Origin of the sequence: Citrobacter sp. wls710, assembly GCF_005281115.1 — a bacterium.
GTDB classification, from domain to species: Bacteria; Pseudomonadota; Gammaproteobacteria; order Enterobacterales; family Enterobacteriaceae; genus Citrobacter; species Citrobacter werkmanii.
In genome coordinates this window covers 115,344-346,029 of record NZ_SZXD01000007.1, presented here as the reverse complement: position 1 = coordinate 346,029, position 230,686 = coordinate 115,344, and the positions used below count along the sequence as shown (strand labels likewise).

Genomic DNA, 230,686 nt, shown 5'->3' with positions numbered 1-230,686 from the left:
TGCGTTTGCCGAGCAGCACGCCAGCGGCTATCCATGGAAAATGGCAGGGACGGTCCGTCAGGAAGTGTTCAGCCGACGCGGCGGACTGTGGTTTGGCACTTATCATCTGCTCAATTATCCGGCGAATTACAGTGCGCCAATTTTCCGCTTTGCAGATTTTAATGCCGGCTGGTACGCCAGCCGCAATGCGGCTTTTCAGAATGCAGTCAGTAAAGCCAGCGGAGTGAAGCTGGCGCTGGACGGGGATTTGATTCTCTACGGCAGCAGCGAGCCGGGCAAAACGGAGCTGGCGGTACGCAAGCTGGCCGGGAAGCTGGGGATGAGCGAGAGTGAGATCCACCGGCAACTGCAAAAGGGCGATAGCCTGGCCTTTGAAGAGACTGCGCTGTACGAGAAGGTCTATAAGCTGGCGGAAGCGAAGAGCGGTAAATCACTACCGCGTGAAATGCTGCCTGGTATTCAGCTGGAAAGCCCGAAGATTACGCGTAATCTGACGACCGCGTGGTTCGCTAAACGCGTGGATGATCGTCGGGCGAAGTGTATGGCTCAGTCATCGTTATGATGACGGCTGCGCCAGCGGATAATTATCGCGACGGCGCCAAGAATCAGGCTCCCGACCAGGAAGGGGATCAGCCCAAACAGGGTACCGACGCCTAAACCAATTTCAACCCGTGGGCGCCCTGTCTCTTGCATTTGCAACTGCATCAACTGCTCATAGATGCCGGGTGCGTGGGCCAGCAGATTTAAAATCTGCGCGCCTGCCCAAAAGCAAAACAGCACAAATACGGCATACGCAATGTTGCCGGGCAGGGAGGAGGTATCCCGATGCTTGCCCTTAAACAGGGATTTTGAGAGCGTAAAATCAGCCATAAAGACCTCCGGAAATAACCTGCTTTTTGGCGTAATGCCTGTAACTGACTGTGAGTCTGACAGGTGATTAGGATTGTCAATATCAGAATGTTGGTAATTTCAGGTGGAGATTATTCCTGGATTTCGGTTATTTGTGGTGTGTCACAATTATTTAACCTTAAGTGAAATTAAGTTACATTTCAGAAATTCCGCATATGCCACAGACGACCACGGGGAAATGTGCGAGGATGCTTTTTCATGTTGTATATCCACCGGAGCCGTTATGAACCTGCCTGTAAAAATCCGCCGAGACTGGCACTACTATGCCTTCGCTATTGGGCTTATCTTTATTCTGAATGGCGTGGTGGGGTTATTAGGTTTTGAAGCGCAGGGATGGCAAACCTATGCGGTGGGGCTGGTTACCTGGATAATTAGCTTTTGGCTGGCCGGATTAATTATCCGTCGCCGCGTGGAAAATGAAGATGATGAAGCGAAGGATGCCCAATAGTTATCAGGCATCCTTGCGGGTTTACATACTGGTTTTCAGCGCGCTATCCGCAGCGTGGCGTTCCAACGCCAGTTCGATCAGGCGAGTGATCAAATCGGTGTAGCCTAAGCCGCTCGCCTGCCACAGTTTTGGATACATACTGATGTTAGTGAAGCCCGGCAGCGTGTTGATCTCATTGATCACAACGTTGTTTTCTGCGGTTAGGAATACATCTACGCGCGCCATGCCAGCACATCCTAACGTCTGGTACGCTTGAGTGGCGATCTCGCGGATCTTGTCGTTAATTTCTGGTGCGATCGCTGCCGGAACAACTACTTTGGCGCCGTTATCGTCAATGTATTTGGTGTCATAAGCGTAAAAATCACTGTTCAACACGATCTCACCACAAGTACTGGCCTGCGGATGATCGTTGCCCAGTACTGCACATTCGATCTCGCGACCTTTGATCCCTTGCTCCACCACGACTTTATGATCGAATTCAAATGCCAGCGCGACGGCCTGGTTGTATTGCGCTTCACTGGTCACTTTGCTAACGCCAACGGACGACCCCTGGTTGGCGGGTTTTACAAACAGCGGCAGGCCCAGGCGGGATTCCACCTCAGCAAAGCTAATGTTGTTACGATTGGCGCGAGTAAGTGTAATAAATGGCGCGATATTTAATCCGGCATCGCGCAACAGACGTTTGGTCACGTCTTTATCCATACAGGCCGCAGATCCCAGGACATCAGAACCGACGAATGGCAGATTCGCCACGCGCAGCATACCCTGCAAAGAGCCATCTTCACCCAGCGTACCGTGTACGATCGGAAAAATAACATCGACCGTTGGCAGCGGCTGACCGTTTTGCGCATCGATCAACTGATGCTCTTGTTTACCCGGAACCTGAGCCAGGCTGGTCGTGGAAGGACGCAGCGCAATGTGCGCCGGATCGTCTGAATTGAGCAGATAGTTACTGGCATCGCTAACGTGCCATTGCCCTTGTTTATCAATACCTAACAGCACAACGTCAAAGCGAGTCTTGTCGATGGCATCGACAATATTTTTTGCCGATTGCAATGACACTTCATGTTCCGCTGATTTACCACCAAATACGATTCCTACCCGCAACTTTGCCATCTTAAAAACCCATTCCTTGAATGCAAAGCACATACATTACCACGACAAAACGCAGGTTTCCTCGGCTTCTGGCAGATTGTTTCGCTGGGCAACAGGGGAAGAGATAAGCGCAAACGCGCAGATCTTGCATCAAGCATAATTCCCTGCGTGTATTGTGGGTTTGGTGTGAGGCGTATCACAAATATGATGAGCGGGAAGATAAAATTCTAAACTGTGATACATCGCACCTGTTGACCCTTATTTGGCTAAGTAATTTGTTAAGCTGCTCGCAGTTTTCAGCTACTTATCGTTATGAGTCCCTATGGAATCCTGGAGAGTAAACCTTATTTCCGTCTGGTTCGGATGCTTTTTTACCGGGCTGGCGATTAGCCAAATCCTGCCTTTTTTACCGCTCTACATCTCCCAATTGGGCGTCACCTCGCATGAAGCTCTCTCAATGTGGTCCGGATTAACGTTCAGCGTCACCTTCCTTATTTCAGCCATTGTTTCTCCTATGTGGGGCAGTTTAGCCGATCGTAAAGGGCGCAAGCTGATGCTGTTACGAGCCTCGCTGGGGATGGCGATTGCGATTTTACTACAGGCATTTGCCACTAACGTCTGGCAGCTTTTTCTGCTGCGCGGGGTGATGGGGTTAACCTCAGGCTATATTCCGAACGCAATGGCGCTGGTAGCGTCACAGGTTCCGCGTGAACGCAGCGGATGGGCATTGAGCACGCTTTCTACGGCGCAAATTAGTGGCGTTATTGGCGGACCGTTAATGGGAGGCTTTATTGCCGACCATATTGGGTTACGGGCGGTATTCTGTATTACCGCGGCTTTGTTGGTGGTTAGTTTCCTTGTCACGCTGTTTTTGATCAAAGAGGGCGTGCGCCCGACGACCAAAAAAAGCGAACGACTGAGCGGGAAGGCCGTCTTTGCCTCCTTGCCTTATCCGGCGCTGGTGATCAGCCTGTTTTTTACGACGATGGTAATTCAACTGTGTAACGGCTCTATCGGTCCTATTCTGGCGTTATTTATCAAATCAATGGTGCCAGACAGCAGCAATATTGCCTTTCTCAGCGGGTTGATTGCCTCAGTACCTGGCATCTCGGCCCTGATTTCCGCGCCGCGGCTTGGCAAATTAGGTGACCGTATTGGTACTGAGCGGATTTTAATGGCGACGTTAATCTTTGCCGTCGTGCTGTTTTTCGCTATGTCGTGGGTCACCACGCCATTGCAGTTGGGGATATTACGTTTCCTGCTCGGCTTTGCCGACGGCGCGATGTTGCCGGCGGTACAGACGCTGCTGGTGAAATACTCCAGCGATCAGATAACCGGGCGTATCTTTGGTTATAACCAATCATTTATGTACCTTGGCAACGTCGCCGGGCCATTAATGGGGGCAACGGTATCAGCCATGGCGGGGTTCCGCTGGGTCTTCATCGCTACGGCGAGTATTGTACTGATTAACATCTGGCAGTTGGCCATCGCATTGCGACGTCGGCGTCACGCGCGCTGACTTCCTGATAAACAACGCTGCCCGTCGGCGTTGTTTATCTATAATTTTGCATTATATCTCTATGTGATTATTCATCATTTTACCTTTTTATATTGAAGGATTTTATTTTAAGGCTCATCTCTCCCTTATTTTGTGATGTGATTGTTTTCGCAAATAGTTTAATTTCTTCTAAAAATAAAACTTTTATCACCTAGGCAGTAGTGAGCCTTAATGTTAACGTGGCTTATATTTTGTTAAGGGAATACGCAAATGAAAAATCTCGTCACTGAGTTGTTGATTAAGCTCGCCCAAAAAGAAGAAGAGTCACAAAACCTGGCGGCGCAGGTCGAAACGTTAGAGCAGGTAATCACCGAAATGCTGCGCAATATGGCGTGGAGCGATCGGCAAATAGTGCTGCGTCAAATTGAAGGTGCTCTGGCAGGCGTAAACCGTGTGCCAACGTTTATGACGACCCTCCATAACGCTGGCGAGAGCGTGCCAAAAGCGTTTTGAGTAATCCGAGGGTGCGCCCACAAATTATCATAAAAGTGTCACATCAAATACTTATAGTCGCTTTGTTTTAATTTTACCGTATTTATACATGGAGAAAATAAAGTGAAACAAAGCGCACTCGTGATTGCCCTGTTACCTTTGCTGTTTACCCCGATTATTAATGCAGAAACATCTACCGTAGCGGTTATGGATAATCGTGCCGCTCAGGGTGATATCACCACGCCAGGCGGTGCCCGCCGATTGTCAACCGATCAAACGGCAGCGCTGCGTGAATCTCTGAACGATAAGCCTGCTAAAAATATAATTTTATTGATTGGCGATGGCATGGGTGATTCAGAAATAACGGCCGCACGAAATTATGCCGAAGGCGCGGGCGGTTTTTTTAAAGGTATTGATGCTTTACCGTTGACCGGGCAATACACGCACTATGCGTTAGATAAGAAAACGGGCAAGCCGGATTATGTGACGGACTCTGCGGCCTCAGCGACGGCATGGACCACCGGGGTTAAAACTTATAATGGTGCCCTGGGCGTTGATATCCATGAAAAAGATCATGCAACAATTTTGGAAATGGCAAAAGCGGCAGGTCTGGCGACGGGCAACGTTTCTACCGCTGAATTGCAGGATGCTACCCCAGCAGCGCTGGTTGCTCATGTCACTTCGCGTAAGTGCTATGGTCCAGGCGTGACCCGTGAAAAATGCCCAACCAATGCGCTGGAAAAAGGTGGCAAGGGGTCAATTACAGAACAGTTGCTGAATGCCCGGCCTGACGTCACGTTGGGCGGTGGGGCAAAAACGTTTGCTGAAACCGCTGCGGCAGGGGAGTGGCAGGGTAAAACGTTGCGGGAACAAGCCCAGGCGCGCGGTTATCAGATAGTAAGTGATGCCGAGACGCTGGCAGCGATTACCGAAGCTAACCAGGATAAGCCGTTGCTGGGCCTGTTCTCCGAAGGCAATATGCCGGTGCACTGGGAAGGTCCGAAAGCGTCCTATCATGGCAATCTGGATAAACCGGTGGTGACCTGTACGCCAAATCCAAAGCGTGATGACACTGTGCCGACGCTGGCGCAGATGACGGATAAAGCGATTGAGCTATTAAGCAAAAATGAGAAAGGTTTCTTCCTGCAAGTGGAAGGAGCATCCATCGATAAACAGGACCACGCCGCCAACCCGTGTGGACAGATTGGCGAAACGGTTGATCTGGACGAAGCGGTGCAGCGTGCGCTTGCCTTTGCGAAGCAAGATGGCAACACCCTGGTGGTGGTAACCGCTGACCACGCGCATGCCAGCCAGATTGTCGCACCTGATACCAAAGCACCTGGTCTGACTCAGGCGTTGAACACCAAAGATGGCGCGGTGATGGTCATCAGCTACGGCAATTCTGAAGAGGAATCTCAGGAGCACACCGGTAGCCAGTTGCGCATCGCCGCTTATGGCCCGCATGCGGCGAATGTAGTTGGCCTGACCGATCAAACTGACCTGTTTTACACTATGAAAGCGGCGTTAGGTCTGAAGTAACCCTGCCCCCCGGTGACAATAGTTTTGCCGCCGGGTGGTATTTTTATTGTTAGCAGCCAAACTTACCTGTGTGTCGTCGTTCAGAAAAGGATGGTGCTATGAAAATTACATTATTAATGACGCTGCTCTTTGGACTGGTTTTTTTAACTACCGTCGGTGCTGCCGAGAAGACGTTAACCCCGCAACAACAGCGTATGACCACCTGCAATCAACAGGCAACGGCGCAGGCTTTAAAAGGGGATGCGCGAAAGACGTATATGAGTGATTGCCTGAAAAACAGCAAATCTGCGCCTGAGGAAAAGAGTTTAACCCCACAGCAGCAGAAGATGCGTGAATGCAACGTCAAGGCGACGGAGCAGTCACTGAAAGGCGATGATCGTAACAAGTTTATGAGCGCTTGCCTGAAAAAAGCTGCGTAGCACTTACGGGTGAGCAGGTAAAAACGCTCACCCGAAATTTCATACTCCCGCCAGCAGACCCCTACCTATAATTTGGGAAATTTGTTTCAGAATGTTCCCAAATACGATGAATGATGAAAACTTTTTCCAAAAGAAGGTCGTCGCGGATGAAGCGTTTATATCACTTCATCAAAACGACCACCAACGTTCCGGTCTGCGATTTGCCCGACGGATCAGGCTGCCGCGAGCGGTGGGATTGGGGGGAATGTTTTTCCCTATCGCGTCGGTATTAGTTTCCCAGCCCATTACCGGAGGCTGGTGGCTGTTGCTGGTGGGATGGGCATTCGTCTGGCCACATCTGGCCTGGCAGTTGGCAAGTAAAGCAGACGATCCTCTGCATAGTGAATTTACCAATTTAAAAGCCGATGCCATCCTCGCCGGGATGTGGCTGGGAATTATGGGGGCAAACCTGTTGCCGTCGACGGCGCTGCTCATGATTACTTGCATCAACCTGATGGGCGCTGGGGGAATGCGAGTATTCCTCGCGGGCGTCGTGTTGATGGCGGTGTCATGTCTGGTGACGTTACAGTTAACCGATATTCCCGTCGCTGTTAGCAGCGGTCAACTGAGCGTGGTGTTATCACTGCCGGTACTGGTGATGTATCCGCTGCTGTTTGCCTGGGTCAGCTATCAGACGGTCATCAAGCTGGCGGAACATAAACGCCGCTTACAGGTGATGAGTACGCGAGATGGGATGACCGGCGTTTATAACCGACGTCACTGGGAGCTGTTGCTACGTAATGAATTTGATAATTGCCGCCGCTACCAGCGTGACGCCACGTTGCTTATTATTGATATCGACCATTTTAAGAGCATCAATGATACCTGGGGTCATGACGTCGGGGATCAGGCCATTGTCGCGCTGACCCGTCAGCTGCAGATGACTTTACGCGGCAGCGATGTGATCGGGCGCTTTGGTGGTGATGAGTTTGCGGTGATTATGTGCGGCACGCCGGCAACCAGCGCAATTGCGGCCATGTCGCGAGTGCATGAACGACTTAGTCAGTTGCGTTTATCCTGCGCTCCGCAGGTTGCCTTGCGTATTAGCGTTGGCGTAGCGCCGCTGACTTCTGAAACTGAGCATTATCGGGAATGGTTAAAATCAGCAGATATGGCGCTTTACAAAGCAAAGAATTCCGGACGTAACCGCACTGAAGCGGCGGCCTGACGTCCGGTGATATTAACTCAGGATCGGCTGAGTTTTTCTGACTGTTCCATGCACTTAACCATCGCTTCAATCACTGATGAACGGAAACCACGTTCTTCCAGGACACGCACCGCTTCGATAGTGGTTCCGCCTGGCGAGCACACCATATCCTTCAGTTCCCCTGGATGTTTACCCGTTTCCAGCACCATTTTTGCCGAGCCCATTACCGCTTGCGCTGCGAATTTATAAGCCTGCGCACGGGGCATTCCCCCCTGAACGGCAGCATCCGCCATCGCTTCGATAAACATAAAGACATAGGCCGGTGCAGAACCGCTGACGCCGACCACCGGGTGAATCATTGATTCTGCAATCACTTCGGCTTCGCCAAAGCAGCGGAAGATATTCAGTACGTCGGCCGTATCTTCCGGCGTTACTAAGGCGTTCGGCGTGACGGAGGTCATTCCGGCATTAACCAGTGACGGGGTATTTGGCATTGCGCGAATGATTTTGCGGTCATGACCCAGTGCGCGGGCGAGCTGATCGAGGGTAACGCCAGCGGCAATCGAGACAACCAGAGAGTCTTTGTTCAGGCTGGAGGTGATTTCACTCAGCACCTTAATCATGATGCCTGGTTTTACGGCACCAAAAACAATGTCGGCGATTTGGGCAACTTCTTGCGCAGACTGCGCTGCATTAATACCATACTGGTCGTGCAACGCAGCGACCTTATCAGGGGAAGGGGTATAGACCCAGATTTGTCCCGGGAGAACCTGGCCGCTGGCGATCATGCCGCCAAGAATTGCTTTGCCCATATTACCGCAGCCGATAAAACCAATTTTTTTGTCCATCTTGTCACTCCCTATGGATGATATTCATTGTTTTATACCCGTCATACTTCAAGTTGCATGTGCGTTGGCTGCGTTCGCTCACCCGAATCACTTACCAGAGTAAGCTCATCGGGAGTCACTCTCTTGCCGCCTGCCTGCAACCCGAATTATTTAGGGTAAATCTGGGAAAGCTAAGCTTAGCGCGGAATGAATATGTGCAGAAGGAGAAACAGCACTTTGCCTGCAAGTAAAAGCACGAGACAATGCGCGATTACACACGAGTGGGGAGAGATTATGACAATATGGGTGGATGCCGACGCGTGTCCGAACGTGATTAAAGAAATTTTATACCGCGCCTCTGAGCGCATGCAGATGCCGCTTATTCTGGTGGCGAACCAGAGTTTGCGCGTCCCGTCTTCGCGTTTTATCCGTACATTACGCGTTCCCGCCGGGTTTGACGTCGCTGATAACGAGATTGTGCGACAATGTAGCGCCGGTGATTTAGTGATAACGGCGGATATTCCACTGGCTGCTGAAGCCATTGGAAAAGGGGCAGCAGCGCTTAATCCACGCGGCGAACGTTATACCGAAGCGACGATCCGCGAACGTCTGATGATGCGTGATTTTATGGATACGCTACGTGCCAGCGGCATCCAGACCGGGGGACCAGATAGCCTTTCTCCCCGCGACCGGCAGCATTTTGCGGCTGAGCTGGATAAGTGGTGGCTGGAAGTTCAGCGCAGAAAATAACACCTGTAATTTATTTCTTACACTTTCATCCCTGTGAATTCTTGTTATAGTAGGGTTTAATTGACGACATCACTCTTTCTGTAATTTTTTCTTTACGTTTTGGTGGTGTACTAGTTTGATGATATGATTATATCTTTAATAGCATCAGATCCCGCTTGTCGGCGGCTCTCTGGGGAAATTCTGTGATGACGCAACCTCTTTTTCTTGTTGGCCCCCGGGGGTGTGGTAAAACGACAACCGGTATGGCGCTGGCGAAGGCTATCGATTACCAGTTTGTTGATACCGATCGCTGGTTGCAATCGCACGTGCAGATGACCGTGGCGGAAATTGTCGAAAGAGAAGGATGGGAAGGGTTTCGTGCCCAGGAAACAGCCGCTCTGCAGGCCGTCACGGCTCCGACAACGGTTGTCGCGACCGGTGGCGGTATCATTCTCACCGAATTTAATCGTCACTACATGCGTAGCCACGGTGTGGTTATCTATTTAAGCGCGCCGGTATCGGTACTGGTTGATCGTCTGGAGGCGACGCCTGAAGAGGGTTTGCGCCCAACCTTAACCGGCAAGCCGCTGACTGAGGAAGTAGAGGAAGTGCTTGCCCAGCGCGATGTTCTGTACCGTGAGGCCGCGCATTATATTATTGATGCGACCAATCCGCCTTCGCAGGTAGTGGACGACATTCTTGGGATACTGTCGCAGGCAGCGCCACGGTTACAGGGTGGTGTCTATACTTAAAGCTCATTCAGACAAAAGGAAGAGCTATGCCGACAAAACCACCTTATCCGCGTCAGGCGACCATTGTAACGGTTGAAAAGGGGACGCCAGGCCAGACGGTAACCTGGTATCAACTTCGTGCCGATCACCCAGAACCGAATTCGTTGATCAGTGAGCATCCTTCCGCTCAGGAAGCCATGGATGCTAAAAAGCGCTATGAGGATCCCGACAAAACCTGATGTCGGACACCGCCCGGGCAGGTGTCTGAAAAGGCCCAGTACGGGCGTACATCACATTTTTTTAAATATCGCCATATACAGTAAAAATCGAAAATTAAACAATAACAATACAGTACTGGAATGATTTGGAATCTTTACAAAATAGACCGCCGATCTGCTGCTACGCTTTTGAGCGTTTGTAGCACAGGTCAGCGCCCGGCAATGATTCGGGAATTCACAGCAAAGTAAGAAGACGGTGGAGCAAAAAATGGGTACGTCGTTGGCTATCCTCACGATTGGCGTGGTGCCGATGAGTGAGGTGTTACCGCTCCTGACGGAATATATTGATGAGCAGCACATTACTCACCACAGTCTGCTGGGACAGATGCGGCGAGAGGATGTGATGGCCGAGTACGGGGTCTCTCCCGGTGACGAGCCGCTCTTAACGCTGCTCTGCGACCATCAACTTGCCCATGTTTCGCGCCAGAAAGTGGAACGCTCACTGCAGGGTATTGTTGAAGTGCTCGACAATCAGGGCTTTGACGTGATCCTGCTGATGAGTACGGCCTCAATTGCCCGCCTGACCGCCCGCAAGAGTATGCTACTGGAACCTTTACGTATCATTCCTCCGCTGGTCGCCTCGATTGTGGAAGGGCATCAGGTTGGGGTTATTGTCCCCGTCACGGAATTGCTCAAAGCCCAGACGCAAAAATGGCAGGTGTTACAAACGCCGCCAGTGTATGCCGTGGCGAATCCGATTCACGGTTCCGAACAACAACTGATTGATGCCGGTAAAGAATTGCTTGAGCAAGGTGCAGATGTGATCATGCTGGATTGTCTGGGCTTTAATCAACGTCATCGCGATTTACTGCAAAAATCGCTGGATGTCCCGGTTCTGCTGTCCAATGTGCTGATCGCCCGACTGGCTTCGGAATTGCTCGCGTAATTTTGCGTGACAGGTGGAACGCCTGCCCCCTATATTGGTTGTTAACTTAATCACAAGATAGGGCCAGTTGTATGCTTCAAAGTAATGAATACTTTTCCGGCAAAGTAAAATCCATCGGTTTTACCAGCAGCAGTACTGGCCGTGCCAGTGTTGGCGTGATGGCCGAAGGTGAATACACCTTTGGTACTGCGGCGCCTGAAGAGATGACGGTCGTCAGCGGCGCACTTAACGTGCTGTTGCCGGGGGAAACTGAGTGGAAAGTCTATGCCACAGGGGACGTGTTTAACGTACCAGGCAGTAGCGAGTTTCATCTGCAGGTGGCAGAGCCAACATCCTATCTTTGCCGCTACCTGTAAGCGTAAAAATGACGAATGGCGACATTGAGCCGCCATTCGGTAAACACGGTTTAACGTTGTGCTTCGCCGCCTAATCCTTCCACCAGACTTTTAATCAGCGCCGCCAGTTCCCCCGTCATCAGGATGAAATCGGCATCAAAACGCTGAGCGTAGTCCTCGCGGTCGATATCTTCGTTTTGATCGCGCAACTCGTCGCTAAACTTCAGACGCTTAATCGAGCCGTCGTCACACATCACGAACTGAATGCGCTGCTGCCAGTCGAGCGCCAGCTTGGTGACCAGTTTGCCCGCTTCGATATGTACGGCGATTTCGTCGCAGACCAGATCCTGTTTTTTCGCGCGGATCACGCCGCCGTCTTCAAGGATCGCTTTCAGTTCGGCTTCATCCAGCAACTGGAAGCCCTGTGCCGTTGTACCGGAGCGAACCCATTCGGTCAGCGTCAGCTCAATCGGGTTTTCCATCGTCAGCGGAACGACTGGCAGCGAGCCGAGGCTCTTACGCAGCAGCGCCAGCGTATCTTCCGCTTTCTTCGCGCTTGCGCAATCAACCATGATCAGATCGTTGACGGTGTCGATCCACATCATCGTTTGGCTGAAGCGGCTAAAAGCGCGCGGCAGCAATGAGTGCAGAACTTCATCTTTCAGCGAGTCTTTTTCGGTCTTCTTAAGCTTGCGACCTTGCTCAGCTTCCAGTTTGAATATTTTGGCTTCCAGCGCCTGTTTGATAACCGGCGACGGCAGAATTTTTTCTTCTTTGCGGGCGCAGATAATAATTTGGCCATTGGCGGTATGCGTTAATGCATCGCTGTGCGATCCCATCGGCGGAACCCAGCCCATTTTTGCCATATCCTGGCTACCGCAGGGAGTGAACGTCATTGATGCCAGCTGTTTTTCCATCTCTTCGGCACGCAAAGAAACATCGCGGCTAAGACGGTAAACCATTAAATTTTTGAACCACAGCATGATAATTTCCACGGCCTTGTCGTTAAATCCAGCGGGCATGATAGCGAATTGTCGCTATGCTTGCATTGTTAATCGGGAAGAGGAGCAAACAGTGCGTATAGGTATCGATTTGGGCGGTACAAAAACGGAAGTTATTGCGCTTCGCGATGCAGGCGAGCAGCTTTTTCGCCATCGCCTGCCCACACCGCGTGAGGATTATCGGCAAACGATAGAAACCATCGCCACGCTGGTGGAGATGGCGGAAAACGCCACCGGGCAGACGGGAACCGTGGGAATGGGCATTCCAGGTTCAATCTCGCCTTACACTGGGGTAGTCAAGAATGCCAACTCGACCTGGCTTAACGGACAACCTTTTGACAAAGACCTGAGTTCGCGTCTGAATCGTGAAGTGCGCCTGGCGAATGATGCCAATTGTCTGGCGGTTTCAGAAGCGGTGGATGGCGCAGCGGCAGGGGCGCAAACCGTGTTTGCGGTAATTATTGGCACCGGATGCGGCGCGGGTGTAGCGCTGAATGGTCGGGCGCACACGGGTGGCAACGGTACCGCGGGCGAGTGGGGGCATAATCCGCTGCCGTGGATGGACGAAGATGAGCTGCGGTATCGCCAGGAAGTACCCTGCTATTGCGGCAAGCAAGGCTGCATTGAAACCTTTATTTCCGGGACCGGTTTTGCCACCGACTACCAGCGTCTGAGCGGTAAGCCGCTCAAGGGCAGCGATATTATCGACCTGGTTAACGTGCGCGATGCTGTGGCGGAGCAGGCTTTGAGCCGCTATGAGCTGCGTCTGGCGAAATCGCTGGCGCATGTGGTAAATATTCTCGATCCGGACGTCATTGTACTGGGTGGGGGAATGAGTAATGTCGACAGGCTATATCAAAACGTTCCAACGTTGATGAAGCAATTTGTCTTTGGCGGCGAATGCGAAACGCCTCTACGCAAGGCGCTACACGGGGATTCCAGCGGTGTACGCGGTGCGGCCTGGCTGTGGCCGCAGGAGTAATCTGTTTTACGTCGCGGGTGCAACTTGTTGCACGCCGCGCTTCAGGTAACCGTAAATCAGCAGCGATGACATGGCGGAGAAAGACAGCAGCGCAGCCGGCAGCGTCACATAGTTGTAGGCAAAGCCCAGCGTCAGCATCATACCGCCGCACCAGGCGCCAATTGCGCTACCGAGGTTAAAGGCAATTTGCCCGCCTGCCGCGCCCAGTAGCTCACCTCCTTTAGCATTTTGCAGCAGCAAAATTTGCAGCGGTGCCGACAGAGCAAACAGGCCCGCGCAGCAAATAAAGGCGAAGGTCAGCGATGCGGCTTTGATACCGCCAAAGACAAAAAGCAGCAGCAGAACCAGCACAATGATGAAGTCGGTTATTACCGCAATGCGCAGCGGCGTATAGCGGCCAGATAGCCGACCGCTCAACAGATTCCCTAATACCATCCCCAATCCCACCAGCATCATGATGAAGGTCATCAGCGTTTCGGAAAAACCGGAGATGTACATCATGTACGGCTTAACGTAGCTGAACCAGGCGAAAACCCCGGCGTTGCCAAACATGGTGGCGGAAAAGATCAGCCACGGGGCGGGGCTTTTCAAAAAGTGAAATTGTTCGCGCAGATTCCCTTTCGCTTCATCGCTGATGTTGGGCACCCAAAAAGCTATCGAGACAATAACGGCGATATTAAAGACGGCTATCAACAGGAACGTATAGCGCCAGCTAAATTCCTGGCTCAGCCAGGTACCGACGGGAATGCCAATCAGATTGGCAACGGTCATCCCTGAAACCATGCCCGCGACGGCGGCGGTGACTTTTCCTGGGCGTGCCAGTTTCGACAGAATAATTGCCCCAACGCCAAAAAATGCGCCGTGCGGGAAGCCGGAAACCAGCCTGCCCACCGCCAGCATAAAATACGAGGAGGAGAGGGTGAAGATGGCGTTGCCAATCACGCATAGCGTGACCAAAAACAGCAGAATATGTTTTAGCGAAAAGCGGCTGGAAAAGAGCGCAATAATCGGCGCGCCCAGCACCACGCCAAAGGCGTAAAACGAAATCATATGACCCGCGGCCGGGATGGAAATGCCCACGTCCCGCGCCAGCTCGGTGAGTACTCCCATGATGCCGAACTCTGCCATGCCCAGCCCAAATGTCCCCAGCGCTAAAGAGAAAACGACTTTTTTCATACCACCTGCCAACAAGAAAGACGCCGGATGTGCGTCATAGCGGCGAACGTTCGCCGCCAACAGAGATAGCTTGCGGATAAGCGAAGTGGAATGCCATTTCATATCCGTCTTTGAGTATGCAATATTGTGCTACATATTCGTGCCGAATGGCGCCGATCCGGCCTGTGAAGCTATCAGGCATCAACTGCAAATATTTTGTCGAGTTTGCTGTACCCCAGACCGTTGATTTTTTTAACCTTGATCTGCACCGGAATGCGTTCTTTCATCGCTTCAACGTGGCTGATCACTCCAATGGTTTTGCCGGTGGCGTTCAGCGCATCGAGCGCGTCCAGCGCGGTATCGAGCGTTTCGCTGTCCAGCGTGCCGAAACCTTCATCGAGGAACAGAGAGTCAATTCGCGTTTTGTGGCTGACCAGATCGGATAACGCCAGCGCCAGCGCCAGACTCACGAGGAAACTCTCGCCGCCGGAAAGCGTACGGGTGTCGCGCACGGCATCGGCCTGCCAGGTATCAACCACTTCCAGCTCCAGCGCTTCGCTGGCCTTACGCTGTAACAGATAGCGACCATGCAGACGAGTGAGTTGGTTGTTGGCAAGCCACACCAGGTTATCCAGCGTCAGCCCCTGGGCAAACTTGCGGAATTTATCTCCCTCTTTCGAGCCGATCAACGCGTTCAGATAGCCCCAGTCATCAACCTGCTGCGTGACCTTTTCAATCTCCTGCATCAGCGCCTGTTGCTGCTGACGATGTTCAGCATCCTGTTTGAGCTGCTGACGAATTTCACCCTGGCGAGTGGTATTTTCCCGTAGCTGCTGGGTGAGCTGCGCTAGCGCGTCGCGAAGATGTTGGGCTGTGAGCGTGAGATCCGCCCCGGTTGGCAACTGCTGGTGATGGCTCGCCAGCGCTTGCTGAGCCTGATTAAGCAGCGTTTGTGCCTGCTGCTGCTGCTTTTCCAGCGATTGCTTTAACTGCTCCAGACGGCTAAAGGTTTCTTCATCCAGCAGGGCGGTAACAAAGGCGTCACGATCGGCAAAGATGCTGGCCTGCAGTGCGGCATCAAACTGTGCCTGAATTTCTGCGGCGCGCTGTATGTCCTGCGCCTCCTGCTGTTGCAAGGTTTGCCACTGGCCTTGTAAAGACAGGCAATCGTCATGCACCTGTCGCCAGTTTTCCAGCGACAGATTCTCAGTACCTGCAGAAAGTGTATCGCTCTCAGGCAGCGTTTCCAGTAACGGCGTGAGCTGAGCTATCTGCGCCTGTAACTCGGTGAGTTCGTTCTGGCGCTGCTGCCACATTTGCGCTTCTCTCGCCCGCTCGCTCAGCCACGAAGCGACTTCATCCTCTGCCGGAAGGGATAGTCCATGGCGGGCTAGCTCGGCGGTTAACGTCGCCTGGCGCTGGTCAATTTGCTGCTGGAGCTGGGTAATCTGCTCGGTATGCGCCGTGATTTGCGCCTGCAGGGTATGACGCAGGCTCAACTGGTGAAGTTGTTGTTCGTGTTCTTCCTGGGCGGCCAGCCACGGGGCGATATCATCCTGCGGTTGCAGCGTCACGTTAAGGTTGGTGGTGACTGTCTGCCACTCTTGAGTAAGCGCTTGCTCCTCTTGAGAAAGCGTCTGTGCTTCGCGTTCATCCCGTTGAAGTTGCTGGGTTATTGCCTCAAGCTGACCGCGTAACGTTGAACCCTCATCAGCCAGGGTTTTAACCTCTTTTTCCAGCGCTTCACGTCGTGCCTGATTTACGCTCAGTTCGAGCGTTTGATAGCGCTCAATCGCCGGATGCGTGGTGGAGCCGCACAGCGGGCATGGCATGCCGGATTGCAATAATGCCCGCTGGCTTTCCAGATCTTTGATGCGGGCTTCCTGCTCGCAAATGATCCTCACATCGGTAAGTTGCTGATTTTTATCTTTATAGCGCTGACGTTTTTCGGCAAGCACTGCGTTGCGCTGAGTCAGCTCTTGTTGACGCTGCACAAGCGTGGCGCGTAACTGCGCCAGCTGCTTTTGCTTCGGGGCGATTTGCCCATGCAGATTGCTCAGACGCTGGCGTAACGGACGGAGCTGCGCATGTTGCGCCAGCGCTTCTGTCACTTCCTGCGGCGAAAGAGTCAGCGTGGGAAGCGCCAGCGCATCCAGTTTACGCGTGTCGTTTTCCCGTAATTGCTGCCACTGGCGTAGTTGGGCGCTGGCGTCGGACTGTTGCGCCAGCAGGGCCTTCCAGCCAGCCAGTTCGCTGCCCCACAATCGGAAGCGATCGTGTTCGTTCAGCCAGTCGGTTAACGTCTGCTGTCCAGCGAGCAAGGAGGTCGACTGCGTGTGCGCCTGCTGACGGATGCGCCCGCGCAGCGCTAAGCTGCTTTGTAAGCGAGCATTCACTTCCTGAATCTTCTGCCGCGTACGCGCTATCGTAGCCGTTTGTTCCTGGATTCGCTCCCAGTGTGGGCGTAACGCTCTGGCCGGTTGCGCCAGACTCAGCGCCGCCAGCTGTGGCTGTGCGTCTTCCTGCGCTTGTTTAGCGGCCTGTAACGTCTGTTGGTGACGGTTGATTTCTGCCTGTAGCTCATTTTGCCGAATGAGCCAGTTGAGATGCTGTTGCTGAGTCTGCTGGCTGGCAAGGTATTGTTTTTCCTCGTCAGTAAGTACCTGCAAACGCTCTGTCAGGGACTGCACCTGCTCCGCAGCGAGCAGAGCCACGCCGCTGGCCTGCGCTTGCAGTTTTTCCAGCTCCGTACGCGCTGCTTTATGTTTTTCAAACACCATGGCGGAAATTTGGCCGTAGATCTCAGTCCCCGTCAGCTCTTCCAGCAGTTCGGCACGCTCTTTCGGTTTGGCATTGAGAAATGCGGCAAATTGCCCCTGAGACAGCAGCATCGAACGGGTGAAACGACCGTAATCCAGTCCGGTAAGTTCGGCGGTCATTTCCAGCTTGTCTTTGACTTTATCGGCAAGAATTTTACCGTCGGCGCAGCGGGCAAGTTCTACGCGCGGCGCCTGTAGATTGCCTTCAGGCTGATTGCGCGCGCGGTTCTGGCTCCAGAATGCGCGATAGGCTTCGCCCCGGACCTCGAACTCGACCTCGGCCAGACACTCGGCGGTGTCGCGGGTCATCAGATCGTTTTGCGACTGCGACACGGTATTGAGCCGCGGCGTTTCGTGATACAGCGCGAGACAAATGGCGTCCAGCAGGGTGGTTTTTCCCGCGCCCGTTGGACCAGTGATGGCGAACAGCCCATTGCTGGCAAAGGGCTCAGCCGTGAAATCGATTTTCCATTCTCCTTTCAGAGAATTGAGGTTTTTCAAACGCAGGCTGAGAATTTTCATGCTTCGGTCTCCCCGGCAAGCGTGTGTAAGGTGGTGCCAAACAGTTGATTCAGGCGCTCGCGTTGCGGTTCTTCGAGTTCTTCCAGCGCCAGGCGGCGGTCAAAAACGTCCGTCACGCTCAGCTCGCTTAGCGTTTCACGTCGTTCATTCGCCATAATACGTTCGCGCTGTTCCCGGCTACGGCGCACCAATAACACCTCTACCGGTAAATCTTCGGTTAATGTCTGAATCTTACGCTGCATGTCGTGCAGATAGTCATCGGTGGTGATTTCGATATCTAACCAGACTGGCGGTTCCTGCTGCACACCGCGCCACTGCTCTAGTTGGGCGGTAATCGCGGCTAAATCACCTTTCAGCACTGCCAACGGCTGGGTGACCGGTACGGTGAGGTGTTCAACAGCGCTCAGCTTGCCGTTTTCGAAGCTCACCAGATGGACGCATTTGCTTTTGCCGCACTCGTCAAAACTGAGCGCAATTGGCGAACCGCAGTAGCGAATATGCTCGGTCCCGCCGATAACCTGCGCCCGGTGAATATGTCCCAGCGCGATGTAATCGGCTGGTGGAAAGTTTTGCGCCGGAAAGGCGTCCAGCGTACCAATATAAATGTCACGTACAGCGTCACTTTTACTGGCGCCAACGGTGGTCAGATGCCCGGTCGCAATGATGGGTAGATTTTGGTTGCCACGCAGCGTACAGGCGTCCTGATATTGCTGCTGATAATAGTCGGTAATAGCTGATAGCAAATGCTGCTGTTTCTCTTGTCCGGTCAGCCCTGCCTGGCTGGTAATGATGTCGCGCGGGCGTAAAAAAGGAACCGGGCACAGGATCGCACCCGGCGTGCCGTCGCGTTGCGACAGCACCTGCGGCGCATGGCCTGCGCTGGCGATCACTGTGGTGTTGAGAAACGCCAGAATATCGCGGGATTCGTTGAGCGTGGCGACGGAGTCGTGGTTACCGGCCAGTACCACCAGATGACAGCCGGTTTGCTGCAGATTAACGACAAAACGGTTATACAGCTCACGGGCATAGCTTGGCGGTGAGCCGGTATCGAAAATATCGCCCGCCACAATAATGGCATCCACCTGCTGGGATTGTGCGGTTTCCAGCAGCCAGTCGAGAAAGGCCTGGTGTTCAGCGGCACGGCTCTTGCTGTAGAAATTTTGGCCCAGATGCCAGTCAGACGTGTGAAGGATGCGCATAAGAGTTCCATGACGATAAAACAGTGGCGGGGATTATAACCCTGCAAGGACGGTAATATCTTGTTTTAGGGCTGTCATAATTCGCGGGGCTGCGTTAAACCTGGACTATCTTTTCATAAATCTGTCATAAAACTGACGCATAATGGCACCGTATTGATGGCAAACGATTTAATTATAAACAGGGCAAATCATGGCGAGACGTATTCTGGTCGTAGAAGATGAAGCTCCAATTCGTGAAATGGTCTGCTTCGTGCTCGAGCAAAACGGTTTTCAACCCGTAGAAGCCGAAGACTATGACAGTGCTGTGAACCAACTCAATGAACCCTGGCCGGATCTCGTCCTGCTTGACTGGATGCTACCCGGCGGCTCGGGCCTACAGTTTATTAAACATCTCAAGCGCGAAGCGATGACGCGGGATATTCCCGTCATGATGCTGACGGCAAGGGGAGAAGAGGAAGATCGCGTCCGGGGTCTGGAAACGGGTGCGGATGATTATATTACTAAGCCGTTTTCTCCCAAGGAGCTGGTGGCGCGTATTAAAGCGGTTCTGCGTCGTATTTCCCCCATGGCGGTGGAAGAAGTTATTGAGATGCAGGGGCTGAGCCTTGACCCAACCTCGCATCGCGTGATGACCGGCGAGGATCCGTTGGATATGGGGCCGACAGAATTCAAACTGTTGCACTTCTTTATGACCCACCCTGAACGCGTCTATAGTCGTGAGCAATTACTCAATCATGTCTGGGGTACCAATGTGTACGTGGAAGACCGGACAGTGGATGTGCATATCCGCCGCTTGCGTAAAGCGCTGGAGCACAGTGGACACGATCGTATGGTGCAGACGGTTCGTGGGACGGGATATCGTTTTTCGACCCGCTTCTGACTGACATGAATATAGGCCTGATGGATTAGGCTGTTAATGGAGTAAGACGTTTGCTAGAACGATTGTCATGGAAAAGGCTGGTACTGGAGCTGATCCTCTGCTGCATTCCGGCGTTTATCCTTAGCGCTTTTTTTGGTTACCTGCCCTGGTTTTTGCTGGCGTCGGTAACCGGCCTGCTTGTCTGGCATTTCTGGAATTTATTACGCTTGTCCTGGTGGTTATGGGTCGACAGAAGCATGACCCCGCCGCCGGGGCGCGGAAGTTGGGAGCCGTTGCTGTACGGGCTGCACCAAATGCAGCTGCGCAACAAAAAGCGCCGCCGGGAACTGGGTAATCTGATTAAACGTTTTCGCAGTGGGGCGGAATCGCTACCCGATGCGGTGGTGTTGACGACTGAAGAGGGCGGCATTTTCTGGTGTAACGGCCTGGCCCAGCAGGTTCTGGGACTGCGCTGGCCGGACGATAGCGGGCAAAATATTCTTAACCTGCTGCGCTACCCGGAATTCACGCAATATCTGAAAACGCGTGATTTTAGTCGGCCAATCAATCTGGTGCTCAATACCGGGCGGCATCTGGAAATTCGCGTGATGCCCTATACCGATAAGCAATTGCTGATGGTCGCGCGCGATGTTACCCAGATGCACCAACTGGAAGGTTCGCGGCGTAACTTTTTTGCCAACGCCAGCCATGAGTTGCGTACGCCGCTGACGGTGCTACAAGGTTACCTGGAAATGATGCAGGAGCATCCACTGGAAGGAACGACGCGCGAAAAAGCGCTGCATACCATGCGTGAGCAAACGTACCGCATGGAAGGGCTGGTCAAGCAGTTGCTGACGCTGTCGAAAATAGAGGCCGCGCCAGTGCTGCTGCTCAATGAGAAGGTGGACGTGCCGATGATGCTGCGCGTGGTTGAACACGAGGCGCAAACGCTGAGTCAGAATAATCATACGTTTACTTTTGATATTGATAGCCGCCTGAGCGTGCGTGGAAATGAGGATCAACTGCGTAGCGCTATTTCGAATCTTGTGTATAACGCGGTGAATCATACCCCCGCGGGTACGCACATCACCGTGCGCTGGCAGCATATTGCCTCCGGGGCGGAATTTAGCGTCGAGGACAATGGGCCAGGTATTGCTGCGGAGCATATTCCTCGTTTGACCGAACGCTTCTATCGTGTGGACAAAGCGCGATCCCGACAAACGGGCGGGAGTGGACTGGGTCTGGCTATCGTGAAACATGCTCTGCAACATCACGATAGCCGCCTGAATATCGAAAGTATGCCGGGCAAAGGGACGCGATTTAGTTTCGTCATCCCGGAACGTTTAATGACCAAAAGTAACGATTAACCCGTATTCGTAAGATAATCTTTCCAAAAGCCAGCGCGAGTTAAATTCCGTTCCGTTAAGCATGTATGGAGAATGTTTTGCCCTGAATAAGTTTCCGTTCACCTTATGTGCATTGCTTCTCTGATATCGCTATACCCGTGAACGTGCAAGGGAGGCTCACCGCCGCCTCCCTTGCATCCCTGGCTCCCGGCGGGAAAATCGTCGCTGCGCGATTATTCGCCCCATCCCTGGGGCTCACCCCTTCGGGGCCATCGCAAGCGCTGTTCAAAATTGCTCCCGGCAATTTTGTCATTCGTCTTATGTCGTCTGCCTGTCGGGTCGGGGCTGAGCCTGCGTCCCTGCAGGCCATCCCCTCTGCCCGCATCCCTGCGGGCAGACCCGGTCAGCCGTCAACGCCTCATGCAAGGGAGGCTCCCCGCCGCCTCCCTTGCATCCCAGGCTCGCGGCGGGAAAATCGTCGCTGCGCGAGTTATTCGTCTTATGCCGTCTGCCTGTCGGGTCGGGGCCGAGCCTGCGTCCATGCAGGCCGTCCCCTCTGCCCGCATCCCTGCGGGCAGACCCGGTCAGCCGTCAACGCCTCATCGATTTTCAGCCGGACCGGGTCATCGCTTCAACGCTCTGACTTCCAGCAAAATCTTTTTGCTGTTCAAATATATTCAAATAAAAGTGCAGGAGGTCAGGTGTAGGCAGGTCCGGCTGAAAATTGCCGACGTGTTTCCGTAAGGCCGGGAGAGCCAGCATGGATGCTGGCTCAGGGCGCGCTTTGCAGGGACGCTACCTCGCGCCCGGCCCGATAGCCTGAAGGAATAAGCGGAGGGTATTGCACAGCAACAATTTTCCCGCCGGGAGCCGGGATTGTAAAGGGCGTGGCGGAGAACGCCCTTTACACGTTCACAGGAACCGGTGTTTCAGAGAAAAGATGAACATAAGGTGAACGGAACCCTTGCTCTGAGAGTGCACAAGTTGATGCTTTCTGAAACTGAGGCGTTCACGGAGCAGCACTATGCGCGAGCTGGTTTTTTTATGTGGTCAATAGTTACATCCTGAATTTTGCGACGTTTGATTGTTTTTTGTTCGAACTATTACCCATACCTTTTTCCATGAAATGGTGTTTTGTGCTGACTCGAATTTTCATATCGCTATATTGTTCTGGTTTTTGGATCCCACCTTGCTTTAAAACGTTATAAGCGTTTAAATTGCGCTCCAGATGCTGTCATACCGACTGCATTTACGCGGTAAATCGAAAAACTATTCTTCGCCGCGCCAGGTCGGGAGTGTTTCCCGCTGGAATTGAGCAAAAATGCCGCTGTATTGTCCCCCAGGGAAAGGCAAAAATTTATTGTTTTCAACACCACATCCACAGGCAGTAAGACTTTATGACCCATCAGTTAAAATCGCGCGATATTATCGCTTTGGGATTTATGACATTTGCACTGTTCGTTGGTGCAGGTAACATCATCTTCCCTCCAATGGTTGGTTTGCAGGCAGGCGAACACGTCTGGACTGCGGCTTTTGGCTTTTTGATTACCGCCGTTGGTTTGCCGGTACTTACCGTTGTCGCGCTGGCGAAAGTCGGTGGCGGTGTGGACAGCCTGAGTACGCCTATCGGTAAGGTTGCTGGGTTGCTGCTGGCTACCGTTTGCTATCTGGCGGTTGGTCCATTGTTTGCGACGCCGCGTACCGCAACGGTCTCTTTCGAAGTCGGGATTGCGCCGCTGACCGGTGATTCCGCGCTGCCGCTGTTCATCTACAGCGTGGTCTATTTTGCGATTGTTATTCTGGTGTCGCTGTATCCGGGCAAACTGCTGGATACCGTCGGCAACTTCCTTGCTCCGCTGAAAATTCTCGCGCTGGTAGTACTGTCTGTCGCCGCGATTGTCTGGCCGGCAGGCCCGATCAGCAATGCGATGGAAGCCTATCAAACCGCAGCATTTTCGAATGGTTTCGTAAATGGCTATCTGACCATGGATACGCTGGGCGCAATGGTGTTTGGTATTGTTATCGTTAACGCCGCCCGCTCGCGTGGCGTTACCGAGTCGCGTCTGCTGACCCGTTACACCGTTTGGGCAGGTTTGATGGCGGGTGTGGGCTTAACGCTGCTGTACCTTGCGTTGTTCCGTCTGGGTTCCGATAGTGCGATTCTGGTCGATCAGTCAGCTAACGGCGCGGCGATTCTGCATGCGTATGTTCAGCACACCTTTGGCGGCGCAGGAAGCTTCCTGCTGGCGGCGCTGATTTTCATCGCCTGTCTGGTGACTGCGGTTGGCCTGACCTGTGCGTGCGCAGAGTTCTTTGCCCAGTACGTTCCTCTGTCTTATCGTACGCTGGTATTTATCCTCGGCGGCTTCTCGATGGTGGTCTCTAATCTGGGCCTGAGCCATCTGATTCAGATCTCTATTCCGGTGCTGACGGCTATCTATCCGCCATGTATCGCACTGGTTGTATTAAGTTTTACCCGCTCATGGTGGCATAATTCTTCCCGCGTCATTGCACCTGCGATGTTTATCAGCCTGATTTTTGGTATCCTTGATGGCATTAAAGCTTCTGCAATTGGCGACGTGTTACCGGCCTGGACCCAGCGTTTACCGCTGGCGGAACAAGGGCTGGCGTGGTTGATGCCAACAGTCGTGATGGTGATCCTGGCAATTATCTGGGATCGCGCCGCGGGTCGACAAGTGACCTCCAGCGCGCACTAATCACTGACAATAAGTTTTAACCACGGGGCTATTAATATGGCCCCGTGGTTTTTTTATTGTGTTAACAGGTTAGGAATCGATGGAAAGTAATAACAAGCTAAAGCGTGGGCTGAGCACCCGGCACATTCGCTTTATGGCATTAGGCTCGGCAATTGGCACCGGGCTGTTTTACGGCTCGGCCGACGCGATCAAAATGGCGGGGCCGAGCGTGTTGCTGGCCTATATTATCGGCGGCGCTGCTGCATATATCATCATGCGCGCGCTGGGCGAAATGTCTGTGCATAATCCTGCAGCCAGCTCTTTCTCGCGCTACGCGCAGGAAAACCTCGGGCCGTTGGCGGGTTACATTACCGGCTGGACCTACTGTTTTGAAATCCTGATTGTCGCCATTGCCGACGTTACTGCCTTCGGCATTTACATGGGGGTCTGGTTCCCTGCCGTTCCGCACTGGATTTGGGTCCTCAGCGTGGTGCTGATTATTTGCGCCATCAACCTGATGAGCGTGAAGGTGTTTGGCGAGCTGGAGTTCTGGTTCTCGTTCTTTAAAGTCGCCACCATCATCATCATGATTGTCGCCGGTTTCGGCATCATCATTTGGGGCATTGGCAACGGCGGGCAACCTACCGGTATCCATAACCTGTGGAGCAACGGCGGTTTCTTCAGCAACGGCTGGCTCGGCATGGTGATGTCGCTACAAATGGTGATGTTCGCCTACGGTGGTATTGAGATTATCGGGATTACCGCAGGTGAAGCGAAAGACCCGGAAAAATCTATTCCGCGCGCTATCAATTCCGTACCGATGCGTATCCTCGTGTTTTACGTGGGGACGCTGTTTGTCATTATGTCTATCTACCCGTGGAACCAGGTTGGCACCGACGGGAGTCCGTTCGTCCTGACGTTCCAGCATATGGGCATTACCTTTGCCGCCGGGATTCTCAACTTTGTCGTATTGACCGCATCGCTGTCGGCTATCAACTCTGACGTCTTCGGCGTGGGGCGTATGCTGCACGGTATGGCAGAGCAGGGGAGCGCACCGAAAATGTTCGCTAAGACCTCGCGCCGTGGCGTGCCGTGGGTCACGGTGATGGTGATGACTATCGCGCTGCTGTTTGCGGTTTATCTTAACTACATTATGCCGGAAAACGTCTTCCTGGTGATCGCCTCACTGGCGACCTTCGCCACGGTATGGGTGTGGATTATGATCCTGCTGTCGCAGATTGCCTTCCGCCGTCGTCTGCCGCCGGAAGAGGTCAAGGCGCTGAAATTTAAAGTACCTGGTGGGGTGACAACGACCGTTGTTGGCCTGATTTTCCTCGTCTTTATCATCGCGCTTATCGGCTACCATCCGGATACCCGCATTTCACTGTACGTTGGTTTCGCGTGGATTGCCCTGCTGCTGGTGGGCTGGGTATTTAAACGCCGCCGCGAGCGTCAACTGGCTGAAGTACAGTAATTTTTTGCCGGGTAACGCATCGCGTCGCCCGGCAATTTTCTCCTCCCCCGAACTCCTCCCCCAATAAACGTTAAGATGATGAGTGATCCTGCTCTTTGCTATGGCAAGGTGGCTTCATTTTCATCAAAGGGGATACGTGATGTTGAACGCCTGGCACCTTCCGGTTGCCCCATTTGTTAAGCAAAACAAAGATCAACTGTCGATTACATTATGGCTGGCGGGGGAAAATCCACCTCAGCGGGTGACGCTACGTGCAGAAAACGATAACGAAGAAATTTCGCTGGGTATGCACAAGCTGCGCAGCCAGCCGCAGCCGGGCGTAACCGCGTGGCGGGCGGCGATCGATCTTGCCAGCGGCCAACCTCGTCGGCGCTATAGTTTTAAATTATTGTGGCCCGATCGTCAGCTGTGGTTTACCCCGCAGGGATTCAGTCGTTTTCCACCTGCGCGTCTGGAGCAGTTTGCTGTTGATGTGCCGGATAACGGTCCGCAGTGGGTAGCTGACCAGATTTTCTATCAGATTTTCCCGGACCGCTTTGCCCGCAGCCAGTCGAGTGAGTCGGCTCAAAACGTCTATTATCACCACGCAGCCGGGCATGACATCGTGCGTCGCGAGTGGGATGAACCACTGACCGCTCAGGCCGGAGGATCGACATTTTATGGCGGCGATTTGGACGGCATCAGCGAAAAGCTGCCGTATCTGAAAACGTTAGGGGTTACGGCGCTGTATCTGAACCCGGTGTTTACCGCGCCGAGCGTGCATAAATACGATACCGAAGATTACCGTCATGTTGATCCACAGTTTGGCGGCGACAACGCGCTTCTGCGCTTGCGCCACAACACGCAACAGCAGGGCATGCGTCTGATTCTGGACGGTGTCTTTAACCATAGCGGCGATTCACACCCCTGGTTTGATCGGCATAACCGTGGGACGGATGGAGCGTGTTACAACCCGCACTCCCCCTGGCGTGACTGGTATCATTTCTCTGCCGACGGTGTGGCGCTGGACTGGCTGGGCTATGCCAGCCTACCCAAGCTGGATTTTTGTTCGCAAAGCCTGATCAATGAAATTTATCGCGGGGAAGACAGTATCGTTCGTCACTGGCTGAAAGCGCCGTGGAGTATGGACGGCTGGCGTCTTGATGTCGTGCATATGCTGGGAGAGGGCGGCGGGGCGCGCAACAACCTGCACCATGTGGCGGGGATTACGCAGGCGGCAAAAGAAACCCAGCCTGAAGCGTATGTGGTGGGTGAACATTTTGGTGATGCGCGTCAGTGGTTGCAGGCGGATGCGGAAGATGCCGCCATGAACTATCGCGGTTTTACTTTCCCCATCTGGGGATTTCTGGCCAATACTGATATCTCGTACGACCCGCAATCTATTGATGCCCAAACCTGTATGGCGTGGATGGATAACTACCGCGCGGGTCTGTCGCATCAGCAGCAACTGCGGATGTTCAATCAACTCGACAGCCACGATACCGCCCGTTTTAAATCGTTGCTTGGCAAAGACGTGGCGCGTTTACCGCTGGCGGTGGTGTGGCTGTTTACCTGGCCAGGCGTGCCGTGTATTTATTACGGTGATGAGGTGGGGCTGGACGGCAATAACGATCCGTTCTGTCGTAAGCCGTTCCCGTGGCAAGCTGAAAAACAGGACACTACCTTGCTGGCGCTGTATCAGCGGCTGGCTAAATTACGCCATCAAAGCCAGGCGTTACGCCATGGCGGTTGTCAGGTGATTTACGCCGAGGATAACGTGGTGGTGTTTGTGCGGGTACTCAACCGCCAGCGCGTGCTGGTGGCGATTAACCGTGGCCACGCCTGCGAAGTGGTCCTGCCAGTCTCGCCACTACTGCGTGTCGCTCAATGGCAGCACCAGGAGGGTAACGGCCTGCTCGCTGACGATATCCTGACGCTGCCGGCTATCTCCGCCTCGGTGTGGATGGGTCATTGATACAAGCGTGCAATCTCCGGGCTTGCCAGCAGCGTTTCTCGCCACCAGCGCTGCGCCAGCCCGTCGCGGCTGTTGCGCCATGCCATATAGGCCACATCTTTTTGGCGAAATGAGATGACCCTTTTTTCCACAAGTTCGCCTGTGGCAAGCCACGGGCTGGCAATGTGGCGGGGGAGAAACCCGCAGCCCATGCCAGCTCGCAATAACATCACTTTACTGTGGAAGTCATCCACACGAATCTGCGCCTGCTCCTCCATCAGGTTGGTTTGTAGCGGATGGCAAAAGCGGGCGCTGTCGCTGATAACAATGGCCCGATGCAGGCACAGCTGTTCGTTTGTCAGGCCGTCCGGCGCGGCGGCCAGCGGATGTTCGGGTGCCACGACAAATACATTATCCAGCGTGCCGAGCATTTTGTAGGACCAGGCGGCTGACGTTGGCGGTTCATTAATCGCCCCCAGAATGATGTCTGCGCCATTATGGGTCAGCTCCTCCCAGGAGCCCGCCAGCGTATGGTGGGTAAAACTCAGACGGGTTTGCTTATTCAGCGCGTGAAATTCATCAATAATGGGCAGCAGCGCGGCGAAAGGAAAAGAGTCGTCCAGCGCAATCGCCAGCTCTTTTTCCCAGCCTGAACTCAGCTGTACCGCCTGCTTTTCGAGATCTTTGGCCGCACTCAGCAGCAAACGTCCCTTTTCCAGCATCATCAGCCCGGTGTCGGTAAATTTCGCCCGGTGCCCGGAGCGGTCAAGCAGCTCGATATTCAAATCGCTTTCCAGCTTTTGAATCATATAGCTGAGTGCCGCAGGGGTTTTAAACAGCGATTCGGCTGCTGCGGCAAATGAACCCTGTTTGTCGAGTGCGTCGAGGATGAGCAAAACATCCAGATTGATGCGCATAAGCAGAAAATATCCTGAAAAATAAACTACTCTGTTGTACCTAATGAAGAAAAACAATGCCAGTGAATAAATTAGATGAGTCATGCGCATTTTTTTGATGTTGTTTAGGATATATCGCAACACAGAATTAATAGTTTCACAGGATGGTTAGTTTTCTTTAATAACTCGTTAGAAATTTCCCGCTATACTCAACAAGCTTTCTGATTCAGGATCCTGCTGCTGACGGCAGATACAGACCGTTGCCTTTTAACTCATTGATTAAGAAGGTGTATTATGTCTATTCGGGAACTGATTGATCCTCAAAACTCTACGCTGATTTTTATTGATCATCAGCCGCAAATGTCATTTGGTGTGGCAAATATTGATCGCCAGACTTTGAAAAATAATACCGTGGCATTAGCGAAAGCCGGCAAGATATTTAATGTTCCGGTGATATATACCTCTGTGGAAACAAAAAGTTTTAGCGGCTATATCTGGCCGGAATTGTTAGCGGTTCACCCTGATGTGAAACCTATTGAACGCACTTCTATGAACTCCTGGGAAGATGCGGCGTTTGTGAAAGCCGTGGAAGCGGCCGGACGCAAGAAATTGATTATCTCCGCGCTGTGGACCGAAGTCTGCCTGACTTTCCCGGCGTTGATGGCACTGGAAGCGGGTTATGAAGTGTATGTGGTGACCGATACTTCCGGCGGCACGTCTGTGGATGCCCACGAGCGTTCCATCGACCGGATGGTGCAGGCGGGCGCAGTCCCCGTAACCTGGCAACAGGTTCTTCTTGAGTACCAGCGCGACTGGTCCCGCAAAGAAACCTACGACGCCGTAATGGATTTGGTACGCGAGCATAGCGGCGCCTACGGTATGGGCGTGGATTACGCCTATACCATGGTGCACGGCGCGCCGGAACGTAAAGCCTGAATACACGGCATCCTTCATGCTGCCTGAATGCATCGTTATAGATCTCGTGTATTGATATTGATGGCGGGCTATCCCGCCATTCTCCTTCAACAAGGAATCCTTCATGGCGCAGAACAAACATGTGACGTTGGTGATTACCCATACCCTGCAGCCTGAGCAGGCGCAGCGGTATGAGCAATGGCTGGGGAAAATCATGCCGGTGGCGGCCGAGTTTCCCGGTCATCTCGGAGCGAATGTGATTCGTCCTACGGATGGCGAGAATCTGTGGAACATTATTATCCGCTTCGACACGCTGGAGCATCTGTACAACTGGACCCAGTCCGATACGCGCCGTGTGCTGGTGGAAGAGATAGCTCCGCTGCTGGCGGAAGGTGATAAAACCGAAATTCGTACCGAAGCGGCGTTTTGGTTTACGCCGCCCGCGCCCCATGTACGGCAACCCAGACGCTGGAAACAGTTCCTGATCACTCTGCTGGTGATTTTTCCCAGCACTAACCTGGTGCCGTGGTTGACCGGCATTGTGCTGCCTGCAATGAAGGGCTCGTTACTCCTGCATCTTATCAATGATGCGTGTGTGGTTGCGCTGGTGGTCTGGTTCTGGATGCCCATCGTAACCCGTCTGTTTGCCGGATGGCTGAAAAAAGCCTGACCGGTTTTTCAGGAGATTGTTATGTCGCAAACTGCCACACTGATTCTCACTCACGGAAAAATTCATACTCTCGACAAACAAAGCCCACAGGTCGAGGCGGTAGCGATCGCCAACGGGAAGATCCTGGCGACCGGTAACCACGATCGGATCATGAGCCTGGCCGCCGAAGGGACGCAGATTGTCGATCTGCAAGGACATACGGTGATCCCGGGTCTGAACGATTCGCACCTGCACCTGATTCGCGGTGGTCTGAATTACAACCTGGAACTGCGTTGGGAAGGTGTACCGTCGCTGGCGGACGCGCTACGCATGCTCAAAGAGCAGGCTGACAGAACACCGTCGCCGCAATGGGTGCGCGTGGTGGGGGGCTGGAGCGAATTCCAGTTTGCCGAACGGCGCATGCCAACTCTGGAAGAACTGAATGAAGCCGCGCCAGATACGCCGGTATTTGTTCTGCATCTGTACGACAGAGCGTTGCTGAATCGCGCCGCATTGAAAGCCGTCGGCTACACCAAAGCGACGCCGGATCCGGCAGGTGGTGAGATTGTGCGTGATAGCAACGGCAACCCGACTGGAATGCTGATCGCCAAACCCAACGCTATGATCCTTTATTCGACGCTGGCGAAAGGGCCAAAGCTGCCGCTGGAAATGCAGGTCAATTCGACCCGCCAGTTTATGCGCGAGCTGAACCGCCTGGGACTGACCAGCGCCATCGATGCGGGTGGCGGCTTCCAGAACTACCCGGAAGATTATGAGATCATTGAGCAGTTGCACGCCAACAAGCAGATGACGGTGCGCATAGCCTACAACCTGTTTACCCAGCGTCCGAAGCAGGAGCTGGAGGACTTTGAACGCTGGACCGATATGCTCAAGCCTGGACAGGGCACCGACTTCTACCGTGCTAATGGGGCTGGGGAAATGCTGGTCTTCTCGGCCGCTGATTTTGAAGACTTCCTGCAACCACGCCCGGATCTGCCGGAAGGTATGGAAGATGAGCTGGAGCGCGTGGTTCGCCACCTGGTGGAGCACCGCTGGCCGTTCCGTCTGCATGCCACCTATGATGAATCCATTAGCCGCATGCTGGATGTGTTCGAGAAGGTGAATCGCGATATCCCGTTCAATGGTCTGCACTGGTTCTTCGATCACGCCGAAACGATTACCGAACGCAATATCGAGCGCGTAAAAGCGCTGGGCGGCGGGATAGCGGTTCAGCACCGTATGGCGTTCCAGGGCGAATATTTTGTCGATCGCTATGGCAAAGACGCGGTCAAACATACGCCGCCGGTGGCGAAAATGCTGGCGGCTGATGTTCCGGTAGGGCTGGGGACTGACGCCACCCGCGTAGCCAGTTATAACCCGTGGACCGCACTCTACTGGCTGGTTTCGGGCCGCACCGTTGGCGGAATGGCGATGTACGATGATAACAATCGTCTGCCGCGCGACGTGGCGCTGGAACTGTGGACGGCCGGTAGCGCCTGGTTCTCCAGCGAACAGGGTAAGAAAGGGCGCATCGAGAAAGATCAACTGGCCGACCTGGTGGTGCTGTCTAAAGACTATTTCAGTGTGCCGGAAGAAGAGATCAAAGGCATCGAGTCGGTGATGACTATTGTCGATGGTAAAGTCGTGTACGCAGCCGGTCATTTCACTCCGCTGGCACCGCCAGCCATTCCGATTGTGCCGGACTGGTCGCCGGTGGTTAAGGTGCCGGGGCACTATCGCTCAGCGCCGCCTGCTGCGGCGAAAATTGGCGCAATGGTACAGATGCACCAGTGCTGTGGTAGCTGCGGCGTACACGGTCATCAGCATGACATCGCGCGTAAGTCGGGGATTCCGGTGTCAGATGACAGGGCTTTCTGGGGCGCGCTGGGTTGTTCCTGCTTCGCGTTTTAATCTCTCATCACAGCCCCTGGCCAAACGCAGGGGCTGATTGGATTTTCTGAAAAGCGGGTCATAGTGTTAACAGATATGGCACAACTGCAACAATTTGTGTCATTCTGGTCTGTCTTTACACAGTGAAGGTGGAAACATGGATGAGCTGCTAACCCTTGGCTGCATTGTTTTATTCTTCGCGTTGGTCGTGGTTCCTGGTCTCGCGATCGTGGCATACAAACGCAGTGCGGCGGTACGTTCTGAGCTGGCGGCCTTGCGCCGTCGGGTAGAGGAACTTGAGCTGCGCGGTGTAGCGTCAGAGTCTGTGGCACAGGCTGCCGCCGATGCGCCAACGCCTGCGATGAGCAGCGTGGCGCCGGAACCTGACGCTGAGCCGACGCCTGAACCCGTTAACCCGTGGTCTTCACAGCAAAAACCGGATAAAGCGGCGGTCTCCACGCCCAACGCCCAGCGGCCTTCTGCTTTTGGCGGGGTGATATCATCGCTGGTGCGCTGGTTTATGCAGGGCAACCCGTTGGCAAAGCTCGGTATATTGCTCTTGTTCCTGGGACTTTCTTTCCTGCTGCGTTACACCGTCGAACATTCTCTGTTTCCGCTTGAGCTGCGCCTGGTGGCGGCCGCGCTGTTTGCTATTGTCCTGTTGGCGCTGGGCTGGCGGTTGCGGCATAAGCAACAGGTCTATGCGCTGATCTTACAGGGCGGGGCGACGGGAGCACTCTATCTCACCGTCTTTGGCGCGTTCCGGCTGTGGCAAATGCTGCCAATGACGCTGGCATTTGCGCTGCTGGTGGCGATTTGCGCGGCGAGCGTGGGTCTGGCTATTTTGCAAAAGGCACTCAGCCTGGCGATGCTGGCCAGCCTTGGCGGCTATCTCGCGCCGCTGCTGCTTTCCTCCGGCGGCGGCAGTCATGTCGCGCTCTTCTCTTTCTATCTTCTGCTCTCGGTCGGTATTCTCGCTATCAGCATCTGGCAGCACTGGCGGGAGCTGAATCTGCTCGGCCTGTTGTTTACCTTTGGCGTTGGCGGTTTGTGGGGGCTGGAGGACTATCGACCTGAGTATTACCTGAGCTGCCAACTGTTCCTGATCGCCAACACCATTATTTTTGGCGTGCTGAGCGTGGCGCTGTCCCTTCGGGCGCAGGAAAAAGGCAAACAGATTATTGATGGCGTGCTGCTGTTTGCCCCTCCGCTGGTAGGTTTTGGCATGCAGTATGCCATTACCCGGCATATGGCATATGGTCCGGCGCTCAGCGCGCTGGGCTACGGTGGTTTCTATCTGGTGTTGGCGACGCTGGCATTGCGGCGTTCATCTTCTCTGGGAAGACCGCTGGTATTGTCCGCCCTGGCGCTTGGCGGCGCATTTACCACCCTGGCTATCCCGTTGGCGCTTTCAGCCCGTTGGACGGCGATGGCCTGGTCGCTGGAGGGACTTGGGATCCTCTGGCTGGGTATCCAACAGCAGCAGCGACGTATGAGTTATAGCGGTACGGCGCTGCTCGTGCTGGCCGTGGGTAGCGCACTATGGGCGCTGGCGAACGGCATAAATGCGCTCTCAGTGATGCTGATATTTGCCGTGCTTAGCCTCAGTTGGCTGGCTGCCGCATGGCTATGGCGCAACATTCGGATACAGGGTAGTTGGGGGCTACTCGCTGGCGGTTTGCTTTTCTGGATTATTGCACTCGTTGCAGTTTCGCAGCTCATCCTGAAGCAGGAGCGGTGGGTGCTTTCTGGCGTGTTGGCATTAATGGCGGTATCGGTCTGGGGCTGGCGAACGATTGCTGGTCGCCTGGCATGGTGGGAGCTGGATGCCAGTAAATGGCTGTTGTGGCCGACGATGCTGGTGATGCTGATGTATCAGATCTCTTTGCAGCAGATTTTTGCCGCGGGCTGGCCGAATCTTGCCTGGTGTGCGGCGCTATTTGTTGCAGTGGCGCTGCTCTGGCGTGACGCACAGATATTACCGCCAACGCTTTCCCGGCTGGCGCATTTGTCATTCTTCTGGATGATTGTACTGGCGCTGGCGGTTGAGCTGTTCTGGTTCGCCCAGGCGCTACCGTGGGGGCGAGACGCGTGGGGAAGCGGCCTGATGATGGCGGCTGGCGGATTGCTGATTTTCCTGGTTTATCAAGCTGTTCAGCGCAGGCTCTGGCCATTTCGTATCTGGCCGGCCTTATATTCTGTTCAGGCGATGGTTCCTGTTGCGTTGGTACTGGTCGGTCTGCTCGTGCTGACGAATTTACAGGATGGCGTGGTTTATCGTCAGACATATCTGCCGTTGCTCAACCCGCTGGAAGAGGGCGCAGCTTTTGCCCTGCTAGGGTTGGTTGTGTTTTATCGCGTGTCTGAACGCTATTTCCCGGTGCAGCTTTCGGTGTGCCGCCCATGGCCGGTTGTGGCGCTGATGGCGCTCGGTTTTTGGTGGCTTAATGGCCTGCTACTGCGCGCATTGTCCTGGTATGGCGAAGTTGCGTGGAATGTACACGCCCTGTGGGATTCGCGGCTGATTCAAACCTGTTTTGCTCTGTTCTGGATGCTGGCGGCATTGGTGGTGATGCTGCAGGCAACCCGGCGTCGCTCGCGGCAGGAATGGTTGTGTGGAGCCGTTTTGCTGGGGATAGTCATAATTAAACTGATGCTGGTGGACAGCGCGGGAGGCGGCGGCCTGGCGCGCGCGGTCGCGTTTATCGGCGTCGCCATTCTGGTGCTGATTATCGGGTATTTTTCACCTTTACCGCCCAAAGCTGGAGAAGAAAAATGAAATGGATTAAAGCGGTTCTCTGGAGTGCTCTGTTAGGAGCAACCAGCGCGGCGTGGGGCAGTAATACGGCTACGGATGCGCCAGCAGACTACGCGAAGGGCGTGAAGCTCTTAACGCCGGGTTCAGAGCAATGGTATAGCCTCCCTCTGCCATTAGAAGTATACCACGAGGCGGTCTGGCCGGACTTACGTGATATCAGAGTGTTCAACCGCCAGGGCGATGTGGTGCCTTTCACGCTACTGGCAGAAAAAGCGCAGGCAACGTCCCCCAGAACGATTCCTCTGCGCCTTTTTCCGTTTGATTCTACGGCACAACCGGTGACGCCAAAGCACGATGATGAAAGACCTGCGGTCCTGCTTCGTGCTAAAAATGGCATTGAAATTCGCTTCGAAAGTGAAAACCTGCAATCCATCGGGCAGAGTTATTTAATTGCCTTGCCAGACGATGTCAAAGAGACGCCATTGCTGTCCCAGTTGCGTTTGAACTGGGATGCGCCTGCGAAAAACTGGCAGGGAACGGCATCGCTCTATTACAGCCGTGATTTGCGTGACTGGAGGTTGATGACAGGAAATGCGCCGCTGATGGATCTGACGCATAGCGACGACCGGTTGAAAATGGACACCTTAGGCGTCGATGATTTGCGCATGTCTGCTGATGGTATCCCCTGGCTGTTGCTGATTCTTGATTCGCAAAGTCCTGCGTTAAATCTGACCGGAGTGAGTGCGATAACCCGTGAGGAGCCTCCGCTTACCCGGCCTGTTTCGATGGATGCTGAAGCGGAGAAAATTGCCGAAAACCAGGCGATTTGGCGCTGGTCCAGGCCGCAACCGTTGACCTCATTAAAGATTTCACTGGATAACGAAGGCGTATTGCCGGTTGAACTTGAATGGCGCAAAGCAGAAAAAGACGCCTGGCAGCCTTTAACCCGAACGGTTCTCTACAATCTGGAAAATCAGTATTCGGATAATATTCCGCTCTCCGGTGAGTTAGTTGAGGCGGTCCGGATGACGACGCTTCAGGCGCGTTTGCCTGACACTTTACCCGTACTGAGAGGGGAGCGCGACAGCTATAAAGTGATTTTTAACGCACAAGGCCAAAGCCCGTTTATCCTGGCATGGGGGAACAAAGCGGCGGAACCCGCGAGCGTCAGTCTGGCGATGCTGATCCCGGAGGCGTTACGTAAGCACAACGATCCTGACAAAATGCCGCAGGCTTTGGAGGATGAACCAGTTACTCTGGGCGGTGAGGGGCGGCTGACGGCAACCTCAGTAGCTGAGCAACAAAGCCAGTGGAAAACGCTGTTGGTGTGGGGGGCGTTAATTCTTGGTGTCGCCGTCCTGGCGCTGATGGCGTGGCGAATCTGGCGTGAAGTGAAAAAGGGTAATCCGACATAAACCAATAAAAAAGGCCCGCGTTGCGGGCCTCTTACGATTCATGCCAATTACAGGCTGGAAACGTTCTCGGTCAGGTATTTTGCCACGCCGTCTGGAGACGCGTTCATACCTTCTTTTCCTTTTTCCCACTGTGCCGGGCAAACGTCGCCGTGCTCTTCGTGGAACTGCAGCGCGTCAACCATGCGCAGCATTTCGTCGATGTTACGACCCAGCGGCAGATCGTTAACCACCTGGTGACGAACAACGCCGTTAGCGTCGATCAGGAAAGAACCACGCAGAGCAACGCCTGCTTCCGGGTGCTCAATGCCGTAGGCTTTCTGGATTTCGCGTTTGATGTCAGCAACCATTGCGTATTTCACCGCACCGATGCCGCCTTTGTCGACAGGGGTGTTACGCCATGCGTTGTGGACAAATTCTGAGTCGAAAGAAACGCCAACAACTTCAACGCCGCGCTTCTGGAATTCTTCGTAACGTTTGTCGAATGCGATCAGTTCAGACGGGCAAACGAAGGTGAAGTCCATCGGCCAGAAGAACAGAACGGTGGTTTTACCGTTGGTATGCTGTTTGAAGTTGAAGTTTTCAACGATCTCACCGCTACCCAGTACCGCAGCTGCTGTGAAATCCGGAGCCTGACGAGTTACCAGTACCATATAATTCTCCTGCAATGTTAAGGGTTTTTTGGAACGCAACGCGGGCCAGTATAGAGAGTGTTTGAGAATAAGACAAAGAGGCGCTGGCAATCAATGAGACAGGTTTTGTCTATCAATCTGTTGCTGGATGACCGCTACTGCTTATCCGGCGCGTTATGCGGGTTACCATCAAAGGGTTTTATGTCGCGCCTGTTCCATCATTTGCGGATAAAACTGCCAGAAACGCTCTTCTAAGGCATCATAATGCGTATCCAGGTCATACCATGAGTCGCGCAGGGCATCGAGACGCGGACGGCGGCTGGCCATGCCGTTCAGGACGTTCTGGATAAAATCCATGTCACGATAGCGCTCAAGCCATTTTTCTGACCACATATAGTTGTTTAAGTTAATAAAGCGCGGCGGCGATTCTGGCAAAATCGTGGTCACCTGGGTGCGGGCATAGCGCACAAATTCCGCTAATGGGAAGTCTGGGGAGATTTCCGACCAGTTGCGCGACAGAAAGTGATCCCACATCACGTCCAGCGTAATTGGCGCGACGCGGCGCGTTTCGCTACGAAACCACTCTTTGGCTTCACGCACCTGCGGCAGGTTATCGGTCATCACGTCGATACGACGGTGCATGAAGATGCCTTCCACCACGTCAGGGGGAAAACTGGCTGCCGGGTTACCGCGAACAAAATCGGCCAGCAGATTGCCGGAAAGTGAGCTATCCGCTAAATGTGCTAAGTGCAGGTGCGCAAGAAAATTCATAGTTAAACGTTTATCCAGAGGGGTAAAGGTTGCAGGGAGAACGCCCCGGCACTAGACTACCCGCCTCTTATTTTAGTCTGAGTCAGTGTCATGCGCGTTACCGATTTCACCTTTGAACTACCCGAATCCCTGATTGCCCACTATCCGCAAGCTGAGCGCAGTAGCTGCCGCTTGCTGTCTTTGGACGGGCCGACGGGCGCGCTGACGCACGGTACTTTCACCGATTTGTTCGATAAGCTCAACCCTGGCGATTTGCTGGTCTTTAACAATACCCGCGTTATTCCTGCGCGTCTGTTTGGCCGTAAAGCCAGTGGCGGCAAGATTGAAGTGCTGGTCGAACGCATGCTGGATGATAAACGTATTCTGGCGCATATTCGCGCCTCGAAAGCGCCGAAGCCGGGTGCCGAGCTGCTATTGGGCGACGATGAAAGTATCAAAGCGACGATGGTCGCCCGTCACGACGCGCTGTTTGAAGTGGCGTTTGACGACGAACGCAGCGTGCTTGATATCCTCAACGCCATCGGCCATATGCCGTTGCCGCCGTATATTGACCGCCCGGACGAAGACGCCGACCGCGAGCTGTACCAGACCGTGTATAGTGAAAAACCGGGTGCCGTCGCTGCGCCGACCGCGGGGCTGCACTTTGACGAGCCGCTGCTGGCGAAACTGCGCGATAAAGGCATTGAAATGGCGTTCGTTACGTTGCACGTCGGCGCGGGTACCTTCCAGCCGGTGCGCGTAGACACCATCGAAGACCACATTATGCACTCTGAATATGCGGAAGTGCCGCAGGATGTGGTTGACGCGGTGCTGGCGGCGAAAGCGCGTGGCAACCGCGTGATAGCCGTGGGCACAACGTCCGTTCGCTCACTGGAAAGCGCGGCGCAGGCTGCCAAAAACGATCTCATTGCGCCGTTCTTCGGCGATACGCAGATATTTATTTATCCAGGCTATAAATACCAGGTGATTGATGCCCTGGTCACCAACTTCCACCTGCCGGAATCGACGCTGATCATGCTGGTTTCTGCGTTTGCTGGTTATAAAAACACCATGCACGCCTATCATGAAGCGGTAAAAGCGGAATATCGCTTTTTTAGTTACGGAGATGCGATGTTTATCACGTACAATCCGCAGGCTATTTCTGAGCGTGTCGGGGAATAAATTTCCGGCATGAGTATTTAACGTCGGACTGTTTTTCTGACGCAGGAGTTAAGATGAAATTTGAACTGGACACCACAGACGGTCGCGCGCGTCGCGGCCGCCTGGTTTTTGATCGTGGCGTAGTGGAAACGCCTGCATTTATGCCGGTCGGTACTTACGGCACCGTAAAAGGCATGACGCCGGAAGAAGTTGAAGCCACCGGCGCGCAGATAATCCTCGGCAACACTTTCCACCTGTGGCTACGCCCGGGTCAGGAAATCATGAAGCTGCACGGCGATCTGCACGATTTCATGCAGTGGAAAGGGCCAATCCTTACCGATTCCGGCGGCTTCCAGGTTTTCAGTCTGGGCGATATCCGCAAGATCACCGAGCAGGGCGTGCATTTCCGCAACCCGATCAACGGCGATCCGATTTTCCTCGATCCTGAGAAGTCAATGGAGATTCAATACGATCTCGGTTCCGATATCGTGATGATCTTCGACGAATGTACACCGTACCCGGCCGACTGGGACTATGCTAAACGCTCAATGGAGATGTCTCTGCGTTGGGCGAAGCGCAGTCGCGACCGTTTTGACAGTCTCGGCAACAAAAATGCGCTTTTTGGCATCATTCAGGGCAGCGTTTACGAAGATTTACGTGATATCTCCGTCAAAGGTCTGGTAGATATCGGCTTTGATGGCTACGCTGTCGGCGGTTTGGCTGTCGGTGAGCCGAAGGAAGATATGCACCGCATTCTGGAGCATGTTTGCCCACAGATTCCGGCAGATAAACCGCGTTACCTGATGGGCGTCGGCAAACCAGAAGATCTGGTTGAAGGTGTGCGTCGTGGTATCGATATGTTTGACTGCGTGATGCCAACGCGAAATGCCCGTAATGGTCATTTGTTTGTGACTGACGGCGTGGTAAAAATTCGTAACGCGAAACATAAAAGCGACACCAGTCCGCTCGATGCTGAGTGTGATTGCTACACCTGTCGCAATTATTCGCGCGCTTACTTGCATCATCTCGACCGTTGCAACGAAATATTGGGCGCGCGTCTCAACACGATTCATAACCTTCGCTACTACCAGCGTTTGATGGCGGGTTTACGCAAGGCTATTGAAGAGGGTAAATTAGAGAGCTTCGTGACCGATTTTTACCAACGTCAGGGTCGACCAGTTCCACCTGTGAACGTTGATTAATTTTAATAATGAGGGAATTTGAATGAGCTTTTTTATTTCTGATGCGGTAGCGGCAACAGGTGCTCCGGCGCAGGGCAGCCCGATGTCTCTGATTCTGATGCTGGTGGTGTTTGGTCTGATTTTCTACTTCATGATCCTGCGCCCACAGCAAAAGCGTACCAAAGAACACAAGAACCTGATGAACTCCATTGCGAAAGGCGATGAAGTCCTGACCAACGGTGGTCTGGTGGGTCGCGTGACCAAAGTAGCAGAATCTGGCTACATCGCTATCGCGCTGAACGACACCACTGAAGTGGTTATTAAACGTGATTTCGTAGCTGCCGTTCTGCCGAAAGGCACCATGAAGGCGCTGTAATTTATTGTTTTCCCAAAGGGAACTGCCGTGTTAAACCGTTATCCTTTGTGGAAGTACATTATGCTGGTCGTCGTGATTGTCGTCGGCCTGCTTTACGCACTTCCCAACCTGTATGGTGAGGATCCGGCTGTTCAAATCACTGGCGTGCGCGGTGCCGCCGCCAGTGAGCAAACGCTGATCCAGGTCCAGAAAACGTTACAAGAAGATAAAATCACACCTAAGTCTGTGGCTCTGGAAGAGGGTGCTATTCTTGCGCGCTTCGACTCCACTGATACCCAACTGCGCGCACGTGAAGTGCTGATGGGCGTGCTGGGCGATCAATACGTCGTGGCGCTTAACCTTGCTCCGGCAACCCCGCGCTGGCTGGCTGCCATTCACGCAGAACCGATGAAACTCGGTCTTGACCTGCGTGGCGGCGTTCACTTCCTGATGGAAGTGGATATGGACACCGCGCTGAGTAAATTGCAGGAACAAAATATCGATAGCCTGCGCAGCGATCTGCGTGAAAAAGGCATTCCTTATACTACCGTTCGTAAAGAAGATAACTACGGCCTGAGCATCACCTTTCGTGACAGCAGCGCCCGTGATGAAGCTATCTCTTATCTGAGCAAGCGTCACCAGGATCTGGTTATTTCCAGCCAGGGCAGCAATGCTCTGCGTGCGGTGATGACCGATGCGCGCCTGAGTGAAGCCCGTGAATACGCGGTACAGCAGAACATCAATATTCTGCGTAATCGTGTGAACCAGTTGGGTGTTGCTGAGCCGGTGGTACAACGTCAGGGTGCTGACCGTATTGTCGTCGAACTGCCGGGTATTCAGGATACCGCGCGCGCGAAAGAAATTCTGGGCGCAACCGCGACGCTGGAATTCCGCCTGGTAAACACCAACGTTGACCAGTCTGCTGCGGCATCCGGGCGCGTGCCGGGTGATTCGGAAGTGAAACAGTCTCGTGAAGGTCAGCCGGTTGTGCTGTACAAACGCGTGATCCTGACCGGTGACCATATCACCGATTCCACTTCCAGCCAGGACGAATACAATCAGCCGCAGGTTAACATCTCGCTGGATAGCGCGGGTGGTAACATCATGTCCAACTTCACCAAGGACAACATCGGTAAGCCGATGGCGACCCTGTTTGTGGAGTACAAAGACAGCGGTAAGAAAGATGCCAACGGTCGCGCCGTGCTGGTGAAACAGGAAGAGGTGATTAACATCGCCAACATCCAGTCTCGCCTGGGTAACAGCTTCCGTATCACCGGTATCAACAACCCGAACGAAGCGCGTCAGCTTTCTCTGCTGTTACGTGCCGGTGCGTTGATCGCGCCGATTCAGATTGTTGAAGAACGTACCATCGGCCCAACCCTGGGTATGCAGAACATCAAACAGGGTCTGGAAGCCTGTCTGGCCGGTCTGGTGGTGTCTATCCTGTTCATGATCTTCTTCTATAAGAAGTTCGGCCTGATTGCGACCAGCGCGCTGATCGCTAACCTGGTGCTGATTGTCGGCATTATGTCGCTGTTGCCGGGAGCTACGCTGAGTATGCCGGGGATTGCGGGGATCGTCTTAACCCTTGCCGTCGCGGTCGATGCTAACGTACTGATCAACGAACGTATCAAAGAAGAGTTGAGTAACGGTCGTTCGGTGCAGCAGGCCATCAATGAAGGTTATGCCGGCGCATTTAGCTCCATCTTCGATGCGAACATTACGACGCTGATTAAGGTCATTATCCTGTACGCAGTCGGCACTGGGGCAATTAAAGGGTTCGCGATTACTACCGGTATTGGGGTAGCGACGTCGATGTTTACCGCAATTGTCGGTACACGTGCCATCGTAAACCTGTTGTATGGCGGCAAGCGCGTCAAAAAGCTGTCAATCTGAGGAGTGCGAAGTGGCACAGGAATATACTGTTGAACAATTGAACCACGGCCGTAAAGTCTGGGACTTTATGCGCTGGGACTACTGGGCTTTCGGCATTTCAGGTTTTCTGCTGATCGCGGCCATTGTGATTATGGGCGTGCGCGGCTTTAACTGGGGTCTCGATTTCACTGGTGGTACGGTCATTGAAATCACGCTGGAAAAACCAGCGGAAATGGACGTGATGCGCGATGCGCTGGAGAAGGCGGGCTTTGTTGACCCGCTGCTGCAGAACTTCGGCAGCAGCCACGACATTATGGTGCGTATGCCGCCAACTGAAGGCGCTGACGGCGGTCAGGTGCTGGGTAGCAAAGTGTTGAGTGTGATTAACGAATCCACCAACCAAAACGCTGCGGTGAAGCGAATTGAATTCGTGGGGCCGAGTGTAGGCGCAGACCTGGCGCAAACCGGTGCGATGGCGCTGATGGCGGCGCTGATCTCCATCCTGGTGTATGTCGGTTTCCGCTTTGAGTGGAGACTGGCGGCAGGGGTAGTTATCGCGCTGGCGCACGACGTAATCATCACACTTGGGATCCTGTCGTTGTTCCATATCGAGATTGACCTGACTATCGTTGCATCGCTGATGTCGGTAATCGGTTACTCGCTGAACGATAGTATCGTCGTCTCTGACCGTATTCGTGAAAACTTCCGCAAAATTCGTCGCGGTACGCCTTACGAAATCTTTAACGTGTCATTGACTCAGACGCTGCACCGTACGTTGATTACCTCCGGTACGACGTTGATGGTTATTCTGATGCTGTTCCTGTTCGGTGGTCCGGTACTGGAAGGCTTCTCGCTGACCATGCTTATCGGTGTTTCCATCGGTACTGCGTCTTCTATCTACGTAGCATCGGCGCTGGCGCTGAAGCTGGGTATGAAGCGTGAGCACATGCTGCAGCAGAAGGTCGAGAAAGAAGGGGCGGATCAGCCGTCAATTCTGCCTTAACCCATTAAGAGTGAAGATAGTGGAATCCCGATCGCAAGGTCGGGATTTTTTTTTGCCTGTGATTTAACGGTAGGCCATTATCTTTTTCTGTCGTCACACTACTGACAGTATGCTGTCAGTAGCCCTGTCTTATAGTCCTTCTGAGATTACCCACACAGGCAGGAGGAAGTATGAACAACGTAATTAACTGGTTTGAAATCCCCGTGGTACAAATGGATCGCGCCATCGCTTTTTATGAGCCAGTGATGCAGGTTTCGTTGCGTCGGGAGAATATGGACTGCGCTGAGTTGGCCGTATTCCCGCATCAGGATCCTGCTCCCGGCGGGGCGCTGGCTAAATTTGACGGTATTTCGCCTTCAGCGCAGGGCGCTATTATTTATCTGCATACGGACAATTTGGCTGCCACGCTTGAACGTGTTGCCACAGCTGGTGGTCAATGCGTGTTTGGCCCGCTCGAACTGGGGCAGGACATTGGTACGATTGCGCTATTTACTGACAGTGAAGGCAATCGTGTTGGTTTACATCAACCCGCGTAATATTTTCAGGACTGAGGATTAAAATGACCCGACGCGCCGACCGCTTGTTTCAGATCGTACAAATCCTGCGGGGCAGACGAGTGACAACGGCGGCGCTGCTGGCAGAACGTCTTGAAGTTTCTGAACGGACGATTTATCGCGATATCCGCGATCTCTCTTTATCCGGCGTGCCCATTGAAGGCGAAGTGGGCAGCGGATACCGCTTAATGGCCGGGTTTGATCTGCCACCGTTGATGTTAACGCATCACGAATCAGAAGCATTGATGGTCGCGATTCGGTTGCTGAAAACATGGGGCGGGGATTCACTTTCACAGGCACTGGAGTCGGCGCAGGAAAAAGTGCTGGCGATATTGCCGCCAGAGAGTCGCCGCAGGGCCGAGCAAACGCGGATTTTTGCGCCAGATTTTGGTAATCAGCCGCATTCACGTAGTGCCTTCGATCTCATACATCGCGCGGTTTCGGCGCAACAGGTACTGGCGCTGCATTATCGCGACGAGTCCGGGAATCTCTCCTGGCGTGACGTTCAACCACTGGGATTATTTTTCTGGGGCGAGCACTGGTTACTGGTTGCCTGGTGCGAGAAGCGTGACGATTATCGCTGCTTTCGCGTTGATCGCTGTCTGAATATCACACCGCTCGACAGGCATTTTCGTGAATCGGCAGATCGCTCGCTAAGTGACTTTTTACGTAAAGTACGCTGTGAAGACCAGCCGTAAAAAAGCCAGCGGTTAAGCTGGCTTGTCTGCGATAAATGTCGGGATTAGAAGTTGTAACCTACGACCAGGTAACCACCCCAACCGGTTGATTTCGCGCTGAAGTCGCCTTCGCCCCAGTTCAGGGTATCCCCACCTTTCCACTGGCCGCCGTTATGGAAATAACGCGCGACTACGGAGTAGTGCCAGTGATCGTAGTTCAGTGCCAGCACGTGGCTGGAAGCGATAGAGTTGCTGGTGCGGTTCGGATCATCACCCAAATCTGAGCCCCAGTCGAAGTTGGTGAAGCCGATGTAGGTCAACTGACCGCCCCAAACCTGGGTGATCGGCACAAAGTATTTCACTTTGAAACGGTAACCATCCCACTCGTTTTCGTTGGATGCGCCATAGTTCTGCCACTGGTATTTAGCATACACGTTCAGGGACAGACCCATCGGCAGACCGGTGTCGATATCGGTACCCAGACCCATATACCAGGTGCTCTGGCGGCTGGCTTTGTTGTCACCCATATCGTAGATGTAGTTGTTGGCGAAGTACCATTCTTTGAACGGTCCAAAGCTCAGGTCAGCACCGGTCAGCTTGTCGATGGAGAAACGTGGTTCGATTTCCATAAACAGCGGGGAACCGTCAGACCAGATACCTTTATCGTTGCCGTTACCCCAGTCAAAGGTTTTCGGAATATCGATGTAGCCATAGAAGTCGAACCAGTCTTTTTTGGCAAACGCTTCGTATTCCAGATACACGTCGTTGTTCAGTTTCGGGGAGAAACGGGTGTGGTAGCTGCCCACCACGTTGACGCTTTGGTGCCACCAGTCGGACAGATATTGCGGTTTGTCATTTTCTGCTGCGTTGGCAGTAAAAGACGAGGAGAGCGCCAGCACCGCACCGGCTGCAAGTAATGTTTTTTTCATATGTATGCCACTGTTTGAAATCCCTTTCGGGAGTGAAAAATGCGCAAATTGCGTTTCTAAATATTTCGTAATTCTTCGGAGCCTATTATAAAAATCATTGTTCACAAAAATATGTCTTGTTTCACAGTTCTATCATTTACGTAATCGATTGCGTTCACGTTTGCGTACTTTAGGCGGCGAATTGTACTGGCTCCCATGAATGTTGCCAAGTTTTAACAGAAATATTGGTTATGTCAGGGGAGTAACAAAATGGAGCGGAGTGATGTTGCGGAACGCACAAAACGTTCCGCAAAAAAGTTTATTGGCTAACAGGCTGGACGTCGTGGATGCGAACAAATCCCAACTGGTCGGGGGAGAGACCAGTTATCTGCAACGGAATGTCTACGTCGCTAGGGGCAAGAATACTTGCCGGGGCGTTGACCAGTTGGTTTTGAACGTTCACTTCCTGATAATTCTCCGTGGTGCCCTGAATTTGCCCGTACTCTACGGTGGCGCTAAAGGCGGGCAAGGGCGTATTGGACTCGCCCTGAATACGTAGCGTTAACCTTGTGCCATCGGCGTTCGGCGCAATATTCACCAAAGACATACGTAACGTGCCGATCTGGCTCTCCAGCCGGGCAGGGGTTTTGGAGCCCGGCAACAGATAGGCGCCACTGGTCGACTTGGCATTCAACATATTTTGTTGCGTAATTTTTACCGTTTCCTGATTAAGCTGCGTCATCTCTTTATTTAGCGTGCTTACGCTTTGATGCATCTGGCGTACTTCGCTTTGCTGCGCGCAGGCGCTAAGACTAAAGAGGCTTCCCACCAGGAGAATTCTTAGGTAACGTCTTGTCATTGTGATTACTTCCTTCATTGTCGCGATAGCATAATGGTAGTGTGCACAGAGCACGAAGGCATCGATCCTTTGTCTCAAAAGCGCTGCGCCTTTGTTGTCACGTCAGTTCAGGGTAAAATAGATTGCTGTTAACCACTGAGGTACAGGACGCCGTATGCATTGCCCATTCTGTTTCGCCGTAGACACTAAGGTAATTGACTCTCGTCTTGTAGGCGAGGGCTCCTCAGTACGCCGCCGTCGGCAGTGTCTGGTCTGTAACGAACGTTTCACCACTTTTGAAGTGGCTGAACTTGTCATGCCGCGCGTTGTGAAGAGCAACGATGTGCGTGAACCCTTTAATGAAGATAAGCTGCGCAGCGGCATGCTCAGAGCGCTGGAGAAACGTCCGGTCAGCTCAGATGACGTCGAAATGGCGTTAAACCATATCAAATCACAACTGCGAGCGACTGGCGAGCGTGAGGTGCCGAGTAAGATGATCGGCAACCTGGTAATGGAGCAGCTGAAAAAGCTCGATAAAGTCGCTTACATCCGCTTTGCGTCGGTTTACCGCAGTTTTGAAGATATCAAAGAATTTGGCGAAGAGATTGCTCGCCTACAGGACTAAGCCATGCAGGATGAATTGTACATGGCGCGCGCGCTGAAGCTTGCTGCGCGCGGACGTTTCACTACTCACCCAAATCCCAACGTCGGATGCGTGATTGTTAAGGATGGGGAGATCGTCGGTGAAGGATATCATCACCGCGCGGGCGAGCCGCATGCCGAAGTCCATGCCCTGCGCATGGCCGGAGAAAAAGCGCAAGGGGCAACCGCCTACGTGACGCTTGAGCCCTGCAGTCATCATGGGCGTACGCCGCCGTGCTGCGATGCGTTGATTGCGGCGGGCGTAGCACGCGTTGTTGCCGCGATGCAGGATCCCAATCCGCAGGTAGCAGGTCGTGGCCTCTATCGCTTGCAGCAGGCGGGCATTGACGTCAGCCACGGGTTGATGATGAGCGAGGTTGAGCAGCTTAATAAAGGCTTTCTCAAGCGCATGCGTACAGGTTTCCCATATCTGCAGCTTAAGCTTGGCGCATCGCTCGATGGTCGTACGGCGATGGCCAGCGGGGAAAGCCAGTGGATCACCTCGCCGCAGGCGCGCCGCGATGTGCAACGGCTGCGCGCGCAAAGCCATGCCATTTTAACCAGCAGCGCGACGGTACTGGCCGACGATCCTCAGCTTACCGTGCGCTGGTCGGAGCTTGGGGAGTCAACTCAGGCGAGTTACCCGCAGGAAAATCTGCGCCAGCCGATCCGCATTGTCCTTGATAGCCAGAATCAGGTCACGCCGGAGCACCGTATTGTGCAACAGCCGGGAGAAACCTGGATTATCCGAACGAAAGACGATACCCGCAGTTGGCCGGAGTCAGTTCGCAGTATTAAGGTACCGGAACATAACGGGCATCTGGATTTGGTCGTGTTGATGATGCAACTGGGCAAACAGCAAATTAACAGTATTTGGGTGGAAGCTGGCCCAACGCTTGCGGGCGCGTTATTACAGGCCGGTTTGGTGGATGAGCTAATCGTGTATGTTGCGCCTAAACTGTTAGGCAGTGATGCGCGAGGATTATGTGTGCTGCCAGGGCTTGAGAAACTGGCCGACGCCCCCCATTTCAAATTCAACGAGATACGCCAGGTGGGCCCGGACGTTTGCCTGCATTTAACCACTGCGTGAGGCTTTCTGAATTAGAGGAAGCAGCGCCCAGAATATTATGATAAAATCCGCCCCCCTTACGGGGCCATAAATCGAACCCGAAGGAAGAATATGAACATTATTGAAGCTAACGTTGCTACTCCGGACGCTCGCGTCGCCATCACCATTGCGCGTTTCAACAACTTTATCAATGATAGCCTGCTGGAAGGTGCGATCGACGCCCTGAAACGTATTGGCCAGGTTAAAGATGAAAACATTACCGTCGTTTGGGTTCCAGGCGCATATGAGCTGCCGCTGGCGGCTGACGCACTGGCGAAAACCGGTAAATACGATGCTGTGATTGCGCTCGGTACAGTGATCCGTGGTGGTACCGCGCACTTCGAATATGTGGCTGGCGGTGCAAGCAATGGCCTGGCGCATGTCGCTCAGGACAGTGGCATTCCGGTAGCCTTCGGTGTTCTGACCACCGAAAGTATTGAACAAGCCATCGAACGTGCTGGCACGAAAGCCGGCAACAAAGGCGCAGAAGCTGCACTGACTGCGCTTGAAATGATTAATGTATTGAAAGCCATTAAGGCCTGATTTTTGTAAGGGGAAATCCGTGAAACCTGCTGCTCGTCGCCGCGCCCGTGAGTGTGCCGTCCAGGCGCTCTACTCCTGGCAGTTGTCCCAGAACGACATCGCTGATGTTGAATACCAGTTCCTGGCGGAACAGGACGTTAAAGATGTCGACGTTCTGTATTTCCGTGAACTGCTGTCCGGGGTGGCGACTAACAGCGCGTACCTGGATGGATTAATGAAGCCTTACCTGTCTCGTCTGCTGGAAGAGCTGGGTCAGGTTGAAAAAGCCGTACTGCGTATTGCGCTGTTTGAACTGTCTAAGCGTAGCGATGTGCCGTACAAAGTGGCCATCAACGAAGCGATTGAACTGGCGAAAACCTTCGGTGCCGAAGACAGCCATAAATTCGTTAACGGCGTACTGGATAAAGCAGCACCTGTGATTCGCCCCAACAAAAAGTAATCCCGAGGCCGGCGGAGAGTGGAACGTGTTTCCGCTGTCCCCGGCTTTTTCTTTTTTTCTGCTGAGGCATAACGTATGGCATGCGGCGAATTTTCCCTGATTGCCCGTTATTTTGATCGCGTAAGAACGTCTCGTCTTGATGTCGAAACCGGTATTGGCGACGATTGCGCACTCCTGAACATCCCTGAAAAACAGACATTGGCGATCAGTACCGATACGCTGGTGGCAGGCAATCACTTCCTCCCCGACATTGATCCTACCGATCTGGCCTGGAAAGCCCTGGCGGTGAATTTGAGCGATCTGGCGGCGATGGGTGCCGATCCTGCGTGGTTGACGCTGGCACTGACGTTACCTGACGTTGATGAAGCCTGGCTTGAAGCTTTCAGCGATGGCCTGTTTGAACTCCTTAATTACTACGATATGCAGCTGATTGGCGGTGATACCACGCGTGGACCGCTGTCGATGACGTTGGGTATTCATGGCTACGTTCCCGTTGGGCGTGCTTTAAAACGTTCCGGGGCAAAACCGGGAGACTGGATTTATGTGACCGGCACGCCGGGCGATAGTGCGGCGGGGCTGGCGATTTTGCAGGACCGCTTGCAGGTGACTGATCCAAAAGACGCGGAGTATCTACTGCAACGCCATCTGCGCCCAACCCCGCGTATTTTACAGGGACAAGCTCTGCGCGATCTGGCCAGTGCGGCTATCGATCTTTCCGACGGCCTGATTTCCGATCTGGGGCATATCGTCAATGCCAGCGGCTGCGGCGCACGGGTTAACGTCGACGCGCTGCCTTATTCCACGGCATTCGCCCAACACGTTGAGCCGGAACAGGCGCTGCGCTGGGCGCTCTCGGGTGGTGAAGATTATGAGTTATGCTTTACCGTACCGGAAATCAACCGTGGCGCGCTGGACGTCGCGCTGGCACACCTCGGGACCTCGTTTACCTGCATCGGTCAGATGAGTGCGGATGTAGAAGGCGTTCACTTTACGCGCGATGGAAAACCCGTCACGTTCGACTGGAAAGGATATGACCATTTTGCCGCGCCTTAAAAAAGATGTCGCCAAAAGCCGCCTGAGTATGCGTAATCCGTGGCACCTGTTGGCCACCGGTTTTGGTAGCGGGCTGAGTCCAATTATTCCTGGCACCATGGGATCGCTGGCGGCGATCCCTTTTTGGTATTTAATGACATTTCTGCCATGGCAGCTGTATTCGCTGGTGGTCATGCTATCTATCTGTATCGGCGTTTATCTGTGTCATCAAACGGCGAAAGACATGGGCGTGCACGATCACGGCAGCATTGTCTGGGACGAATTTGTCGGCATGTGGATAACTCTGATGGCGCTACCGACCCTCGACTGGCAATGGGTTGCCGCCGGATTTGTGATTTTCCGTATTCTGGATATGTGGAAACCGTGGCCAATTCGTTGGTTCGATCGCAATGTGCATGGCGGGACGGGGATCATGATCGACGATATTGTCGCCGGGATACTCTCTGCCGGAATTTTGTATTTTATCGGCCATCACTGGCCGATAGGTATCATTTAACGGGTTTGCCGGATGGCGGCGTAAACGCCTTATCCGGCTTACAATCTACAATCGCGCTTATTTAAATCCCACCACCGGATGCTGTTTGTACGGTGTTTCCAGCTCGGCAATTTGCTCCGGCTTCAGCGTTAAATCCACCGCATTGAGCAATTCATCCAATTGCTCCTCGCGCGATGTGCCAATAATGGGCGCAGCCACACCTGGTTTGCTCAGCAGCCATGCCAGCGCGACCTGCGCCCGCGTAACGCCCAGTTCCTCACTGATGCCAGCCAGCCGCGCGGCAATTTGCGCGTCGTTTTCATCGCTCTCGTTATATAAATTTTTACCGACTTCATCGGAAACCAGACGTGCGGTCGTTTCTCCCCACGGGCGGGTCAGGCGACCACGCGCCAGCGGACTCCACGGGATCACCGCGACACCTTCCTGATAGCAGAGCGGCAGCATTTCGCGTTCTTCTTCGCGGTAGATCAGGTTGTAGTGATCCTGCATGCTGACGAACTGCGCCCAGCCGTGTTGCTTCTGTAAGGCCAGCGCCTGAGCAAACTGCGAAGCGTGCATCGACGAGGCACCGATATAGCGAGCTTTACCGGCTTTTACTACGTCGTTGAGGGCTTCCAGCGTTTCCTCGATTGGCGTGTTGTAATCCCAGCGGTGAATTTGCAGGATATCTACATAGTCCATGCCCAGGCGTCTGAGGCTGTCGTCGATTGAGCGCAGGATTTGTGCACGGGATAAGCCTTCCGGCAGATCGTCAACCTGATGGAACACTTTTGTCGCCACCACCACCTCATCACGACGGGCGAAATCACGCAGCGCGCGGCCGACAATCTCTTCGCTGCTGCCAGCGGAGTAGCTGTTGGCGGTATCGAAAAAGTTAATGCCGCCTTCAAGGGCGTGTTTGATTATCGGGCGGCTGCTCTCTTCAGGCAGTGTCCAGGCGTGATTACCGCGATTGGGTTCGCCAAACGTCATGCAGCCCAGGCAAAGGCGGGAGACCCGGAGGTCGGTTTTTCCTAAAGTGTTGTATTGCATTCATTCGCTCCTGCTTAGCGTGTTATTCATTAAGCATAGCAGGAGCGGGGAGGGGATTATGCCAGCCAGGCCTTGATTTTGGCCTCAATGCCAGCGGCATCAAGACCCAGATCGGCGCGAGCCTCATCCTGAGTGCCTTGCGGGATGAAGAAGTCAGGCAGGCCAATGTTCAGCACCGGAACGGGCTTGCGATGGGCCATCAGCACTTCGTTTACGCCACTGCCTGCGCCGCCCATAATGGCGTTTTCTTCAATGGTAACCAGCACGTCGTGTTGGGCTGCCATTTCGAGGATCAACGTCTCATCCAGCGGTTTCACAAAGCGCATGTCGACCAGCGTGGCGTTCAACGACTCTGCGACCTGAGCGGCTTCCGGCATCAGGGTACCAAAGTTAAGAATTGCCACTTTTTCCCCGTGACGCTTCACGATGCCTTTACCGATTGGCAGCTGTTCCAGCGGCGTCAGCTCGACGCCCACCGCATTACCGCGTGGATAGCGCACGACCGATGGCCCGTTGTTGTAGTGATAGCCGGTAAACAACATCTGGCGGCATTCGTTCTCATCGCTCGGGGTCATGATGACCATTTCCGGGATGCAGCGCAGGAAGGAGAGATCGAACGCCCCCTGGTGGGTTTGCCCATCAGCGCCAACAATACCAGCCCGGTCAACGGCGAACAGGACCGGCAGTTTCTGGATGGCCACATCATGCAGCACCTGATCGTAGGCGCGTTGCAGGAAGGTAGAGTAAATAGCCACGACCGGCTTGTAGCCGCCAATCGCCAGACCTGCTGCAAAGGTCACTGCGTGCTGCTCGGCAATCGCCACATCGAAGTAGCGGTCCGGGAACTTACGTGAGAATTCCACCATACCGGAGCCTTCGCGCATCGCCGGGGTGATCGCCATCAGCTTATTGTCTTTCGCTGCGGTCTCACACAACCAGTCCCCGAAGATTTTTGAATAGCTTGGCAGGCCGCCGCTGCTTTTCGGCAGACAGCCGCTGGATGGATCGAATTTGGGTACAGCATGGAATGTGATCGGGTCTTTTTCCGCTGGCTCATAGCCACGACCTTTTTTGGTCATGATGTGCAGGAACTGTGGACCTTTAAGATCGCGCATGTTCTTCAGCGTGGTGATAAGTCCCAGCACGTCGTGCCCATCCACCGGGCCGATATAGTTAAAGCCCAGCTCTTCAAACAGCGTGCCCGGCACGACCATGCCTTTAATGTGTTCTTCGGTACGTTTGAGCAGTTCTTTAATCGGTGGTACGCCGGAGAAGACTTTCTTCCCGCCTTCGCGCAGCGAGGAGTAAAGTTTGCCAGAGAGCAGTTGCGCCAGGTGATTATTCAGCGCACCGACGTTCTCTGAAATCGACATTTCGTTGTCGTTGAGGATAACCAGCATATCGGGCTTAATATCACCCGCATGGTTCATCGCTTCAAACGCCATCCCGGCGGTGATAGCGCCGTCGCCAATCACACAAACGGTACGACGATCTTTGCCTTCTTTCTCGGCGGCAACCGCAATACCAATGCCAGCGCTAATAGACGTTGAAGAGTGCCCAACGCTCAGTACGTCATACTCGCTCTCACCGCGCCACGGGAACGGATGTAAACCGCCTTTCTGACGAATGGTGCCGATTTTATCGCGGCGTCCGGTCAGAATTTTGTGCGGATAAGCCTGATGTCCCACATCCCAGATTAACTGGTCAAACGGGGTGTTATAGACGTAATGCAGCGCGACGGTAAGTTCCACCGTGCCCAGACCAGAGGCGAAGTGCCCGCTGGAACGGCTCACGCTGTCGAGCAAATAGCGGCGCAGTTCGTCGCAAAGCTTTGGCAGGCTCTCTTTTGGCAGTAGGCGTAACTCCTGGGTGGAGTCGACCAGCGCCAGGGTCGGGTATTTGGCTATATCAAAACTCATCGCAAGCTCATGGGATATGTTGGTTTATTTATCACGCTGGATTATGTAGTCCGCTAGCGCTTCCAGTGCCGAGGTATCGAGTGACTGCGCAGCCAGCAAATTTAGCGACTGGCGGGCATCCTCGATTAAATCCCGGGCTTTATTCCGGGCTTGCTCAAGACCCAGAAGTGCAGGATAGGTACTTTTGCCAAGCTGCTGGTCAGCACCCTGACGTTTACCCAATGTTGCAGTATCGCCTACCACATCCAGTATGTCATCCTGAACCTGGAAGGCCAGACCGATGCTTTCTGCGTATTTGTCGAGAATTGGCAGGCATTCTCGCCCTTTATCGCCTGCGCTTAATGCCCCCAGACGCACGGCGGCGCGAATCAACGCCCCGGTTTTATGGCGGTGAATACGCTCCAGCGCATCCAGCGCAACCTGCTGACCTTCCGCTTCCAGATCCAGCGCCTGGCCACCGCACATACCAGCGATACCGCTGGCCTGGGCCAGTTCAGAGATCATCGCGATGCGGTCCCGGTCGGTGACTTCTGGCATGGGCGCGTCGCTGATAATGGAAAACGCCAGCGTTTGCAGCGCATCTCCGGCCAGGATCGCGTTTGCCTCGCCAAATTTTACGTGGCAGGTTGGCAGACCGCGGCGCAGGTCATCGTCGTCCATCGCGGGTAAATCATCATGCATCAGCGAATAGGCATGGATGCACTCGACGGCGGCAGCGGGAGCATCAAGCGTACTCAGGCTGACGCCAAACATCTGACCGGTCGCATACACCAGGAATGGGCGCAGACGTTTACCGCCTAATAATGCGCCATATTGCATGGTTTCGACCACGGGAGTGTTCTGAAAGGGCAGTGGCGCGATAAAACGGCTCAGTGCCTGGTTGGCCTGCTCAACGCAAGCCTGTAGCTGCTGCGTAAAATCCATTTACTCATTATCCGGTGTAAAAGGCGTAAGGGCGGCGTCTTCGGTATCTGACAGCAGGATTTGTACGCGCTGTTCAGCCTGTTGCAATTTGACTTGTCCCTGACGCGCCAGCTGTACGCCACGTTCGAATTCGTTCAGCGCTTCTTCCAGCGGCAGGTCGCCGCTTTCCAGGCGGGTAACAATCTGTTCCAGCTCGCTCAGCGCTGTTTCAAAACTGGCTGGCGCTTCATTTTTCTTCGGCATAATGAATGTCTGACTCTCTGTATTGGCAGCACAAGACTATGGTAACGGACTCGCACTGATAAGCAAATAACGCGCAATGGTAAGGCGATGTGCACAGGATGACCATGATAGTGGTATACTTGCGCGCCTGGATGCAGCCGCAGGGTATGGGCTGCTGTATTTTTTTCCATTACAAGTCATTCAGACTTGCCAAAGAACCATTGCCGCCATGAAGTTTATCATTAAATTGTTCCCAGAAATCACCATCAAAAGCCAATCTGTGCGTTTGCGCTTTATAAAAATTCTGACAGGGAACATTCGTAACGTTTTAAAGCACTACGATGAAGATCTTGCCGTTGTCCGTCACTGGGATCACGTTGAGGTTCGCGCTAAAGATGAAAGCCAGCGCCTGGATATTCGCGACGCGCTGACCCGTATTCCGGGTATTCACCATATTCTCGAAGTAGAAGACGTGCCGTTTACCGACATGCACGATATTTTCGAGAAAGCGCTGGTGCAGTATCGCGATCAACTGGAAGGAAAAACCTTCTGTGTACGTGTTAAGCGTCGCGGTAAGCATGAGTTTAGCTCCATTGAGGTGGAACGTTATGTTGGCGGCGGGTTGAACCAGCATATTGAATCCGCGCGCGTGAAGCTGACGAAACCGGATGTTACGGTAAATCTTGAAATCGAAAATGATCGTCTGCTGCTGGTTAAAGGCCGCTATGAAGGTATTGGCGGTTTCCCGATTGGTACGCAGGAAGACGTCCTGTCGCTGATCTCCGGTGGTTTCGACTCCGGGGTGTCCAGCTACATGCTGATGCGTCGCGGCTGCCGCGTACACTATTGCTTCTTTAACCTCGGCGGCGCCGCTCATGAAATCGGCGTTCGTCAGGTGGCGCATTATCTGTGGAACCGCTACGGTAGCTCGCATCGCGTGCGTTTTGTCGCGATCAACTTTGAGCCGGTGGTGGGTGAGATCCTGGAGAAAGTCGACGACGGCCAGATGGGCGTGGTCCTCAAACGTATGATGGTACGCGCGGCGTCGAAAGTCGCTGAGCGCTACGGCGTACAGGCACTGGTAACCGGTGAAGCGTTGGGCCAGGTATCCAGCCAGACGCTGACCAACCTGCGCCTGATTGATAACGTTTCGGATACCCTGATCCTGCGCCCGCTTATCTCTCATGATAAAGAGCACATCATCAACCTGGCGCGTGAAATCGGTACCGAGGACTTTGCGCGTACCATGCCGGAATACTGCGGCGTAATTTCAAAAAGCCCAACGGTGAAGGCGATTAAAGCGAAGATTGAGGCCGAAGAAGAAAACTTCGATTTCTCTATCCTCGATAAAGTGGTCGAAGAAGCGAACAATATTGATATTCGCGATATCGCCCAGCAGACTCAGCAGACCGTGGTGGAAGTGGAAACCGTGAGTGGTTTCGGCTCAAACGACGTGATTCTGGATATCCGTTCTGTGGATGAACAGGATGACAAACCGCTGAAGGTGGAAGGTGTGGACGTGGTTTCACTGCCGTTCTACAAGCTGAGCACCAAATTCGGCGATTTAGACCAGAGTAAAACCTGGCTGCTGTGGTGTGAACGCGGGGTGATGAGCCGCCTGCAGGCGCTGTATCTACGCGAGCAGGGCTTTGAAAACGTGAAGGTGTATCGCCCGTAGTTCCTTTGCCGGATGGCGCTGCCGCTTATCCGGCCTACAGACTGTACCATTTTGTAGGCCGGATAAGATGTTTTCGCCGCCATCCGGCAATCATTCTTACTCGTAGTAGTTATAAATTCCCGCCGCAATTACCAGCTGTGACGCCACTTCATGAGCCTTTTCGCGGCTTACCAGTAGATCAATGATTTTTAGACCGAAATCGATGGACGTTCCCGGTCCCTGGCTGGTCAGCAGGTTGACGCGCGGATCCCACACGACACGCTTGTCTTGCCATTGTTCTGCGGGGATTTTGTCTTTCAACGCCGGGAAACCCGTCATATTTCCGATGGGGAAGATATCGTGTGGGACAAGTACGGTGGCAGCAGCGGCGCAAATGGCTGCGACAATACGTCCGGAACGATGAAACTGCTTCACGGTTTCGATAAGCAGAGGGCTGTCGCGAAAACACTCCGCGCCTTTAATTCCGCCGGGCAATACGATGATGTCGAAATCGCCGTCAGCAACTTCAACCAACGGTGCGTCAGCCAGCAGTTTCACTCCGCGTGAGCACACAATCGTCAGGCCGCCATCGCTGGCGACGCTTGCAGTAGTGACCTTAATTCCGCCGCGAACCAGCAGATCGATAGTGGTGACTGCTTCGGTCTCTTCACTACCAGGGGCGAGACAAACCAGTGCTTGAGCGCTCATACTCACTTTCCTTTCTCTTTACCATTTCAAACAGGTGGGCATTTTCCGGGACGGCGATGCCGTGCGCGCGGGCGCGTTTTAACAGGTAACCGGTAATATAGTCGATCTCTGTATGACGCATGGCACGAATATCCTGCAGCATTGATGAGATATTTTCTGCCGTACTGTCAATGACTTGCTCGACATAATAGCGTAAATCATCCGCTGATGTGTGGTGGCCTTCGCGTTCAATAACCGCTGCTACTTCTTCACAGATTAGCGCTATTTTTTCCGGATGCTGACGCAGTTCGCCGTTTGGGCAGTCCCATAATGCGGTCAGCGGATTAATAACGCAGTTTACGGCCAGTTTGCGCCACAGTTCGGCGCGAATATTATTATGCCAGGCGACATCCGGTAGTACTTCTTGCAGTGTTTCAGCCAGATAGCTGAAATCACCGTCCTGCTCACGCGCCGGACCGATGCGCGTTGTGCCCTGAGCGACATGAATGATGACATTTCCGTCGCGACGTGCCGCGTGGGTGGTGGTGCCCATCAGCAGAGGCTGTTTAATGTTTTGCAGCTCTTCTATCGTCCCCATACCGTTGTGAATCAGCAAAATGGGGGTAGTTTCAGGCAGAATTGCGGCCAGACCTTTTACCGCATCAGAAACCTGCCAGGCTTTAAGTGTAACCAGTAACAGGTCGCTTTTTGCCAAAAAGTCGGGGTCGTTTGCCGTCAGGGATTCATTAAAAACTGATCCATCCGTGTCGATCAGGTTCACGCTGCAGTAGGGCTGTGGCACGCGTAGCCACCCTTGCACCTCATGTCCATGTTTGCACAGCGTGGTAAGCCACAGCTGTCCTAACGCTCCGCATCCCAGTACGGTAATTTTCATTCTTCCTCCTCACCTGCAACAGCACCAGGTGTTAATCCATATCGGCCGTACCCCTTTATTGTTCGCAGGTATCAGTTCCGCGTACAATTAAAGGATACAGCCTAGTATAGCGCTGTCTGTTGAGTAACTTTGCAGGTATTATGCTTTGCATCAAAAATGAAGGGAGAGGAAAAGATGCCATCTTTCGATATTGTCTCTGAAGTTGATCTTCAGGAAGCCCGTAACGCGGTAGAAAACGCTAGCCGCGAAGTAGAGTCACGCTTTGATTTTCGTGGCGTTGAAGCGACTTTTGAGCTGAATGAGTCAAATAAGACGATTAAGGTGCTGAGCGAGTCTGATTTCCAGGTCAATCAACTGCTGGATATTTTGCGTGCCAAGCTACTGAAACGCGGTATTGAAGGCACGTCGCTGGACGTACCGGAAACCTTCGTGCACAGCGGTAAAACCTGGTTTGTGGAAGCGAAGCTGAAGCAGGGCATCGAAAGCGCGGTGCAAAAGAAAATCGTTAAGCTGATTAAAGACAGCAAACTGAAGGTGCAGGCGCAGATTCAGGGTGAAGAAATCCGTGTAACCGGTAAAGCACGTGACGATCTGCAATCCGTCATGGCGTTGGTTCGTGGGGGCGACCTCGGCCAGCCGTTCCAGTTTAAGAACTTCCGCGATTAAGTCGTAATGCCCGCTTATCCGGCCTACAGGTAGCACACGCTATTTGTAGGCCGGATAAGACGTCGCCTCCTGCAATCTTCACGCCTGACTTATCGCCTGCTCAACTTCGAATCGATTGGTCACTTTGCTGTCGATTTTTACGTAAGCCGAATGCTCTTGCGCCACAATTAATACTTCGCTTATCCCTTCTTTAGCCAGAAGACGCTGCTTCAGGGTGTCATCCGCGGCAATCTCCGGTGGGATTTCCACGCGCAGGCTGCTAACGTACGGCGGTTCTTTCATTGTGCTGGCCACCAACAACCACACTGCCGCCAGAAGTGCGCCGGCCAGGAATACCGTCTGACCATCAAACATGTCGACTACCCAACCGCCCAGCGAGCCGCCAATTGCCACGCCAAGAAACTGGCTGGTGGAGTAAACGCCCATCGCCGTACCTTTATAGCCCGCCGGAGATTCTTTACTGATAAGCGAGGGGAGTAGGGCTTCCATCAGGTTGAAGGCGAGGAAGAATATCTGTACGCCCGCAATCAGCCCCCAAAAACGAATGTTTGCGCTCCACAATACAATTTCGGCGACAAGAATCAGTAACACGCAGGCGAGGAACACGCGTTTCATCCGGCGTTTCACTTCGGCGTAAATGATGAACGGCACCACGGAAACAAAGGACAGCAGCATCGTCACCAGATAAATTTTCCAGTGTTCGGCGGCGGGGAAGCCCGCTTTCGCCAACTGACCTGGCAAGGCGACGAAAGTGGACATCAGTAAAATGTGCAGACACATGATGCCGAAGTTGAGCTTCAGCAGTTTTGGTTCCGCCAGCACTTTGCTGAAGCTGCCTTTTACCATGCCTGATTCGCGGTTCAGTACGTGGGTCGTGCTATTGGGAACGACCCAAATAGTCAGCACGATACCTGTGGTCGCAAGGCCCGCGATCATCCAGAACAGCGCGTGTAGCCCCAGCGCGTGGGTAACGATCGGCCCCAGTACCATCGCAATGGCGAAGGTGATACCAAAGCTGACGCCAATAAACGCCATTGCTTTGGTTCGGTTTTGCTCGCGGGTTAAGTCGGACAACAGCGCCATGACGGCGGCGGCAATCGCACCAGAACCCTGGAGGGCCCGACCGAGAATAATTCCCCAGATTGAATCTGAGAGGGCGGCAATCACGCTACCGACAACAAATACCGCCAGTCCGCCGATAATTAGCGGCTTACGGCCGATGCGGTCTGAAAGCAGACCAAAGGGGATCTGGAAGATGGCTTGCGCCAGGCCATAAATACCGATAGCAAGTCCGATCAATGCTTCGCTGGCACCCTGTAGTGCCATACCATACGTGGTCAGAACCGGCAGGACCATAAACATGCCAAGCATGCGCAACGAAAATACGGTCCCTAAACCCCAGGTGGCGCGCAACTCACCGGGCGTCATTTTGTAATCGTTCATTCCCACCTCTGTATTAATTTCGCGCCTAGTGTAAAGCGGGAAGAGGGCCGGGTAAATATGCGCTTCATTAACAAATGTTGTGAGTGTGAGGAGAGGGGGGAAGCAAAACAACAAATAAAAAAGGGTGCCAGAGCACCCTTTTCATATAAGCAGATTCTTACCAGACGTAAGTCAGCAGGTTCTGCGAGTTTGGCACCATAAAGTCGACGGACATCATCACGGAAAGTGCGGTAATGGCGATGATGGAGAAGCCGAACAGCTTGCGCGCCCAGACTCTGTCATCTTCCACTTTATAACCGCGCAGCGCCATGCCCAACCACCAGACGCTCACCGCCGCAGCAACAATCAGGTATTTATAACCTGCATAGCCGCCCAGGGTTAGCATCAGCGTGGCGATAGCAAACGCCACGATATACAGCGTGATATGGTTCTTCGCGACCGAAATGCCTTTTACCACCGGCAGTACCGGGATATTGGCAGCCTGATAATCCTTAAAGCGGAAAATCGCAATCGCGTAAGAGTGCGGCATTTGCCACAGGCTGAAAATAGCCAGCAGAATCAGCGCACCGCTATCGAACTCACCAGTTACGGCGCAGTAGCCAATCACCGGCGGCGCAGCGCCGGAGAGTGAGCCAATCAGCGTCCCGTAAACGGAATGGCGCTTCATATACAGGCTATAGACGCCCACATATACCACGAAGCCCATCACCCCCAGCCAGCAGGCCAGAGGGTTGGCGCCAAACCACAGCAGCATAAAGCCAGCAATACCCAGCAAGGTGGCGTATACCAGCGAGACGGCAGGAGAAATCAGACCTTTAACCAGCACGCGGTTTTTGGTCCTCTCCATCTTCCTGTCGATATCCCTGTCGATATAGTTGTTAAATACACAACCCGACGCCACAACCAGTGACACCCCAACCAGCGTGTAGATAAACAGGGGATAGTCGATGCTGCCTTTCGAGGCCAGCAGGAACCCCCCAATCACCGAGATCAGGTTGCCAAAGATGATGCCTGGTTTCGTAACTTGCAGGTATTGCTTAAACATCATAATCGCCGCTCTTAGTGCATCATCATGTTGTAGTTAAGGTTCCACATAATCCAGATGGAGCCCACAACCAGAATGGCGATGATTAGCACAGTAAAGACAAAGGCCGTCATGTTCCAACCTTCATCAGATTTGCTATTCATGTGCAGGAAGCACACCAGGTGCACCAGAATCTGTACCACTGCCATTGCCAGAATAGTTCCCAGAATGACGGCCGGAGAGGCAGAACCTGTCATTACCATCCAGAACGGAATGACCGTCAGGATGATCGACAGGATAAAACCTGTCATGTAGGTTTTTACGCTGCCATGGGATGCGCCGCCGCTCTCGTTAGAATGACTCATTACATCGCCCCCATCAGATAAACAACAGTGAACACACAGATCCACACCACATCCAGGAAGTGCCAGAACAGGCTCAGGCACATGATGCGGGTACGGTTAGTACTGGTCAGGCCGCGACGGGCAACTTGCACCATCAGCACCGCCATCCAGATAAGACCGGAGGTGACGTGCAGACCGTGCGTGCCGACCAGCGCGAAGAACGCAGACAGGAAGCCGCTGCGATCCGGGCCCATACCGTTAACAATCAGGTGATGGAATTCATAGAGTTCCATCCCGATGAATCCGGCACCGAACAAGAAAGTCAACGCCAGCCAGGAGATGACCTGGCTCTTGTTGTTCTTATACATGGCGATCGCCGCCATGCCATAGGTAATGGAGCTAAATAACAGCAGGAATGTTTCAACCAGAACGAACGGCAGTTCAAAAATGTCCTTACCTGTCGGGCCACCTGCGGTGCCGTTCACCAGAACGGCATAGGTTGCAAACAGAATTGAGAACAGAATGCAGTCGCTCATCAGGTAGACCCAGAATCCGAAGATCTTGGTCTGGCCTGCATCGTGGTGCCCGTGTTCGTGCGCGTGGGCAGTCGCGTGCGTTAAAGTATCAGTTGCCATTTTTCAGCCCTGCCTTAGTAATCTCATCGAAATGCTGGTTTTCCAGTTTTTCGACTTCCGGGACCGGCACATAGTAATCCACGTCTTCATCAAAGCTTTTCACAATCCAGCTGATGATCATGCCTGCGAAGCTTGCAATCGCCAGCCACCAGATATGCCAGATCATGGCGAAACCAAACAGTGTTGCGAAGGCGGTAATGACGATACCGGCACCGCTGTTCTTCGGCATATGAATCTCTTCATAGTGCGCAGGCTGCTTGTACGCTTCACCTTTTTCTTTCATTTCCCAGAAGGCATCACGCTCGTGAACGTGCGGCACAACGGCAAAGTTATAGAACGGAGGCGGGGAAGAGGTTGCCCACTCCAGCGTACGACCACCCCATGGGTCACCGGTCAGGTCACGGTTCTGCTCGCGGTCGCGAATAGACACGTACATCTGAATGAACTGGCACAGGATACCCAGTGCAATCAGCGCGGCGCCACAGGCGGCAACAACCAGCATCGGATGGAACTGCGGGTCAATCTGCTGGCTGAGGCGACGGGTCATACCCATAAAGCCCAGCACGTACAGCGGCATAAATGCCACGAAGAAGCCGATGATCCAGAACCAGAAGGCGCGTTTACCCCAGGTCTCGTTCAGCGTGAAGCCAAACGCTTTTGGCCACCAGTAGGTCATACCCGCGAAGCAACCAAATACCACGCCGCCGATGATAACGTTATGGAAGTGCGCAATCAGGAACAGACTGTTGTGCAGTACGAAGTCGGCACCCGGAACCGCCAGCAGTACGCCGGTCATGCCGCCGACTGAGAAGGTGACGATAAAGCCAATCGTCCACAGCATTGCTGAGTGGAATACGATACGGCCCTGATACATGGTGAACAGCCAGTTGAAGATCTTCACCCCGGTCGGGATGGCGATAATCATGGTGGTAATACCGAAGAAGGCGTTTACGTTTGCGCCTGCACCCATGGTGAAGAAGTGGTGCAGCCAAACAATGAACGACAGAACGGTGATACACACGGTTGCCCACACCAGCGAGGTGTAACCAAACAGACGCTTACGCGAGAAGGTTGCTGCGACTTCGGAGAATACCCCGAATACTGGCAGGATCAGAATGTACACTTCCGGATGGCCCCATGCCCAAATCAGGTTGATGTACATCATCATGTTGCCGCCCATATCGTTGGTAAAGAAATGGGTGCCCAGATAGCGATCCAGGGTCAGCAACGCGACGGTAACCGTCAGAATTGGGAACGAAGCGATAATCAGGATGTTCGCGCACAGAGATGCCCAGCTAAATACCGGCATCTTGAACATGGTCATTCCTGGCGCACGCATCTTAATGATGGTCACAAAGAAGTTGATACCGGTCAGGGTTGTACCAATACCGGACAACTGGACGGCCCATATCCAATAATCGACCCCGACGCTTGGACTGTACTCTATCCCCGAAAGAGGCGGATACGCCAGCCAACCGGTCTGCGCGAATTCACCGACGCCCAGAGACAGGTTAACCAGGATTACGCCAACAACGGTGAACCAGAAGCTCAGGTTGTTCAGGAACGGGAATGCAACGTCACGCGCGCCAATCTGCAGTGGAACCACGAGGTTCATCAGACCGATAACAAATGGCATTGCCACGAAGAAGATCATAATCACGCCGTGAGCCGTGAAGATCTGGTCGTAGTGGTGAGGTGGCAGGAAACCCGCTTCACCTGCAGAAGCCAGCGCTTGCTGACTACGCATCATTACGGCATCGGCAAAGCCACGAATCAACATCACGATTGCGACGATGACATACATGATGCCAAGGCGTTTGTGGTCAACCGAAGTCAGCCACTCTTTCCACAGGTAGGTCCACTTACCGAAGTAAGTGATAAGGCCGAGTAAGGCCGCACCACCGATGATAATGGCAGCGATCGTAACCATGACGATTGGTTCATGGAACGGAACTGCATCAAGTGTCAATTTTCCGAACATCGTATTCTTCTCAACCCCTTGAGTTGGCGGATTCCGCGTGGCTCATGTCCATGCCTTCCATACCTTCGTGTGCGCTGTGCTCACCTTCTGGTTGGGTCATGTCCATGCTCTTACCGTGAGCCATAAATTTGTTAATAACATCTTTAAACAAATCAGGTTTCACGTTGGAGAAGTATTCCACCTGGTTGTATTCGCTTGGCACAGCCACTTTTTCGAACGCTGCCATGTCGTTCATGGTGTTCGGAGACTGTTTAGCTTTAGCAACCCATTGGTCGAATTCGGCGCGGTCCTTTGTTGCAATAGCCTTGAATTTCATACCGGAGAAGCCTGGTCCGCTATAGCTTGCGGAGATACCATCATAAGTACCGACTTCGTTGGCGATCAGATGCAGTCGAGTCTGCATACCGGCCATGGCATAAATCTGGCTACCCAGACGTGGGATAAAGAAGGAGTTCATCACGGAGTTGGACGTCACTTTGAATTCGACCGGAGTATTCGCCGGGAAGGCGATTTCATTCACGGTAGCGATACCCTGTTCCGGATAGATGAAGAACCATTTCCAGTCCATGGAAACCACTTCGATGGTAATGGGCTTCTCGTCATGCGCCAGCGGTTTGCTTGGCTCAAGAGCGTGAGTGGTTTTCCAGGTCAGCACAGCAAGGAAAATGATGATTAAGATCGGCACCGTCCAGACCACAGCTTCCACTTTATTGGAGTGTGACCAGTTCGGGCTGTACTTCGCATCTTTATTGCTTGCACGATACTTCCAGGCAAAACCAACAGCCATCAAGATGGCAGGAATAACGACGATCAACATCAGGCCAAATGCCGTCAGTATCAATGAACGTTGTTCCAGTCCAATCTGTCCTTTAGGGTCAAGCAGCGCAGAATTACAGCCACTGAGTAACGCAGTGCCTGCAATTAATGACAACCATCCCAAACTTTTATTGTATTTCCTGAGTCTCATTTAACGACCTCAATTCCACGGGACCGGGTGGCGTTTAAAGTGTGAGGTCATTTTACGGGAAGGTTACATTACTGTAAACATCATTGGGTCTGTGTTACTGGGTTCTGCCGAGCGTGTCACATATGTTGCAATATATGTCGGGTTGGCTTTAAGAACCTGTTGCAACATCACGTTATAACGAAAGCAGGCGGGCGAGGGACATGCAGAGGGCAATTGGTATAACCAATACGAAAATAAAACAATTAATTAACAATTGATTATCAATAAAAAGACAATTTAAGAACAAATAATAAATTTCTCATGGCTGAATCGAGTAAGGAAAATAGCATGTATAAAAAGCGTCAATAATTTCCAAATTCTATGGCGCACAAAATAACAAATAATATTTTTATCAGTTGTTGTTTATTTAGCCGTTATAATTACGCAGGGTGATTACAACGGCAAAATATGCTCGTCATACTTCAAGCTACGGGTGTGTTGGCTTTCCTCGCTCACCCCAGTTACTTACTTATGTAAGCTCCTGGGGATTTGCTGCGTCGCCGCCTTCCCGTAACTCGAATTATTTAGAGCATAAATATGCAACATCACGCCAGACGGGTTTTTCGCAATGCCAGATAATCCAGCAATCCGCCGAATACCACTCCGCAGACCGCGACTACCACCGAGACTTCAAGCAGTTCCGGCAGGAAGGAGAAATTGGTGTAGTCCAGTGCATTCAGGGTCAGCAACAATAGCCAAACTGCCAGCAAACAGCAGCCCACGACCAGCGTCATTAATGCCAGACCGTACGCACCACGAAATTCCGTGCGCGGAATAAAGCTTTCATTTTGCCAGCTATGTTCCAGCGTCTGACGGCAAACCAGCAGCAGCAGGAGTCCGGGCAGTGCGGCAAACACGGAGAACAGATAAAACGTTGGCCACCCGTGCGCTTCGACAAACCAACCCGCTACCGGACCTACGTACACGCGGCCAACCGCTGAAAGCGCGGAGAGCAGGGCGAACTGAGTCGCTGAGAAGGACTTATTGCATAGCGTCATTAATAAGGCGACAAACGCCGCGGTGCCCATCCCGCCACACAGGTTTTCAAAGAAAACGGCGGCGGCCATACTGAACATGTGTTTGTCAGTGACGGACAGCAGCCAGTAACCTGCGTTTGATGCCCCTTGCAGAATACCGAAAATCAACAATGCGCGGAACAGCGAGAGACGCTGCATCAGGATCCCGCCGTACAGCGCGCCAACTATGGTTGCCAGCAGCCCCAGCGTTTTATTCACCACGCCGACTTCACCCGCATCAAATCCAACACCGCGGATTAAAAAAGTGGTGGTCAGACTCATCGCGAAGGCATCACCGAGTTTATACAGCACGATCAGGAGCAGAATCAGCCAGGCATTGTTCCGGCCAAAAAAGTCTCGCAGCGGAGCCGCAACTGCCTGTTCCAGCGATTTAGGCACCGGAATAGCATCTGTCGGTTCTGGCGCTAATAGGGTCGCGATGATGCAAGGGATCAGCAGCGCCGCCATCAGCCAATACATTCCCTGCCAGCCGAGCCAGCGGTCGGCCATCCACAGGGCCAGCCCACCGGAAACCAGCATCCCTAAACGGTAACCAAGCACGCTGATTGCTGCACCTGCACCACGCTCTTCGGTGGGCAATACGTCGGTTTTCCAGGCGTCAAAGACGATATCCTGCGATGCCGAACAAAACGCGATCACCACCGCCAGCGCGGCCATCCAGCGTAGCTGCGTACCCGGCTCCAGAAAGCCCATCGCGGCGATAGAAATCAATAGCAGTACCTGGGTCGCCAGTAGCCAACCGCGACGTCGGCCCAAAAACGGCGGCGTATAGCGGTCCATCAATGGAGACCAGAGGAACTTAAATACGTAGGCCTGGCCGACCAGAGAAAAGAAACCGATGGTTTTAAGATCGATATTCTCGACCGTCATCCACGCCTGGAGCGTGCCGGATGTCAGTGCGAGCGGTAATCCGGAGGCGAACCCCAAAATGAGCAGGATAGCTGAACGTGGTTGCTGAAAAATACGTAAGTAATGACTGGACATGGGCTTCTATAGGCCCGACGAACGCCGGGCCATAAGGGCAGAAATTAACGAGCGTTCTGCTTGATGAAATCGTGAACGCTGGTGTCCTGAGACATATCAGCGATGGTGTCGGTCAGGACGCTGTTAACGGCATCAGCAATATTTTTGTTGGAGGCCTGCAGCGCGCCTTCAACAGAGTAGCTTGCGCGGTAGTTTTTGGTCATCTTATTACCGTTAGCGGCGGTCGCGATAATGGCGATGTCTGCTTTGGTGGCGATGTTGTAACGCACGCTACCCTGAGACACGTCCGCATACAGCTGGCTAACGATGATTTGCAGGTTTACTGCACCGTTCGGACCAATCATATAACCACGCGCGGTCATCTGTTTTTCCAGCACTTCTTGCAGTAGGAAACGCAGATCGCGAGAAGCGGTCAGGGTAACCAGTTGGTTGTCGCGGGTGACTTTTGCCAGCGCCTGATCCTGACGCTGGTCGGCGCCGTTGATACTCACGGTCACGCCCATCAGGCTCGGATCCTGCTGCGGCAGGGTGATTTTGGGGGAGACTTCAATGGTGGTTGGCGGCGTTGCGCATCCTGCCAACATAAACATTGCAACTAACGGGAAGAGGATTTTTTTAAACATGCCAGGGCTCTCAGCGAATCTAAATTGTGTGGTTAGAGAAAATTCCCGCCATCATAACATCGCCAACGATGAGGGGAAGTGGGTAACGCATGTAAATTCATTGTGTTGTCCGTTTTATGACTTTATGAAGACCATAAACGGACTTTTTGCCATAAATCGAAGTGAGGATTTAGTGAACTTCATCCATTTGGCTGAGAAAATCAGATAAGCGCTAATTTTTTGTTGCTAAGGTGTAATGAAAACGGTAAAAGCGGCTAGTATTTAAAGGGATGGGTGACATCTCAGCGTTGTCGGAGGAAAAATTTCATGATGATTCGTGAGCAAATAGAAGAAAAATTAAGGGCAGCGTTCGAACCCGTATTCCTCGAAGTTGTGGATGAAAGCTATCGTCACAATGTCCCGGCTGGTTCTGAAAGCCACTTTAAGGTTGTGCTGGTTAGCGATCGCTTTACAGGTGAACGTTTTCTTAATCGTCATCGGATGATTTACGGCACGTTAACGGCGGAACTCTCCACTACCGTACATGCGTTAGCCCTGCATACCTATACCATTAAGGAGTGGGAAGCGTTGCAGGACACGATCTTTGCGTCGCCTCCTTGTCGTGGAGCCGGGAGCATCGCGTAGAAAAACGGATTTGCAACAACCGACGCTTTTCCAGTATGTTGCTACAGAATATGTGAAAACGGCCTGCGGGCCGTTTTGTTTTGTCTGAATTCTGGGGCTGTCGTACAGTATTCAGACAAAAATTAGCCGGGAATTGTGAAAAAAGCCGCAGCAACGCGCGATAACCGTTCTCGACTCATAAAAGTGATGCCGCTATAATGCGCGTCTTATTTTTCGGAATGTCTTCGGGATGATTCTGACGACAGGGAATGTGATTGCTTATGAGAACATCCCAGTTCCGCGAAGCCAACAACCTGTGCTTGCGGAGAAGAGTTGACCGAGCACTGTGATTTTTTGAGGTAACAAGATGCAAGTTTCAGTTGAAACCACTCAAGGCCTTGGCCGCCGTGTAACGATTACTATCGCTGCTGACAGCATCGAGACCGCTGTGAAAAGCGAGCTGGTCAACGTAGCGAAGAAAGTGCGTATTGACGGTTTCCGCAAAGGAAAAGTACCGATGAATGTTGTTGCTCAGCGTTATGGCGCTTCCGTGCGTCAGGACGTGCTGGGCGACCTGATGAGCCGCAACTTCGTTGACGCGATCATCAAAGAAAAAATCAATCCGGCTGGCGCACCGAACTACGTTCCGGGTGAATACAAGCTGGGTGAAGATTTTACTTACGCGGTAGAGTTCGAAGTTTACCCGGAAGTTGAGCTGACTGGCCTGGAAGCAATCGAAGTTGAAAAACCGGTTGTTGAAGTCACCGACGCTGACGTTGATGTAATGCTGGACACCCTGCGTAAGCAGCAGGCTACCTGGAAAGACAAAGACGGCGCTGCTGATGCAGAAGATCGTGTAACCATCGACTTCACCGGTTCTGTAGACGGCGAAGAGTTCGAAGGCGGCAAAGCGTCTGACTTCGTACTGGCGATGGGCCAGGGTCGTATGATCCCGGGCTTTGAAGAAGGCGTTAAAGGCCACAAAGCTGGCGAAGAGTTCACTATCGACGTGACCTTCCCGGAAGAGTACCACGCTGAAAACCTGAAGGGTAAAGCAGCTAAGTTCGTTATCAACCTGAAGAAAGTTGAAGAACGCGAACTGCCGGAACTGACTGAAGAATTCATCAAGCGTTTCGGCGTTGAAGATGGTTCCGTAGCTGGTCTGCGCGCTGAAGTACGTAAAAACATGGAACGCGAGCTGAAAGGCGCAGTGCGTAACCGCGTTAAGTCTCAGGCGATCGAAGGTCTGGTAAAAGCTAACGACATCGACGTACCGGCTGCTCTGATCGACAGCGAAATCGACGTTCTGCGTCGTCAGGCTGCTCAGCGTTTTGGCGGTAACGAAAAACAAGCTCTGGAACTGCCGCGTGAACTGTTCGAAGAACAGGCTAAGCGTCGCGTAGTTGTGGGCCTGCTGCTGGGCGAAGTCATTCGTACCAACGAGCTGAAAGCTGACGAAGATCGCGTTAAAGGCCTGATCGAAGAGATGGCTTCTGCTTACGAAGATCCGAAAGAAGTTGTTGAGTTCTACAGCAAAAACAAAGAGCTGATGGACAACATGCGTAACGTCGCTCTGGAAGAACAAGCTGTTGAAGCCGTTCTGGCGAAAGCGAAAGTGACTGAAAAAGCCACTTCCTTCAACGAGCTGATGAACCAGCAGGCGTAATTCGTCGCTTTTTAGCGCGAATTTCGTACGCAAGCCCGTCACCTTTTGGTGGCGGGTTTTTTTTTGTCACGCATTTTGCATGGGAAGAGTGCGAAAACAGCGTTTCAGTGTTAGCGTTACAACAAAAGATTGTTATGCTTGAATTATGGCGATGTCGTACCCATTACTGAGGGACTAGCTGATAATCCGTCCATAAGGTTACAATCAGCACAGCAGGTTTTTTCAAATTTTATCCAGGAGACGGAAATGTCATACAGCGGCGAACGAGATAACTTTGCACCCCATATGGCGCTGGTGCCGATGGTCATTGAACAGACCTCACGTGGTGAGCGCTCTTTTGATATCTATTCTCGTCTACTTAAGGAACGCGTCATTTTTATGACTGGCCAGGTCGAAGACCATATGGCTAACCTGATTGTGGCGCAGATGCTGTTCCTGGAAGCAGAAAACCCGGAAAAAGATATCTACCTGTACATCAACTCCCCTGGTGGGGTGATCACTGCCGGGATGTCTATCTATGACACCATGCAGTTTATTAAGCCGGACGTTAGCACCATTTGTATGGGCCAGGCGGCCTCAATGGGCGCGTTCCTGCTGACTGCCGGGGCGAAAGGCAAACGTTTTTGCCTGCCTAACTCTCGCGTCATGATCCATCAGCCTCTGGGCGGTTACCAGGGCCAGGCAACGGATATTGAAATTCATGCCCGCGAAATCCTGAAGGTAAAAGGGCGCATGAACGAACTTATGGCGCATCATACGGGTCAATCTCTTGAGCAGATTGAACGTGATACCGAGCGCGATCGCTTCCTCTCCGCTTCTGAAGCGGTAGAGTACGGTCTGGTCGACTCGATTTTGACCCATCGTAATTAATGCCCAGTGCGCAGGTGTGCCGCTATAATTACCTGGAGCGGCACAACGCTGACTAGCGTCTTGCGCCTGAGAATGGCATTTGCGTCGTCGTGTGCGGCACAAAGAACAAAGAAGAGGTTTTGACCCATGACAGATAAACGCAAAGATGGCTCGGGCAAATTGTTGTACTGCTCTTTTTGCGGCAAAAGCCAGCATGAAGTGCGGAAGCTGATTGCCGGTCCATCCGTGTATATCTGCGACGAATGTGTCGATTTGTGTAACGACATCATTCGCGAAGAGATTAAGGAAGTAGCACCGCACCGTGAACGCAGTGCGCTGCCGACGCCACATGAAATTCGCAATCACCTGGACGATTACGTTATCGGTCAGGAACAGGCGAAGAAAGTGTTGGCGGTCGCGGTATACAACCATTACAAACGTCTGCGCAACGGCGACACCAGCAATGGCGTCGAGTTGGGCAAAAGTAACATCCTGCTGATTGGCCCGACGGGTTCCGGTAAAACGCTGCTGGCTGAAACGCTGGCGCGCCTGCTGGACGTTCCGTTCACCATGGCCGATGCTACCACGCTGACCGAAGCCGGTTATGTGGGTGAAGATGTTGAAAATATTATTCAGAAGCTGCTGCAGAAGTGCGACTACGACGTGCAGAAAGCGCAGCGCGGGATCGTCTATATCGATGAAATCGACAAGATTTCTCGTAAGTCTGACAACCCGTCCATTACCCGCGACGTTTCCGGCGAAGGCGTACAGCAGGCCCTGCTGAAGCTGATTGAAGGCACCGTGGCGGCCGTTCCGCCACAGGGCGGGCGTAAACATCCGCAGCAGGAGTTCTTGCAGGTTGATACCTCTAAGATCCTGTTTATCTGCGGCGGCGCGTTCGCTGGTCTGGACAAAGTGATTGCTAACCGTGTTGAAACCGGCTCAGGCATTGGTTTTGGCGCGACGGTAAAAGCGCAGTCTGATAAAGCCAGCGAAGGTGAGCTGCTGTCGCAGGTGGAGCCGGAAGATCTGATCAAATTTGGTCTGATCCCTGAGTTCATCGGTCGTCTGCCGGTGGTGGCAACGCTGAGCGAACTGAGTGAAGAAGCGCTGATCCAGATCCTGAAAGAGCCGAAAAACGCCCTGACCAAGCAGTACCAGGCGCTGTTCAACCTTGAAGGTGTCGATCTGGAGTTCCGTGAGGAAGCGCTGGATGCTATCGCCAAGAAAGCGATGGCGCGTAAAACCGGTGCCCGTGGTCTGCGTTCTATCGTTGAAGCCGCGCTGCTCGACACCATGTACGATCTGCCTTCTATGGAAGATGTCGAAAAAGTGGTGATCGATGAGTCGGTGATTGGCGGTCAGAGCAAGCCATTGCTGATTTACGGTAAGCCGGAAGCACAGCAGGCATCTGGCGAATAATTCATCAATTCATACAGACATTTAATTAAAAAGGGGGGATTTTATCTCCCCTTTTATTTTTCCGTAAACATGGCGTTGAATGTGTGGGAAACATCCCCATATACTGACATACATGTTAAAGGTGGTGTGAAGCACAGTCGTACCACCTGATTACCTGGCGGACACTAAACTAAGAGAGAGCTCTATGAATCCTGAGCGTTCTGAACGCATTGAAATCCCCGTATTGCCGTTGCGCGATGTGGTGGTTTATCCGCACATGGTCATACCCTTATTTGTAGGGCGGGAAAAATCTATCCGTTGTCTGGAAGCGGCTATGGACCATGATAAAAAAATCATGCTGGTCGCACAGAAAGAAGCGTCAACGGATGAGCCGGGTGTAAACGATCTTTTCACCGTCGGGACCGTGGCCTCTATTTTGCAGATGCTGAAACTGCCTGACGGCACCGTAAAAGTGCTGGTCGAGGGGTTACAGCGCGCGCGTATTTCTGCGCTGTCTGACAACGGCGAGCATTTCTCTGCGAAAGCGGAGTACCTTGACTCGCCAGCCATTGATGAGCGCGAACAGGAAGTGCTGGTGCGTACCGCTATCAGCCAGTTCGAAGGCTATATCAAGCTGAACAAGAAAATCCCACCAGAAGTGCTGACGTCGCTGAACAGCATTGACGATCCTGCGCGTCTGGCGGACACCATCGCTGCACACATGCCGCTGAAGCTTGCTGACAAGCAGTCCGTGCTGGAGATGTCCGACGTTAACGAACGTCTGGAATATCTGATGGCGATGATGGAATCCGAAATCGATCTGCTGCAGGTTGAGAAACGCATTCGCAACCGCGTGAAGAAGCAGATGGAAAAATCCCAGCGCGAGTACTATCTGAACGAGCAGATGAAAGCCATTCAGAAAGAACTCGGCGAGATGGACGACGCGCCGGACGAAAACGAAGCGCTGAAACGTAAAATCGACGCGGCGAAAATGCCGAAAGAGGCAAAAGAGAAAGCGGAAGCAGAACTGCAGAAGCTGAAAATGATGTCTCCGATGTCGGCGGAAGCGACCGTAGTGCGTGGCTACATCGACTGGATGGTACAGGTACCGTGGAATGCGCGTAGCAAGGTCAAAAAAGACCTGCGTCAGGCGCAGGAAATCCTCGATACTGACCATTACGGTCTGGAACGCGTCAAAGACCGTATCCTTGAGTATCTCGCGGTTCAAAGCCGTGTGAACAAAATCAAGGGGCCAATCCTGTGTCTGGTTGGGCCGCCGGGGGTAGGTAAAACTTCTCTGGGGCAGTCCATCGCCAAAGCGACCGGACGTAAATACATCCGTATGGCGCTGGGCGGCGTGCGTGATGAGGCTGAAATTCGCGGTCACCGCCGGACCTATATTGGTTCAATGCCGGGTAAACTGATCCAGAAAATGGCCAAAGTGGGCGTGAAAAACCCGCTGTTCCTGCTCGATGAGATCGACAAAATGTCTTCCGACATGCGAGGCGATCCGGCTTCCGCACTGCTTGAGGTGCTGGATCCAGAGCAGAACGTGGCGTTCAGCGATCACTACCTGGAAGTGGATTACGATCTCAGCGACGTAATGTTTGTTGCGACCTCGAACTCCATGAATATTCCGGCGCCGTTGCTGGATCGTATGGAAGTGATCCGACTGTCCGGTTACACCGAAGACGAGAAGCTGAACATTGCTAAACGTCACCTGTTGCCGAAACAGATTGAGCGTAACGCGCTGAAAAAAGGCGAGTTGAAGGTCGACGATAGCGCCATTGTGGGCATTATTCGTTACTACACCCGTGAAGCTGGCGTGCGTAGCCTGGAGCGCGAAATCTCCAAGCTGTGCCGTAAAGCGGTAAAGCAGCTGCTGCTCGACAAGTCACTGAAACATATTGTGATCAATGGCGACAACCTGCACGACTACCTGGGCGTACAGCGCTTTGACTATGGCCGCGCGGACAACGAAAACCGCGTTGGTCAGGTGACCGGTCTGGCGTGGACGGAAGTGGGCGGCGATTTGCTGACCATCGAAACCGCCTGCGTACCGGGTAAAGGCAAGCTGACCTACACCGGTTCTTTGGGTGAGGTAATGCAGGAGTCTATTCAGGCTGCACTGACCGTGGTGCGCGCGCGAGCGGAAAAACTGGGTATTAATCCAGACTTTTACGAAAAACGCGACATCCACGTTCACGTACCTGAAGGGGCGACGCCGAAAGATGGTCCAAGTGCCGGTATTGCCATGTGTACCGCGCTGGTTTCTTGTCTGACCGGTAACCCGGTACGCGCCGATGTGGCGATGACCGGCGAGATCACCCTGCGTGGTCAGGTTCTGCCAATCGGTGGTTTGAAAGAAAAACTGCTGGCGGCGCACCGTGGCGGCATTAAGACGGTCTTAATTCCAGATGAAAACAAACGTGACCTGGAAGAGATTCCGGACAACGTGATTGCCGATCTGGACATCCATCCGGTGAAACGCATCGAGGAGGTTTTGACTCTTGCGTTGCAAAATGAACCGTCTGGAATGCAGGTTGTGACCGCAAAATAGTGACCTCGCGCAAAGAGCACTAATAAAAACAGGGCTGGCAGACCATTTCGGACTTGCCAGCCTTTTTTTGTATAGCTAATTTAGATGACGGATTAGGCTTGCCATCATTAACGGGTGTTGTAAGGGCATGGCAGGCCTGATATAACTGCTGCGCGGTCGTACTTTGAAGGATTCAGGTGCGATATAAATTATAAAAGAGGAAGAGAAGAGTGAATAAATCTCAACTGATCGACAAAATTGCTGCAGGGGCTGATATCTCTAAAGCTGCGGCTGGACGTGCGTTAGATGCAATTATTGCTTCTGTTACCGAATCCCTGAAGGAAGGTGATGACGTAGCGCTGGTAGGTTTTGGTACTTTTGCCGTTAAAGAGCGTGCTGCCCGTACTGGTCGCAACCCGCAAACAGGTAAAGAGATCACCATTGCCGCGGCTAAAGTACCGGGCTTCCGTGCAGGTAAAGCACTGAAAGACGCGGTAAACTAAGTGATTTCCCCTTTGGGGATGTGACGAAGTACAAGGGCGCATCAACTGATGTGCCTTTTTTATTTGTGATTCCGGTACTTTCTACGCGTTGTGGGCTGACAATTGCCCCATTTTCTTGTCACAATAGACCTTTGTGCGCAGCGTTCAGGAAACGCTATGCTGCGTGAAGCATATATACTCAACATCCTTGCCGCCGTGGTTGTAACAACGCGCAGGCGGCTTGAAGGATAACGCGTATAGTCATCTACAGCGGAGTGTGGTTACACCATGATGGACAGCTTACGCACGGCTGCTAACAGTCTCGTGCTCAAGATTATTTTCGGTATCATTATCGTGTCGTTCATTTTGACCGGCGTGAGTGGTTACCTGATTGGCGGGGGCAACAATTACGCCGCCAAAGTGAATGGCCAGGAGATCAGCCGCGGGCAATTCGAGAATGCGTTCAATAGCGAACGTAACCGCATGCAGCAGCAGTTGGGCGATCAATACTCTGAGCTGGCGGCGAATGAAGGCTATATGAAAACGCTGCGTCAGCAGGTGCTGAATCGTCTTGTAGACGAAGCGCTGCTGGATCAGTACTCCCGCGAGCTGAAGCTCAATATCAGCGACGATCAGATTAAACAGGCTATTTTCGCCACGCCTGCTTTCCAGGTGGACGGCAAATTTGATAACAACCGCTACAACGCGATTGTGAATCAAATGGGAATGACCGCCGACCAGTACGCCCAGGCATTACGTAATCAGCTCACTACTCAGCAGTTGATCAACGGCGTTGCCGGTACGGACTTCATGCTGAAAGGCGAAACCGACGAGCTGGCGGCGTTGGTCGCACAGCAGCGTATCGTTCGCGAGGCGACGATTGACGTTAACGCGCTTGCCGCGAAGCAATCCGTTACCGAGCAGGAAGTTGCCAGCTACTACGAGCAGAATAAAAACAACTTTATGACGCCGGAACAGTTCCGCGTGAGCTACATCAAGCTGGACGCTGCTGCACTGCAGGAGACGGCCAGCGATGCTGATATTCAGTCTTACTATGACCAGCATCAGGACCAGTTCACTCAGCCGCAGCGTAACCGCTACAGCATCATTCAGACTAAAACGGAAGATGAAGCCAAAGCGGTACTGGATGAGCTGAGCAAAGGCGCTGATTTCGCTGCGCTGGCGAAAGAAAAATCAGCCGACATCATCTCTGCCCGTAAAGGTGGCGATATGGGCTGGCTGGAAGATTCCACCACTCCGGATGAGCTGAAAAATGCCGGCCTGAAAGACAAAGGCCAGCTGTCCGGTGTGATTAAATCTTCCGTTGGTTTCCTCGTTGCGCGTCTTGACGACGTACAGCCTGCGCAGGTTAAACCGCTGAGCGAAGCCCGTGACGACATTGCAGCGAAAGTGAAGCAGGAAAAAGCGCTGGATGCGTACTATGCGCTGCAGCAGAAAGTGAGCGATGCAGCCAGCAACGATAACGAATCTCTGGCGGGTGCGGAGCAAGCTGCTGGTATGAAAGCGGTTGAAACGGGCTGGTTTAGCCGTGACAGCCTGCCGGAAGAGCTGAACTTCAAACCGGTCGCTGACATCATTTTCAATGGTGGGCTGGTTGGCGAGAACGGTACGCCTGGCAGTAACTCGGACATCATTACCGTGGATGGCGATCGCGCATTTGTGCTGCGTATTGCAGAGCACAAAGCCGAAGCCGTTAAGCCACTGGCTGAAGTGAAAGAGCAGGTTACTGCGCTTGTTAAGCACAATAAAGCAGAGCAACAGGCGAAGCTGGATGCCGATAAACTGCTGGCAGACCTGAAAGCCGGTAAAGGCGATGAAGCGATGAAAGCAGCAGGTCTGAGCTTTGGTGAGGCGAAAACACTGAGCCGCACGGGTCAGGATCCTCTGAGCCAGGCAGCTTTTGGTCTGAGCCTGCCAGCAAAAGACAAACCGAGTTACGGCGTGGCGAACGATATGCAGGGCAACGTTGTTCTGCTTGCGCTGGACGAAGTGAAAGCGGGTTCTATGCCTGAAGCGCAGAAGAAAGCGATGGTTCAGGGGATTACTCAGAACAACGCGCAAATTACCTTTGAAGCGCTGATGAGCAATCTGCGTAAAGCCGCAAAAATTAAAATCGGTGACGCGCTGGAACAGCAGCAATAACCGAGGCAGCTCGCAAAAAATTGCAAAAAGTTGTATTAACCAAAGGCCGCTTTCGCGGCCTTTTCCATTTCTGATATTTGCCGTTTGTCTGCTGTTCTGCACCTCGCTATCGTGATTCCACTGTTAACAAACACGGAGAAAACAGTATGAAACATGGAATCAAAGCCCTGCTTATCACCCTTTCATTGACCTGCGCCGGTATGGCCCAAAGCGCATTGGCTGCAGAGCCTGTTGCCAAAAGCCACGCGACTCAAACCAAAGCGGATGCCTCAGGGGCGGCGCAAAGCAAGGCTACGCAACCCGCTAAAGCAAGCGATGATGAAGGCACCAGGGTAAGCATCAATAGCGCTTCTGCGGAAGATTTAGCGCGAGTGATGAATGGGGTCGGACTGAAAAAAGCCCAGGCGATTGTCAGCTATCGTGAGGAGTATGGGCCATTTAAAACGGTCGATGATTTAAAGCAGGTGCCGGGGATGGGCAGTTCTTTGGTAGAGCGTAATTTGGCAGTTTTAACACTTTAATAACTTGCGCAGTGGCCAATATTTGCCACACTAGAGAGGTCATACCAGTTATGGCCTCACTACCCTGAATATATTCCTATAAAAACGTAAGGTTCCTGCGCTATGCAAACACAAATCAAAGTTCGTGGTTTTCATCTTGATGTCTATCAGCACGTCAACAATGCTCGTTATCTTGAGTTTCTGGAAGAAGCACGCTGGGATGGACTGGAAAACAGCGACAGTTTTCAGTGGATGACCGCTCACAACATCGCTTTTGTGGTTGTGAATATTAATATCAACTATCGTCGCCCGGCGGTGCTGAGCGACCTGCTGACTATTACCAGTCAGGTGCAGCAATTAAATGGCAAAAGCGGCGTGTTGAACCAGACTATCACCCTGGAGCCGGAAGGACAGGTGGTGGCAGATGCGTTGATAACCTTCGTCTGTATTGATTTGAAAACGCAAAAAGCACTACCGCTGGAAGGGGAGTTGCGCGAAAAACTGGAGCTGATGGTGAAGTAGCGGAAAATGCCCGGTGGTACTTGCGCTTACCGGGCCTACAATGGTGGTCAGTCCCGTAGGCCGGATAAGCCCCCCGCGTCGCCATCCGGCAAAACCTAACGTATTACTTAAGACCGGTTTTTTGCTTCATCGCCGCCATTACCGCCGGTTTATCCGCCAGATAATGGTTCAGACCGTTGGCGCGCAGATTACAGGCCGCGCAGTGACCACAACCGTCACCTTTGATGCCGTTATAGCAGGTCAGCGTTTCTTCGCGTACCAGGTCCAGCTTGCCCCAGTAATCGGCCAGCGCCCAGGTTTCGGCTTTATCGATCCACATCAACGGAGTTTCAAAGCGGATATCTTTTGCCATCCCCAGGCTCACGGCATGGTTCAGGGCCTTGACGAATTCATCGCGACAGTCCGGATATCCAGAGAAGTCGGTTTCGCAAACGCCGGTAATGACCGCCTCCGCTTGCACCTGATACGCGTAAATCGCCGCCAGCGTTAAAAACAGAATATTGCGCCCGGGCACAAAGGTATTGGGAATGCCGTTCGCATCCGGTTCGTAATCCGGCACTGGAATGTTATCGCGGGTCAGGCTGCTGACGGCCAGTTCGCTAAGTAGCGTGACATCAAGCACTTTGTGCGCACGCGCGCCGAGTTTTAAGGCCAGATCACGTGCGACATCAATCTCAGCGCGATGACGCTGACCATAATCAAAGGTCACGCAGTGCACTTCATCATACTGATGTAGCGCTTGCGCCAGACAGGTCGTGGAGTCCTGACCTCCACTGAATACAACAACGGCACGTTTCATGGCTTTTCCTGACAGAGAACGAAACCCATATGGTAGCGCCTGGACGTTGTGTCGACCAGCTTCTTCATGCTGAAGGGGGCGGTAACCAGGCTTCGGTGAACTCAAACCAGCCGCGAGGATTCAGACGTACGCCGTTCACGCCCGGTGGCGCGCTAATACGATAGTGATAATTGAACAGCGGAGTCAGCGTGGCATCATGCATCAGCGTGGCGAATACTTGCTGTAACGCTGCGTGACGATCTTCTTCATTGGCCTGGACTTGCAGGGCATCCAGAGTGGTCTGCAAATGTGTGTATTCAGGGGCATTCAAGACATGTGACCAGAGCTGATCGCAGCGTAACCACTGTTCGAGGGTATATTCAGGCGCTTCGCCAATCAGCCTGTCACCCATCATCAGGTCGGCCTGCGCTAAAGGATGATTACCGTCCCAGTTTTTTGCATTATGAAATATAAGCGTTAATTCACAGCCGAGTAGCGCCAGCGCCTGGCGAAGCTGTTCAGCCATGGCATGTAGTTCAACCGGCAGGTGATATGCCAGCGTCAGTTTTTCCGGTAGCGCTACCTCGTCCAGTTCATCCCATTGTGGGATAGTCCATCCTGGCAGCAGCGCATTGCTCGGGGTTATCAGGTTTTCATCTACCTCCAGCGTTTGGAGCAGGGAAGAACGGTGGATAATATTGACCAGTCGGCGGGCCTGCAGGGTATTCAGACGTGCGCTTTTTCTGAGCGTGAGGTAGCAAAAACCGAGGCTTATGCCGCTACTCACCGGGCTTAACATGGGCAGCTCTTCGGGTTTACCAATTGCAATTTGCACCGGGTGGCGACAGCTGGTGCCCAAATCCTGGGAGAAAAGCTGCGGGGTTATCCAGTATTCAATGGCTTTCAGGAGTGGATGACTCAGGTGGTAGTGATCGTGACTCTCGATACGCACCAGCTCAGGGGTAAACAGCGTCAACCGGAACGGGCCGGTACCCACAAACGGGTGCTCAGGATGCGCCAGGTGACTGCTGTAGCTTGCCAGGCGGTGCGCCAGCCAGAAGTCGGGACGATGCAGAATAAAGGTCAGACACTGGGGATGCGTCACCTCAATGCGCTTTACGCTGATAAACAGCTTATTCAGCGCGGGTAGTTCTAACAGCTTCAGCAACTGCTGATGTAGCTGTGTGCTGCTGACCGCATCGCCGTTATGCCAGGACAGGGTGGAGCGAATATAGAAATCCCAACGCAGGCCGTCGGCGGAGATATTCCAGTGGTGAGCTAAATCACCGCAGGGGCGTTGCGTCTTACTGTCAAACCGGGTCAGGCCAGAAAATACCTGTCCGGCGAGATGTTGCTCTGCGCGGCCAGGGAGAAATCCGGGGTGCAAAGGGTCAAGTTGACGGTAATAGGGGATACGCAGGGTTGGCGCGTCGTTTTGCCACTGACCGCCCATAAATGGCTGTAGCAGGGCTCTTAATTCACCCGGCGCCAGTTGGGCCAGCTCCAGCACGTTAAGCTGTTCCCCCTTTTGCAGCGCCTGCTCCATCATGGTATTACGTAGCGATTCTGGCGTAACCAAAAAACATAGCTGCCCGCGTTTACCCCGCCCTGACTGGGCGTGCCACTCCAGCCAGCCTGCATCCTGCGCTTGTTTTAACAGGGTTCGCACGTGGCGCTCGCTGCAAAAACAGCGTTCAGCCAGTTCGCCCACGGTCACAGACTGTGGTTCGCCGTTCGACGGTTGCCACAGGCGTTGGTATTGATTTAGTCGGTTCAATAGTCGCATATAAACCCGGAACAATTCATTTTATCTATTCACTATTACTTCCGTATATCTCAGGTGATACTGAATCACAAGTTAACCGCCTCACAGTGTGGAGAAAGAGATGGCTCGTCTGGCTGCATTTGATATGGATGGCACCCTTTTGATGCCGAATCACCATTTAGGTGATGAAACGCTTTCAACGCTGGCGCGCCTGCGTGAACGTGATATCACTCTGACATTTGCCACCGGTCGTCATGTGCTGGAGATGCGCCATATTCTGGGTTCCATTTCGCTGGACGCCTTTTTGATCACCGGTAACGGTACGCGTATTCACACGATCGAGGGCGATGTGTTGCACCGCCAGGATCTGGATCCGAATGTTGCAGATACTGTGTTGCACCAGAAGTGGGACACCACGGCCAGCATGCATGTCTTTAATGACAACGGTTGGTTCACCGGACAAGAAATTCCAGCGCTGCTTCAGGCACATGTGTATAGCGGATTTCGTTATCAGATCGTGGATGTGAAACGTATTCCTGCCCACCAGGTCACGAAGATCTGTTTCTGCGGCGATCATGACTCGCTGATCCGTCTGCGTATTCAACTCAATGAGGCGCTGGGTGAGCAGGCGAATCTCTGTTTCTCCGCAGTTGATTGCCTCGAGGTACTGCCGCTGGGTTGTAATAAAGGTTCTGCGCTGGCGGTATTAAGCAACCACTTAGGTTATTCAATGGCTGAGTGTATGGCGTTTGGCGATGCCATGAACGATCGCGAAATGTTAAGCAGCGTAGGGCGCGGCCTGATTATGGGTAACGCGATGCCGCAACTGATTGCTGAACTGCCTCATCTATCGGTGATTGGGCATTGCCGCAATCAGGCAGTATCACACTTTTTGACGCATTGGCTGGACAATCCGCATCTACCTTATTCCCCCGAATGAGAGATCCCTTCCAGCAAGCCAGACTTCGCGTCTGGCTTTTTTTTGTCTGATTAGTGGGTATTCAGGAGTTGAGCCAGCTCCGCTTTCCACGGCGTTAAATCACCGATGTGCGTGACGACCCACTGCGGGTTGTAATAGGTTTCCAGATAACGTTCGCCGCTGTCGCACAGCAGCGTCACCAGCGATCCCGTTTCTCCTGCGTCGCGCATACGGGCGGCAAGTTGTAATGCTCCCCACATGTTGGTACCGGTTGAGGCACCAACTTTACGGCCCAGCTGTGTTTCCAGCCAGTGCGCGGTAGCCACGCTTGCGGCATCCGGCACGCGCAGCATTTCATCGACCACATCAGGAATAAAAGACGGTTCTACGCGTGGGCGACCGATACCTTCGATTTTGCTACCTACCGGGCTGCGTAATGTTGCATCGCGATTTTGCCAGAAGGGCAGAAAGACCGAGTTTTCCGGATCCACCACCATCAAACGAGTATCGTAGCCCTGACAACGAATATAGCGGCCAATGGTTGCCGAGGTGCCGCCGGTTCCGGCGCTCATTACGATATGCCGGGGAACAGGATTGGGCTCGCATTGCATCTGACGAAAGATACTGTCGGCAATATTGTTGTTACCACGCCAGTCGGTGGCACGCTCTGCGTAAGTGAACTGATCCATGTAATGGCCGTTCAGCTCACGAGCCAATTGTTCAGAAGCCGCATAAATTTCGCAGGCGCTTTCCACAAAATGACAACGCCCACCGTAAAACTCAATCTGTTCAATTTTACGTTTCGCAGTACACGAAGGCATAACGGCGATAAACGGTAAGCCTAACAGACGGGCGAAATAAGCTTCGGAGACCGCCGTTGAGCCGGATGATGACTCGATGATTGTGGTGCCTTCTTTGATCCAGCCATTGCACAGTCCATACAGAAACAGTGAGCGCGCCAGACGATGTTTCAGGCTCCCGGTCGGATGTGTGCTCTCATCTTTTAAATAGAGCTGAATGCCCGGAAACGCCGGGAGCGACAGACGAATGAGATGCGTATCCGCAGAACGCTGATAATCCGCGTTGATTTCATTGATGGCGTTTTTAACCCAGGAGCTATTCATCATTAAAAGATATCCATTTGTCATTTTGTGCCCAGAATAGCGAAAAGCACGGAAAAAATTGTTGCCATTTAGCCTTTAAAATAGAATGTAAGGAGAAAATTCTTCTCTGTGGAGTGGATATGTTAGACAAAATTGACCGTAAGCTGCTCGGCTTACTGCAACAGGACTGCACCCTTTCTTTGCAGGCGTTAGCAGATGCCGTTAATCTGACGACCACCCCTTGCTGGAAACGCCTCAAACGGCTTGAAGATGATGGTATCCTGCTGGGGCGAGTCGCCCTGCTGGATCCCGAAAAACTGGGGTTGGGCTTAACCGCGTTTGTGTTGATCAAAACTCAGCACCACAGCAGCGAATGGTATTGCCGCTTTGTCACCGAAGTCACCGGAATGCCGGAAGTTCTGGGATTCTGGCGTATGGCAGGGGAGTATGACTACCTGATGCGGGTCCAGGTCGCCGATATGAAAAGCTACGATGAATTTTATAAGCGCCTGGTGAACAGCGTGCCGGGCCTGTCTGATGTTACCTCCAGCTTTGCGATGGAACAGATTAAATACACAACTGCTCTACCGATTGAATAATTCTTCCGGCGCTCATTGCCGGAAATCTTGTCAGGACATAACGCGTGCGATTATTTGCTCAATTAAGCTGGTACTTCCGCCGGGAGTGGCGTCGCTACCTCGGGGCAGTGGCCTTGCTTATCATCATCGCTATCCTTCAGCTTATTCCGCCGAAAGTGGTCGGGATCATTGTGGATGGCGTGACGACTCAACGCTTCACCACCGAGCGGCTGCTGATGTGGGTGGGGACAATTGCCCTGATTGCCGTGGTGGTTTATTTGCTGCGCTATGTCTGGCGCGTGCTGCTGTTTGGCGCATCTTACCAACTGGCGGTTGAGTTGCGGGAAGATTATTACCGTCAGTTGAGTCGCCAGCATCCTGAATTTTATCTGCGTCACCGTACGGGCGATCTTATGGCGCGTGCCACCAACGATGTCGATCGGGTGGTGTTTGCCGCTGGCGAAGGCGTGCTGACGCTGGTGGATTCGCTGGTGATGGGATGTGCGGTGCTGATCGTGATGTCTACGCAGATAAGCTGGCAACTGACGCTTATTGCGCTACTGCCGATGCCGGTGATGGCGTTAATGATCAAACGTTACGGTGATCGACTCCATCACCGTTTTAAGCTGGCGCAGGCGGCGTTCTCCAGCCTCAACGATCGTACTCAGGAAAGTCTGACCAGTATTCGTATGATCAAGGCTTTTGGCCTGGAGGATCGGCAGTCAGCGTTATTTGCCGCAGATGCTGAAGACACCGGTAAGAAAAACCTGCGCGTGGCGCGCATTGACGCCCGCTTTGATCCCACGATTTATATCGCCATTGGGATGGCTAACTTGCTGGCGATTGCCGGGGGAAGCTGGATGGTGGTGCACGGTTCGCTGACGCTCGGCCAACTGACCAGCTTTATGATGTATCTCGGACTAATGATTTGGCCGATGCTGGCGCTGGCCTGGATGTTTAACATCGTCGAACGTGGCAGCGCCGCGTATAGCCGAATTCGCGCCATGCTGGCTGAAGCGCCGGTGGTGGATGACGGTACTGAACCGGTGCCGGAAGGACGCGGCGAGCTGGCGGTGGCGATTCGCGAGTTTTGCTACCCACAAACCACCCACCCGGCGCTGGAAAATGTGAATTTCCAGCTTAAACCTGGACAGATGCTGGGCATCTGTGGTCCGACTGGCGCGGGAAAAAGTACGGTGCTGTCGCTGATCCAGCGTCATTTTGATATCACCCAGGGCGATGTGCGCTTTCATGATATCCCGTTAACGCGCTTACAGCTGGATAGCTGGCGCAGCCGACTGGCGGTGGTTAGCCAGACGCCATTCCTGTTTTCAGATACCGTCGCCAATAACATCGCCTTAGGACGCCCGCAGGCCACGCAGGAAGAGATCGAACATGTGGCGCGCCTTGCCAGCGTTCATGAGGATATTTTACGTCTTCCTCAGGGCTATGACACCGAGGTGGGTGAACGCGGGGTGATGCTGTCCGGTGGGCAAAAACAGCGAATCTCTATTGCCCGTGCGCTGCTGTTGAACGCTGAAATTCTGATTCTGGATGATGCGCTGTCGGCAGTAGATGGTCGTACCGAGCATCAGATCCTGCATAACCTGCGCCAGTGGGGCGAAGGCAGAACCGTGATTATCAGCGCTCACCGTTTATCGGCTTTGACGGAAGCCAGCGAGATTATCGTGATGCAGCATGGGCATATTGCTCAGCGCGGTGAACATGAATCGTTAGTGCAGCAGCCTGGCTGGTATCGCGATATGTACCGTTATCAGCAGCTGGAAGCGGCGCTGTCCGATGCGCCAGAGATAAACGGGGAGGCGGCTAATGCGTAGTTTTGGGCAACTATGGCCGACCCTGAAAAGGCTGCTGAAGTACGGTTCGCCATGGCGAAAACCGCTGGCGATTGCGGTAGTCATGCTGTGGGTGGCGGCTGCGGCGGAAGTCAGCGGCCCGCTGCTGATTAGCTATTTTATCGATAACATGGTGGCGAAAAACAACCTGCCGCTGGCGATGGTCGCCGGGCTGGTTGCGGCGTATGTGGGATTGCAACTGCTGGCGGCGGGTCTGCATTATGCGCAGTCACTGTTATTTAATCAGGCGGCGGTTGGCGTGGTGCAACAGTTGCGCACTGATGTCATGGACGCTGCGCTGCGCCAGCCGCTCAGCGCCTTTGATACTCAGCCCGTCGGGCAGCTTATCTCACGTGTGACCAATGACACGGAAGTGATTCGTGACCTGTATGTGACGGTTGTGGCAACGGTTCTGCGCAGTGCGGCCTTGATCGGCGCGATGCTGGTGGCGATGTTCAGCCTGGAGTGGCGCATGGCGCTGGTCGCGATGATCATTTTCCCGGCGGTGCTGGTGGTGATGGTGATTTATCAACGTTACAGCACCCCGATTGTGCGCCGGGTGCGCGCTTATCTGGCGGATATTAACGATGGGTTTAACGAAGTCATCAACGGCATGAGTGTTATCCAGCAGTTCCGCCAGCAGGCGCGATTTGGCGAAAGAATGGGCGAGGCCAGCCGTTCGCACTATATGGCGCGGATGCAGACCCTGCGCCTGGATGGCTTTTTGCTGCGTCCGCTGCTTAGCCTTTTCTCGGCGCTGATCCTCTGCGGTTTATTGATGCTGTTCAGCTTTACCTCTGGCAGCTCCATCGAGGTTGGTGTGCTGTATGCGTTTATTAGCTATCTCGGGCGGTTGAACGAGCCGCTTATCGAGCTGACAACCCAGCAGTCAATGCTGCAGCAGGCGGTTGTCGCCGGTGAACGTGTGTTCGAATTGATGGATGGGCCACGTCAACGCTATGGTGAAGACGATCGCCCGCTCAAAAGCGGAGACATTGAGGTGGATAACGTTTCATTTGCCTATCGTGACGATAATCTGGTGCTGCAAAACATCAGTCTGTCCGTGCCTTCGCGTAGCTTTGTGGCCCTGGTCGGGCACACCGGCAGCGGCAAAAGTACGCTGGCCAGCCTGCTGATGGGATACTACCCGCTGACGCAGGGGGAAATCCGCCTTGATGGGAGACCGCTGTCTTCGCTGAGCCATGGTGTATTACGCCAGGGCATCGCGATGGTGCAGCAGGATCCGGTGGTGATGGCGGATACCTTCCTGGCAAACGTCACGCTGGGCCGCGATATCTCAGAAGCGCGGGTATGGCAGGCGCTGGAGACCGTGCAACTGGCGGAGCTGGCGCGCGGCCTGAGCGAGGGGATTCATACCCGGCTGGGCGAGCAGGGCAATAATCTCTCCGTTGGGCAAAAACAGCTGCTGGCGCTGGCGCGGGTGTTGGTTGAAACGCCGCAGGTACTGATCCTCGACGAAGCCACGGCCAGTATTGACTCCGGCACGGAACAGGCGATTCAGCAAGCGCTGGCGGCGGTGCGTGAACACACCACGCTGGTGGTGATTGCGCATCGCTTATCGACGATTGTCGATGCGGACACCATTCTGGTGCTGCACCGTGGACAGGCGGTTGAGCGAGGTACGCACCAGCAATTACTGGCGGCACAAGGCCGTTACTGGCAGATGTATCAACTGCAGCTGGCGGGCGAGGAGCTGGCAGCCAGTACGCAAGAGGATTCCATTATTGCCTGATAGCTGAGACCAACCCGGTATCGTAGGCCGGACGGCAATCAACAATCTGGTGCAAAAATGTAACGCACTATGCACCGTTATAGTGCGTTTTTTCTTTTTCTTCCCCAACGCCCCTCGGTTAGCCCGAACCATCCTGCCATTTTCATTCCTGGCACACCCCTTGCAGTATTCATCTGGTGTATCTGCAGCCACTACTGAATTCTGACTGGAGGGGATCTATGAAGCTGGTTACCGTGGTAATCAAACCGTTCAAACTGGAAGACGTCCGCGAAGCCTTGTCGTCTATTGGTATTCAGGGGCTGACCGTCACCGAAGTGAAGGGGTTTGGCCGACAGAAAGGTCATGCCGAGCTGTACCGTGGGGCTGAATATAGCGTCAATTTTTTGCCCAAGGTGAAGATTGATGTGGCGATTGCCGATGACCAACTGGATGAAGTGATCGATGTCATCAGCAAGGCGGCCTACACCGGAAAAATTGGCGACGGCAAAATCTTTGTCGCCGAGCTGCAACGCGTGATTCGTATTCGTACCGGCGAAACTGACGAAGCCGCACTGTAACGTCTGGCACACAGTGATAGGAAACCAAAAAATGAAGATAGCAACGATGAAAACAGGTATTGCTTCACTGGCGCTGTTGCCGGGACTGGCGATGGCGGCACCGGCGGTCGCGGACAAAGCGGATAACGCTTTTATGATGATCTGTACCGCGCTGGTGCTGTTTATGACCATTCCTGGCATTGCGCTGTTTTACGGCGGTTTGATTCGCGGTAAGAACGTGTTGTCGATGCTGACTCAGGTGACGGTGACATTTGCCCTGGTCTGTATTTTATGGGTGGTTTATGGCTACTCACTGGCCTTTGGCGAAGGGAATAATTTCTTCGGCAACTTCAACTGGGTATTGCTGAAGAACATCGCGTTGACGGCGGTCACGGGGAGCTTCTACCAGTACATTCACGTTGCTTTTCAGGGCTCTTTCGCCTGTATCACCGTTGGGCTTATCGTTGGGGCGCTGGCTGAGCGTATTCGCTTCTCGGCGGTACTGATTTTTGTGGTGGTGTGGTTAACGCTGTCTTACATCCCAATAGCCCATATGGTCTGGGGCGGCGGTTTGCTGGCTTCTCACGGCGCACTGGATTTTGCCGGCGGGACGGTTGTACATATCAACGCAGCGATTGCCGGTCTGGTGGGTGCTTATCTGATTGGTAAACGCGTCGGTTTTGGTAAAGAAGCCTTTAAACCGCATAACCTGCCGATGGTCTTCACCGGCACCGCCATTCTCTACATTGGCTGGTTTGGCTTTAACGCCGGTTCTGCGGGCATGGCGAATGAAATCGCTGCGCTGGCTTTCGTCAATACCGTGGTCGCCACCGCTGCCGCCATCCTCGGGTGGATCTTCGGGGAATGGGCGCTGCGCGGGAAGCCGTCTTTGCTGGGGGCCTGTTCTGGGGCCGTTGCGGGTCTGGTTGGCGTCACGCCTGCCTGTGGCTATATCGGTGTCGGCGGGGCGTTGATTATTGGCGTGGTAGCCGGTCTGGCGGGCCTGTGGGGAGTGACGATGTTGAAGCGTTTTCTGCGCGTGGACGATCCGTGTGACGTGTTTGGTGTTCATGGCGTATGCGGCATTGTCGGCTGTATCCTGACCGGGGTTTTTGCCGCCAGCTCGCTGGGGGGCGTGGGGTTTGCTGAGGGAGTGACCATGGGGCATCAGCTGCTGGTGCAACTGGAAAGCGTGGCGATTACCATCGTCTGGTCCGGCGTGGTGGCCTTCATCGGTTATAAACTGGCAGATATGACGGTGGGTCTGCGCGTACCAGAAGAGCAGGAACGCGAAGGTCTGGATGTGAACAGTCACGGCGAGAACGCTTACAACGCCTGATTTCTCAATATGCCGGATGGCGCTAACGTTTATCCGGCCTACAACGATGTAGTCTGTAGGCCGGATAAGGCATCAATTGCGATTACGCATTACCCCTTCCTGTACGGTAGAAGCGACCAGCACGCCATCCTGGGTATAAAATTCCCCGCGCACAAAGCCCCGGGCACCGGAGGCGGAAGTACTTTCGACGTTATACAGCAGCCATTCATTGATATTGAACGGACGATGGAACCACATTGAGTGGTCAATGGTGGCGATCTGAATCCCTTTTTCCAGGAAACCAATCCCGTACGGTTGCAGCGCGACGGGCAGGAAGTTCAGGTCAGAGGCATAACCCAGCAGATACTGATGGACGCGCAGATCGTCTTGCAGCTGACCGTTGGCGCGGATCCATACCTGACGGGTCGGAGGTGCGACATGACCTTTTAAGGGGTTATGAAACTCCACCGGGCGCACTTCCAACGGACGATCGTTGATGAACTTTTCTTTCAATAACGGTGGCAGAAGATGCGCCACTGAGCGGGCAATTTCTGTTTCTGATTTCAGCTCATCGGGACCCGGCGCATCTGGCATCGTTTTCTGATGTTCAAACCCGTCTTCCGGTGCCTGAAAGGAGGCGGTCATGTAAAAAATGGGTTTGCCATTCTGGATTGCGGCAACGCGGCGCGCGCTGAAGCTGTTACCATCACGCAGGACTTCTACATCATAAATGATGGGTTTTTGGCTATCGCCGGGGCGTAAAAAGTAGCTGTGAAAGGAGTGCACCAGACGTTCTTCCGGAACGGTTTCTTTCGCGGCATACAGCGCCTGACCGACAACCTGTCCGCCAAAAACCTGACGTAATCCTAAGTCTTCACTTTGGCCGCGAAAGAGCCCTTCTTCAATTTTTTCCAGATTTAACAATGTCAGCAAATTTTTGAGTGCCAGACTCATAGGAGCTCTCCAGGTGATATCGATGTCGCGCGAGTTAGGCAGAGTATAACGCAATTTTAAAAGTGGTCCGATGGGTGCAATTGTCTGAATTACGGGCCTATTACAGGCAAAAACAGCTGTCTTGTGCCACACTTAATCACGTTATGTTTTTGTTAACCACTCTTCTGGCGAGGAAAGTTCTCGCTGGTGCATAGATGATAAGGAGAATTTAATGAAACTCGTGCACATGGTAAGTGGTTTAGCGGTTGCAGTCTCTCTGGCAGCCTGCGCCGATAAAAGTGCAGATATTCAGACACCTGCGCCAAGCCCTAATACGTCAATTTCTGACACACAGTCTAAAATTCAGCAGCCCAATGTCTCTGGTACGGTATGGATCCGCCAGAAAGTGGCCCTGCCACCGGATGCGGTGCTGACCGTCACGCTGTCGGATGCGTCGCTGGCCGATGCGCCGTCAAAAGTGCTATCGCAAAAAGCGGTGCGTACTGAAGGTAAGCAAGCGCCATTCAGCTTCGTATTACCGTTTAACCCGGCAGATATTCAGCCCAACGCGCGTATTCTGCTGAGTGCGGCAATTACGGTGAATGGCAAACTGGTCTTTATTACCGATACCGTTCAGACGGTTATCAATCAGGGTGGGACGAAAGCCGACCTGACTTTGGTTCCCGTGCAGCAGACCGCAGTCCCGCTTAATGCTGGCGGCGGCGCAACCACCACGGTGCCTTCGACCTCACCAACCCAGGTGACCCCGTCTTCTGCCGTTCCTGCACCCACGCAGTATTAAGGCAGTCGTAACCCTCTCCATGAGGAGAGGGTTAGTACACCCAGCGATAGCGCTGTAAATCGATTTGCCCACTGCCGGAAACGACAATGCCTTCTGCCAGCAACGCCTGACGTTGTCGTTGCAGATCGGGGCCCGTCAGTGAAATAGCACCGTGGCGATTGACGACCCGATGCCAGGGCAGGGAACTACCTTCGGGGAGACGCTTAAGCACGCCGCCCACCTGGCGCGCAGCGCGCGGCGATCCGGCAAGTCTGGCGACATCGCCATAGGTAGTGACGAATCCTTCGGGGATTGACGCGACAATTTGCCAGACGCGTTGGGGGAAAGTGTCTTGTATATCCATCATTTATTCCTGCGCTAATCCTTCAGCATAATCCTGAATGGCGAGTGAGTGAAGTCGCATTGCGCAAGAAAACAGCATCCGATGCTGGATGGGTTGCATTTACAGGGTGCAGCAGTGATAATGCGCCTGCGCGTTGGTTAACAACGCTCTCAATGGGGGCTCTGTTGGTTCTCCCGCAACACTACTCTGTTTACCAGGTCAGGTCCGGAAGGAAGCAGCCAAGGCAGATGACGTGTGTGCCGGGATGTAGCTGGCAGGGCCCCCACCCAATTCTGCCGTCCGGCAATTTCCTTTCTGTTTATCTTCTTTTCTTTGTCACCGTATCGTCATTTTATTGTCATCAAATGCTGTCAATGTGTTTCGGGGATGTTGTTTGACGCTTTTACCGTCGCCGATCACAAGGATTTTTTACAATGTCGACTGCTGTACTGAATGTCAAAATTGATGAAGCGCTGAAAGAAAAACTTCGTCATTACGCCGAAGTGCATAATGAAAATTTAAGTGTCGCGACGGAAAAGCTGCTGCTGATAGCATTTTCTGCCGTTGAAGAGGCGGGAGTCTCCGCTGAGGATATCGACAGCCAGCATACGGAAGAATCCGTCGTTGACGCACTGACTCCTAAAGAAATCAAAGCATTGCGCAGATTACTGAAGAAGAAAAAATGAAACAACAATCGCTCTCAACCGCCTGTAATTACGGCGAAGCCTGTGAATTGCTGCGTTCCGGCTATGTGAAACATGTTCGCCTGAGCTGGAATGTCGGCAGCGATGAGTTCTTCCGTATTGCTTCCGACTGGTGTGATGCCGGGGCAAAAATTAAGAAGGACGGTGAGAATTTTGTGATTTCCCTGAAAGGTTTTCCGGTTCCTCCGCAGCTGTAATATTGCCCGGACTTCCTTGTCCGTTACGGCATACAAGGGCGAGTCCTTTGGCTCGTCGCTTAAATTATTTTGCGCATTTTCCCGCTGCTGGCTTGCAAACGCAGGTTATCCCAAATGGGTTGCAACACCCTGAAGGCGGCGCGTGCTGTATCATCCGGCAATGTGAAGGGCATGCGCAAAAAACGATCGAATGCGCCATCGAGGCCGAAGCGCGTACCGGTTCCTAACTGAATCCCCGCGCTTTCGGCGCGCGTGGCAAAGAGCGTCGCCAGCGTATCGGGCAGTTCGACCCAGAAAGAGAGTCCTCCTTGTGGTTGGGTAAACTGCCATTCCGGGAAATGTGTATGCATCAGACTGGAACACAGGTCGCGCTGCGATGTCAGCAACCGTCTTCTGTCAGGCAGAAAGCGCTCAGCGTTATCCAACAACCAACGGGTGGCGAGTTGTTCAAGTACCGGAGAGCCCAAATCGAAGGTGTCGCGGGTTTGTACCAGGGCGGCAATTGTTCGTGACGAAGCCCGAATCCAACCCAAACGTAATCCTCCCCAAAAGCTTTTCCCTGCCGAACCCAGTAAAATGATTGGGGCATCGCGATTGAACGCGGCAAGCGGCGGTGGTGGCGGGGCGTCGTACCACAGGTTCACCATCGTCTCATCGACTACCAACGTGGTACGCGTTCTTTCGGCAATATCTGCGACAACCTGGCGGGTTGCGGCGTCCATGCAGCGCCCGGTCGGGTTATGAAAGTCTGGCATCAGGTAGGCCATTCTGGGCGCCGTTTGCGCGATGGTGGCGACCAGACCGGCCGTATCCCAACCCTGCTCGGGTAGCGACACGCCAACAGGCCGACAGGACGCGCCCTGAATAGCGGCAATCGCCAGCGGATACGTGGGGTGATCAACGACGACGCGATCGCCAGGACCTGTCAGCAAACGCAGGAGCAGCGCCAGACCGCTGACCGCGCCATTCACCACCATTATTTCATCGGGCTGCGTGGGGAGTCCGCGCTCGCAATAATGCCGGGCGATGGATTCACGTAAAGCTGCCAGCCCCTGCGGCAGATACCCGGAACTCAGCAGATGTTGCGGCATCGCGAACAACGCTTGCTGATAAGCCTGATGAATTTCGGGACCGGCACTGAGCGCTGCCGTGGACAAATCAAGCGCAGTGCCAGCGCTGGTTCGCGTTGGCACATGGCGAATGTGTTCCGGCAGAATAACCCGTGAACCGCTCCCATGACGGCTCTCCAGATAGCCTTCCTCACGCAGTTGTGCCATAGCACTGGCAACGGTGGTTCGGCTCACTTCCAGAACGGCAGCGAGTTCACGCTCGCCGGGCAAGCGGCTATCCAGCGCCAGACGACCATCGAGAATCAATAGACGTAGCGCTTCTGCCAGCTGTCGCCAGAGGGGCGTTCGCGAAGGGCTTTCCTGCCAGTGGCCGAGCAGGCGCTGCAAAGACTGACTTCCATAACGGCGAGATGACATAGCAGTCCACTTTTTGAAAACTGGACATTAATCATAGTGCCAATTACGGGGAAGATGAAAGCTATCTGAGAGTGAGAGGGAAAAAGCATGCTGCGTCGTTTACTTCAGCTGTATATCGGTCTGGCGCTGTACGGTGTGTCGACGGCCATGTTTGTTCGTGCCGATTTAGGGGCCGATCCGTGGAACGTATTTCACCTGGGCGTGGCCAATTTACTGTCGATGAATATCGGCGTGGTGATTATTGTCGTAGGCGTGTTGGTGCTGCTGGCGTGGATACCGCTACGCCAGCGTCCCGGATTTGGCACCCTGAGCAATGTCATTATGATTGGGCTGGCTGCAGATGCCGCGCTGGTAGTGATCCCGGGATTTGAATCCCTGCTGGCGCGCAGCGGCCTGCTGGTGATGGCGGTGATACTGAATGCATTAGCCACCAGTTTATACATTGGCGCTGGTTTTGGCGCGGGCCCACGGGACGGTCTGATGACCGGTATTCACGCACGTACCGGATGGCCGGTACGACGCATTCGCACCACCATTGAAGTGTCAGTGTTGCTTATCGGTTGGTTGTTGGGGGGGACCGTGGGGGTGGGCACGGTATTGTATGCGCTGGCTATTGGGCCGTTAATTCAGATTTGCCTGCCGTGGTTTCGCCATCAGCCACAGTCGCGCATTCGTGTCAGGAGTGAGTCTGGGGCACGATCGTCCGCTGGCGACTAAACTTAACCTCGACTGACGCGGCCAGAATCGGCTTGCCGCGCAGTAAACTTCGGAGGTTTTTCTCATGAAGTATGTTGATGGTTTTGTGGTTGCCGTACCCGCTGAAAATAAGGAGGCGTACATTGCGATGGCGGCAAAAGCAGCTCCGCTTTTCAAGGAGTTCGGCGCATTACGCGTGGTGGAGTGCTGGGCTGATGATGTCCCCGACGGCAAATTGACCGATTTTCGCATGGCAGTGAAAGCGCAGGATCATGAAGAGGTGGTATTCAGCTGGATTGAATACCCATCCAAAGAGGTCCGCGATGCGGCGAATCAGAAGATGATGTCCGATCCCCGTATGAAGGAATTCGGTGAATCTATGCCATTTGATGGCAAGCGAATGATCTACGGTGGATTTGCGCCCATTATGGACGAGTGATGTGACTGGCTGTGCGGCGTGCCGCCAGCCATCTCAACATCAACAGCCCTGTTAAAGCCGTTTTTCAGCCCACAGAATAAATTCCGCTTTTGGCAGTGCCTTACTGTAAAGCCAGCCCTGACCATACTGCACGCCATGTTGTCGTAGCCAGGCTTCCTGATTTTCAGTTTCGATACCTTCTGCCACCATTTCCAGCTTCAGCGTTTTGGCAATCTCAATGATATGCGGCGTCACGTTGTTGTACTCCAGGGCATCAACAAAGGATTTATCTATCTTCAGGATGTCCACATCCAGATCCTGTAAATAGCTCAGGCTGGAATAGCCGGTACCAAAGTCATCGATGTATATTGAGTGTCCCGCCTGACGATATTTAGCAATAAACGGCGCGCTGTTTTTCGGATCGGCAAACTCGCGTTCGGTCAGTTCCAGCGCGATTTGCGCTGGCTTAAGCTGCCAGTGTTTTACCTTCTGGCCTAACAGAGCGGGAAGCGTTTCAGAAGCCAGATCGGCTGACTCAAGGTTAATGGAGATATGCTGATCCGGATGTTGACGCAGCCATTTTCCTAAATCGTCAAATACGCTTTCAATTATCAAACGCGTGAGGGGTTTTGTCAGTCCGGTCTCCTGCGCCATCGCGACAAAAATTTCGGGCGACAAATAGCTCCCATCGGCCTGCTGCCAACGGGCCAGCGCTTCTGCCCCGACCACTTTTCCCGTTGTGAGTGAGATAATCGGCTGGTAATGGACCTTGATATCCCGATTCTGGATGGCATCCTGCAACTGGTGATGGGGGGACTGTAAGCGGCGCAAAATGCGCAGAATAAAGGCGGCGGTAAGCAGGCCGATGATAATCCCTGCCGGGACCCAGATCAGGGCCTGTCGGTGCCAGGTTTTTTGTAAGGGTAGGGTAGATGCCCAGGTGACGATCGTGATGCCCAGTTCGGGGAAGGGGCGAGCATTAAAAATACTGCTACCTTTCTGAAAATGAGTGATCGAATGTTCTTGTTTCACGTGTTGCAAAACGTCTGATGGCAGCGCGGCGCTACTGGCAACCACCACGTTGCGTGCGGTGCCAATGATTGTGACTTCTATCGGCCATGAGCCAAACGGGATGACGTCAATAAAGGAGCCCGGATCGACCATCACAACATAATGCTCGCTACCTAAAGCTGCCATAAAACGCTTGATGCCCAAATCATTTTGCGTAGTAAGCCATGCGCGATATCCATCCGGCGTGACTTTCATTGCTGGTGGAAATGCGGCAGCCTGGCTGTTTTTTTCCAGAGATGAACATTGCGGAACATTGTCTTTGAGATACAGCACTTCCTGAATATAGCGATAGCTATATGACAAGCGACGCATTTCCAGCAGATGCTCGTCACTACAAGGCACCCCCTGAAAGGATTCTATGTGGCGTAATGCTTTCCTGGCCTGCTCGCCGACGCGTTCCGTGCGCAATGCGACTCGTGTTGAGAACATATCGAGTTCATCGATAAATTTTGTTTCGACCTGACGATGTGCCAGCCACAAGCTTAAACCTACGGGCGCGAGAATAGAAAGAAACAGCACCCCGGTTACCAGGCTTATCAGATGTCGTGTTGTCACAATGATATCCTTATTAACACAGCGTAAGGAAAGTATATCTGAAAGCCGAAAAAGCTATTCGATTGGCATCATATATTTAGGGCCACTTATCATCCCGTTTGTTTGTCCGTAGCGTAAATCAGGTTGTGATTTAAACAAGAGTGGTGTATTTTTATGGTTATGTTATAACGTAACAATTAAGGTTGCCATGAAACCGGATATCCATCCTTTTTATCGTACCGTGGTGTTTCACGATACCAGTGCCAATGAATATTTTAAGGTCGGTTCGACCATCAAAACCGAACGTGAGATTGAGTTCGAGGGGAAAACGTACCCGTATGTGACTCTCGATATCTCATCTAAGTCACATCCGTACTACACCGGAAAACAAAAGACCTTTGATAACGAAGGTAGCGCAGCGCGCTTCCAGAAACGTTTTGGTCATTTTATTGGCGCTAAGCGAGGTTAAAATGCAGGTACTCAATTCGCTTCGCAGCGCAAAACAGCGGCACCCTGACTGCCAGATAGTGAAACGCAAAGGGCGCTTGTATGTTATCTGTAAAACGAATCCGCGATTTAAAGCGGTACAGGGCCGTAAAAAAAGACGTTAGTTTCATTGCCAGCATTCAGGGATTAAAGTGCGTTTCCTTCACAGGGACGCACTTTTTTATGGTAACGGCGAAATTACTGGCTGGCCTGCGGGCGGGTGAGCGTAAACACATCGTAGAACGAGAGTTCGCCTTTACGTGAAATCATCTTTTGCAGCTGTGCTTTATGTTCGCTATCAACTGAAGGGGAGTGCAAAATAGAGTCGATGAGTGAGGAGGGAACAAAACGCGTGTTGTACCATTCACCGTTATAGCAAACTCTGAAATCGAGGACGTCGATGTCTTCATAGCGATAGCGCGGCGCCACGTCGAAAAAGAAAAAGCCGTTAAGTATGACAAACAGTACTACCAGCAGCCATACCGAATCGACCAGTGTTTCTGACTGTAGCATTACCGCCAGCGTAGCAAACCACGCCACATACATACCGATAAACAGCCCCGGATGTTTGCGAATAAAGCTGATGCTAAAGCGCGGTTTGTTGTCGCGCTTCTCGCGAATATTTAAGTCGTCGATTGTTTCGGTAAGCAGGCGCTGTATTTCTGTCATCTCTTGCCTTCGTGATATCTGCAAAATTCAGGAGGGATCGCCCTATTTTAAAAGGGGACACCTTCTGAAGAAAGTAACAGATTAACCACAATTTAGCATAACAGTTACATTTAAGATCACAGTGTTTTGATGATCCTCGCGGGATTACCGCCGACTACGCTGTTTGCCGGAACACTTTTCGTCACCACCGCGCCAGATGCTACAACGACATTATCTCCGAGCGTTACGCCTGGATTTATTACTGCACGTCCGCCTATCCAGACGTTGTTGCCAATAGTGACGGGTTTTCCCAGCTCCAGCCCGCTGTTGCGTTCGGTCGCATCCAGCGGATGCGTGGCTGTGTAGATATGGACGCCGGGTGCCAGCATGCAGTTATCGCCAATATGGATTGGACAGACATCAAGCATGACGCAGTCGAAGTTGGCGTAAAATTCTTTACCGAGGTAGATGTTATAACCGTAATCACAGCGGAAAGAGGGTTCAATATACGCGGCCTCGCTTTGGCCCAACAGATCATGCAGGATGGCCTGACGCTCACTTTTTGCGTCTGGCGCAGTAAGATTATAGCGATGGGTCAACTGACGAGCGCGTAGTCGGTCGTCGCGCAACGTTTCATCCGCCGGGCGATAGAGTTCACCGGCGATCATTTTCTGCTTTTCTTTACTCATTACGAATTCCCTGTGTACTGATGAACATTTCAGCACAGTAAAACGCAATGCAAATAAGGGGAACGTTCCCGTTGCTTCACTGTGATCGTAGTCACGTGATTTGAATTAAATAACCATTGTAAATGCGAAAATGGTCAGTCAGACAAATGTACCGCTATACCTGACTTAACCTTGAGAACAATTAGCGAATGAATTTCCAAACGGAAGTTGGAATCTTGTCGTAGAGCTTATTCATGGTCAATTCAGCAAGGCGGTGATCCGCTGCTGAGTAAAATACAGCCAGTTCGTTGTCGGACAATTCATATTTATTTTTTTCAATAACGCGCTCAAGCGTGTCAATTGTCTGGCAGCGTCGCAGGCGCATCAAATAATCTGTTTTAGTTAATGGTTTATCAGACATAACTCTTACCTATGATTGTAATAATTTTTAACAAGACAAACTAACAGGATTAGCCCTGGTGGCATTGACAAAACAGCGAAACAGTCGATTACCTGATTTCCGCCATTTCTGCAGATCCTGCGTATTAATACCATAACTGCTGAACAACATAAAAGTGTCATCCAGGTATTCATCTATCTGCGCAATCAGCTTATTGTCCTCATTGTACTTAATTTTATAATTAAGTGCGAAGGTTGCAATATGCTCTATCAGTTCATTGAGCTGTAAGCTGGTTGCAGAGGTAGGGTCGTTAACCCAGCCATGGTTACTTTGTTCAAGGTTTGCAAGACAGTCATGATACAGAGTTTCGCAGAGAAATTTAAGCTGCGCGATATCATGTCTTTTGGGTGAGTATTCATCCATAACGCATCCCCTTCTTCGTGGCTTAAACTAACCGAACACCTTCGGGATGGATACAACAAACTACCTGGAACTTGCCCGCGACTCCTGATGATTTAACTATAATCTACTCTAAAAAAGATTTCATCGCCATATCACGAAAAATTACAATTATGCAAAATTATGATGTAGCGTCATTTTTACATTTTAACAGATAAATGCAGTTATTCGAAATCGGACAAATTCTTTATTCTTCGGGCAATCATCAGGTTATCTTGATTAGCTATAGCAACAACAGGCAACAACCGACAAGATCGACCGATAGCCAGGAATAATCTTAATATTTATTAACGTAAATAAGAACTCTCAACACTTTTTAAGAATAGCCTTTAAGGCTACAGGGATTATATCGCTTATTTAAGCTGGAGCAAATAAACAGAATCGCAATAAGTGGATTTTATGATTTTTCCAGAAAAAAGGCCGCTTGCGCGGCCTTATCTTTAGAGAGGTATCAATGATGATCGACTGAGTGGCTATGCTCAATATCTTCATTTTTGCGGCTAAAGCGGCGGCGTACCACCACAAAGAACACCGGAACAAAGAAGATAGCCAACACGGTTGCCGTCACCATCCCGCCCATTACGCCAGTACCAACGGCGTTCTGCGCGCCGGAACCTGCGCCGGAGCTGATTACCAGCGGCATTACGCCCAGAATAAATGCCAGTGACGTCATCAGGATCGGACGTAAACGCATGCGGACCGCGTCCAGCGTTGCCTCAATCAGTCCTTTGCCCTCTTTATCCATCAAGTCCTTGGCGAATTCGACGATAAGTATCGCGTTCTTCGCCGACAACCCAATGGTTGTGAGCAGGCCTACCTGGAAGTAAACGTCGTTAGTCAGGCCACGGAACGTTGCCGCCAGCAATGCGCCGATAACCCCCAACGGTACCACTAGCATTACTGAGAACGGAATAGACCAGCTCTCGTACAATGCCGCCAGGCACAGGAAGACGACGATCAGTGAAATGGCATACAGCGCAGGGGCCTGGTTGCCGGACAGTCGTTCCTGATAGGACATACCTGTCCAGTCATAACCGATACCGGATGGCAGTTTGCTGGCCAGTTGCTCCATCATTGCCATCGCTTCACCGGTACTTTTACCCGGTGCGGCCTGGCCTAAGATCTCCATGGAAGGCAGACCGTTATAGCGTTCCAGACGCGGTGAACCATATTCCCAACGTGAGGTAGAGAAGGCGGAGAATGGGACCATCTGTCCATCGCTGCCGCGGACGTACCAGTTGCCAATATCTTCCGGCAACATACGGTATTTCGCTTCAGACATGACGTAAACTTTCTTCACACGACCACGGTCGATGAAGTCATTCACGTAGCTTCCGCCCCATGCTGCACCCAGCGTTGTATTAATATCACTAATGGAAACACCCAGAGCCTGCGCTTTTTCCTGATCGATATCGATCTTGAACTGCGGCGTATCTTCCAGACCGTTAGGACGTACGCCGACTAACAGATCAGGATGTTTCGCAACTTCACCAAACAGCTGGTTACGTGCCTGGGTCAGTTTTTCATGGCCCAAACCTGCCTGGTCAATCAACTGGAAGTCAAAACCGGTGGCAGTACCTAACTCCACAATGGCTGGCAGGTTAAAGGCAAAGACCATTGCATCTTTAATCTGCGAGAATGCGCCCATCGCACGCTCGGTAATCGCCTCAACTTTATTCTCTTTACCTGGGCGTTCGCTCCAGTCTTTCAGCGAGACGAACGCGATACCGGTGTTCTGACCACGACCCGCAAAACCGAAGCCGTTAACGGCGAATACCGATTCAACGTTCGCTTTTTCTTTCGTCAGATAGTAATCCGTCATTTCGTCCAGCACCTTCTGGGTACGCTCTTGCGTTGCACCCGCTGGCAGCTGAGCCATGGACAGGAATACCCCCTGGTCTTCATCTGGCAGGAACGAACTTGGCAGACGAACGAACAGATAGGCCATGCCCACGACGATGATCAGATACAGCGCCAGATAACGACCGGTGCTGCGCAGAATACCGCCCACGCTGTCGGTGTAATGGTGCGTGCTCTTATCGAACATGCGGTTAAACCAGCCGAAGAAGCCTTTTTTACCTTCTCCGTGATCGCCTTTAGCAATCGGTTTGAGCATGGTCGCACACAGAGCAGGGGTCAGAATCAATGCCACCAGTACTGACAACGCCATCGCGGAAACAATGGTGATGGAGAACTGACGGTAAATTGCACCGGTAGACCCCCCGAAGAATGCCATCGGGATAAATACCGCTGACAGCACCATCGCGATACCCACCAGCGCGCCCTGAATCTGGCCCATTGATTTACGTGTCGCTTCCTTCGGCGGTAGTCCTTCTTCCGCCATAACACGCTCAACGTTCTCGACCACCACGATGGCGTCATCCACCAACAGGCCGATGGCGAGCACCATCCCGAACATCGTCAGGGTGTTTATCGAGAAGCCGAAAATCGCAAGGACGGCAAACGTACCCAACAGCACTACCGGTACGGCGATAGTCGGAATCAACGTCGCGCGGAAGTTCTGCAGGAACAGATACATGACCAGGAACACGAGGATGATCGCTTCCGCCAGCGTTTTCACCACTTCGTGAATAGAGATTTTCACGAACGGTGTGGTGTCATATGGGTAAACGATCTTCAGACCTGACGGGAAGAACGGTTCCATCTTCTTCAGTTCGTCGCGGATAGCATTTGCCGTGTCCAGGGCGTTAGCGCCTGTCGCCAGCTTGATACCCAGACCGGATGCTGGTTTACCGTTGAACTTCGCAATGATGTCGTAGTTCTCGCCGCCCAGCTCTACTTTCGCCACGTCACGCAAACGAACCTGGGAACCATCCTGATTTACTTTCAGCAGAATTTTGCTGAACTCATCGGCGGAGGTCAGACGGGTCTGCGCGATGATCGACGCGTTAAGCTGCTGGCCTTTCACCGGCGGCGTACCACCTAACTGACCGGCTGCAACCTGGGCGTTTTGCGCTTTGATTGCGTTGATGACATCAACCGGTGTCAGCTGGAAATTGTTCAGTTTGTTTGGATCCATCCAGATACGCATTGCGTACTGCGAACCGAACAGCTGAACGTCGCCCACGCCTGATGTACGGCTAATGGCATCCTTCATGTTGGCGCCAACGTAGTCGGAAATATCCTCCTGCGTCATGGTGCCATTGGTGTTGATAACACCGACGACCATCAGGAAGCTGCTGGATGATTTCTCAACGCTAACCCCTTGCTGCTGTACTTCCTGCGGCAGTAACGGCATAGCCAGCTGCAGTTTGTTCTGCACCTGTACCTGCGCAATGTCCGCATCAGTACCAGACTGGAAGGTTAGGGTGATCTGCACGGTACCCGTGGAGTCACTGTTTGAGGACATGTACATCAGGTTATCGATACCGTTCATATTCTGTTCGATAACCTGCGTAACAGTATCCTGTACTGTTTTGGCATCAGCGCCAGGGTAGGTCGCGGAGATCGTCACTGCTGGCGGTGCAATAGTCGGATATTGCGCTACCGGCAATTTGAGGATCGCGAGCCCCCCTGCCAACATGATGATAATGGCGATCACCCACGCAAATATTGGGCGATCGATAAAGAAATTAGGCATGTCTTAACGGCTCCTGTTTAAGTTAAGACTTGGACTGTTCAGGTTGGCTACCGCTTGCGGCTTGCTGGTTATTATCCGCGGTAATCTCCTGGGCTTTTACCTGCGCGCCAGGACGTACTTTTTGCAACCCAGTGACAATCACGCGGTCGCCCGGCTTAAGTCCATCAGTGACTAACCATTTATCGCCAATCGCTTGTGCGGCGACAATTTGACGCATTTCAACTTTGTTATCTGCACCGATAACCAAGGCACTGGCATCACCACGCGGTGTGCGGGTAACGCCTTGCTGCGGAACCAGTAATGCAGTTGGGTTAGTCCCTTCTTCCAGACGAGCACGGACGAACATTCCCGGCAGTAAGGTGTGATCCGGGTTAGGGAAGATTGCGCGTAACGTAATCGAACCGGTGGTTTGATCTACCGTAACATCGGAAAATTCCAGCGTACCGGCCTGCGGGAACTTAATGCCGTCATTGGTCACCAGCTCGACTTTCGCTTTACCGTTCTCTTGCTTCAGCGTGCCGTTGGCCAACTCTTGTTTCAGGCGCAGGAAGTCGTTACTTGACTGCGTCACGTCCACATAGATAGGGTCCAACTGCTGAACGGTAGCCAGTGCGGTCGCCTGACCGTTTTGCACCAGAGCACCTTCCGTAACGGATGACTTACCAATGCGGCCGCTGATCGGCGACGTCACTTTGGTATAGGCCAGATTGATGCGTGCAGTTTCTACTGCGGCTTTCGCGGCGACGACGGCGGCGTTCGCCTGCTGTGCGTCTGCCAGCGCGCTATCGTAATCCTGTTGACTGATGTACTTAGTACCCAACAGTTTCTGATAACGTTTAACCGTCAGTTGAGCGATATTTGCTGCGGCTTGTGCTTTGGCCAGATCGCCTTTTGCGCTCTCATAAGCGGCCTGATAAGTCGCAGGATCAATCTGATAGAGAGATACACCCGCTTCGATGTCACCACCTTCCGTGAAATTACGTTTCAGGATGATGCCGCTAACCTGAGGACGAACTTCAGCAATGCGATACGCACTGGTGCGACCCGGGAGTTCGGTTGTTATCTGTAGAGGTTCAGTTTTGAGCGTAACAACTCCAACCTCTGGCATCTGCTGGCCCCCTTGTTGGGCCTGTTTGTCGTCACATCCTGTTAGCGCTAAGCTGCCTGAGAGCATCAGAACGACTGCCAGAGGCGTTAACCCTCTGTTTTTGTTCATATGTAAACCTCGAGTGTCCGATTTCAAATTGATCAATGGCTTAAAGCCCATAAACCCATTGCTGCGTTTATATTATCGTCGTGCTATGGTACATACATTCACAAATGTATGTAAATCTAACACCTGTAAATTCACTGACCTATGGCACGAAAAACCAAACAACAAGCACAGGAAACACGACAGCACATTCTCGATGTTGCTCTGCGTTTGTTTTCGCAACAAGGGGTATCATCCACCTCGCTTGCGGAGATCGCAAAAGCCGCTGGTGTCACGCGCGGCGCAATCTATTGGCATTTCAAAAACAAATCGGATTTATTCAGTGAAATTTGGGAGCTAGCAAAACCTAACATTGATGAGTTAGAGACTGAGTATCAAGCAAAATTCCCCGACGATCCACTATCAGTATTAAGAGAAATTTTAATTTACGTTCTTGAAGCTACCGTGACAGAAGAACGCAGACGTTTGTTGTTGGAAATTATATTCCACAAATGCGAATTTGTCGGGGAAATGGCCACTGTTCAGCTAGCTCAACGCAGTCTGTGTATTGAGAATTACGACCGTATCGAACAAACATTGCGGCACTGCATGAATGCCAACATGCTGCCGGAAAATCTGAACACGCGGCGCGTGGCGGTGCTGCTGCGTAGCTATGTTACCGGAATTATAGAGAACTGGTTATTTGCCCCTGAATCTTTTGATCTGAAAAAAGAAGCGCGTGAATACGTCGCAGTGCTGTTGGAGATGTGTCTTCTCTGCCCAAGCCTGCGGGTTAATGTGGCGAAATCCTACTAACTTTTGAGGTCTGAACCAGGAATTATCCTGGTCGTTTTGCCTGCTGCTATTCTGCCGCTCACAGCCGTGATATTCTTGCCGCTTGACTATTTCCGGTCACTTTTCCGGTTCAGAAACGTTCATTCTCATGACTATGTTGCAGCTCTATAAACGTTCACAGCATCTTATTGCTATTACCTTTCTTTTCTTCATTCTATTGCTTTCTTGCCAGTCGTCAGCATTTGCACGGGCGCAACAGAGTGGAGATCTGCCGACGAAAGCGGATATTCAGAGCCAACTGGACGCGCTGAATAAACAAAAAGATCTCTCCGCGCAGGATAAGCTGGTTCAGCAGGATCTGACCGATACCATCGCCACGCTGGATAAAATCGATCGCGTGAAAGATGAGACCGTACAGCTTCGGCAGAAAGTTGCCGAGGCGCCGGAAAAAATGCGTCAGGCAATGGATGCGTTAAATTCGCTCAGCGATGTTGATAATGACGATGAAACGCGAAAAACGCTGAGTACGCTCTCCTTACGCCAGCTGGAGTCGCGCGTGGCGCAGGTATTGGATGACCTGCAAAGCGCGCAAAACGATTTGGCCGCTTATAACAGCCAACTGGTATCACTGCAGACTCAGCCAGAGCGCGTGCAAAATGCGATGTACACCGCGTCGCAGCAAATGCAGCAAATCCGCAATCGGCTTGATGGTAATAACGTGGGTGAGGCGGCGTTGCGCCCCAGCCAGCAGGTCCTGCTGCAGGCACAGCAGGCGCTCCTGAACGCGCAGATCGACCAACAACGTAAAAGCCTTGAAGGTAATACGATTTTGCAGGACACCTTGCAAAAACAACGCGATTACGTGACGGCAAACAGCAATCGTCTTGAACACCAGCTCCAGCTCCTGCAAGAAGCGGTAAACAGCAAACGACTGACGTTAACCGAAAAGACGGCGCAGGAAGCGGTATCGCCTGACGAAGCTGAGCGTATTCAGTCTAATCCGTTAGTGAAGCAGGAACTGGACGTCAACCATCAGCTTAGCCAGCGTCTGATCGCCGCGACCGAAAACGGCAATAACCTGATGCAGCAAAACATTAAGGTCAAAAACTGGCTCGATCGCGCGCTGCAATCCGAACGCAATATTAAAGAGCAGATCGCTGTCCTGAAAGGCAGTCTGCTGCTGTCACGTATTCTGTACCAGCAGCAACAAACGCTGCCGTCGGCAGATGAGCTTGCCGATATGACCAACCGGATCGCCGATTTGCGTCTGGAGCAGTTCGAGGTCAATCAGCAACGTGACGCCCTGTTCCAGAATGATGCGTTTGTCGCCAAACTGGAAGAAGGGCACAGCAGCGAAGTCAACGGTGAAGTTCATGATGCCCTGCTGCAGGTCGTGGATATGCGCCGGGAGCTATTGGATCAACTGAATAAGCAACTGGGTAACCAGTTGATGATGGCGATTAACCTGCAAATCAACCAGCAGCAGTTGATGAGCGTGTCAAAAAACCTGAAAGGGATCCTCACCCAGCAAATTTTTTGGGTTAACAGTAACCGCCCAATGGACTGGGACTGGATCAAAGCCTTCCCGCAAACGCTGAAAGACCAGTTTAAATCGATGAAAATCACCGTGAACTGGGAAAAAGCCTGGCCAGCGGTATTTATTGCCTTCCTCGCAGGGTTGCCGCTGCTGCTCATTGCCGGATTAATCCGCTGGCGTTTGAAATGGCTGAAAGAATATCAGGCGAAATTAGCCGCTGCGGTAGGCAACCTGCGTAATGACAGTCAGCTCAATACGCCAAAAGCGATACTGATCGATCTCATCAGAGCGCTGCCGGCCTGTCTGATTATCCTCGCCGTGGGTCTGATTCTGCTTACCATGCAGCTGAATATCAGCGACCTGCTGTGGGCGTTCAGTAAGAAGATGACCGTCTTCTGGCTGGTGTTTGGTCTGTGCTGGAAGGTGCTGGAAAAAGATGGCGTGGCGATACGCCATTTTGGCATGCCTGCAAAGCAAACCAGCCACTGGCGTCGCCAGATTGTGCGTATTAGCCTGGCGTTGTTACCGCTTAACTTCTGGTCGGTTGTTGCTGAACTGTCACCGCTCAATTTGATGGATGATGTGCTTGGTCAGTCCGTCATTTTCCTCAATCTGTTGCTGATCGCCTTCCTGGTATGGCCAATGTGCCGTGAAAGTTGGCGTGACAAAGAGTCGCATGGTCTGCGTCTGGTCACCATTACCGTGCTGTCTATTATCCCTATCGCATTGATGGTGCTGACGGCGACAGGGTATTTCTATACCACGCTGCGCTTGTCGGGGCGCTGGATTGAAACGGTTTATCTGGTTATTGTCTGGAACTTGTTGTATCAGACGGTACTTCGCGGGTTGAGCGTAGCGGCGCGGCGCATCGCCTGGCGTCGTGCGTTAGCGCGTCGTCAGAACCTGGTGAAAGAAGGGGCTGAAGGCGCAGAACCGCAAGAAGAGCCGACCATTGCGCTGGAGCAGGTTAACCAGCAAACCTTGCGTATCACCATGCTGGTGATGGTTGCCTTGTTTGGTGTTCTGTTCTGGGCAATTTGGTCCGATTTGATCACCGTGTTCAGTTACCTCGACAGCATTACGCTCTGGCATTATAACGCTACAGAAGCGGGGGCCGCAGTGGTGAAAAGCGTCACCATGGGCAGCCTGTTGTTTGCGATTATTGCGTCAATGGTCGCATGGGCGCTGATCCGCAACTTACCCGGCCTGTTGGAAGTGCTGGTACTCTCGCGACTGAAAATGCGCCAGGGGGCGTCGTATGCGATTACCACTATTCTTAACTATGCGATCATCGCTATCGGTGCGATGACGGTCTTCGGTTCGCTCGGCGTCTCGTGGGATAAACTACAGTGGCTGGCCGCAGCTTTGTCGGTTGGTCTTGGTTTTGGTTTGCAGGAGATTTTCGGTAACTTTGTTTCCGGTCTGATTATTCTGTTTGAGCGCCCGGTACGTATCGGCGATACCGTGACCATCGGAACATTCTCGGGAACGGTCAGCAAGATCCGTATCCGTGCCACCACCATTACCGACTTTGATCGCAAAGAGGTGATCATCCCGAACAAAGCCTTTGTGACGGAGCGTTTGATCAACTGGTCGCTTTCCGATACCACTACGCGTCTGGTGATCCGCATTGGTGTGGCCTACGGTTCGGATCTGGAGAAAGTGAAGAAAGTGCTGCTGCAGGCGGCGATGGAACATCCGAAAGTGATGCACGATCCGGAGCCAGCGGTGTTCTTTACCGCCTTTGGTGCCAGCACGTTGGATCATGAGCTGCGTTTATACGTGCGTGAACTGCGCGATCGTAGCCATACGGTTGACGAACTTAACCGTGCGGTCGATCGTTTGTGCCGTGAAAATGACATTGATATCGCCTTTAACCAGCTCGAAGTGCACCTGCATAATGTGAAAGGGGACACTGTGACCGAGGTTAAGCGTGACATCATCAAGGGTGATGATCCGACGCCTTCGGTAGGTTAATAGAAAAAATCATCAGGCCTGCGAGCTTTGATTCATTCGTAGGCCTGATAAGTGCAACGCCATCAGGCATTTCAGCTATAGCGCTTTTTTAGAAGAAGAGAGCTGCTTCCTTTCGTAATCCCGTTTAATAATCTCTAGCGCCTTCAGCACGGTCTCAGGCGCAACCTGATTTTCCTCAAGTAAAACAATCAAATCGACGGCCAGTTTGACCTCGTCCGGGGCGTTCTCTAATGACATAAATTCTCCGGGTATTAACGGGTTAAACGCGCCAGCACATTTTCTATTCTTGCCAGTGCATGACGACAGCGCGCGAGTCGCGCTTCGAATGCTTCTACTTCACGATGCAGTTTTTGCTGTTCTTCAAAGCCAGTAGCCTGAGCCAGGCGCTCTTTGCGTTCACGCGTCATTTCAACCAGCCGGCGTTCAAACTCCTGGTGTTGAACCCGCTTGCGCTGCCAACGCGCCAGACCGGGAGAGGCGCAGTCCCACTCTCTGAGCGACCAGCTGGTGGTTTCGCGTGAAATCGCCTCTAACTGTGAGGCAAGATGTTCCGCAAGCCAGCTAATTTGTGGTAGTTGTTGCTGATCAACCGCGCGGCGTAGGGCCTTAAGATTTTCTTCTGCTTCATCCAGACAAGCCTGCAGTAACGTACTGCGAGTGTGAAACAGATGCCTGTCAAAGCGGGCGCTAAGCGTTGTATGATGCGCCAACGGGGCACAACGCTGTCGCAGGCGGTTAAGCTGGTTTTCGAGCGTCTGTAGCAGCATGACGGTTTTCACGACAACACTCCGATGAAAATGAGAACTGTTATGCTAAAGTAGCGATTCTCTGTGTTAAGTACTCATATTATGCAACGCATTATTCTAATCATCATTGGCTGGCTAGCGGTAGTATTAGGAACGTTGGGCGTTGTATTGCCGCTATTGCCCACGACGCCGTTTATCCTGCTGGCTGCCTGGTGTTTTGCCCGCTCATCGCCGCGTTTTCACGACTGGCTGCTGTATCGTTCGTGGTTCGGCGGGTATCTGCGCCATTGGCAAAAACACCGCGCGATGCCGCCGGGAGCAAAGCCGCGCGCTATTTTGTTGATCCTGGTGACGTTTGGTATTTCACTGTGGCTGGTCAATATGATGTGGGTACGCGGCCTGCTGCTGGTTATTCTCGCCTGTTTACTGATTTTTATGTGGCGGATCCCGGTGATTGATGAAAAACAACAAAAGCAGTAAAGCGCAATAATCGCTGTTGCAATTGTCTCTCACAGCCAGTAAATTCGACCGTTTTCGAGCACAGGCGCAGGTGGTCAAAGGTTAAGCAAATGTAACCCTGGCCCTTAATATAGACACAAAATCATTCAAGACACGTCGAGGATGAAGTGTATAGTGCGCCGTGAAGTAATACCGAATTAATCAGGCACAAACTTATGACCGCGACTGCACAGCAGCTTGAGTTTCTCAAAAATAGCATCAAAAGCATCCACGACTACCCGAAACCGGGCATTCTTTTTCGCGATGTCACCAGCTTACTGGAAGACCCGAAAGCCTACGCCCTCAGCATTAAATTGCTGGTTGAACGCTACAAAAATGCGGGTATCACTAAAGTGGTTGGCACCGAAGCGCGTGGCTTCCTGTTTGGCGCGCCGGTAGCATTGGGTCTGGGCGTCGGCTTTGTTCCGGTACGTAAACCCCGCAAGCTTCCGCGTGAAGTGATCGCCGAGAGCTATGAGCTGGAATACGGCACCGATCAGCTGGAAATCCACGTTGATGCCATCAAACCGGGCGATAAGGTACTGGTTGTGGACGACCTGCTGGCAACCGGCGGCACGATTGAAGCCACCGTGAAACTGATCCGCCGTCTGGGTGGCGAAGTGACCGATGCTGCTTTTATCATTAACCTGTTTGACCTGGGCGGCGAACAGCGCCTGGAAAAACAGGGGCTGACCTGTTATAGCCTGGTTCCGTTCCCGGGCCACTAAGTCGGCTATCTCATCTCGGCTGAAGTAATACCGAGACACACAACCTCGCTGTCGCTGCGAGGTTGTGTTAGCATTATCCTCCTGTGAATCCACCCTCCAGCCTTTCAGAGCCTGCCAATGAGTTATCAGGTCTTAGCCCGAAAATGGCGCCCCCAAACCTTTGCTGACGTCGTCGGCCAGGAACATGTGCTGACGGCACTGGCGAACGGCTTGTCGTTAGGGCGTATTCATCATGCTTATCTGTTTTCCGGCACCCGTGGCGTCGGGAAAACCTCTATCGCCCGTTTGCTGGCGAAGGGATTAAACTGTGAAACCGGCATCACCGCGACGCCGTGCGGCGTGTGCGATAACTGCCGTGAAATCGAGCAGGGGCGTTTTGTCGATCTGATTGAAATCGACGCCGCCTCACGCACCAAAGTCGAAGACACCCGTGACCTGCTGGATAACGTCCAGTATGCGCCTGCGCGCGGTCGCTTTAAGGTCTACTTGATCGACGAAGTGCACATGCTGTCGCGCCACAGCTTTAACGCCTTACTGAAAACGCTCGAAGAGCCGCCCGCGCATGTTAAGTTCCTGCTGGCGACTACCGATCCGCAGAAGCTGCCGGTGACTATCCTGTCGCGCTGTCTGCAATTCCATCTTAAAGCGTTGGATGTTGAACAAATTCGCCACCAGCTTGAGCATATCCTCAAAGAAGAGCATATCGCCCATGAGCCACGCGCGTTGCAACTGCTGGCCCGCGCCGCGGACGGCAGCCTGCGCGATGCGCTGAGTCTGACCGATCAGGCGATTGCCAGCGGCGATGGTCAGGTGTCGACCGACGCAGTGAGCACCATGCTCGGCACATTGGACGATGACCAGGCACTCTCGCTTGTTGAAGCGGTTGTCGCGGCTGACGGCGAACGCGTTATGACGTTGGTGAACGATGCCGCCGCACGGGGTATTGAATGGGAAGCGCTGCTGGTTGAGATGTCGGCTTTGCTGCATCGCATTGCTATGGTACAACTTTCGCCCGCTGCGCTCGGCAGCGATATGGCCGCCATTGAACAGCGTATGCGCGAACTGGCGCGAATCGTGCCGCCAACCGATATACAGCTTTACTATCAAACCCTGTTAATTGGGCGCAAAGAACTGCCGTATGCGCCGGACAGACGTATGGGTGTCGAAATGACGCTACTGCGTGCGCTGGCTTTTCATCCGCGCATGCCGCTGCCGGAGCCTGAAGTCCCACGCCAGTCGTTTGCCCCCGTCGCGCCCACTGCGGTGATGACCCCGACGCAGATATCACAGCAGCCTGCGCCAGCGCAGCAGCAACAGAATGTGCCGCTCTCTGATTCCACCAGCCAGGTGCTGGCGGCGCGCAGCCAGCTGCAACGCGCTCAGGGAGCAACCAAACCAAAAAAGAGTGAACCGGCAGCCGCTTCCCGCGCGCGGCCGGTGAATAATGCTGCGCTGGAAAGACTGGCTTCGGTGTCAGAACGTGTTCAGGCGCGCCCTGCAGTTTCTGCGCTGGAAAAAGCGCCAGCGAAGAAGGAAGCGTATCGCTGGAAAACGACCAATCCCGTAGCCGAAGTCAAAGAAGTCGTTGCCACGCCGAAAGCGCTGAAAAAAGCGCTTGAGCATGAAAAAACGCCGGAACTGGCGGCAAAACTGGCGGCAGAAGCCATTGAGCGCGATCCCTGGGCTGCTCAGGTGAGCCAGCTTTCGCTGCCTAAACTGGTGGAGCAGGTGGCGCTTAATGCCTGGAAAGAAGAGAATGGCAACGTGGTTTGCCTGCACCTGCGTTCCACACAACGGCACCTTAATTCCAGCGGCGCGCAGCAAAAACTGGCCGAAGCATTGAGTACCTTAACGGGGTCAACGGTTGAATTGACCATCGTTGAAGATGATAATCCAGCGGTGCGCACGCCGCTGGAGTGGCGTCAGGCCATTTATGAAGAGAAACTCGCGCAGGCGCGTGAGTCGATTATTGCGGATAATAACATTCAGACGTTGCGTCGTTTTTTCGATGCAGACCTGGACGAAGAGAGTATTCGCCCCATTTGATCGTCAGCCTGATGGTTGGACGGTCGTCATCCCTTAACGTGATTGAGAGAGAAGCCTATGTTTGGTAAAGGCGGTCTGGGTAACCTGATGAAACAGGCCCAGCAGATGCAGGAAAAAATGCAGCAGATGCAGGAAGAAGTCGCCAAGCTGGAAGTGACCGGCGAATCTGGCGCGGGTCTGGTAAAAGTGACTATCAACGGCGCGCACAACTGCCGTCGCGTGGAGATCGATCCAAGCCTGCTGGAAGACGACAAAGAGATGCTGGAAGACCTGGTTGCTGCGGCATTCAACGACGCGGCGCGTCGCATTGAAGAGACGCAGAAAGAGAAGATGGCTTCTGTTTCTTCCGGAATGCAGCTGCCGCCTGGCTTTAAGATGCCGTTCTGATGCAAACCAGCCCGCTGTTAACTCAGCTTATGGAAGCACTGCGCTGTCTGCCGGGCGTTGGCCCGAAGTCTGCGCAGCGCATGGCGTTCACGCTACTTCAGCGCGATCGCAGCGGCGGGATGCGTCTGGCGCAGGCGTTAACGAAGGCGATGTCGGAAATCGGCCACTGTGCCGATTGCCGCACCTTCACAGAGCAGGACGTCTGTAACATCTGTTCGAACCCGCGTCGTCAGGAAAATGGTCAGATTTGCGTGGTGGAGAGTCCGGCGGACATCTATGCCATTGAGCAAACCGGCCAATTTTCTGGACGTTACTTCGTGCTGATGGGGCACCTGTCACCGCTGGACGGTATTGGCCCTGATGATATCGGGCTGGATCGTCTCGAACAGCGACTGGCGTCTGAGCAGATCAACGAACTGATCCTCGCGACCAATCCCACGGTCGAAGGAGAGGCGACCGCCAACTATATTGCTGAGCTTTGCATGCAGTATGGCGTTGAAGCCAGCCGTATCGCCCATGGCGTACCGGTCGGCGGCGAGCTGGAAATGGTCGACGGCACCACGCTGTCGCACTCTCTGGCCGGGCGTCACAAGATTAAATTCTGAACAAACGGAGGCCGCGACGGCGGCTTCCGCTTGAAATCTTTCCCGCTTGTCCCCATTTCACCCTCAACGTGTTTTTACCATTGAAAATGGCATTGTTGAGGTAGATCTACATGAAAGGACAAGAAACTCGTGGTTTTCAGTCAGAAGTAAAACAGCTTCTGCACCTGATGATCCATTCTCTGTATTCCAATAAAGAAATCTTCCTGCGTGAGCTTATCTCTAACGCCTCAGATGCAGCAGACAAGCTGCGTTTCCGTGCACTGTCTAACCCGGATCTGTACGAGGGTGACGGTGAACTGCGCGTGCGTGTTTCCTTCGATAAAGATAAGCGTACGTTGACCATTGCTGATAACGGCGTGGGGATGAACCGTGATGACGTCATCGATCATCTGGGGACCATTGCGAAATCCGGTACCAAATCTTTCCTCGAATCCATGGGTTCCGATCAGGCGAAAGACAGCCAGTTGATCGGTCAGTTCGGGGTTGGCTTCTACTCGGCGTTTATCGTGGCTGATAAAGTGACCGTACGTACCCGCGCGGCGGGCGACAAGCCTGAGAACGGCGTGTTCTGGGAATCTGCGGGTGAAGGCGAGTACACCGTTGCTGATATCACCAAAGACGATCGCGGCACCGAAATCACTTTGCATCTGCGCGAAGGTGAAGACGAGTTCCTGGATGACTGGCGCGTACGTTCCATCATCAGCAAATATTCCGACCATATCGCGCTGCCGGTAGAGATCGAAAAATCCGAAGAGAAAGACGGCGAGACCGTGGTTTCCTGGGAAAAGATCAACAAGGCGCAGGCGCTGTGGACGCGTAACAAGTCGGAAATCAAAGACGACGAGTACAACGAATTCTACAAGCATATCGCCCACGACTTTACTGACCCGCTGACCTGGAGCCACAACCGTGTGGAAGGTAAGCAGGAGTACACCAGCCTGCTGTACATCCCGTCGCAGGCGCCGTGGGATATGTGGAACCGCGATCACAAGCATGGTCTGAAACTGTACGTTCAGCGTGTGTTCATCATGGACGACGCCGAGCAGTTTATGCCGAACTATCTGCGCTTTGTGCGCGGTCTGATAGATTCCAACGATCTGCCGCTGAACGTTTCCCGCGAGATCCTGCAGGACAGCACCGTCACCCGTAACCTGCGCAGCGCGCTGACCAAACGCGTGTTGCAGATGCTGGAAAAACTGGCGAAAGATGACGCCGAAAAATACCAGACCTTCTGGAAACAGTTCGGCCTGGTGCTGAAAGAAGGTCCGGCGGAAGACCACGCCAATCAGGAAACTATCGCTAAGCTGATGCGCTTCGCGTCTACGCACACAGACTCCTCCGCACAGACCGTGTCGCTGGAAGACTATATCTCCCGCATGAAAGAAGGGCAGGAGAAAATCTACTACATCACTGCGGACAGCTATGCGGCGGCGAAGAGCAGCCCGCACCTGGAACTGCTGCGTAAGAAAGGCATTGAAGTCCTGCTGCTTTCTGACCGCATCGATGAGTGGATGATGAACTACCTGACCGAGTTCGACGGCAAGCCGTTCCAGTCCGTTGCGAAAGCCGACGAGTCCATCGATAAACTGGCGGATGAAGTGGACGAGAGCGCGAAAGAAGCGGAAAAAGCGCTGACGCCGTTCGTTGAACGCGTGAAAACCCTGCTGGGCGATCGCGTTAAAGAAGTGCGTCTGACCCACCGTCTGACTGACACGCCGGCCATCGTCACCACCGATGCGGACGAAATGAGCACCCAGATGGCGAAACTGTTCGCTGCTGCGGGTCAGGCCGTACCGGACGTGAAATATATCTTTGAACTTAACCCGGACCACGTGCTGGTAAAACGCACGGCGGATACCCAGGACGAAACGCAGTTTAAAGAGTGGGTTGAACTGCTGCTGGATCAGGCTCTCTTCGCCGAACGCGGCACGTTGGAAGATCCTAACCAGTTCATCCGTCGTATGAACCAGCTGCTGGTGTCCTGATCGCCATCATCTAATGCCGGATAGCGCTAACGCTTATCCGGCCTACGATTAAAAAGATATTGTAGGCCGGATGAGGTGTTTACACCGCCATCCGGCAATTTCACTCCTTATTTTCAATTTTCCCTCCATTAACCGTTTCAGCGTCGGGCGTCTTCCTTGAGCCAATTGCGTGATGGTGGTATCGTTTAGCGCTTTTTAAAAAATATCGACAACCTTTAAGGGGATTTTCGTAATGCGTATCATTCTGCTTGGCGCTCCGGGCGCGGGTAAAGGAACTCAGGCTCAGTTCATCATGGAGAAGTATGGTATTCCGCAAATCTCCACCGGTGATATGCTGCGTGCCGCCGTGAAATCTGGCTCCGAGCTGGGCAAACAAGCGAAAGACATCATGGACGCCGGTAAGCTGGTGACTGATGAGCTGGTGATCGCGCTGGTAAAAGAGCGTATTGCTCAGGAAGACTGCCGTAATGGTTTCCTGCTGGATGGCTTCCCGCGTACTATTCCGCAGGCTGACGCCATGAAAGAAGCAGGTATCAACGTGGACTACGTTCTGGAGTTTGACGTACTTGACGAGCTGATCGTTGACCGTATCGTGGGCCGTCGCGTACACGCTGCTTCTGGCCGCGTTTACCACATCAAATTCAACCCGCCTAAGGTTGAAGGTAAAGACGACGTGACTGGCGAAGAACTGACTACCCGTAAAGACGATCAGGAAGAGACCGTGCGTAAGCGCCTGGTGGAATACCATCAGATGACCGCGCCGCTGATCGGCTACTACTCTAAAGAAGCGCAGGCGGGTAACACCAAATACGCGAAAGTTGATGGCACTCAGGCCGTGGCTGACGTGCGCGCAGCGCTGGAAAAAATCCTCGGTTAAGTTTTAGCGCAGTCTATGCCGGATGGCGGTGTAAACACCTTATCCGGCCTATGATTTTTTTGTAGGCCAGATAAGCGCAGCGCCATCAGGCAAATTCACGTCTTACCTCTCGCAGCAATTAGTTCTTCTTCATCACTTTTCCGCTACAATTATCAACAATTTGAATCGATAAGAGGCGGTAATGCGTCAGACGAAAACCGGTATCCTGCTGGCAAACCTCGGCACCCCCGATGCCCCCACTCCTGAAGCTGTTAAACGCTACCTGCGCCAGTTTTTAAGCGATCAACGTGTAGTCGATACTTCCCGCCTGCTGTGGTGGCCGTTGCTGCGTGGGGTGATCCTGCCGCTGCGTGCGCCACGCGTGGCAAAGCTGTACCAGTCAATCTGGATGGAAGACGGTTCGCCGCTGATGGTCTACAGCAAAGCACAACAGCAGGCGCTGGCACAACGCCTGCCCAATACGCCTGTTGCGTTGGGCATGAGCTACGGCTCGCCTTCGCTTGAGTGCGCAGTCGACGAACTGTTGGCAAGTGGCGTTGAACACATTGTCGTGTTACCGCTGTACCCGCAATATTCCTGTTCGACGGTGGCGGCGGTGTGGGATGAGCTCGCGCGTATCCTGGCGCGTAAACGCAGTATTCCCGGCGTCTCTTTTATTCGTGATTACGCCGATGACAGTGCCTATATTGACGCGCTGGCAAAAAGTGCCCGTGACTCCTTCGCCAAACACGGCGAACCCGATTTACTGCTGCTCTCCTACCATGGGATTCCACAACGTTACGCCGACGAAGGCGATGACTACCCTCAGCGCTGTCGCGATACGACACGTGAGCTGGTCTCTGCGCTTGGCCTGCCGCCGGAAAAAGTGATGATGACCTTCCAGTCGCGTTTTGGTCGCGAACCGTGGCTGACGCCGTATACCGACGAAACGTTAAAAATGCTGGCGGAGAAAGGGACCCGACATATCCAGGTTATGTGTCCGGGCTTTGCGGCAGATTGCCTTGAAACGCTGGAAGAGATCGCGGTGCAAAACCGGGAGATTTTCCTCGAGGCTGGCGGCCAGCAATATGAGTATATTCCGGCGCTGAATGCCGCACCGGAACATATTGAAATGATGGTCAAACTGACCGCTGCCTATCGTTAAAGTTGTGCTTTGAAGTAACGCGCGCCCTCCCGCAACGCATCGTCGGCGGTTTTCATCATCCGCGAGTAGTGCAGGAAGGCGTGCAGCGTGCCGGGGTACATTTTGTACTGGCAGGGCTGCTGATGCGTCTGTAACGTCTGAAATAATAAGCGGCTGTCGTCAATCAACGGATCGAACTCCGCGCCGGCGATAAAACATGGCGGCACGTCGCGCGTCAGGTCGTTATTGAATAAGCAATAATACGGCGACTCGCGATCGTCGGCGCTACGCAGGTACGCGTTTTCGTACATCTGCAGATCCTCCCGCGATAAACCATCCCATGCTCCGCCCATCAGCCGTCGGCTGGGCGAATCCTGCAGGCCGTAAAGTCCATACCACAGCAGTACGCCTGCGACTTTGCCGCAGGCAATCTGTTTGTCCCGCAGCCACAACGCGCTGGCAAGCGCCAGCATCGCGCCAGCGGAATCACCGGCAAAACCAATATGATCCACATTCAGAGAATAGTCGCCCGCGTGCTGGTGATAATACTGACAGACGGCGACAATCTCCTCGATGGCTTGCGGGAAACGAGCCTCCGGCGAGAGCGAATAGTCGATGCCAATTACCGTGCACTGCGTGTAAAGCGCCAGTAAGCGCATAATGCGATCGTGAGTATCCAGATTACCAAGAATGAAACCGCCGCCGTGCAGATAATACATCGTGGCCTGGCTATGGGGTTGCGGAGAATAAATTCGCGTGGCAACGGGGCCGCGCGCGGTAGAAATGACGCATTCCCGGGTGTTCATCTGCGGGGCATCGGCATTCCACAATTGTCGTTCGTGGATATAGTGTTGGCGTTGGGCCACGATGTCATCGGCGGCGGGCCAGGGCGGCAGATCGTCGCGATGAAAATTCACCACGGTTTTCATTTCGTCTGAAATTCTGTCGAGTACGGGGATCTTATTTTCCGGCTTCATAAACGCTCCTTGTGAAGGTGATTTATTGTAGAAATTACCCCCGTATAAACTGCGATCCCACCGTCCGATATTGAAACTCAGCGCCGCATCGCATGCAAAGCAGGGAATGTGCTACCATGCACCGCTCAGCTAATCACCCGTAAAATCGACCATGAAATTTCCCGGTAAACGTAAATCCAAACACTATTTTCCTGTCAGCGCGCGCGATCCATTGCTGCAACAGATTCAGCCTGAAAATGAAACCAGCGCAGCCTGGGTGGTGGGTATCGACCAGACGCTGGTAGATATTGAAGCCAAAGTTGATGATGACTTTGTAAAACGTTATGGATTAAGCGCCGGGCACTCTCTGGTGATTGCAGACGATGTTGCCGAAGCGCTCTACCAGGAGCTGGTACGTGACAATTTGATCACCCATCAGTTTGCCGGTGGGACTATCGGTAACACGATGCACAACTACTCCGTGCTGGCGGATGACCGCTCGGTACTGTTGGGTGTGATGTGCAGCAATATCGAGATTGGTAGCTACGCGTACCGTTATTTATGTAATACCTCCAGCCGTACCGATCTGAACTACCTGCAGGGCGTTAATGGACCGATTGGTCGCTGCTTTACGCTGATTGGCGAATCCGGTGAGCGCACGTTCGCTATCAGCCCCGGACATATGAATAAGCTGCGGGCGGATAGCATCCCTGAGGCGGTTATTGCCGGGGCCTCCGCGCTGGTGCTGACCTCCTATCTGGTGCGTTGCGAACCGGGCGAGCCGATGCCGGAAGCGACCATGAAGGCGATTGAATATGCCAAAAAACACAATGTGCCGGTGGTTCTGACGCTGGGTACCAAATTTGTTATTGCCGATAACCCGCAGTGGTGGCAGGCATTCCTGAAAGAGCATGTCTCCATTCTGGCGATGAATGAAGAAGAGGCCGAAGCGCTGACCGGCGAGAGCGATCCGCTGCTGGCGTCCGACAAAGCGCTGGATTGGGTGGATCTGGTGCTGTGCACTGCGGGTCCGGCGGGTCTGTATATGGCGGGCTTTACGGAAGAAGAAGCCAAACGTAAAACTCAACATCCGCTGCTGCCGGGGGCTATTGCCGAATTCAACCAGTACGAATTCAGCCGCGCCATGCGCCATAAAGACTGTACTAATCCGCTACGCGTGTATTCGCACATCGCACCGTATATGGGCGGGCCTGAAAAGATCATGAACACCAACGGCGCTGGCGACGGTGCGCTGGCGGCATTGCTGCATGATATTACCGCCAACAGCTACCACCGCAGCAACGTGCCTAACTCCAGCAAGCACAAGTTCACCTGGCTGACCTATTCATCGTTAGCCCAGGTGTGTAAATATGCTAATCGCGTGAGTTATCAGGTGCTGAATCAACATTCACCACGCCTGACGCGCGGTTTGCCAGAACGTGAAGATAGTCTCGAAGAGTCGTACTGGGACCGCTGAGTTCTTGCCCGATGGTGCTGCGCTTATCGGGCCTACTCTGGTGTGGGAATACGTAGGTCGGATGGCGTAGCGCCATCCGGCACGTAATATTAACTGGCAGTAGCAACGTCACCGGCAGGTGGCGTTTCAATCAGCTCCAGCATAGTGCGGGCGATTTCACGCTCGCCCATGACGACCTGATTGGCACCGCGGTCGGTAATATATTCCACTTCATCGTCATAATGCGCGCGGGCGATAATCTCAATCGACGGGCACTTTTCGCGAGCGGAAGCGACGATTTCACCGGCTTCATAGCCATTTGGAATCGTCAGTAGCAGCCAGCGTGCGCAATCCAGATGCGCCAGATTCATAATCTCTTCGTTGGCGGCATTTCCCAGCACCGCGCGGATCCCGCGCTCACGCAGTTCATCCACCCGCGTACGTGAGGTTTCGATAACCACCAGCGGAATCCCGGCAGCCATCAATTTTTCACCCAGCAGACTGCCGACGCGGCCAAAGCCTACCAGCAGGGCGTGATTGCAGATATCCACCGGAATTTGTTTCTCTTCTTCGATGGCTTCTTCCAGCGTCTGTTCTTCCAGCGTTTCGGTTTTCGCGAGATATTTTTCTAACACCGCGAACAGTACCGGATTGAGCATAATGGACAGAATAGCCCCCGCCAGCACCAGATTTTGCCCGGCCTGCGGTAGCAGGTTTAGCGCCATTCCCAGACCCGCCAGGATGAAGGCAAACTCACCAATCTGCGCCAGGCTGGTGGCAATGGTGAGCGCTGTACGTTGGGAGTGGCCAAACAGGCGCACGAGGAAATAAGCGGCAACGGATTTACCAAAGACGATAATCGCCAGCGTACCCAGTACCGCCAGCGGCTGCTGGATCAAAATTAACGGATCAAACAGCATACCAACAGATACAAAGAACAATACGGCGAACGCATCGCGCAGCGGCAGGGTGTCATGCGCCGCACGGTGGCTCAGTTCGGATTCATTCAGCACCATGCCAGCAAAGAACGCGCCCAGAGCAAAGGAGACATCGAATAATTCCACTGCGCCAAACGCGATACCTAATGCCAGGGCAAGGACTGACAGAGTAAACAGCTCTCGTGAACCGGTTGCGGCGCTACGCGCCATGATCCACGGCACCAGGCGACGGCCAACCAGCATCATAATGGCGATAAACGCCACCACTTTACCGATGGTAATGCCCATATCGACGGCCAGCGAGGCAAAGCCGACATCTTCTTTTTCCAGCATGCCGGCGACGGCGGGCAGGAGAACCAGCGTCAGCACCATCATCAGATCTTCAACAATCAGCCAGCCTATAGCGATTTGCCCGCGCTGGCTGTCAATAAGCTGCCGTTCTTCAAGCGCACGCAGTAGCACTACGGTACTGGCGGTTGAAAGACACAGTCCAAAGACGATACCCACCATTAGCGACCAGCCCATCACCGCTGAAAGCGCCATACCCAGTAGCGTCGCCACAGCTATCTGGGCAATTGCGCCGGGAATGGCGATAGACTTTACCGCCATCAAATCCTTCAAGGAAAAGTGCAGCCCCACGCCGAACATCAGCAGGATTACGCCAAGCTCCGCCAGTTCAGGCGCGAGTTTGGTATCAGCAACAAAACCAGGTGTAAATGGACCGGCCAGAACGCCCGCTAACAGATATCCCACCAGAGGAGAAATACGTAGTTTATTGGCAATCATGCCTAATATAAAAGCGAGCACAAGGCCGCCGACAATGGTGGTGATAAGCGGGGTGGCGTGATGCATTCCGTCTCCTTTGGTTGCTGTGATGATCCTGAAAACCTAAATTCCGAGTAATAGTTTATGACAATTTTAATGTTTATGTTTATGAATAATTATTGAATTTTGATGAAAACGGGATTTTAGGCGTAAAAAAGCACGGATCGGAAAACTACAGGGGTATGCGGGGAGTAAAGGCTGATGGTCTCTGTAACTGAAGACGGCCAAAGTTTACTTTTGGCCGTCAGAAAATCAGGCTTTATGTCGGTTATCAGGTAAGAATATAGTAAGTATCCCCAGAAGTGGCAGGAAAGCACATATTTTATAGACCAAATCAATACTGGTATGGTCAGCAATCAGCCCTAATACCGCGGCTCCCAAGCCACCCATGCCAAAGGCAAACCCGAAAAATAGCCCAGAAACCATGCCGATACGACCCGGAAGCAGCTCCTGTGCATAGACCAGAATGGCAGAAAAGGCAGATGCGAGGATAAAACCAATGATCACGGTTAAAATCCCGGTCCATTCCAGCGTTGCATAGGGTAAAACAAGGGTAAATGGCGCTACACCGAGGATAGAGCCCCAAATAACATATTTTCTGCCAATCTTATCACCTAACGGTCCACCAATTACGGTCCCGGCCGCAACGGCAAACAGGAAGGCAAACAGGTGAAACTGGGCGTTTTGTACCGATAATCCGAATTTTTGCATCAGATAAAAGGTGTAATAGCTGCTGATACTCGCCATATAGAAGTATTTGGAGAAAATCAGCACCAGCAGAATGCTAACCGCCAGTACCACTTTATTACGCGGTAATGGATTAACGATCGTGACTTTCGGTTTTCCTTTGCTCATCCGATGCTGCGCGGCATACCAACGACTGATTTGTGCCAGAACCACAATCGCTAATAACGCGGCCAACACAAACCAGGCCACATTACCTTTACCATATGGCGCGATGATGACAGCCGCCAGCAAGGGCCCGAGAGAGCTGCCGAAGTTGCCGCCAACCTGGAAAATTGACTGGGCGAGGCCATGACGACCGCCGGAAGCCATACGCGCCACGCGGGATGACTCTGGGTGAAACACCGATGAGCCCGTACCGACCAGCGCCGCCGCGAGTAATACCATATGGAAACTACCTGCCATGGCCAGCAGCACTAGCCCGCTTAGCGTGAAGCACATACCAATGGGCAGCGACCACGGCATCGGATATTTGTCCGTCCAGTAGCCGACGACTGGCTGAAGCAGCGAGGAGGCGAGCTGGAAGGTTAGCGTAATCATCCCGATCTGCATAAACGTCAGAGAGAACTCTGACTGCAAGAGCGGATAAATCGCCAGGATCAGCGACTGGATCATATCGTTTAGCAGATGAGAGAGACTGATCGCCCCTAAAATGCCAAATGAGGTGCGCGCTTTAGCAACCGACGCTGACGCGCCAGCCACTGGCGGGGTTGGTTCACTTATTGCCATAGAAAGTCACTTCTGTTTGGGTTGCGATTATGAGGGTAGTCTATTTTGTTATTATTACCTGACTAACATACCTGCGGAAGGTGTTTGAAGGAAGTCTCATTTCTGAAAACATTTTCGACTATTATTTCATATCATTGTAATTTCAGTCGTTGATTTTGGCTCAGGGAGAGAAATATGAAGTTTTTAAAACGGGGCGTGGCGCTGGCGTTATTCGCCGCATTTGCGCTGGCAGCTCAGCCTGCGCAGGCGTACGAAAAAGATAAAACCTACAAAATTACCATTCTGCATACCAACGATCATCACGGTCACTTCTGGCGCAGCGAATATGGGGAATACGGGCTGGCGGCGCAAAAAACGCTGGTGGATGGTATTCGTAAAGAGGTGGCGGAAGAAGGGGGAAGCGTACTGCTGCTTTCCGGCGGCGATATTAACACCGGCGTCCCAGAATCCGATCTTCAGGATGCGGAACCTGATTTTCGCGGCATGAACCTGATTGGCTATGACGCGATGGCGGTTGGCAATCACGAATTTGATAACCCGCTAACCGTGCTGCGCCAGCAGGAAAAATGGTCCAAATTCCCGTTTCTCTCAGCCAATATCTACCAGAAAAGCACGGGCGAACGTTTATTCAAGCCGTGGGCCATTTTTAAGCGTCAGGATTTAAAAATTGCCGTACTTGGTTTAACCACTGACGATACGGCGAAAATTGGTAATCCGGAGTTCTTTACCGATATCGAATTCCGTAAACCTGCCGATGAAGCCAAACTGGTCATCCAGGAACTGAATATGGGTGAAAAGCCAGACATCATTATTGCGACCACCCATATGGGTCATTATGACAACGGCAATCACAGCTCGAACGCGCCTGGCGACGTAGAAATGGCGCGTAGCCTGCCGGCGGGTTCGCTGGCGATGATTGTGGGTGGTCACTCACAGGATCCGGTGTGTATGGCCTCGGAAAACAAGAAGCAGGTTGATTACGTACCGGGTACGCCGTGCGCGCCAGATAAGCAAAATGGCATCTGGATTGTGCAAGCGCATGAGTGGGGGAAATACGTGGGCCGGGCGGACTTTGAGTTCCGTAACGGCGAAATGAAAATGGTTAACTACCAGCTTATCCCCGTCAACCTGAAGAAAAAAGTGACCTGGGACAACGGGAAAAGTGAGCGCGTACTCTACACCCCGGAAATTGCTGAGAATCAGCAAATGCTCTCGCTGCTGACGCCATTCCAGAATAAAGGTAAAGCGCAACTGGACGTGAAGATTGGCAGCGTCAATGCGCGCCTCGAAGGTGACCGTAGCAAAGTTCGTTTTGTACAGACCAATATGGGGCACCTGCTGTTGGCTGCGCAAATGGCGCGGACCAGCGCTGACTTTGGCGTGATGAGCGGTGGCGGTATTCGTGATTCCATTGAAGGCGGCGATATTACCTATAAGAGCGTGCTGAAGGTGCAGCCGTTCGGCAATATTGTGGTGTATGCCGACATGAGCGGGAAAGAGGTGATTGACTATCTGACCGCCGTGGCGCAAATGAAGCCGGACTCCGGGGCCTATCCGCAGTTTGCCAACGTCAGCTTTGTGGCGAAAGACGGTAAACTTAACGATCTGAAAATCAAAGGCGAACCGGTTGACCCGTCTAAAACCTATCGTATGGCAACGCTGAGTTTCAATGCCACCGGCGGCGATGGCTATCCGCGAATTGATAACAAGCCAGGTTATGTGAATACCGGGTTTATCGATGCGGAAGTGCTGAAAGAGTACGTGCAGAAAAACTCACCGTTGGATGCCAGTGTGTATGAGCCGAAGGGCGAGGTGAGCTGGCAGTAACAGGGCGAAGTGCCGGATGGCGGTGCTGGCACCCTATCCGGCCTGCTGACTGTAAGAGTCTTCGGTTGTAGGCCTTAAAGCTGCGCGCCATCAGGCATTCATTCTACAACCGCTTAATCACGGCGTGCGATGTCGGCGAATTTCGCATCCAGAATTTTCGCCAGATCGCCCGCTGCCAGTTCGATATCCAGCCCGCGTTTGCCACCGGATACATAAATGGTGTCAAACGTCTGGGCGGGGGCGTCAATTAGCGTCGGCAATCTTTTTTTCTGTCCCAGCGGGCTGATACCGCCCACCAGATACCCCGTAGTTCGCTGTGCAACCAGCGGATCGGCCATATCGACCTTTTTGGCCCCTAACGCTTTGGCGACTTTTTTAAGATCCAATTGACCCGCCACCGGCGTGACGGCAACGGCCAGCTGCTTCATATCGCCATTCACGGCAACCAGCAGCGTTTTATAAACCTGGTCCGCATTCAGACCTAACTTGCGCACCACTTCATCACCAAAGTTTGTTTCGGACGGATCGTGATCGTAGGTGTGGATCTGGAAAGAAATCTTGTTTTTTTCGAGTAATTTAACGGCGGGTGTCATAGCAATTTTTCCTGGCCCAGACAAAATACGACACAAGCATACGCCTGATGGCGGTCTAAAAAATAGTACCATCTTGCGCAATAGTATTGGCAGGATGATGACTTTGAGCGACAATCGACCTACACCGATGCTTTAAGCATCGGGATTATAATAATGATGAAATTCCTCTTTGACGGGCCAATAGAAATATTGGCCATTTTTTTACCGTAACATCTCCGGCAAATTACCTTCTCCGTACAGATGCAGTGCGCCTACGGCCACCACATAATGGCCAGCTGGCATCGCCCGGAGTCGATCGCGCCAGGCTACATTGCGCTGATGCATCAAGACGTCATATAACGACTGGCTGAAAGTATTAGGAAGCGTCAATTCGCTATCGCGCGGCGGCGTTTTAAGCCACCAGCCCATCATTTGTTGTAGCAACCTGGCGTTGGTATGCCAGTGCGTCAGGGTATCATCCAGAAGAGCCTGACCATTATCGGGTAACTGACATAGCAGCTCGATTTGACTGGATGAACCTTCCAGCTCGATCACCGGTTTGTGTGCTTGTTTTGCCGCTTTCAGCAGTTGGTAATCAATCCCGTATTCCGCCCGCAACCCCAGCTGTTGTGCCTGTGTCGCCTGTAATACCATGGCTATTTGCCACAAAGGTTGTGTTGATAACAGGGAAGGGGAAATGCCCAATTCGTTGGTGACTTTACGCAGATTATCTAGTTGCTCTTCACTGATGCGTTCTTCCAGGGCGGCAAAGGTCGGAAGATTAGCAAATGGCGCGTCATCGCCGGAAACATCGGCTTCGACAATCAGCGCATCAGCACGGTTGAGCTTTTTGAGTAATTTGGCAGGCAGAGGCGCCATATCGCGGCTACCCATGTGAATACTGCCAATCAGATGAAAATGGCGGTTGCCGGGTAAAGAGATATCAATGGCGGGCCAGGTATAGTGGTTGCCGCGCAGTGCAGACCATAATGTTTTTACCCGGTACAACAAATCCATACGACCTCCCTAAGTGGACTTCCATGCTAGCGTGTGGTCCGGGAAGGTGCAATGCGTGAATTGCCGGATAGCGCGGTTGATGGCGCCATCCGGCAAAGGTTTACTCTTTCGGTTTGAAGCGCAGCAGACGGTTAGCGTTGCTTACCACGGTAATGGAGGAGAGCGCCATCGCCGCGCCGGCAACCACCGGGTTGAGCAGTGTTCCGGTGAACGGCCACAGGATCCCGGCAGCAACGGGGATACCGATGCTATTATAGATAAATGCGCCGAGCAGGTTCTGCTTCATATTGCGCAGCGTTGCCCGTGAGATAGACAGCGCATCCGCAACGCCCATCAGGCTATGACGCATCAGCGTAATCGCGGCGGTTTCAATCGCCACATCGCTGCCGCCACCCATGGCAATCCCTACATCGGCCTGCGCCAGCGCAGGCGCATCGTTGATACCGTCACCAACCATGGCAACCTGACGTCCCTGGCTTTGCAGACGCTTAATCGCCTCGGCTTTACCGTCCGGCAGAACGCCCGCAATCACCTCATCAATACCAGCCTCTTTAGCAATGGCGTTGGCGGTCGTTGGGTTATCACCGGTGAGCATCACCAGACGATACCCGGCGCGATGCAGACGCTGCAGGGCCGCCACGCTGTCACTACGCAATGGATCGCGCACTGCTAACAGGGCCGCGGCTTTACCGTCAATCGCCAGCAGGACTGGAGTTGTCCCTTGAGAGGCTTGAGCGGTAATCTCAGCTTCCATTTGAGTGGTATCTACCTGCTGTTCATTGAGCAGCGCCTGGTTTCCCAGCAACAGCGTATGGCCTTCCGTTTCACCACTGACGCCCAAACCGCGCAGCGTACGGAACCCGTTGACCTGCGGCAGCGTGACATCACCGGCTTTGTCCAGAATCGCCCTGGCCAGCGGGTGGCTGGAACCCTGTTCAAGGGCCGCAGCCAGACGAATCGCCAGCGCTTCATCGGTATTGCCAAACGTTTTGATGGCGACAACCTGTGGCTTACCTTCAGTCAGCGTCCCGGTTTTATCAAATACGACGGTATCAAGCGTGCTGGCGCGCTGCAGCGCATCGGCATCGCGTACCAGTACCCCGAACTCAGCGGCGCGACCAACACCGGAAATAATCGACATCGGCGTCGCCAGGCCCAGTGCACAAGGGCAAGCAATAATCAGAACAGTGGTGGCAATCACCAGCGTATAGACAATTTGTGGCGCCGGTCCGAAGAAATACCAGATAGCTGCGCTAACCAGTGCAATAACGACCACCACCGGAACGAATACCGAGGAGATGCGGTCAGCCAGTTTGCCAATCTCCGGTTTACTGCTTTGCGCCTGGCGCACCATGCGAATAATGCGCGACAGCGTGGTATGGCTGCCTACGGCGCTGGCGCGGAACAGCACGCTGCCGTCCTGTACGACCGTACCGGCGTGGACACTATCGCCTTCGCCTTTTTGTTGCGGAATCGGCTCCCCGGTTAGCATGGCTTCATCCAGCCAGGCTTCGCCCTGAGTGATTTCGCCATCGACCGGAACGCGGTCGCCGGTGGTCAGGCGCAGCAACATTCCTGCCTGAACATCTGCCAGCGGCACATTTTTTTCACCTTCATCGGTGACGACGCGTGCGGTTGGTGGCGTCAGATCGAGCAGTTTTTCCAGCGCTTTGGACGAGCGTTGGCGAGCCCGCGCTTCCAGCATATGTCCGAGGTTAATCAAACCGATAATCATCGCGCTGGCTTCATAATAAAGGTGTCGTGCTTCCATTGGGAACCATTGCGGCCAGAGGTTGACGCTCATGGAATAGAGCCATGCCACCCCCGTACCCAGCGCCACCAGCGTATCCATGGTCGCGGTGCCATTCATCAGGCTTTTCCACGCATTGCGGTAAAAGTGACCGCCCGCGAAAACCATCACGGCAAGCGTTGCCAGACCAATCGCCAGCCAGAGGCTACGGTTGTCGTCACTCACCATCATGTTATCGCCAATCATTCCCCACACCATGACCGGTATACCCAGCAGCAGCGCGACGGCTGCCTGCCAGCGAAAACGTTTCATGGTCGCGACGGCGGTTTCCTGCTGGCGCTCGCGGCGCTTCGCATCATCTTCTATGGCTTCAGCACCGTAGCCCGCTTTTTCTACTGCCTGCACTAAATCTGCGGCGGACGCACTGCCCATTACCAGCGCAGTGCGTTCCGCCAGGTTTACCCGTGCCTGAGTGACGCCCGGTACGCTTTGCAGGGCATTTTGTACGCGGGTTACACAGCTGGCGCAGCTCATGCCGTTTAACAGCAACTGTTGGCTGTCATCATCAGCCGTAGCTGCCGGAAGCTCGGAAGGGACCGCTGCCAGTGCTTCCGACGGGATTGATGACTCCGTCAGCGGTTTAGCCTTTGGGTGGCTTAACTCCGCGCCGTAACCGGCTTGTTTGATGGTTTCAATCAGTGCTTCAGCACTGGCGCTCCCGGTGATGTGCGCTTCAGTCACGGTGACATCCGCTTGTTCAACGTCCGGGCGTTGTTCCAGACTTTCTTTAACGCGTTTTACGCAGTGACCACAGGACAGGCCGTCCAGGGTTAGATCGATTGTTTGAGACATAACCAACTCCTTTATTGCAGGATTTACTGACTGTGATAAAGGGTAAACCTTCCATCTGGGGGAAGGTCAAGCCCGGAATCCGCATTTGTATATGGGATCTCAAGCCATTCACCGTGCTGATGAATGTTTCTTGATTTTTATCAAATAATTGTCGCTGTTTTCTTCTGGTTAGCTGACTGTATTTTGACACCTCTAAATATGCTGAATGTATTTCTCTTCAGATGGCCTTTTAAATGTGATGAAGGTCTCTTTATTTAGCTTAAAGTATTAGTAAGCATAATGATTTAATAAATGTAATTAATTTTTGTATAAGTCGATTTAATGGGTTCATTTGTTGACAATTAAAGGCGCGATTTTGTACTCTGAAACTGAACTCAAACCGATTATCTGGCAATTTGACTATTCTGTAACAATTAAGCTGGAGGCTTTATGTCTACAAAGTTATGGGGCGGGCGTTTTGATATGCCAACAAATAAATTAGTTGAATCCTATAATGCAACTATTATGTTGGAGCAACGTTTATGTCCTTTTGATATTAAGGGAAGTATTGCACATGCCACCATGTTGGGGCTTCAGGGGATTATTACGCAAGATGAAGCAAATGCCATTATTGGCGGATTAACACAGGTAAATAAAGAAATTGAAGCAGGTCAATTCATTTTCGATACTGTCGATGAAGATATTCATATGGCTATTGAAAGAAGAATGACTGAAATCATTGGCCCTGTCGGGGGGAAACTACATACCGGTCGCAGCCGTAATGATCAGACCACCGTAGATTCTAAAATGCATATGCGAGCCACTATTCGCGAAATTCAACAGGACATTGTTAATCTACAAGAAATTATAGTAAATAAAGCAGAAAATAATATTGATGCGATAATGCCGGGCTACACGCATTTACAAACCGGTCAGCCCATTCTTTTATCGCACTGGATTATGGCTTATTATTGGATGTTACGTCGTGACTGGACCCGATTTGAAGACCTGTATCACCGTATGGGAGAGTGTCCTTTAGGCGCGGCAGCTCTCGCAGGAACAACTTTTCCTATTGACCGTGACTTCACTGCCCGTGAGCTTGGTTTTGATAAGCCGACTGAAAACAGTATTGATTCTGTCAGCGATCGTGATCATATGGTTGAATTCACCGCAGCTGCAGCGATGTGCTTTATGCACCTAACTCGTCTTTCAGAGGAACTGGTTTTATTCTCCAGCCAGGATTTTAAATTTATAGAGCTTTCTGATGATTTTTGTACGGGCTCCAGCATTATGCCGCAAAAGAAAAACCCCGATGTAGCTGAAAAAATGCGCGGAAAGGGGGGGCGTATGTACGGAAATCTAATGGCCATGCTGACTATCATGAAAGGAATACCGCTCGCTTATAATACGGATATGAGCGAGGATAAAGAGCAGGTCTATGATTCAATGGATACGTTACAGGCCAGTCTGAAAATTATGGCCCCGATGCTCGATAAAATGGTCATTCTTGCAGAGAATACCCGTGGCGCGGCGGCCAGAGGGTTCTCGAATGCGACTGATATGGCAGATTACCTTGTGCGTAAAGGTATTCCTTTCAGAGAGGCGCACCATGTAGTAGGTAGTGCGGTTAATTACTGTATTAAGCATAAAAAAATGTTAGAAGAACTTTCTATGGATGAGTTCCGCTCATTTGATAATAAAATTGAAAATGACATCTATGAGAATATTTCTTTGGAGGCATGTATTAAAGCCAGAATGTCCTATGGTGGAACCGGACCGGATGCTGTTAGAAAACAGATTGATATAGCCAGAAAATATTTAAAATAATTCTGAATATAATAATCAATATCTCCCGGATGCAATGTCCGGGAGCTTCTTTAAGGTGAAAAAAATGGACGTTTTATTCTTTATACAATTATTTATTGTACTCGCCTGTATTGGAATTGGCGGAAGGTATGGCGGAATGGGACTTGGTGCTGGTGGGGGATTAGGGGTCGCAATACTCGTTTTGGGTTTTGGGCTCAAACCCTCCTCACCATCCATTACGGCAATGTTAATTATTATTTGTGTTATTGGCGCTGTTAGTATATTGCAGGCTGCTGGTGGGTTAGATTATCTGGTCAGAGTAGCTGAAAAGTTACTTCGTAAAAAACCGCAGGCGATTACGTTTTTTGCGCCAATATTAACGTCGGTATTTACGTTATTCTGCGGAACCACTTATGTTGCATTTTCCCTGTATCCTGTTATCGCAGAGGTTGCCGCTGAAGCCAAAGTCCGTCCCGAACGAGCATTATCCGCAACGGTCATCGCGGCCAGCGTCGCGGTTGCTGCCAGCCCAATGAGCGCGGCAACCGCCGGGATGCTGGCTATCCTGCATGAATATGCTGGGATCACACTGGGACAAATATTATCCATCGCCCTCCCTTCATTTTTTATGGCGGCAATCGTCACCAGCTTTTCAGTCTACAAGCGTGGGAAAGAGCTGGAAGACGATCCTGAATTTCAGCGGCGTGTTGCAGCTGGTGAGTATGAGTTCATGCATTCCGAGCAGAAAAAGGAATATGTTGCGTCACCTGGCGCCAAAAAAGGTGTGGCCATCTTTGCAATCGGGGTTGTGCTGGTACTCATTTTGGGATCTTTTACAGAACTACTTCCTTCCTGGGATGGAAAGCGACTTTCAACCCCAATGGTTATTCAGATGATCATGCTAACCGCTGCATTATTCATCATGATTGTCGGCAGGGTTCCCAGCAGTACTCTGAATAGTGGGTCGGTATTTCGTGCCGGTTTGATGGGGGTCGTGGCAATACTCGGTGTGTCCTGGATGACAGCAACTTTTTTTGATGCTTACCAGTCAGAACTGATCAACGTTTTTGGCGGTCTCGTGAATGGGGCGCCAATGCTGTTTGGTATTGTGGTATTCCTGTTCTCCCTGGTCATCATGAGTCCGGCTGCGACGGTAGCGGCAATCATGCCCTTAGGCGTCACGCTGGGTATTCCCGCTCCGTATCTCATCGCTATATTTGCCTGTACCTGCGGTGATTTTATTATCCCTGGGGCGAATCAGATTGGTTGCGTGGCGTTTGACAGAACGGGTACAACCAAAATTGGACGTTTTGTGGTTAACCATAGCTATATTCGTCCTGGTTTCGTCATGGTTATCTCACAGGTAATTTTTGCCTACCTGATTGCGCAGGTTGTTCTTTAGTTGCAGGTGAAGAGAGATACAGTGATTGTGCTTTGACCTAAATGAGCGGCATCCCCTCTGTTTTATGCAGCAGGGGATGTCACAGGATAATATTTCGGCACTATATGATTTTGGCAAAGAGGAAGCAGAAAAGGGTCGACGCCACAACGGTGACCAGACCTGGTAACATATAACTGTGATTTACCACATACTTACCAATACGGGTTGTTCCGGTCCTGTCAAACGCCACGCATCCAATCTGTGCCCCACCTGGAATAATAAACGATCCACACGTGACCGGAAGTAATGCTATCAGCGTTTCAGCCGGGTATCCCATTAATACGCCAGCAGGTAATAACGCCACCGCAGTTGCTGCAGGGCTATAAATCACGGCGGAAAGACCAAACACAATTATGCCGAATAGCACGGGGTTGTGAAAACCATGAAAAGCCGTATTAAATAGTTCGTGCCAGGCTTCAAAGAAAGAGTTCATCATCCATGACAGACCAAATATGGCAACGACACCGACCAGGCCCGCTTTAAAAACGGAACCTGAATCAAGTTTCGAAGGAGAAATTCGACATACCATCATAATAATACACGCCGTTGTTAGCATGATTATTTGCAGCGCGGTTGGGATGCTCATGCGCTCTATGCCGGAACCAGTGTTCCATACTGGTCGTAATTGAGGAATAGATCCCATAACAACAACCAAAATGATGCCGGTAAGAAAAATCAGCAATCCTCTCTTCGCTTCTTTGGTCACGATGTTTGCTGTACGATCTTCAGCTTTTACTGACTCAAATTCACCTTCAGCAACCCGGCGTTGAAATTCTGGATCATTTTCAAGCTCATGGCCTCTTTTAAAGACAAAAAGACAGCCAACCAGGCAGCCAAGAAACGTTCCGGGAACGGTCACTAATAAAATATCTAAAGCAGAAATATGTAACCCGGCAAGGACGGCAATTGTTCCTGTTACGACGGCACTTACCGGGCTGGCAATGAGTCCAAAATTGGCGGCAATAACTGACATCGACATTGCTCGTTCCGGCCGTACTCTGGCATCTGCTGCTATTTCTGCAATCACCGGGTAAACGGAAAAGGCAACATATCCTGTTCCGCATATAGCTGTAAAAAGATAAGCGACTGCTGGCCCCAGAAAAGTGATTGCTCCAGGCCACTTTCTCAGAATTCTTTCAGCCATCGTAACGAAGAGATCCAGACCACCTGCCGCCTGAAGGATAGTGATACAAGTGATAACTGCAAGAATAATAGAAATGACCGTAATAGGGGGAGAGTCAGGAGGGAGGCCAAATCCAAAGGTCAGAATAGCGAGCCCTAATCCGCCAGCGGCGCCTAAGCCAATTCCCCCAAAGCGCCCCCCTATACCAATACATGTAAGAACTATCGCAAACTGAATTACGAATAACACCATAATTAATTCCTTTTTGTTAACAAATATTTTAATATTATTCTAATAATGATGGGTTATAATTTTATCACGATGGTATATAAAGTAACCTAATTTATTATATTATTTATACTTATGAATGCAGTCACACTGTAATCAGAGAACGTTATGGATAAAAAAAACGAACTGTTTGAAAGTATTAAAGATTATCTACTTGATGATGCTAACCGTAAAGCCGACGGACGTATTGAAACAGAAACTGAACTCGCGGCTCGTTTTAATACATCTCGCTATAAAGTCCGTCAGGCGCTCAGCACTCTGGTACAGATGGGGATGCTTGAACGCGCCCCTCGCCGAGGCAGCGTGTTGAAAAATGTGGGACAAAGCAGCATTAACAACCAACTGCTGATGCAGTTCGATCTGTCTGGTTTTGACATTACGGAATTTACAGAGGCCAGGATCCTGATTGAATGTGCGATCATTCCCCTGGCAACCCGGCGAATCTTTCCGGCCATGCTCTCGAAACTCGAAAATGAACTGAGGCTTATAGAAGAAAACGCAGACAATCCGCAAGAAGCCGATCAACACGATCGGGATTTTCATCTGCTCCTGCTGCAGGCAAGCGGCAACCGTGTTCTGCAGGTTTTCTCTGATGTGTTAATTACTTATTTTGAGAAAACAAGAGAGTCGTTACCGGCAAATGATCGCCAATATTTCCTGGATACCGCGACAAAACAAAGGGAAATCCTGTCATACATTAGAAAAGGTGATGCTCAAATGGCTTCAGAACTGATGCGCACCCATCTGCTCGAGAAGAAAATATAAGATATTGATGTTGCTAAAACCGGGGAGCGGGTTTGAGCATTTCTTTATTTATCGCCCCGTTCTCCAGTGGCTTTCCTGCTGCGTGGTGGATCTGGATCGTTTCGGATCTATAAGAGAGAAGGATGTGCGTTATAATGAGATTCGGCTCTTCAATGATCTGATGGGGGAAATGTGAATATTAGCGATGTAGCGAAAAAAACCGGTTTAACCAGCAAAGCGATACGTTTTTATGAAGAAAAAGGGCTAGTGACGCCGCCGCTGCGTAGCGAAAATGGCTATCGCACATACAACCAACAGCATCTGAATGAACTGACGCTGCTGCGCCAGGCGCGGCAGGTTGGTTTTAATCTGGAAGAGTGCGGCGAGCTGGTAAACCTGTTTAACGATCCGGCGCGTCACAGCGCGGACGTAAAAAAACGCACATTAGAAAAAGTAGCGGACATTGAGCGGCATATCAGCGAGCTGCAGGCCATGCGGCTGCATTTGCTGGCGCTGGCGGAGAGTTGCCCTGGCGATGACAGCGCCGAATGCCCGATCATGGATAATCTTTCTGGCTGCTGTCATCACAAAGCGAAGGCTTAACGGCGAGGGGGATTAAGCATAAACACCACCGTGCCGCGGTACCACGGGGATTTCTCCAGCTGCGCTTCTGCCTGCAGATCCCGGCTGCCGTTTTGCACCAGTCCCAGCTTAAATGGAATACGCAGGCGGCTGAGTGCGGGCAGATACGCCTGGTAATTCGTCACCGTGCGCCGCCCCTGATAGCTCTGCACTACCAGTTCATCAACCGCCAGCGCGTTCAGTGTGGCGACATCGCCTGTTTTTGCCCAATCCAGTAGTCCGGTCACGCCAAGCGCAAACTCGGCCGGTAGCTGTTGGCGTAGCTGCTGTAGAAAACGGGCGTAATCGGTTAGCTGGTGGGTCGCCGCGTCAAAATCAACCTGCAGGCCGACGACGTGGTTGCCAGCGTTCTGCCAGCGTTGCATCAGCCGTATGATACGGGCAGGAATCACCTCCGGTACGTCGAGCGTGGTAAAGCGTACGGTCAGCCAGATTGAGGGAAAAGTCAGTCGACTGACCGGCAGTCCCAAGCGCTGGAAAACCACGTTACCCGACCGAACCAGTACCTCGCCCTGATGCAGATAGACCGTTTGCGCGTTTTTCAGCTCGTCACTGGCCTTCACCCCAGACCATAGCCAGAAGGCCGGATGTTCACGGGCGGCAACAACATCCGCCGCCTGTGCCTGGCCCATCAGTAGCGCGGTTACCAGTAATATTTGAGTTTTTGCGCCCACGGACTTCCCGGATACTGCGTTTTCAATTGGGTGAACCAGCCCTTACGCTGCACTTTATCCACGTCCTCACCGCCGCATTCGTTAGAGCCTGAAGGCGCATAGCACATGATGGCGCGGTACAGCGCGAAGCTCTTATCTTCGACTTCGGCGGTGGGCGAGGTGATTACCTGCTGATAGTAGCTTTGTCTGTCGAACTGGCCAAACGGCTCCTTACGAGAAATGGCTGCTTCAAGCACGTCGTTGCCAGCGCTGTTTTTCCACAGATCAACATGCGTTTGCGTGGTACGGAAAAATTCGCCTAAACAGTTCAGCGCGTGGGCATCATCCGCTTTTTTACTCAATACCGTTACCGTTTCATTGAGGCTGCGGCAGGTATACCCGGCCTGAGCCGTATCGCCGTTCCAGTCAAAAGTGCTCAGGTTCACGTCATTAAACGCCTCGCCAATGACCGGCGGTGCGATTTCGCTGACAAGCTTTTTATCTTTCAACCAGTCGCCAAAACGATTCTCGGTAAGATCCCGTACCAGCAGCGTATGCAGGGCGATGGTACGTTCTTCGTTATTCGGTCCATGGATGGCCTGCTGACGCAGTTGTTCAAGTGTGGCCTGTGTTTTCAGCACCTGCGAACGAAAACGCAGGTTAGTCACCGCGCTATCCGGAGCGAAAACCGCAGCCACGTCACCGCTATAAACCAGTGTGGCGGCGAGCTTAGCCTGCACATACTGCCGCTGTTCGTTGTCCTGGCTGAGTTTCAGCAACTGCTGCCAGAAATCGCGTGCCGCGGTCCAATTCTTCTGGCCCATCAGCGCTTCGCCGTACAGCACCTGTTCGCTGAAAGCCAGCGTATCGCGCGGTGCAAGTTTCTGCGCTGGCGTTACCGCCTGGATAATCGCCGCATAGTTGCCTGTCGCCATCCACAAATTCAGTTGCAGATCGTGCCACAGTGGCATTTTTTGGCTTTGCTCAAACACCGGCTTGCTGGCATCGAGTTGCGCCTGGGTCAGCGTGGGGTTGTTATTGCTATCCAGACGTAACGCGCGTAGCAGTTCGATGTAGCTGACTCGCGGCGCATCGGGGAAGGCTTCCAGCACGGATTGATCGTAGAACGCCATGCCGTAGACATTATCGTATTCGATGACGGTTTCACGCAGCTGCTGTGCGTTAGCCGACTGCTGGAGCGTCTGCTCATACAACCTGGCCAGCTGCGGCCACGCCTGTAAATACCAGTTAATTCGGCGCAACATGCCGCGCGTGGAGTCGGCGTATTGCCCCTGCGGAAAGCGTTGCAGATAAGCTTGCGCCAGCGTTTGAGCCTGAGTGGCGTCCTCGCGGTTAATTTTAGCGATATCAAAATCGCCATATTCGCCCACGCTGTTCTGACTGCTCTTGTTCAGCGCCGTACGCATCAGCATGTATTGCGCGGTCTCCGCCAGCCACTGGCGATCGCTTTTAGCGAGCTGAGTGAAATCCCGTTCGGCGCTGGCATAATCACCCGCATAGAAGCTGGCGGCTGCCGCGAGGTAACTTTTGTACTGTTGAGCCGGCGAATCCGTCGGGAGAGTGGCGAGAGATGACTCAATCTGTTCACGGGTCGCGTCAGAGAACAGCCCCATACGCGCTTGCGCTAAGGCCTGGCGTTGCTCTGCTGTTAACGCGGTATCGGCCAGCAGTGCAGCAAAAAACTGGCTGACGCTGGCGGTATTATTCGAAACATGACGGTTCTCATGCTCAGCGTCGTTGAGATTGGCTTCATCCGCATTAATGTTCAGCTCGGCCATCTGTCGGGAGAGGGGGCTATCTTCAGCGGATGCCGGGGCAGGGGCTGGTTGTGGGGCTGTTTCATCCCACTGCGGGTGATACGCAAAATAGAAATCGCGGGAGCGGGTGATATCTTCAGGCATCGACTGCACGGGCAGATCAAATGCTTTTTCCTGGCTCAGCAGCCGCAGCAGGTTGTCGCGGCTGTCGTTTTCCGGGTTAAAGGTCGGTGTGCCTTTCAGCAGGCAGCTGTCTTCGCTCCATTTGCAGTCTTCCATATCGAAAGAGGCGAAAGCCTGAGGCGCGCCAGCCAGCAAAGAACAAAGGGCAACGGCGAGAGACGTCTTCCTGATCATAGTCTGAATTCCTGTCTATTTTAGTGTGGTACCGCTTTGATAATCAGGGTAATTCCCTCAACGGCAATGACTTCAACCTGCGTTCCCGCGCTCAAATCGTCGCGGGCGCTGACGGGCCACGAACTGTCGCCGACGCGCATATGTCCGCGACCATTGACCAGGGTGCTTTCCAGAATAAATCGACGGCCAACCAACTGCTGACCGCGCTGGTTAAGATGGCTGTCGGCGGGTTTCTGCTCTTTCACGCGTTTTGCCAGCCACTTCCACCACAGCCAGGCCGCCAGCAGCGTGAGTACAGCGAACATCGCTCCCTGCCACGCCCAGTCGAGCGGGAGGAGCCAAACCACCAGTCCGGTTATCACCGCTGCCACGCCGCTCCATAGCAAATAACCGTTGCCGCCCAGCATCTCGGCGGCGAGCAACAGACCGCCGAGGCTGAGCCAGAAGATGTGCGGATGGACCAGAATCATCGCTATCATGATTTTTTTCGCTCGCTGGCGCTGTCCTTAACCAGTTCGGCGATCCCGGCTATGGAACCCATCAGGCTGCTGGCATCCAGCGGCATCATCACCACTTTGCTGTTATTCGACGAACCGATATGCTGCAACGCTTCGGTGTATTTCTGCGCCACGAAGTAGTTCACGGCCTGGATATCTCCGGCGGCAATGGCTTCAGAAACCATCTGCGTTGCGCGGGCTTCTGCTTCTGCGGAACGTTCACGCGCTTCAGCCTGTAAAAACGCGGACTGACGTTCACCTTCCGCTATCAGGATTTTCGACTGCTTCTCACCCTCGGCCTTGACGATTTCCGCCTGGCGGATGCCTTCGGCTTCCAGAATGTAGGCGCGCTTGGTACGTTCGGCTTTCATTTGCGCGTTCATGGCGTCAATCAGTTCCGCCGGTGGACGCACGTCACGAATCTCAATACGGGTGATTTTGATGCCCCAGGGATTGGTGGCCTCATCAACAATATGCAGCAGGCGCGTGTTGATGTTGTCACGCTGGGAGAGCATTTCATCAAGCTCCATTGAACCGAGAACGGTACGAATGTTGGTCATGGTCAGGTTGATGATTGCTAGTTCGAGGTTACTGACTTCATATGCCGCTTTCGGCGCGTCGATCACCTGAATAAAACACACAGCATCAATCGAGACGTTGGCGTTATCTTTGGAGATGACTTCCTGAGAAGGGATATCAAGCACTTGTTCCATCATGTTGATCTTACGACCAATACGGTCCATGAACGGTACAACAAGGCTTAAACCCGGCTGCAGGGTTTTGGTGTAACGGCCAAAACGCTCTACCGTCCACTGGTATCCCTGTGGGACGATTTTGACGCCTGCGCCGACGATGACCAGCGCGACAAAAATAAGAATAGGAATAAAAATGAGCATTGATGAAACCTCCTGTTGTGCTGTCCTTTACTGCCTCATTAGTCAAATTATACCCGATTAATCAAGGTGGGCTCCCCTATAATAAATTACAGGAATAGACTGTCTGCACGAAAGAGGTAAAAAAGGATCGATAATGGAAGAAAGCAGCATTTTGCTTCAGTTGAAAAATGTCGCCTGGCAGGCAGGGGCGACGCAGGTTCTCAATAACATCTGTTTTAATCTCCATGCCGGAGAATTTAAGCTGATTACCGGCCAGTCCGGCTGCGGTAAAAGTACGTTACTGAAGATTGTGGCGTCGTTAATTAGTCCGAGTTCCGGTGAAATTCTCTTTGAGGGCAAGGATATTACAGCGCTTAAGCCTGAAGCTTATCGCCAGCAGGTCTCTTATTGCGCGCAAACGCCCGCTTTGTTTGGTGATACCGTCTACGACAATCTCATTTTCCCCTGGCAAATTCGCGATAAACGCCCGGAACCGGAGGTATTTCTGGAAGATCTGGCCCGTTTTGAGCTGCCCGAGAGCATCCTCAAAAAAGGGATCAATGAACTGTCTGGCGGCGAAAAGCAGCGCGTCTCGTTAATTCGTAATTTACAGTTTCTGCCAAAAATCCTGCTGCTTGATGAAATCACCAGCGCGCTGGATGAGTCCAACAAACGTAACGTGAATGAATTAATTCACCACTATGTTCGCGATAAGAATATTGCCGTGCTGTGGGTGACGCACGACAAAGATGAGATTAATCATGCGGATAATGTCATAACGCTTCAACCGCACGCCGGAGAAATGCAGGAAGTCAGCAATGAATGAGCATAATATTACCAATGAATCACTGGCGTTAGCGATGATGCTGGTGGTGGTCGCCATACTGATCAGTAACAAAGAAAAGCTGGCGCTGGAAAAAGATATTCTCTGGAGTGTTTGCCGGGCGGTGGTTCAGCTTATTATCGTCGGCTATGTGCTGAAATATATTTTCGGCGTTAATCACAGCATTCTGACCTTATTGATGGTGCTGTTTATCTGTTTTAACGCCGCCTATAACGCGCAAAAACGCAGTAAATATATTGATAACGCTTTTCTCTCGTCGTTTATTGCCATTACGGTTGGGGCGGGGTTGACGCTGTCGGTACTGGTGTTGTCCGGCTCTATTGAGTTCACGCCGATGCAGGTGATCCCGATTTCCGGGATGATTGCAGGCAATGCGATGGTGGCGGTGGGGCTGTGTTACAACAATCTGGGGCAGCGGTTTAACAGTGAACAGCAGCAAATCCAGGAAAAGCTCAGCCTCGGCGCGACGCCGAAGGTTGCCTCCGCGCCGCTGATTCGCGACAGCATTCGCGCCTCGCTGATCCCGACGATCGATTCCGCCAAAACCGTGGGGTTGGTGAGTTTACCGGGGATGATGTCCGGATTGATCTTTGCAGGTATTGATCCGGTAAAAGCGATTAAGTATCAGATTATGGTGACGTTTATGCTGCTTTCGACCGCCAGCCTGTCAACCATTATTGCCTGCTACCTGACCTATCGGAAGTTCTATAATTCACGCCACCAATTAGTCGTAACGCATTTGAAGAAGACGTGATGTGATGCCGGAGGGAGCGGTATTTGTTGAATTTCCAGGCCCGATAAGCGCAAGCGCCATCGGGCCAAATCAAACGGATTAGTACAGCAGCGCGTACAGCTGGCGGCGGTATTTCGAAGCCAGCGCATCGCCGGTTCCCAGTGCGGCAAGGATCTCCTGGAAGGTCTTACGCGCCTGACCGTCGGCAGCCGTAAGATCTTTCTTCAGGTGGCTGAACAGCAATTCCAGCGATTCTTCGTTACGTCCGACCTGATGGAGTTGGATGGCTAATTGCGTGGCCAGCGCGGCATCCTGCGGGTTGCTGGCAACCTGTTGCTGCAACTGTTGGATTTCCGGCGTATCCGCCGCCTGCTTCAGCAGTTCAATCTGTGCCACCAGCCCCTGATAACGGGTATCCTGATCCTGCAATGGAATTGTTTTCAGCACAGCTTCGGCATCGTCAGAACGATTGAGGGCGATTTGCGTTTCCGCCAGCAGCAGGCCGATTTCGCTGCTCTGGTTGGAGAGTTGCCAGGCTTCTTTCAGCAGCGGCAGCGCATCCGCGTGATTACCGGCTTCGATAAACTCGATAGCCTGGCGTGCTTTCAGCTCTTCTTCGCTCGGCAGCACTTTCTCCAGCAGCGCACGAATAACCTCTTCCGGCTGCGGACCCTGGAAACCATCTACCGGCTGACCGTTCTGGAACAGATAAACCGTAGGGATCGCGCGCAGACCAAACTGGGAGGCGATCATCTGTTCGGCGTCGCAGTCGAGCTTGGCGAGAATAAACTGACCATTATACTGGGCGGCAAGGCTCTCCAGCACCGGCGTTAATTGCAGACAATGCTGGCTGCGCTCAGACCAAAAATAGAACAGGACCGGCGTGGTCATCGACTGTTCAAGGGTCTGCTGCAGGTTCGATTCATTAATATTAACAATATTCTGTGTGGACATGGAGTTACTCTCTTTTGTCGATTTCTTGTTACATGGGGGCTGACGTGCGAGCTTCAACTCAACCCTGTAAAATTTTGTCCATTATGCGGCCTGGCAGCAGGCGTTTAAGCAGCATAACTGCCCAGGTCACCAGCGTAACCGGATAACGTAGCTTCGGTTTGTCGCTTTCGAACGCGTGACGCACTTTGGCGACAACCGCTTGTGGTTCCAGCGTAAACCGCGCGGCAATGCCGGGATTTTCCACGGGGGCATCGCTCTGCGTCTGGTTAACGTTTTCGGTAAAGCGGGTGCGGATGGGGCCGGGTTCAATCAGGCTGACCTTAATCCCACTGTGACGCAGCTCCATACGCAGCGCGTCGGACCAGGCTTCCAGCGCATATTTACTGGCGGCATAGGCGCCACGTCCCGGTGTGGAGATCAATCCCATTACCGAGGAGGTCATCACGATGCGTCCTTCGCCGTGAGGTAGCATGGCGGGCAACAGACGCATGGTAAGCTGATGTGCGCCAAAAAAGTTGGCGGAAAACTGCTGCTCCATCTGCTCACGGCTAATCGTGGGCAGTGGGCCGTAGACGCCGTATCCGGCGTTGTTAAAGATCCCATATAAACGATTATCGGTCAGGGCGATCACCTCATCGGCGGCGCGATCCACGCTTTCGGGTGAATCCAGATCCAGCAATACGCCGGTGAATCCCATGCTGTTCATACGCGCGACATCGTCAGGTTTGCGGCAGCCAGCCAGAATTTGAAAACCCTGGCGCTTTAGCTCAAGCGCGCTTTCCAGGCCGATTCCGCTGGAACATCCTGTTATTAAGACCGATTTTTGCATAACTTTACCTGTCGGGATCTCCGTTGAATTACGAGTCGTGATTAACTAGAGGAGTGAGATGTTGCGCCATCCAGTCGGCAATAAACGGCTGGGCGTCACGATTAGGATGAATACCATCATCCTGCATCCACTGGGGTTTCAGATAAACCTCTTCCATAAAAAAGGGCAGCAGAGGGATATCAAACTCTTTGGCGAGCTTTGGATAAATCGCGCTAAAGGTTTCATTATAACGGCGACCGTAGTTTGCCGGCAGACGAATTTGCATTAATAGCGGTTCGGCATTTGCCGCTTTCACGTCCTGCAAAATCGTGCGCAGGGTTTGTTCGGTTTGCGCAGGCGCAAAGCCGCGCAGGCCATCGTTGCCGCCAAGTTCGACCAGTACCCAACGCGGCTGGTGCTGCTTGAGTAATGCAGGCAGACGGGCCAGGCCCTGCTGCGAGGTGTCGCCGCTGATGCTGGCATTCACCACTGGCGTTTTGGTTTGCCATTTATCATTAAGTAGCGCAGGCCACGCGGCGCTGGCGGACATACGGTATCCGGCGCTCAGGCTGTCACCCAGAATTAATAACGTGTCCGCAGCGGCGGCGCGGAAAGTTAACAGGACCAGGAACAGGAAAGGCCAATGCCAGCGGAAAACATTGTTGAAGTTCATCATCTTAAGAAATCCGTCGGTCAGGGTGATCATGAGCTATCCATCCTTACCGGAGTTGAACTGGTTGTCAAACGCGCCGAGACCATTGCGCTGATTGGCGAGTCGGGTTCGGGGAAATCCACGTTGCTGGCGATCCTCGCCGGGCTGGACGATGGTTCCAGCGGTGAAGTGAGTCTGGTGGGGCAGGCGCTACAAACCATGGATGAAGAAGCCCGGGCGCAGTTGCGGGCAAAACATGTGGGATTCGTTTTCCAGTCATTCATGTTAATCCCGACCCTGAACGCACTGGAAAACGTCGAACTGCCCGCGCTGTTGCGTGGTGAAAACAGCGGAAAAAGCCGCGACGGGGCAAAAACGCTGCTCGAGCAACTTGGGCTGGGAAAACGTCTGGATCATCTTCCGGCCCAGCTTTCCGGCGGGGAACAGCAGCGCGTGGCGCTGGCGCGGGCATTTAACGGGCGTCCGGATGTGCTGTTTGCCGATGAGCCGACAGGCAACCTCGATCGCCAGACCGGAGACAAAATAGCCGACCTGTTGTTTTCTCTGAACCGGGAACACGGCACCACCCTGATTCTGGTGACGCATGACCCGCAGTTGGCGGCGCGTTGCGACAGGCGCTTACGTCTGGTGAATGGACAGTTGCAGGAGGAGGCATGATTGCACGCTGGTTCTGGCGCGAATGGCGCTCGCCTTCACTACTGATTGTCTGGCTGGCGCTGAGCCTGGCGGTGGCCTGCGTTCTGGCGCTGGGGAATATCAGCGACCGTATGGAAAAAGGGTTGAGCCAGCAAAGCCGCGAGTTTATGGCGGGAGATCGTGCGCTGCAAAGTTCACGCACCGTGCCGAAAGCATGGATTGACGAGGCGCGGCAGCGGGGTTTGAAAGTCGGCGAGCAACTGACTTTTGCGACCATGACTTTTGCCCGTGATACACCGCAGCTGGCGAATGTCAAAGCGGTGGATGACGTGTATCCGATGTACGGCACGTTACAAACTAATCCACCGGGGTTGAAACCACAGCCGGGCATGGTGTTGCTGGCCCCGCGCCTGATGGCGCTGCTCAATCTAAAAATCGGTGATTCTATTGACGTCGGTGATGCCACGCTGCACATCGCCGGAGAGGTGGTGCAGGAGCCGGACTCCGGTTTTAATCCATTCCAGATAGCACCGCGCCTGATGATGAGCATGGCGGATGTCGAAAAAACGGCGGCGGTCCAGCCGGGAAGCCGCGTGACCTGGCGCTATAAATTTGGCGGAACGCCGCAGCAACTGGACGCGTACGAAAAATGGCTGTTGCCGCAGCTAAAGCCTGAACAGCGCTGGTACGGGCTGGAGCAGGATGAAGGCGCGCTGGGGAAATCTCTGGAGCGTTCGCAACAGTTCCTGCTGCTGTCGGCGCTGTTAACGCTGCTGCTGGCGGTCGCTGCGGTTGCTGTGGCGATGAGCCATTATTGCCGCAGCCGTTACGATCTGGTGGCTATACTGAAAACCCTCGGCGCGGGCAGAGCGCAACTGCGTAGGTTGATTGTTGGTCAATGGCTGATGGTGCTGGCGCTGTCTGGTATTACCGGTGGGCTTTTTGGGCTGTTGTTTGAGCACGCACTGGTGGTGTTACTCAAGCCGGTCCTGCCCGGCGAGCTGCCGCCCGCCAGCCCCTGGCCGTGGCTGTGGGCCTTAGGCACTATGACGGTAATTTCGCTGTTGGTCGGGTTGCGTCCTTATCGGCTACTGCTGGCGACGCAGCCGCTACGTGTGTTACGCCGTGACGTGGTGGCAAACGTCTGGCCGCTGAAGTTTTATTTGCCGGTAGTATTGGTCGTTGTGGTCGTCCTCCTCGCTGGACTGATGGGGGGAAGCCTGCTGTTATGGGCCGTGCTGGCCGGGGCGGTGGTACTGGCGCTGGTGTGCGGCGTGCTCGGCTGGATGCTGCTCAACGTCCTGCGTGGTCTGACGCTCACCTCGCTGCCGTTGCGTTTGGCGGTCAGTCGACTGTTGCGCCAGCCGTGGTCAACGCTCAGCCAGCTGTCGGCATTTTCACTTTCCTTTATGCTGCTGGCGTTGCTGCTGGTGCTGCGTGGCGATCTGCTCGACCGTTGGCAGCAGCAAATGCCGCCAGAAAGTCCCAATTATTTCTTGATCAACATTGCCAGTGAGCAGGTTGTACCGCTGAAGTCATTTTTGTCGGAACATCAGGTGATCCCGGAATCGTTCTATCCGATTGTACGGGCGCGTCTGACAGCCATTAACGATAAGCCGACCGAAGGCAATCAGGATGAGGCGCTTAACCGTGAGCTTAATCTGACCTGGCAGGATACCCGCCCGGATCATAACCCGATAACCGCCGGAAGCTGGCCGCCAAAAGCGGGTGAAGTGTCGATGGAAGAAGGGCTGGCGAAGCGGCTAAACGTGAAGCTCGGCGATCGGGTGACCTTTATGGGCGATACCCAGGATTTCAGCGCCACGGTCAGCAGCCTGCGTAAAGTGGACTGGGAAAGCCTGCGGCCTAACTTCTTCTTTATTTTCCCTTCAGGGGCGCTGGACGATCAGCCCCAGAGCTGGTTAACCAGCTTTCGTTGGGAGAACGGCAACGGCATGTTGACGCAGCTTAACCGCGAATTCCCGACCATCAGCCTGCTGGATATTGGCGCCATCCTCAAACAGGTGGGCCAGGTGCTGGAGCAGGTAAGTAGAGCGCTGGAAGTGATGGTGGTGCTGGTTACCGCCTGCGGCATGTTGTTGCTGTTGGCGCAGGTTCAGGTGGGGATGCGTCAACGTCATCAGGAACTGGTGGTCTGGCGCACGCTGGGAGCAGGCAAGAAATTGCTGCGTACCACGCTGTGGTGCGAGTTCGCTATGCTCGGGATGGTCGCCGGGCTGGTGGCGGCCATCGGTGCGGAAACCGCGCTGGCGGTATTGCAAACCCGCGTATTTGACTTCCCGTGGGAGCCGGACTGGCGGCTGTGGGTTGTGTTGCCGCTTTGTGGGGCATTGCTCCTCTCTCTATGCGGCGGATGGCTCGGTTCACGTCTGCTAAAAGGTAAAGCGCTGTTCCGTCAGTTCAGTAGTTAATTCCTGTCAGTGATGATTACGCACCGGTTTTTAAATCGGTGCGTTTTTTTTCTATGTAGCACAAATTGATAACTCCTTGATATTTAACAGCACAGAACAATAAAAACCCGACAACACGAGTGTATTAATAAACGTTAATATTTGTATGCTGAATAATTGGCAGGCTATCTATCAAGGTACAAATAATGACTATAAAAAAAACGGCGCTGGCGGTATCGATCGGCGCAGCAGTGGCATTAACGACTTTCGCTTCCCAGGCGGAAATCACGGTCCTGAAACAAGATCCGCAGGCGGGCGATCCGCTCAGCCGTCTTAACTTCACCGTCGGCGGTAGTATTCGTCCGCAGTTCCAGAATATGGCCGGTGACGATGGTAAGAATGGCTACAAACGTAATGGTTTCGACGGCGGGACCCGTTTCCGCTTCGCCGCAGACTACTATCTGTTTGATGACATCAGTTGGGTGAGCTACTACGAGCTGGGCGTTAACTTCCCGGCCATGTTCAACTGGGATAATCACTACGCTGACGGCGCCAACGACACCACGCGTCGTATGCTGTACACCGGTCTGAAGAGCGCGACCTGGGGTACGCTGACCTTCGGTCAACAGAACAGCATTTACTATGACGTGGTCGGGGCGAAAACGGATATCTGGGACTACGATATGATCGGTCAGGCGCCAGGTAACGGTATCAATGGCGACTATGACGGTTCCTATCGTACACGTAAATCGCTGAAGTATAAGAAAACGGTGGGTGATGTTGATCTCTATGCATCTTATTTGTTCAGCGATGATTACAACCCGAACAACGGCCTGCGCTACAAGCGTAAAGGCGGCGGCTCGTTGGGTGTGGATTATCACATCACTGATGACCTGACCTGGGGCACCGCGTGGAACTATACCCGTGCGGAAATGCGCGGCGACGGCAACAAAACCTACGATCAAAACATCGTCGGTACCGCACTGAGCTGGAAACCGGATAACTGGACCTTCTCAATGGGCGGCGGCTGGTATCAAAACTTCATGACCACCAAAAAAGTTTCGGTTAATGACTACTTTGCCGGTGATGCGTGGGGTCTGGAATACTTCGCAGGTTACACCTTCCCGGTTGGTCAGTATGCGCTGAAATCTGTTCAGCCTTACTTTATGGGAGATCGCATCGAGTACGTGAATGGTCGTAACTATCTGCGTACCGACAACGGTGTGGGTATCAGCTTCCAGCTGGATTACGGTTTCCGTGTGGATTACGAACACGTCTTTACCTCCAGCACCGACAACCTGGGCGATATGAACCTGGTGCGTCTGCGTTACGACTTCTAAGTCAATTTCCCTTCCAAAGCCGGGTAACCAGGGCGTTATCCGGTTTTTTTACTCTCCCTTGCCGAAAAACGCATAAGCACCTTCCTTGCACATTCAACGACATACTTCGCAACATCATGAAATAATTTCAAGGACAGCGGGTTGTGATCTGTGTCATGTTAGAAATCTGCCTGTTATCAGGCCAACGAGAACAACGCCGCATGAACGGCGTGAGACATGACACCACAACGTTAAAATGGAGAAAATATGGGATTGCGTCAGAGTTTACGCGTTGCGACCGGGGCGCTGTTACTGGCCTGCGGTTTACAATTTGCTCATGCGAACAGTGACCCGCATACCATCGTGTTTGGCGTCGCGCCTGGGCCGTACGGCGATATGGTGAAACAGGCCATTGCCCCTACGCTGAAAGAGAAAGGTTACAAGGTGGTGGTGCGCGAATTCAGCGACTACGTGCAGCCGAATATGGCGCTTTCCAACGGCAGCATTGATGCCAACCTGTTCCAGCACTCGCTCTATTTTGACAAATTCACCGCCGATAAAGGGCTAAAGCTGAGCAAGCTGATTGTGGTCCCGACGGCCGGGATGGGGTTTTACTCGCACAAAATCAAAAGCCTGGATGAGTTGAAAAAAGGGGATGTGATCACGCTGTCCAACGATCCGACCAACCTGGCCCGCGGTCTGCGTTTCCTGCAATCCATTGGCCTTATCACCATCAAAGACAATATCGATCCTACGAAAGCCTCCGAGCGCGATATCGCCAGCAACCCGAAAGGGCTGGTGTTTAAACCCCTGGAAGCAGCACAACTACCGCGCACTTTGGACGGTGTGACCGGCGCGCTGGTCAACGGTAACTTTGCCGTGGCGGCAAAACTGGATCTTTCCAGCGCCATCAAGCAAGAGCATCTGGACGAAAATCTGAAAAATATCATTGCGGTACGCAGTGAAGATGCGGATAAACCGTTCGCGAAAGATATTGTTGAAGCGGTGAAGTCCCCGGCGTATCGCGCGGTGATCGACGATCCGCAAAACATCTACAGCGCCTTCCAGAAACCGGAATGGATGTCGGCAGCCCAATAATCGCTGCATGCAAGGGTTAACAGGGGCAGCGGCGACTGCCCTTTTCGCATTTCTGAGGTGGATATGATTGAGATAGAAAAGGTTTGCGTGGATTTTACCGCAGGCCGTGGACCCTCAACCCGGGCGGTTGATGATGTCAGCTTGCACATTGGCGCGGGCGAGATATTTGGTATTGTCGGAACCAGCGGCGCGGGGAAAAGTACGCTACTGCGCACCTTGAACGCCTTAACCCGTCCGAGCCAGGGAAGCGTGAAGGTGAACGGCGTAGAAATTTCTGCGCTGGAAGGCACTCAGTTACGTAAAGCGCGCCAGCGTATTGGCATGATTTTCCAGCACTTTAATCTGATGCATACCCGCACCGTGGCGCAAAACGTCGCCTTTAGTCTGAAAGCTGCCGGATGGGAACGCAGCAAGATTGCTCCACGCGTCACGGAGATTCTGGCGCTGGTCGGACTGTCTGATAAGGCGAACCGTTTTCCGGTTCAGCTCAGCGGTGGTCAGAAGCAGCGCGTGGGCATTGCCCGTGCGATTGCCAATCATCCGGATGTGTTGCTGTGTGATGAACCCACTTCCGCGTTAGATCTCGAAACCTCGGCCACGATTCTGGCGTTGCTTAAGCAGATCAATCAACAGTTGGGGATCACGATCGTGCTGATCACTCACGAGATGAACGTGATCAAATCGATTTGCGATCGCGTGGCGGTGATGTCAGGCGGCAAGGTGGTGGAGTCCGGTGAGGTGTTTGACGTTTTTGCTCACCCGCAGCACGCCTTTACTCAACAACTGGTGTCGCATACCCTCAATCTGACGCTACCTGAACGTCTGCGCCAGCATCTGCCCGGCCAGTTGCTGAAAATTCTTTTTATCGGCGATTCGGCGGAACAGCCTGTGCTGTCAGAAGTTGCGGTTAAGTTTGGCGTGGCGGTGAACATTCTGCACGGCAAAATTGAATATATCGGCGAACGCGCGCTGGGGATTCTGGTGGTGCAACTGACCGCGCCGCATAACCCTTCTGCGGTGGATATCGCCGTGGAACATATTCGTCAACGTACTGCTCAAGTGGAGGTGATTCGTGGATGATTTATTGCCTGATTTGACGCTGGCGTTTAATGAAACCTTCCAGATGTTGAGCATCTCAACGGTGCTGGCGATTATTGGCGGTTTGCCGCTCGGTTTTCTTATTTTCGTCACCGACCGGCATTTATTCTGGCAGAACCGTTTTGTGTATCTGCTCAGCTCCGTGCTGGTGAATATTATCCGCTCGGTACCGTTTGTGATCCTGCTGGTGCTGCTGCTACCGCTCACCCAGTTTTTGCTCGGGAACACCATCGGGCCGATTGCGGCATCGGTCCCGCTCTCGGTGGCGGCGATCGCTTTTTATGCCCGGCTGGTGGATAGCGCGCTACGTGAAGTGGATAAAGGCATTATTGAGGCGGCGGAAGCTTTTGGCGCCAGCCCGATGCGCATCATTTGCACCGTTCTGTTACCTGAGGCGAGCGCGGGACTGCTGCGTGGGCTGACGATCACGCTGGTGAGCCTGATCGGTTACTCCGCGATGGCCGGGATTGTCGGCGGCGGCGGGGTAGGTGACCTGGCGATTCGCTTTGGTTATTACCGCTATGAAACCCAGGTCATGATCGTCACCGTTGTCGCGCTGATTATTCTGGTGCAGGTCGTCCAGGTGCTGGGCGACTGGCTGGCAAAACGCGCGGATAAGCGCGACAGACATTGATCACTACGCGTTAAGCCATCCGGCAACGTCGTGCCATGTGCCGCGAAAGACGATTTTCGCGGCTTTCTTTTCCAGTTGATAGCGATACATCGGATCATAATACTCGTTGAGTAACGGCACCAGCCAGCCCATGTGAGCGTCGGTACTGCCCGTCGACTGCTGTTCGCGCAGAGCCACGTCAAGCAGGGCGGTCAGCTCGGCAAAACGCTGTAATCCCAGACGACGGCGAATAGCGAACAGGCCGTGGTGCAGATACTCACTGTATTCCTCCCAGCCCTGGCTCTCACCATAAGCCTGGGTAAAATCGTGGTGCATGCGCACGAAATACTCCTCGCGCAGGCGCTCCAGACGAAGCTCAAAAGGATCGTCCACCACCGCAATGGATGCCTCGGTCATGCGCTCGCGCAGGCATTCGGGCAGATGGTTAGCACCGATCATCCGGCCTTCATCTTCCAGCACCCACTGGCGCAAATCCTGTCGGCTGTCCGTTTTGAGCATTTCGACCGCCAGCAGGTTTTCAAAACTCGCCTGGCTTAGCTGCGGTTCCACGGTACGTCCAAACGAGGAACCACGATGGTGCGCCAGTCCTTCGAGATCCACACCGTTCGGCTGCTGTTGTACCAGTTGCGTTTTACCGTTACCGGTACAGCCGCCAATTAAGACGATCGGTTTTTGCACCAATTCTTCCGTTATCCGTATGACCGCCTGGCGCAGAGCCTTATAACCGCCCTGTATCAGCGGATAGTCAACGCCGGACTCGTGCAGCCATTGCTGCACAATATGTGAACGCTGACCGCCGCGCGCGCAGCATAAATATCCTTTTGGGTGCTGGCGACAAGCATTATGCCAGGCGTTCATGCGCTGTTGGCGGGTTTCACCCGAGACCAGTTGATGGCCCAATTCGAGCGCAGCCTCAGGCCCCTGACGTTTATAGCAGGTACCGACTGCGGCGCGTTCGTCATCGTTCATTAAGGGGAGATTGACCGCGCCCGGCATCGCGCCTTGTTGAAATTCGACGGGGGCGCGTACATCAATTATGGGCGTACCGGCGAGCAGAATCGCGCGATAGTCCTGTGCTGTTTGTGTGTCTTGCATAGTAAAAAACGAAACCTCAAATCATCTTGCGTATCATTTTACGCGCCAAAGAGCAGGATGACTTGATTTTCAATCGCGTGCATTGTTGAAAATTGCTAAAAATCCGGCGATTTCTGGTTTTCGTTGCGTAAATAACGTCACAATATCTTCCACAGCCTTACCTGCGCCAAACTTATGCCAGGCGAGACTTAAGGGCGAAGGGGGGCGCATGGTAGGAATAATGCTACTGACCAGTTGCCCGTTATCAAGCAATGGCTGGCACAGCGGTTGCGGAACAAAGCCGATACCCACCCCAGCAAGATGCGCCGCAATCTTGGTTTCCATGTCCGGGACAATAATCTCTTTTTGACCGGGAAGCCGCCACGCGACCCGTTTAGTCAGGGTGCGCGCACTGTCTTCAATATTGATCGCCGGAAAACGGCGCAACTGCGCTTCCGTTAATGGACCACTGACGCCAGCCAATGGATGATTCGCCGACATAACAAATCGCCACTGAACAGACCCCAAAGGATCGAGGGTAAAGGTGTTGGCCATTGGTTCAGTACCCGTGACGCCGATGGCCAAAGAGAATCCTTCATATAGCAGTGAATCCCAGACGCCCATATAGATTTGCCGGGAAAAGTGAAACTGAGTAAAGGGATAGCGGGCGTTAAGCCAGGATAACAGGCGAGCGACGGCTTGCGGGCTATACAGCAGGTTGTTGACCACGATATTCACCTGCCGCTCTACGCCGTCGTTCACTTGCTGTAATTCGCTGGGCATGCTGTCCAGCCAGGCGAGCCAGTCTTTTGCCTGAGAAAGAAGATGCGAGCCCGCGGCGGTTAACGTAACGCTGCGGGTGGTGCGAAAGAACAGAGCAACCCCGGTATTTTCTTCCAGAAGCTTAATGCGATAGCTGATGGTGGCCGTGGTTTTACACAAGCGATCCGCCGCCCTGGAGAAGCTCCCTGTTTCGGCTACGCCAATAAAAGTACGCAGTGTTTCTGGATCAAACATCGTCAGCTACTCCCTGAATGCTCTTCCGCAAGCCTGATTTCTTGTTCTCTGATTTATAAGTATTTTTACATAATGGCCTTGTTTAAATTGTGGTCTAAATCGAATTTTGGAAAAATATTCCAACTTTTGTGTTGATGTTAAATCCCGAAGGTTTTAGATTGCATGATATTGAAGCCGCTAAGAGTTCTGGCTGCGGTTCAGAGGAATTCAGTTACAAGGAAAAGATGATGAAACTTGAGGTATTACCGTTAAATCAGCACACGTTCAGCGCCTATGGCGATGTCATAGAAACCCATAAACGTGATTTTTTTCATATCAATGATGGGTTGGTTGAACGTTATCACGATCTGGCTAATGTGGAGATCCTTGAGCAGGACCGGACGCTCATCAGCATTAACCGCGCGCAACCGGCAACGATGCCTATTATTGTGCATGAACTGGAGCGCCACCCGCTGGGCACCCAGGCATTTATGCCCATGAAGGGCGAAGCGTTTGTGGTGATTGTCGCGCTTGGTGAGGACAAACCCGATCTTTCCACCTTAAAAGCCTTTATCACCAATGGTCAACAGGGTGTGAATTACCACCGAAACGTCTGGCATCATCCGCTGTTTGCCTGGCAAACCGTGACCGATTTTCTGACGGTCGATCGTGGTGGTAGCGATAATTGCGATGTTGAACGTATCCCGGCACATGAACTCTGTTTTGCGTGACGCTATTGGCCTTCTTGCTTAATATGAGCATATTGTTCATTGTTTATGCTCATATTTTGGGCCGGAGTAAATGTAGTGGAGACGGAAGTAAGACGGCGCGGCAGGCCTGGACAGACGGAGCCGGTTGCGCAGAAAGGCGCTCAGGCGCTCGAAAGAGGCATTGCGATTTTGCAGTATCTCGAAAGAAGTGGGGGGAGTTCGTCAGTCAGCGATATTTCCGGCAGTCTGGATTTACCGCTCTCCACGACTTTTCGCCTGCTAAAGGTTTTACAGGGTGCTGATTTTGTCTATCAGGACAGTCAGTTAGGTTGGTGGCACATCGGTTTAGGCGTCTTCAATGTGGGCTCCGCGTATATTCATAATCGCGACGTCCTGTCGGTAGCCGGACCGTTTATGCACCGATTAATGCTGCTTTCAGGCGAAACGGTGAATGTCGCGATTCGTAATGGCACTGAAGCGGTGCTGATTGGCCAGAAGGAGTGCAAATCGATGGTCAGGATGTGTGCACCTTTGGGCAGCCGTATGCCGTTGCATGCTTCCGGCGCGGGGAAAGCACTGCTTTATCCGCTGATGGAAGAAGAGTTAATGGACATTGTCGTGAAAACGGGTTTGCAGCAGTTTACGCCGAATACGTTGGTGGATTTTCCTACTCTGCTGCGTAATCTGGAACAGGCGCGCGAGAATGGCTATATCGTTGATCACGAAGAACATGTTGTTGGATTGAATTGCATCGCTTCGGCTATCTATGACGATGCAGGCAGTGTAGTGGCTGCCATCTCTATTTCGGGGCCCGCATCCAGACTGACGGAAGATCGTTTTATTAGTCAGGGGGAGCTGGTAAGGGATACAGCACGAGATATCAGTACGGCGCTTGGGTTAAAAGCACCCGTAGCTTAAGTCGCAACCCGCTCAGAGGAGCGGGACTTTTTTGGATTTTTTCAAAGTTGGAAAAATTTTCCAATAAATAGAGGTAGAAAGAAAATGGCAAAAATGAGAGCCGTTGACGCGGCAATGTATGTGCTGGAAAAAGAAGGTATCACCACCGCATTTGGCGTGCCTGGAGCGGCAATCAACCCGTTCTATTCCGCAATGCGTAATCACGGCGGCATCCGTCACATTCTGGCTCGCCACGTTGAAGGCGCCTCCCATATGGCGGAAGGTTATACGCGTGCCGCAGCAGGCAACATTGGCGTCTGCCTTGGCACTTCTGGCCCGGCAGGAACTGACATGATCACTGCACTGTATTCCGCCTCTGCCGACTCTATTCCTATTTTATGTATCACTGGTCAGGCGCCTCGTGCCCGCCTGCATAAGGAAGATTTTCAGGCTGTCGATATTGAATCTATCGCTAAACCAGTCAGCAAAATGGCGGTAACGGTACGTGAAGCGGCACTGCTGCCTCGGGTTTTACAGCAGGCATTCCATGTCATGCGCTCAGGTCGCCCTGGCCCGGTGCTGATCGATTTGCCTTTTGATGTCCAGGTTGAAGAAATCGAATTCGATCCCGACATGTATGAGCCTTTGCCAGTATACAAACCTGCCGCCAGCCGCAAGCAAATTGAGAGAGCGCTGGAAATGCTGATCCAGGCGGAACGTCCGGTCATCGTCGCAGGGGGCGGGGTGATTAATGCTGATGCTTCCGCACTGCTGCAACGTTTTGCGGAGCTGACCCATGTACCGGTTATCCCCACGTTGATGGGCTGGGGATGTATCCCTGACGATCATGAGTTAATGGCCGGCATGGTAGGGCTACAAACCGCACACCGCTACGGAAATGCCACGCTGCTTGCTTCTGATATGGTGTTCGGTATTGGTAACCGTTTTGCTAACCGTCACACTGGCTCCGTCTCGAAGTACACTGAAGGGCGCAAAATCATTCATATCGACATTGAACCGACGCAAATTGGCCGTGTTCTGTGCCCGGATTTAGGTATTGTTTCTGATGCCAAAGCCGCGCTGACCTTGTTGATTGACGTCGCTCAGGAAATGCAGAAAGCCGGACGTTTACCTTGCCGGAATACCTGGGTTGCTGAATGCCAACAGCGTAAGCGGACGTTACTGCGTAAAACCCACTTCGACAATGTCCCGGTGAAACCGCAGCGTGTCTACGAAGAGATGAATAAAGCCTTTGGTCGCGACGTTTGCTACGTCACCACCATCGGATTATCACAAATTGCCGCTGCGCAAATGCTGCATGTGTTCAAAGAGCGTCACTGGATCAACTGCGGTCAGGCTGGCCCTCTCGGCTGGACGCTGCCTGCTGCATTAGGGGTTTGTGTTGCCGATCCAACACGCAACGTCGTCGGGATTTCGGGGGATTTTGACTTCCAATTCCTGATTGAAGAACTGGCGGTGGGCGCGCAATTCAACATTCCTTACATCCATGTGCTGGTCAACAACGCCTATCTGGGCCTGATTCGTCAATCGCAGCGTGCTTTTGATATGGATTACTGCGTCCAACTGGCGTTTGAAAATATCAACTCCAGCGAAGTAAACGGCTATGGCGTCGATCACGTCAAAGTGGCAGAAGGATTAGGTTGTAAGGCCATTCGCGTCTTCAAACCTGAAGATCTCGCTCCGGCGTTTGAACAAGCCAAAGTCCTGATGGCGCAGTATCGTGTTCCGGTTGTTGTCGAAGTGATCCTTGAGCGAGTGACCAATATCTCGATGGGTAGCGAACTGGATAACGTGACCGAGTTTGAAGAGGTTGCAGACGGTGCAGTTGATGCGCCAACCGAAACCTGTTTTATGAAATATGAATAGAGGAGGTGACAGATGTTACGGTTCTCAGCCAATCTTTCCATGCTGTTTCTGGAATACAGTTTTCTTGAGCGTTTCGACAAAGCGGCGCAAGCGGGGTTTCGTGGCGTAGAGTTAATGTTTCCCTACGATTACGACATTGACGTATTAAAGGAAAAACTGCTGACCAACAAGCTGGAGCATACGTTGCATAATCTCCCCGCCGGAGATTGGGCGTCGGGTGAACGCGGTATCGCCTGTATTCCGGGTCGCGAAGAAGAGTTTCGTGATGGTGTAGCGGCGGCTATTCGCTATGCAAAGGGGCTGGGCAATACAAAAATCAATTGCCTGGTAGGTAAAACACCGGCGGGTTTTTCGGCTGAACAGATCCAGCAAACGCTGGTGGAAAATCTGCGCTATGCGGCCAACATGTTAGCGCAAGAAGATATTTTATTGCTGATTGAGCCGATCAACCATTTTGATATTCCTGGTTTCTATCTCACCGGTACGCATCAGGCGTTAGCGTTAATTGATAGCGTCGGATGCAATAATATCAAAATTCAGTATGACATTTATCATATGCAGCGCATGGAAGGGGAGTTAACCCAAACCATGACCACGTGGGCAAATAAAATAGGTCATTTGCAAATTGCAGATAACCCTCGTCGCGGAGAGCCAGGGACCGGGGAAATCAATTATGACTTTATTTTTAAGTTTATTGATAAATCAGGTTATGACGGGTGGGTAGGTTGCGAATATAAGCCGCTGACGACCACCGAAGCGGGATTATCGTGGATTAATCAGTATCGATAATTTGTAAGTAATTTCAGGCAACACTATTTTTTCCACTCTGTTGGAAGGGAATCGTTTTGCCTGAATTCAGGAATACCGACAGATATAAAAGAGGTTGCAAATGAAACTGGGATTTATTGGCCTGGGTATTATGGGATCGCCAATGGCGATTAATTTGGCTCGCGCCGGACATCAATTACATGTCACGACCATTGGACCGGTGGCTGAAGAGTTGCTGTCACTGGGGGCGGTTAATGTTGAAACTGCGCGTCAGGTGACTGATTTTGCAGATATTATTTTCATCATGGTGCCGGATACGCCGCAGGTTGAAGAAGTGCTTTTTGGTGAACACGGATGCGCTAAAACCACATTGCAGGGAAAAACCATTGTCGATATGAGTTCTATTTCTCCTATCGAAACTAAGCGTTTTGCTCAGCAGGTTAATGAACTCGGCGGGGATTACCTGGATGCGCCCGTGTCCGGTGGAGAAATTGGCGCTCGCGAAGGGACGCTGTCCATTATGGTTGGCGGTGAACCTGATGTATTTGAAAGGGTTAAACCGCTCTTTGATATTCTGGGAAAAAATATCACCCTGGTGGGTGGAAATGGTGATGGCCAAACCTGTAAAGTCGCTAACCAAATTATCGTTGCCTTAAATATTGAAGCCGTTTCTGAAGCGCTGGTATTTGCCTCTAAAGCGGGTGCGGATCCGGTTCGCGTGCGTCAGGCATTAATGGGCGGATTTGCCTCATCTCGTATTCTGGAAGTACATGGTGAGCGCATGATTAAACGCACTTTTGATCCCGGTTTCAAAATTGCATTGCATCAAAAAGATCTCAACCTTGCATTACAAAGTGCCAAGGCGCTCTCTTTGAATTTGCCTAATACGGCAACCTGTCAGGAGTTATTTAATACCTGTGCCGCGAATGGTGGAAGCCAGTTGGATCACTCGGCAATGGTTCAGGCTCTGGAATTAATGGCTAATCATAAATTGTCATGATCGTTGGTATCGCTGCAATCCTGCAGCGATACATTCTAATCAGACACACTTTGGAAAGGTGCATGTCATGAGTGAAAAAAATACATCCGGTATTGAATACTGGAAGAAGATCGTCGTCGTAATGAGTCTGGGTTGGGTAGCGATATGGATTTATCGCACCGTATTAACCCCTATTTATCCTGAGATTCAGGCTTCCCTGGGCAATGTCAGCAATGCTGAAATTGGCGCCATCGCCAGTTTCTATTTTTTCGCCTATTGCAGCATGCAAATTCCCTGCGGAATTTTGGTCGATAAGCTTGGCCAGAAAATTATGCTGATGTGTGGGTTTACGCTCTTTATTATTGGTACGCTCAGTATCGCAAAAGCCACTGGACTGGTGATGATCTATGCCGGTTCGCTGATGGCAGGAGCGGGCTGCGCCTCTTTCTTTAGTTCTGCGTATTCTCTCTCTTCGGCAAATGTCCCACAGGCTCGCCGGGCACTGGCAAACGCCATCATTAATAGCGGCTCTGCGATTGGGATGGGGATAGGTTTAATCGGCTCCAGCGTGTTGGTTAAAAGTATGAGCATGGCCTGGCAAAACGTGTTGTTTCTGGTTGCGGCTGTGTTGGTGGTGATGCTGTGCGTATTTACTTTGGTTATCCGCGGTAAGGCAAAAAGCGAAACGGCGGCGTCAGACCAAAAAACGCAGACGGCAACGATGACAGAAGAGAAAAGTCCGCCGCTGTTTTCGGGTTTGTTATGCAGCGTCTACTTCCTCTATTTCTGTACCTGTTATGGCTATTACCTGATTGTGACCTGGCTTCCGTCTTATCTGCAGACTGAAAGGGGATTTGATGGTGGCGCGATTGGCGTTGCCTCGGCTTTGGTCGCCGTGGTGGGGGTTCCCGGTGCGTTGTTCTTCAGTCATCTGTCCGATAAATTCCGTAACAGCAAAGTCAAAGTCATTCTTGGGCTGGAAATTATGGCCGCCGCAATGCTGGTGTTTACGGTGTTATCGCCGAATACCACGATGTTGATGGTCAGCCTGACCCTGTACGGTTTATTGGGAAAAATGGCGGTGGATCCCATCCTGATCTCCTTCGTGTCTGAGCAGGCGTCGGCGAAAACGCTGGGCAGAGCATTTAGCCTGTTTAACTTCTTTGGTATGAGTTCAGCCGTTATTGCGCCAACGTTAACCGGATTTATTTCCGATTTGACTGGCTCAAAAGAGATAAGCTTTGTCATCTCTGCTTGTCTGGTTGTTACCGGAACGCTTATTTTTGCCGGCGTGACGTTATATAAAAAGAAAGCAACACCAGTTACTGCTTCAGCATAAAAATATAATTAAAACTATTTGCATTACTTTATATATTGTTTTTGTTCCGCATAGCTAAACCCATTACAACGTTATCCGATACGTGACAAGAGGGATTTATGGAACATCAAAGAGATCTATACCAACAACGTGGTTATAGTGACGACTTATTACCAAAAACGGCAGCACAACGAAACTGGAAAACATTTAACTATTTTACTTTATGGATGGGGTCAGTACATAACGTACCTAATTACGTTATGGTTGGCGGTTTTTTCATTCTCGGGCTGTCCACATTCAGTATTATGTTGGCTATTATTATTAGTGCATTGTTTATTGCATTAGTCATGGTTATGAACGGCGCCGCCGGAAGTAAATACGGTGTACCTTTTGCAATGATTCTGCGTGGCTCGTATGGCGTACGTGGCGCGCTTTTCCCGGGATTATTAAGAGGCGGGATTGCTGCAATTATGTGGTTCGGTCTGCAATGTTATGCCGGATCGCTGGCTTTTCTTATTCTGATTGGCAAGATATGGCCTGGTTTTTTAACGCTGGGCGGTGACTTTACATTACTGGGGTTGTCCCTGCCGGGGTTAATCACATTTATTATCTTTTGGCTGATTAACGTCGGTATCGGTTTTGGCGGCGGTAAAGTATTAAATAAATTTACTGCGATCCTGAATCCTTGCATTTATATCGTTTTTGGCGGAATGGCTATCTGGGCGATATCCCTGGTAGGGATTGGCCCCATTCTGGACTACATTCCGGGCGGTGTGCAAAAAGCGGGAAACAGCGGATTCCTGTTCCTGGTAGTGATTAACGCCGTGGTTGCCGTATGGGCTGCTCCGGCCGTGAGCGCATCGGACTTTACGCAAAATGCCCACTCATTTCGTGAACAGGCGTTAGGCCAGACGCTGGGTCTTATTGTCGCGTACGTGTTATTTGCGATTGCCAGCGTGTGTATTATTGCCGGTGCCAGTATTCATTATGGAACGGATACCTGGAATGTGCTGGATATCGTACAGCGTTGGGACAGTCTGTTTGCCTCCTTCTTCGCGGTTTTAGTTATTCTGATGACCACAATCTCAACAAACGCTACGGGTAATATAATCCCGGCTGGTTATCAGATTGCCGCAATTGCGCCAACAAAACTAACATATAAAAATGGTGTATTGATTGCCAGTATTATTAGTTTACTGATTTGTCCATGGAAACTCATGGAAAATCAGAGCAGTATTTATCTGTTTCTGGATATCATTGGCGGTATGCTCGGCCCTGTTATCGGTGTTATGTTAGCGCATTATTTTGTCGTTATGCGTGGCAAGATTAATCTTGATGAATTATATACCGCCAGCGGTGATTACCAATATTATGATAATGGATTTAACCTGACTGCATTCTCCGTAACGTTAGTGGCGGTAATTCTTTCACTGGGTGGAAAGTTTATTCCATTCCTCGAGCCATTATCGCGAGTGTCGTGGTTTGTTGGGGTTATTGTCGCATTTGTGGCATATGCCTTACTGAAAAAAAGAACGGTTGGACAACCTGGCGCGGTACAAAAAGCGACAAGCCAGTTGTAACGAAATCAGTAAAAGTAAGTTTAAGCGTGCGTTATTTATAAAAACTATCTGTATCCATACAAGGAGTTCGTTATGTCTTTTGATTTAATTATTAAGAACGGTACTGTTATTTTAGAAAATGAAGCTCGTATTGTTGATATTGCCGTCCAGGCAGGAAAAATCGCCGCCATTGGCGAGAATCTGGGTGAGGCAAAGCAGGTAATGGATGCGACAGGTCTGGTGGTTTCACCGGGCATGGTTGATGCGCATACACATATCTCTGAGCCGGGACGTACACATTGGGAAGGCTATGAGACCGGAACGCGTGCCGCGGCAAAAGGTGGTATTACCACAATGATCGAAATGCCTCTCAACCAGCTGCCCGCGACGATAGATCGTGAAACCATCGAACTTAAATTTGATGCGGCAAAAGGTAAATTGACCATTGATGCCGCGCAGCTTGGCGGTCTGGTTTCTTACAACCTTGATCGTCTGCACGAGCTGGATGAGGTCGGTGTCGTCGGTTTCAAATGCTTTGTTGCTACCTGTGGCGATCGCGGAATCGACAATGACTTCCGTGACGTTAACGACTGGCAGTTCTACAAAGGCGCGCAGAAGTTAGCAGAAATGGACCAGACGGTGCTGGTGCATTGCGAAAATGCGCTCATTTGCGACGAGCTTGGCGAGGAAGCTAAACGCGAAGGCCGTGTGACGGCACATGATTATGTGGCTTCACGTCCGGTTTTCACTGAGGTGGAAGCTATTCGCCGCGTGCTGTATCTGGCGAAAGTCGCCGGTTGCCGCCTGCACGTTTGCCATATCAGCAGCCCGGAAGGCGTGGAAGAAGTGACCCGTGCCCGTCAGGAAGGCCAGGATGTGACCTGCGAATCCTGCCCGCATTATTTTGTGCTGGATACCGATCAGTTTGAAGAGATTGGCACGCTGGCAAAATGTTCTCCGCCGATCCGCGATCGACAGAATCAACAAGGCATGTGGGAAAAACTGTTCAATGGTGAGATTGACTGCCTGGTTTCCGACCACTCGCCATGCCCACCAGAAATGAAGGCTGGCAATATCATGCAGGCGTGGGGCGGCATTGCCGGGCTGCAGAGCTGTATGGACGTCATGTTTGATGAGGCCGTGCAAAAACGCGGTATGTCACTGCCGCTATTCGCTAAATTGATGGCAACCAACGCCGCAGATATTTTCGGCCTGAAGCAGAAAGGACGTATTGCCCCGGGTAAAGATGCTGACTTCGTCTTTATTCAACCGGACAGCAAATATGTTCTGAAAAACGAAGACCTGGAATATCGCCACAAGGTCAGTCCGTATGTTGGCCGGACGATTGGCGCGCGCATTACGAAAACTATTCTTCGCGGGGATGTTATCTATGACATCGAGCAGGGGTTCCCGGTAGCGCCAAAAGGTCAATTTATCCTTAAACATCAACAATAATGTGATGTGAATTAATGCCCGTCATGCTGGCGGGCATTCTCTATTTTAAGGTATGAATATGCTTCCTGTTATTAACCGCGAAAGTTTGCTATCTGGCTTTCAGTGGTTTTTCTTTATTTTTTGCAATACGGTCGTGGTCCCCCCAACGCTGGTTTCTGCTTTTCATCTCCCCGCGAGCAATCTGTTAATGCTCACGCAATACGCTTTTTTCACGACATCGCTGGCCTGCCTTGCGCAGGTTATTTGTGGCCATCGTCGCGCCATTATGGAAGGTCCGACCGGTTTATGGTGGGGCACCATTTTGACAATTACCCTGGCTGAGGCGTCACGCGGGACACCGCTCAATGATATCGCCACCAGTCTGAGCGTCGGGATTGTCATTTCCGCTGTGCTGACGATGATTATCGGCTTTAGCGGCTTAGGACACCGGTTGGCCCGGCTATTTACCCCAACGGTGATGGTCTTTTTTATGCTGCTGTTGGGCGCTCAGCTCACCACTATCTTTTTTAAGGGCATGTTGGGATTGCCTTTTGGCATTGCTGACACCAGCGTCAAAATTCAACTGGCGCCTTTTAGCCTGGCGGTTGGCGTGATGTGCTTCATCCTTGCGATGATCATTTTTTTACCGCAGCGGATCTCCCGTTACGCCCTGCTGGTGGGGGCGGTAGTGGGATGGGGACTCTGGCGGTTGTGCTTTCCATCAACGTCTTTGCCGTCTGGGGAATTAAGCTGGCAGTGGTTCCCGTTAGGCAGTCATGGCAGGCTGTTACCCGGTATTATCCTGACGGCGGTTATTACCGGTCTGGTGAATATCAGTAATACCTATGGCGCGGTGCGCGGCACGGACATCTTTTACGCGCATCAAGGCTCCAGCAGCTCGCGTTATCGTCGTAGCTTTATCATTTCCGGTTTTATGACGCTGGTGACAGTGCCTTTTGCCGTGATTCCATTTTCACCTTTTGTCTCTTCTATCGGGCTGTTAACACAAACTGGCGACAGTTCGAGAAAATCATTTATTTATGGCAGCGTATTATGTTTATTGGTGGCGATAGTGACGCCGCTAACCCGCTTATTCTGCGCCATTCCACTGGCAATCAGCAGTGCCGTTATGCTGGTCTCTTATCTGCCGTTGCTCTATTCCGGTCTGGTTTTCAGCCAGCAAATCACATTTACCGCACGAAATATTTATCGGCTGGCACTCCCGCTGTTTGTGGGCATTTTTTTGATGGGGCTGCCACCGGTTTATTTACAAGATCTTCCACTGACTATTCGGCCATTACTGAGTAATGGCTTATTGGTGGGGATTTTACTGGCAGTGCTTATGGAAAACCTCATTCCATGGGAACGCATTAAATAACAGGATGAAAAGGATTAATGATGAAAATTGTAATTGCGCCAGATTCGTTTAAAGAGAGCTTAAGCGCCGAACAATGCTGCCAGGCAATTAAAGCTGGATTTTCAAGCATATTCCCGGATGCAGAATACATTTGTTTACCAATTGCAGATGGCGGGGAGGGGACCGTGGATGCCATGGTGGCGGCGACAGGTGGAAAAGTGGTCTCGCTGGAGGTCTGTGGGCCGATGGGGGAAAAGGTCATGGGATTTTATGGCCTGACCGGTGATGGAAAGACCGCCATTATTGAAATGGCCGCGGCGAGTGGACTGATGTTGGTCGAACCGCAGGCGCGTAATCCACTGCTGGCATCAAGTTACGGGACTGGCGAACTGATTCGGCATGCGCTGGATGCCGGTATTCGTCATATTATCCTCGGTATCGGCGGGAGTGCGACAGTTGATGGCGGCATGGGGATGGCTCAGGCGCTAGGCGTGCGGTTCCTTGACGTGCAAGGGACATCATTGAGGGCGGGAGGTGGTAGCTTATCTCGCCTCGCGAGCATTGACCTGCAACAGTGCGATCCGCGGCTGACAGCATGCCGGATCGAAGTTGCCTGTGATGTGGATAACCCATTGGTTGGCCCGCGTGGCGCGGCAAGAGTATTCGGTCCGCAGAAAGGGGCGACGCCGGAAATGGTTGAGAAACTGGAAGAAGGATTACTCAACTACGCGCATGTGCTGCGAACGTTGACCGGTGAGGATGTATCTCAGGTTGCGGGCGGTGGGGCGGCGGGTGGAATGGGCATCGCTGCGGCTATCTTTCTGCAGGCCATCATGAAACCAGGGATTGAGATTGTGCTGCAGGCCGTTCAACTGGAGCAGTCCATCAAAGATGCATCGCTGGTCATCACCGGCGAGGGACGTATTGATTCGCAAACGGTCGGGGGAAAAGCGCCAATCGGTGTTGCTTCTGTTGCTATGCAGCATCATGTTCCGGTTATTGGTATCGCCGGGGTGCTGGGGGAAGGTGTGGAGGTGGTTCACGATCATGGTATTGATGCGGTATTCAGTATTTTGCCGCGACTCGCGCCATTGGCGGAAGTGCTGGCGAGTGGTGAAACCAACCTTTATCACTGTGCGCGTAATATTGCTTGCGCGATGAAGCTCGGTCAGGCGATTAATCTGCGTTAAGCATAAAAAAAGCCACGGTGTTAACCGTGGCAAAACCCAACATAGCTAAATAAAAAATTATCAGGCGGGCTGTTCGCCGTTAAATCTCAACATCCCGGTTGCAATCTTTGGAATAGATATAGCTGAACGCTTCACCACGCCCCACGCCGTAACCCGCCTGCAGGGAGTACGCGCCCATAAAGATGTAGTCGCCTTTTTTCACCGGGATCCATTGGTTATCGAGGTTATAAACGCCCTGACCTGAGAGAATATAAGCCCCATGTTCCTGTACATGCGTTTCGATATAACCATGACTGGCGCCGGGTTCGAATGACAGAATATGCATATTCATATCGAAGCCTAATTCTTTAGGCAGGAAATCCAGCAGGATTACGTCATCCATGCCTTCATAATGAATACGTTCTAACTGGTTGGCATTACCGGAGACCAGCCATGGTGAATGGCCTGCCACCGGCGTATAACGGCGTTTGTATAAAAACAGTTGGCTGTCTTCTGTCTGGGCATTATTAAAGGTGAGCAGTTCACCTGGCGGGCAATACAGATATCCGCCCTGGGTTAAAGCAAAGGTTTTACCTTCCGCTTTCGCCTCAATTTTGCCGGAAATAACATACACGAACGTTTCAATACCTTCGCCGCCAAAACCGCTGTGGTGGCCGCCGTTCTGGCGTAGGGTCACCAGATAGTCAACAAATGACGCGCCCAGTTTTGGCGTTGAGAGGATGGTGACGTCACAGTTTTCAAAACCCGGAATGATATTTTTAACCAGTCCGTCCGGGGTTAGCAGGGCAAAGTTACCGTGTTTTACAATTGCGCGATTAGCCAATAAATCATCGCGATAACCCGTGACGTTATTCAGATATCCCATGGGTGACTCCTTATTTCTGCCAGGCAAGTTGATGAAGCATTAATGCCAGAGTTTTGACCCCTTCGGCAAGGTCGTTAATGTTTGTGCGTTCAGCGGGGTTGTGGCTGATACCGTTAATGCTGGGAATGAAAATCATGCAGGTCGGTACGCGGGGAGCGAAAATTTGCGCATCATGGCCTGCGCCACTGTGCATGACACGGTAGTTCAGCTGTTCTTTTTCACACAGTTCGGTAAGGGTAGAGACCAGTTTACTGTCCATCGGGACCGGCGTTTCATCCATCCACAAATCGATATCAATGCCGATATCCATTTCATCGCAGATGGCGCGCATGTCGTTTTCCAGTTGTTGAGTAAAATCACGCAATACGTCGGCATCGGTATGACGGCAATCGATTGTGAAGGTCGTTTTGCCTGGCACCACGTTGACGGTGTTCGGCTGCGGCTCTACCTTACCAAAGGTCAGTACCAGAGGATCGCCATGCTTTTTGGCTTTCTCGATAGACTGGCTGCAGATGCGACTGAAAGCGTATACGGTATCGCGACGGTAGCTCAGCGGCGTTGTCCCCGCATGGTTGGATTCACCGTTCAGCGTTACCGTATAGCGACGTTGGCCGACAATCGCGCTGACGACGCCTATCGACTGGCCATTACTTTCAAGCACACAACCTTGTTCGATGTGTAATTCAACGAAGGCTTTGATGTCATTACGGGCATGAAGCGGCTCTGCGGGGAGGGTAAAGCCGCAGGCGTTCATTGCGTCAACAAAACGGGTGCCTTTCGCGTCCTGGATATTACGGACGTCATCGGGATTTGCCAGTCCAAAAATGTTTTTGCTGCCCCAGAAGACATACGGGAAACGGCTGCCTTCCTCTTCCGCCATGGAAACGACTTCGACCGTTTTCAGCGGTGCGCCATAGGTGCTCTTGAGCCAGTCAACCGCGAGCCATGCCGCCAGCGCGCCAAACTGGCCGTCAAGATTGCCGCCGTTGACGACGGTATCAATATGCGAGCCGCTTAAAATGACCTGTTCCGGCGATTCGTTCCCAAGCAGACGACCGTATAAGTTGCCCACTTCATCAAAGCGAGTTTCCAGGCCGCTGGCGTCCATGCGTTTTTTGAATTGCTGTTGTGTTTCAAGCCATTCTGGCGAATACAGCAAGCGCGTCATCCCACCGGTAGGATCCGCGCCAAAGGAAGAGAGCCAGGGAAGGGTTTCTTCAATTGCGTGACGAAAATGGTTGATCATATGAAATTCCTGTTTCAATAATTATTGTGCAAAGGGATTCTTTGTTTCGTATGACTTGAGATAGAGGGCATCGGAAATCAGGTATTGATAAATATCGTCAACAATGTCGATACCATGGACCGCGGCATTGCGTTGATTAATATCTTGATCCTGTCCGGGGTAATAAACTTGTTTAAAGCCGGGTGCAGGAGTAACGTTATTTAACTCTTGCATGGTCTGGCTGAGGTGCTGGCGGAATAATTGGCTGGAGGAGAAAAAGTCGGGATTAATAACCAAATGCAGTTGGCCTAAATTCCGACCGGCATGTAAATCCTCATACATTGAACTGACCTGACGACCAAACGGTAATCCCAATAAAATGCCGGATAACACATCGATCATCATCATCAGGCCATAGCCTTTAGGCCCAGCCGCAGGTAGCAACGCATTGACAGCAAATGGATCGGAAGTTGGCGCGCCGTTTTTATCGACTGCCCAGGTATTCGGAATCGGCTCGTTGCGGGAGCGGGCATCCAGAACTTTTCCCCATGCCTGCACCGTTGTCGCCATATCAAACGTCATGATGTCGTCGCCTTCTCCTGGCGCAGCGAAGGCTAACGGATTGGTACCGTAGTAAATATCTGCGCCGCCGAACGGTACCACCATCGGGTCGGACTGGCACACGGAGAGGCCGATCAGACCAGCGCGAGCGGCTTGCTGCACAAAGTAAGAAATGGCACCGCTGTGCCCCATTCGGCTAATGCCAACGACGGCGACACCATTTTTTTTAGCAATTTTAATGGCATGCTCCATACCCATCTTTGCTGCGACTTGCCCGGCGGCATTATCGGCATGCAAAATCGCTGTACAGGGACCGGTATCTTCAAAACGAAATGTGGGTTCGCGGTTGGTACCGCCTTTTGAAATGCGCTCAGCATAGTATTCAACGCGTACGGCGCCATGAGAGTGAATGCCTCTGGCATCGGCGTAAACCAATACCTCAGCAACCGTTGTGGCGTGCTCACGTTTTAGTCCGGCCTTGCAAAGCTTATTCTCGATAAGCTGGTGGAGTGTTTCCCGACTGATTTTCATCTGTCTTCCTTTTTAACGACGGTGTGAAGCATGACTGCCGTTAACATACCGGGAATAAAAATTGATTATGTGATCCAGACACACAAAAAAATATAGTTAGAATTTATTTGATAATCAGTGTTGATTTGCCCTTTCTTTTTAAATAAATAATGCCGTTAAAAAATAATGTTTAATACTCTGGTGGTTGTTAAATTTATTTTGTTAATAATTCCAGTGTGATGCCAGTCACTCTATTTGGGATTCCAGATATATACCTTGAGCTACACATTAACACTACTCGTGCAATTGCCATGGGTGCAATTATTAAGGGGTTGTTATGATCCACGCCTTTATTAAAAAAGGGTGTTTTCAGGACTCTGTCAGTTTAATGATTATTTCACGCAAGCTGAGTGAGTCCGAAAATGTAGACGATGTATCGGTCATGATGGGAACGCCAGCAAATAAATCATTGCTGGAAACGACCGGGTTTTGGCATGACGATTTTAATAATGCGACGCCAAACGATATTTGTGTGGCGATTCGCACTGAAACGGCTGATGAAAGTATTACGCAGGCCATTCTGCAACAACTGGATGAGTCGTTGCAGCAGCTGGCGCAGGCCACTGGCGGTAGCCAAACGCTCCTGCAGGTCAGACGCTGGGAAAGCGCGTGCCAGAAACTGCCTGAGGCGAATATGACGCTCATTTCCGTCGCCGGTGAATACGCGGCGGAGCTGGCGAACCAGGCGTTGGATCGCAACCTGAATGTCATGATGTTCTCCGATAACGTGACCCTGGAAGATGAAATCACCCTCAAGCGCCGTGCGCAGGATAAAGGTCTGCTGGTGATGGGACCGGACTGCGGAACCGCCATGATTGCGGGCACGCCGCTGGCTTTTGCCAACGTGATGCCGGAAGGCAATATCGGTGTGCTGGGCGCCTCCGGCACAGGGATTCAGGAGCTCTGTTCACAGATAGCGCTGGCCGGGGAAGGCATTACTCACGCCATCGGTCTGGGCGGACGGGACCTGAGCGCTGAGGTAGGGGGGATTAGCGCGCTTACCGCGCTGGAGATGCTTGGCGCAGACGACAAAAGCCAGGTGTTGGCTTTTGTGTCGAAACCACCGGCGGAGGCTGTTCGCCAGCATATCGTGACGGCGATGAAGGCCACCGGCAAACCCGTGGTAGCCCTGTTTTTAGGTTACACCTCCGCGGTCGCCCGCGACGAAAACGTCTGGTTTGCCGCGACGCTGGATGATGCGGCCCGTCTGGCCTGTTTACTGGCGAGAGTCGCGGCGCGACGCAGATCGCTTTCAACCACAGGAGATGGTGTGATTCGAGGGTTGTACACCGGAGGTACGCTGGCCGCCGAAGCCGCTGGGCTGCTGGCCGCCCACCTGAATGTCACCGCGGATGCACAACATCATCATGGCATGATGCTGGATGCCGCCGGGCACCAGATTATCGATCTGGGGGATGATTTTTACACCGTCGGGCGGCCGCATCCGATGATTGACCCTGCCTTACGTAATCAACTGATTACGGATCTGGGGACGCAGCCGCAGGTACGCGTACTGTTAGTTGATGTCGTGATTGGTTACGGCGCGACGGCAGATCCGGCCGCATCGTTGGTTCAGGCCTGGCAGAAGGCGTGCGCTGCGCGAGGCCATGAGCAACCGCTGTATGCGATTGCGACGGTGACAGGTACAGAACGCGATCCGCAGTGTCGCTCACTGCAGATTGCCACACTGGAAGATGCCGGCATTGCCGTAGTGAGTTCACTGCCTGAGGCAACGCTGCTTGCCGCCGAACTGATTCGTCCATCTCAACCGTTATCTGACAAATCCACACCTCCGCTACTGGAAAAAGTGGCGGTCATCAATGCCGGGTTACGCAGTTTTGCACTGGATTTACAGGCGGCAGAAATGCCTGTGGTGCATTACCAGTGGGCACCTGTCGCTGGCGGTAATAAGAAACTGGCTCGTTTATTAGAACGTTTGCAATAAGGGGTTCCAATGTTTACATCAGTGGCGCAAGCCAATGCTGCAGTAATCGAACAAATTCGTCGTGCGCGTCCGCACTGGCTGGATGTGCAACCAGCCTCCTCATTAATTCGCGAGCTCAATGAAGGGAAAACGTTGCTGCATGCGGGACCGCCAATGCGTTGGCAAGAGATGACCGGTCCGATGAAAGGGGCCTGTATTGGTGCATGTCTGTTTGAAGGGTGGGCCAATGATGAGATGAGTGCGCTGGCTTTACTGGAGCAGGGCAAAGTCCGGTTCGTACCTTGCCACCATGTTAATGCTGTGGGGCCAATGGGGGGAATCACCTCTGCCAGCATGCCGATGCTGGTGGTGGAAAATATCACCGACGGTAACCGGGCTTACTGCAATCTCAACGAAGGGATTGGCAAAGTGATGCGCTTCGGCGCGTATGGCGAAGATGTCCAGCAGCGTCTACGTTGGATGCGCGATGTCCTGATGCCTGTTTTAAGCGCGGCGCTGGCCAATCTGGAACAGGGTATTGATCTGACCGCCATGATGGCGCAGGGCATTACGATGGGCGATGAGTTCCATCAGCGCAACATTGCCTCTTCAGCTCTGCTGATGCGAACTCTGGCACCGCAAATTGCCCGTCTGGAACATGATAAGCAGCAGATTGCTGAGGTGATGGATTTTCTCAGTGTGACCGACCAGTTCTTCTTGAACCTGGCGATGGCTTACTGCAAAGCGGCAATGGATGCCGGAGCAATGGTGCGTTCCGGCAGTATTGTGACCGCAATGACCCGTAATGGCGATATGTTCGGTATCCGGGTGAGCGGACTTGGCGATCGCTGGTTTACTGCGCCGGTTAACACACCGCAGGGGCTGTTCTTTACCGGCTTCTCGCAGGAACAAGCTAACCCGGATATGGGCGATAGCGCCATCACCGAAACCTTTGGGATTGGCGGCGCCGCGATGATCGCTGCCCCTGGCGTAACGCGTTTTGTCGGTGCCGGAGGGATGGAGGCCGCGAAGTCCGTTTCCGAGGAGATGGCTGAAATCTATCTGGAACGCAATATGCAGTTGCAGATCCCTGGCTGGGATTTCCAGGGGGCTTGCCTTGGTCTTGATATCCGTCGCGTCGTGGAAACAGGTATTACGCCGCTGATCAACACGGGTATTGCCCATAAAGAAGCCGGTATTGGTCAGATCGGCGCGGGCACAGTTCGTGCGCCGTTGGCCTGCTTTGAGCTGGCTCTGGAAGCGCTGGCTGAAAGTATGGGCATTAGCTAAGAGAGCCGCGCATGATGATCATCCGTCCTCTGATGGGCAGTCAGCAGTCTCCGGATTTTCGCCAGTCATGGCAGCTATCCGGGATCTGGCGGCGCTCGATTAACCTTGTGGCCGAAGGAGGCGCACTGTTAACGCTGCACCGCCAGGGCAGTGGTTTTAGCCCGGGAGGATGGGTGATCCGTGCGCCTGATTTTGATGCGCTGTGTATGGCGTTAAGCGGTAGTGAAACCCCTCAGGCTGTCCCCGAGGGGATCGTGTTGGGACCGTTTCTGTTGCGCCAACCGCAGCGTTATTGTTCGTTGAAAATAACGTCCCGCCCACATGCTCCACGCCTTGCATCCGCCTGGATGGAGCGCGGCGAGGAAACGGGGTTATTCGGGCCGTTAATGCTGGCGGCAAATTTGCCTTTGTGCTCCGAGTTACGTCAGTTCCGCCATTGCTTTTTCTCGGCGCTGGCTGGCTTATCGACAGACTGGCGGCAGTGGTTAGGTAAGGGGCCAGGTTTAACGCCCAGCCATGATGATACGTTGACCGGAATGCTTCTGGCCGCCTGGTATTTTGGCGCGCTGAATAAGGATTCCGGCCATCGTTTCTTTGAATATTCCGGCAATCTTGAACTGGCGACGACCGTGGTTAGCGTGAGCTACTTACGCTACGCGGCATTAGGATACTTCGCTTCACCTTTGCTCCACTTCACTCATGCTTTGGGCCGACACCAAAGGATGGACGCGGCGATAAATTCGCTGCTAGCGCTCGGGCATACCTCCGGCGCAGACACCCTGTTGGGGTTCTGGCTTGGGCAACAAATCATAGAAGGATAGGGAATGAAAACGCTGGTTGTTGCTCTTGGTGGCAACGCATTATTGCAGCGCGGCGAGGCGCTGACGGCAGAAAATCAATATCGTAATATTGCCAGCGCCGTACCTGCCCTGGCGCGTCTGGCGCGTTCGTACCGCCTGGCCATCGTACATGGCAATGGGCCGCAGGTTGGTCTGTTATCGTTACAGAATCTTGCCTGGAAGGAGGTTGAACCTTACCCGCTGGATGTGCTGGTGGCAGAGACTCAGGGCATGATTGGTTATATGTTAGCGCAAAGTCTGACCGCTGAACCGGAGATGCCGCCGGTGACCACAGTGTTAACGCGAATTGTGGTGTCTGAAGACGATCCCGCATTTATGGCGCCGGAAAAATTTATCGGCCCGGTGTATTCGCCTGCAGATCAAACGCAGCTGGAAGCCACCTACGGCTGGCATATGAAACGTGACGGCAAATACCTGCGTCGTGTTGTCGCCTCGCCTGAGCCTCGCCAGATCGTCGAAAGCGATGCTATTAAGCTCTTGCTCAAAGAAGGCCATGTGGTGATTTGTAGCGGCGGTGGCGGCGTGCCGGTTACCGGGGAAGGGGTTGGGTCTGAAGCGGTCATTGATAAGGATCTGGCGGCGGCATTGCTGGCTGAACAGATCGATGCCGACGGTCTGGTTATCCTCACCGATGCTGATGCGGTCTATGAGAACTGGGGCACACCAGAGCAACGTGCGATTCGACAAGCCTCTCCTGATGAACTGGCACCGTTTGCTAAAGCTGATGGTTCGATGGGGCCAAAGGTGACAGCCGTAAGCGGATACGTGAAGCGACGTGGAAAACCCGCGTGGATTGGCGCGCTGTCTCGCATTGAAGACACGTTGGCGGGGAAAGCCGGAACCTGCATTCGTCTGTAAAAGTAACGGGAGGCGTGCGCAGGCACACCTCCCGTATCGGTTTATTTCAGCTTTGACTGCGCCCAGATGATACCGCTGGCATATTCCGGCGGCAGCAGGGGAATGAGCGCTTCCAGCGTGGCGCTAAGGCGCGCGGTATCGCTGTCGCTCAGGTTCAAGTGTCCCACCTTACGCCCTTCGCGTACCTCTTTGTCATACCAGTGCAGATGCACCAGCGGCAGCTTCAGCCAGTCGTAGTTCAGGTCGCTGCCGATCAGGTTTACCATCACCGAAGGATTGTTCACCACCGGCGTCGGCAGCGGCAGGCCGGTAATGGCGCGCAGATGCAGTTCAAACTGGCTGATGCTGGCGCCGTTTTGCGTCCAGTGCCCGCTGTTGTGCACGCGCGGAGCCAGTTCATTAATCAGCAGACCTTCCGGGGTGATGAAACACTCCATCGCCATCACACCGACATAGCCCAGCTCCTGCATGATGGCAGAGAGCATCGCTTCGGCCTGCGCCTGTTGTTTAGCGTTAGCCTGCGGAAATACCACGCTGGTGCGCAGAATGCCGTCCTGATGAAGGTTATGGGTCAGCGGATAGAAGACGGTGCTGCCGTCGTGCGCACGCGCGCCAATCAGTGAAACTTCACCGGAGAAGTTGATTCCTCGCTCGACGATGCACTCGCCGTAGCAGTCGTCTGGCAGTTGTTCGGTTTCATTCGCGCGTAAACGCCACTGTCCACGACCGTCGTAGCCACCGACGCGACGCTTCACAATCGCCAACTCGCCGAGTTTGTCGAACACCGCTGACCATTCGCTTTTATCCGCCAGCAGTTGCCATGGTGCAGTCGCCAGGTTGAGTTTGTCAAAAAGCTGTTTTTGCGTCAGACGGTCAGCAATAATCGGGAAGACGTCGCGGTTAACAAACGCCGGATGACGCGCCAGTTCGCGGGTGAGCGCCGTTTCCGGCCAGCGCTCAATCTCAGCGGTGATCACGCTTTGCTGAAAAGGAACGGCAGCGGGTTCGGCGTCCAGCCCGACGGGCCAGACCGCAATCCCCAGCGGCTCACCGGCCTGACGCAGCATGCGTCCTAGCTGACCATTGCCGAGTACACAGACCTGCTTCATGCGACACCTCGCGGGTCCGGGTTCTCCAGCACCTCGTCGGTTTGCGCTTTACGCCACTCAGCCAGACGCTGATGCAATTCTTTGTCGTGTGTTGCCAGAATTTGCGCGGCCAGCAGGGCCGCATTGGCCGCGCCCGCTTTGCCGATCGCCAGCGTGCCCACCGGAATACCGCGAGGCATTTGAACGATGGAATAAAGGCTATCTACGCCGCTCAACGCTGCGCTTTGTACCGGAACGCCTAAAACAGGCACCAGCGTTTTCGCCGCAATCATACCAGGCAAATGTGCAGCACCACCGGCACCGGCAATAATCACCTGATAACCGTTCTCTTCAGCGCCTTCGGCGAAACTGAACAGTTTGTCTGGGGTACGGTGAGCAGAGACGACCTCAACATGATGTGGAACGTCCAACATTTCGAAGATTTCGGCGGCGAACTGCATGGTAGCCCAGTCGCTTTTGGACCCCATCACGATGGCGACACGCGCCGGATTATTGCGGGAAGACATGCGTCTGAAAACTCCTGTGGTGCACTACACTCGACTTTTGAGGCCACAGAGAATAGCATAATTCACCGTCAAGGAAAACGATTGCGTAGCCTGTGTAGCAAGCGTTTTGACGGGGGAGTTAAAACGGAAATGCGATCAGTTCAACGTCGTGTGGTGTGACTTTGATCATCGAACCTTCGCTGTGCCAGGCGCCTAATACTACGCGGAAGGCGGGTTGCCCATTGGCCGTAAGTTCGTGGACTGCCGGACGGTGGGTATGACCGTGAATTAACCACTGAACCTGATGTTTTTCCATCTCAGCAATAACGGCCTGCTGATTCACATCCATGATCTCCAGCGACTTACTGCTGTTGGCTGCTTTGCTGTTGGCGCGCATTTTCGCGGCAATACGTTGGCGAATGAACAATGGCAGGGCGAGGAATAGTTTTTGTAACCAGGATTGATGCACTTTGGCGCGAAACGCCTGATACCCAGCATCGTCGGTGCATAACGTGTCGCCATGCATGATCAGTACCTTGCGACCATACAGATCGAGCATTTTCTCTTCGGGCAGTAAAGTCATGCCGCTCTCACGGGCAAAACGTTTGCCGAGCAGAAAATCACGGTTACCGTGAATAAAAAAGCAGGGAACGCCGGAATCAACCAGTGATTTTATCGCCGCGGCTATTTGATGATGCAGCGGATTAGGGGCGTCGTCGCCAATCCAGGCTTCGAACAGGTCGCCGAGAATGTACAGCGCATCGGCTTGTCGCGCATCACCGGCTAAAAAACGCAGAAAACCGGCGGTGATCGCCGGTTCTTCTGTGCAGAGGTGAAGATCTGCAATAAACAGTGTCGCCACGATTACTCGCTGACGGTCACGTTTTCAATGATGACGTCTTCTTTAGGCACATCCTGATGCATACCGCTGCGACCAGTGGAAACGCCTTTGATTTTATCAACCACGTCCATGCCTTCAACAACTTCAGCAAACACGCAGTAACCCCAACCCTGCATGCTTTCGCCGGAGAAGTTCAGGAAGTCATTGTCAGCAACGTTGATGAAGAACTGTGCGGTTGCGGAGTGCGGAGCCTGAGTACGCGCCATTGCCAGCGTACCACGGGTGTTTTTCAGACCGTTGTTCGCTTCGTTTTTGATCGCTTCTTTCGTGGCTTTTTGCTTCATGCCCGGCTCGAAACCACCGCCCTGGATCATGAAACCGTTAATAACACGGTGGAAAATGGTGTTGTTATAAAAACCTTCGCGGCAGTAGTCCAGGAAGTTTTTAACTGTTTCAGGCGCTTTATCATCAAACGTTTTGATTACGATATCGCCGTGATTAGTGTGGAAAGTAACCATTTTTGCATCCTGTTCCGATAGATTGGTGCTTCGACCCTGTCAAGGGTCAGAGTTAGGGGTGTGTTATAGCATAACCGCAAGCTGCGATCACCTCGCAAAGTGTGCTGCTTCCGGTCTAAATTATGGGTATTATACAGACTTTACTATCCACACACGTCTACACGGAATCTTCGATGTTAAAAATCTTTAATACACTGACGCGCCAAAAAGAGGAATTCAAACCTATTCATGCCGGGGAAGTCGGCATGTACGTGTGTGGTATTACCGTTTACGATCTCTGTCATATTGGCCACGGACGTACTTTTGTTTCTTTCGACGTCGTTGCGCGTTATCTGCGTTTCCTCGGCTATAAGCTGAAGTATGTGCGCAACATTACCGATATCGACGACAAAATCATCAAGCGCGCAAATGAAAACGGCGAGAGCTTTGTCGCGCTGGTTGATCGTATGATTGCGGAAATGCATAGCGATTTCGATGCGCTGAATATTCTGCGCCCGGATCTGGAACCTCGCGCTACGCACCATATCGCCGAGATTATTGAAATCACTGAACAATTGATTGCCAAAGGTCACGCTTATGTTGCCGATAACGGCGACGTGATGTTCGACGTTCCGACTGACCCGAACTACGGTCAGCTGTCACGCCAGGATCTGGATCAGTTGCAGGCGGGCGCTCGCGTTGACGTGGTTGACGTGAAGCGCAACCCGATGGACTTCGTGCTGTGGAAAATGTCTAAAGAGGGCGAACCGAGCTGGCCGTCTCCATGGGGCGCAGGTCGTCCGGGCTGGCATATCGAGTGTTCGGCGATGAACTGCAAACAGTTGGGCAACCATTTCGATATTCATGGCGGTGGCTCGGACCTGATGTTCCCGCACCATGAAAACGAAATCGCGCAGTCCACCTGTGCGCACGATGGCGAATACGTGAACTACTGGATGCACTCCGGGATGGTGATGGTTGACCGCGAGAAAATGTCCAAATCGCTGGGCAACTTCTTTACCGTACGCGACGTGCTGAAATACTACGACGCCGAAACCATTCGCTACTTCCTGATGTCGGGTCATTACCGTAGCCAGTTGAACTACAGCGAAGAGAACCTGAAACAGGCGCGTTCTGCGCTGGAACGTCTGTACACCGCACTGCGTGGTACCGACAAATCCGTTGCCCCTGCGGGTGGCGAGGACTTTGAAGCGCGTTTCATTGAAGCGATGGACGATGACTTCAACACGCCGGAAGCTTACTCCGTGCTGTTTGATATGGCGCGTGAAGTTAACCGCCTGAAGGGTGAAGATATGGCGGCGGCTAACGGTATGGCTGCGCATCTGCGCAAGCTCTCCAGCGTGCTGGGCCTGCTGGAACAGGAGCCGGAAGCGTTCCTGCAAAGCGGTGCGCAGGCGGATGACGGTGAAGTTGCTGAAATTGAAGCGTTAATTCAGCAGCGTCTGGATGCGCGTAAAGCCAAAGACTGGGCGGCAGCTGACGCCGCGCGTGACCGTCTCAACGAGATGGGCATCGTGCTGGAAGATGGCCCGCAGGGCACCACCTGGCGCCGTAAGTAACTCTCTATTGCCGGATGGCGTCTAACGCCTTATCCGGCCTACGATGTAATGATCGGTAGGCCTGATAAGCATAGCGCCATCAGGCACTATTAATGACGTCTGTACCACCACAGCACACCCATCATCATCACTCCCGGTAGCCACACCCATAATAATTCCGAAATAATCACCTGATGCCCGTAAGGGGTCGCGTAGCGTGACAGCGCGAACGGCGCGACTTTAATCACCTGCCACGGCGCGAAAAAGCGTTCATCCGACCACGGCCACAGCCAGCCGACGCCTTTGCCGCCGGTGGTGACAGAATCCAGCAGACTGTGCGACAGCAGTGAAAGCGTCAGGAATAGCCAGCAGCGAATCAATCCGGCTTTAAACCATCGTCGGCCAATCAATACGCAAAGTAGCGGCACGACAAAGGCGAACAGCAGTGAGTGGGTAAAGCCACGGTGACCAAACACGTTGCCGTAGGCGACGCCAAGCTTAAACGACAGCACGTCGGCATCCGGCAGCATAGCCAGAATGACGCCGGTAAACAGTAATCGCGGGGGAATGACTTTAAGTCCGAGACCTAATCCTAAACAGAGTGGAACGGCCGCGTGAGTAATGATGGTTGGCATGATGTTCGCTTCGTGTGGAAAAACAACATGCTAGCCGTTCACTGTGAAGTAGGGATGAAGTCATTATCTGAAAATGAGATGGGGAAGTGGCCGGACGCGGTGTTAACCTCATCCGGCACTCGGGGTCACGCCACGACGTTAATGCTGTGGCCTTCAAAGCTGACGGTCTGTCCGGCAACGATTTTACAGCGTTTGCGCGTTTCAACAGCGCCATCGACCTTCACTAAACCTTCGCCAATAGCAATCTTTGCCTGGGCGCCGCTTTCGCTCCAGCCTTCCAGCTTCAGCAAATCGCAGAGTTCAACGTGAGGGTGTTTACCCAGTGAAAATGTGGCCATCTTAAACGTCCTTTACATCATGATATTCAACACACGCCTGTAGCGTGTTTTCGATAAGTGTGGCGACAGTCATTGGGCCTACGCCGCCCGGTACCGGCGTGATATATGACGCACGCGCGGCAGCATCTTCAAAGACCACATCGCCAACAACCTTACCATTCTCCAGACGGTTGATGCCGACATCAATCACAATCGCACCTTCTTTGATCCACTCGCCGGGAATAAAGCCAGGTTTGCCGACAGCAACAATCAGCAGGTCCGCATGTTCTACGTGGCGACGCAGATCTTTGGTGAATCGGTGGGTGACCGTGGTGGTGCAGCCAGCCAGCAGCAGCTCCATGCTCATCGGGCGTCCGACAATATTTGAGGCGCCAATCACTACGGCATTCAGACCATAGGTATCGATGTTATAACGCTCAAGCAGAGTGACAATCCCGCGCGGAGTACATGGACGCAGACGCGGCGCGCGTTGACACAGACGACCAACGTTATACGGGTGGAAACCGTCTACGTCTTTATCCGGTGCAATACGCTCCAGCACTTTAACGTTGTCGATACCTGCCGGTAATGGCAGTTGTACCAGGATACCGTCGATGGTGGTATCTGCATTGAGCGTATCGATCAGCTCAAGAAGCTCCGCCTCGCTGGTGGTTTCAGGCAGGTCATAAGAGCGGGAGACAAACCCCACTTCATCACAGGCTTTGCGTTTACTCGCGACATAAATCTGCGAAGCCGGGTTGCTACCTACCAGCACAACAGCCAGGCCTGGGGCGCGTAATCCAGCCGCTAAACGCGCCTGAACTTTTTGAGCAACCTCAGAGCGCACCTGCTGCGCAATCGTTTTACCGTCAATAATCTTTGCTGCCATCAGAGAGAGGATTCCGTCTGTTACGTTAAATCGAAGGGGATGTCACTATTTTGTCAGAAGCAGAACGTGCTGTCAGTTTTCGTTTGCGTTTTTACGTGCGATTGCGGGGAACGCGGTCAGCGGGCAGGGTCAGTGCAGACGCTGAAACCGTGCGCATAACTCATGATCATGCTAATTAAATTTAACGTCAATGAAACAACTCATCACCCTGGTCTTTTCAAGGTTAATGCACCATAAACCAGTCTGTTACGTCTGATTATGATGTCTTTTACCTCATTTTTACCCAGACTTTTCCTGGATCCCAATAAGAATTAGCCAGGAGCATTAAAAGGATTTGCAGGTATTTTTCATTAATTGAAATGTTTAATTTAACGCTGTGACGAATAGTCATATTCGCGAAGATTAATTAGTGAATCAAATACTCAGGAGAGTAGGGGTAAAAAGTTAACTAATTCTCTTGCGATATATATCTTTACAGGATGCAGAGATAATTAGCCTGACATTTAATGTCGATAATGATTCAAACGGATCCCGCAGGACGCCGGAGCCGGATGTATGTAATTCAAGGGAAATCCATGAAACGTAAATTAATGACCTCTTCTGTTATTGCCAGCCTGATGTTAGTTGCGGGCGCAGCGGTTGCGGCCGATCCGGTAAGCGTTAGCGGTGGTACCGTGCATTTTGAAGGTGAACTGGTCAATGCAGCCTGTGCAGTCAGCACTCAGTCATCCGATCAGGTTGTTACGTTAGGCCAATATCGTACTGCCAGTTTTGCTGCAGCAGGCGATACGACGGCACAAATTCCGTTCACTATCGTACTGAACGACTGTGACCCGAAAGTGGCTGCGACCGCCGCGGTTGCTTTCTCTGGTCAGACCGACCTCACTAACAATAACCTGCTGGCCGTTTCCTCCTCGGATAACAGCACTACCGCGGGCGGTGTAGGGATTGAAATTCTGGACAATACGTCCACCGCGCTGAAGCCTGATGGGGCAACCTTCTCTACCGCTCAGGCGCTGGTAGAAGGGACCAACACCCTGCGTTTCTCTGCCCGTTATAAAGCGACGGCGGACAGCACTACGCCGGGTCAGGCGAATGCCGACGCGACGTTTATCATGAAGTACGAATAAGCCGTTTAGATTCGCGCAAGGATGATGTTCGCCTCATTGGATGAGGCAATATCCGGGGATGAAAAAGGATGCGGCAGATGATAGGGAAAGGCGTGGCGCTGGCGGGAATGCTGTGCGTAATGCCTGCGCTTGCTCATACGGTAATACTGGAAAGCGGACGCCTCCACTTACGAGGGCAGCTCGTTAACGGCGCCTGCACGGTCGCCACCGACAGCCAGAATTTGCGGGTGCAAATGGGGCAATATCGTACCAATGCCTTCTCCGGAACGGGAAGCTTTGCCTCTACCAGCGTACCGTTTTCACTGCGATTAACGTCGTGTAGTTCTGATGTTTATGACCACGTCGGGATTGCGTTTGCCGGTGTGACGCCAGCGGAAGATCCGCAGGTATTTCTGGCCAGCGGCGATGCGTCTGCATCTTCGGGGGTTGGTCTGGCGCTATTTGACGAGCGACAACAGCAAATAATTCCGAATGCTCTACCGCTTCATTACGCGCCGATTATCACCCAAGAGATGACGTTTCATTTCACTGCTCGCTATCGGGCCGTCTCGGAAAATATCACACCGGGAATACTTCGTTCAGACGTGTGGTTTACGTTGGTTTATCCCTGATTTATTTCCCAACGATAATCGCATCAAAGGTATTTGTAGCTATGTTTAATAATCTAAAATCAGGTTTTATCCTTTTACTGGCCTTATTTTCTGCTGCCAGTGTGCAGGCAGCCGGCGGCATTGCATTAGGCGCTACCCGTGTTATTTATCCAGCTGATGCGAAACAAACTTCGCTGTCTATTAGCAATAGCGATACCAAAGAACGTTACCTGGTAAATTCATGGATCGAGAATAGCGCAGGGGTTAAAGAAAAAGCGTTTGTCGTGACGCCTCCGTTGTTTGTCAGTGAGGCTAAAAGCGAAAACACGCTGCGTATCATTTACGCAGGCGCGCCACTGCCCAAAGACCGTGAGTCGCTGTTCTGGATGAACGTGAAAGCCATTCCGTCAGTCAATAAGAACAGCCTTGAGGGTAAAAACGTTTTGCAACTGGCGATTTTGTCGCGCATTAAACTTTTTGTCCGCCCAAATAATCTGCCGCACATCCCGGAAGATGCTCCCGGCATGCTGCAGTTTTCCCGTTCCGGCAACCACCTGAAAATCAACAATCCGTCTGCGTATTACGTCACGTTGGTCAACCTTAATGTGGGGAAAACGAAGATCGATAACGTCATGGTTGCACCGAAAAGCGATACGCAGGTACTGCTGCCAACGGGCGTACAGGGCAACGTTACCTTCCAGACGGTCAATGATTATGGCGCGGTGACCACCGCCAAAACGGTAAGCGTGCGTTGAGATAACGATGAATAAGACAACGTATTTTCCTGACCTGTTACCGGGGGTTACGCCACCGCTGGCGGGGGTGGCGTTGTCCACGCTGGCGGCGCTCTTTCCCTCTTTAAGCCATGGGGAAAGCTATTTTAATCCGGCATTTTTATCTGCGGATACCGCAACCGTGGCGGATTTATCACGTTTTGAAAAAGGTAATCATCAGCCTGAAGGCGTTTATCGTGTGGATATCTGGCGCAATGATGAATTCGTTGCTACCCAGGACATTCGTTTTGTCAGCAGTGCGGGAAAAGCCGGGGAGAAGTCTGGCGGACTGATGCCGTGCTTTGGACTCGACTGGGTGAAGCGCCTGGGCGTTAATATTGCCGCGTTTCCGGCACTCAGTAAGGATCCGAACGCGACCTGTATCAATTTGCCTGAGGCGATTCCCGGCAGTGAAATTGCTTTTGATTTTTCTACTTTGCGCTTAAACATCAGTCTGCCGCAGGCGTCGATGTTAAACAGCGCGCGCGGCTACATTCCACCGGACGAGTGGGATGAAGGGATCCCGGCCGCGCTGGTTAACTATAACTTTACCGGTAGCCGTGGGAGCGATACTGACAGCTATTTCCTGAGCATGTTGAGTGGCCTGAACTATGGTCCCTGGAGACTGAGGAACAACGGCGCGTGGAGCTATTCCAAAGGCGACGGATACCATTCACAAAGCTGGAAAAACATCGGTACATGGCTTCAGCGCGCGGTTATCCCGCTGAAGGGTGAACTGGTGATGGGCGACAGCAATACCGGAAATGACGTTTTTGACAGCGTCGGTTTTCGTGGCGCGCGACTTTATTCCTCAGACAGCATGTATCCCGACAGCTTGCAAGGCTATGCGCCTACCGTGCGGGGCATTGCGCGTACCGCAGCGAAACTGACTATTCGTCAGAATGGCTACGTGATTTATCAAAGCTATGTTTCACCTGGCGCTTTTGCAATAACCGATCTTAACCCGACCTCCTCCAGCGGTGACCTTGAGGTGACGGTGGATGAGAAAGACGGTAGCCAGCAGCGCTATACGGTGCCGTACTCCACGGTTCCGTTGTTACAGCGAGAAGGGCGTTTCAAGTATGACGTGGTTGCCGGGGATTTTCGCAGCGGCAATAGCCAGCAATCCTCACCGTTCTTTTTCCAGGGAACATTAATCGCCGGGTTACCAGCGGGTTATACCGCTTATGGTGGTACACAGTTAGCCTCACGTTACACCGCGCTGGTTTTAGGTACCGGGCGAAATCTGGGGGATTGGGGGGCCGTTTCCGTCGATTTAACCCATGCGCGCAGCCAACTGGCGGATGACAGTACGCACCAGGGGCAGTCTTTGCGTTTCCTGTATGCGAAGTCATTGAACAATTTTGGCACTAACTTTCAGCTTCTGGGCTATCGCTACTCTACCCGTGGCTTCTATACCCTCGACGATGTCGCGTATCGCAGTATGGAAGGCTATGAGTACGAATACGACAGTGAAGGCAATCGCCACGACGTGCCAGATGTGAAGAGTTACCACAATCTGAGCTACAGCAAGAAAGGCCGTTTCCAGATCAACATTTCGCAGAATCTGGGGGATTACGGATCGCTGTATATTTCGGGTAGCCAGCAAACGTACTGGAATACTTCTGACACCAATACCTGGTATCAACTGGGCTATGCCAGCGGTTGGCAGGGGATTAGCTATTCACTCTCCTGGTCGTGGAATGAATCGGTCGGCATCTCCGATACTGACCGCATCCTGGCATTCAATATGTCAATCCCGTTCAGCTTGCTGAGCGGGCGGCGGTACTCGCGTGATAATGCCTTCGATCGCACCTACGCCACCTTTAATGCCAACCGCAATAGCAACGGACAAAATAGCTGGCAGAGCGGGATCGGCGGTACGTTGCTGGATGGCCGTAACCTGAGCTATAGCGTGAATCAGGGTCACAGCAGTACTAATGGTTACAGCGGAAACGCCAGCGCTAACTGGCAGGCGGCCTATGGCACGCTTGGCGTGGGATACAACTACGACCGCGACCAGCATGACTACAACTGGCAGCTTTCCGGCGGCGTGGTAGGACATACGGATGGCATTACGCTTAGTCAGCCGCTCGGCGATACCAATGTGTTGATCAAAGCGCCAGGCGCTCAGGGCGTGCGGATAGAAAACCAGACCGGCGTGCAGACCGACTGGCGTGGATACGCGGTGATGCCGTATGCCACCGTCTATCGCTATAACCGCGTCGCGTTAGACACCAATTCAATGAATAACAATACCGATGTGGAAAACAACGTCAGCAGCGTCGTGCCAACGCAAGGGGCATTGGTGCGAGCGGCGTTTGATACACGTATCGGGGTGCGGGCGTTGATGACGGCGAAATATGCCGGTAAAGCGGTGCCATTTGGCTCCGTTGTGCGTGAAAACACCAGCGGCGTGACCAGTATGGTGGGTGAAGACGGGCAAATTTACCTGAGCGGCCTACCGCTTAAAGGCGAGTTGCTGATCCAATGGGGGGAAGGCGCAAACGCTCGTTGCGTGGCGCATTATGCCTTGCCTGAAGAGAGCCTGAAACAGGCGGTGACGCTCACGAATGTGACGTGCGAATCGCCAGCGGCACGACAGGAATAATACGATGAAACGACAAACAGGTTTGTTACTGGCAAGCGCGTTACTGCTTATGGCACAACCGTCCTGGGCAACGGTCTGCCAAAATTCGAATGGCACACCAACGGATGTTTTTTACGATCTGTCCAATGTCTTTAACAGCAGCAACAACCAACCGGGACAGGTGGTGACGTTGCCGGAAAAATCAGGCTGGATTGGCGTCAATGCCACCTGTCCGGCAGGGACGACGGTGGATTACACCTATCGAAGCTATGTCACTGAACTTCCGGTTCAAAGTACCGAGGGCGGTTTTCAGTACCTGAAACTCAATGACTACCTGCTGGGGGCTATGAGCATCACCGACAGCTACGCAGGCTTGTTTTATCCACCGCGCAATTATATCCGGATGGGGACTCACCCTAACGTGCCTAAGCAGCAACCTTTTGGCGTAATGGATTCAAAGCTGGTGTTTAAACTCAAAGTGATCCGCTCATTTATTAACATGGTGCCCATTCCCCGGCAGACAATGTTCAGAGTCTATGTCACCACCAGTACCGGAGATGCGCTGAGTACGCCGGTTTACACCATTAGCTACAGCGGTAAGGTGGAGGTTCCACAAAACTGCGAAGTGAACGCCGGACAGATTGTCGAGTTTGATTTTGGCGATATTGGCGCATCGCTGTTTAGCAAGGCGGGCGCGGGCAACAAGCCCGAAGGTATTAATCCGCAGACTAAAACGGTGGCCATAAAATGCACCAACGTTGCCGCTCAGGCCTACTTAACCATGCGGGTAGAAGCGGAGAAAGCCTCCGGGCAAATGATGGTTTCAAACAACCCGGATTTAGGTTTCATTGTCGCTGACAGCCGCGGTAATCCACTCACGCCCAACAATCTGTCCAGCACTATTCCATTTCAACTGGATGACAACGCCGCGGCGAGTGTTGGGATCCGGACATGGCCGGTCAGCGTGACGGGCAATAAACCTACGGAAGGGCCTTTTACTGCCCGTGGCTATCTGCGAGTGGACTATGACTAATAAGCAAACGCCCTCCGCATGGGTATTTCTGGCGATTATGCCGATGCTGGCATTCAGCGTTTTATGCCAGGCCGCCTCGTCGCTGGGGGAAATCAATATTGAACTGCGCGGTAACGTGGTGGATTTTACCTGCGCGGTGATTGCCAGCGACAGCAATAAGTCGGTTGATTTAGGCACCTGGCCGACAAAGCAGTTACAGACCAGCGGCGACACCACCCAACCGGTCTCGTTTACGCTGAAGCTTGAAGGCTGCCCGCCGGGATCCGCGTCGATAACGTTTTCCGGGACCCCGGCCCCAGGCACTACGCTACTGGCGCTCGATAACGCGCTTATGGCGCAAAAGGTGGCTATTGAGCTGCGCGATAGCGACCGGACGCGATTGCCGCTTGAGCAGGCCAGCCAGACCGTCGGTATTGATGAGAATGGCAATGCCACGCTGACTTTTTTTGCCAACTATATCGCGCTGGCTGATGGGGTGCAGCCCGGTGTCGCCAGGGCCGATGCCACATTTATGATTAACTATAACTAATCATTGCGCTGACAAAACACTCCCGAACGACATCTCGCCGGGAGTGTTGTTACATTAATTCATGCATTTTAGCGTAGTCGATCAGTTCAACGATGGTATGTAAACCGAGCTTGGAGTAGATATTAGCCTTGTGAGCGCTAATCGTTTTATTACTGAGTAGCAACTGTTCAGCAATTTCCTTGTTGGATAGCCCGTTTGCCAGATAACGCAAAACCGTCACCTCGCGGTTAGAGAGCGGCATATCATTTAATACACCTTTTTGCACATTTACATTGTTAATAAAGTTCAGTGTATCAGAAGGGAAAAAAGAATATCCTGATAAAATCATTTTTACCGCATTGTAGATATCATTTAGATCCTTTCGTTTACTGACAAAACCATTTGCCCCGGCGCGAATAGCGCGCCCGGCATAAAAAGACTCAGATTTTGAAGACAGAAATAGCACCCGAGTATTCTCCTGCAATGATTTTATTCTCTTGAGTAATGTAAAGCCATCAGAGCCAGGCAGTTCAATATCCAGGATGACAAGATCGACAGGGTACGTGCGTAGATGTTCTATTGCCGCGCGGCTGTCATCGGTTTTCAGCACAACCTGAATATTACTGTTTTTTTCGAGGAGTACTTCTATCGACATTCTGACAATAGGGTGTTCGTCCATAATGATAACGGATGCTGGTTTCATTGTTGTATGCCTCAAACTGTTTGCGTATCTTGCGAATTTGATAAAACATCAGGCGTTATAATATTGTCAAATAGCCAAGAGTTGTTCTGAGGAGAACCGAATAAATACTATTTCGTCCTTGTTTATTCGGTTGTTCTTCTACAGAACAATGAATTTGTGGAACATCCATTTCACACTGGAAAAACTAACAATTAATCAGGAAACAGTGAGGATTATACCTGCTCCGCTCTTTCGGAAAAGACTTACAACATCCCGATTGTTAATGGCAGTTAGGATGTTCTGAAAGATCCAGATGTGTTAATGACTATTGGCATTATTTATCTGTGGTTCGAATTATGGCAGATTGAAAATTTATTTTAAATAGTAAAAACGATACAATAAGCTAATTGTTTAGGTTTTGTTAAGTCAGCGGGAACACTATTTTCGAGCGATGTACGCAGAAACAGTAAGGTTAAGTGTGGAAGAGGTGGTATCTATAATACCAGGAATAGTTGTAAATATTAAATATTTGTGAAAATTGGATCAATTTTCTCATGTAAAAATAAGTAATTTCTTAAAAAATCTTACTGTACATGGAGTTATGGTGTTAAATTAAATGATGAGAGGTAACGTTGAGACGATGTATCAGATGCAAAAAGCGCTGCCGGTTTGGTAATCCCAGGCGGGTAATCAACTGGTTCAGGCGATAGATGATGCGGTGGTAGGGTTGTGTCTGTAACTGCGCAATCTTTTTTAAGGAGTTACCTTGTAAAAGTAAGGTCACCATATCCCAATCGACCTGCTTTATGCGCCTCGAATGAATATAATTTAGCAACGGGGATAATAACGCCTGACGCATCTCTGGGAGGTGTAGACTGCGTGATAAGATATAAAAGGGGCCAGACAGTGATATAAAGGTTTTAAGATCTTCATCATGACTGGAAAGCAATATGAAGATTTGGATATCATTCCGCTGTTTAAGTAGTTGGCGCAGGCACTGAAGAATATCGAAGTAAGAGCTTGTTAAGCCTTCTATATCAACCACTAACTGACTAATGACCGACTTTTGCAGGCAGACCAGCGCCGATTCAATGGACCGGAAGATCGCGGTGCGCGTGCCTGAGAATAAATGGCGGCTCAGTGTATAGGCAAGATAATAGTCCACTGTAATAATCGCCTGAGATATAGTATCGCCCGGTATGGTGTATTCGATTTTTTGCGCCAGATACTCGATTTGGTCGAATACTTGTGAGGTACAGTGGGGATATTGATGGGTACAGTTAGCGTTTCGTATACGGCGATGTCGTTCCCGGCGTTTTGCGCTGTGCATCCGTTTCCATTCCATTTCTGTTGCGGCAGGTCTGGATAAATTGCTGACAACAAACATCCCTGACCCAAATTTTTCCAGCGCGACGGTGAGTTCCCTTGTGCCGTTGGGTTTCAATGTCTTCAACAATCACCAGACTGGCAATTGAGTATCCCATCAGAATAATCTGCCGGAAGTTTTCTGATGTCTTACTCAATGCCCAAAAGATCGTTTTATCCAGTGCAACCTCTCTCTGGGATTAGTTAAAATATTACCGGGTGTGCCTTTCGGTTACCTCATGAATAGTATGACTGGATTATTCTGGCAGTCAGTTGCCAGGTACAGTAGGAGCCGATACTTAATTGATGGTGAGATATTTCTCAATAAAAAATTAGGCGGAGAGGTTCCACCTAATTTTGTAGAAAGTTCAGATGCGCCCGGATGTATCTTAAGAATTGCTGATCGTTTTTCACGTGCAGCTTTTTCATAATGCTGCGACGGGTTGCTTTGGCATGGATATCGCTGATTGAGAGCAGGTGAGCGGTTTCGGCTAACGTATATCCGCTGGCAAGAAACATTAAGAACTGGCGCTCTGCGATAGAAAAGTTGCGGGTGGTGCAGTAATGGCAGATAGTCGCCGGTACGCTGTTGCGTAACGCGCGTTTTTGCAAGATGAGGACTAATTTTTTGGTGATCTCGTCAACGTCATCTTCCCGATAGATCAGCGGCAACATGTACAGGCAGGGCCGGAACATCAGCTTATCTTTATCGTTTCTGTTGCAGATCACCACCCGGTGTTGGCGCCTGGTGTGAACCGGAACCTGATAGCATTCAGCGCTGAGCCAATCTTCATCCAGTGAGATAAACGCGATGTCGGCGCGATCGATCTCCTCGACAGGCAAAAAACTAATCTCCTGATGCCACTGATTTGCCAGATGGGAAATAATGATTTTCAGCCCGTGTTCAAAGTGACTATTTTCTTCCTTGATGGCGATACTTAACATTGAAGAATTCCTGAACCGCTGGAAAGAGGGTAGGGGAATGTTAAGCAAAATCATAAATATTCTAAATACATGTATCCTTAAATCTGGCGCTATGTGGGCTGAGTTGTTACCAGGTGATTTCCTGGATACCCTTGAACGGCCAGAAAAATCAACATTCGTACACTTCGCCAGCAACTGAAACAAAAGGCATTGACTCAGCAAGCGCTGACCGTATAATTCACGCGTTTCTCTGCATGAAGTTATCACTTCACAATGCGCCCTTAGCTCAGTTGGATAGAGCAACGGCCTTCTAAGCCGTAGGTCGTAGGTTCGAATCCTACAGGGCGTACCATTTCAAAGTAAGCCCCAATTCTTAGCTTCTGCGTACCGCTACGAACCTTCCTTCTCCAGCCATATTTCTACTTCATTAAGACTGCGTTGCACTTCCTCTCTGAGTGAAAAGTCCGCAAACGGCTGTTGTTCTAGCGCTGCACACATCTTGCTGGCTGAGCGCATTCCCATGCTGGCACAACTGCTTTTGAGCTGATGCGCCAGGCGCTTTAGCTGCTCGTATTCGCCTTCTGCGCGTGCAGCGTCAATGTCATCTAATAAAGGCAGGGTATGTTGCTTAAAGAGTGCTAACCATTCATGTACTTTTTGCACTCCCATGGCCTGGATATCGTCGGCCAATTGCTGAGTGTCCAACCGTGCGCTTTTACCCCCAGGGATTTGCGAAGTGGCTTCGTTATCGCGCTGATGCAGATAATGGGTAATCAGCCGACTGAGTTCATCCCGGGGGACCGGTTTTTGAATAATGCCGAGAAACAAGGCGCTGGTTCTTTGGCTAAGCGTTTCGTCGATAACGTGCGCGCTAAAGCCAATCAGGTTAAGCCCCGGATACGCGCGGGTTAACTGTTGTGCCAGCGTGATACCGTCGATATCCGGCAGATCGAAATCAACCAGGGCAGCGTCATAACGAGCATTTTTCTGCAATATTTTTAGCGCGTTAGCAGCGCTGTCGGCAGCGGTGACCTGTGCACCATTGAGAGTGAGCATTTCCGTGCTGATGTCCTGCGTGAGGGGATTATCCTCAATAAGTAATAAACGCAAACCTTGTAACGATACCCTGTGTTGGATGGATTTAACCATGGGCATTGCGGCCGCGCGTAATGGTAAACGTAGTCGAAAACAGCTCCCGACACCGGGTGTACTGGTAACGCTCAATTCTCCCTGCATCGCCTGAGCCAGACTTGCGCTGATGGTGAGTCCCAGCCCGGTTCCCCCACGTTTGCCGCTGACTTGTACAAACGGCTGAAAAATATCGCGCTGACGGGAGGGGTCAATCCCACATCCGGTATCTTCAACCTCGATAAACCAGTCTTTGTTTTCACGCCGGCTACGCAGGATGATGTGTCCATGATCGGTAAAGCGTAGTGCGTTGTTTAATAAGTTAGTAATAATTTGTCGGATGCGCCGCGGATCGCCGCGTAGGGCAACGGGTAGGTCATCGGTAAATTCCGCTACCAACTCGACGGGGCTACCCGCGACGCGGCCATGCATTAGCTGAAGCAAACTTTCCAGCAAGGGTTTGTGTTCAAAAGGTTCATCGCCGATCGCTACATTTTTACCACCTGCTTCGATGGCGGAATAGTCCAGAATATCGTTAAGGATGGTCAGTAGAGACTCGCCCGAGTCGGTGATGGCGCGTAAATTATCCCGATGTTGCGCCAGAGCGGGATTGTCTGAGAGCAATTGCGCGGTGCCAAGGATCCCATACAGCGGAGTGCGTATTTCATGGCTCATGGCGGCAAGAAACGCCGATTTTGCCTGGTTGGCTTTTTCGGCCTCAGCGCGCGCTTGTCGGTGTTCATATACCAGAGAACGAAGCTCTGCGGTGCGAGCTTTAACCTGAGCAGCCAGATGCTCACGATGGCTATTGAGCGTATGAACGCTGGTACGAAAGGCATCCATCAAACGACCAATGGTATCCAGTTCGCGAACACCCGCGGTTTCCGGGAAGGGGGAATCAATATCGCCTTCCAGAAGGCGCTGTAACGCCTGCGTCTGCTGTGCCAGCGGACGGGTGACTGAGCGATAAACCACACGCCAAAGAATGAGAATCAACAGACACAATGAGACGCCGCTCAAAAGCAACAACAGGTTTTGCCCGCGCTGGCTGGCTTGTTTGAGATGCGCCAGTCCGGTCTGGTTGCGTTGGCCGATGATTTCCACCAACTGACTGACTTCGCTACTGAAACGGGTGAATTGCTCGATATTGTTCTGCGATAAGATCTGTAACCGGGTGGTGATGTCATTATCCTGACGATACAGGGCCAGCAGATCAACATAGCGGCCAATCGTATCGACGGTATTGGCAACCTGAGCGCGTACCACCGGATCCTCAATACGAATTTGTCGGCGGTGAAGCACTCTCACGGCGGCATTGAGCTGGGTTTCCAGCGCCGCCAGGTTATTCTGCGCCTGGTTATTCCCCAGATTCATCACCCTTTGCTGCACCCGTAACGCGCTCAGACGCAGTTCGTTCATCTGATTGTAATATTCCAGATCGATATCAATGAGCCTGTCCAGCGCTTGTTCAGCGGCCTGGCCCTGACGGCCCTCAATCAGATCATAAATGCTTGCCTGAGTAGCCCCCGCAGACGTGGCGGCATTATTGGCCTGTCCGCGCGCCATTTCGGCTACGTCTGTGGTGGCCTCAACAATTTGCTGGCTGAGTTGCTGCTGTTGATCGCGTAGCTTCAAACGCTCGCCAACCATCTCCCCCTGATGGCTTAACGACTGGGCGATCTCTTTTTCCTGTTGTTCAATGGCCGAGGTGTCAAAGCCCTGCTCACGAAGGGTTTTCAGTAATGCAGTTATTTTCAGGCTTTGGGCGGTTAACATCCGTCCCTGAGCCAGCCACATGTTTTCATTATCTGCGGTGGTCAGATTCTGCGCGGCAAACAGTTCCCAGGCGCTGGCTTCGCTGAGCTGACGCGCCATATCCATGGTCGGGATAAGCGCCTGAGTATTGGCCTGCTCAACCTGGCTGACAAAACGCAGGTTATACCAGCCTACCAGCGTGCTGATGAGGGTCAGTGTCGCCATCAGCGCAAAGCCAATCCACAGTCGTTTGGTCAGAGATAAATTCACTGTCTGGTCGCCACAGATTAAAAAGGTTGAGTCCAAAAGAGGAAAGCAACTAGGATAAAGCCTTATCAATGATGAGGCTATCATGCGCGTATTGCTTTTCCTGCTGATCACACTTTTTCCCGGTCTGGGTCATGCGACCGAGTCCCTATTGCTGCGCTGGCAGGGTCCGCGACAGGCTGTCCCGCAATCGCAATTGACCGTGACGGCAAACAAGGCATGGAAACTGTGCGCGCTGTATCCGAGTCTGAAGGATTCCTATTGGCTTTCAGTCAATTACGGCATGCTTGAGGCCGCGAAAAAATATGGGGTAAGCCTGAAGGTGTTTGAAGCGGGAGGGTATCGACAGTTTAGCACGCAAAAATCACAAATCGCCCAGTGTCAGCAATGGGGCGCGGATGCCATTTTGTTAGGCAGTAGCACGACGACTTTTCCGGATTTGCAGGCGCAGGTGGGCACGCTGCCGGTTATTGAGGTGGTGAATGCGATACATGACGCAACGGTGAAAGCCCGGGTTGGTGTGCCGTGGTTCCAGATGGGGTATCAGCCAGGTCGCTATCTGGTTAAATGGAGCGGTAGCAGACCACTAAAAGTTTTATTATTGCCAGGCCCTGACGACGCGGGCGGCAGCCGCGAAATGGTGGATGGATTCCGCCAGGCGATTGCTGGTAGTCAGGTACAGATTGTGGATATGGCGTTGGGTGATAATGATATTGAAATACAGCGTAACCTGCTGCAGGAGATGCTTGAGCGTCACCCGGATGCCGATGTGGTTGCCGGTACGGCAATTGCGGCAGAAGCGGCGATGGGGGAGAGGCGTAATCAGGGAACGCCATTGACCGTGGTCTCTTTTTATTTGTCGCATCAGGTTTATCGCGGGCTTAAACGCGAAAGAATTATTATGGCTGCCAGCGATCAAATGGTCTGGCAAGGCGAACTGGCGATTCAGCAGGCTATCAGGGTGTTACAAGGACAGTCGGTGCCGGAAAATATCAGTCCGCCGATCCTCGTGCTTACGTCGAAAAATGCCGACAGCCGGCATGTTCAGCGCTCATTGTCTCCCGGCGGATTTCGACCTGTTTATCTGTATCAGTACACATCGGCTGCTAAAAAATAGCCTTCTCCATGCTGTGTCACCAGCAAATCGGCCCGCAGCTTGTGGCGCAAACGGCGGATCAGAACGTCCACGGTGCGTAAGTCAGGATTATCTACCCGTCGTGCGGAAAGCATGCGTAATAAGCGTTCCCGACTGAGAATCTCCCCCGGATTAGTGACAAAGGCGACCAGCATTTCATATTCGGCGCGGGTAAGTTTGATGGCCTCATCGCCAAGCTCCAGGGTATGGCGGGAGACATTCAGACAATATCCGGCAAACTGATAGCAGTTGTCTTTGGTCTCCGGCTGCGCCTGGCGGGCAAGATCGATCCGCCAGAGCAAATTTTTCACCCGAACCACCAGTTCACGTAGCTCTAACGGTTTAGTGACATAATCATCTGCCCCCATTTCCAGGCCAACGATACGGTCGATTTGGTCGCTGCGACCCGTCACCAGAATGATGCCCACCGTTGAGCGTTCGCGCAGGGCGCGCGTCAGCATTAAGCCATTTTCGTCCGGGAGATTGATGTCTAACAGAATCAAATCGGCAGGGTGTTGCAACATGATTTCACGCAGGCCGGCTCCGCTGGCGGTGACTGAGACGTGATAACCTTCCTGTTCGAAGTAAGCCTGTAACCGCGCCTGGGTGACCGGATCATCTTCAACAATGATTATGTGATGCGACATCCTGGTTGCTGTCTCTTTCTGTTCATATCTGTTCACATTGTGCCGTAAGCCATTCATCCTGACCAGTGTTGCTGTTCACATTTGAGAAATAAGATCCTTTGTAACTAAACCATATAATTACAGGGGCTATTATGCGGGAACTATGGAGGGCGCTGCTCAGACCGAGCGCACGTTGGTCAGTGTTGGCGCTGGTCGTTATCGGGATTGTGGTCGGCATCGCGCTGATCGTCTTACCGCACGTTGGCATTAAATTAACCAGTTCAACCGAGTTTTGCGTGAGTTGTCACAGCATGCAGCCGGTTTATGAAGAATATAAACAGTCGGTGCATTTTCAGAATGCCTCCGGGGTGCGTGCAGAGTGTCACGATTGCCACATTCCATCAGATATCCCTGGTATGGTGAAACGTAAGCTGGAGGCCAGCAACGATATCTACCAGACCTTTGTTGCCCACTCTATCGATACGCCTGAGAAATTCGAAGCCAAACGCGCCGAGCTGGCGGAGCGCGAATGGGCGCGAATGAAAGAGAACAACTCCGCAACCTGTCGTTCCTGTCATAACTATGATGCGATGGATCACGCTAAACAGCATCCTGAAGCCGCACGCCAGATGAAAATTGCGGCGAAGGATAACCAGTCCTGTATCGACTGTCATAAAGGCATTGCGCACCAACTTCCCGACATGAGCAGCGGTTTCCGCAAGCAGTTTGATGCGCTTCGCGCCAGTGCGAATGATGATGGCGATACGCTCTACTCACTTGACATCAAACCTCTGTATGCCGCGAAAGGTGATAAAGAACCCGCAGGCTCACTGCTGCCCGCCTCTGAAGTCAAAGTGTTAAAGCGTGACGGCGACTGGCTGCAAATCGAAATTGTGGGCTGGACCGAGAGTAACGGACGTCAGCGCGTGTTGGCGCAACTGCCGGGTAAGCGCATTTTTGTGGCTTCTATTCGCGGTGATATCCAGCAGCACGTGAAAACGCTGGAACAAACCACCGTCGCAGAAACGAATACGCCGTGGAGTAAGTTGCAAGCCACTGCCTGGATGCACAAGGGCGATATGGTTAACGACATCAAGCCGATTTGGGCCTATGCCGACTCACTCTATAACGGAACCTGTAACCAGTGCCACGGCGCCCCAGAGAAAGAACACTTTGACGCCAACGGCTGGATTGGCACGTTGAACGGCATGATTGGGTTTACCAGTCTGGATAAACGCGAAGAACGTACCTTGCTGAAATATCTGCAGATGAATGCCTCTGACACCACGGACAAGCCACATAGCGCTACGGGAGAAAGCAATGAAAAATAACGATCTCTTTCAGGCATCTCGCCGACGTTTTCTGCTGCAATTGGGCGGTTTGACCGTAGCCGGTATGGTAGGACCCTCTCTACTCACACCGCGTAGCGCCAGTGCCGCCGAGGTACAGGGAACAGGTGTTAGAGAAGGAATTTTGACTGGTTCTCACTGGGGAGCAATCCGTGCCACCGTGGTTGATGGGCGTTTTATCGAGGCGAAGCCGTTTGAGCGTGATAAGTACCCGTCCAAAATGATCGCCGGACTGCCGGATCATGTGCACGGTAGCGCGCGTATCCGTTATCCGATGGTGCGCGTTGACTGGTTACGTAAACGACACCAGAGCGATACCACACAGCGCGGCGATAACCGCTTTGTGCGCGTTTCCTGGGATGAAGCGCTGGACTTCTTCTATCAGGAGCTGGAGCGCATTCAGAAGACCTATGGTCCAAGTGCGCTGCTCACGGCCAGCGGCTGGCAATCAACCGGCATGTTCCATAATGCTTCCGGCATGCTGGCGCGCGCCATTGCGCTGCACGGCAACAGCGTGGGCACCGGGGGAGACTATTCCACCGGCGCCGCTCAGGTGATCCTGCCGCGGGTGGTGGGTTCAATGGAGGTGTATGAGCAACAAACCTCCTGGCCATTGGTGTTGAAGAACAGCAAAACCATTGTTCTGTGGGGCTCCGATCTGATCAAAAACCAGCAGGCGAACTGGTGGTGTCCGGATCATGATGTCTATGAATACTACGAGCAGTTGAAGGAAAAAGTGGCGCGTGGCGAGATCTCTGTCATCAGTATTGACCCGGTCATCACCTCGACTCATGACTATCTGGGTCGTGATAAGGTTAAACACATTACCGTAAATCCGCAGGCTGATGTGCCGCTACAGTTGGCGTTGGCGCACACGCTCTATACCGAGAAGCTCTATGACCCGCATTTTCTCGATAACTACTGCGTAGGGTTTGAACAGTTTCTGCCTTATCTGCTGGGAGAAAGTGACGGACAGCCTAAAGATGCCTTGTGGGCGGAAAAAATATGTGGGATCGATGCCGACACGATTCGTGAACTGGCACGGCAGATGGCGGGTGGTAGAACGCAAATTATTGCCGGCTGGTGCGTCCAGCGCATGCAGCATGGGGAGCAATGGGCGTGGATGATTGTGGTGCTGGCTTCAATGCTCGGACAAATCGGTTTACCCGGCGGGGGTTTTGGTTTTGGCTGGCACTATAACGGCGCGGGTACGCCAGGCCGTAAGGGTGTAATTCTGAGTGGTTTTTCTGGCTCTACCACCGTTCCTCCGATACATGACAGCACCGATTATAAGGGCTATAGCAGCACCATCCCTATTGCACGTTTTATTGATGCGATACTGGAGCCGGGCAAGAAAATTAACTGGAACGGTAAAACGGTGAAACTGCCGCCGTTGAAGATGTGCGTTTTCGCCGGGACCAATCCGTTCCATCGTCACCAGCAGATCAACCGCATTATTGAGGGCTGGCGGAAGCTGGAAACCGTTATCGCTATTGATAATCAGTGGACCTCGACCTGTCGCTTTGCCGACATTGTATTGCCTGCGACGACGCAATTTGAACGTAACGATCTCGACCAGTATGGCAACCACTCCAACCGCGGCATTATCGCCATGAAACAGCTGGTACAGCCGCAATTTGAAGCGCGTAATGATTTCGATATTTTCCGCGATCTTTGCCGCCGCTTTAATCGTGAAGAAGCCTTCACCGAAGGATTGGATGAGATGGGGTGGTTGAAGCGGATCTGGCAGGAAGGAAGCCAGCAGGGGAAAGGGCGCGGCGTTCATCTCCCGGCATTTGACGTCTTCTGGAATCAGCAGGAGTACGTTGAGTTCGAGCATCCGCAGATGTTTGTTCGACATCAGGCATTCCGCGAAGATCCCGATCTTGAGCCGCTGGGGACACCAAGCGGTTTGATCGAAATTTTCTCGAAAACTATTGCCGATATGCAGTATGACGACTGCCAGGGGCATCCGATGTGGTTTGAGAAAATCGAACGATCACACGGCGGGCCGGGGTCGCAGCGTTGGCCGCTGCATCTGCAATCCGTCCACCCGGACTTCCGTCTGCATTCGCAGCTTTGTGAATCTGAAGCGCTACGTAAGCATTATGCGGTAAGTGGCAAAGAACCGGTGTTTATCAACCCGCAGGATGCCAGTGCAAGAGGGATTCGCAATGGTGATATCGTCCGTGTATTTAATGCGCGTGGACAAGTGCTCGCCGGGGCAGTTGTCTCCGATCTCTACTCGCCTGGCGTCGTGCGTATTCATGAAGGTGCCTGGTACGACCCGGAGAACGGCGGAGAAATCGGGGCACTGTGCAAATACGGCAACCCGAACGTGTTAACGATAGATATCGGCACGTCTCAATTGGCACAAGCCACCAGTGCCCATACTGCGCTGGTGGAAATCGAGAAATATACTGGCAAGCTGGCGAATGTGACGGCATTCAGCGGCCCGATTAAAATGGTGGCGCAGTGCGAATATGTTCCGGCAGAGCAGGGGAGGTCATAATGAAAGACTCTTCCCTGACATCCGAGCAGGTGGCCTGCGTTTACGCTTGGCTGGCGCAGTTATTTTCCCGTGAGCGAGATGACGAAAGCCTGGAGCAGTTGCAGTCCAGCGAAATGGCGGAGTGGTTTGCATTGCTAAAAAGTGAGCCATCGCTTGAGGCGGAAGTACTTCTGCTGGAGGAAAAAATTGCGGCGCTTAAGATGCGTGAAGACGTCACTCTGGAACTGGCAGCTGATTTTTGCAGCCTGTTTCTGATGTCGGATGAACATGCGGCATTACCCTATGCGTCGGCTCATCTTGAAGAGGGACCGAACTACGGCGTCATTAAACAACTGTTATCTGATGCGGGCATGCAGGTCAGCGATACGTTTAGCGAGTCAGCCGATCACCTGGCGATTTTCGTCGAACTGCTGAGCCATCTGCATTTTTCACTGGCTGAAGCTGGCTTGCGTCATCGGCAAATTGACGCGCTGCGCAGAGAAACGCTGGCGGGGTTGTTACGCTGGTTACCGGAATTCACCGCTAAATGCTGTCGTTATGATGATTTCGGGTTTTATGGCGCACTGAGCCAGCTGTTGCTGGCATTGGTCAGGCTGGATAATCAGCACTGAGTGCTGATCTGCGTCGGAATAAAAACGGGCGTAAATTTACGCCCGTGTTTATTGTGTTAGCCAGTGTCAACGTACAACCAGCACCGGACATTTTGCATGGCGAACTACGGCAGAAGCCGTTGAACCCAGCAGGTAGGTGCTAAAACCAGGCTTATGCGAGGCGATGACGATAAGTTCGGCGTCAACCGCTTCCGCCAGTTTGAGGATCTGATCCTTCGGCGGGCCGTAAACGACGTGGATTTGACTCCTGCCAGCAGGAATGTTGAATTGCTTAACAATCTCTTCGAGTTTTTCACTGGCCTTGGCCTGCAGACCACTGCGATCCGGGAATTCGCTTGAGTAGGCCAGCCCCAGCGAGGCATAGAACGGAACGGTAGGAATAACGGCCAGAAAATGGACCCTGGCGGTTTTGGCATGCGCCTGAACCTGCGGCACAACATGGCGGGTTAAATCGGCTTCAGAGATATCAATGGGCACCAGAATTGAGCGATACATATTCACTACCTCCTGTTTGTTTACCTCTATCCTGAGTGTACCCAAGGTTGTCTCTGTATAATAAGTGACCAGATCAAGGTTACGTGCATAATTGTCGTTAATGATAAACGGGGAACGTAAGTTCCCGTTTTCTAATGCAGATGTGGGTCACGTTTTACCGCCTTTAGTTCGCCAGCACGATGACATCCCCCGTTGCCGGGGCTTTTGTTCCCGGTAGCCACATTCGTCCCCACGAACCGGTACAATGACAGCCGAGCAGTTTTTCCGGTTGCTGCTGCTTAATAAATTGCCGCGTCCGCCACAGCTTAGCGGGAGAGGCGGCGCGTAAATGGAACCCACCGATGAGGGCGTGAATTTTGCCAATGCCGGTGATGTTCTGGCAATAGCGGACGATATTTTCTATTCCCCGGTGCCCGCAGCCGGTAATGATCACCAGCCCACGGTCAGATTTATAGATCAATACGCCTTCATCGCTGATGTAATCCGGTTGAGGTGTTTTCTCGCGAATAATACCGTAGGCTTGCGGTGTGGGTACGCTAATTTCCCCGGACCACAAAAAACGATCGCTTATCGCCAACGGTTCGCGGGTGTATTCCATATTCAGACGAGAGTAGTCGTTATCGCGGGAGAGTTTTTTAATTTGTCGCGGCTTTCCCGCAAGCGTTATCGACGCGTAACGCTCGCAGGCTATTTGAGGATGGCAAATAATACGGCTGTTATCGGCAAGCCAGGGGACGCCACCACAATGATCGTAATGACCGTGTGACAGCACCACGGCGGTTAATTGCGTCAGGTCGATCCCCATTTGCGCAGCGTTTAGTATGAAGCTGTCATCCGGCCCGGTATCAAACAGTATGGTGGTGGTTTCATCCTGAATTAACAGACTTAATCCAGGCTTTGCCCGTAATGTTTTATCTGCACCAGCAGCGCGCCGGTTTTCAAGCAATACCGTGAGGGTTAAAGCCATGCCTGACTCCAGTCTTAAAACGGCATACTGTAACGCACTGCTTTTGAGAGCGCTGTGATCGCAGCGCCCTTTGGCGTTATCCGTTATCGCGAACTGTTTGCCTGCGCACGGTGTTTTTCCGCCTGCTGCTCATGGGCATAGGAATGAGCATTATTTGTCGACTGATGTACTACCATCGCTTTTTCATGTTCATTCATTTGTGAAAATGATTGTGCATGGGATGACGTTTCGGCTGCATTAACGCCTGCTGAGATAAAAAACGCGATAGCTAAAAAAGAGGACATCTTATTCATCATATTTCTCCTGTGTGGGTTTACGGAAGAAATTATAATTAGCGCACGCTGTCAGTGACGTGACAGGAATATGACGGTTAAGTCAGAGAACAGGAATGACTTAACCGTTATTACCAGAGATTAAATTGCATGCCGGGGCAGCGTCAGAATAAAGCGGGTGGCATGTGAATCAGATGTCACCGCAACTTTTCCCTGATGGGCAATGACTATCGATTTCACGATCGCAAGGCCAATACCGCTGCCTTCTCCCTTACGTTGCCGGGAAGGATCTACCCGATAGAAGCGGTCAAAGAGTCGCGGAAGATGTTGTGGAGGAATTGGCGGGCCGGGGTTCTCAACGACTATCTGCACCTGTTCATCGGCCTCTTTCACCCGCACGGTCACTGACTCGCCTTTTGGCGTGTAGCGCATGGCGTTTGAAAGCAGATTACTCATTGCCCGGCGTAACATTAACGGATCGCCCGATACCCAGCATTCGCGTCCCTCAAAGCGTAAACTAACCTCACGTTCTTCTGCCCAGGCTTCGAAAAAGTCGAACACTTTACTGACCTCATCAGCCAGATTGAGCGCGGTCTTTTCCGGGATCAGTTGATTGTTGTCCGCTTGCGCCAGAAACAGCATGTCACTCACCATCTTCGACATCCGGCCAAATTCTTCGAGATTGGAATACAGCACGTCCTCCAGCTCTTTTTGGCTACGGGTCTTGCTTAGCGCAATTTCTGTTTGCGTGACCAGGTTAGTGATTGGGGTGCGGATCTCATGGGCAATATCCGCTGAGAAATTCGACTGACGTTTAAAAACATCCTCGATGCGTTCGATCATGTGATTAAACGAACTTACCAGCTGTTCCAGTTCAATAGGCACGGCTTGCGGGTCGAGGCGTACGTCGAGATCTTTCGAGGTGATATTTTGGATGCGGCGACTGACATTACGGATAGGCTCATGGCCTTTATAAACGGCGAACAGCACGATAAAAACAATCATCATACTAATCAGCGATGCTGTCATAATCAGTTTGTTTTTCAGGTCATTAATATAGTGCAGATGAAAATCGATCGATAACGCCAGGTACAGCGTATATGCCGCTTTTCCATTGGCAAGCTGTCCGACAGGCAAACGAATCATGCGCCAGTTTGATGATGTCATCTGCCCGTGCGTATGTTTGGGCGTTTGCAGCATGGGACCAGATATAATAAAGACATCGCGGGCATGGGCATTTTTATCCGGCCTTGCACTGGCAATAAATTGCCGGAGATCCGGGGTGCCAGGTGAATGAAAAATAGCCTTCTGATTGCTATCTTCCAGAGAAATAATGACGTTCGAGTAACCCGCCACGACGTTTTTTAGCGTTTCCAGTCGGCGTGATTCAGGTTCGTTCGGTTGATTAAGAATACGCTCCAGCGTGGCGCTGATCTCTTGTAAATCATTGATGTCCTGCTCGGCGAAATGCACTTTTACTGAGTGGATCATTATCCATGCGAAGGCGAAAAATGAAGCGATAGTCGCCAGACTGATAAAAAAGGTCAGTCGCGTCGCCAGGGAAAAAGGGCGTTGCCATCGTTTACTGGCCATCAGGAACCTCAAGCATATATCCCACACCGCGCACGGTCTGAATCAGTTTCGGCTCAAAGTCATTATCGATTTTGGCGCGCAGACGCTTAACGGCGACGTCGATGGCGTTGGTATCGCTGTCAAAATTCATATCCCAGACCTGAGAGGCAATCAGCGAGCGGGGTAAAACTTCTCCCTGGTGGCGCAGGAAAAACTCAAGCAGCGTAAACTCTTTGCTGGTCAGGGTGATGCGCGCCCCGCTGCGGGTGACTTTTCTACTCACCAGATCAACCATTAAATCTGCGACCTGAAACTGACTTTCGACAATCACCGCCGCGCCCCGGCGTAATAGCGTTCTGACCCGCGCCAACAGTTCGGCAAAGGCAAACGGTTTGACCAGATAATCGTCAGCGCCTAATTCCAGACCTTTAACCCGATGTTCAATAGTACCCAGCGCGGTGAGGAGAAGAATGGGCATGCCTTTGTTGGCGCTACGCAGCATGCGTACGATATCCCAGCCGTTTACATCCGGTAGCATGATGTCGAGTATGAGCAGATCGTAATCGCCGGTCATCGCCAGGTGGTACCCGTTTAGGCCGTTGTCCGCCAAATCCACGACAAAACCTGCTTCCGTCAGGCCTTTTGTCAGATATTCACCGGTTTTTTTCTCATCTTCGACTATCAAAATCTTCATCGCATTCTCCTTCTCGCACTGCTTGTGCGGACTTTCAATTCTAGGGAAGCGGGATCGGATAGCAATCGGTTATTGGGAAAATGACAGTTTTGTCATTTTCCTGTCACCGGTTAAACAGAGTCACTTCGTTAAAGTACAACCCTATAAATTCCTACATATTTTAGGGTCATCAGTCCGGTCAGGACGAGAAGAACTATGAGCAAATTTAAGCTTCTTACCCTCAGCGCGATATTCGTTCTCGCCGGTTGTTCATTAGCGCCGGACTATCAGCGCCCGGCTTTGCCGGTGCCACAGCAATTCTCCTTAAGCCAGAATGCGCTGGTGTCAGCCTCGGGGAATTATCAGGACACCGGCTGGCGGACCTTCTTCGTTGACGACCAGGTGAAGGTGCTGATTGGTGAGGCGCTGGTCAATAACCGCGATTTGCGTATGGCAGTGCTGAAGGTTCAGGAGGCGCGAGCGCAATATGGCGTCACGGACGCTGACCGCTATCCGCAAATTACGGCAGGCTCCAGCGGTACCTACAGCGGTAAATTAAAAGGCGACAGCGGCACCGATCGCGAATTCGAGGCCGGGCTGAATCTCAGTTTCGATTTGGATTTTTTTGGTCGGCTGAAAAATATGAGTGAAGCCGATCGACAGAATTTCTTTGCCAGCGAAGAGGCGCGTCGGGCGGTACATATCTCATTAATCTCTAACGTGTCGCAAAGTTATTTCAATCAGCGTCTGGCTTATGCACAACTGCAAATTGCCGAAGAAACGCTGCAAAACTATCAGCGTTCCTACGCCTTTGTTGAAAAACAACTGGTCACCGGTAGCACTAACGTACTGGCGCTGGAACAGGCGCGGGGCGTGATTGAAAGTACGCGCAGCGAAATCGCGAAGCGTAAAGGTGAACTGGCGCAGGCGAACAACGCGCTGCAACTGTTACTGGGTACCTACGGAAAATTACCCGAGGATCGGGCGCTCAGTCGCGGAGATATTAAACCGGTTACGCTGCCGCCATCACTCTCGTCGCAGATACTGTTGCAGCGCCCGGATATTATGGAAGCTGAGCACGGATTAATGGCGGCGAATGCCAATATCGGCGCCGCGCGGGCGGCATTTTTCCCGTCGATTACCCTGACCAGCTCCGTGTCCAGTAGCAGCAGCGATCTCTCCAGCTTGTTTAATGCTGCCAGCGGCATGTGGAATTTTGTCCCCAAAATAGATATTCCAATTTTTAACGCCGGACGTAATCAGTCCAATCTCGATCTGGCTGAAATTCGCCAACAGCAGTCGGTGGTGAATTACGAACAAAAAATTCAGGGCGCATTTAAAGAGGTGGCGGATGCGCTGGCGTTGCGCCAAAGCATTGCCGAGCAAATTAGCGGCCAGCAGCGCTACCTGGCGTCATTGCAAATCACCTTACAACGTGCCAGAGCGCTGTATCAGAATGGCGCGGTTAGCTATATCGAAGTTCTGGATGCTGAACGTTCTTTATTTGCCACGCAGCAATCGCTGCTCGATCTTAATTACTCCCAGCAGGTTAATGAAATTAAGCTGTTTGCTGCCTTAGGCGGCGGTTGGGTGGAGTAATCCTTAATATTAACTTTTCAGGAGCATCAATTATGAATACTACCGCCAAAGCCGTGCTGTTAAGCCTTTTCTCTGTGGTCATATTTAACGCTCAGGCCAATGAGCATCAACATGGCGAGATGATGAATATGCAGCCGGCGGCTCAGCAGGAACAACGCATTAGCGCTACCGGGGTGATTGAAGCTGTTGATATGGAGAGTAAAAAAGTCACGATTAAACATGATCCTATTCCGGCGGTGAACTGGCCGGCCATGACGATGCGTTTTACGCTGGTGGCCGATACCAGGGCTGACGATATTAAACCGGGTGATAAGGTCGCGTTTACGTTTGCTCAGCAGGGAAATATCTCTGTTTTACGCGATATTCACATCAGTAAATAACGTTCTCGCTGGTCTCTTTAATTCTTGCCCGGGTTCTTGCGAGCGCGGGTGAGATTATCGCGCAATGGAAATCATTATGGCGTCTTTAAATATTAAAAATACCGCGCTTATTCTCGCTGGCATGATTGCAGGCGGAATTATTTCTGTCGGTGTTTATACTTATTATTCATCCGCAAAAGTATCGACCGAAACCGGACAGGCTTCGCCAAAAGAAGCCAGAAAAGTTCTGTTCTGGTATGACCCCATGTATCCGAATACGCGTTTTGACAAGCCGGGCAAATCGCCGTTCATGGATATGGATTTAATCCCGAAATATGCCGATGAAGAGACCGCAAGCGCGTCAGCACCTGGTGTGCGCATCGATCCCACTCAGACCCAGAATCTGGGGCTAAAAACGGAACCCGTGCGTCGGGGACCACTGCACTATGCGCAAACTTTCCCGGCTAACGTGAGCTATAACGAATACCAGTTTGTTATTGTCCAGGCACGCTCCGCTGGCTTTATCGAGAAGGTTTACCCGCTTACCGTGGGTGACAAAATCAAGAAGGGTTCTCCGCTCATTGACCTGACGATTCCTGACTGGGTTGAGGCACAGAGCGAATATTTGCTGCTGCGCGAGACCGGCGGCAGCGTGACGCAGGTGGAAGGGATTCTGGAGCGATTACGCCTTGCCGGTATGCCGGAAGCGGATATCCAGCGTTTAAAGTCGACGCGTAAAATTCAGACCCGCTTTACCCTGAAAGCCCCCATTGATGGGGTGATCACCGCATTCGATTTGCGTACCGGCATGAATATTTCCAAAGACAATGTGGTCGCGAAAATTCAGGGAATGGATCCGGTATGGGTCAGCGCGTCGGTCCCGGAATCTATTGCCTGGCTGATTAAAGACGCCTCGCAATTTCGCATCACGGTTCCTGCCTGGCCGGATAAGCCATTCACCATCAGTAAGTGGAGTATTTTGCCAAGCGTTGATGCCACCACGCGTACCCTCCAGCTGCGTTTGCAGGTTGATAACCCCGACGAAGCGCTCAAGCCTGGAATGAATGCTTACCTGCAATTGAAAACGCAAAGCGAGCCGATGCTGCTGATCCCGTCTAAAGCGTTAATTGATACGGGTACCGAACAGCGGGTGATTACCGTTGATCAGGAAGGTCGATTTGTGCCGAAGCAGGTGGCTGTTTTCCATGAATCTCAGGGGCAGACGGCTATTCGCTCAGGCCTGACTGAAGGTGAAAAAGTGGTGTCCAGCGGTCTGTTCCTGATTGACTCCGAGGCGAATATTTCTGGTGCCCTTGACCGTATGCGCGCCCAGAACAGTGGTGCGCAAGACGCAGGCGCGATGCCGGCCCAGGCGACCCATTCACATTGAGGATATGATAAATGATTGAATGGATTATCCGCCGTTCAGTGGCAAACCGTTTCCTGGTGATGATGGGGGCGCTGTTTCTCAGCATCTGGGGAACCTGGACCATCATTAACACGCCGGTTGATGCGCTGCCCGATCTCTCTGATGTCCAGGTGATAGTCAAAACCAGCTACCCCGGACAGGCCCCGCAAATCGTTGAGAATCAGGTCACTTATCCGCTGACCACCACCATGCTGTCGGTACCCGGCGCGAAAACGGTGCGTGGCTTCTCGCAGTTTGGCGATTCCTACGTCTACGTCATTTTCGAGGATGGTACCGATCCTTACTGGGCGCGCTCGCGCGTACTGGAATATCTCAACCAGGTGCAGGGAAAATTACCGGCAGGCGTTAGTGCTGAAATGGGGCCGGACGCCACGGGCGTCGGCTGGATCTTTGAATATGCGCTGGTGGATCGCAGCGGAAAACATGACCTCGCGGAATTACGTTCTCTTCAGGACTGGTTCTTAAAATATGAGTTAAAAACGATTCCTAACGTGGCGGAAGTGGCCTCGGTGGGCGGCGTGGTTAAACAGTACCAGGTGGTTATCGACCCGATGAAGCTGACGCAATATGGCATCAGCCTGGCGGAGGTGAAATCTGCGCTGGATACGTCAAATCAGGAAGCGGGCGGCTCGTCTGTGGAGATGGCCGAAGCCGAATATATGGTTCGTGCCAGTGGCTATCTGCAAACGCTTGATGATTTTAATAACATCGTCCTGAAAACCGGGGCCGACGGTGTACCGGTTTATCTGCGCGATGTGGCACGCGTCCAGATTGGGCCGGAAATGCGCCGTGGGATCGCCGAACTCAATGGCGAAGGCGAAGTCGCGGGTGGCGTGGTTATTCTACGATCCGGTAAAAATGCGCGTGAGGTGATCTCTGCCGTTAAAGCCAAACTCGATACGCTGAAAAGCAGCCTGCCGGAAGGCGTTGAGGTAGTTACAACATACGATCGCAGTCAGCTTATCGATCGCGCCATTGATAACCTGAGCTACAAGCTACTGGAGGAGTTTATCGTCGTTGCGCTGGTGTGCGCGCTGTTCCTGTGGCATCTGCGTTCGGCATTGGTGGCGATTATTTCCCTGCCGTTGGGGCTGTGTATCGCGTTTATCGTGATGCATTTCCAGGGGCTGAACGCCAATATTATGTCGCTCGGGGGAATTGCTATTGCCGTTGGGGCGATGGTTGATGCGGCAATCGTGATGATTGAGAACGCCCATAAGCGACTGGAAGAGTGGGGGCATCAGCATCCGGGTGAAAAGCTGGATAACGCCACGCGCTGGAAGGTCATTACCGACGCCTCGGTGGAAGTTGGCCCGGCATTGTTCATCAGCTTGCTGATTATCACGTTGTCATTTATCCCTATTTTCACCCTTGAAGGGCAGGAAGGGCGGCTGTTTGGTCCGCTGGCGTTCACCAAAACCTATGCCATGGCGGGCGCGGCATTTCTGGCCATTGTGGTTATTCCGATCCTGATGGGGTTCTGGATCCGCGGGAAAATACCGGCGGAAAGCAGCAATCCGCTTAACCGCTTCCTGATCCGTATTTACCATCCACTATTGCTGAAGGTGCTGCACTGGCCCAAAACCACAATCCTGGTAGCGGTGCTGTCAATACTGACGGTTATCTACCCGCTGAATAAAGTCGGTGGTGAATTCCTGCCGCAGATTAACGAAGGCGATTTGCTGTATATGCCTTCGACACTGCCGGGGATTTCGGCGGCGCAGGCGGCGGACATGCTGCAAAAAACCGATAAGCTGATCATGACCGTTCCTGAAGTGGCGCGCGTATTTGGTAAAACCGGCAAGGCGGAAACCGCAACAGATTCCGCGCCGCTGGAAATGGTTGAAACGACGATCCAACTGAAGCCGCAGGATCAGTGGCGTCCGGGTATGACGATGGACAAAATCATCGCCGAGCTGGACAAAACCGTGCGCTTGCCGGGGCTGGCGAATCTGTGGGTACCACCTATTCGTAACCGCATCGACATGCTCTCTACCGGGATAAAAAGCCCTATCGGGATTAAAGTGTCAGGTAACGTGCTGGCTGATATAGATGCCACGGCGGAACAAATTGAAGAGGTGGCCAGAACCGTGCCAGGCGTCGCCTCTGCGTTAGCTGAGCGTCTGGTAGGGGGACGCTATCTCAACGTGGATATTAATCGTGAGAAAGCGGCCCGTTATGGCATGACCGTTGGCGATGTACAGCTGTTTGTGACCTCCGCAGTGGGAGGCGCGATGGTGGGCGAAACGGTAGAAGGGATCGCGCGTTATCCTATCAACCTTCGCTATGCGCAGAGCTATCGCGACAGCCCGCAAGCGCTGCGTAATTTGCCCATTCTGACCCCCATGAAACAGCAAATCACCCTGGCTGATGTGGCGGATGTCACGGTCGTTTCTGGGCCGTCAATGTTAAAAACCGAAGATGCGCGACCCACCAGTTGGATTTACATCGATGCCCGCGATCGTGACATGGTTTCGGTGGTGAACGATCTGCAAAAAGCGATCGCGGAAAAGGTACAGTTAAAGCCGGGGACCAGCGTGGCGTTCTCCGGTCAGTTCGAACTGCTTGAACGCGCCAGCCATAAGCTCAAATTGATGGTGCCGATGACGCTGATGATTATCTTCGTCCTGCTTTATCTGGCTTTCCGTCGCTTTGGCGAAGCGCTGCTGATTATCACCAGCGTTCCCTTTGCGCTGGTAGGGGGGATCTGGTTCCTCTACTGGATGGGGTTCCATATGTCGGTCGCGACCGGAACCGGGTTTATTGCTCTGGCTGGCGTGGCCGCGGAGTTTGGCGTGGTGATGCTGATGTATCTACGTCACGCCATAGAAGCAGAGCCCGCGCTGGAAAATCCGCAAACCTTTACGGCAGATAAACTGGATGAAGCGTTATATCACGGCGCAGTACTGCGCGTGCGCCCGAAAGCAATGACCGTGGCGGTGATTATCGCCGGGCTGTTGCCCATCTTGTGGGGGACAGGAGCCGGGTCAGAAGTGATGAGCCGCATCGCCGCACCGATGATTGGCGGCATGATTACTGCGCCGCTGTTGTCGCTATTCATTATTCCGGCAGCCTATAAGCTGATGTGGCTGCACAGACATCGCAAGCAAAAGTAACCTTATCAATCATACGCCTGTCTTCGGTTTGTACCCCGAAGCAGGCGTAGCTCTATGCTTCCAGCGCTTTCACGCGTTTGCGGTACTCGCCCGGCGTACAGCCGAATTCGCGTAGAAAGACTTTATAAAACGATGACTCGCTGGCGTAGCCCACCGATTCAGCTACCACAATCAATGGTTGAGATCCGCGTGACAACATCTGAGCGGCGATTTGCAGGCGCAAAGTGGTTAACACCGCCAGCGGTGTGGCGTTTGAGACTTCACGGAATAATTGCGCAAAGCTGGCCCGCGACATGTGTACGCGTTTCGCCAGCTCTTCGACGGTCCACGCAAAGGACGGTGATTCGAGCATCAGAAACACCACGGCTCCGAGTTTGGGGTGCAGCAGTAAATTCAACACGTTTTGTGCGGGCGATGCTCTGGTTAACCACTCACGAACGGCTAAGGCGAACAGCGTGGCACATTGTTGGCTACATACAGCGCTGGAACCCGGCAACCCACTGATGGATTCCTGTTGTAATAGCGCAATCACGGCCTTGAGCCAGGGGCTGACGGGACTCTTTTCTTCTGGCGCCAGAATCAGTGCTTCCGGTAGCGCGGTTAAAAAATAGCGCGAGGTGGCGTGCAGTCGCAGGCTACCACAAACGATATGCGTTTGTTCATCCCCTGACTGGCAAAGTCGATGGGCGGAGTTCTGCGGCAGGATAACGAGAGTCCCTGGTCGCAGGGTGAAAGATGTCCCATCGGGCATATCAAGTTGGGCTGCCCCCTGAGTGACCGTATGCCAGCGGATAACGGACAGCTCGCCCGCCGCATGCGGCAGTTGCCAGTCTCTGCTCAGTAAACAGTTTTGATCGATCGAGCCTTGCGGATCGTTAAGCATGAGTAATCGACTGAGAGTGTCCATGAAGACTCCTGAGCAGTTTTTACCACTATTAGTTTGGCGGGATTATCTCGAAAATTCTAAATTAAAGTAATATCTTCAAAGTGTTAATTTATTATTCTTATATGTTTCGTGAAAAGAGGTTAAAAGTGATTTAGACGATTTGACAGTAATGAGCGCGTTCTGGATACGTTTCCCTTGCCTGGTTACCCCTATACTTCAGTTCAACAAATGAACAGTGACCAGGCGGAGAGAGAGCATGAATCAGTATCAGGCGATTATTATTGGATTTGGCAAAGCGGGTAAAACGCTGGCAGCTGCCCTGGCAAAAACGGGCTGGCGGGTGGCGATTGTTGAACAGTCGAACACCATGTACGGCGGGACATGCATCAACATCGGCTGTATTCCAACTAAAACCCTGGTACACGACGCTGAACTCCAGCATGACTTTGCTGCGGCGATGCAGCGCAAGGGTGCCGTTGTCAGTTTCCTGCGCGATAAAAACTTCCATAATCTGGCCGATCTGGAAAATGTAGATGTGATCGACGGTCGTGCTGAATTTGTCGATAACCGTACTGTGCGGGTCGTGCAGTCAACTGGCGCGATTGAGCTAAGCGGCGAGAAGATCTTTATTAATACCGGTGCGCAGTCAACGATGCCAAACGTAGAAGGGTTAACCACCACACCGGGTGTGTTCGACAGTACCGGGCTGTTGAATTTGACGCAACGGCCTGAACGTTTGGGAATTTTGGGTGGCGGTTACATTGGTGTGGAGTTCGCATCAATGTTTGCCAACTTTGGCAGCAAAGTCACCCTTTATGAAGCCGCTCCGCTGTTTTTAGCCCGCGAAGATCGGGATATTGCCGAAGCTATCGCCGGGATTTTACGCGACAAAGGGGTTGAGATTATCCTTAACGCCAACGTACAGGCGGTTTCGTCCGTGGACGGCGCGGTACAGGTGAAAATGCCGGGAGGCGTCCAGACTGTGGATGCGCTGCTGGTGGCATCGGGCCGCAAACCGGCGACCGAAAATCTGCAGTTGCAGAAAGCGGGTGTGGATGTAAACGACCGCGGCGCCATTATCGTGAATAAATATCTGCGTACCTCGGCAGATAATATTTGGGCAATGGGCGATGTCACCGGCGGGTTGCAGTTCACTTATATCTCACTGGATGATTTCCGTATTGTGCGTGACAATCTGTTAGGCGAGGGGGTACGTCACACCGGCGATCGTCAAAATATACCGTATTCCGTCTTTATGACGCCGCCGCTTTCCCGCGTGGGGATGACCGAAGAACAGGCCTGCGCCAGTGGTGCTTCTGTGCAGGTAGTCACGCTACCGGTGGCGGCGATTCCGCGTGCGCGAGTGATGGATGACACCCGTGGCGTACTTAAAGCGGTGGTGGATAGCGAAACGAAACAGATATTAGGTGTTTCGCTATTATGTGTGGATTCGCATGAGATGATTAATATCATCAAGACGGTTATGGATGCAGGATTACCCTATACAACTTTACGCGATCAAATATTTACCCATCCGAGTATGAGTGAATCATTAAACGATCTCTTTTCTCTCGTTAAATAATAAAAGCGCAGGGAAGATATACACCACGGATTTCCGTACTTGTCTGGAGCTGGACCTCTGGTGTTGAAGGATACGTTAATGCTGGCGGGAGCGGTGATGATCGTTGCAGATTCAGTCAGCTCAATCGTTATGCAGCGGTATTGAATTTTTAACGTTGTGCCCTCTGTAAGGTAGCAAGCCACTCTAGTTCGATTCGGTATTTACCGGGCCAGCAGGATGCTGGCTTTTTTCTGACTTAAGGGAAATTTATTTAATATATAAAATGTAACTATTCACTTTATAACAATAACGAGTCAGGGCTGTTTTGGCAGTTAATGATATGAAGAGGTGAGTACCATACGCACTGATGACAAAAGCGCGACAACCTGCGCATCGCCCAACCATCCCAATACCTTCATTTTTCTCTATTTTTTTCTGTGCAATTCTTGCTATTTGTTATCTCAAAACAGCATCTTAAATAAAATTATTATTCATTTTTGTTATAGTTAATCCATAAGTTCGCGTGGTTTTAAGCGCGGCTTAAGCTAGAATTATCCTGATTAAATGTTTTTACGTATCAATAATTGGCTAAAGATAGTTAAAAACTTAATTTTTAACCAACTGTCTGACATGGAATCCACTATGGTAATTAAGCACCAGGGCGGATGCTGATCTCGCGTTTTTGGGTAACCAAAAGCGGGACATATCTTAAATATGGAAATAAGGGTTTTAGAATGAGCTTTGGATTAGCAAAGGACAACAAGTTTGAAATCATCGCTATCCTTCGTGAAGAGCTGCACAAGAAAACGAAACTGGAAGTCTTATGCGAAAACAGTAGCGTTATCACACAGCTAGATAAGGTCGATTTCGAACGGTTTGTCATCTCCGGCCATGAAGAGATTGTGCCTGAAAAGGTCCAATACTTTATCCTGCACAGCGAAAGCGGGATTGTAAAATTTAGTGCCAGATTTGAACAAACTCCACCAGCAGGTGCGGAGGCAGGATTATCCTACCTCATCCCGGATATGATTTTCTTTGCCCAGCAGCGACAAAATCAGCGTTTTTCCTTCCTGAAGGGTTATGACTTTTTCTGTTTTGGTCGTTACAAAAACGGAGAAAACTACTCTTTCAGGATTAAAAACATCTCTCAGGGTGGCTGTGCGTTAATTGTTAAAGATGTAAATACCCGCTTTGTTTATAAAGATGCGGTGATTAAAAATGCCTCGCTGGAGTTTGATACGTTTGGCAGTTTACAGCTGGATTTAAAAGTGATCGATGTCGTCACGATCAATGAGTTTGATGAGGATAATCAGTTGTACTCCTGTCATCAGATCTCGTGTGAGTTCGATTTTAAAAATCGTCGTGAAGAGGCTGAAGTCGAGAAAATTATTATCAAATTTTTAATGAGTAACAAGATCAGAAGCTTATAAGGAGCGGTAAACAGGATGTTGATGTGTGGCAATGATAATTTTGTGGGCAACGGTATGTTCGCCTACCTGACCAGCAAACAAGTACCCGTACAAACATTCCAGTTTGAGGATATGTTGCATCAGTCATCATTATGTCAGCATCAAACCATGGTTTTTAATATCATTAATAATGAACAACCGTGTTCAGACGTCGTACAGTTTCTGAATAAAAATCGATTCAAGTTCTATAATAACGTCGTAGTGATTGTGGCTGACAGTTTGGTGGCGAAATTATGCGTGGAGTTATTATATATTGAGAAAGCAATAGTGTTGACTGAGAAATCTTCACTGCGAGATTTCGGTCAATTGGCGACGTTGTCGGTCGGGAAATGGAATCCCCGGCTGTATCGTTCGCAGAAAAGGTTAACTGAAAGGGAACAGCAGATCCTGAGTTTGCTGGTAAGTGGTTATACCGCTAAAGAAATTTCTGAATTAGTGAACCTTAACTATAAAACCATTCAGGCTCATAAAATGCGAGTCGTCGCCAAGTTGGGACTGAACAATACTTCTGATTTAAATAAATTAATTGTCAGATTCACCCATCGTATGTCTTTTTTACCCTAGTCTGGTGATTCTTTTCTGATGTAAAACATCTCATAGTAGATATAATTCGGGAGCGATGTGACTGGTTTTAAATTATATGATTTGTAGAGGTAGAGGGAATGTTTAATTCCAACGAGGTGCTCACCGCGCTTGAACAGGCATTGAATACCAGTCAGTTTTATATGGTTTATCAGCCCATTTTTAATTTGCACACTCAGCAAATTAGCGGATTTGAAGCATTAATGCGTTGGAACAGCCCTCAGATGGGGATGATCTCTCCCGATATTTTTATTACGTTATTGGAAGACAGCGGCAATATCATTTCAATTGAAGACATGGTTACCCACACCCCCTGGGATGTGGCGACTTCCTGGCCTGATCCTCTTGTATTATCAATCAATATTTCCGCACTTGAATTTTGTGACCCTCTCTTACCGCAACGCGTCAGACGTAATCTCACCCTCTGTGGGCTACCGCCTTATCGGTGCCAAATTGAGGTGACGGAAACCTCACCACTGCGCGACAGCCAGATAGCGGTTAACAATATGCTGGAGCTAAAGGAGATCGGGGTTAAACTCGCTCTTGATGATTTTGGTACCGGTCACGCAAATCTTAATTATCTGCTGAAGTATCCTTTTGATACCCTAAAAATTGATAAGGAATTTGTTGCTGGCATTGAGCCCGATACCCGATCGACAAAGATTGTGGAGGGCATTATTTCACTGGCACACAATTTTGGTATTGAAGTTCTCGCCGAAGGGGTGGAAACCCAGTCCCAACTGGACCGTTTAACGCAGATTGGTTGTGACAAAATTCAGGGCTTTTTCATTTCTCCGCCGGTGTTAGCAGAAGAAATCCCGTTACTCCTGACGCAGTATAATCGTTAATCTCTCCTTTTTATATTTCCCGGCCCTGCAAACTGCAAAGCAAAAAAAAGCCCCCTGCATAACAGAGGGCTGGTAAGTTTATGACTGCTTAGAACGATTTCTTAAAGCCAATGGAAGCATTAATCGGGGCTTCAACTTGCGACTTACTACCACCGTTGCTGAATTGCGTACCCAGTTCACCGTAGACCTGCACGTTTCTGTCGATTGACCAGGACAGACCGGCCGCAACTTCAGTGCTGGAGTACTGCTGTGAGGATTCCAGCGTGGTGGTGGCGACCGCATTGCTAAAGTGCGTTTTGTCTTTTGAACCCAGACCCTGCCAAACGTTAACCCTGCCGTACGGCTGGAATTTGCCATGGTTGGTGTCATAGTCGGCAACCAGACGTACGCCCAGACGGGCGGTAAAGGAATCTGCGGTGTCCATTTTCACTTTCGTTTGGGTCACACCGTCAAGCCGACCATTATCAAAATCGCTGTATTGGTAGATCAACTGAGCCTGAGGTTCCAGACTCCAGGCGCTTGAACCCAGACGGAACGATTTACCCATCTCCGTTGACGCCGTCAGCGTGTTGCCTTTGACGGTATAAGAACCGTTGTTCCCGGTCGCCGCCAGGCGAGATTTATGGTTACCGTACTGCAGGACGTTATCAACATACATCCCGTTACCCGAGAACCAGGTGGCGTAACCGCCGACGTAAAACGCATTGTCGTCGATGTTACCGCCTTTGCCATCGCTACCCGTCTTCGTACCTTTCACATTGCTGTCGATGTCAAGGATGCTGGTATACATCCCGGCTTTCCAGTTTTCGTTAGCATACATGTCAACGCCGACCTGAATACCCATGGTATGGGTGCTGGTTTGTGTCCCGGCCGCATCGTCCAGTTTGGTTTTACCGGAGTAACCAAGCATTCTCGCCCAGGCGCGATGATCTTCGTCAATACCCGGTTTAACCTCGTCGCCCATACGTTGGTGCATGTTACCCAGCAGGCTGATGTCGCCCTGACGCACAACGCTGGCAAGGCCAGAATACAGCATAGTTTCTGGACGATATTCGCTTCTCAGATACCAGTTTTCCCCCTGACCCTGAGCATTGCCCGCATGCAGTTGGTACTCAAACGCGCCTGCTGCCATACGATCGGCGGCAAGATGGAAGGCGTCACGCGACGTTTGCGCGGTGGTGGTTGCGCCATTGAGCGCCGTAACGACTTCGATACCATCACCGACGGTCGGCGCGCCGAGGCCAGAACCATCAACGTCCAGCAGCGTACTCCCGCTGGCTTTACCGCCATCAATAATCAGACGGTCGGCAATGCCTGCACCGCTACCATTCTGAATGACCGCCATGTTGATGGTCCCTTTTTCGCCGACGTAATCCCCTTTGACGGTTAACGTTGTGCCAGTCTGCTGGCCGATGAGCGAGACATCACCGCCGTTGCTCAGGCCTGCGACGGTCTGGTTGTATCCCTGCGTGTTCAACATGGTGTCAGCGACAACGTAGTGGTGTGACGCACTACTCAGGGTGTTGGTGTTACCCGCCCGCAGTACGCCATTGGCAATTAACGTTGCGCCGCTGTAGCTGTTTTCACCTTGCAGTTCCGTAATACCGCTGCCGGTCTGGTGCAACTGGCCTTTACCGCTGATATTGCCCGCTAACGCCAGGGTATCCGCGCGATCAACCTTGAGTACGCCGTTATCAACGATATCTCCCTGAATGCTGCCGATGTTACCGCCATTACCCAACTGTAAAACACCTTGTTCGATGGTAGTGCCCCCGGTGTAGGTATTATCCAGCGTCAGGGTGAGGGAGCCTTTACCGGTTTTGGTCAGATGACCATTACCTTCGACTTCCGTCAGCAGGGAAACGTTATGTCCGTTGGTATTGAATGTCCCGCCACCGGATTCCAGCGTCACCTGACGGGCGGTATCAAATGCTTCGCCATACTTCAGCGTACCGCCGTTGAAGGTAATACCCGTCTCTGGCGCGCCAAGGTTGGTATCACCCGCCACCTGCAACGTACCTGAGGTGATAGTGGTTCCACCGCTGTAGGTGTTGTCGCCAGTGAGGATTAGCGTCCCGAGATCGCCTTTATTCAGGCCGCCGGTACCGCGGATCACGCTGTCGATAGTTGCGGTGTAGTTTGCGCCGTCTACCGTGCCATCGCCGACGCGAATCAGCGTGTTCGCCGTGTCGGTGGTAATGGCCTCACCACCCACGCGATAGCCATCGGTGGCGAACTGCGCGCCGCTGATGATAACGTCGCCTTTGCTGTTATCGACGGTGACGTTGCCCGCTTCACCCTGGAAGACGGCGAAGGCGGCATCGGTAAACGGTGCGTTCAGCGCGCCTTCTGGCGTTGATTCATCCGTGGTCCAGTTGTCATTACCCTGGCTGGATTGCCAGATACCGTCGCCGCCGTTGATGACGCCGTTGTTTTTCAGCTCGCCATTCTCACCGCCGGTGCCGTCCCAGAAGCGCAGCGTCAGCCCGGCATGATTGACCAGGTTTACCTGGTTGTTAACAGAGGTTTGCACGTACAGGCTGTCTGCGGCTTCTGGCGCGTTGGCAATGTCCATCACATTGTTGGTCAAGGTGCCGGTGTAGTTGATGACGCGGTAAACGCCCACGTCAAAGCTGCCGCCCGGAGAGGTCTCAATATTGAGCTTACCGTCGAGCGTCAGGTCGCCATTCACATCAATCAGGTCGTTGAAGGCACCGCCTGGGGTATAAGCCTGACCAAACTGGTAATCCAGTTGGGCGTTATCACTCAGCGTCAGTGAACCGGTGGTCAGTTTACCCACGCTGTTGATGGCAGCACCAGCTGTAATATGAGCGTCGTCCAGCACGTCAACCGCGCCGCCGATAATACCGTTACCGCCGAGCGTCGCGCCGGATTTCACCGTTACCTGACCGGTCGCGGCAGACTGGTTGCCGTTGACCAGCAGCACGCCTTCATTGACGTCCGTGGTACCGGTGTAAGTGTTATCGCCTGTCAGCGTTAACGTACCGTCACCGATTTTCACCAGGCTACCGTCGTTACCGCTGATAATGCCGCTGATGGTGTCATCAAGATGCAGATTCCCCAGCGACAATGCTTTATTGCCCAGTTCGACATTCCCCGCGCCGGACAACGAGCCGATAGACGTTGCGCTGTCGACCGCGCTGATATCGACCTTACCACCCGCCAGGTTCTTAACGACGGTATTTTCAGCCATCGCCTGGTCGGCAAAGGTCATCAGTCCGCTGTTATTCACGCTGGAATTGCCGCCGCTGGCATTCTCTTCCAGAGCCAGCGTACTGTCTTTTGCCACGTTAAGCGTCGCGTTGCCTGCAGTGGCGTTGTCGGTTAACAGCGCTTTTGCTGCGCCCGTCAGGTTCAGTTTGGCGCTTGCGGCGGTGACGTTATCCGCCAGCGTTAACAGGCTGTCGGCAATGTTCATGGTCAGGGATTGCAGACTGGTATCTGTCCCGCTGACATTGAGCGTCGCCCCCTTATTGACGTTCACGGTGCTGCTTTCATTGCTACCAAAGGCTCCGGTTTTGCTGACGTTGACCGTGACATTGTTGGCATTACCCGTACCGGCAATTTCGGTATCACCTTTGTAGCTGTTGGCGCGATCGAGTGACAAGGTGCTGCCCGCATCGCTTGAGCTGCTGGTGACTTTCAGTTTACCGTCGCCGGTAATCTCACCGGCTGGCGTGAAGTGGTGCGAATTGAGGTCAAACACCGCCGCGTTATCACTCGCTCCCAGCTCAATAGTGCGATTGCTGGTCAGGTCTGCGCCCATCTGCAGGGTGGAGCCGTTGTTAATAACCAGATCGGTTCCGCTTTGGCCGAGGTTGCTGTCAGAGGAAATCTGCAACGTACCGCCATCAATGCGCGTGCCGCCGCGATACTCGTTATCACCGCTGAGGATCAGACGACCAAGGTCGGTTTTCACCAGCGTCAGTTTGTCAGTCGTGCTGGCTTCGCGGATCACGGACTCAATGGCCGCGGTATAGTTTTGACCCGCGCCACCGGCACCAACGCGCAGCAGCAGTTCACCGGTGCCTGGCGTCTGGCCTGCATGGGTCGCGTTTTCTGTGGTGGCATACGCGTTAAGTGCATCACCTTTAACCACATAGCCATCGGCGTCAAACTGTGCCCCGGAGAAATTAACTTCGCCCGCGGCGTTATCCACGGTAACGGTTCCGCCTTTGGTGGTGAAGACGGCAAAGGATTTTTGCGCCCAGGGAGCATTACCTTCACCGGTTGCCGTGGTCCAGTTGTTATCGCCCTGGCTACCGATCGCCATCCATTTGCCATCGCCGCCGTCAATTTTGCTGTTGCCTTCAATTCCCGACGCGCCATGGCTCTGATTGACGGTTGCGCCGTCCCAGAACTGCAGGGTAACGCCGTTGGCATTCACCAGGTTGACCTGTTTGTCGATAGAGGTCTGGACAAAAATATTACTTTTATCCTGGCTGTCTGGTATTGCGCCCAGCTCCAGCGTCTGGTTATTCAGCGTGCCGCCGTAGTTATAGATACGATATACGCCCGGTCCGAAGTTACCGCCCTGTGAAGTGGTAACATCCAGGGTTCCGTCAAGTTGCAGATCGCCTGCGACGTTGACCAGATCGTTTAACGCACCGCCTGGCGTATAAGCGTTGCCCAGTTCGAAAGCGGAGGTCGTTTTGCTGCCAAGCTGCAGATTACCGTTAATGGTGAGCGTACCTGCACCGCCATCACCCGCGCTGAGGGTGGTGGCATCGTTCATCAATACATTGCCGCCGATAATGCCATTCCCGCCAAGTGTGGAGGTGCCGCTGACGGTAGTTGCACCGCGCGCCGCGCTTTGATCGCCATTCACCAGCAGCGTACCGTTGGTGACGGTGGTGTCGCCGGTATAGGTGTTATTGCCGTTCAGGCGGGTAATGCCGCCGCCGATTTGTTGCAGTGCGCCGATGCCCGAAATCACCCCGTTGAGCAGGACGTTGTTGGCGCGGTTGATCGCCAGCATGCCGTTGTCGATGATGTCAGACACGGCGCTGACTTCGCCTGCATTTCCGCCGTTACCCAACTGCAGCGTACCGGTTTGATCAATGGTGGTAGAGCCGGTGTAGGTGCTGTTGGCGGTGAACACCGTGGTGCCGCCCGCCGCACGTTCAAATTTCCCGTCGCCGCTGATGATACCGCGATAGATTTGCGCCGCTGATGCATCCCCTTGGGTGTCGAAGATAACCCGACTGCCTGCGCCCTGGGTCGTCACATCGTAATCGCCAATGCTGGCGGCAGTACTGGTCGGCTCGACGTGATCGCCGGTGCGCAGCGTTGCGCCATTATTTACGGCAAGGGTTTTGCTCGCCAGACTCAGGTTTTCAACGATGCGGACATCCGCGTTTGATCCGCTGATGGTTAGGGAATCCCAGCCGGTGCCAATGTTGGTGCCGGTATTCAGGTTGTCGCTGGCAAGCGTGCCAATCTTCGCATCTTGCGTATTGGTGAAGGTGAGGGCATTGCCCGTACCCGCAGCGGTAATGATGTGGCGCGTTTTATCCAGTATTACATTGCCGATGTTGGCTTTGTTGTTGCCGCCAGTGCCAGCGAAATTCACTTCGCCCGCATAGGAACCGCTGCGCCAGTTGAAGGTGTCCCTGCCTTCGCCGGTATTGATTACGCCGCTGGTGATACCGCCGCTGATATCAATGGTGTCATTGCCTTTACCAGACTGAATAGCCACCGCCGTATCGTTGATGGCCTGAAGGGCACCGGTATTGGTGATTTTTTTCTTGCTGTCGCCGCTGGCGTCAATCACCGGTGAAGTCGTGCTGGCAGAAATAATCTTCCCGCTGTTGGTTAATGCACTGACGTTTTTAGCGATGATCGCAGAACCGCCCGCGCTGTCATGTACGTTGATATCGGCACTGGTCGTGACCTGGCCATCCGTGTTGGCGCGGATACCGCTGCCTTCGCTGTTTAGCACCTCAACGGTATAGCCTTTGCCGATTTTCAGATCGCCCGTCACCGCGTCGCCATTGCGTTGCTCAAAGGCGAAACCGGTACCTTTCCCGTTGACGTTGAGGATGTTGTTCAGTCCATCGTTCATGGTCAGCGCGACGCTGGTGCGGATCCCTGGACCATCGTTGGAATCGATGGTGACATCACGCAGCGTGATATTGGTGTTGTTGGCATCGTTTTGAATGCCGGCACCAGTACCCTCAGCGCGAATCATCACGCTTTGCGCGGCCAGCGCGCCTGCACCCTCGGCCAGACGAATACCGTCAGCAGATCCATTAGTGGTAATGCTGTCGCCAGTTTTACCGTTGATCAGCAGACTGGCCCCTTGGGTCAGCAGAACGCCAGCAGTACCATCATCAACCTGAATTTTGCCCAGCTTACTAATCTGCGCGTTATAGCCTGAGGCGCGTACGCCGATGCCGTTGCTGACATGCAGGGCGCTGGAGGAGTTATTGGTTAAGTTCCCGCCTTGTTGCACATCAACGCCGATGCTGTCGACGCTGGCCAGATCGATAATCGATTTGGTATCGAGGAGCAGGTTGCCCAGATTTCTCGCCACATAGGCGATAACCTTGTTGCCGCTGGCTTCAGAGGTGATCTTCGCGTTAGAGGTGAGGGTCGTGTTTGTAGCATTCCCCTGCGTGTTGCCATTCAACTGATGCGCCTGACCATCCACCACCCCGGCAATGGTGCTTTCACCGGTTAAATTGATGGTAGTTTTATCGCTGATGGTACCGTTGGCGCCGCCTTCGATGACCAGCGCTGCGGAGTTGGTGCCCTTAACGGTAAACGTCGCTTCCCCGGTATCTACGCTGCTGCCTGTGCCGGTGGCGAGGACGCCAACAGAATTGTTACCGCTGAGCGTCAGATTCAGGTCAGAAGTGGACTGATCCTTCGGGTTAGTCGTATTACCGGCCAGCAATGCGCCATTGGCGATACGGAAAATAGTGGTGCGATCCTGACCATTGTCATTCATCACCGCCTGCCCAATATTGGCGGTCGCGCCTTTACCATACAGGTAATAACCAATCTGATCGGTATTGTTGAATGCCGGACTACTCAGACTATCGACGTTAGCGATGGCGTTATCACGCACGTGTACGCCGATATTACCGGCCTGATTCAGGGTGATACCAGAATAGACATTGACCGTTGCCTGACCGTTGGCGCCGCCTTCCGCCCAAATAGCATAGTTTCGGTTACCGACGCCGCCGTCACCGTCTACTACGATAGAACCAGAAGCGCTGGTGGTGACTTCGGCGTTTTTCTTATTGGCGCTGACGTGGATCCCGACGTTATTGTTGCCATTAACGTTAATCTTGCCGTCATTTCTAATGATCTGACCATTCTCTGCGCCACTGTCACGCACAGTGATGCCGTAGTTCTTGCTGGTGCCTCCACGATCATCGCCATTGATTGCGATAGTGCCGGTATTCAGCACATTACCTGTTGCATTGCCGATCAGGATCCCGGCGGCGTTACGTATGCCGACGCCAAGGGTGATGAGACCGTTGTTAATCACCTCTTTGGCGCTTTTGGTCATGATACCGGCGCTTGGGCTGGCACCGCCTGGCAATACGGTATCCAAGGAGGAATTATTCGCATCGCGGCCAAGGTATATCGTTGCATCCTTGGCGTTGGTAAATGTGGCGTTGTCGGCGACTTCCACGCCAAAGGCGGTGCCATTACCAAAGGACTTCTTGTTTTTGCGTCCGTCGACGATATTGATATCGCCGTTATTCGTGCCCTGCGCGTCGTTAGACAGCTGCATACCAATGGCCAGCGTCAGCGAAGTCTCGGGATCGTCTTTACTCCAGGGGTCGGCAGCAGAAGCGGTACCGAAGTTATCGGTAGTAATCGCCTGGTTGATGGTGCCTTCGTTAGTAATTACGCTGGCGCCTTGCCCCTGCATGCCAAATGCACCGTAGCTGCTGACGTTTTGGTTACCGTCCTTATCAATAAACAGCCCGGAGTTGATGGTTCCGTGGTTGGTCGCCGTCGCATCTTTCGCCAGCATGCCAATTGCCAGGCTTTGCCCGGTAGAGGTACGCAATGCGTTCAGTTCGCCCAGGTTAGTGATAATCCCGCCGTCAATGGCTTTCATCACGCCATTAATACTGCCGTCTACGGCGATCATCGCGTCTTTGTTCAATGTACCGGCGGTACCTGCGCCGTTGGCATAGATAGCGTGCAGCTCACCGCGATCGGCGGTCGTGTTATTGCTATGCGACTCGCCATCGGTCCAGACGTCGTAATCCCAGGAGATAACATCAGATGACTTACCTGAAGTCAGTAAGTCATCAATCAGCTCAGCATACTTCGCTTGCGCGGCGGAGACGGTTGTGATTTGACTGTCTTCAACATCCAGCCACAACTGGATCTGACTGACTTTTTGTCCATCCGGTTTTTGCGCGGCATCATCGCTTTCGCCTAACAGCCAGCTATTGAACTTGGCCAGTTCCGCAGCCGTGGTAATTGAGAACGTTTTTTCACCTGTTTCGATAACCTCGCCGGCGTCGTTGTAGCCATACGTCATCAGCGTTACATCGCCGCCAAATACGGAGGTTGTCCTGGAACCGTTAAACGTTTTGGTCGGAATAACGGGGGCGGCGTTAAATTTGATGTAGTTATCGGATTGCCAGTTCACCTGGCTGTTGGCGCCTTGCGCTTCCAGCAGCGAGGAATCTTTAGCCAGTAATTCGATGGTATTGGCTTTGTCACGCACATGAAGCGTATCGTTGCCAATATTCAGATTGGCCGTGGCGCCATTGGTCGCCAACGCGATGCCAAATTGCTTATAGATTTGCGTTTGTTGCGGATCATACGTATTTAAAACAGCATCGCCGATTTGTGACTCAGTGATAAACCCGGCTAACGCACTGGTATCAAAAACTTTAATGGTATTTGGTTCTCCAGGAAGCGCCGGATCAAAAATATCAAAATCCGTGCTTTGCGAAGGTTTCGCTGATTGGGTATGAGTCAGGTATTCTGCCAGCTCTTCCTCCGTGGAGATTGTTTTTACGCTCTGGTCAGGGCTGGTAGCCTTAAGCGTGATTTTGCCGGTTTGCAGCAGCTCACGGATAGTCGTTGACTCAACAACGCCGCTTTGGCCTGGGGTAATCGTCGGGATCGCGCCGCTGATATTGAGCGCCTGACCAGTGGTATTATCTTCATATAAGAAGCCGTAGTTATGAATTCCCTCATAAACGCCAGCGGAAATTCCTCGCTGGTAGTCAGTAGAAATATTATGATCGCCGGTATCAATAATCGGATCAGCCGAGGCCATCATCGACGCTCCGCTTAATGCGCCAGCCGCCAGTACGGCGACAGTTTTACGCGAGCTGCTTTTTTTCTTACCTTTAGTTAATTCAGACACGACCACCCAGATACCGAGCGCCGCGTTCCAAATAATGCTGTAAACTTTGTTCATATATAACCCTCGTCTACATTCCTGTTATGTATGTGTTAATACGTTGAGTTGTTGGCTATGGTTGGCCCGCGGACGCGTTACCCGGTATGGTGATTTTGGGAAATAGGGTTCCCTTCCGAGCTATGCGGAATTAAAAAATGAGCCGAAAGGACAGCTTTAAATAATAACCGTGATAATTGTCCTTAAATAAGTCAGTTATGGCTGGCTATAGTGGGAAATGGTGTACTTGAGCCGGGTGTTATTTTTACCGAGCTTTCTGGCAATGTTGCTTTTGTACGCCCCGATGGTTTTTTCACTTTTTTGTGATGCCCCGGCGATTTGTGCCAGTGACCAACCCCGGGCAAGCATCATCATCACATTGAATTCGTTTGCGGTGATTTTTGTGTGCAGTGCTTTGATATTATTTTGTTTTTTATTCTGTATGATACGTGTAACGGCATGCAGCAGCCGATCAAGACTGGCATCTTGATCGAGTAATTGCATATTCTTCCCGCAAACGGTTTGAAAAAGAGAAAAGGTGGCTTCATCTGCCAAAACAATAATCTTTGTGGCAGGGCGGATAGCCATGCTGCGGATAATCCTGGCATATTTTAAAAAATCTGATTTGTCAGGATTAATAATGATGTAATCTGTATCATCTGGCAGAAACTTGACTGCTGAAAACGTCTGAGAGGAGTGGTACGTGATATCAATATATAAGTATGAGCCACGTAGAATTTCTCGCATGCCTAGCCAGGGATAAAGTGAGTCACCCAAAAAAATAGCCTTAGACATTACGATCTCCTTGAAATTTTAATGCAAGCGGTCGCCTCTTTTTTCTGGCTGAAAAAAGAGTTTCTTGCGACGCGTGGAATGTTAATTAAATCTCGTATAACGTTCTTTGGTTTGAACGCATCCTTATTTATTGCCAATTCAACAGATATTTTCTGTATTTATTTGAAGCATTAACTATTCTGAAAGTAGATATTACACTTTGTTAAAATTTAAGATAAATCGTTTATATCACCTCTGAGCAGATGATTGATAGATTTCGCTTATGGATCACCATAAGAATGGGCCAACCTTTTCCATAAAGGCAGGATATTCCTGGGCTTATTGACGGCGATTTATTTAAAAATGATTATATTTCAAAGGAATGCCAGCTTGTGATGATGGGCTGGTTGGTGGGTAGGAGAATTCTTAATTAAGATTAGGAAGAAGGGACGGGTGGGAACAGTGAAGATGGAAATATCGCCAAATTTACATTAAGCATCTAAAAATGTTTGAATTTAAGACTATTTAGCCAATTAAATAAACATTCATAGTTTTTTATTCTGAGTTGGTCTTTTTGTGCTTTATTTGAGCATGTTGCTTGCCGTTGTCATTTTATCTGCTTAATTCGCTGCTAGCGCTCAGCCCGCTAACAGCTCCTGCTCGACCTGTTGCACCTGTTGTTCCAGTGAGTTGCGGATTTCCGTCAGCGCCCGTTGCTGGTCAGAGAAGTAAGCCTCTTTATCGGTCACGGAGGAAGCAAGGCGCCAGGCGTTTTCAGCCTCTAGTTCGGTAATCTCTTTCAGCAGTGCGTTAATTTGTTCTCTGAGCTGCTGTATTTTGCTGCGTAAATGCTGCAGATCGTTCAATCGGTCACTCGCCATCATCGGTTCGAGACCACTTTGTAACTGGGTCAGTAACGCCCGTACGGCGGCAAGGTCGGCATTTTGGCGCGCCTGGTTAAGCTGCACCATCATCTGATGCGCTTTCTCTTTCAGATCATCCGCCACCACGTCCGGGTGGCAAAGACGACTGGCCTGCCGCCACAGGCGTTTTAGCTCGTTACGTTCATCGGCAGAAAGTCGTTGGTCGCGAGTAAAACGATGCTGTGCGTCCTGCTGCTGCTCCTGATATTCATCATATTCATGACTGGCCTCTTCTTGTGCCTGGCGAGTCGCGCTGTCGTCCTGGCGAGAAAAGTCGTTTTCCAGCTCACGAATCTCCGCCAGCAGGGCGGTGATCAGCTCCGTTTGTTGCTGAATGCGTTGCCGGGTTTCGACAGATTCGCGCGAATCTGAGTGCTGGTTCATCCATTGCTGCTTGAGTCTGGCCAACTGCTCAACGGCCTGGGAAATATAGTGCTGACAGGATTGATAGTCTTTTTCCCGGCGCTTTCGCTCCGCTTCCTGTTTACGTTGGGCGCTGACGGCCAGTTGCTTACGCAGCTCAAGGATGCGGCTCATCAGCGGCCCAAGACGAAGATGGTATAGATCGTTGAAATCATCGAGGATTTGAATGCGCGTGTTGCGCTTATCAATCAGGTCACGCAGTTGTGTTTCAAGCGCTTTCAGTTCGAGTTTACTCGCCGCAATCGCAGGATCCTGCCACGTAGAGACCGCTCTCTGAGATTGCAGCCAGGCCGTGATTTCACGCAGAGCATCGCTAAAGCGCCGGGCTTCGATCGCCTGCACGATGGTGTCTGGCACGACTGACAAAGGCTCATTTTTCAGATGCGCCACCTGCTGAAAAATAATCTCCTCATCTTCCAGTTCAATAGCGCTTTTGACGATTTCCAGTCGTTTGATGATCTTATTCATGACAGTCGTTGCCTGGCCTGACTCAAAAACGAATGGCTTAAATACAACAGGCCCACCCGTTTGAAAATGTTAGAAAAACAGTAAGGTGCATTCTGTGGCCTGCAATACCTTTTCGTCCAGAATAATTCACTGTAATTATGAAAAGCGTGAACTCTGGTAAGGAGCCCACCCATGAAAAATAACAACTGCTCAGGCATCGCTGACAACCATGATGTTAAACGATTGCGCCTTGCGGCAACCAGGTTGAAATGTTAAAAGAAGCCCCTTCAATAAAAACGACACAGGGGAAGGGCGTGAAAAACGCGTCAACTGCATCTGGCACCAGCGTGCCTGATGCCGCGTCGACGAATGAGCCGACGCTTCAGCGGGGGTTGCAAAACCGCCATATTCAGTTAATTGCGCTGGGCGGCGCAATTGGAACCGGCCTGTTTTTGGGCATTGGACCGGCCATTCAGATGGCGGGGCCTGCGGTGTTACTGGGTTACGGCGTAGCCGGAATCATCGCTTTTTTGATTATGCGTCAACTGGGCGAAATGGTGGTGGAAGAACCCGTTTCCGGATCGTTTGCCCATTTTGCCTATAAATACTGGGGACCTTTTGCTGGCTTTTTGTCCGGCTGGAACTACTGGGTGATGTTTGTGCTGGTTGGCATGGCGGAGCTGACAGCGGCCGGAATCTACATGCAGTACTGGCTGCCCGATGTCCCCACCTGGATTTGGGCTGCCGCTTTCTTTGTGATCATCAATGCCGTCAATCTGGTTAACGTACGTCTGTATGGCGAAACGGAATTCTGGTTTGCGCTGATTAAAGTGCTGGCCATTATCGGCATGATTGGCTTTGGCATCTGGATGCTGTTTTCCGGTAACGGCGGGGAACATGCGAGCATCGATAATCTCTGGCGTTACAACGGCTTTTTTGCCACTGGCTGGAATGGATTGATCCTCTCGCTGGCGGTGATTATGTTCTCATTTGGCGGGCTGGAATTGATAGGGATCACCGCCGCGGAAGCGCAGGATCCACAGAAAAGTATTCCGAAAGCGGTAAACCAGGTGGTGTACCGTATTCTGCTGTTTTATATCGGTTCTCTGGTGGTGCTGCTGGCCTTGTATCCGTGGGTGGAAGTGAAATCGAATAGCAGCCCGTTCGTGATGATTTTCCATAATCTTGACAGTAATGTGGTGGCTTCTGCGCTGAACTTTGTCATTCTGGTGGCTTCGCTGTCGGTCTATAACAGCGGGGTTTACTCGAACAGCCGGATGTTGTTTGGTTTGTCCGTTCAGGGAAATGCGCCGAAGTTTTTAACCCGCGTCAGTCGCCGTGGCGTACCGGTGAACTCATTGATTTTGTCCGGCGCGATTACGTCACTGGTGGTGTTGATCAACTATGTGCTGCCGCAAAAAGCGTTCAGTCTGTTGATGGCGCTGGTTGTCGCGACGCTGCTATTAAACTGGATTATGATTTGTCTGGCGCATTTGCGATTCCGCGCGGCGATGCGCCGCAAAGGACGTGATACGCAGTTCAAAGCGCTGCTTTATCCGGCCGGAAACTATCTGTGCATTGCCTTCCTCGGCATGATTCTGGTGCTGATGTGCACCATGGATGATATGCGCCTGTCCGCTATTCTGCTGCCGATATGGATCCTGTTCCTGTTTGTTGCCTTCAAACTGCTGCGCCGCAAATCCCGCTAATATCTGACCGATCTCATCCTGGTGATGAGATCGGTCACTGCTTCTCATTGCTGATTAACGCTGAAAGATCCCTGACAATGCGCGAATATCATTTCCGGTAGGCGACTGATGAATGCGTAAGCCAAACTCTTCGATCACTGCAAATATATGGTCGAAGATATCAGCCTGAATACTTTCATATTCCAGCCAGACTACCGTATTAGTAAAAGCATAAATCTCGATCGGCAAGCCGTGATCGTCCGGCGCAAGCTGGCGTACCATTAACGTCATATCTTTGCGAATCCGCGGATGGTGACGTAAATATTCGTTCAGATAGGCACGGAAAGTGCCAATATTGGTCATCCGGCGGTGATTCAATACCGATTCAGGCGCATCCAATAGCTGATTCCACTCGTCAATTTCCTGATGACGCGTAGTTAAATACGGCTTTAGCAGGTGTGCTTTATGCAGTCGCTGGCGTTCATCTTCGTCAAGAAAATGAATGCTGGTGGCATCAATGCTGATGCTGCGTTTAATGCGTCGACCACCGGAAGCTGACATCCCACTCCAGTTTTTAAAAGAGTCCGATACCAGTGACCAGGTGGGAATAGTGGTGATGGTGTTATCCCAGTTGCGCACTTTTACGGTGGTTAAACCAATATCGATAACCGCACCGTCTGCGCCGTATTTCGGCATTTCCAGCCAGTCGCCCAGTTTGAGCATATCGTTCGCTGAAAGCTGGATCCCAGCCACCAGACCGAGGATTGGATCTTTAAATACCAGCATTAAGACGGCGGCCATCGCGCCCAGGCCGCTTATCAGTATTGCCGGAGACTGACCAATCAGCAGGGAAATCATCAAAATCCCAACGATAATTGCGCCAATCAGTTTGATTCCCTGGAATATACCTTTCAACGGTAGCTGAGATGCGGCAGGGAGTTTTTGCGACAGATTGAGAATAACGTCCAGCAGGGAGAAGAGGGACAGCAGGGCGTACATCATGATCCACAGCTGTGCGCAGGTCACTAATATCTCTGCAGCTTCGCTGCCTTTTTGTAACCACAGCGCGGCCTGAATGTTGACAATGATACCCTGCAGGGTGAATGCCAGTCGGTGAAATAACTTATTCTGCGTGATGATTTGTAGCCACAGACGGGAGCTGGCGTTCGCGCGCTTTTCAAATGCGCGCAGCACCACCCAGTGCAAAATAACGTGAACAATAATGGCGGTGAGAAAAATAATGCCAAAAATCATCACCAGCGAGGTGGTGTGGTTTATTTCAATGCCGAGTTCTTCTACCTGAGATATCAATTCCTGCATAAGGTCTCCTTAATAAACAGCGGCCTATGATGACCGCTGTCGGGAGCTTATGCAAATTACGCTCGTCTTGCCTACGATTTTGCGGCGATGCTGGCGCACACCGGATTGATATTCAGCGTGCGGCGAAATAAAAGGGTAGTCAGTAACAGCACGGTCATCATTGTGGCTTCGACGGCTAAAAAACCGATAACCGAGCGCGTGTAATCGCCATGGTAATGTTGCTGCAGATGCAGGAACAGCGCCCCCAACACGGCGGGACCGAGTCCTAATGTTGCCTGCTGCAACGTACTCAGAATGGTGGTTCCGGCGCCCGCATCGTGCGTGGCGATATCGCGCATACCGATGCGATAAAAACTGTTCACAATCAGAGCCTGACCATAGCCGATAAACGCTGTAGCCGGAACGAGCGTAATGGCCGAGGTGCGCATGCCTGAATACCAGAAGGTCATCATTAACCCCATTAAGCCAGCGATCTGAATAACCAGCCCGGTGAGCAGAATACGCCCCGTACTATAGCGGGCAATGAGTCGCGGTGCGTAACAGGCGGAAATAAAATAGGCTGCGCCAAGCGCAATAAAGCTATTGCCGGATTCCCACGGGGCCATACCGAGACCGGCCTGTAAGGTTAACGCCATGCAGAACATAAATCCTGACCAGGCGCTAAAAAACAGTAATGCAATCAGCACGCCGAACCGGATGCTGCTGAGTTTCAACAGGCGTGGCGGCAAAAGAGGATGTTGCCCGTTCTGTTCCTGGCGTAACGCATTGCTGCGCATCCACCATCCCAAAGGCAGGATGGCGACCAGAGCTACCTGAGTCTGCCACGGCCAGCCGGTTTCCGGACCTAATGCCATAGGAAACAGCAAACAGCAGAGAATCACAGCCAGACTACTGGTGCCCAGCCAGTCGATGCGGGTTCGGGTTTCTCGCGTGGTTTCCGGGACATAGCGTTGGCTGAACATCAGAACTAACAGACAGATCGGGACATTAATAAAAAAGGCGTTGCGCCAGCCCAGCCCTGCAATATCTGCCGAAACCAGCCAGCCTCCGCCCATCTGGCCGACAATAAACGCGATGCCGCCAATGCCTCCATACAAACTGATGGCCCGCGCATGTTCAGGACCTTTCAGCGTGACGTGCAGGGTGGCAAGGATCTGTGGCACGATCAGCGCCGCACCCGCACCTTGTAGAACGCGAGCACTCAGCAACATGTGAATGGAATTCGCCATCCCGCAAAAAAGGGAGGCGATGCCAAACAGTACGACGCCCGCAATAAACAGGCGGCGGCGACCATAGTTATCACCAAGTTTGCTGCCTAGCGCCAGACAAACGGCGAAAGTCACCCCGTACAAAGCGACAATAAGTTCAAGCTGCGTGGTAGTGGCCTGAAGCGACTGGGTAATGGAATCCAGAGCGACATTGGTAATTGATGTATCAATGAGCGGGAGCATTTGGCCTGTCAATAACAGGAGCAACCCTATGCGGCCGGGTGAAACAGTTGATGTACTCATAGTAACTCCATTGCATCATTTTGCAGATGGACGTAGCATCACTGAAAAATTAAACGGGTACCAGTTCCTGGTTATACTGGTATTGTTACTACTATGCTGGAGAGTCCATGGCGGTAATAGCGCAACAGGAATCCGCGGTTATTCTCCCTGATGACAGCCGCAAGCAGCTTGGCGCGTTTTTACGTGCGCGACGGGAAAGCCTCGATCCGCAGCGTCTGGGTCTGCCGCGTATTGGGCGGCGAAGAACGCCCGGTCTGCGCCGCGAAGAAGTCGCGATGTTGGCTAACGTTGGCGTCACCTGGTACACCTGGCTGGAGCAGGGGCGAGAGGTCAATCCGTCGCAAGCGGTCTTGCTGAATGTGGCGAGCGCGCTGCAATGCAGTCCGCTGGAAACCCGCCACCTGTTTGTACTGGCCGGATTGACGCCACCGGAATCCACGCCGGTGATGGTGTGTGAAGGGATCACACCAGGCACCCGAAAAATGCTCGACAGTCTGATGCCGCAGCCCGCCAGTATTCAGAAACCCAGTTTTGACATCGTGGCCTGGAATGAGAGTTTTTGCCGGTTAATGGGCGTTGATTTTTCCACGCTCCCGAGCGAAGACCGCAACTGTATTTACCTCTATCTCACCAATGAAACCTGGCGTAGCCGTATAGCAAACTGCGATGTATTACCGACGTTTGTTTCTTATTTCCGTGCGGCAATGGCGGAACATCGCAGCGATCCTGTTTGGGAAAATAAACTGGCGCGCTTTTTTGCCGCATCGTCTGAGTTTGAAGCATTATGGCATCAGCGTTATGACGTTCGCGGTGTGGAAAATCAGGTCAAAAACTTTGTTCATCCGCAGTTAGGGCGTTTTAGCTTGCAGCAAATGTACTGGTATTCCGCCCCGCGTAACGGTTCGCGGCTGCTGGTTTATTTACCGATGGATGAAGCGGGGGAGCAGGCTCTGGCGTGGCTGAATCAGTAGTGATACGCCCGATGGCAGTGATACTCATCGGGCGTGACGGAAAAAATCAGACTTCCGTCAGCGTAGTTTCCAACGGCAGACGAGATTTCGGCAGCGCGGCGTTGAAATCTTCCACGCTGTGATGACCTACCGGGACCACGACCACGCTAGTGAAACCTTTTTCTTTCAGGCCAAACTCTGCGTCGAGAACGGCGGCATCAAAGCCTTCGATTGGCACCGCGTCCAGCCCCATCGCCGCAACGCCCAGCAGGAAGTTGCCGACGTTCAGGTACACCTGTTTC

General features: G+C 52.3%; 202 protein-coding genes, 1 tRNA gene, 1 other RNA gene, 2 pseudogenes and 1 other annotated feature (2 of these 207 only partly in view). Of the genes and pseudogenes, 122 read left to right on the top strand and 84 right to left on the bottom strand.

All coding sequences use genetic code 11. The annotated features are described in order from the left end of the window. Positions 1 to 562, top strand: partial view of a DUF1615 domain-containing protein gene (locus FDX14_RS03815; RefSeq protein ID WP_137349017.1) — the 3' portion only. 542 nt of this gene lie to the left of the window's left edge; 562 of the gene's 1,104 nt are visible here — the last part of the coding sequence; the start codon falls outside the window, past its left edge; the stop codon is at positions 560 to 562. On the opposite strand, the gene FDX14_RS03810 is transcribed toward FDX14_RS03815, so the two are convergent. Continuing rightward, positions 547 to 870: a YaiY family protein gene (locus FDX14_RS03810; RefSeq protein ID WP_042310204.1), complete on the bottom strand. Its 324-nt coding sequence runs from the start codon at positions 868 to 870 to the stop codon at positions 547 to 549. The genes FDX14_RS03815 and FDX14_RS03810 overlap by 16 nt on opposite strands. A gap of 262 nt (positions 871 to 1,132) precedes the next feature. On the opposite strand from FDX14_RS03810, the gene FDX14_RS03805 reads away from it, so the two are divergent. Continuing rightward, complete coding sequence (locus FDX14_RS03805) at positions 1,133 to 1,357, top strand: DUF2754 domain-containing protein (protein WP_038638102.1); 225 nt, start codon at positions 1,133 to 1,135, stop codon at positions 1,355 to 1,357. A gap of 21 nt (positions 1,358 to 1,378) precedes the next feature. Here FDX14_RS03805 and ddlA read toward each other — a convergent pair whose 3' ends face one another. Continuing rightward, entirely contained in the window at positions 1,379 to 2,473 is a 1,095-nt protein-coding gene (gene ddlA / locus FDX14_RS03800; protein ID WP_137349016.1) for a D-alanine--D-alanine ligase, read from the bottom strand. A gap of 301 nt (positions 2,474 to 2,774) precedes the next feature. On the opposite strand from ddlA, the gene FDX14_RS03795 reads away from it, so the two are divergent. The 5 genes from FDX14_RS03795 (at position 2,775) to adrA (ending at position 7,607) form a co-directional block, all read left to right on the top strand. Then, positions 2,775 to 3,971 carry a multidrug efflux MFS transporter gene (locus FDX14_RS03795; RefSeq protein WP_042310202.1) on the top strand — a complete coding sequence of 399 codons (1,197 nt, stop codon included), beginning with the start codon at positions 2,775 to 2,777 and terminating at the stop codon, positions 3,969 to 3,971. 249 nt (positions 3,972 to 4,220) lie between these two features. Next, a complete protein-coding gene (locus FDX14_RS03790; RefSeq protein WP_137349015.1) occupies positions 4,221 to 4,463 on the top strand; it encodes a sigma-S stabilization anti-adapter protein IraP in 243 nt (80 codons plus the stop codon). Between the two features lie 102 nt (positions 4,464 to 4,565). Next, complete coding sequence (phoA, locus tag FDX14_RS03785) at positions 4,566 to 5,981, top strand: alkaline phosphatase (RefSeq protein ID WP_137349014.1); 1,416 nt, start codon at positions 4,566 to 4,568, stop codon at positions 5,979 to 5,981. A gap of 98 nt (positions 5,982 to 6,079) precedes the next feature. Beyond that, positions 6,080 to 6,400 carry a phosphate starvation-inducible protein PsiF gene (gene psiF / locus FDX14_RS03780; protein WP_038638114.1) on the top strand — a complete coding sequence of 107 codons (321 nt, stop codon included), beginning with the start codon at positions 6,080 to 6,082 and terminating at the stop codon, positions 6,398 to 6,400. A 91-nt stretch (positions 6,401 to 6,491) separates the two neighbouring features. Continuing rightward, entirely contained in the window at positions 6,492 to 7,607 is a 1,116-nt protein-coding gene (gene adrA, locus FDX14_RS03775; protein ID WP_061381538.1) for a diguanylate cyclase AdrA, read from the top strand. Between the two features lie 17 nt (positions 7,608 to 7,624). Here adrA and proC read toward each other — a convergent pair whose 3' ends face one another. Beyond that, positions 7,625 to 8,434, bottom strand: coding sequence for a pyrroline-5-carboxylate reductase (gene proC / locus FDX14_RS03770; protein ID WP_038638118.1), 810 nt, complete (start codon positions 8,432 to 8,434; stop codon positions 7,625 to 7,627). Between the two features lie 273 nt (positions 8,435 to 8,707). Between proC and FDX14_RS03765 the strand changes: the two genes are divergently transcribed. The 5 genes from FDX14_RS03765 (at position 8,708) to ppnP (ending at position 11,393) form a co-directional block, all read left to right on the top strand. Beyond that, the gene (locus FDX14_RS03765) at positions 8,708 to 9,163 is read left to right on the top strand and encodes a YaiI/YqxD family protein (RefSeq protein ID WP_137349013.1); all 456 of its coding nucleotides are present in this window, start codon (positions 8,708 to 8,710) and stop codon (positions 9,161 to 9,163) included. 185 nt (positions 9,164 to 9,348) lie between these two features. Then, the gene (aroL, locus tag FDX14_RS03760; protein ID WP_042310192.1) at positions 9,349 to 9,894 is read left to right on the top strand and encodes a shikimate kinase AroL; all 546 of its coding nucleotides are present in this window, start codon (positions 9,349 to 9,351) and stop codon (positions 9,892 to 9,894) included. A 26-nt stretch (positions 9,895 to 9,920) separates the two neighbouring features. Further along, positions 9,921 to 10,112: a protein YaiA gene (gene yaiA, locus FDX14_RS03755; RefSeq protein WP_042310190.1), complete on the top strand. Its 192-nt coding sequence runs from the start codon at positions 9,921 to 9,923 to the stop codon at positions 10,110 to 10,112. Positions 10,113 to 10,359: 247 nt separating this feature from the next. Then, on the top strand, positions 10,360 to 11,037 hold the full coding sequence (locus tag FDX14_RS03750; RefSeq protein WP_061381539.1) for an AroM family protein: 678 nt from the start codon (positions 10,360 to 10,362) through the stop codon (positions 11,035 to 11,037). A gap of 71 nt (positions 11,038 to 11,108) precedes the next feature. Further along, positions 11,109 to 11,393, top strand: coding sequence for a pyrimidine/purine nucleoside phosphorylase (gene ppnP, locus FDX14_RS03745; RefSeq protein ID WP_137349012.1), 285 nt, complete (start codon positions 11,109 to 11,111; stop codon positions 11,391 to 11,393). 50 nt (positions 11,394 to 11,443) lie between these two features. On the opposite strand, the gene rdgC is transcribed toward ppnP, so the two are convergent. After that, a complete protein-coding gene (rdgC, locus tag FDX14_RS03740; protein WP_003021479.1) occupies positions 11,444 to 12,355 on the bottom strand; it encodes a recombination-associated protein RdgC in 912 nt (303 codons plus the stop codon). A gap of 91 nt (positions 12,356 to 12,446) precedes the next feature. Here rdgC and mak point away from each other — a divergent pair, with 91 nt between their 5' ends. After that, positions 12,447 to 13,355, top strand: a complete 909-nt coding sequence (gene mak / locus FDX14_RS03735) for a fructokinase (RefSeq protein ID WP_137349011.1) — start codon at positions 12,447 to 12,449, stop codon at positions 13,353 to 13,355. Positions 13,356 to 13,361: 6 nt separating this feature from the next. Here the strand turns inward: mak and araJ are convergent, their stop codons facing one another. From araJ to sbcD, 3 genes are all read right to left on the bottom strand, one after another. Beyond that, on the bottom strand, positions 13,362 to 14,531 hold the full coding sequence (araJ, locus tag FDX14_RS03730) for an MFS transporter AraJ (protein ID WP_042310183.1): 1,170 nt from the start codon (positions 14,529 to 14,531) through the stop codon (positions 13,362 to 13,364). 173 nt (positions 14,532 to 14,704) lie between these two features. Beyond that, on the bottom strand, positions 14,705 to 17,851 hold the full coding sequence (gene sbcC, locus FDX14_RS03725; RefSeq protein ID WP_137349010.1) for an exonuclease subunit SbcC: 3,147 nt from the start codon (positions 17,849 to 17,851) through the stop codon (positions 14,705 to 14,707). Further along, the gene (gene sbcD, locus FDX14_RS03720) at positions 17,848 to 19,050 is read right to left on the bottom strand and encodes an exonuclease subunit SbcD (protein ID WP_137349009.1); all 1,203 of its coding nucleotides are present in this window, start codon (positions 19,048 to 19,050) and stop codon (positions 17,848 to 17,850) included. The genes sbcC and sbcD overlap by 4 nt, the downstream gene beginning before the upstream one ends. A gap of 190 nt (positions 19,051 to 19,240) precedes the next feature. On the opposite strand from sbcD, the gene phoB reads away from it, so the two are divergent. The 5 genes from phoB to malZ all read left to right on the top strand — a co-directional run bounded on the left by phoB (position 19,241) and on the right by malZ (position 27,379). Continuing rightward, positions 19,241 to 19,930: a phosphate response regulator transcription factor PhoB gene (gene phoB / locus FDX14_RS03715; RefSeq protein WP_003021496.1), complete on the top strand. Its 690-nt coding sequence runs from the start codon at positions 19,241 to 19,243 to the stop codon at positions 19,928 to 19,930. A gap of 50 nt (positions 19,931 to 19,980) precedes the next feature. Then, positions 19,981 to 21,276 carry a phosphate regulon sensor histidine kinase PhoR gene (phoR, locus tag FDX14_RS03710; RefSeq protein WP_137349008.1) on the top strand — a complete coding sequence of 432 codons (1,296 nt, stop codon included), beginning with the start codon at positions 19,981 to 19,983 and terminating at the stop codon, positions 21,274 to 21,276. 1,376 nt (positions 21,277 to 22,652) lie between these two features. Continuing rightward, positions 22,653 to 23,972, top strand: a complete 1,320-nt coding sequence (gene brnQ / locus FDX14_RS03695) for a branched-chain amino acid transporter carrier protein BrnQ (protein ID WP_038638153.1) — start codon at positions 22,653 to 22,655, stop codon at positions 23,970 to 23,972. A gap of 79 nt (positions 23,973 to 24,051) precedes the next feature. Further along, complete coding sequence (gene proY, locus FDX14_RS03690; RefSeq protein WP_042310145.1) at positions 24,052 to 25,425, top strand: proline-specific permease ProY; 1,374 nt, start codon at positions 24,052 to 24,054, stop codon at positions 25,423 to 25,425. Positions 25,426 to 25,564: 139 nt separating this feature from the next. Further along, positions 25,565 to 27,379 (top strand): maltodextrin glucosidase, encoded by a 1,815-nt coding sequence (gene malZ / locus FDX14_RS03685; protein ID WP_042310143.1) that lies wholly within the window; start codon positions 25,565 to 25,567, stop codon positions 27,377 to 27,379. Here the strand turns inward: malZ and FDX14_RS03680 are convergent. Next, the gene (locus FDX14_RS03680; RefSeq protein WP_042310140.1) at positions 27,373 to 28,275 is read right to left on the bottom strand and encodes a LysR family transcriptional regulator; all 903 of its coding nucleotides are present in this window, start codon (positions 28,273 to 28,275) and stop codon (positions 27,373 to 27,375) included. The genes malZ and FDX14_RS03680 overlap by 7 nt on opposite strands. A 273-nt stretch (positions 28,276 to 28,548) precedes the next feature. Here FDX14_RS03680 and FDX14_RS03675 point away from each other — a divergent pair, with 273 nt between their 5' ends. The 5 genes from FDX14_RS03675 (at position 28,549) to FDX14_RS03655 (ending at position 35,881) form a co-directional block, all read left to right on the top strand. Next, positions 28,549 to 29,190, top strand: a complete 642-nt coding sequence (locus FDX14_RS03675) for a hydrolase (protein WP_042310138.1) — start codon at positions 28,549 to 28,551, stop codon at positions 29,188 to 29,190. Between the two features lie 103 nt (positions 29,191 to 29,293). Beyond that, positions 29,294 to 29,839, top strand: a complete 546-nt coding sequence (locus FDX14_RS03670) for an antibiotic biosynthesis monooxygenase (protein WP_042310136.1) — start codon at positions 29,294 to 29,296, stop codon at positions 29,837 to 29,839. A gap of 21 nt (positions 29,840 to 29,860) precedes the next feature. Beyond that, positions 29,861 to 31,729, top strand: coding sequence for an amidohydrolase (locus FDX14_RS03665; protein WP_137349006.1), 1,869 nt, complete (start codon positions 29,861 to 29,863; stop codon positions 31,727 to 31,729). A gap of 136 nt (positions 31,730 to 31,865) precedes the next feature. Beyond that, entirely contained in the window at positions 31,866 to 34,487 is a 2,622-nt protein-coding gene (locus FDX14_RS03660; RefSeq protein ID WP_137349005.1) for a DUF2339 domain-containing protein, read from the top strand. Then, positions 34,484 to 35,881 (top strand): DUF3999 domain-containing protein, encoded by a 1,398-nt coding sequence (locus tag FDX14_RS03655; protein ID WP_137349004.1) that lies wholly within the window; start codon positions 34,484 to 34,486, stop codon positions 35,879 to 35,881. Before FDX14_RS03660 ends, FDX14_RS03655 begins: the two co-directional genes overlap by 4 nt. A gap of 47 nt (positions 35,882 to 35,928) precedes the next feature. Here the strand turns inward: FDX14_RS03655 and FDX14_RS03650 are convergent, their stop codons facing one another. Beyond that, positions 35,929 to 36,531, bottom strand: coding sequence for a peroxiredoxin (locus tag FDX14_RS03650; protein WP_003021524.1), 603 nt, complete (start codon positions 36,529 to 36,531; stop codon positions 35,929 to 35,931). Positions 36,532 to 36,699: 168 nt separating this feature from the next. Further along, positions 36,700 to 37,281, bottom strand: coding sequence for an ACP phosphodiesterase (acpH, locus tag FDX14_RS03645; protein WP_042310128.1), 582 nt, complete (start codon positions 37,279 to 37,281; stop codon positions 36,700 to 36,702). Between the two features lie 90 nt (positions 37,282 to 37,371). On the opposite strand from acpH, the gene queA reads away from it, so the two are divergent. The 7 genes from queA to FDX14_RS03610 all read left to right on the top strand — a co-directional run bounded on the left by queA (position 37,372) and on the right by FDX14_RS03610 (position 44,087). Then, positions 37,372 to 38,442, top strand: coding sequence for a tRNA preQ1(34) S-adenosylmethionine ribosyltransferase-isomerase QueA (gene queA, locus FDX14_RS03640; protein WP_137349003.1), 1,071 nt, complete (start codon positions 37,372 to 37,374; stop codon positions 38,440 to 38,442). Positions 38,443 to 38,495: 53 nt separating this feature from the next. Then, positions 38,496 to 39,623: a tRNA guanosine(34) transglycosylase Tgt gene (tgt, locus tag FDX14_RS03635; RefSeq protein WP_003021535.1), complete on the top strand. Its 1,128-nt coding sequence runs from the start codon at positions 38,496 to 38,498 to the stop codon at positions 39,621 to 39,623. A gap of 22 nt (positions 39,624 to 39,645) precedes the next feature. Beyond that, the gene (gene yajC / locus FDX14_RS03630; RefSeq protein ID WP_003021544.1) at positions 39,646 to 39,978 is read left to right on the top strand and encodes a preprotein translocase subunit YajC; all 333 of its coding nucleotides are present in this window, start codon (positions 39,646 to 39,648) and stop codon (positions 39,976 to 39,978) included. A gap of 27 nt (positions 39,979 to 40,005) precedes the next feature. Then, positions 40,006 to 41,853 carry a protein translocase subunit SecD gene (gene secD, locus FDX14_RS03625; RefSeq protein ID WP_071888113.1) on the top strand — a complete coding sequence of 616 codons (1,848 nt, stop codon included), beginning with the start codon at positions 40,006 to 40,008 and terminating at the stop codon, positions 41,851 to 41,853. A gap of 10 nt (positions 41,854 to 41,863) precedes the next feature. Continuing rightward, positions 41,864 to 42,835 carry a protein translocase subunit SecF gene (gene secF / locus FDX14_RS03620; RefSeq protein WP_038638190.1) on the top strand — a complete coding sequence of 324 codons (972 nt, stop codon included), beginning with the start codon at positions 41,864 to 41,866 and terminating at the stop codon, positions 42,833 to 42,835. A 170-nt stretch (positions 42,836 to 43,005) separates the two neighbouring features. After that, positions 43,006 to 43,371 (top strand): VOC family protein, encoded by a 366-nt coding sequence (locus tag FDX14_RS03615; RefSeq protein ID WP_079225242.1) that lies wholly within the window; start codon positions 43,006 to 43,008, stop codon positions 43,369 to 43,371. A gap of 23 nt (positions 43,372 to 43,394) precedes the next feature. Then, positions 43,395 to 44,087 (top strand): helix-turn-helix transcriptional regulator, encoded by a 693-nt coding sequence (locus FDX14_RS03610; protein WP_079225240.1) that lies wholly within the window; start codon positions 43,395 to 43,397, stop codon positions 44,085 to 44,087. A gap of 44 nt (positions 44,088 to 44,131) precedes the next feature. On the opposite strand, the gene FDX14_RS03605 is transcribed toward FDX14_RS03610, so the two are convergent. Both FDX14_RS03605 and FDX14_RS03600 read right to left on the bottom strand, forming a co-directional pair. Beyond that, on the bottom strand, positions 44,132 to 44,995 hold the full coding sequence (locus FDX14_RS03605) for a nucleoside-specific channel-forming protein Tsx (protein ID WP_003021561.1): 864 nt from the start codon (positions 44,993 to 44,995) through the stop codon (positions 44,132 to 44,134). A 298-nt stretch (positions 44,996 to 45,293) separates the two neighbouring features. Continuing rightward, positions 45,294 to 45,833, bottom strand: coding sequence for a SadB/YajI family lipoprotein (locus tag FDX14_RS03600; RefSeq protein ID WP_042310122.1), 540 nt, complete (start codon positions 45,831 to 45,833; stop codon positions 45,294 to 45,296). A 154-nt stretch (positions 45,834 to 45,987) separates the two neighbouring features. Here FDX14_RS03600 and nrdR point away from each other — a divergent pair, with 154 nt between their 5' ends. The 6 genes from nrdR to pgpA all read left to right on the top strand — a co-directional run bounded on the left by nrdR (position 45,988) and on the right by pgpA (position 50,093). Beyond that, the gene (nrdR, locus tag FDX14_RS03595; RefSeq protein WP_016152032.1) at positions 45,988 to 46,437 is read left to right on the top strand and encodes a transcriptional regulator NrdR; all 450 of its coding nucleotides are present in this window, start codon (positions 45,988 to 45,990) and stop codon (positions 46,435 to 46,437) included. 3 nt (positions 46,438 to 46,440) lie between these two features. Next, on the top strand, positions 46,441 to 47,544 hold the full coding sequence (gene ribD, locus FDX14_RS03590; RefSeq protein ID WP_061381555.1) for a bifunctional diaminohydroxyphosphoribosylaminopyrimidine deaminase/5-amino-6-(5-phosphoribosylamino)uracil reductase RibD: 1,104 nt from the start codon (positions 46,441 to 46,443) through the stop codon (positions 47,542 to 47,544). Between the two features lie 90 nt (positions 47,545 to 47,634). After that, a complete protein-coding gene (gene ribH, locus FDX14_RS03585) occupies positions 47,635 to 48,105 on the top strand; it encodes a 6,7-dimethyl-8-ribityllumazine synthase (protein WP_003021575.1) in 471 nt (156 codons plus the stop codon). 19 nt (positions 48,106 to 48,124) lie between these two features. Continuing rightward, complete coding sequence (gene nusB, locus FDX14_RS03580; protein WP_000801129.1) at positions 48,125 to 48,544, top strand: transcription antitermination factor NusB; 420 nt, start codon at positions 48,125 to 48,127, stop codon at positions 48,542 to 48,544. A gap of 75 nt (positions 48,545 to 48,619) precedes the next feature. Continuing rightward, on the top strand, positions 48,620 to 49,597 hold the full coding sequence (gene thiL, locus FDX14_RS03575) for a thiamine-phosphate kinase (RefSeq protein ID WP_061381556.1): 978 nt from the start codon (positions 48,620 to 48,622) through the stop codon (positions 49,595 to 49,597). Then, entirely contained in the window at positions 49,575 to 50,093 is a 519-nt protein-coding gene (gene pgpA, locus FDX14_RS03570) for a phosphatidylglycerophosphatase A (protein ID WP_042310116.1), read from the top strand. The genes thiL and pgpA overlap by 23 nt, the downstream gene beginning before the upstream one ends. 57 nt (positions 50,094 to 50,150) lie before the next feature. Here pgpA and yajO read toward each other — a convergent pair whose 3' ends face one another. From yajO to xseB, 4 genes are read right to left on the bottom strand one after another with little or no spacing between them, the layout of a single operon-like run. Then, positions 50,151 to 51,125, bottom strand: coding sequence for a 1-deoxyxylulose-5-phosphate synthase YajO (yajO, locus tag FDX14_RS03565; protein ID WP_137349002.1), 975 nt, complete (start codon positions 51,123 to 51,125; stop codon positions 50,151 to 50,153). Between the two features lie 56 nt (positions 51,126 to 51,181). Continuing rightward, the gene (gene dxs / locus FDX14_RS03560; RefSeq protein WP_137349001.1) at positions 51,182 to 53,044 is read right to left on the bottom strand and encodes a 1-deoxy-D-xylulose-5-phosphate synthase; all 1,863 of its coding nucleotides are present in this window, start codon (positions 53,042 to 53,044) and stop codon (positions 51,182 to 51,184) included. A gap of 24 nt (positions 53,045 to 53,068) precedes the next feature. Further along, on the bottom strand, positions 53,069 to 53,968 hold the full coding sequence (ispA, locus tag FDX14_RS03555; RefSeq protein ID WP_137349000.1) for a (2E,6E)-farnesyl diphosphate synthase: 900 nt from the start codon (positions 53,966 to 53,968) through the stop codon (positions 53,069 to 53,071). Then, on the bottom strand, positions 53,969 to 54,211 hold the full coding sequence (gene xseB / locus FDX14_RS03550; RefSeq protein ID WP_038638224.1) for an exodeoxyribonuclease VII small subunit: 243 nt from the start codon (positions 54,209 to 54,211) through the stop codon (positions 53,969 to 53,971). It abuts the gene before it with no gap. 208 nt (positions 54,212 to 54,419) lie between these two features. Here xseB and thiI point away from each other — a divergent pair, with 208 nt between their 5' ends. Beyond that, complete coding sequence (gene thiI, locus FDX14_RS03545; protein ID WP_038638226.1) at positions 54,420 to 55,868, top strand: tRNA uracil 4-sulfurtransferase ThiI; 1,449 nt, start codon at positions 54,420 to 54,422, stop codon at positions 55,866 to 55,868. A gap of 96 nt (positions 55,869 to 55,964) precedes the next feature. Here thiI and yajL read toward each other — a convergent pair whose 3' ends face one another. Together yajL and panE are read right to left on the bottom strand one after the other, a co-directional pair. Then, positions 55,965 to 56,555, bottom strand: a complete 591-nt coding sequence (yajL, locus tag FDX14_RS03535; protein ID WP_079225226.1) for a protein deglycase YajL — start codon at positions 56,553 to 56,555, stop codon at positions 55,965 to 55,967. After that, positions 56,518 to 57,429, bottom strand: coding sequence for a 2-dehydropantoate 2-reductase (panE, locus tag FDX14_RS03530; protein ID WP_038638233.1), 912 nt, complete (start codon positions 57,427 to 57,429; stop codon positions 56,518 to 56,520). The genes yajL and panE overlap by 38 nt, the downstream gene beginning before the upstream one ends. Before the next feature lie 174 nt (positions 57,430 to 57,603). On the opposite strand from panE, the gene FDX14_RS03525 reads away from it, so the two are divergent. Further along, positions 57,604 to 58,095, top strand: coding sequence for a YajQ family cyclic di-GMP-binding protein (locus FDX14_RS03525; RefSeq protein WP_038638234.1), 492 nt, complete (start codon positions 57,604 to 57,606; stop codon positions 58,093 to 58,095). A 78-nt stretch (positions 58,096 to 58,173) separates the two neighbouring features. Here FDX14_RS03525 and FDX14_RS03520 read toward each other — a convergent pair whose 3' ends face one another. The 8 genes from FDX14_RS03520 to FDX14_RS03485 form a co-directional block, all read right to left on the bottom strand. Continuing rightward, complete coding sequence (locus FDX14_RS03520) at positions 58,174 to 59,538, bottom strand: MFS transporter (RefSeq protein WP_137348998.1); 1,365 nt, start codon at positions 59,536 to 59,538, stop codon at positions 58,174 to 58,176. 157 nt (positions 59,539 to 59,695) lie between these two features. Beyond that, complete coding sequence (gene cyoE / locus FDX14_RS03515; RefSeq protein WP_003831005.1) at positions 59,696 to 60,586, bottom strand: heme o synthase; 891 nt, start codon at positions 60,584 to 60,586, stop codon at positions 59,696 to 59,698. Positions 60,587 to 60,597: 11 nt separating this feature from the next. After that, a complete protein-coding gene (locus FDX14_RS03510) occupies positions 60,598 to 60,927 on the bottom strand; it encodes a cytochrome o ubiquinol oxidase subunit IV (RefSeq protein ID WP_003831006.1) in 330 nt (109 codons plus the stop codon). Further along, on the bottom strand, positions 60,927 to 61,541 hold the full coding sequence (locus FDX14_RS03505; RefSeq protein WP_003831007.1) for a cytochrome o ubiquinol oxidase subunit III: 615 nt from the start codon (positions 61,539 to 61,541) through the stop codon (positions 60,927 to 60,929). Before FDX14_RS03505 ends, FDX14_RS03510 begins: the two co-directional genes overlap by 1 nt. Further along, a complete protein-coding gene (cyoB, locus tag FDX14_RS03500) occupies positions 61,531 to 63,522 on the bottom strand; it encodes a cytochrome o ubiquinol oxidase subunit I (protein WP_042310102.1) in 1,992 nt (663 codons plus the stop codon). Before cyoB ends, FDX14_RS03505 begins: the two co-directional genes overlap by 11 nt. 10 nt (positions 63,523 to 63,532) lie before the next feature. Continuing rightward, positions 63,533 to 64,489, bottom strand: a complete 957-nt coding sequence (cyoA, locus tag FDX14_RS03495) for a cytochrome o ubiquinol oxidase subunit II (protein WP_042310101.1) — start codon at positions 64,487 to 64,489, stop codon at positions 63,533 to 63,535. A 584-nt stretch (positions 64,490 to 65,073) separates the two neighbouring features. Then, positions 65,074 to 66,549, bottom strand: a complete 1,476-nt coding sequence (gene ampG / locus FDX14_RS03490) for a muropeptide MFS transporter AmpG (protein WP_061381560.1) — start codon at positions 66,547 to 66,549, stop codon at positions 65,074 to 65,076. Between the two features lie 44 nt (positions 66,550 to 66,593). Next, positions 66,594 to 67,172 (bottom strand): lipoprotein, encoded by a 579-nt coding sequence (locus tag FDX14_RS03485; protein WP_003021617.1) that lies wholly within the window; start codon positions 67,170 to 67,172, stop codon positions 66,594 to 66,596. A 306-nt stretch (positions 67,173 to 67,478) separates the two neighbouring features. On the opposite strand from FDX14_RS03485, the gene bolA reads away from it, so the two are divergent. The 9 genes from bolA to fadM all read left to right on the top strand — a co-directional run bounded on the left by bolA (position 67,479) and on the right by fadM (position 77,897). Next, a complete protein-coding gene (gene bolA, locus FDX14_RS03480) occupies positions 67,479 to 67,796 on the top strand; it encodes a transcriptional regulator BolA (protein ID WP_042310099.1) in 318 nt (105 codons plus the stop codon). Between the two features lie 346 nt (positions 67,797 to 68,142). Continuing rightward, a complete protein-coding gene (gene tig, locus FDX14_RS03470) occupies positions 68,143 to 69,441 on the top strand; it encodes a trigger factor (RefSeq protein ID WP_003021622.1) in 1,299 nt (432 codons plus the stop codon). Positions 69,442 to 69,687: 246 nt separating this feature from the next. Continuing rightward, positions 69,688 to 70,311, top strand: a complete 624-nt coding sequence (clpP, locus tag FDX14_RS03465) for an ATP-dependent Clp endopeptidase proteolytic subunit ClpP (protein WP_032939995.1) — start codon at positions 69,688 to 69,690, stop codon at positions 70,309 to 70,311. 126 nt (positions 70,312 to 70,437) lie between these two features. Continuing rightward, entirely contained in the window at positions 70,438 to 71,712 is a 1,275-nt protein-coding gene (gene clpX / locus FDX14_RS03460) for an ATP-dependent protease ATP-binding subunit ClpX (RefSeq protein WP_003831013.1), read from the top strand. Positions 71,713 to 71,896: 184 nt separating this feature from the next. Then, the gene (lon, locus tag FDX14_RS03455; protein WP_137348997.1) at positions 71,897 to 74,251 is read left to right on the top strand and encodes an endopeptidase La; all 2,355 of its coding nucleotides are present in this window, start codon (positions 71,897 to 71,899) and stop codon (positions 74,249 to 74,251) included. Between the two features lie 209 nt (positions 74,252 to 74,460). Next, positions 74,461 to 74,733: a nucleoid-associated protein HU-beta gene (gene hupB, locus FDX14_RS03450; protein ID WP_003021629.1), complete on the top strand. Its 273-nt coding sequence runs from the start codon at positions 74,461 to 74,463 to the stop codon at positions 74,731 to 74,733. 267 nt (positions 74,734 to 75,000) lie between these two features. Further along, positions 75,001 to 76,875, top strand: a complete 1,875-nt coding sequence (ppiD, locus tag FDX14_RS03445) for a peptidylprolyl isomerase (protein WP_137348996.1) — start codon at positions 75,001 to 75,003, stop codon at positions 76,873 to 76,875. 146 nt (positions 76,876 to 77,021) lie between these two features. After that, positions 77,022 to 77,396 carry a helix-hairpin-helix domain-containing protein gene (locus tag FDX14_RS03440; protein ID WP_042310096.1) on the top strand — a complete coding sequence of 125 codons (375 nt, stop codon included), beginning with the start codon at positions 77,022 to 77,024 and terminating at the stop codon, positions 77,394 to 77,396. A gap of 102 nt (positions 77,397 to 77,498) precedes the next feature. Continuing rightward, complete coding sequence (fadM, locus tag FDX14_RS03435) at positions 77,499 to 77,897, top strand: long-chain acyl-CoA thioesterase FadM (protein ID WP_042310094.1); 399 nt, start codon at positions 77,499 to 77,501, stop codon at positions 77,895 to 77,897. Positions 77,898 to 78,000: 103 nt separating this feature from the next. Here the strand turns inward: fadM and queC are convergent, their stop codons facing one another. Further along, entirely contained in the window at positions 78,001 to 78,696 is a 696-nt protein-coding gene (gene queC, locus FDX14_RS03430) for a 7-cyano-7-deazaguanine synthase QueC (protein WP_003021638.1), read from the bottom strand. 64 nt (positions 78,697 to 78,760) lie between these two features. Next, positions 78,761 to 80,461 (bottom strand): SgrR family transcriptional regulator, encoded by a 1,701-nt coding sequence (locus FDX14_RS03425; protein WP_137348995.1) that lies wholly within the window; start codon positions 80,459 to 80,461, stop codon positions 78,761 to 78,763. Between the two features lie 100 nt (positions 80,462 to 80,561). On the opposite strand from FDX14_RS03425, the gene cof reads away from it, so the two are divergent. Continuing rightward, on the top strand, positions 80,562 to 81,380 hold the full coding sequence (gene cof / locus FDX14_RS03420) for an HMP-PP phosphatase (RefSeq protein WP_061381563.1): 819 nt from the start codon (positions 80,562 to 80,564) through the stop codon (positions 81,378 to 81,380). Positions 81,381 to 81,430: 50 nt separating this feature from the next. On the opposite strand, the gene FDX14_RS03415 is transcribed toward cof, so the two are convergent. Then, positions 81,431 to 82,486, bottom strand: a complete 1,056-nt coding sequence (locus FDX14_RS03415) for a PLP-dependent cysteine synthase family protein (RefSeq protein ID WP_162267379.1) — start codon at positions 82,484 to 82,486, stop codon at positions 81,431 to 81,433. A 116-nt stretch (positions 82,487 to 82,602) separates the two neighbouring features. Here FDX14_RS03415 and decR point away from each other — a divergent pair, with 116 nt between their 5' ends. The 5 genes from decR to amtB all read left to right on the top strand — a co-directional run bounded on the left by decR (position 82,603) and on the right by amtB (position 88,524). Beyond that, the gene (gene decR, locus FDX14_RS03410; RefSeq protein WP_003831023.1) at positions 82,603 to 83,061 is read left to right on the top strand and encodes a DNA-binding transcriptional regulator DecR; all 459 of its coding nucleotides are present in this window, start codon (positions 82,603 to 82,605) and stop codon (positions 83,059 to 83,061) included. Between the two features lie 44 nt (positions 83,062 to 83,105). Next, complete coding sequence (locus FDX14_RS03405; RefSeq protein WP_061381564.1) at positions 83,106 to 84,878, top strand: SmdA family multidrug ABC transporter permease/ATP-binding protein; 1,773 nt, start codon at positions 83,106 to 83,108, stop codon at positions 84,876 to 84,878. After that, complete coding sequence (locus FDX14_RS03400) at positions 84,871 to 86,649, top strand: SmdB family multidrug efflux ABC transporter permease/ATP-binding protein (protein ID WP_137348994.1); 1,779 nt, start codon at positions 84,871 to 84,873, stop codon at positions 86,647 to 86,649. Before FDX14_RS03405 ends, FDX14_RS03400 begins: the two co-directional genes overlap by 8 nt. 218 nt (positions 86,650 to 86,867) lie before the next feature. Continuing rightward, positions 86,868 to 87,206: a P-II family nitrogen regulator gene (gene glnK, locus FDX14_RS03390; protein WP_006685697.1), complete on the top strand. Its 339-nt coding sequence runs from the start codon at positions 86,868 to 86,870 to the stop codon at positions 87,204 to 87,206. 31 nt (positions 87,207 to 87,237) lie between these two features. After that, complete coding sequence (gene amtB, locus FDX14_RS03385; RefSeq protein ID WP_042310082.1) at positions 87,238 to 88,524, top strand: ammonium transporter AmtB; 1,287 nt, start codon at positions 87,238 to 87,240, stop codon at positions 88,522 to 88,524. Between the two features lie 72 nt (positions 88,525 to 88,596). Here amtB and tesB read toward each other — a convergent pair whose 3' ends face one another. Continuing rightward, the gene (gene tesB / locus FDX14_RS03380) at positions 88,597 to 89,457 is read right to left on the bottom strand and encodes an acyl-CoA thioesterase II (protein ID WP_042310080.1); all 861 of its coding nucleotides are present in this window, start codon (positions 89,455 to 89,457) and stop codon (positions 88,597 to 88,599) included. A 211-nt stretch (positions 89,458 to 89,668) separates the two neighbouring features. Here tesB and FDX14_RS03375 point away from each other — a divergent pair, with 211 nt between their 5' ends. Further along, entirely contained in the window at positions 89,669 to 90,238 is a 570-nt protein-coding gene (locus FDX14_RS03375) for a YbaY family lipoprotein (protein ID WP_042310078.1), read from the top strand. A 31-nt stretch (positions 90,239 to 90,269) separates the two neighbouring features. Here the strand turns inward: FDX14_RS03375 and FDX14_RS03370 are convergent. Beyond that, a pseudogene (locus FDX14_RS03370) lies at positions 90,270 to 90,659 on the bottom strand (MGMT family protein). An 84-nt stretch (positions 90,660 to 90,743) separates the two neighbouring features. On the opposite strand from FDX14_RS03370, the gene ffs reads away from it, so the two are divergent. The 3 genes from ffs to FDX14_RS03355 all read left to right on the top strand — a co-directional run bounded on the left by ffs (position 90,744) and on the right by FDX14_RS03355 (position 91,461). After that, positions 90,744 to 90,840: signal recognition particle sRNA small type (gene ffs, locus FDX14_RS03365), an RNA gene on the top strand. A 154-nt stretch (positions 90,841 to 90,994) separates the two neighbouring features. Further along, positions 90,995 to 91,246, top strand: coding sequence for a hypothetical protein (locus tag FDX14_RS03360; protein WP_038638313.1), 252 nt, complete (start codon positions 90,995 to 90,997; stop codon positions 91,244 to 91,246). After that, complete coding sequence (locus FDX14_RS03355) at positions 91,243 to 91,461, top strand: hypothetical protein (protein ID WP_042310063.1); 219 nt, start codon at positions 91,243 to 91,245, stop codon at positions 91,459 to 91,461. The genes FDX14_RS03360 and FDX14_RS03355 overlap by 4 nt, the downstream gene beginning before the upstream one ends. A 59-nt stretch (positions 91,462 to 91,520) precedes the next feature. Here the strand turns inward: FDX14_RS03355 and yczR are convergent, their stop codons facing one another. Then, positions 91,521 to 92,948 carry a MocR-like transcription factor YczR gene (gene yczR / locus FDX14_RS03350; protein ID WP_137348992.1) on the bottom strand — a complete coding sequence of 476 codons (1,428 nt, stop codon included), beginning with the start codon at positions 92,946 to 92,948 and terminating at the stop codon, positions 91,521 to 91,523. Between the two features lie 87 nt (positions 92,949 to 93,035). Between yczR and yczE the strand changes: the two genes are divergently transcribed. Beyond that, positions 93,036 to 93,665: a membrane protein YczE gene (gene yczE / locus FDX14_RS03345; protein WP_137348991.1), complete on the top strand. Its 630-nt coding sequence runs from the start codon at positions 93,036 to 93,038 to the stop codon at positions 93,663 to 93,665. 64 nt (positions 93,666 to 93,729) lie between these two features. Further along, positions 93,730 to 94,083 carry a DUF1428 domain-containing protein gene (locus FDX14_RS03340; protein ID WP_042310059.1) on the top strand — a complete coding sequence of 118 codons (354 nt, stop codon included), beginning with the start codon at positions 93,730 to 93,732 and terminating at the stop codon, positions 94,081 to 94,083. Positions 94,084 to 94,134: 51 nt separating this feature from the next. On the opposite strand, the gene pdeB is transcribed toward FDX14_RS03340, so the two are convergent. Further along, positions 94,135 to 95,688: a cyclic di-3',5'-guanosine monophosphate phosphodiesterase PdeB gene (gene pdeB / locus FDX14_RS03335; protein ID WP_042310056.1), complete on the bottom strand. Its 1,554-nt coding sequence runs from the start codon at positions 95,686 to 95,688 to the stop codon at positions 94,135 to 94,137. 187 nt (positions 95,689 to 95,875) lie between these two features. Between pdeB and FDX14_RS03330 the strand changes: the two genes are divergently transcribed. Together FDX14_RS03330 and ykgO are read left to right on the top strand one after the other, a co-directional pair. Next, positions 95,876 to 96,136, top strand: a complete 261-nt coding sequence (locus tag FDX14_RS03330; protein WP_038638331.1) for a type B 50S ribosomal protein L31 — start codon at positions 95,876 to 95,878, stop codon at positions 96,134 to 96,136. A 1-nt stretch (position 96,137) separates the two neighbouring features. Further along, on the top strand, positions 96,138 to 96,278 hold the full coding sequence (gene ykgO / locus FDX14_RS03325) for a type B 50S ribosomal protein L36 (RefSeq protein ID WP_005125190.1): 141 nt from the start codon (positions 96,138 to 96,140) through the stop codon (positions 96,276 to 96,278). A 73-nt stretch (positions 96,279 to 96,351) separates the two neighbouring features. Here ykgO and FDX14_RS03320 read toward each other — a convergent pair whose 3' ends face one another. The 6 genes from FDX14_RS03320 to acrA all read right to left on the bottom strand — a co-directional run bounded on the left by FDX14_RS03320 (position 96,352) and on the right by acrA (position 103,145). Beyond that, entirely contained in the window at positions 96,352 to 96,822 is a 471-nt protein-coding gene (locus FDX14_RS03320; RefSeq protein WP_042310054.1) for a YlaC family protein, read from the bottom strand. Positions 96,823 to 96,938: 116 nt separating this feature from the next. After that, entirely contained in the window at positions 96,939 to 97,490 is a 552-nt protein-coding gene (gene maa, locus FDX14_RS03315; protein WP_137348990.1) for a maltose O-acetyltransferase, read from the bottom strand. 181 nt (positions 97,491 to 97,671) lie between these two features. Further along, positions 97,672 to 97,890: a hemolysin expression-modulating protein Hha gene (hha, locus tag FDX14_RS03310; RefSeq protein WP_002892050.1), complete on the bottom strand. Its 219-nt coding sequence runs from the start codon at positions 97,888 to 97,890 to the stop codon at positions 97,672 to 97,674. Positions 97,891 to 97,917: 27 nt separating this feature from the next. Continuing rightward, complete coding sequence (gene tomB / locus FDX14_RS03305; RefSeq protein WP_003021733.1) at positions 97,918 to 98,292, bottom strand: Hha toxicity modulator TomB; 375 nt, start codon at positions 98,290 to 98,292, stop codon at positions 97,918 to 97,920. Positions 98,293 to 98,779: 487 nt separating this feature from the next. Next, on the bottom strand, positions 98,780 to 101,929 hold the full coding sequence (acrB, locus tag FDX14_RS03300; RefSeq protein ID WP_038638345.1) for an efflux RND transporter permease AcrB: 3,150 nt from the start codon (positions 101,927 to 101,929) through the stop codon (positions 98,780 to 98,782). A 22-nt stretch (positions 101,930 to 101,951) separates the two neighbouring features. Then, entirely contained in the window at positions 101,952 to 103,145 is a 1,194-nt protein-coding gene (gene acrA / locus FDX14_RS03295) for a multidrug efflux RND transporter periplasmic adaptor subunit AcrA (protein ID WP_038638348.1), read from the bottom strand. A gap of 141 nt (positions 103,146 to 103,286) precedes the next feature. Between acrA and acrR the strand changes: the two genes are divergently transcribed. Together acrR and mscK are read left to right on the top strand one after the other, a co-directional pair. Further along, positions 103,287 to 103,937, top strand: coding sequence for a multidrug efflux transporter transcriptional repressor AcrR (gene acrR / locus FDX14_RS03290; protein ID WP_137348989.1), 651 nt, complete (start codon positions 103,287 to 103,289; stop codon positions 103,935 to 103,937). Positions 103,938 to 104,064: 127 nt separating this feature from the next. After that, the gene (gene mscK / locus FDX14_RS03285) at positions 104,065 to 107,430 is read left to right on the top strand and encodes a mechanosensitive channel MscK (RefSeq protein ID WP_137348988.1); all 3,366 of its coding nucleotides are present in this window, start codon (positions 104,065 to 104,067) and stop codon (positions 107,428 to 107,430) included. Between the two features lie 75 nt (positions 107,431 to 107,505). Here mscK and rsmS read toward each other — a convergent pair whose 3' ends face one another. Both rsmS and priC read right to left on the bottom strand, forming a co-directional pair. Then, positions 107,506 to 107,667, bottom strand: coding sequence for a pleiotropic regulatory protein RsmS (gene rsmS, locus FDX14_RS03280; protein WP_064507026.1), 162 nt, complete (start codon positions 107,665 to 107,667; stop codon positions 107,506 to 107,508). 14 nt (positions 107,668 to 107,681) lie between these two features. Continuing rightward, positions 107,682 to 108,209 carry a primosomal replication protein N'' gene (gene priC / locus FDX14_RS03275; protein ID WP_042310045.1) on the bottom strand — a complete coding sequence of 176 codons (528 nt, stop codon included), beginning with the start codon at positions 108,207 to 108,209 and terminating at the stop codon, positions 107,682 to 107,684. A gap of 69 nt (positions 108,210 to 108,278) precedes the next feature. Between priC and FDX14_RS03270 the strand changes: the two genes are divergently transcribed. From FDX14_RS03270 to hemH, 8 genes are all read left to right on the top strand, one after another. After that, on the top strand, positions 108,279 to 108,656 hold the full coding sequence (locus FDX14_RS03270) for a DUF454 family protein (protein WP_042310044.1): 378 nt from the start codon (positions 108,279 to 108,281) through the stop codon (positions 108,654 to 108,656). A gap of 194 nt (positions 108,657 to 108,850) precedes the next feature. Continuing rightward, a complete protein-coding gene (gene apt, locus FDX14_RS03265) occupies positions 108,851 to 109,402 on the top strand; it encodes an adenine phosphoribosyltransferase (protein WP_061381575.1) in 552 nt (183 codons plus the stop codon). 117 nt (positions 109,403 to 109,519) lie between these two features. Further along, complete coding sequence (gene dnaX, locus FDX14_RS03260) at positions 109,520 to 111,448, top strand: DNA polymerase III subunit gamma/tau (RefSeq protein WP_137348987.1); 1,929 nt, start codon at positions 109,520 to 109,522, stop codon at positions 111,446 to 111,448. Next, positions 110,781 to 110,845 (top strand) — a sequence feature (DnaX frameshifting element). Its footprint overlaps the gene before it by 65 nt. Positions 111,449 to 111,505: 57 nt before the next feature. Then, the gene (locus FDX14_RS03255) at positions 111,506 to 111,835 is read left to right on the top strand and encodes a YbaB/EbfC family nucleoid-associated protein (protein ID WP_003021764.1); all 330 of its coding nucleotides are present in this window, start codon (positions 111,506 to 111,508) and stop codon (positions 111,833 to 111,835) included. Next, on the top strand, positions 111,835 to 112,440 hold the full coding sequence (recR, locus tag FDX14_RS03250) for a recombination mediator RecR (protein WP_003021767.1): 606 nt from the start codon (positions 111,835 to 111,837) through the stop codon (positions 112,438 to 112,440). Before FDX14_RS03255 ends, recR begins: the two co-directional genes overlap by 1 nt. A 110-nt stretch (positions 112,441 to 112,550) precedes the next feature. After that, entirely contained in the window at positions 112,551 to 114,425 is a 1,875-nt protein-coding gene (gene htpG, locus FDX14_RS03245) for a molecular chaperone HtpG (protein ID WP_087857065.1), read from the top strand. Positions 114,426 to 114,657: 232 nt separating this feature from the next. After that, the gene (gene adk / locus FDX14_RS03240) at positions 114,658 to 115,302 is read left to right on the top strand and encodes an adenylate kinase (RefSeq protein ID WP_137348986.1); all 645 of its coding nucleotides are present in this window, start codon (positions 114,658 to 114,660) and stop codon (positions 115,300 to 115,302) included. Positions 115,303 to 115,483: 181 nt separating this feature from the next. Further along, positions 115,484 to 116,446 (top strand): ferrochelatase, encoded by a 963-nt coding sequence (hemH, locus tag FDX14_RS03230; RefSeq protein ID WP_042310037.1) that lies wholly within the window; start codon positions 115,484 to 115,486, stop codon positions 116,444 to 116,446. Here the strand turns inward: hemH and aes are convergent. Continuing rightward, the gene (gene aes, locus FDX14_RS03225; RefSeq protein WP_079225181.1) at positions 116,443 to 117,402 is read right to left on the bottom strand and encodes an acetyl esterase; all 960 of its coding nucleotides are present in this window, start codon (positions 117,400 to 117,402) and stop codon (positions 116,443 to 116,445) included. The two genes, hemH and aes, sit on opposite strands and share 4 nt — an antisense overlap. A gap of 151 nt (positions 117,403 to 117,553) precedes the next feature. Between aes and gsk the strand changes: the two genes are divergently transcribed. Beyond that, on the top strand, positions 117,554 to 118,858 hold the full coding sequence (gsk, locus tag FDX14_RS03220) for an inosine/guanosine kinase (RefSeq protein WP_079225179.1): 1,305 nt from the start codon (positions 117,554 to 117,556) through the stop codon (positions 118,856 to 118,858). Between the two features lie 89 nt (positions 118,859 to 118,947). On the opposite strand, the gene ybaL is transcribed toward gsk, so the two are convergent. Together ybaL and fsr are read right to left on the bottom strand one after the other, a co-directional pair. Further along, positions 118,948 to 120,627, bottom strand: coding sequence for a YbaL family putative K(+) efflux transporter (gene ybaL, locus FDX14_RS03215; protein ID WP_042310032.1), 1,680 nt, complete (start codon positions 120,625 to 120,627; stop codon positions 118,948 to 118,950). Positions 120,628 to 120,852: 225 nt separating this feature from the next. Next, complete coding sequence (gene fsr, locus FDX14_RS03210) at positions 120,853 to 122,073, bottom strand: fosmidomycin MFS transporter (protein WP_042310030.1); 1,221 nt, start codon at positions 122,071 to 122,073, stop codon at positions 120,853 to 120,855. Positions 122,074 to 122,247: 174 nt separating this feature from the next. Between fsr and ushA the strand changes: the two genes are divergently transcribed. Next, complete coding sequence (gene ushA / locus FDX14_RS03205; protein WP_137348985.1) at positions 122,248 to 123,900, top strand: bifunctional UDP-sugar hydrolase/5'-nucleotidase UshA; 1,653 nt, start codon at positions 122,248 to 122,250, stop codon at positions 123,898 to 123,900. A 113-nt stretch (positions 123,901 to 124,013) separates the two neighbouring features. Here the strand turns inward: ushA and ybaK are convergent, their stop codons facing one another. The 3 genes from ybaK to copA all read right to left on the bottom strand — a co-directional run bounded on the left by ybaK (position 124,014) and on the right by copA (position 128,091). Further along, complete coding sequence (gene ybaK / locus FDX14_RS03200) at positions 124,014 to 124,493, bottom strand: Cys-tRNA(Pro)/Cys-tRNA(Cys) deacylase YbaK (RefSeq protein ID WP_042310028.1); 480 nt, start codon at positions 124,491 to 124,493, stop codon at positions 124,014 to 124,016. A 201-nt stretch (positions 124,494 to 124,694) separates the two neighbouring features. Then, positions 124,695 to 125,489 carry a TraB/GumN family protein gene (locus FDX14_RS03195; RefSeq protein WP_042310027.1) on the bottom strand — a complete coding sequence of 265 codons (795 nt, stop codon included), beginning with the start codon at positions 125,487 to 125,489 and terminating at the stop codon, positions 124,695 to 124,697. Between the two features lie 100 nt (positions 125,490 to 125,589). Then, the gene (copA, locus tag FDX14_RS03190; protein ID WP_137348984.1) at positions 125,590 to 128,091 is read right to left on the bottom strand and encodes a copper-exporting P-type ATPase CopA; all 2,502 of its coding nucleotides are present in this window, start codon (positions 128,089 to 128,091) and stop codon (positions 125,590 to 125,592) included. Positions 128,092 to 128,520: 429 nt separating this feature from the next. Here copA and argH point away from each other — a divergent pair, with 429 nt between their 5' ends. Then, positions 128,521 to 129,897, top strand: a complete 1,377-nt coding sequence (gene argH / locus FDX14_RS03185) for an argininosuccinate lyase (protein WP_079225171.1) — start codon at positions 128,521 to 128,523, stop codon at positions 129,895 to 129,897. A 64-nt stretch (positions 129,898 to 129,961) separates the two neighbouring features. Next, positions 129,962 to 131,278, top strand: coding sequence for an anaerobic C4-dicarboxylate transporter family protein (locus tag FDX14_RS03180; protein WP_061381577.1), 1,317 nt, complete (start codon positions 129,962 to 129,964; stop codon positions 131,276 to 131,278). A gap of 100 nt (positions 131,279 to 131,378) precedes the next feature. On the opposite strand, the gene FDX14_RS03175 is transcribed toward FDX14_RS03180, so the two are convergent. After that, positions 131,379 to 132,692: an anaerobic C4-dicarboxylate transporter family protein gene (locus FDX14_RS03175; protein ID WP_042310021.1), complete on the bottom strand. Its 1,314-nt coding sequence runs from the start codon at positions 132,690 to 132,692 to the stop codon at positions 131,379 to 131,381. Between the two features lie 144 nt (positions 132,693 to 132,836). Here FDX14_RS03175 and FDX14_RS03170 point away from each other — a divergent pair, with 144 nt between their 5' ends. Both FDX14_RS03170 and cueR read left to right on the top strand, forming a co-directional pair. Next, positions 132,837 to 133,493: a FadR/GntR family transcriptional regulator gene (locus FDX14_RS03170; protein ID WP_061381578.1), complete on the top strand. Its 657-nt coding sequence runs from the start codon at positions 132,837 to 132,839 to the stop codon at positions 133,491 to 133,493. Between the two features lie 171 nt (positions 133,494 to 133,664). Next, the gene (gene cueR / locus FDX14_RS03165; RefSeq protein WP_006685661.1) at positions 133,665 to 134,075 is read left to right on the top strand and encodes a Cu(I)-responsive transcriptional regulator; all 411 of its coding nucleotides are present in this window, start codon (positions 133,665 to 133,667) and stop codon (positions 134,073 to 134,075) included. Here cueR and FDX14_RS03160 read toward each other — a convergent pair. From FDX14_RS03160 to FDX14_RS03145, 4 genes are read right to left on the bottom strand one after another with little or no spacing between them, the layout of a single operon-like run. Continuing rightward, positions 134,072 to 134,788 (bottom strand): DUF3142 domain-containing protein, encoded by a 717-nt coding sequence (locus FDX14_RS03160; protein WP_042310017.1) that lies wholly within the window; start codon positions 134,786 to 134,788, stop codon positions 134,072 to 134,074. The two genes, cueR and FDX14_RS03160, sit on opposite strands and share 4 nt — an antisense overlap. Continuing rightward, positions 134,758 to 136,902, bottom strand: coding sequence for a PA5441 family protein (locus FDX14_RS03155; protein ID WP_137348983.1), 2,145 nt, complete (start codon positions 136,900 to 136,902; stop codon positions 134,758 to 134,760). The genes FDX14_RS03160 and FDX14_RS03155 overlap by 31 nt, the downstream gene beginning before the upstream one ends. A 20-nt stretch (positions 136,903 to 136,922) precedes the next feature. Next, positions 136,923 to 137,381, bottom strand: coding sequence for an NfeD family protein (locus FDX14_RS03150; RefSeq protein ID WP_137348982.1), 459 nt, complete (start codon positions 137,379 to 137,381; stop codon positions 136,923 to 136,925). Next, positions 137,378 to 138,295: an SPFH domain-containing protein gene (locus tag FDX14_RS03145; protein WP_003831073.1), complete on the bottom strand. Its 918-nt coding sequence runs from the start codon at positions 138,293 to 138,295 to the stop codon at positions 137,378 to 137,380. Before FDX14_RS03145 ends, FDX14_RS03150 begins: the two co-directional genes overlap by 4 nt. Positions 138,296 to 138,428: 133 nt before the next feature. Here FDX14_RS03145 and fetA point away from each other — a divergent pair, with 133 nt between their 5' ends. Next, positions 138,429 to 139,100 carry an iron efflux ABC transporter ATP-binding subunit FetA gene (fetA, locus tag FDX14_RS03140; protein WP_137348981.1) on the top strand — a complete coding sequence of 224 codons (672 nt, stop codon included), beginning with the start codon at positions 138,429 to 138,431 and terminating at the stop codon, positions 139,098 to 139,100. Further along, positions 139,093 to 139,872: an iron efflux ABC transporter permease subunit FetB gene (fetB, locus tag FDX14_RS03135; protein ID WP_038638405.1), complete on the top strand. Its 780-nt coding sequence runs from the start codon at positions 139,093 to 139,095 to the stop codon at positions 139,870 to 139,872. The genes fetA and fetB overlap by 8 nt, the downstream gene beginning before the upstream one ends. Positions 139,873 to 139,950: 78 nt before the next feature. Here the strand turns inward: fetB and FDX14_RS03130 are convergent, their stop codons facing one another. The 3 genes from FDX14_RS03130 to tesA are packed head-to-tail and all read right to left on the bottom strand — an operon-like array spanning position 139,951 to position 142,286. Then, the gene (locus tag FDX14_RS03130; protein ID WP_042310010.1) at positions 139,951 to 140,805 is read right to left on the bottom strand and encodes a co-chaperone YbbN; all 855 of its coding nucleotides are present in this window, start codon (positions 140,803 to 140,805) and stop codon (positions 139,951 to 139,953) included. A 58-nt stretch (positions 140,806 to 140,863) separates the two neighbouring features. Further along, the gene (locus tag FDX14_RS03125; RefSeq protein WP_079225160.1) at positions 140,864 to 141,634 is read right to left on the bottom strand and encodes an SDR family oxidoreductase; all 771 of its coding nucleotides are present in this window, start codon (positions 141,632 to 141,634) and stop codon (positions 140,864 to 140,866) included. Between the two features lie 28 nt (positions 141,635 to 141,662). Next, on the bottom strand, positions 141,663 to 142,286 hold the full coding sequence (gene tesA / locus FDX14_RS03120; RefSeq protein WP_032932667.1) for a multifunctional acyl-CoA thioesterase I/protease I/lysophospholipase L1: 624 nt from the start codon (positions 142,284 to 142,286) through the stop codon (positions 141,663 to 141,665). On the opposite strand from tesA, the gene ybbA reads away from it, so the two are divergent. The 6 genes from ybbA to FDX14_RS03090 all read left to right on the top strand — a co-directional run bounded on the left by ybbA (position 142,257) and on the right by FDX14_RS03090 (position 149,482). After that, a complete protein-coding gene (ybbA, locus tag FDX14_RS03115) occupies positions 142,257 to 142,943 on the top strand; it encodes a putative ABC transporter ATP-binding protein YbbA (RefSeq protein ID WP_137348980.1) in 687 nt (228 codons plus the stop codon). The two genes, tesA and ybbA, sit on opposite strands and share 30 nt — an antisense overlap. Beyond that, on the top strand, positions 142,940 to 145,354 hold the full coding sequence (gene ybbP / locus FDX14_RS03110; protein ID WP_137348979.1) for a putative ABC transporter permease subunit YbbP: 2,415 nt from the start codon (positions 142,940 to 142,942) through the stop codon (positions 145,352 to 145,354). Before ybbA ends, ybbP begins: the two co-directional genes overlap by 4 nt. A 185-nt stretch (positions 145,355 to 145,539) precedes the next feature. Beyond that, positions 145,540 to 146,673, top strand: coding sequence for a porin (locus tag FDX14_RS03105; RefSeq protein WP_042310002.1), 1,134 nt, complete (start codon positions 145,540 to 145,542; stop codon positions 146,671 to 146,673). Positions 146,674 to 146,919: 246 nt separating this feature from the next. Beyond that, a complete protein-coding gene (locus FDX14_RS03100) occupies positions 146,920 to 147,750 on the top strand; it encodes a MetQ/NlpA family ABC transporter substrate-binding protein (protein ID WP_038638419.1) in 831 nt (276 codons plus the stop codon). A 63-nt stretch (positions 147,751 to 147,813) separates the two neighbouring features. Next, entirely contained in the window at positions 147,814 to 148,830 is a 1,017-nt protein-coding gene (gene sfbB, locus FDX14_RS03095) for a virulence-associated ABC transporter ATP-binding protein SfbB (RefSeq protein ID WP_137348978.1), read from the top strand. Next, positions 148,823 to 149,482, top strand: a complete 660-nt coding sequence (locus FDX14_RS03090) for a methionine ABC transporter permease (RefSeq protein WP_003831085.1) — start codon at positions 148,823 to 148,825, stop codon at positions 149,480 to 149,482. The genes sfbB and FDX14_RS03090 overlap by 8 nt, the downstream gene beginning before the upstream one ends. 3 nt (positions 149,483 to 149,485) lie before the next feature. Here the strand turns inward: FDX14_RS03090 and mnmH are convergent, their stop codons facing one another. Together mnmH and allS are read right to left on the bottom strand one after the other, a co-directional pair. Beyond that, positions 149,486 to 150,577, bottom strand: coding sequence for a tRNA 2-selenouridine(34) synthase MnmH (gene mnmH, locus FDX14_RS03085; RefSeq protein WP_137348977.1), 1,092 nt, complete (start codon positions 150,575 to 150,577; stop codon positions 149,486 to 149,488). A 69-nt stretch (positions 150,578 to 150,646) separates the two neighbouring features. Continuing rightward, positions 150,647 to 151,573 (bottom strand): HTH-type transcriptional activator AllS, encoded by a 927-nt coding sequence (gene allS / locus FDX14_RS03080; protein ID WP_042309997.1) that lies wholly within the window; start codon positions 151,571 to 151,573, stop codon positions 150,647 to 150,649. Positions 151,574 to 151,800: 227 nt separating this feature from the next. Here allS and allA point away from each other — a divergent pair, with 227 nt between their 5' ends. The 10 genes from allA (at position 151,801) to glxK (ending at position 163,651) form a co-directional block, all read left to right on the top strand. Beyond that, on the top strand, positions 151,801 to 152,283 hold the full coding sequence (gene allA / locus FDX14_RS03075) for an ureidoglycolate lyase (RefSeq protein ID WP_042309995.1): 483 nt from the start codon (positions 151,801 to 151,803) through the stop codon (positions 152,281 to 152,283). A gap of 75 nt (positions 152,284 to 152,358) precedes the next feature. Then, positions 152,359 to 153,180 carry an HTH-type transcriptional repressor AllR gene (gene allR, locus FDX14_RS03070; RefSeq protein WP_038638433.1) on the top strand — a complete coding sequence of 274 codons (822 nt, stop codon included), beginning with the start codon at positions 152,359 to 152,361 and terminating at the stop codon, positions 153,178 to 153,180. An 84-nt stretch (positions 153,181 to 153,264) separates the two neighbouring features. Continuing rightward, positions 153,265 to 155,046 (top strand): glyoxylate carboligase, encoded by a 1,782-nt coding sequence (gcl, locus tag FDX14_RS03065; protein WP_061381588.1) that lies wholly within the window; start codon positions 153,265 to 153,267, stop codon positions 155,044 to 155,046. Positions 155,047 to 155,058: 12 nt separating this feature from the next. Beyond that, a complete protein-coding gene (gene hyi / locus FDX14_RS03060) occupies positions 155,059 to 155,835 on the top strand; it encodes a hydroxypyruvate isomerase (protein WP_137348976.1) in 777 nt (258 codons plus the stop codon). Positions 155,836 to 155,935: 100 nt separating this feature from the next. After that, positions 155,936 to 156,814, top strand: a complete 879-nt coding sequence (gene glxR, locus FDX14_RS03055; RefSeq protein WP_042309987.1) for a 2-hydroxy-3-oxopropionate reductase — start codon at positions 155,936 to 155,938, stop codon at positions 156,812 to 156,814. A gap of 67 nt (positions 156,815 to 156,881) precedes the next feature. Continuing rightward, on the top strand, positions 156,882 to 158,132 hold the full coding sequence (locus FDX14_RS03050) for an MFS transporter (protein WP_042309985.1): 1,251 nt from the start codon (positions 156,882 to 156,884) through the stop codon (positions 158,130 to 158,132). Positions 158,133 to 158,230: 98 nt separating this feature from the next. Beyond that, on the top strand, positions 158,231 to 159,691 hold the full coding sequence (locus FDX14_RS03045) for an allantoin transporter (protein ID WP_137348975.1): 1,461 nt from the start codon (positions 158,231 to 158,233) through the stop codon (positions 159,689 to 159,691). A gap of 72 nt (positions 159,692 to 159,763) precedes the next feature. Next, a complete protein-coding gene (allB, locus tag FDX14_RS03040) occupies positions 159,764 to 161,125 on the top strand; it encodes an allantoinase AllB (protein ID WP_137348974.1) in 1,362 nt (453 codons plus the stop codon). A 58-nt stretch (positions 161,126 to 161,183) separates the two neighbouring features. Beyond that, positions 161,184 to 162,482, top strand: a complete 1,299-nt coding sequence (locus tag FDX14_RS03035; RefSeq protein ID WP_137348973.1) for a uracil/xanthine transporter — start codon at positions 161,184 to 161,186, stop codon at positions 162,480 to 162,482. Between the two features lie 20 nt (positions 162,483 to 162,502). Beyond that, a complete protein-coding gene (gene glxK / locus FDX14_RS03030) occupies positions 162,503 to 163,651 on the top strand; it encodes a glycerate 3-kinase (RefSeq protein WP_137349028.1) in 1,149 nt (382 codons plus the stop codon). Between the two features lie 79 nt (positions 163,652 to 163,730). Here the strand turns inward: glxK and allE are convergent, their stop codons facing one another. Genes allE through allD form a run of 3 tightly spaced genes read right to left on the bottom strand, consistent with a single transcriptional unit; the run spans position 163,731 to position 166,833 of the window. After that, positions 163,731 to 164,516 carry a (S)-ureidoglycine aminohydrolase gene (allE, locus tag FDX14_RS03025; protein WP_042309976.1) on the bottom strand — a complete coding sequence of 262 codons (786 nt, stop codon included), beginning with the start codon at positions 164,514 to 164,516 and terminating at the stop codon, positions 163,731 to 163,733. A gap of 10 nt (positions 164,517 to 164,526) precedes the next feature. Then, complete coding sequence (gene allC / locus FDX14_RS03020) at positions 164,527 to 165,762, bottom strand: allantoate deiminase (protein ID WP_042309974.1); 1,236 nt, start codon at positions 165,760 to 165,762, stop codon at positions 164,527 to 164,529. Between the two features lie 21 nt (positions 165,763 to 165,783). After that, positions 165,784 to 166,833, bottom strand: a complete 1,050-nt coding sequence (gene allD, locus FDX14_RS03015) for an ureidoglycolate dehydrogenase (protein ID WP_042309971.1) — start codon at positions 166,831 to 166,833, stop codon at positions 165,784 to 165,786. Between the two features lie 316 nt (positions 166,834 to 167,149). Here allD and FDX14_RS03010 point away from each other — a divergent pair, with 316 nt between their 5' ends. From FDX14_RS03010 to FDX14_RS02995, 4 genes are read left to right on the top strand one after another with little or no spacing between them, the layout of a single operon-like run. Further along, positions 167,150 to 168,817, top strand: a complete 1,668-nt coding sequence (locus FDX14_RS03010) for an acyl-CoA synthetase FdrA (protein WP_061381598.1) — start codon at positions 167,150 to 167,152, stop codon at positions 168,815 to 168,817. A gap of 9 nt (positions 168,818 to 168,826) precedes the next feature. After that, positions 168,827 to 170,086, top strand: a complete 1,260-nt coding sequence (locus FDX14_RS03005; RefSeq protein ID WP_042309967.1) for a YlbE family protein — start codon at positions 168,827 to 168,829, stop codon at positions 170,084 to 170,086. An 11-nt stretch (positions 170,087 to 170,097) separates the two neighbouring features. Then, entirely contained in the window at positions 170,098 to 170,907 is an 810-nt protein-coding gene (locus FDX14_RS03000; RefSeq protein ID WP_042309965.1) for an oxamate carbamoyltransferase subunit AllH family protein, read from the top strand. Positions 170,908 to 170,910: 3 nt separating this feature from the next. After that, a complete protein-coding gene (locus tag FDX14_RS02995; RefSeq protein WP_042309963.1) occupies positions 170,911 to 171,804 on the top strand; it encodes a carbamate kinase in 894 nt (297 codons plus the stop codon). Between the two features lie 41 nt (positions 171,805 to 171,845). On the opposite strand, the gene purK is transcribed toward FDX14_RS02995, so the two are convergent. From purK to ppiB, 4 genes are all read right to left on the bottom strand, one after another. Beyond that, entirely contained in the window at positions 171,846 to 172,913 is a 1,068-nt protein-coding gene (gene purK, locus FDX14_RS02990) for a 5-(carboxyamino)imidazole ribonucleotide synthase (protein ID WP_061381600.1), read from the bottom strand. Further along, on the bottom strand, positions 172,910 to 173,419 hold the full coding sequence (gene purE, locus FDX14_RS02985; protein ID WP_042309959.1) for a 5-(carboxyamino)imidazole ribonucleotide mutase: 510 nt from the start codon (positions 173,417 to 173,419) through the stop codon (positions 172,910 to 172,912). The genes purK and purE overlap by 4 nt, the downstream gene beginning before the upstream one ends. A gap of 118 nt (positions 173,420 to 173,537) precedes the next feature. Further along, positions 173,538 to 174,260: a UDP-2,3-diacylglucosamine diphosphatase gene (gene lpxH, locus FDX14_RS02980; RefSeq protein WP_137348972.1), complete on the bottom strand. Its 723-nt coding sequence runs from the start codon at positions 174,258 to 174,260 to the stop codon at positions 173,538 to 173,540. A 2-nt stretch (positions 174,261 to 174,262) separates the two neighbouring features. Further along, positions 174,263 to 174,757, bottom strand: coding sequence for a peptidylprolyl isomerase B (gene ppiB, locus FDX14_RS02975; protein ID WP_003021875.1), 495 nt, complete (start codon positions 174,755 to 174,757; stop codon positions 174,263 to 174,265). 173 nt (positions 174,758 to 174,930) lie between these two features. Between ppiB and cysS the strand changes: the two genes are divergently transcribed. Beyond that, positions 174,931 to 176,316, top strand: coding sequence for a cysteine--tRNA ligase (gene cysS, locus FDX14_RS02970; protein ID WP_061381602.1), 1,386 nt, complete (start codon positions 174,931 to 174,933; stop codon positions 176,314 to 176,316). A gap of 89 nt (positions 176,317 to 176,405) precedes the next feature. Here cysS and FDX14_RS02965 read toward each other — a convergent pair whose 3' ends face one another. The 3 genes from FDX14_RS02965 to folD form a co-directional block, all read right to left on the bottom strand. Continuing rightward, on the bottom strand, positions 176,406 to 176,930 hold the full coding sequence (locus tag FDX14_RS02965; RefSeq protein ID WP_042309952.1) for a metal-dependent hydrolase: 525 nt from the start codon (positions 176,928 to 176,930) through the stop codon (positions 176,406 to 176,408). A 125-nt stretch (positions 176,931 to 177,055) separates the two neighbouring features. Then, complete coding sequence (gene ybcJ / locus FDX14_RS02960) at positions 177,056 to 177,268, bottom strand: ribosome-associated protein YbcJ (RefSeq protein WP_016152124.1); 213 nt, start codon at positions 177,266 to 177,268, stop codon at positions 177,056 to 177,058. Between the two features lies 1 nt (position 177,269). Next, positions 177,270 to 178,136 carry a bifunctional methylenetetrahydrofolate dehydrogenase/methenyltetrahydrofolate cyclohydrolase FolD gene (folD, locus tag FDX14_RS02955; RefSeq protein ID WP_003021887.1) on the bottom strand — a complete coding sequence of 289 codons (867 nt, stop codon included), beginning with the start codon at positions 178,134 to 178,136 and terminating at the stop codon, positions 177,270 to 177,272. A 575-nt stretch (positions 178,137 to 178,711) separates the two neighbouring features. Between folD and fimA the strand changes: the two genes are divergently transcribed. From fimA to sfmF, 6 genes are all read left to right on the top strand, one after another. Beyond that, positions 178,712 to 179,266: a type 1 fimbrial major subunit FimA gene (fimA, locus tag FDX14_RS02950; protein WP_061381603.1), complete on the top strand. Its 555-nt coding sequence runs from the start codon at positions 178,712 to 178,714 to the stop codon at positions 179,264 to 179,266. A 77-nt stretch (positions 179,267 to 179,343) separates the two neighbouring features. After that, positions 179,344 to 179,877: a type 1 fimbrial protein subunit FimI gene (gene fimI, locus FDX14_RS02945; RefSeq protein WP_042309947.1), complete on the top strand. Its 534-nt coding sequence runs from the start codon at positions 179,344 to 179,346 to the stop codon at positions 179,875 to 179,877. A 41-nt stretch (positions 179,878 to 179,918) separates the two neighbouring features. Then, positions 179,919 to 180,611, top strand: a complete 693-nt coding sequence (gene fimC, locus FDX14_RS02940) for a type 1 fimbria chaperone FimC (protein ID WP_061381604.1) — start codon at positions 179,919 to 179,921, stop codon at positions 180,609 to 180,611. A 7-nt stretch (positions 180,612 to 180,618) separates the two neighbouring features. Beyond that, positions 180,619 to 183,240 carry a fimbrial biogenesis usher protein gene (locus tag FDX14_RS02935; RefSeq protein WP_137348971.1) on the top strand — a complete coding sequence of 874 codons (2,622 nt, stop codon included), beginning with the start codon at positions 180,619 to 180,621 and terminating at the stop codon, positions 183,238 to 183,240. Between the two features lie 4 nt (positions 183,241 to 183,244). Beyond that, positions 183,245 to 184,252, top strand: coding sequence for a type 1 fimbria D-mannose specific adhesin FimH (gene fimH / locus FDX14_RS02930; RefSeq protein WP_042309941.1), 1,008 nt, complete (start codon positions 183,245 to 183,247; stop codon positions 184,250 to 184,252). Then, positions 184,245 to 184,781: a fimbria assembly protein gene (gene sfmF / locus FDX14_RS02925; protein WP_137348970.1), complete on the top strand. Its 537-nt coding sequence runs from the start codon at positions 184,245 to 184,247 to the stop codon at positions 184,779 to 184,781. Before fimH ends, sfmF begins: the two co-directional genes overlap by 8 nt. A 49-nt stretch (positions 184,782 to 184,830) precedes the next feature. Here sfmF and fimZ read toward each other — a convergent pair whose 3' ends face one another. From fimZ to fimW, 3 genes are all read right to left on the bottom strand, one after another. After that, positions 184,831 to 185,463, bottom strand: a complete 633-nt coding sequence (gene fimZ / locus FDX14_RS02920) for a fimbria biosynthesis transcriptional regulator FimZ (RefSeq protein ID WP_038638509.1) — start codon at positions 185,461 to 185,463, stop codon at positions 184,831 to 184,833. A gap of 586 nt (positions 185,464 to 186,049) precedes the next feature. Then, on the bottom strand, positions 186,050 to 186,772 hold the full coding sequence (fimY, locus tag FDX14_RS02915) for a fimbria biosynthesis regulator FimY (RefSeq protein ID WP_137349027.1): 723 nt from the start codon (positions 186,770 to 186,772) through the stop codon (positions 186,050 to 186,052). 386 nt (positions 186,773 to 187,158) lie between these two features. After that, positions 187,159 to 187,752, bottom strand: a complete 594-nt coding sequence (fimW, locus tag FDX14_RS02910) for a fimbria biosynthesis transcriptional regulator FimW (RefSeq protein WP_061381606.1) — start codon at positions 187,750 to 187,752, stop codon at positions 187,159 to 187,161. Positions 187,753 to 188,006: 254 nt separating this feature from the next. On the opposite strand from fimW, the gene FDX14_RS02905 reads away from it, so the two are divergent. Beyond that, positions 188,007 to 188,083 (top strand) — tRNA-Arg (locus FDX14_RS02905). Positions 188,084 to 188,121: 38 nt separating this feature from the next. On the opposite strand, the gene torS is transcribed toward FDX14_RS02905, so the two are convergent. Beyond that, entirely contained in the window at positions 188,122 to 190,884 is a 2,763-nt protein-coding gene (gene torS, locus FDX14_RS02900) for a TMAO reductase system sensor histidine kinase/response regulator TorS (protein WP_212734832.1), read from the bottom strand. A gap of 82 nt (positions 190,885 to 190,966) precedes the next feature. Here torS and torT point away from each other — a divergent pair, with 82 nt between their 5' ends. Then, positions 190,967 to 191,998 (top strand): TMAO reductase system periplasmic protein TorT, encoded by a 1,032-nt coding sequence (torT, locus tag FDX14_RS02895; protein WP_042309933.1) that lies wholly within the window; start codon positions 190,967 to 190,969, stop codon positions 191,996 to 191,998. Here torT and torR read toward each other — a convergent pair. Next, positions 191,971 to 192,663, bottom strand: coding sequence for a two-component system response regulator TorR (gene torR, locus FDX14_RS02890; protein WP_061381608.1), 693 nt, complete (start codon positions 192,661 to 192,663; stop codon positions 191,971 to 191,973). The genes torT and torR overlap by 28 nt on opposite strands. Positions 192,664 to 192,794: 131 nt before the next feature. Between torR and torC the strand changes: the two genes are divergently transcribed. From torC to torD, 3 genes are read left to right on the top strand one after another with little or no spacing between them, the layout of a single operon-like run. Next, on the top strand, positions 192,795 to 193,973 hold the full coding sequence (gene torC / locus FDX14_RS02885) for a pentaheme c-type cytochrome TorC (protein ID WP_137348969.1): 1,179 nt from the start codon (positions 192,795 to 192,797) through the stop codon (positions 193,971 to 193,973). Continuing rightward, a complete protein-coding gene (gene torA, locus FDX14_RS02880) occupies positions 193,963 to 196,503 on the top strand; it encodes a trimethylamine-N-oxide reductase TorA (RefSeq protein ID WP_061381610.1) in 2,541 nt (846 codons plus the stop codon). Before torC ends, torA begins: the two co-directional genes overlap by 11 nt. Beyond that, on the top strand, positions 196,500 to 197,114 hold the full coding sequence (torD, locus tag FDX14_RS02875) for a molecular chaperone TorD (protein ID WP_061381696.1): 615 nt from the start codon (positions 196,500 to 196,502) through the stop codon (positions 197,112 to 197,114). The genes torA and torD overlap by 4 nt, the downstream gene beginning before the upstream one ends. A gap of 66 nt (positions 197,115 to 197,180) precedes the next feature. Here the strand turns inward: torD and uspF are convergent, their stop codons facing one another. The 5 genes from uspF to cusR form a co-directional block, all read right to left on the bottom strand. After that, the gene (uspF, locus tag FDX14_RS02870) at positions 197,181 to 197,609 is read right to left on the bottom strand and encodes a universal stress protein UspF (RefSeq protein ID WP_137348968.1); all 429 of its coding nucleotides are present in this window, start codon (positions 197,607 to 197,609) and stop codon (positions 197,181 to 197,183) included. Between the two features lie 163 nt (positions 197,610 to 197,772). After that, positions 197,773 to 198,576, bottom strand: coding sequence for an MBL fold metallo-hydrolase (locus FDX14_RS02865; RefSeq protein ID WP_137348967.1), 804 nt, complete (start codon positions 198,574 to 198,576; stop codon positions 197,773 to 197,775). Between the two features lie 83 nt (positions 198,577 to 198,659). Next, on the bottom strand, positions 198,660 to 198,869 hold the full coding sequence (locus FDX14_RS02860; RefSeq protein ID WP_137349025.1) for a PcoE/SilE family metal-binding protein: 210 nt from the start codon (positions 198,867 to 198,869) through the stop codon (positions 198,660 to 198,662). Positions 198,870 to 198,989: 120 nt separating this feature from the next. Further along, positions 198,990 to 200,441, bottom strand: coding sequence for a Cu(+)/Ag(+) sensor histidine kinase (locus tag FDX14_RS02855; protein ID WP_137348966.1), 1,452 nt, complete (start codon positions 200,439 to 200,441; stop codon positions 198,990 to 198,992). Beyond that, a complete protein-coding gene (gene cusR / locus FDX14_RS02850; RefSeq protein WP_038638530.1) occupies positions 200,431 to 201,114 on the bottom strand; it encodes a copper response regulator transcription factor CusR in 684 nt (227 codons plus the stop codon). The genes FDX14_RS02855 and cusR overlap by 11 nt, the downstream gene beginning before the upstream one ends. 195 nt (positions 201,115 to 201,309) lie before the next feature. Here cusR and FDX14_RS02845 point away from each other — a divergent pair, with 195 nt between their 5' ends. From FDX14_RS02845 to FDX14_RS02830, 4 genes are all read left to right on the top strand, one after another. Further along, positions 201,310 to 202,692 (top strand): efflux transporter outer membrane subunit, encoded by a 1,383-nt coding sequence (locus FDX14_RS02845; RefSeq protein WP_137348965.1) that lies wholly within the window; start codon positions 201,310 to 201,312, stop codon positions 202,690 to 202,692. Positions 202,693 to 202,724: 32 nt separating this feature from the next. Then, positions 202,725 to 203,072, top strand: a complete 348-nt coding sequence (gene cusF, locus FDX14_RS02840; RefSeq protein ID WP_137348964.1) for a cation efflux system protein CusF — start codon at positions 202,725 to 202,727, stop codon at positions 203,070 to 203,072. 76 nt (positions 203,073 to 203,148) lie between these two features. Beyond that, complete coding sequence (locus tag FDX14_RS02835) at positions 203,149 to 204,441, top strand: efflux RND transporter periplasmic adaptor subunit (RefSeq protein WP_042309918.1); 1,293 nt, start codon at positions 203,149 to 203,151, stop codon at positions 204,439 to 204,441. Positions 204,442 to 204,452: 11 nt separating this feature from the next. Then, a complete protein-coding gene (locus FDX14_RS02830; RefSeq protein WP_042309917.1) occupies positions 204,453 to 207,596 on the top strand; it encodes a CusA/CzcA family heavy metal efflux RND transporter in 3,144 nt (1,047 codons plus the stop codon). 52 nt (positions 207,597 to 207,648) lie between these two features. On the opposite strand, the gene rclR is transcribed toward FDX14_RS02830, so the two are convergent. Then, the gene (gene rclR / locus FDX14_RS02825) at positions 207,649 to 208,503 is read right to left on the bottom strand and encodes a reactive chlorine-specific transcriptional regulator RclR (protein WP_079225099.1); all 855 of its coding nucleotides are present in this window, start codon (positions 208,501 to 208,503) and stop codon (positions 207,649 to 207,651) included. Between the two features lie 235 nt (positions 208,504 to 208,738). On the opposite strand from rclR, the gene rclA reads away from it, so the two are divergent. The 5 genes and pseudogenes from rclA (at position 208,739) to FDX14_RS02800 (ending at position 212,942) form a co-directional block, all read left to right on the top strand. Next, positions 208,739 to 210,064, top strand: coding sequence for a reactive chlorine resistance oxidoreductase RclA (gene rclA, locus FDX14_RS02820; RefSeq protein ID WP_137348963.1), 1,326 nt, complete (start codon positions 208,739 to 208,741; stop codon positions 210,062 to 210,064). A gap of 15 nt (positions 210,065 to 210,079) precedes the next feature. Beyond that, positions 210,080 to 210,208 (top strand): annotated as a pseudogene (locus FDX14_RS02815) (DUF417 family protein); the annotation flags it as partial. A 569-nt stretch (positions 210,209 to 210,777) separates the two neighbouring features. Beyond that, a complete protein-coding gene (locus FDX14_RS02810) occupies positions 210,778 to 211,473 on the top strand; it encodes a flagellar brake protein (RefSeq protein WP_042309913.1) in 696 nt (231 codons plus the stop codon). A gap of 21 nt (positions 211,474 to 211,494) precedes the next feature. After that, positions 211,495 to 212,076, top strand: coding sequence for a helix-turn-helix transcriptional regulator (locus tag FDX14_RS02805; RefSeq protein ID WP_170973568.1), 582 nt, complete (start codon positions 211,495 to 211,497; stop codon positions 212,074 to 212,076). Positions 212,077 to 212,174: 98 nt separating this feature from the next. Continuing rightward, positions 212,175 to 212,942: a putative bifunctional diguanylate cyclase/phosphodiesterase gene (locus FDX14_RS02800; protein WP_061381619.1), complete on the top strand. Its 768-nt coding sequence runs from the start codon at positions 212,175 to 212,177 to the stop codon at positions 212,940 to 212,942. A gap of 88 nt (positions 212,943 to 213,030) precedes the next feature. Here the strand turns inward: FDX14_RS02800 and FDX14_RS02795 are convergent, their stop codons facing one another. The 3 genes from FDX14_RS02795 to FDX14_RS02785 form a co-directional block, all read right to left on the bottom strand. Beyond that, a complete protein-coding gene (locus FDX14_RS02795) occupies positions 213,031 to 222,369 on the bottom strand; it encodes an autotransporter outer membrane beta-barrel domain-containing protein (protein WP_137348961.1) in 9,339 nt (3,112 codons plus the stop codon). A gap of 195 nt (positions 222,370 to 222,564) precedes the next feature. Then, positions 222,565 to 223,143 carry a helix-turn-helix transcriptional regulator gene (locus FDX14_RS02790; RefSeq protein WP_042309906.1) on the bottom strand — a complete coding sequence of 193 codons (579 nt, stop codon included), beginning with the start codon at positions 223,141 to 223,143 and terminating at the stop codon, positions 222,565 to 222,567. A 617-nt stretch (positions 223,144 to 223,760) separates the two neighbouring features. Continuing rightward, on the bottom strand, positions 223,761 to 224,936 hold the full coding sequence (locus tag FDX14_RS02785; RefSeq protein ID WP_061381621.1) for a coiled-coil domain-containing protein: 1,176 nt from the start codon (positions 224,934 to 224,936) through the stop codon (positions 223,761 to 223,763). A 293-nt stretch (positions 224,937 to 225,229) separates the two neighbouring features. On the opposite strand from FDX14_RS02785, the gene pheP reads away from it, so the two are divergent. After that, the gene (pheP, locus tag FDX14_RS02780; RefSeq protein WP_094301016.1) at positions 225,230 to 226,624 is read left to right on the top strand and encodes a phenylalanine transporter; all 1,395 of its coding nucleotides are present in this window, start codon (positions 225,230 to 225,232) and stop codon (positions 226,622 to 226,624) included. Positions 226,625 to 226,678: 54 nt separating this feature from the next. Here pheP and FDX14_RS02775 read toward each other — a convergent pair whose 3' ends face one another. Both FDX14_RS02775 and FDX14_RS02770 read right to left on the bottom strand, forming a co-directional pair. Beyond that, entirely contained in the window at positions 226,679 to 227,923 is a 1,245-nt protein-coding gene (locus tag FDX14_RS02775; protein ID WP_042309900.1) for a mechanosensitive ion channel family protein, read from the bottom strand. Between the two features lie 71 nt (positions 227,924 to 227,994). Further along, complete coding sequence (locus FDX14_RS02770; protein WP_204554712.1) at positions 227,995 to 229,434, bottom strand: MFS transporter; 1,440 nt, start codon at positions 229,432 to 229,434, stop codon at positions 227,995 to 227,997. Positions 229,435 to 229,541: 107 nt separating this feature from the next. Here FDX14_RS02770 and FDX14_RS02765 point away from each other — a divergent pair, with 107 nt between their 5' ends. After that, positions 229,542 to 230,405 carry a helix-turn-helix transcriptional regulator gene (locus FDX14_RS02765; RefSeq protein ID WP_137348960.1) on the top strand — a complete coding sequence of 288 codons (864 nt, stop codon included), beginning with the start codon at positions 229,542 to 229,544 and terminating at the stop codon, positions 230,403 to 230,405. Positions 230,406 to 230,451: 46 nt separating this feature from the next. Here FDX14_RS02765 and nfsB read toward each other — a convergent pair whose 3' ends face one another. Continuing rightward, on the bottom strand, positions 230,452 to 230,686 hold the 3' portion of the coding sequence (nfsB, locus tag FDX14_RS02760; RefSeq protein ID WP_061381625.1) for an oxygen-insensitive NAD(P)H nitroreductase. Its footprint extends 419 nt past the window's final position; the window shows 235 of its 654 coding nt (coding positions 420–654); its start codon lies off the right edge, out of view; it ends in the stop codon at positions 230,452 to 230,454.

Coding starts and splice junctions, on each gene's coding strand:
- FDX14_RS02865 (WP_137348967.1), bottom strand. CDS start 198,576: ATGGCTTTAACCCTCACGGTATTGCTTGAAAACCGGCGCGCTGCTGGT.
- sfbB (WP_137348978.1), top strand. CDS start 147,814: ATGATTGAGATAGAAAAGGTTTGCGTGGATTTTACCGCAGGCCGTGGA.
- FDX14_RS03525 (WP_038638234.1), top strand. CDS start 57,604: ATGCCATCTTTCGATATTGTCTCTGAAGTTGATCTTCAGGAAGCCCGT.
- cof (WP_061381563.1), top strand. CDS start 80,562: ATGGCTCGTCTGGCTGCATTTGATATGGATGGCACCCTTTTGATGCCG.
- FDX14_RS03520 (WP_137348998.1), bottom strand. CDS start 59,538: ATGAACGATTACAAAATGACGCCCGGTGAGTTGCGCGCCACCTGGGGT.
- cusR (WP_038638530.1), bottom strand. CDS start 201,114: ATGAAGATTTTGATAGTCGAAGATGAGAAAAAAACCGGTGAATATCTG.
- thiL (WP_061381556.1), top strand. CDS start 48,620: ATGGCATGCGGCGAATTTTCCCTGATTGCCCGTTATTTTGATCGCGTA.
- FDX14_RS02800 (WP_061381619.1), top strand. CDS start 212,175: ATGTTTAATTCCAACGAGGTGCTCACCGCGCTTGAACAGGCATTGAAT.
- ybaL (WP_042310032.1), bottom strand. CDS start 120,627: ATGCATCACGCCACCCCGCTTATCACCACCATTGTCGGCGGCCTTGTG.
- allC (WP_042309974.1), bottom strand. CDS start 165,762: ATGATCAACCATTTTCGTCACGCAATTGAAGAAACCCTTCCCTGGCTC.
- FDX14_RS03805 (WP_038638102.1), top strand. CDS start 1,133: ATGAACCTGCCTGTAAAAATCCGCCGAGACTGGCACTACTATGCCTTC.
- ribH (WP_003021575.1), top strand. CDS start 47,635: ATGAACATTATTGAAGCTAACGTTGCTACTCCGGACGCTCGCGTCGCC.
- ykgO (WP_005125190.1), top strand. CDS start 96,138: ATGCAGGTACTCAATTCGCTTCGCAGCGCAAAACAGCGGCACCCTGAC.
- cyoB (WP_042310102.1), bottom strand. CDS start 63,522: ATGTTCGGAAAATTGACACTTGATGCAGTTCCGTTCCATGAACCAATC.
- FDX14_RS03105 (WP_042310002.1), top strand. CDS start 145,540: ATGACTATAAAAAAAACGGCGCTGGCGGTATCGATCGGCGCAGCAGTG.
- rsmS (WP_064507026.1), bottom strand. CDS start 107,667: ATGTCATTAGAGAACGCCCCGGACGAGGTCAAACTGGCCGTCGATTTG.
- FDX14_RS03615 (WP_079225242.1), top strand. CDS start 43,006: ATGAACAACGTAATTAACTGGTTTGAAATCCCCGTGGTACAAATGGAT.
- torT (WP_042309933.1), top strand. CDS start 190,967: ATGCGCGTATTGCTTTTCCTGCTGATCACACTTTTTCCCGGTCTGGGT.
- pgpA (WP_042310116.1), top strand. CDS start 49,575: ATGACCATTTTGCCGCGCCTTAAAAAAGATGTCGCCAAAAGCCGCCTG.
- acpH (WP_042310128.1), bottom strand. CDS start 37,281: ATGAATTTTCTTGCGCACCTGCACTTAGCACATTTAGCGGATAGCTCA.
- FDX14_RS02770 (WP_204554712.1), bottom strand. CDS start 229,434: ATGAGTACATCAACTGTTTCACCCGGCCGCATAGGGTTGCTCCTGTTA.
- ybbA (WP_137348980.1), top strand. CDS start 142,257: ATGCCAGCGGAAAACATTGTTGAAGTTCATCATCTTAAGAAATCCGTC.
- FDX14_RS03505 (WP_003831007.1), bottom strand. CDS start 61,541: ATGGCAACTGATACTTTAACGCACGCGACTGCCCACGCGCACGAACAC.
- tgt (WP_003021535.1), top strand. CDS start 38,496: ATGAAATTTGAACTGGACACCACAGACGGTCGCGCGCGTCGCGGCCGC.
- sbcD (WP_137349009.1), bottom strand. CDS start 19,050: ATGCGCATCCTTCACACGTCTGACTGGCATCTGGGCCAAAATTTCTAC.
- ddlA (WP_137349016.1), bottom strand. CDS start 2,473: ATGGCAAAGTTGCGGGTAGGAATCGTATTTGGTGGTAAATCAGCGGAA.
- brnQ (WP_038638153.1), top strand. CDS start 22,653: ATGACCCATCAGTTAAAATCGCGCGATATTATCGCTTTGGGATTTATG.
- hemH (WP_042310037.1), top strand. CDS start 115,484: ATGCGTCAGACGAAAACCGGTATCCTGCTGGCAAACCTCGGCACCCCC.
- acrA (WP_038638348.1), bottom strand. CDS start 103,145: ATGAACAAAAACAGAGGGTTAACGCCTCTGGCAGTCGTTCTGATGCTC.
- FDX14_RS03150 (WP_137348982.1), bottom strand. CDS start 137,381: ATGATAGCGATGATTCTGGTCCATCCGCACATCTTCTGGCTCAGCCTC.
- fadM (WP_042310094.1), top strand. CDS start 77,499: ATGCAAACACAAATCAAAGTTCGTGGTTTTCATCTTGATGTCTATCAG.
- FDX14_RS03155 (WP_137348983.1), bottom strand. CDS start 136,902: ATGATCAGGAAGACGTCTCTCGCCGTTGCCCTTTGTTCTTTGCTGGCT.
- FDX14_RS02810 (WP_042309913.1), top strand. CDS start 210,778: ATGAGCTTTGGATTAGCAAAGGACAACAAGTTTGAAATCATCGCTATC.
- proC (WP_038638118.1), bottom strand. CDS start 8,434: ATGGACAAAAAAATTGGTTTTATCGGCTGCGGTAATATGGGCAAAGCA.
- fetA (WP_137348981.1), top strand. CDS start 138,429: ATGGAAGAAAGCAGCATTTTGCTTCAGTTGAAAAATGTCGCCTGGCAG.
- ybcJ (WP_016152124.1), bottom strand. CDS start 177,268: ATGGCCACATTTTCACTGGGTAAACACCCTCACGTTGAACTCTGCGAT.
- psiF (WP_038638114.1), top strand. CDS start 6,080: ATGAAAATTACATTATTAATGACGCTGCTCTTTGGACTGGTTTTTTTA.
- rdgC (WP_003021479.1), bottom strand. CDS start 12,355: ATGCTGTGGTTCAAAAATTTAATGGTTTACCGTCTTAGCCGCGATGTT.
- FDX14_RS03360 (WP_038638313.1), top strand. CDS start 90,995: ATGTCGACTGCTGTACTGAATGTCAAAATTGATGAAGCGCTGAAAGAA.
- allS (WP_042309997.1), bottom strand. CDS start 151,573: ATGTTTGATCCAGAAACACTGCGTACTTTTATTGGCGTAGCCGAAACA.
- FDX14_RS03440 (WP_042310096.1), top strand. CDS start 77,022: ATGAAACATGGAATCAAAGCCCTGCTTATCACCCTTTCATTGACCTGC.
- glxR (WP_042309987.1), top strand. CDS start 155,936: ATGAAACTGGGATTTATTGGCCTGGGTATTATGGGATCGCCAATGGCG.
- nrdR (WP_016152032.1), top strand. CDS start 45,988: ATGCATTGCCCATTCTGTTTCGCCGTAGACACTAAGGTAATTGACTCT.
- FDX14_RS03100 (WP_038638419.1), top strand. CDS start 146,920: ATGGGATTGCGTCAGAGTTTACGCGTTGCGACCGGGGCGCTGTTACTG.
- ybaK (WP_042310028.1), bottom strand. CDS start 124,493: ATGACACCCGCCGTTAAATTACTCGAAAAAAACAAGATTTCTTTCCAG.
- gsk (WP_079225179.1), top strand. CDS start 117,554: ATGAAATTTCCCGGTAAACGTAAATCCAAACACTATTTTCCTGTCAGC.
- purE (WP_042309959.1), bottom strand. CDS start 173,419: ATGTCTTCCCGCAATAATCCGGCGCGTGTCGCCATCGTGATGGGGTCC.
- FDX14_RS03485 (WP_003021617.1), bottom strand. CDS start 67,172: ATGTTTAAAAAAATCCTCTTCCCGTTAGTTGCAATGTTTATGTTGGCA.
- FDX14_RS03400 (WP_137348994.1), top strand. CDS start 84,871: ATGCGTAGTTTTGGGCAACTATGGCCGACCCTGAAAAGGCTGCTGAAG.
- queC (WP_003021638.1), bottom strand. CDS start 78,696: ATGAAACGTGCCGTTGTTGTATTCAGTGGAGGTCAGGACTCCACGACC.
- FDX14_RS03650 (WP_003021524.1), bottom strand. CDS start 36,531: ATGGTACTGGTAACTCGTCAGGCTCCGGATTTCACAGCAGCTGCGGTA.
- hha (WP_002892050.1), bottom strand. CDS start 97,890: ATGTCTGATAAACCATTAACTAAAACAGATTATTTGATGCGCCTGCGA.
- rclA (WP_137348963.1), top strand. CDS start 208,739: ATGAATCAGTATCAGGCGATTATTATTGGATTTGGCAAAGCGGGTAAA.
- ushA (WP_137348985.1), top strand. CDS start 122,248: ATGAAGTTTTTAAAACGGGGCGTGGCGCTGGCGTTATTCGCCGCATTT.
- adrA (WP_061381538.1), top strand. CDS start 6,492: ATGTTCCCAAATACGATGAATGATGAAAACTTTTTCCAAAAGAAGGTC.
- FDX14_RS02795 (WP_137348961.1), bottom strand. CDS start 222,369: ATGAACAAAGTTTACAGCATTATTTGGAACGCGGCGCTCGGTATCTGG.
- FDX14_RS03045 (WP_137348975.1), top strand. CDS start 158,231: ATGGAACATCAAAGAGATCTATACCAACAACGTGGTTATAGTGACGAC.
- tesB (WP_042310080.1), bottom strand. CDS start 89,457: ATGAGTCTGGCACTCAAAAATTTGCTGACATTGTTAAATCTGGAAAAA.
- acrB (WP_038638345.1), bottom strand. CDS start 101,929: ATGCCTAATTTCTTTATCGATCGCCCAATATTTGCGTGGGTGATCGCC.
- fsr (WP_042310030.1), bottom strand. CDS start 122,073: ATGGCAATAAGTGAACCAACCCCGCCAGTGGCTGGCGCGTCAGCGTCG.
- yajO (WP_137349002.1), bottom strand. CDS start 51,125: ATGCAATACAACACTTTAGGAAAAACCGACCTCCGGGTCTCCCGCCTT.
- FDX14_RS02965 (WP_042309952.1), bottom strand. CDS start 176,930: ATGCCAACCATCATTACTCACGCGGCCGTTCCACTCTGTTTAGGATTA.
- FDX14_RS03170 (WP_061381578.1), top strand. CDS start 132,837: ATGGATAAAAAAAACGAACTGTTTGAAAGTATTAAAGATTATCTACTT.
- FDX14_RS02790 (WP_042309906.1), bottom strand. CDS start 223,143: ATGTCTAAGGCTATTTTTTTGGGTGACTCACTTTATCCCTGGCTAGGC.
- ampG (WP_061381560.1), bottom strand. CDS start 66,549: ATGTCCAGTCATTACTTACGTATTTTTCAGCAACCACGTTCAGCTATC.
- FDX14_RS03175 (WP_042310021.1), bottom strand. CDS start 132,692: ATGGTGTTATTCGTAATTCAGTTTGCGATAGTTCTTACATGTATTGGT.
- FDX14_RS03000 (WP_042309965.1), top strand. CDS start 170,098: ATGATGATCATCCGTCCTCTGATGGGCAGTCAGCAGTCTCCGGATTTT.
- FDX14_RS03415 (WP_162267379.1), bottom strand. CDS start 82,486: ATGATGAATAGCTCCTGGGTTAAAAACGCCATCAATGAAATCAACGCG.
- FDX14_RS03660 (WP_137349005.1), top strand. CDS start 31,866: ATGGATGAGCTGCTAACCCTTGGCTGCATTGTTTTATTCTTCGCGTTG.
- decR (WP_003831023.1), top strand. CDS start 82,603: ATGTTAGACAAAATTGACCGTAAGCTGCTCGGCTTACTGCAACAGGAC.
- FDX14_RS03125 (WP_079225160.1), bottom strand. CDS start 141,634: ATGCAAAAATCGGTCTTAATAACAGGATGTTCCAGCGGAATCGGCCTG.
- FDX14_RS02835 (WP_042309918.1), top strand. CDS start 203,149: ATGGCGTCTTTAAATATTAAAAATACCGCGCTTATTCTCGCTGGCATG.
- acrR (WP_137348989.1), top strand. CDS start 103,287: ATGGCACGAAAAACCAAACAACAAGCACAGGAAACACGACAGCACATT.
- fimH (WP_042309941.1), top strand. CDS start 183,245: ATGAAACGACAAACAGGTTTGTTACTGGCAAGCGCGTTACTGCTTATG.
- FDX14_RS03005 (WP_042309967.1), top strand. CDS start 168,827: ATGTTTACATCAGTGGCGCAAGCCAATGCTGCAGTAATCGAACAAATT.
- folD (WP_003021887.1), bottom strand. CDS start 178,136: ATGGCAGCAAAGATTATTGACGGTAAAACGATTGCGCAGCAGGTGCGC.
- FDX14_RS03180 (WP_061381577.1), top strand. CDS start 129,962: ATGGACGTTTTATTCTTTATACAATTATTTATTGTACTCGCCTGTATT.
- maa (WP_137348990.1), bottom strand. CDS start 97,490: ATGAGTAAAGAAAAGCAGAAAATGATCGCCGGTGAACTCTATCGCCCG.
- rclR (WP_079225099.1), bottom strand. CDS start 208,503: ATGGACACTCTCAGTCGATTACTCATGCTTAACGATCCGCAAGGCTCG.
- FDX14_RS02855 (WP_137348966.1), bottom strand. CDS start 200,441: ATGGCCAGTAAACGATGGCAACGCCCTTTTTCCCTGGCGACGCGACTG.
- fimY (WP_137349027.1), bottom strand. CDS start 186,772: ATGCACAGCGCAAAACGCCGGGAACGACATCGCCGTATACGAAACGCT.
- phoB (WP_003021496.1), top strand. CDS start 19,241: ATGGCGAGACGTATTCTGGTCGTAGAAGATGAAGCTCCAATTCGTGAA.
- ppnP (WP_137349012.1), top strand. CDS start 11,109: ATGCTTCAAAGTAATGAATACTTTTCCGGCAAAGTAAAATCCATCGGT.
- allD (WP_042309971.1), bottom strand. CDS start 166,833: ATGAAAATCAGTCGGGAAACACTCCACCAGCTTATCGAGAATAAGCTT.
- FDX14_RS03670 (WP_042310136.1), top strand. CDS start 29,294: ATGGCGCAGAACAAACATGTGACGTTGGTGATTACCCATACCCTGCAG.
- FDX14_RS03195 (WP_042310027.1), bottom strand. CDS start 125,489: ATGGATTTGTTGTACCGGGTAAAAACATTATGGTCTGCACTGCGCGGC.
- FDX14_RS02775 (WP_042309900.1), bottom strand. CDS start 227,923: ATGCAGGAATTGATATCTCAGGTAGAAGAACTCGGCATTGAAATAAAC.
- allE (WP_042309976.1), bottom strand. CDS start 164,516: ATGGGATATCTGAATAACGTCACGGGTTATCGCGATGATTTATTGGCT.
- aes (WP_079225181.1), bottom strand. CDS start 117,402: ATGAAGCCGGAAAATAAGATCCCCGTACTCGACAGAATTTCAGACGAA.
- FDX14_RS02785 (WP_061381621.1), bottom strand. CDS start 224,936: ATGAATAAGATCATCAAACGACTGGAAATCGTCAAAAGCGCTATTGAA.
- yajC (WP_003021544.1), top strand. CDS start 39,646: ATGAGCTTTTTTATTTCTGATGCGGTAGCGGCAACAGGTGCTCCGGCG.
- glnK (WP_006685697.1), top strand. CDS start 86,868: ATGAAGCTGGTTACCGTGGTAATCAAACCGTTCAAACTGGAAGACGTC.
- htpG (WP_087857065.1), top strand. CDS start 112,551: ATGAAAGGACAAGAAACTCGTGGTTTTCAGTCAGAAGTAAAACAGCTT.
- ybbP (WP_137348979.1), top strand. CDS start 142,940: ATGATTGCACGCTGGTTCTGGCGCGAATGGCGCTCGCCTTCACTACTG.
- thiI (WP_038638226.1), top strand. CDS start 54,420: ATGAAGTTTATCATTAAATTGTTCCCAGAAATCACCATCAAAAGCCAA.
- FDX14_RS03610 (WP_079225240.1), top strand. CDS start 43,395: ATGACCCGACGCGCCGACCGCTTGTTTCAGATCGTACAAATCCTGCGG.
- yaiA (WP_042310190.1), top strand. CDS start 9,921: ATGCCGACAAAACCACCTTATCCGCGTCAGGCGACCATTGTAACGGTT.
- FDX14_RS03790 (WP_137349015.1), top strand. CDS start 4,221: ATGAAAAATCTCGTCACTGAGTTGTTGATTAAGCTCGCCCAAAAAGAA.
- proY (WP_042310145.1), top strand. CDS start 24,052: ATGGAAAGTAATAACAAGCTAAAGCGTGGGCTGAGCACCCGGCACATT.
- gcl (WP_061381588.1), top strand. CDS start 153,265: ATGGCAAAAATGAGAGCCGTTGACGCGGCAATGTATGTGCTGGAAAAA.
- fimA (WP_061381603.1), top strand. CDS start 178,712: ATGAAACGTAAATTAATGACCTCTTCTGTTATTGCCAGCCTGATGTTA.
- purK (WP_061381600.1), bottom strand. CDS start 172,913: ATGAAGCAGGTCTGTGTACTCGGCAATGGTCAGCTAGGACGCATGCTG.
- adk (WP_137348986.1), top strand. CDS start 114,658: ATGCGTATCATTCTGCTTGGCGCTCCGGGCGCGGGTAAAGGAACTCAG.
- fimZ (WP_038638509.1), bottom strand. CDS start 185,463: ATGAAACCAGCATCCGTTATCATTATGGACGAACACCCTATTGTCAGA.
- ispA (WP_137349000.1), bottom strand. CDS start 53,968: ATGGATTTTACGCAGCAGCTACAGGCTTGCGTTGAGCAGGCCAACCAG.
- clpX (WP_003831013.1), top strand. CDS start 70,438: ATGACAGATAAACGCAAAGATGGCTCGGGCAAATTGTTGTACTGCTCT.
- FDX14_RS02845 (WP_137348965.1), top strand. CDS start 201,310: ATGAGCAAATTTAAGCTTCTTACCCTCAGCGCGATATTCGTTCTCGCC.
- FDX14_RS03655 (WP_137349004.1), top strand. CDS start 34,484: ATGAAATGGATTAAAGCGGTTCTCTGGAGTGCTCTGTTAGGAGCAACC.
- mnmH (WP_137348977.1), bottom strand. CDS start 150,577: ATGCAAGACACACAAACAGCACAGGACTATCGCGCGATTCTGCTCGCC.
- dxs (WP_137349001.1), bottom strand. CDS start 53,044: ATGAGTTTTGATATAGCCAAATACCCGACCCTGGCGCTGGTCGACTCC.
- allA (WP_042309995.1), top strand. CDS start 151,801: ATGAAACTTGAGGTATTACCGTTAAATCAGCACACGTTCAGCGCCTAT.
- uspF (WP_137348968.1), bottom strand. CDS start 197,609: ATGTATCGCTCAATTCTGGTGCCCATTGATATCTCTGAAGCCGATTTA.
- dnaX (WP_137348987.1), top strand. CDS start 109,520: ATGAGTTATCAGGTCTTAGCCCGAAAATGGCGCCCCCAAACCTTTGCT.
- lon (WP_137348997.1), top strand. CDS start 71,897: ATGAATCCTGAGCGTTCTGAACGCATTGAAATCCCCGTATTGCCGTTG.
- queA (WP_137349003.1), top strand. CDS start 37,372: ATGCGCGTTACCGATTTCACCTTTGAACTACCCGAATCCCTGATTGCC.
- allB (WP_137348974.1), top strand. CDS start 159,764: ATGTCTTTTGATTTAATTATTAAGAACGGTACTGTTATTTTAGAAAAT.
- torC (WP_137348969.1), top strand. CDS start 192,795: ATGCGGGAACTATGGAGGGCGCTGCTCAGACCGAGCGCACGTTGGTCA.
- glxK (WP_137349028.1), top strand. CDS start 162,503: ATGAAAATTGTAATTGCGCCAGATTCGTTTAAAGAGAGCTTAAGCGCC.
- argH (WP_079225171.1), top strand. CDS start 128,521: ATGTCTACAAAGTTATGGGGCGGGCGTTTTGATATGCCAACAAATAAA.
- FDX14_RS02860 (WP_137349025.1), bottom strand. CDS start 198,869: ATGAATAAGATGTCCTCTTTTTTAGCTATCGCGTTTTTTATCTCAGCA.
- FDX14_RS03510 (WP_003831006.1), bottom strand. CDS start 60,927: ATGAGTCATTCTAACGAGAGCGGCGGCGCATCCCATGGCAGCGTAAAA.
- FDX14_RS03750 (WP_061381539.1), top strand. CDS start 10,360: ATGGGTACGTCGTTGGCTATCCTCACGATTGGCGTGGTGCCGATGAGT.
- aroL (WP_042310192.1), top strand. CDS start 9,349: ATGACGCAACCTCTTTTTCTTGTTGGCCCCCGGGGGTGTGGTAAAACG.
- FDX14_RS02765 (WP_137348960.1), top strand. CDS start 229,542: ATGGCGGTAATAGCGCAACAGGAATCCGCGGTTATTCTCCCTGATGAC.
- FDX14_RS03795 (WP_042310202.1), top strand. CDS start 2,775: ATGGAATCCTGGAGAGTAAACCTTATTTCCGTCTGGTTCGGATGCTTT.
- FDX14_RS03600 (WP_042310122.1), bottom strand. CDS start 45,833: ATGACAAGACGTTACCTAAGAATTCTCCTGGTGGGAAGCCTCTTTAGT.
- yajL (WP_079225226.1), bottom strand. CDS start 56,555: ATGAGCGCTCAAGCACTGGTTTGTCTCGCCCCTGGTAGTGAAGAGACC.
- fimI (WP_042309947.1), top strand. CDS start 179,344: ATGATAGGGAAAGGCGTGGCGCTGGCGGGAATGCTGTGCGTAATGCCT.
- cyoA (WP_042310101.1), bottom strand. CDS start 64,489: ATGAGACTCAGGAAATACAATAAAAGTTTGGGATGGTTGTCATTAATT.
- torA (WP_061381610.1), top strand. CDS start 193,963: ATGAAAAATAACGATCTCTTTCAGGCATCTCGCCGACGTTTTCTGCTG.
- tomB (WP_003021733.1), bottom strand. CDS start 98,292: ATGGATGAATACTCACCCAAAAGACATGATATCGCGCAGCTTAAATTT.
- FDX14_RS03010 (WP_061381598.1), top strand. CDS start 167,150: ATGATCCACGCCTTTATTAAAAAAGGGTGTTTTCAGGACTCTGTCAGT.
- apt (WP_061381575.1), top strand. CDS start 108,851: ATGACCGCGACTGCACAGCAGCTTGAGTTTCTCAAAAATAGCATCAAA.
- FDX14_RS03255 (WP_003021764.1), top strand. CDS start 111,506: ATGTTTGGTAAAGGCGGTCTGGGTAACCTGATGAAACAGGCCCAGCAG.
- cyoE (WP_003831005.1), bottom strand. CDS start 60,586: ATGATGTTTAAGCAATACCTGCAAGTTACGAAACCAGGCATCATCTTT.
- FDX14_RS02935 (WP_137348971.1), top strand. CDS start 180,619: ATGAATAAGACAACGTATTTTCCTGACCTGTTACCGGGGGTTACGCCA.
- ppiD (WP_137348996.1), top strand. CDS start 75,001: ATGATGGACAGCTTACGCACGGCTGCTAACAGTCTCGTGCTCAAGATT.
- fetB (WP_038638405.1), top strand. CDS start 139,093: ATGAATGAGCATAATATTACCAATGAATCACTGGCGTTAGCGATGATG.
- FDX14_RS03320 (WP_042310054.1), bottom strand. CDS start 96,822: ATGACAGAAATACAGCGCCTGCTTACCGAAACAATCGACGACTTAAAT.
- yczR (WP_137348992.1), bottom strand. CDS start 92,948: ATGTCATCTCGCCGTTATGGAAGTCAGTCTTTGCAGCGCCTGCTCGGC.
- xseB (WP_038638224.1), bottom strand. CDS start 54,211: ATGCCGAAGAAAAATGAAGCGCCAGCCAGTTTTGAAACAGCGCTGAGC.
- FDX14_RS03375 (WP_042310078.1), top strand. CDS start 89,669: ATGAAACTCGTGCACATGGTAAGTGGTTTAGCGGTTGCAGTCTCTCTG.
- FDX14_RS03340 (WP_042310059.1), top strand. CDS start 93,730: ATGAAGTATGTTGATGGTTTTGTGGTTGCCGTACCCGCTGAAAATAAG.
- sfmF (WP_137348970.1), top strand. CDS start 184,245: ATGACTAATAAGCAAACGCCCTCCGCATGGGTATTTCTGGCGATTATG.
- fimW (WP_061381606.1), bottom strand. CDS start 187,752: ATGTTAAGTATCGCCATCAAGGAAGAAAATAGTCACTTTGAACACGGG.
- amtB (WP_042310082.1), top strand. CDS start 87,238: ATGAAGATAGCAACGATGAAAACAGGTATTGCTTCACTGGCGCTGTTG.
- ppiB (WP_003021875.1), bottom strand. CDS start 174,757: ATGGTTACTTTCCACACTAATCACGGCGATATCGTAATCAAAACGTTT.
- FDX14_RS03035 (WP_137348973.1), top strand. CDS start 161,184: ATGCTTCCTGTTATTAACCGCGAAAGTTTGCTATCTGGCTTTCAGTGG.
- FDX14_RS03425 (WP_137348995.1), bottom strand. CDS start 80,461: ATGCGACTATTGAACCGACTAAATCAATACCAACGCCTGTGGCAACCG.
- FDX14_RS03330 (WP_038638331.1), top strand. CDS start 95,876: ATGAAACCGGATATCCATCCTTTTTATCGTACCGTGGTGTTTCACGAT.
- clpP (WP_032939995.1), top strand. CDS start 69,688: ATGTCATACAGCGGCGAACGAGATAACTTTGCACCCCATATGGCGCTG.
- cysS (WP_061381602.1), top strand. CDS start 174,931: ATGTTAAAAATCTTTAATACACTGACGCGCCAAAAAGAGGAATTCAAA.
- FDX14_RS02805 (WP_170973568.1), top strand. CDS start 211,495: ATGTGTGGCAATGATAATTTTGTGGGCAACGGTATGTTCGCCTACCTG.
- FDX14_RS03810 (WP_042310204.1), bottom strand. CDS start 870: ATGGCTGATTTTACGCTCTCAAAATCCCTGTTTAAGGGCAAGCATCGG.
- FDX14_RS02830 (WP_042309917.1), top strand. CDS start 204,453: ATGATTGAATGGATTATCCGCCGTTCAGTGGCAAACCGTTTCCTGGTG.
- FDX14_RS03675 (WP_042310138.1), top strand. CDS start 28,549: ATGTCTATTCGGGAACTGATTGATCCTCAAAACTCTACGCTGATTTTT.
- FDX14_RS03680 (WP_042310140.1), bottom strand. CDS start 28,275: ATGCGCATCAATCTGGATGTTTTGCTCATCCTCGACGCACTCGACAAA.
- tig (WP_003021622.1), top strand. CDS start 68,143: ATGCAAGTTTCAGTTGAAACCACTCAAGGCCTTGGCCGCCGTGTAACG.
- FDX14_RS03145 (WP_003831073.1), bottom strand. CDS start 138,295: ATGCTCATTTTTATTCCTATTCTTATTTTTGTCGCGCTGGTCATCGTC.
- panE (WP_038638233.1), bottom strand. CDS start 57,429: ATGAAAATTACCGTACTGGGATGCGGAGCGTTAGGACAGCTGTGGCTT.
- FDX14_RS03765 (WP_137349013.1), top strand. CDS start 8,708: ATGACAATATGGGTGGATGCCGACGCGTGTCCGAACGTGATTAAAGAA.
- ribD (WP_061381555.1), top strand. CDS start 46,441: ATGCAGGATGAATTGTACATGGCGCGCGCGCTGAAGCTTGCTGCGCGC.
- FDX14_RS03130 (WP_042310010.1), bottom strand. CDS start 140,805: ATGTCCACACAGAATATTGTTAATATTAATGAATCGAACCTGCAGCAG.
- FDX14_RS03605 (WP_003021561.1), bottom strand. CDS start 44,995: ATGAAAAAAACATTACTTGCAGCCGGTGCGGTGCTGGCGCTCTCCTCG.
- araJ (WP_042310183.1), bottom strand. CDS start 14,531: ATGAAAAAAGTCGTTTTCTCTTTAGCGCTGGGGACATTTGGGCTGGGC.
- FDX14_RS03270 (WP_042310044.1), top strand. CDS start 108,279: ATGCAACGCATTATTCTAATCATCATTGGCTGGCTAGCGGTAGTATTA.
- cusF (WP_137348964.1), top strand. CDS start 202,725: ATGAATACTACCGCCAAAGCCGTGCTGTTAAGCCTTTTCTCTGTGGTC.
- hyi (WP_137348976.1), top strand. CDS start 155,059: ATGTTACGGTTCTCAGCCAATCTTTCCATGCTGTTTCTGGAATACAGT.
- malZ (WP_042310143.1), top strand. CDS start 25,565: ATGTTGAACGCCTGGCACCTTCCGGTTGCCCCATTTGTTAAGCAAAAC.
- FDX14_RS03355 (WP_042310063.1), top strand. CDS start 91,243: ATGAAACAACAATCGCTCTCAACCGCCTGTAATTACGGCGAAGCCTGT.
- fimC (WP_061381604.1), top strand. CDS start 179,919: ATGTTTAATAATCTAAAATCAGGTTTTATCCTTTTACTGGCCTTATTT.
- sbcC (WP_137349010.1), bottom strand. CDS start 17,851: ATGAAAATTCTCAGCCTGCGTTTGAAAAACCTCAATTCTCTGAAAGGA.
- recR (WP_003021767.1), top strand. CDS start 111,835: ATGCAAACCAGCCCGCTGTTAACTCAGCTTATGGAAGCACTGCGCTGT.
- mscK (WP_137348988.1), top strand. CDS start 104,065: ATGACTATGTTGCAGCTCTATAAACGTTCACAGCATCTTATTGCTATT.
- copA (WP_137348984.1), bottom strand. CDS start 128,091: ATGTCTCAAACAATCGATCTAACCCTGGACGGCCTGTCCTGTGGTCAC.
- FDX14_RS03665 (WP_137349006.1), top strand. CDS start 29,861: ATGTCGCAAACTGCCACACTGATTCTCACTCACGGAAAAATTCATACT.
- FDX14_RS02995 (WP_042309963.1), top strand. CDS start 170,911: ATGAAAACGCTGGTTGTTGCTCTTGGTGGCAACGCATTATTGCAGCGC.
- bolA (WP_042310099.1), top strand. CDS start 67,479: ATGATGATTCGTGAGCAAATAGAAGAAAAATTAAGGGCAGCGTTCGAA.
- torR (WP_061381608.1), bottom strand. CDS start 192,663: ATGTCGCATCACATAATCATTGTTGAAGATGATCCGGTCACCCAGGCG.
- yczE (WP_137348991.1), top strand. CDS start 93,036: ATGCTGCGTCGTTTACTTCAGCTGTATATCGGTCTGGCGCTGTACGGT.
- FDX14_RS03050 (WP_042309985.1), top strand. CDS start 156,882: ATGAGTGAAAAAAATACATCCGGTATTGAATACTGGAAGAAGATCGTC.
- tesA (WP_032932667.1), bottom strand. CDS start 142,286: ATGAACTTCAACAATGTTTTCCGCTGGCATTGGCCTTTCCTGTTCCTG.